A 230,686-nucleotide genomic window follows, 5' to 3' on the forward strand; every position below is an offset into this window, starting at 1 on the left:
GTGGCGACGTTGAAGAAGCTCTCCGCGCGCAGAAAGAACCCGTCCTTCGGCCGTTTGATTCCTTTGGCGACGCGCAGGTATTCGTCAAGCACTGAGTGCGACGCCCGGGTACCAAAGTTGAAGTTCCTGGTGCCGCCTTCGGGATTGAATCCCATGGAAACGGCGATAGCTTCCAGGAGCGTCGATTTCCCCGAGCCATTTTCGCCGACGAAGAAAGTCATCTTTGGATGCAGTTCAAGCGTTTCCAGCGACCGGACCGCCGGCAGCGAGAACGGATAGCGATCGAATGACTCGACCTTGTCGCGCTGCAAGCTGATCCGGCTGATGTACTGGGTAGAGATCATGATAGTGGCGTCATGCTTTTCCGGGTGTCGCGAATCACGTGACCCTGTGGGATGCATTGCATGGATACTGTGCAAAGCTGCGCTTGTCGCCGCTTTGACGAAGCGTCATCTTAACCCGGTGGGCCGCCCGCGAAATGAAGCGAGCGGATGCCGACTTGACGTCCGTCATTTACAATGCTCGAAATTTTTCGTGCCGCCTGACTGCTATGCCGGCATCCCCACAAGCGAGGTCTTCATGATCGTCAAACCACGCGTGCGCGGTTTTATCTGCGTGACTACTCATCCCGCCGGCTGCGAAGCCAACGTCAGGAAACAGATCGACTACGTGAGCGCACAAGGCCCGATTGCCGAGGGACCCAGGAAAGTCCTGGTGATTGGCGCCTCGACCGGATACGGACTTGCGGCCCGGATCACGGCGGCGTTTGGTTGCGGCGCGCAGACCCTGGGTGTGTTCTTCGAACGACCCGGTGAAGAGAACAAGCCGGGTTCGCCCGGCTGGTACAACACCGCAGCTTTCACCCAATTCGCGATCGCCAAGGGGCTCTACGCGAAGAGCATCAACGGCGATGCTTTCTCCGACGAGATCAAGCAAAAGACAATCGATGTCATCAAGCGCGATCTCGGGCAGGTTGATCTGGTGGTGTATAGCCTTGCATCACCGAGACGGACGCACCCGAAGACGGGCGAAGTCTTCAATTCGACGCTTAAACCAGTCGGTAAGGCCATCACGCTTCGCGGCCTCGATACCGACAAGGAAGTCGTCAAGGAAAGCGTGCTGGAACCGGCCACTCAAAGCGAGATCGACAACACCGTGGCCGTGATGGGCGGTGAAGATTGGCAGATGTGGATTGATGCATTGAGCGCCGCCGGCGTTCTGGCGGAGGGCGCGAAGACCACTGCCTTCACGTACCTCGGCGAGAAGATCACTCACGACATCTATTGGAACGGCTCCATAGGCGCCGCCAAGAAAGACCTGGATCAAAAGGTCCTTGCGATTCGCGATAGCCTGTCCGGTCGCGGTGGCGATGCGCGCGTTTCGGTATTGAAAGCGGTTGTCACGCAGGCAAGTTCAGCCATCCCCATGATGCCGTTGTATTTGTCCTTGCTGTTCAAGGTCATGAAAGAAGAGGGCACGCACGAGGGTTGCATCGAACAGGTCTATGCCCTCTACAAAGACAGCCTGTATGGCGATTCGCCGTGCATGGATCAGGAGGGACGGTTGCGCGCGGACTATAAGGAACTCAGTCCGGCAGTCCAGGCTCGCGTGCAGCAACTCTGGGATCAGGTCACGAGCGACAACCTATACGAGCTCACCGATTTCGCCGGCTACAAGAGCGAATTTCTGCGGCTGTTCGGCTTCGAGATCGACGGGGTCGACTATGAAGCCGATGTCAATCTCAAGGTGGACATTCCCGGTTTAGTGCAGGACTAAGTCTGCGCCGGCCTGATTCGATCGAGGCCGGCGCGGTGACACGGCTCCTGGCATCAAAAGCGCTCGCGTCACCCCTGCACGCGCCAGCCGAGCCCCAGGCTCTTCTGCAAAGAGACAAAGTCCTTCAGCAATTCAGCTTGTCCGGAGACCACATTCTGCTGCGCGCTGAACTGCGTGCGTTGGGTATCGAGCAGGTCGATCAGGCTGGATGTACCCGCTGTATAACGCTGACGCACCAATGTAAGCGAGCGGTCCGCCGACGCCTGCACTTGCTGCAGCGTAGCCAGGTGTTCGCGCTGATGCCCATATCGCGACAACGAAGTATTCGCGTCCTGCAACGCCGCGAGCACCGTATGCGCGTATTTCGCATCTGCCTCGTCGCGCGATGCTTCGGCGCCGCGAACGCTTGAGAGCGTGCGGCCGAAGTCCAGCACGTTCCACTGCAGATAAGGCGCGCCAATCCAGCTGAAATTGTTCTTACGAACGAGGTGGCCAGGATTGGCGGCGGTATAGCCCAGGTCGCCGAACAACGTCACCTTCGGGAAGAAGTCAGCCTTGTGCTCACCGATCTGGGCGTTACTGGAAGCAAGACGTCGTTCCGCCGCGCGAATATCGGGCCGTTGCTGCAGCATTGAAGCCGGGTCGCCGATAGCCACGGACGTGGGCAACGTCGGCAGCGCCCCAGGCGCCGACAACTCCTGATCGAGCGCGCCCGGCGCCTGACCCGTCAACACGGCAAGCTGATCGAGCGATTCGGCAACTTGCTCGTCGAGCGGCGTCAACGTCGCACGGGTGTTCTCGACCTGCGTGGTCAGGCGTTCCACATCGACGTCGGCCGCCGTGCCGTGCGCGCGGCGCTGCTGCGTCAACGTGAGCATCTGCTGCTCCAGCTCCGTGGAGCGTTGCGCAAGCGCCAGGCGCTGCTGCTCGTCACGCAGGCCGACATAGGCCTGCGCGACTTCGGCGGCGAGCGACACTTGCGTGTCGGCGAGGTCTGCGTCGACCGCATCCGCTTCTGCGGTTGCGGCTTCCACCGCGCGTCGCGTGCCGCCGAACAGATCGATCTCCCACGATGCATCGAAGCCCGCTGTATAGAGTTGCAGCGGTCCTCCTCCGGACGAAGATGAGCTGCCCGAACTCCCCTGCGATGATGACAGCGCACTCAGGTTGGGCTCGCGCACGCGCAACGCGGCGGCGTCGAAAGAGGCGGTCGGCATGCCGTTCGCTTGTTGGTGCTGCAATTGCGCGCGGGCTTCACGCAAACGCGCTTGCGCCGCATGAACGTCAGGGTTATGGGCGAGCGCGGCGTCGATCAACGCATTCAGTTGCGGGTCGTTGAGTGACAGCCACCATTGACTCGGTGCGCGTGTCGAGACCATGCCGGCCGCAGGCGTACGCACGAAGTTGGAGGCATGCGCCGCGTCGGGCGCGACCTGCGGCGCACCGGCATAGTCGGGACCGACGGTGCAGGCCGAGATGGCACAAACAGACGCCAGCAACGTCAATAAAAGAGGGGTAGTAGGGCGAGGGAACATCGTGGATAGTGTCTTTGCCGTCAATGGCCGGCGGACGGCGAAACGGGGCCGCGCGGAGTCTTCAGGAGGAGCGCAAGCGGCACGCAGGCGAGCAGCGCGAGACCGAGCAGATAGAACGTTTCAGAGTACGTGATGACGGTCGCCTGCATATGGATCTGCGCCGCGATCTGGCCGAGCGCACGCATTTTGGAGTAGGCCATGTCGCCGGTTTGCGCGAACCAGCTCGCGGCGCTCGAGCTCAGGCGCTCCTGGCCCACCAGCGAGTTGGCTGTCAGCGATTCGCGGATCATCGCGGTGTGGAAGGTGGTGCGCCGGTCGATAACGGTCCCGATGATTGCAAGACCAACCGAGCCGCCAAGGTTGCGGGCCATGTTGTAGAGACCGGCTGCATCGCCTGAATCCTCGCGCGAGACGGCCGCCATGGACGCCTGGTTCAACGGCATCAGTGCGAGGATTTGCGCGAAGCCGCGTATCAGTTGGGACCAGAAGAAGTCGTGCCCGACACTCTGCGCGGTCAGGCCGATATCGAGCATGCAGCTCAACGCAAACAACAACAGCCCGCCGATCACTAGCATACGAAAGTCGAGCTTGCCGAGAATGCGCGGCAGGATGGGCATGATCAGGAACGCCGGCACGCCCGATATCAGCATGATGGCGCCCGACTGCTGCGCGTTGTATCCGGACACTATGCCGAGGAACTGCGGCAGCAGGTACGACACGCCATACAGCCCCGCACCGACCGCAAACACAATGACGATGACGCTTGCATAACGCGGGTTGCGCATCAGGTTTAGGCGCATGATCGGGCGCGTCGCGGTAAGTTGCGAAATGGCGATCAGGATCATACCCGCCAGCGACACGCACGTCAGCGAGATGATCATACTTGACTCGAACCAGCGTTCGCGCTGGCCTTCTTCGAGCACGACGGTCAACGAGCTCAGGCCGATCGCGAGTCCGACAATGCCGACCCAGTCCGCCTTGAAAAACGTGCTCCACTGCGGCCGGTCCGCCGGCAATCCGACAATCAGCAAAGTGATCAGCGCAATACATACAGGCAGGTTGATAAAGAAGCACCAGCTCCAGCTGATGTTCTCCGCGAGCCATCCACCTAGCACCGGTCCGAGCAGCGGACCCAGCAACACGATCAGGCCGAACATCGTCATGCCGACGGGCATCTGCGAGCGCGGCAGCCGGGTGCGAATGATGGTCTGCGCCGTCGGGATCATCGCGCCGCCCGCGAAGCCCTGGCCAATGCGTCCGGCAATCATCATGGGCAGGCTATGCGACCATCCGCACATCATGGAGAACGCAATGAACAGCGTGGCATTGGCAAGCAGGAAGTTCCGCAAGCCGAACACGCGCGTGAGCCATGCGGCGAGCGGGATCATCACGATCTCGGACATCAGGTAGCCGGTCGAGATCCACGTGCCTTCGGTGCCGGTTGCGCCAATCTCGCCCTGGATCTGCGGCAAGGCCGAGTTGGTGATCGAGATATCCAGCGTGGCCATCAGCGCGCCTAGCGACCCGGCCGCAACCGCCAGCCAGTCCGCCGCGCTCGCGCGCTCAGCCTCCGGCGCGGGCGCCGCTGGCGCCGTGGTCACATCAGCCATGATCGTTCTCGGCTTTGATGCGCTGGTCGCCTTCGCGCGATGAGCGGGTATCGACATCGGCCGTCACCGACAAGCCCGGCAGCAGCACGCTGCGTGTCTCCGGCCCTGTCTCGATGCGAATGCGCACGGGAATTCGCTGGACGATCTTGGTGAAATTGCCCGTGGCGTTTTCCGGCGGCAGCAGCGCGAACTGGGCGCCGGTGCCGGGAGCAAAACTGTCCACCACGCCGTGCAGGTCCGTGCCCGGCAGTGCATCCACGTGCAGGATCACGGGCTGGCCGATGCGCATGTGGCCGACCTGCGTTTCCTTGAAGTTGGCCGTCAGATAAGTGCTTTGAACCGGTACCACCGACAGCATCCGCGTGCCTGGCTGTACATACTGACCGACGCGAACCGAACGGTCGCCGACCTTGCCGGTGAGTACGCTGCGCACGACGGTGTCCTGCAGGTCGAGGTGCGCTTGCCGTGCGCTTGCCTCTGCCGCCGCGAGCTGGGCACGCGCCTGGGCGATCTGCGCGGTGGTGGCGGCGATCTGGGTCTCGGCAGCATCGACCGCCGCGGCATTGGCGGCCAGCGTTGCCAGTGCCTGATCGCGTGCGCTCGTCAACTCAGACAGCCGTTCGCTGGTTTCAGCCCCGGTGGCGACAAGCGGCGCGTAGCGCTGGACTTCGTCGCGTGCATGCTGGGCGCTTACCCGGGCCACTTGCTGCTGCGCTTTGGCCTGCTCAATGTTGGCGTGCTGCTGGAGGATGTCGGCTTGCGCGCGCTGGATGTCCGCGGCGCGTGCGGCGATGGTCGCCTGCGCCTGGTCGAGCGCAACCTGGTACTGACGGGTATCGAGCCGCACCAGCGGGTCGCCGGCCTTGACCGTGGCGTTGTCACCGACGTAGACATCGGTCACGTAGCCGCTGACCTTAGGCGCAACGGTGACACTGTCGGCTTGCAAATAGGCGTCGTCGGTGCTTTCAATGAAGCGGCCCACTGTCCACCAGCGTCCAAGCCAGATACCCGCAACGACGAGCGCCGCGATCCCGAGCACGATCAGGACCAGGCGTTTTCCAGATCGCCGCGTAGGCGAAGCGGCGGAATCTTGCGGTACTTCGTGCGGAGGCGCCCCGGCGGTTGTTGACATCTTTGATCCAAATTATTCCAATCGGAACAATTATTCCAGTTGGTAAAATTGTGTCAAGTGATATATTTGTTCGGTTGAACGGAGAGGCACGAATGAACGACACAAAACGGCTGCGCCGTCCGCCGGCCGGTGGATATGTGCGAGGCGACGAGACAAGGTTGCGAATCATCGAAGCCGCGATCGAGTCGTTTGGAGAGCATGGTTTCGAGGGTGCGTCGACGCGCGACATCGCCTCGCGTGCCGGGGTCAATGCGCCCGCGCTGCAGTATTACTTCGAGAATAAAGAGGGGGTGTACCGCGCGTGTGCGGAATATCTCGCCGACTCGTCGTGGGTTTCGCTTGAGCCGGTGGTTACGCACGCAGCCGATGTGTTGAGCCGCGACAGCGATATTCCGGAGCTGATCGATGCTTTCATTCGCATTCAGGAAGCAATTGCGGACCGTATGTTCGAGAAGGCTTGCGGCACGTCCAACCAGCGGCTTTTCTTTACGCGTGAACAGACGGGACATGAGCCGACCATTGCGTCCGACATCATGACGCGGCGCGTCCGGCAGCCCTTGAACGATGTTGGCTCAAGGTTGATCGCGCGTATCACGGGGGCGAAACCCGACGACGAGCTTACGTTGATCCGGCTGCTGAGTTTGCACGGGCAACTGTTGATGTTCCATGTCGCGCCGCGCACGACGCTGGCATTGCTTGGATGGAAGGAAATAGACACCGAGAAGGGCGAATTGCTCAAGGCGACGGTGCGCACGCAGACCCGGATCCTGCTTGAGCAATGGAACAGGGAAGGGCTGGCGAAGAAGCCTGAATCGAGCCCACGCAAGAAGCCCGCGGCTAAGACAGCGCCCAGGAAACGCGCAGCCCTCGACGGTGCGAAGGCTGCCGCAAAAAAGTGACAGGGAACCCTACGGGGACCCTTCTCACGCTTTATCGCCGGGCCTCAAAGATGAGATTGAACGGCGTCGCCGTCGCCCGGCGGAATTGGCCGAAGCCTCCTTCCGTGACCACATCGTGAATCCGCCGCTCGCCGGCTTGCGCGCCGAGGCACATCGCGCCCGCGCCCGCCTGAGCCCTCGAAGCCGGCGTACAGATCAGCGTAGACGCCGAGTAGAAGATCCGCCCGACCGGATTCAGGTTCCCTTCGAGCGTGTCGTTGGCAAACGGTTCGACGATCATCCATGTGCCATCGTCAGCCAGGGTTTCATGGACGTGGCGCGCCGCCCCGAGCGGATCGCCCATGTCGTGAAGACAGTCGAACATGGTGACGAAGTCATAGTCGCGTCCAGGATAATCGCTTGCCGAAGCAACCTCGAAACTCGTGCGATCACTCACGCCTGCCGTTGCCGCCGACTCTCTCGCATGCTCGATAGACCCTTCGTGATAGTCGTAACCCACGAATGTGGATTGCGGATAAGCCTGCGCCATGATGATGGTGGACGCGCCGTGTCCGCAGCCAACATCGGCTACGCGTGCGCCGGTTTTGAGTTTCGCCTCGATGCCGCCAAGCGACGGAATCCAGTCGTTCACGAGATACGCCGCATAGCCCGGACGGAAGAAACGCTCGGTGCCGTGAAAGAGCGAGACATCGTGCTCATGCCATCCAACGCCGAGTCCGGTCTTGAATGACTTCACCATCTTCGGGATGATTTTGAACTGCGCGACGGCGACCTGGAACGCACCGGGTATGAACGCAGGGCTGCCTTCCTCGGCGAGCGCAAAGGACTGTTCTTCGCTCAAGCCGAAGCGTTGCGACGCAGGATCGTAGGTGACGTAGCCGCTCGCCGCCTGGGCGCTTAGCCATTCGCGAACATAACGCGCGTCCGTCTCGGTCGCCTGCGCAAGTTCTTCCGCACTTAGCGGCTTGGCGGCGAGCGCCTTGTAAAGCCCGAGCTGATCGCCGACGACCACCGTGGCCGCGTGCATCACGGCGCCTAGATCGTGGACAAACCCTCCCATGAATGCATCGAGTTTTGACTGGTCGACTGCCATGACACGCTCCCTTAAAAGCATCACGTCTGAAATGAGCGCCGTTTGGGTGATTTAGTTTGTCATACTTATTATTTAATCGACGCCGCTTGGTGAAAACACGGTTTTGATTGTTCAACAGCGAGTCATGTGGTCCTCGGCGCATCGACCGGCGGAGTGCCTTGGTGGAACAGCGCGCTCAACTGGGCACGCAGTTCCGGAGAGTCGGTGTGTTTATGAACTGACACGGCATGCTGGACGGCGGCATCCAGGAGTTCCTGATCGGAGTCCGCAGACAGCGCGATGGTGCAGTTCATCTCGCTGGGAAACTCGCGACAGTCGATGTATTTGCGCGTCATGGCGTTATCCCCCCAACTACGTAGTACGGAGTTAAGTGATTAAGAAGGGCCGGGCGGCGTCACTCACTTCCAACGAACAGGCGCCTGCGAAGATTATAGATCGCTGACAAAAAGCTTGCGAACTCATTGATCGTTGCTTCGGTGGCGTAATGCACTGTGGTTCAGGCGGATATTTCTTATTTCGTTAGCGAGATAAAAGAATGGGCGAACGCCCGTTCGGCTTTGTAAGTAGGCTACCTTGCTTCCAGCGCGTAAGTCGGCTCCGGCACGGGCCTTGAACTAAGCTCCCGTTGTTCTATCGCGCGAGCCCTTGGCCTGCGCGGCGGGGCTCGACTTCTCTCAGCCAAAGGATTCGGCCAGACGCGGTCGGCTAGACTACGGGTTTCTCTGGAGCAAGAATATGGTCGCGGCGCTGCTAGTAGTCGACGTGCAAGAGGGCCTGTTCCGGCCATCTCCTCCACCGGCATTGTCCGGGGATGTCCTTACCCGCATCAACGAACTGACTTCGCGGGCGCGTGCGGCCAGCGTTCCGGTGATTTTCATTCAGCATGAAACTGCGACGGGCGACCTTGAGTATGGCTCGCCCGGCTGGGCGCTTGCTAAAGAGCTCCACGTGCAGGCGTCTGACGAGATAGTTCGCAAGACAACGCCGGACTCATTCCTGAGGACGAGCCTTGGATCGATACTGGAGAACGGTGGCGTATCCCACGTCGTCATATGTGGCTACGCTACGGAGTTCTGTGTCGATACGACGGTGCGCCGCGCTGCCGCGCTCGGATACGGCGTGACGCTCGTCGCCGACGCTCACACCACGCATGACAAAGCCCACGCCACTGCAGCGCGGATCGTCGAGCATCACAATGCGACCTTGCCGGATATCAGCAGTTTCGGCCCGACCATCAAGGCAGTTGCGACTGCAAACATTCGCTTCGATGCCGGTCAGGCGTTCACGTGATTGCGTGTTCTCTCACGATCCGCAGACGTGCGTAGAAGCGAAATAAGGCTGGGCGCCCAGCCTTATAGTTGCCATGCGTTTTATGCAGGTTCGGTAGCCCCTGCTATTTCCCACGCATCAAGTCAGTTCGCGTCCACCAGTTTCATCGAGCATGGAAACGGCAATCAGCGAAATGATCACGCACCCGATCATGTACCACGCGGGGGCCATCGTATTACCTGTCACCTTGATAAGCCACGCAACAACCAGCTGCGCCGAGCCGCCAAACACCGACACCGCCACCGCATACGCACTCGCCAGATAACCCGCGCGCACATGCTTCGGAAAATTCTCCGGCATGAGTGCATAGGCCGGTGCCGAACCCATCGTGTAGAACAGCATGAGCAAGACGATCAATCCAACCATCACCGGCAACGAAGGAAACTGGTTCATCAGCCAGAACGCCGGATAAAGCAGCACGATCAGCACAATGCGTCCCACCACGATAAGCGGCTTGCGGCGTTGCATCTTGTCCGATAGCGCACCCCAGAGCGGACACAGCGTCAGCGAAACGATCGCGGCGAAGATCGACACCAGCATGGAAAGCTTGGGCGGCATCTTCAGGTACTGAATCGAATAGGTGGGGATGTAGTACATGAGGACGTAGGTTGCCACCGTCATGCCCATGATGGCGAAGACGGTCAGGAACCACTTGCGAACAAGGCCCGGCTCCAGACTCGACCTGGCTGCCTTGGCCTCTTTCGGCGGCTCTTCCACAATGTGCCGGCGCAAATACACGCCCACCGGCATGATCAGCGTGCCGATCAGGAACGGCACGCGCCATCCCCAGTCGAGCAGCTGCTCGCTGCTTAACTGGTAAGTCAACAGTGCTGCAATGCCCGAGCCCATCAGCGCAGCCGCACCCTGACTCGCGAGCTGCCAGCTAGCCCGAAAACCGCGCCCTTTAGCCGAACCCGTCTCAAGCAGCGTCGCCGTGGCGGCGCCGAATTCTCCGCCCTGCGCGAAGCCTTGCAGCAGGCGAGCAAAGATGATGAGTGCCGGAGCGGCGAGGCCAATGCTCGCGTAAGTGGGCGCCAGGCCGATCAGGGCCGAGCCGATCGCCATCAGGAAGATGGTCAGCGTCAGCGCAGCACGCCTGCCGCGCTTGTCCGCATAGTGTCCCAGCACGAAGCCGCCGACCGGACGCGCGACAAAGCCGATCGCAAACGCGGAGAGCGCAAGCAACGTGGAGACAACCGGGTCATGTGACGGGAAGAAAAGCCTGGCGATCGTGAGCGCGAAGAAGCTATAGACGGTGAAATCGTAAAACTCGAGCAGGTTGCCGATGATCGCGGCAATCACGATCTTGCTTTGCGAAACCGCTTTAGCAGGCTGGGCTGTAATGACTGACATGGATGTCCCGTGAAGACTTGGGTCCTGCGCACGGCTAAGCGCGATGCCGAGGCATCGCGCTGTACGCAAGCTTGATGTGTTACCGAAGAGCTACTGAAGTGCTATTGATTCAACCGCGCGAAGCCTACTGCGCGAGGAAACGCTCGACCAGACGAGTCCAGTAGGCAGCGCCCACCGTGAGGTTGTCGTCGTTGAAGTCATAGGATGCGTTATGCAACATTGGCGCGCCTTCACCATTGCCCAGGCGCAGGAAACATCCCGGCTTCTTCTGCAAGTAGTAAGCGAAATCTTCGCTGCCTGCGATCGGGCCGAAGTTATCGACAACGCGGTCGTCACCCACCAGCTCTCGCGCCACTTGCAACGCCAGTTCCGTCTCGGCCTGACTGTTGATCACGACCGGATAACCGGGAACGTACTCAATCTCCACGCGTGCGCCGTACGCGCCTGCCTGCGCTTCCGTCAGTGCGCGGATACGCGCTTCGAGCAGCTTGCGCACGGCAGGGTCGAACGAACGAACGCTGATCTGCAAACGCGCCGACTCGGGAATCACATTGGCGGCGAAACCCGCGTTGAAGGCGCCGACCGTGACCACGGCCGTTTGCATCGGGTCGATACTGCGCGCGACCACCGTTTGCAACGCGGTCACCAGTCCCGCGCCGATGACAACAGGGTCCACGGCAAGATGCGGGCGCGCCGCGTGGCCGCCACGGCCGTGAATGGTGATGTTGACGGTATCCGACGCCGCCATGAAAGGGCCGCTGCGGAACATGAACGTGCCGGTCGGATAGCCGGGGTGATTGTGCAAGCCGAAGATCGCCTCGCAGGGGAAGCGCTCGAACAAGCCGTCGGCAATCATCCGCATGGCGCCGCTGTCCGCGCCGATCTCTTCGGCCGGCTGGAACACGAGGTGAACCGTGCCGTTGAAGGCGCGCGTGCGGGCAAGGTGGCGCGCGGCGCCCAGGACCATGGTGGTGTGGCCGTCGTGGCCGCACGCGTGCATCAGGCCCGCGTTGCGGCTGGCGTACGGCAAGCCGGTTTCTTCGGCGATCGGCAACGCATCCATGTCGGCACGCACGGCCACGGCGCGGGTTCCTGAACCCGCAGTGAGCGACGCGACCATGCCGGTTCCACCCAGACCACGCGTCACCTTGTAACCCCAGCCTTCCAGGCTTTGCGCAACGAGGTCGGAGGTTTGAAACTCCTTGTACGCGAGCTCCGGATTCTGATGCAGGCGATGGCGGATATCGCTTAGTTCATCGCGCAGGTCTGTGGTGTCGTCTAGTGAGCAAAAGCCCTTGGTATTTTCCATGGTCGTGCATGTCTCTCTGTAAGAAATCTAATGGGGGAGTATTCTGCTGCAAAATCCGCTAATCAATGACGTTCGCTGACCGATAATGTTGACCTGAATGTCAACAGACAACGATATGGCTAAAGACAATACGCCTGCCCGCGAGAATTTGCTTAGCGCCCGGAGCCTGCGTTATTTGCATGAAATCGATCTGCACGGCGGCGTGCGTGCCGCGGCGGACGCGCTGGCCATTAACGGTTCCGTGATCAGCCGGCAAGTGGCGCAGCTTGAACGCGACCATGGCGTTGTGCTGCTGGAACGGCGCGGCAGGCGCGCGGTGCTCACCGAGATCGGGCTAAGCCTCGTCGAACATTTCCGCGAGAGCTGCCGCCGCGATGCGGACATGCTGGCGCAACTGGAAGATTTCAGGAGTTTGCGGCGCGGACGGCTGGGCATTGGCGTGGGCGAGGGGTTCGTCGAGAATCTGCTCGCCACCGTGCTGGAGGGTTTCAGCTTGCAGTTCCCTGACATCGTGGTGGAGCTGCGCAGCGGCGCGACGTCCGAGATCATCGCAATGGTCCGCAACGACGACGTCGATCTTGGCCTGTGCGCCGGCGCCGGCGGCGATCCAGCGATACGCTCCCGGACATTCCGGGCGGCGCAGTTCTGTGCACTCGTCAGCCCGCGCCACGCGTTGGCGGGCGAGCGGCGCATCCGCTTTGAACAGTTGCGCGATCAGCGGCTTATCTTCATGCCCGAGCGCTTCGGCGCCCAGCAATATCTCGACGCCATCATTCGGGCAGAGCGCCTTAACCTGACGCCGTCGTACCGCTGCGATCTTTTCTCGGCTGCCCAGGCGATTGCGGCGGCGGGACTGGGCGTGGCGTTCATGTCGACAGATGCGGCGCGGCAATACCTTGAAGCGGGGCGTCTGGTTGCACTCGAACTGGAGCATCCGATCGCACGCGAATTCAGCAGCCAGGCAATCCGGCGGGTCGGCCGGCGCCTTTCTCCGGCTGCTGAATTCCTGTGGCGGCATCTTGTGGAAGCGATGCAGCGGCGATGGGCCGCTACATCGCAGAAGCAAGGCGAGTGAACATGAGGCGGCCCGGTTCAAACCACGGAGCGCTAAGCCTCTTGCGCCACGTCGCGCAGGAACACGGGAAGATCGGTGGCGGATGGCGTGACGCCTGCCTGATACATCATGTCGCCGACAAACCCGCGGTGATAGGTGCCGTGATTGACCACATGCAGGAGCATTTCGTTGCAGGTCATGACACCCTCGCCACCGCCAATAAACTTGAAGTGAATCGACCGGTCGAGATCGTCGGCCGATAGACCCTCGGCGAAATCGACATACCATTGGTCCAAAGTCCGGACCGCTTCCCACAGTTCCGCCAAAGACGGATGACTCGGCGTATTGCGTGCCGAGTAACCATGTTCGCGCCCCTGAAGATGAGCCTGGAACACGGCGTCTATGACGTAGATGTGGTTCAGCGTGTGGACCATGTTCCCGAAGCGTGTCTGCCGTGGGCGGACAACCTCTTCGTACGGCATGTTCCTCAGCATGGAGAAGAGGAGATCGTTGGCCCAGGCTTTATAGCGGGTCAACATTCGGACGGTCTTGTTAGCGGCAGTCATGGGTTTCTTCCGTGGCAAGAATCAGGTATCAAGTGGCGATTCATCAAGCGCAATAACGTGCTTTAGCATAGCCGCCAAGAAACCGGTGCGACAGATACAGTGACCGTACGATGCGCCTGATCAGTTGAAGCCCATGCGTCGCGAATTCGAGTCCGGGTCAAAGCGGCGCAACATCGTGAAACTTGCCATAGTCGAGATGCGTTTCACCGTCGCGCTCGTACATCAGGTCGACATACTTGTGCTGCCAAAGAATGCATTCAGGCGGCCATGCATAACGTGCCTGCATGGGCTGCGACGTGGTTTCGTCCAGGCCTTCCACCATCAGCATCAGCTCGGAGTTCGTCGCCTTAAGCGACTCCAGTGTCTGGCCAAAGAGCGGGCTTTCTTCATCGATGACATGCATGAGGCTCCACCCGAGCAGGAAGATCGGATGCTGTTCGCGGATCAGCGGAAGGTCGAGCACCTTGCGAAAATAGAAGCCTTCGGGAGTGGTCTCCGAACGCATCAGCCGCATGCGCGCCCTCGCTTCCACAATCACGTTCTGGCGCGCATTGGCGGCGCGGACCATGAGCGTCATCCGGCCGTCGATAGGACGCACGACCGCGCGCTTGGCAAACAGGATGCGCGCATGGGGCCGCGAAAACCGCGCGAAGATCATGCCGGTCGTCAACGCAATGCCTGACATGCCGACGAAGATTTCGAGCGTGGCGATAGTGTGGCCGTAGATGGTGTCGGGATGCATGTCGCCGTAGCCAACCGTTGCAAGCGTCTCCACGCTAAAGAAGAACGCGCCCAGCAGACCAGCGGGCGCCTGGTTTGCAATCGCGTGATGTCCCAGCAGGTACAGCAACGCGAACCCGAAGTTGAGCAGCAGAAAGAGCAGCGCCGCAACCGCAAAGAACAGCGGCCACCCGACCGTCAGTGCGATGTGATAAATGTCCTGCCAGAAGAAGGTCTTGAGGCCATGCGTGATGACATGACGGTTTTCATCCAGCGCCAGCCGTCGATGCGGTGCTCCAGGCTCGTATGCCTCATGTGACGACGATTGAGTTGGTTTGGATGGCATGGTTGAAAGACTCTCAAAAGGGGAGGCGGAACATCTCGAGCGGCGCGCGTGCGAATGTTCGACCGGTATCGTCCTTATACAAGTTTCGTGAAGCCGTCGGCGCTCCAGCGTTCGCTTCCTACGCCGTGATGAACGAAGAACAGGCCATCGGGATCATACTGATCTTTCACGGCGAGCAGCCTGCTGTAATTTGAGCCCCAGAAAGCCCGTTGCCAATCCGCGTTGAAGTAATTGCTTTCGGCGACGTACGAGCCGGGCTCCGGAACCAGCTTACGCACTTCGTCCATCGCGCGCCCAATAGCGCGCAGCCCGCCGCGCTGCTTCGATATCCGGCTCGTGGCCCTGAATGCCCGGATAGGCCGGCGGCCCTTCTGCCCCGGCAATGAGCAGCGCAAAGGCGTCCAGCGCAGCCGGGTTGGTGGCGGAGTCCTTTGCTGCCGCGATGGCTTCGGCGGGCGCGCCCGCCAAACCCTTGTTGACGTGCAGCGACACGCTCCATTGCCGGCTTGCGGCAAACAGCGTATCGGCCAGCGCTTGACGCCGGTCATCTTGCAACAAGGCCGCGGGAAGCCACGCGGATTCGTAGCCGTGCAGCACTTGTCCCGCCTCTCCCCGGTTACCAGACCAGAAGATATTGTCGCTGGATGCGCCCGGGCGGTCGTCGGTGCTCATGAAGCCGAGGAGCTTCTTGAACATCGTCGGAGCCCAGAACCCGCGAGCGGGGAGGGCGACGATCTTCAGCGGCGAGAACTCCACCTTGAAATCGTCCGGGGACGCGGCAAGTGAATCCATGAACGGTTGCCAGACCGCTTGCGCTTCGCTGCGGCTGAGGCCCTGGAACACCATCGAGATAGTGAGGACGTTGTCGGGACGAAACCTGATCTGTTCGCCCCAGTGCGGGTTCGTCAGGGCCTGATGATAAAAGTCCAGCATCAGGCCAATCAGCCGGCGAAATGCAGGCGGCGACGTGGCCTTGATCGTCATGTTCACCGCGCCGAAGGTCTCAGGTAATTCGTGGACCCGAAGCGTCAGCCGTGTGACCACGCCCAGGCTGCCACCGCCGCCGCCTTTCAGCCCCCAGAACAAGTCGGGATTCGTGCAGGCATTGGCGATCCGGACGGCGCCGTCCGCCGTCACGACTTCGGCTTCGAGCAGGCTTCCCGCGGCCAGTCCGTAGGCTTTGGAAAAGCTTCCGAAGCCGCCGCTCTGGATCAGGCCGGCCACGCCGACCGTCATGCAGCCGCCACCCTGGACGTAACCGCCGGCCTGCGTGGTGACCGCATCGTAGACGTGCGCCCAGAGCGCGCCGGCGCCGACCGTGACTGCCCGCACCGGCGAGGCGTGGCCCTCGCATCCCGTCCCGACAAATGCGTCGCGCAGGGTGATATCGTTAATTTTTCGCGTCCAGACCAGCAGGGAGTCCGGCGCATTCGACGTGCCTTGATAACTGTGGCCGCCACCCTTCACGACAAGCCGCAAATTGTTTCGGCATGCGAAGTTGATGGCAGCGACTACATCATGCGTATTGCGCGCGGCCACCGCATAGATGCTGGGTGTCGATGTCCACGCGTCCACCCAACCGAGGGATTGCGTCAGGCCGACTTCATCGCCGAGAAAATAGGGGTTCTTGAGCTCCTTGAACAACTGCCGGCAGTCGGCGCTATCGGGCGAGTTCAGGCAAGGCGCAAAGGGCGATTGCACTTTGACCAATGCATCGCCGACCTGCCGGCCTAGTTCGTTCCACTGTGCATCGGATGGCCAGGCCGGGTTGCCCGGGCGCACTCGGGCTGGCACACCGGGCGCCATGGCCGCACGCGACGGCGTGAGCATCGGTTTCAATATGCCTGACAAGAACGGAAGTGCGGCTGCGAATTGCAAAAGACGCCGTCTTTTCCGGGAGAGCGTCTGGTTCGAAGGTTTCATCGGTTAGCGTGAAATCTTGAAGTGGTCGCAACCGTGAAGTTAACCCCGTTGGCTACGGTTGTGTACCTTCGACTCCACGAAAATCGTTTTCCGCGTCGATCATGCGGCGCTTGAGCAGCGGTACGTTGTTCACCACGCGCAAACCGGTGCGCATCGCGCCGAGCGCCACGCGCCCGACCATCGGGCGATGTATCGCACCGCTGGCGTCGAACTGCTTGCGCGACTCCGCTACCGCGTGGAAGCCGTATTCGCGCATTTGCGCCTCGTAACCGGCGACCGCGTCGTGGCCCGACATGTCGCCGCGCTGAGCCGCGCCCAAGCGGGCGGCCAGCAGCGCCGCGTCGCGCAGCGCGGTGTTGGCGCCAACGCCGCGGCCCGGCGTCATCAGGTGCACTGCGTCGCCCAGGACGGTCACGTTGGTGGTCGGCCATGCGTCGACGGGCACTGACGTGCGGACATCGACGGCAAAGGCGGTATCCGGATCCGACGCGCGAATCAGCGCGCGCAGGTTCGGATGCCAGCCGTCGGTGATCTCGGTCGCCAGCGCGAGCAGCGCGGGCTGGCTGAGCGATTTGGGATTGGCCGGCAGGTTACGCAACGCGCCCCACACGCCCCACATCAGATAGTCGCGGGTGTTGTCGAACAGCAGGCCGGGCCAGCGCGTGAGCAGTTCGGCATCACTGCCGCCGATGCCTTCCTTCAGACCGTGTGCGCCCCACGGGAACTCCATCACATGCACGATGGCGCCAAAGCCCTTCGGTGCGTTGATCAGCGTGATGCCGTCCAGCATCTTCGGCGGCAGTAGCGCGCGCGATGCTTCGCTCATTGGGACCTTGGCCGCGATGCTGACAATACCCGTGTTCTCCAGTCGCGCCTCGGGCAGAAGTTGCCGGCGCACCTTAGAGCGCGCGCCATCTGCCCCGACCAGCAGGTCCGCCGTGGCATGCGTGCCGTCGTCGAAGAATGCGCTCACGCTGCCATCGGCGTGCTGCTCGTAGCGGGTAAATGTTTTGTCGAAGTGGATGTGCTGTTCCAATCCGGTCAACAGCACTTGCCGTAGCGTCATCCGGCTGACGGATTTGCCGCCGCCCATGGACTCCTCGTCGAGCGTGATCGATAACAACTCGGTCAGCCGCTGCGTCAGGATGTTGAAGTGGCCGGGTGTACGCGCGCAGGTTGCAACGAAAGTCGCGAACAGGTCGGGCGGCAAACAGGCTTTCAGCGACGCAACGCCATGCGCATTGATGCCCACGCGATAACCCTGCAAACCATCAGTCCGCGTACGGTCGCGTTCATAGATGGCCACGTTGATGCCCGCCTGCTTCAGGCCATGCGCGAGACACAAGCCGCCCGTACCGGCGCCGATGATGATGACGTTCATGGGTTCGCGATTCATGTTTTCGTCTCCTTGCCGGGGGCGGGGGTATTGAGTTTGTAGGAGGTGGCGTCGGCGGGCAGCGCGAAGCGTTGCGCGATTTCATCCAGCCACTCCGGGCTCCAGGTGAGGGCGCCGGACTTCAGGTCGGCGACCACCTTGCGCACCCAGTCGAGTTCGGCCACGAGCTTGGCGCGGATCAATTCGCTCTCGAGCAGGAACAGACGCGGTACCTGCATGGCGTGGGCTTGTTCGTCGCCTGCGTCGTGGCGAGCCAGTTCGCGCTCCAGCGCGCCGATGCGAGTAACGAGTTGCCGGCACACGTCCTCCGCTGTCAGCACGGGCAGGAACGAGAGCGCTGCAGGGAAAGCCGGGAATTCGTGCGCTGGTTGAGCGAGTTGTTCACGCAGCCAGAGCCGCACGGTGTCGCGGCCGGCCTCAGTGATCTCGTAGATGGTGCGCTCCGGGAATGCACCATCGCGCTCCGTCTCGCGCACAGCTACCAGGTCGCCGCGCATCAGGCGATCGATCGTTTGATAGAGGCTGTTGCGCTGGCTGACATTGATGACTTCGTCCTTGCCACGCGCCTTGATGAGTTGCTGCATCCGGTAGGGATGCATGGGCGCCTCGGTCAGCATGGCGAGGACGGCAAGGGCAAGCGGTGAATAACGGACCATGGATCTCGATTAGTCTTAATGTATCTAGTCATAATATAACTAGATTTACGAGATTGGCAAGCGGGAGTTTTGACAGTGGGGGTTTTGAGGCGCGCGGCACAATGCCGGAAAGCGCTTGACTTAGAGTGCGCTCTAAGTCCTACCATGCTCTATGTCGAAACGAGAACGCAGCCATGAAGATAGGTGATATCGCCGGGAAGACGGGCCTGACGGCCCACACGATTCGCTACTATGAACGGATTGGATTACTCCCGTTCGCGCCGCGAGACGGTACGGGTCAACGTGTTTATGACGCGTCCGTCCTCACGTGGATCGAGTTCCTGGGGCGGCTTAAAACCACCGGTATGTCGATTCAGGAAATGCTGCGTTATGCCGGGCTCCGCGCACAGGGAGCAGCGACCGAGCAAGCCCGATGCGATCTGCTGACGGAACATCGCGATCAGGTCCGGCTAAAGGTGGCGGAACTTCAGGCTTGCCTTCTCGTCCTCGACAACAAGATAGCGGGTTATGCCAATACTCAACTGAGGACGGAAAAATGCAAGACACGATCGAACGCCAGGCGGATCAGGAAAGCCGCCTAGAACGGGGCAAACGGGTGTTGTCGGAGATCGACGGGGAAGCCGGTGAGAAGGTCATCGACTCGCTTGCGGACATTGCGCCGGACTTTGCGCGCTACGTGCTTGAATTTCCATTCGGCGATATCTATTCGCGACCGGGCCTGGACATTCGCGCTCGTGAAATCGCAACTATTGCGGCGCTCACGGCTTTAGGGAATGCAACGCCTCAGCTTAAGGTCCATATTGCCGCGGGACTTAATGTGGGTATTAGCCGCGACGAGATAGTCGAGACCATCATGCAAATGGCCGTGTATGCGGGATTCCCGGCTGCCCTCAATGGCCTGTTCGCCGCAAAGGAAGTTTTCCGCGATCACGTTTGAGCGAGGGCAAGTAAGCTTAGCCAGATCGCTTACTTGCATCGTTCAGGCAAGCACGAGCGCGGGCGTGGGCGTCGCAACCGGACGCGCGAGCTCGAGAAAGGCGTTAAGCGCGGTGCTCGCATAGACGTCGTGGCGACGCACGAACAACGTGTCGACACGAGCATCTTCGGGCGCGACATCGTGCACCGCCACGCGGCCTTCACGCCATGCCGTTGCGACCACGCCTTTCGGCAGCAGCGTCACGCCCACGCCTGCAGCCACGCAACCGAGCATGGCGTCGAGCGAGCCGAATTCCAGCGGCGTGCTGACTCGCAAGCCGTGCCGCGCCAGCACGATATCCAGCCGTGTCCTGTACGAACATCCAATCCGGAAGACGATCGTCTTTACGTCGCCCGACTGCGCAAGCTCGGCAATGGAGCGGATATGACGCGCCGTCACGAGGACCATTTCCTCGCGAAAGAAGGCCTCGGTGGATAGCTCTTCGTGATGCACCGGACCCGCGACAAACGCGCCGTCCAGCCGATATTGCAGGACGTCGTCGATCAGGCTTGCCGTGGTTCCGGTCCGCAGCACCATATCCACTTGCGGAAAAGCCAGCGCAAACGAGGCGAGTACGTCGGGCATGCGCAGTGCAGCAGTAGTCTCCAGCGTACCGAGGACCAGCGGTCCGCGCGGGACGCCATCATCCTTGACGGCGCTGCGCGCGTCGTCGAGCAGTCGCGCCATCTGTCTGGAGAAAGGCAGCAGCCTGCGTCCGGCCGCCGTCAATTCCACGCCGCGATGGTGCCGGTGAAATAGGGGTGCGCCCAATTCCTCTTCCAGCAAGCGAACGCGCGCCGTCACGTTCGACTGAACAGTATGAAGCTCCAGGGCTGCGCGATTCATGCTGCCGTTTCGCGCGACCGACTCGAAGATGCGTAAATCGGCTGCGTCCATGTCGACTCTCGATATCGGGAAAAGTGATAGCAATTATCACATCAAAGCGCCGCTCGCTTCTTGAAAGCTTGCTAAGCTTTACGCTGCTGGCGGCGTGGGCTAAAGGCTAAGTTCACCCGCTGATCACGCGGTTCAATTAAGAAGTAATTCGGGCAGTGCTGTACGCTTTTAAGCTTAGCGCACCCGGGCCGCGCGCAGGCTCAAGCCGTGTGCAGCGAGTGGATTTCAAGTCACCCGCGCACCGCGAACATCATCAAGGAGAAAAGGACATGGGCACGTGGCGCGATCGTCGGATTCTCGATTTGTTTGGTATTGAAGCACCTATTGTTCTAGCACCCATGGCAGGACCCGGCACACCTGAATTGGCCCTGGCGGTTTGCGAAGCAGGCGGCCTGGGATCGCTGCCTTGCGCGTTGCTCAGTGCGGAACAGGCGCGTGAGGGGATCGCGTTGATCCGGTCAAAAACCCGCGCACCGATCAACCTCAATTTCTTCTGTCACGTTCCGCCGCAAGCCGACGCAGCGCGCAGCATGGCATGGCGCGCGCGACTGGCGGAGTACTACGTCGAACTTGGACTCGATCCCGAAGTCACGCCGCCCGCGGCAGGCCGTCGCCCGTTTGACAGTGACTTCTGCGCGCTCGTGGAGGAACTGAAACCCGAGGTCGTGAGTTTTCATTTCGGACTGCCGGATAAAAATCTGTTGGATCGCGTGAAGGCGACCGGCGCGAAAGTTATAGCGTCGGCAACGACTGTGGCGGAAGCACGCTGGCTCGAGGCGCATGGGTGTGACGCCGTGATTGCGATGGGCGTTGAGGCAGGCGGGCATCGCGGAAATTTCTTGACGCAGGACTATGCTGCGCAGGTCGGCACGTTTGCGCTGGTGCCGCAAGTAGTTGATGCCGTTTCTGTTCCGGTGATCGCAGCCGGCGGTATAACCGACGCGCGGGGAATTGTTGCCGCGCTCGCACTGGGCGCATCGGCTGTGCAGATGGGGACCGCGTATCTGTTTTGTCCAGAGGCGAAAGTGCCCGAGGTGCATCGTATTGCGCTACGCGAGTCCCAGGATGATTCCACCGTGTTGACGAACATATTCACGGGCCGGCCGGCACGCGGCATCATCAATAGGGTGATTCGTGAGCTCGGTCCGCTGTCCGCTGTGGCGCCCGAATTTCCGCTGGCCGGCGCCGCGCTTGGGCCCCTTAAGGCCAAGGCCGAGCAGGCAGGCAAGGGCGACTTCACGAGCCTGTGGTCGGGGCAGGCGGCGCGGCTCGGGCGTGAGTTGCCCGCGGGCGAATTGACTCGAGTGCTGATCAGCGAAGCGCTGGCGAAGATGGAATAGGCTTGATGCGTTGCCGGTGACGTTCACCTCGGTCAATGCGTTAAGCGCTGTCATGCGTCACCCATGCATCGCTGCCTCGAGCACAGTAAAGACGCGTGGATCGGTCGACTGGGCAACGTTAAAGCGCAGGAACCGGCTTGCGGATTGCGCGACGCTGAAGGCATTGCCCGGCGCAAGGATGACGTTCTCGGCCAGCGCCCGGCGGGCAACGTCGGTTGCATCGAGTCCTTCGGGCAGCTTGCACCAGAGAAACATACCGCCTCGCGGTTCGATCCACGGTTCGATACCCAGTGCTTCGAGCCGCGTGCTTGTCTGTCCCATCGAACGCGACAAGCGCTCTCGCAAGCTCTCCATGTGCTTTCTGTACGTGCCGTCTTTCAGCACGCCCAGGATCAGTTCGCCCGAAAGACGTCCGCCGCCGAACGAGGTGGCAATCTTCAGATCGATCAATCGCTCGACCCAGTCACGCCGCACCGCGATAAAGCCGCAGCGTACGGACGCTGAGAGGCTTTTGGAAAAGCTGCCGACGTGGACGACTCGCTCCAGGCCGTCGAACGCTGCAAGACGGGGGGCGGATTCGTGCTCGAAGTCGCCGAAGATATCGTCTTCGATAATCGTGAGACCGGACTGATCCGCGAGCTTCAAAAGCCGATGCGCGACGACCGGCGAGAGCGTTGCGCCCGTCGGGTTATGCAGCGCCGAGTTGGTGATGTAGAGACGCGGCCGATGCTCCGCAAGCGCCTGTGCGAACAAGTCGATATCGGGACCTGCCGGCGTATACGGAACGCTGACGACCTTGGCCCGGTGAGCCCGCAGCAACGCGATGAAATTGAAATAGCAGGGGTCATCGACGAGTACCGTATCGCCGGGTTCGAGCAGCAGCCGGCATAGTAAATCGATGGCCTGCGTGCCGGATTCGGTGAGGATGATCTGATCAGGCGCCGCCTCAATGCCGCGATCCGCCATGCGGCGAGCGAGCAGTTGCCGCAGCGCCGGAAGCCCGAGGGACGTGCCGTAATCGGCCAGAACGGCGGCGTTGGCGCGCGCGACAGATCTCAATGCGCGGCGCAACCCCGCCTCCGGCAGCCACGATGCAGGCAGCCAGCCGCAACCGGGTTTCAGGGCGTTCGCGCCCGCCTCCAGCGATTGCCGCGACACCCAGAACGGATCGACAACACGGTCTAGGCGCGGCCCTAGTTCTGCAAGCGACAGTGGAGGCAGGTGCCCGGCGACGTAAAAGCCGGACCCGCGTCGCGACTGGATAACCCCTTCGGCAGCGAGGCGGTCGTAGGCTTCCACCACGGTGGACTTGGAGACTTGCAAGGTTTCAGCGAAGCCCCGGATGGACGGAACCTTGGCGCCTGGCGCCAGGGTACGTGCGGCAATCCGCTGCCGGATGGCCTGCATGACGCGCTCGACCAGCGTGCCCGCATCGGCTTCAAAGAAAGTGGTGTCTGCCATGTGTACTGATATTTGACCCATACAGTTTTCCATAACTGTATTGCACTGTCTCTGGAAAATCCATGCTTTATTGACCGATACTGCTAGCTGAAAATAGGGGAGCATGATGGACAAGGCGGCGAGCGGATGGATGAACGGTTTCCTCGGGATGCTGATTTTCAGCGGCTCATTGCCCGCGACACGCGTAGCGGTCGCCGCCTTCGATCCGGTCTTTCTCACGGTCGCGCGTGCCGGTATTGCGGGCTTGCTGGGACTCGCGCTCTTGCTCGTGTTCCGCCAAAAACGGCCCGAACGAGGCGACCTGATCTCGCTCGCCGTGGTGGCGTGCGGCGTCGTCATCGGCTTTCCGTTGCTGACCGCCCTCGCGCTCAAGCACATCACCGCCGCGCATTCCGTTGTCTTCGTGGCCTTGCTGCCGCTGTCGACCGCGATCTTCGGCGTGTTGCGCGGCGGTGAACACCCGCGCCCGGCGTTCTGGCTTTTTTCTGGCTTCGGCGCCTTGCTTGTTGCCGGCTTTGCGCTGGCCCGAGGGACGGGGGCGTCGCCTATCGGCGATCTGCTGATGTTCGCGGCCATCATCGTCTGCGGGCTGGGTTATGCCGAAGGCGGCTGGCTCTCGCGCAAGCTTGGCGGCTGGCAAGTGATCTCGTGGGCGCTGGTGTTGTCGCTGCCTGTCATGGCGCCGCTGGCGCTGTTCACCATGCCGTCGACATGGGCCGACGTGGGTGGACCGGCCTGGATGGGACTTGCCTACGTGTCCTTGTTCAGCATGTTGATTGGTTTTGTGTTCTGGTATCGCGGGCTGGCGCAGGGCGGTATTGCGGCAGTGGGGCAGTTGCAATTGCTTCAGCCGTTCTTCGGGCTCGTGCTTGCCGCGACCTTGTTGCATGAGCCTGTCGGCTGGCCGATGGTGGCTGTTGCAACGGCCGTTGTGCTGTGCGTGGTCGGCGCAAAGCGGTTCGCACGGCCGGCGGATGTCGCGATATCGCGTTAGGCGATTTTTCCGGGGCCGTGATGAGGGCCGCGATGAGTGCGGCCCGCAAGCCTGTTCGTCGCTTATTCCTCTTTATTCACGCGCGGCAATCCATCCTGATCCCATGCCGCTATTGAACGTCGACGACCATTTTCCCCTTGGTGGTTCCCGCCGTAATGACCTGATAAGCGAGGTCGGCGCTAGCCAGATCGAAACTGCGCGGGTCTAGTTTGGGAACGAGCTTTCCTGCTTCTACCAGCTGCGTCGCTATTTGCAGGATTTCTCCATGGTGCTCGCGGTGCTTGCCGGTTAGCAGCGCTGAGAGCGTGAATACCCCCGAGTACGTCGCCTCGCGGAATGACAACGGCGCAAGGGCATGCGTCCCCCAGCCTAGTGCGCTCACGACACGCCCGAATTGCTTGACCGCCGAAAACGACGCATCCAGCGTTGCCCCGCCCACGGTGTCGGCCACCAGATCGAAGCCTTCGCCACCCGTATGTTCCTGAACGTATTGTTCGACAGACTGATCACGATAGTCGATCGCAGTTGCGCCGTAACTGGCCATGAGTTCAGCGTCACCCTTGCTCACCGTTGCGAAAACGCGGGCGCCTAACGCTATCGCGAGTTGCACCGACACATGTCCGACACCACCCGCTCCGCCTTGCACAAGCACGGTTTGCCCCGCTTTCAACTGCGCCCTGTCCACGATTCCCTGATAAGACGTGATGAAGCCAAGCGGCAGGGCCGCGGCTTCTTTCATCGATAGGTTGGAAGGCTTTAACGCGATCAGCCGGGCATCGACTGCTGCGAACTGAGCGAGTGAGCCCTGGATGCCGCCGACACCGCCAGTCATTCCGTACACCTCATCACCCACCTTGAACTGGGCGACGCCTTGCCCGACCGCTTCGACCACGCCCGCCATATCGATACCCAGCACCAGCGGCAGCGGATGCTTGGCGTGCGCCGCGCTGCCGGCGCGAATCTTGGTGTCCAGCGGATTTAAGCCGCTCGCTTTAATACGGACCAGCACCTGGCCTGGCTGCGCGCTTGGGCGAGAGAGCTCGGTCAGTTCAAGCGGCCCGTTATAGCGGTTCAGAACCAGCGCTTGCATGTTCATCGTGTTTCTCCCGGTGATTAAACGAATTTGCTTGATTCATCTTCGTCCATGCAGGAAATTACGTAAATCGACGTTATTGCACGACGTCCAAACGTTTATGCATGAGGCGAAATGGACTGGGGCGATGTTCGAGTTTTCCTGGCGATTGCCCGCACGGGTTCGCTTGGCGCGGCCGCAAAGCGGACCGGCCAGACACAACCGACAATGGGTCGGCGGCTGCGAGCCCTCGAATCGGCAGTTGGCCAAACCCTGTTTCAACGCACCACGGACGGTTTTGTCCTGACGGATGAAGGAACAGCCGTTCTGATGCACGCGGAGCGTATGGAGGAGGACGCGCTCGCGTTCGAGCGCTCGTTGGCCGGCAAGGAGCAGCACCTGACTGGCGTGCTGCGGGTGTCATCGTCGGACTGGTTTGGCATCCATGTCCTGACGCCGCTTTTCGCTGAATTCCTTAGGGCTAATCCGCGCGTGAGCGTTGAACTGGTGACCGATTCCCGTCAATTCAATCTGGCAAGGCGCGACGCGGACCTGCTGTTTCGCATCACGCAGTTCGACGAGGCCGATGTGATTCAGCGAAAGTTCATGCACATGGACTACGCGCTGTACGGCCCGGTCGACATGGTTCCGCCGCACGCGGGCGACGGCGAGGGTTATAGCCTCATCACAATGGACAGTGCGTTTGGAACGCTGCCCGACGTCCACTGGGCGACGCGCTTGCTCCCGAAAGCGCATATGGCATTCGGCAGCAATAACCGCGGCGCACAAGCCAGGATGTGCGCGGAGGGCGGCGGACTGGCGGTTCTTCCCTGCAGGCTCGGCGACAATACGACCGGCATACACCGCATTGATCTGGGAGAGGCGCCGCCCGGCCGCGATGTTTGGTTCGGCTATCATCGCGACCTGCGCCGGCTCGGAAGACTGCGGGCGCTGCTCGACTTGGTTATCGAGCGATTGGCGAATGTGTGAATCTTTTGGTTCGTCCTCTTTTATTCCGTGGCCTCATGCTTTCAATAGGCTTCCGACGTGACAATGGTCAAGGCGGATCGGAGCCGTGGAATAGAAGCGGAATATTGCCGCACGCGTATCGCTTCAGCGATACGTTACACTCGGCACGCTGAAAAATCGCACGCTTGCGAATTCGAGTTCCGCATTCGAGTCTCTTAGTGAGCCGCAATTCGTCACGAATGAAATGTTTCCGGATTAAGAGCCGGACACCGTGTGTAAGATGTCGTTTAATATCGATGCCTGGATCAGCTGGGCTGGGCGTGGTATTTGTATCCTGTTGACCCCCAAACATGGCTGTTCCCGATGCGACCCGGCGCGATGCGCGTACACTAGCCGCTGTTTCAGTAAAGAGGCCCGTTAGGGAAACCACCCCTGCGCGCAGGCAGAACCTCTTGAATCGCCGGCTGATAGGGCATGTTGCCGTCCATGGCGTCATGGCTGCTGAAGACTCCGACGAAATTCGCAGGCCGGAATGCCGCTAATCCGGCAACCATCGGTCGGGCAGGCCTGGCCGGTTCGCCAGCCGGCAGACTGACTGAGACGTTAGCGGCGAACCCATTATTAAAACGCGATTCCTTTCGCGCCAAGCTTTTGTTGACCAATACGCTGTCGAACACCCATACAACTTCAAAGAACGACTTTTTATAATGCAAACAGCAATGCCCACCCTTAAAGAACTGCTCGCGCAACGCGAAGCGCTTCAGGACCAATTGAACGTCGCCCGACAGCGCCAGGCCGAAATCGTCCTCGCTGAAATAGTCGCAAAGATGGGCGAATATAAGATCTCGCTTGCCGAGCTGATGGGACACAACCATCAAGTCAAGCCGACTGCCGCGGTAGCCCCTACAACGGGCGTACCCAAATATCGCGATGCGGTGAGCGGTGCGACCTGGTCAGGCCGTGGCCGGGCGCCTCACTGGATCGTCGACAAAAACCGTGAAGATTTCCTGGTTGATGCCTGAATCGGTACCTTTGTGCGGCGTGTCGGCGCTGTGGCACGCGATTGCGTGACGCCTGCGGGATTTGCAAGACTCCGGGCGGCGGTGACAGAACCGAGCGACATTTAAAACACCACTGAAGACGAATTGAGCCCATTGCCCGTTGCTGATCAGCAGGCAAGCCTCATGTCGCACGTTCTGATCGATAAAACACTTCCTATGATCTGGCATTGACGCGCTACGCGAGATGCGAGCTATACTAAAGCAGTTGCATATGCATCTTATTTGGGCGGGCACATGTGTTGTCCCGGTGCTCAGGGGGTGCTTAATTGCGGTAGTGCAACGGCTTGGGATTGTTCGCCGCTAATCGATTCTGGAATCTCATGTTCACGGACTGCTATTGCACACAATTCCGCCGCTCGGCAAACGCTCTGACGAGCGTCTACGACGACGCGCTGCGGCCGATCGGATTAAAGATCACCCAGTTCTCGCTTCTCCGCGCGCTCGAGCGTCTTGGATCGGCGACCTTCACTGAAATCGCGGTGGAAGCCGCGCTGGATAAGACCACCATCTCGAGAAACCTCAAGGTCCTGATCGATGCCGGCTGGGTCAAGGTCGGCAGTGAAGAAGATGCCCGCTTCAAGGTCGCAACCTTGAGCAAGGAGGGGGTGAAAATGCTGCGGCGCGCGGAGCCTCACTGGCAGGTCGCGCAGAAGCAGGTTGAAAGCGAAGTTCAAAAGTTCATGAAGGGCCCAGCCAGCAAGCGCTTGTTGGAAGCGCTCGAAACGCTTCAAGGTGTGGGGCGGGAGGTCTGACGTTCGTCGTATCGACCGCCGGGTAAACACGTGTATCTGGCCGGTATCGCAAACAATAAGATGTAGCTACAACTGTATTTTTTGATTTCATTCGTGCAATTAGTTGTAGCTGCAACTGTACGCTGTTGAATCTTATCTTCTGCACAATAGTTGTATATGCAATAGATGAGACGAAATGGCGAAAGCGTCGTTCCATTGCCCACGGAGGGGCTATATGCCAACCTATATTGTTTCCGCTGCCGTCGGCCGCCTGTCTGCCGATGTCAAGCAACGCATTGCGGAAGACATCACCCGGATTCACAACCAGGCCACCGGCGCGCAGTCTTTCTTCGCCCAGGTGATTTTCAATGATGTGCCTCATGGCAATCACTTCGTGGGTGGAAGTCCGCTTCGCACCGAGCAGATTTTTGTGCACGGACATATTCGCGCCGGGCGAACCGCAGAGCGCAAGCGTGAATTGCTTGAGGGCATGGTCGATGCGATCTCGGAAACCACATCCGTTGCGAAGCGATACATCTGGGCCTACATATCCGAACTGCCTCCGGCACAGATGATCGAATACGGCCATGTTTTACCGGAACCCGGTTCTGAAGAAAATTGGCTCTCGTCGCTGCCTGCCGAGGACCGCGACTTTATGCAAAGCATCTGAAAAGACGTCCGATGCACGCCGCGGCGCATTCATGCCAAAGACGATGATCGATCGACGTTCACCGCGAACATTGATCGATCGCCTGCACAAGCGAATCCTGCAACGCCGAATCCTGGAAAAAAGCATCGAGACTGCGGTGCTCATCGTTTGCGAACGCCTGTATGCATCGTGCATTGTTTGCGCGGTTGCTTGAAACAGAGCAGGTAAGGGCGACAAGCAGCGCCGCCAATCCAAGGATTGCTATCGCAACGCTGGCGGCGCGTGCCGGCGACCATCGCCACCCGATGCACTTGTCAGCCACGGCGATTCGACGCAATTCGTTATCCATTGCGTGGCTCCATTATGGTTAGCAAGACAACTATCTGTTATAAAAAAAGACGTCAGACTTACACCAACGCCTTCCTCACGCCGTGCATGGACGTGACAGCCGACTCAAACAACTCGGGGCCGATCTTTGCGCGCAAGGTCCGTGCAATCTTTGCGCTGGCATTGTTGATGGGCCGATCGAGCGCCTCACCGGCTGCCGTTGCATGGACTGTCCACTCCCGGCCATCTTCCTTGGCTTGACGACGTTCCACTAATTGCTTTTCGCAGAGACTGTCGATAAGCCGGGTCGCGGTGGGTCGCGCTATGCCGAGGATCTCGGCTACCTGACTGCTGAGGCACCCGGGCGTAGCCAGCACGACTCGAAGCACAAATCCCTGCGGTGGTGTCAGCCCGAATTCTGCATAGACGACAGTCCACTCCCGCTCCACGAGACGGGCGAGGGCAGCGGAGTTGAAGTAAAGGCAGTGATCGAACATGGATCGATTAAATCACGAAATAGTTAGCAAGGCAATTAATTTAGAGCTTGTTGTTGCCACGGATCGCCGCCGCCAAGAAAACTTTACGTGCTCGGTAAGCAACAAGGAAGTCCCGCTTCACACTGGCTACCCGTATTTAAGGTGTTGCCTAGCCACTATCTCACTGCGTGGCGCATACAAATGGCGGCGAGGAGGCTAAGCGCGGGAAGCGAGACGGTTTCCGGCGTCGCGCAACGCGCTCGATCACGAATCCGAGCCGGCGTTCAAAAGTCATGGGGCGGGGCGGCGCCCGGCGCTCGTGCTTGTCGCCTAATACGGGCCAAGCGCGAGCGCACGGGCGTTGATTAGAATCAATCAGAACGTCTGGCGGATACCTACGCGCACGAGCGTCTGGGTGTTGCTTGCGGACGAGATGCCATTCCCGACATCGCCCACCGACGCAGTCGCGTTGACGATATTGCCGTATGCATCCAGCGTCTTGCCGCTTGCCTTCTGATAACCGACAAGTGCGTAGAGCGACGTCCGCTTCGACAAGTTATAGAACGACGCGAGGTTGAACTGGTTGTACTTGGGAGCCGATGCGCCATTGATCGAGCTGCCGCGGGTGTAATCGTAACCTGCCGCGACTCGCACGGCCGTTGTCGCCTGATAAGACACGGTCAGGCCGGCCGAGTTGAAGGTTTCCTTGCCCTTGAACAGCGAGAAGCTGCCGGCCGTGTACTGCGTGTTGCTATACGAGAGCCCGAGCGTCACCCGGCCGATCTGATAGGTACTGTCTGCGGCGATGATCTGCTGATTCCGGGCCGATGCAAACCCTTCGTTGATCGACGATGAGAACGTGCCGTCGTATGAACCGGTCCAGGCGCCGCTGTTCGCGCCGTAGGTATTGTTCGCCTGCATGTAAGCGGCGCCGATCGCTAAAGGGCCGTTCGCGTATTGACCGCCGAAACTCCAGGTGCTCTGGTTCTTGATACTGCCCGCCTGATTGCCGAAACCATAAAGCGCGCCGAGCTGAAGGCCTGAAAACGATGGGCTCGTGTACTTGATCGAGTTATTCTCACGGGCCTGGTTGTCGATGTTGTCCAGGTCGCCCGGATGAGCGCCCATGCCCGTCAGGAAGTTGCCGGCGCTGAGCGAGCCGACGAAGTCCACGATGGGATCGTACTGGCGTCCGAGTGTTACTTTACCGAACTTCGTGCTCGAAAGGCCCATCCATGCCTGGCGGCCGAACTCACGGCCGCCCTGGCCGAGCTGGCCGGTGCCAATGTTAAAGCCGTTCTCCAACTGGAAGATGGCGGCGAGACCACCACCCAGATCTTCATTGCCCTTGAGGCCCCAGCGGTCCCCCGACCACGTACCGCTTGCGAACGCGTAGTTCGAGGCGTTGGTATACACGACCGGCTTGCCCGCCGCGCCGCTCGACTGGGCGACACGCTGGCCGCTGGTATAGCCCAGGCCTGCGTCGACAATACCGTACAACGTGACACTGCTCTGCGCGAAAGCCGCAGGCAAGATGCTGTTCAGTGCGAGAAATGCGAATGCTGTTTTCTTCAACATGATAAGGATACCTATTAATTAAACATAAACCGAAAAACTGATTCGGATGGTGGTTCTGCCGGGGTGCTGGTGATGCGAGCCTGGAGGTCTGCTGTGAGTGTCCGAGACCGGATTCATCCTTCAACCGTTACTGTCTACATGCCTTCTGATGCGAGCCAGTTCGCCACCCTGACGGTAAGCGAGGCCGCGTTGTCGAACGCCTCCGCTCCCGGAACCTGCGGTGCACCGAGCAACGTAAACACCGGCTTGCCCCACTGCAGTCCAAGCGCCATTTCGGAAAGTGTGCCAAGGCCGCCGCCGACCGCAATCAAACACACCGAAGCCCGTGCGATCAGCGCGTTACGCGTGATCCCGAGTCCTGTCGGAAGCGCCACGGTCAGGTATTCGTTGGCCGCGGCCGCATCGTCTTCAGGCAGTAATCCGATCACTACACCTCCGGCCGCCTTCGCCCCGCAAGCGGCCGCTTCCATCACGCCACCCTTGCCGCCGCAAAGAAGTGCCATGCCGGCGCTGGCTAGTACATAGGCAATGCCCCGAGCTGCTGTCAGTTGCTCTGCTGTCGCCTCGCGCGGACCGATCAGTCCCACAGGTGTCGCATGCCGCGCCGGACCCGTCTGGCGAGCGGCCAGCCTTTGCAGCGCGAGATAAGCGTCATTCGACCAATCAATTTCTTCGTTGCCGTGCAAGGCATTCCCCTAAGGCAAGAACACAGGTACAGCCGGCGGTCAGCACCAGCGAAAGGGCTGCAGCCAGCGGAAAATCCGTCTGTCCGTCGGACAGCTTCAAATACATCAGCAGCGGCAGGATGTTGACCTGCGTGCCTGCCAGCGCGAGCGCGGTGCCATAGGTGCCAAGCGCAATCGATGTCACGAGACACCACGCCGCCGCAATCGACGGCCACAGCTCGCGCAACGCGACATCGAAAAGTGCACGCAACGGTGACGCGCCCAACGTAAGCGCAGCCTCAAGCGGTTGCCGATCCAGATTGGCGATAGCTGGAAACAGCATCAGCGCAACGCGCGGGATCAGGTAATACGCATACGCCACGACCAGCCCCGTGGTCGTGTAGATCAACGAGCCCACGCTCGCCGGATCGGCGCCCACGCGTGCAAGAAGGCTCGTTACGAATCCCGCGCGGCCGAACGCGAGGATGAATCCGTACGCAATCACCAGCCCTGAGAACGCCAGCGGCACGCCGAGCATGGCGAGCAGCCAGCGGCGGCGCTCGGGGGACTGCCCGGCGAGTGCTATTGCCAGCGGCAGCCCGAGCGCCAGCGACACAGTGCCGGCCCCAAACGCGAGGGCGATCGAGTGGCCCAGCGCGCTGAGCACCAGCGGGTCCTGCGCCAGCCGCACGAAAGCGGAGCCGTGATCCGCCCCGGCAGACACCACCAGCGCACCGAGCGGCAGGGCAAAGAACAGGGCGAGCAGAAGTCCCGCCGGGACCGCTCCGAAGCGGCGCACGGTGCCTTCTCCGCTCATCGACGAGACATTCATTCCGTGCTCCTTACTTCGCGAGCGCAGCCTGCGCCCACAACTGGTCGACCTCGGCCTTTTTCTCCGCAGCCTTGACCACGTCGAGCGGATGAACCTGCGGCACATCGGGCATCTTCGCGCGGATCTCCGGCGACATCGGCACGCCGGGCACAGCCGGACGCACATACCCCTGCGCGAACAGCGACTGACCGACATCGCTCATGACCAGGTTCAACCATAGTTGCGCCGCGTCAGGGTTCGGTCCGTTCTTGACCAGGCTCATTGCATACGGTGCGGACACCGTGGCTTCCTTCGGTATCACCACTTCAGCCGCGTCGCCCATGCCGTCGGTGTATTTCGCTTTCAGGCCGTCGTTTTCGTAGCCGATCAAGATCGGGATCTCGCCTTTGACGAATTTTGCGTAAGGCGTGGTGCCTTCCACGCGCATCACGCTGCCCGCTTCGCGCAGCTTGCCGAAGAAGTCGGTGCCCGGTTTCGGATTGTCGACGCTGCCACCGAACGCATAGGCCGCCGCGAACATCGCCACTTGTCCCTGACCCGTCGAGCGCGGATCGAGGTACACCACCGAGTTCTTGTACTCGGGCTTGAGCAGATCGGCCCAGCCGTGCGGCACGTTCTTGACCAGTTTTGTGTTGACGAGAAACGCAACATTCAGCGAATGCACCGTGAACCAACGGCCATCGCGCTCACGAAACACGGGCGGCAGCTTGTCGAAGTTAAGCGGCTTGAATGGCGCTACGACGTCCTTGCCGAGCGCATCGAGTGCCGACGCTGCGAAGTAGTACGCCGTGTCCGCTTGCGGGCGCCGACGGGCCTTGTCGAGCGCAACCACGGTCGCGGCCGAACCAATATCGTTATAAGTGATCTCGACCTTCGGATAGCGTTTCTTGAACTCGGCGAAAAGCGATTTCCAGTTGGCCCATTCGGGGCCGGTGTCGAACGAGACCACCAGGCCCTCATCCGCGGCCTTTGCGTACAACGCTTCTTCGCCGGGATAAAGCGGGGCAGCGGACGCCGCATGAACAGCCGGCGCGCTCAGGATGGACAGCACGCAAACGAATCCGGCGGCTAGCCGGAGTCGTGAGAAAAGACCAAACCCTGCAAGCATTGTGGTTCTCCATGAAACAATCTGAATAAGGAAACTGAGTGATCTATGCGGCCAGGACACGCAGATGTTCCGGTGCGATGGCGATGGCTTGTTCCGCGAGCTGACGCCCTTCGCACAGCAGCGGCTGTTGCGCTGAATCCGGGATGAAGTCGTAGCGGCACGTCGCGCCGAAGTAACGCACTTCGGTTCGACGGCCGCCCAGCCGGTTGACCGCGGTATCCGGTGGATCGGGCTGCACGTGTTCAGGACGCAGCAGCACATCGACTTTGTCACCAGGACGGAAGGCGCCGGTATCGGCGAAGAGGAGAGCGAAGGAAACATCCACGGCATTCGTGCCCACGACCCGTCCCGGCATCACGCTCGAATGTCCGACGAAACGAGCGACCTGCGTCGATACCGGTTGGGTGTAGAGGCGCTCAGGGGTGTCCACTTGCAACACGCGGCCACCATCGACTACGGCAACCCGGTCCGCGAGGCTCAGTGCTTCGTCCTGATCGTGCGTGACCAGGAGCGTGGTGGCGCCGCACGCACGTTGCAGCGAGCGGATCTCGTCGCGGAGTTGCTGGCGAATGCCGGCATCGAGGGCCGCAAGTGGTTCGTCGAGCAGCAAAACCTTGGGGTCAAACGCGAGGGCGCGCGCCAGTGCAACGCGTTGTTGCTGGCCGCCGGAGAGCAGCGTTGTGCTGCGGCCGGCATGCTCGGTGAGACCCACCCGTTCAAGCATATCCAGCGCCCGGACCCGGCGTTTCGCGGCGCTCATGCCGCGCATCCGCAGGCCGTAGGCAACGTTGTCCAGTACGCTCAAATGAGGGAAGAGCGCGTACTGCTGAAACACCATGCCGACCTCGCGCCGCCATACGGGAACGCCCTCCACGTCGCGGCCGTTGATCGCGATACCTCCTTGATAACCATTGAGGAGCCCGGCGGCCAGCCGAAGGATGGTCGACTTGCCGGAACCGCTGCGCCCCATTACGGCCAGCAGTTCACCGGGTTCAACCGACAGCGTGACCGCTTCAATACCGTGCTGTGCGCCGGGATATGTAAAGCTCACGTTTTCGAAAGAGAGGCTCATCGTTTTTACTTCAGTCTTTGAACAGTGTTGACCGACACGAGTGTCGCAATGACCGCCAGGCACAGCAGCACCACGGTGGCCGCGCACGCCATGCCGGTTGCGCCGTAGAACGCTTGCAACAGCACCACCGGATAGTTGCGGTAGCGAAAGCCCGCGATCAGGTTGGAGACCTGGAATTCGCCTATGGAGAGTGCCGCCACCATCACGAGTCCGGAGAACAGGCTTTGGCGGAGATTGGGCAGCACGATTGTCATGAACTGCCGCAACGGGGTGGCGCCGAGCGTGGCGGCACAAGCTTCGAGGCGTTCGATATCGAGGTGGCGAAGATCGCTTAGCAGTGTCTGCGTCAGGTAAGGCAGCGTAAGCACGGTGTGAGCGGCGATCAGCAGGGGCAAGGACCCAAGCCACGGCAGCGCGTCGCCGCTAAAGATGGCGATGAAACCAAAACCCAGCGTGAGCCCTGGCACGCCCACGGGCAGCAGCGCAACGAGCCGCGCGGTCAACCCGCGCCCGGCGAGTGAGCGATAGTGCAAGGCATAAGCGAGCGGCAGGCCGACAACAGCGCTCGCGCAGCAACAGGCCAGTGCGACCAGCAAGCTCACGCCGAAGGCGCGCCGGAAGCTGGTGTCGGCGGCGAGATCGGCAAACCAGTGTCCCGTGATGCCGGTCGGCAGCACCGTGTTTGTCCATGTCTCGCCGAAGGAGCCAATCACTAAAAGCATGATTGGGAGCAGCATGTAAATCGAAAAAAGCACGACGACGAGTTGCAGCACAACACGTCCGGCTGATACGGGACGCCGGGAGCCGCGACGAAGGGGAACGCTTGGGCCGATAGCCGGTGCGACGGGAGTTTGCATGGGAGCACTTGTCTCAAAGCGGATCGAAGCCGATGCACCTTGAATGAAGCCGGTGCGAGGTTTCGGATTGCTTGCAAGTGTGCAGAGACGACATGGCATCGTCATGAAAAAAACGTACAAAGCTCGCACTGCGCTGTGCGCATCCGGAACATATCGACGCAAACCGCTCGGACGCCGATGAAACATCACTACCCGAACGTCACGGAACTACTTGCTTTCACTAGCGCTGCCAAGCATTTGAATTTCTCGCGCGCAGCGCGTGAACTGGGCCTGACACCTAGCGCCGTCAGCCGGCAGATCGCCGCGCTGGAGACGCAGTTCGGCGTGCAGCTTTTCATTCGGGACGGCCGTAATCTCGCGTTGACTCCATCGGGCAGCCGTTATCTCGAGCGCGTTGCCAGCCCTTTGCGTGACATCGGCAACGCATCGCTGGAAATGATGAGCGCGGGCGGCCAGGGCGATCTGCTGACCATCGCGAGCGTGCCGACATTCACGACGAAATGGCTGATTCCGCGATTGCCCGGTTTCCTGTCCAGCACGTCAGGCGTCACGATCAGTTTCGCTCGTCACCTGGCGCATGGCGACGCGTTTCCACTCGATCTTGATGCGGCGATTCGCTATGGGGATGGCACGTGGGATGGGGTAGTGTGTGATTACATTGATGGCCGCAGGTTTTTGCTGGTGTGCTCGCCCGACTATCGAGCGAGGCGGCCGCTGCGCTGCCTGCAGGATGCCGCCGATGCTGCACGGCTGTTGCATGGGCAAGCCGGGCGAGTGTGGGGGCAGTGGGCAGAAGCCTATGGCGTGTACAACATGAACGCGCTGACAGGCCCAAGATTCGAGCAATACTCGGTGTTGATCCAGGCGGCGCAGGCGGGACTCGGGCTTGCGCTGGTGCCGGAGTTTCTCGTCCGCGATAACCTCGCCACGGGCAAACTGGTGGAACCGATTTCGGCGCCCATAGATGTCGAGCAGGGGCATTATCTTTGCTATTTTCCGGAGCGGATTGAAACCCGGCCCGCTTTGAAGCATTTTCGTGAGTGGGTGTTGTCGCAGGTTTGATTTATGTGCCAAAACCGCATTTCCATCGATACCTATTTGCAAATCGGGATTTCTTGGTTTGTGATTGTTTTGCCTGCCATTACTCTCCTCAGCTATTGCAGCCGATTCACTGCTACCTGGTCGATAATGTCGACCGGCGCTTAAGCGGCCAATGAGCGGCCGATAAGCGACCAAGAACTCCTTTCCTTTGCAAACAACCGTTTAACCGAGGTCACCTCCCCATGGGAATAGCAAAATCAATCAAAACATGGGGCGCCGCCGCGCTCGTCCTGACCATGTCCGCTGCGTCCACCGCTTATGCAGCGGACTCGGTCACCGTGGCATCGAAGATCGACACCGAAGGCAATCTGCTCGGGAACATCATTGCGCAGGTGCTGAAGTCGCATGGCATTGCGGTCTCGGACAAGATCGGCCTCGGGACCACGCCGATCGTGCGCAAGGCCATCACGACGGGTGAAATCGATATCTATCCGGAATACACCGGCAACGCCGCGTTCTTCTTCAACAAGGCCGATGACCCGCTCTGGAAGAATGCGGCCAAAGGCTATGAGGAAGCCGCCAGGCTCGATTACGCCGCCAACAAGATCGTCTGGCTGACGCCCGCGCCTGCCAACAACACCTGGGCGGTGGGCCTGCTCGGAACCGTGGCGAAGGCCAACAAGATCAAGACCTTCGAAGACTTCGGCAAGTGGGTGTCGGCGGGCGGTCAGGTCAAGCTCGCGGCATCGGCCGAGTTCGTCAATACCGCAGCCGCGCTGCCATCGTTCGAAAAGACCTATGCATTCAAGCTGAAACCTGAACAGCTTCTCGTGCTCTCGGGCGGCGATACATCGGCGACGATCAAGGCGGCCGCCGAGCAAACCGACAAGGTCAACGCAGCCATGGTCTACGGCACGGACGGCGGCATAGAGGCCGCGGGCCTGGTGGTACTGGAGGACAACAAGAGCGTGCAACCCGTCTATGCACCCACGCCGCTGATTCGCGAGAGCGTGCTGAAAGCGCACCCGGAAATTGCCGGCTACCTCAAGCCGGTCTTCGCCAGTCTTGATCTGAAGACCCTGCAGACGTTGAACAGCCGCATTCAGGTCAACGGCGAGCCGGCCGCAACGGTAGCGGCGAGCTACCTGAAATCGAAGGGTTTCGTTAAATGATTGCGGGAACCGAGGCCGATGCACGTCCGCTCGACACGCTGGCCACGGCCGTGGCGCAGCACGATGCGGGCAGGTCGCGTATCGACAAGGTCGGTTCGCTGATTGCGGCGCTGGCCGTGTTCGCGCTGGTGTTCCAGCCGTTCGTGACCTTCCGTGCCAACCGGATCGTATCGGGCAAGGGTCTCGGGTTGACCGATATCCTCACAACTGGACAGGCGTGGGCATTTCTTGTGGTGTTCGCGGCAGGGGCGCTGTTCGCGTTGCTGCGCAGCCGGCCGACGCTTCGGTTCGTGGTCGGTGTTGTCCTGCTTCTGACGCTCTGCGTGCTGCTCGGCCTGGTGCCTGGGCATCTCGTCACAGAGGATCACCCGTTGGCGAGGGTGTCGCCCGCCGGTGGATTCTGGATCCTGTTCTTCGCGTTCTCGGTGCTGGTAACCGACGCTATCGCCAAGCTCTCGTTCGGCCCCGTGCAGCATCTCCTTGCGCTTGCACTGGCTGCGGCCGCGATAGCCGCCATCCTCAGCAGTGGACTATGGAGCGGGCTGTCGGTCATGCAGGAGTACGCGAATCACGCCGATACCTTCTGGCGCGAAGCGGCTCGCCACGTTGAACTCGTCACCGGATCGGTTGCAGCAGCAGTCCTGATCGGCGTGCCGCTCGGTGTAGCGTGTGCGAAGTGGTCGACGCTGCGTGCGCTCACGTTGCCGGTGCTGAACATTGTGCAGACCATCCCGAGTATCGCGATGTACGGTTTGATGATGGTGCCGCTAGGGCTGCTTGCCGCCCGGTTCCCGTTGCTCGATGCGCTGGGCATTCGCGGTATCGGTGTCGCGCCTGCGGGAATTGCGTTGTTCCTCTATTCGCTGTTGCCGGTCGCGGCAAGCGTCGTGGTGGGGTTTGCGCAGTTGCCGCGCGAGAGCGTCGAAGCGGCAGTGGCGATGGGCATGACCCCGCGCCAGCGGTTCTTTGCTATCGAATTACCGCTTGCGTTGCCTGTCATCCTGACGGGCGTGCGGATCGTGCTGGTCCAGAACATCGGTCTCACGACCGTGGCTGCGCTGATCGGCGGGGGTGGCTTCGGGACCTTTGTTTTCCAGGGCCTCGGGCAAGCGGCGACTGATCTCGTGCTGCTTGGCGCCGTGCCAACTATCGCGCTCGGTCTCGCCGCGGCAATCGTGTTCAACGCCGTGACTGAACTCGCTGAAAGACGCCACTAAAGGACGCCACTAAAGGGCGACACGTATGATCGAAATCGAAAAGCTCAGCCGGCGTTTCGGCGATATCGTTGCAGTCGATGACGTCTCGCTCACTATCGAACGCGGCACCATCACCGCGTTTGTCGGCACGTCGGGCAGCGGCAAGTCCACGCTGCTGCGCATGATCAACCGCCTGATCGCGCCCACGAGCGGCACGATCCGTATCGACGGACGAGACACCTCGACCTTGCCGGCTGAAGTCTTGCGGCGCGGGATTGGTTATGTGATCCAGGGCAACGGCTTGTTTCCGCATTGGACGGTGGCCCGCAATATTGCGACGGTTCCGCGCTTGCTGGGGTGGAGCGCGGCCAGGATCGACGAACGTGTGCGCGAGTTGCTGGCGCTCTTCAACCTTGACGCCGATGCCTACCTCGACAAGTTTCCTCATCAGCTTTCCGGGGGGCAGCAGCAGCGCGTGGGCGTGGCGCGGGCGCTGGCGGCGGAGCCTGCAATCTTGTTGATGGACGAGCCGTTCGGGGCACTCGATCCCATCATTCGTGCCAAGGCGCAGGAGGACTTGCTCGCGCTTCAGCGGCGCCTGGGGATCACGGTCGTGATCGTTACGCACGACATGGAAGAGGCATTGCATTTGGGCGATCGCATTGTGGTGATGGACGGTGGCCGTGTGCTTCAGGCGGCTACGCCCGCGGAGATCTTGCGGCGGCCCGCGCCGGGTTTTGTCGAACGATTGGTGGCGGGTGTCGACCGGCCGTTCCGGTTGCTGTCGTTGATACCTGTTAGTGAAATCGCTGAAACCGGCGCCGCCGAGGGCAGTCCCATTGCCGGCACGCAGAGCCTTCGCGATGCCTTGTCCGAGTTGCTTTGGCGTGGTGTGCAGAGCTTGCCGGTTGCATCGGCGGATGGTGGAGTGCACAAGCGTATTTCGCTTGCATCGATCCTGGCGCGCGCCGAGAGGTCCACATGAAATCAGCTGCGTGGATAGCGCGTACGTTCGCGCTTGCCGTGCTGCTCTTGCTGCTGTTCGAGCCGCACGTGTTCCAGCCGCTCCTTGCGCCGTTGGCTGAAAATGGCGCACCGGCTCTCTACGACCGGGCGAGCCTGCTGGACCTCACGCTTGCGCATCTTGGGATTGTGGCGGGCGCCAGTCTGGCGGGTGCGGTGATTGCATTGCTTGCGGGGATTTTCGTCACGCGTGAGGCGGGTGCGGAATTCTTGCCGCTTGCGCGCAGCGTGGTGAATATCGGGCAGACGTTTCCGCCGGTGGTCGTGCTGGCGCTTGCGGTGCCGGTGGTCGGGTTTGGCGTGAAGCCGACGCTGGTCGCGTTGATTCTCTACGGTCTCCTGCCGATCTTCGAGAGCACCATCACCGGTCTGAAGGAGATTCCGTCCACGACTATCGATGCGGCTCGGGGTATGGGCATGAGCGCGACGCGGCAGTTGTTCAGTGTCGAACTGCCGCTCGCGTTGCCGGTGATTCTTGCGGGCCTGCGGCTGTCCGTGGTGATCAACCTGGGTACGGCGACGATTGGTTCGACTGTGGCGGCGAAGGGCTTGGGCGATGTCATCATTGCCGGCTTGCAGACATCGAATACGGCCTTCATTCTGCAGGGTGGCGTTATTGTTGGGTTGCTTGCCGTGTTGATCTACGACGCGATGGGCTTCGCCGGGCGGTTGGCCTCAAGGCATGTGGTGGACGCTGCCGCGAGCGGTGCTTAGGGACGGGGTCTCCGGATTACAGAGCCTGAGACCCTTCCTTCGGCAACGAGCGGAGAACAATCGAGGCGCGCTTCGTTGCGAAACCTCAAGCAAAAAAGCCGACCTTAACCGGTCGGCTTTCAGCGTGCGAATTTTCTGGTTACTTCCTGAATATGTCGCGTACGGCGTCGGCTGCTTTACCGACCTTTGACTGGACCTTGCCGGCAACTCTTTCGGCGGCGCCTTCAGCTTGCGTAGTCTTGTTGCCGGTGACTTTGCCGAATGTTTCCTTGATGGAGCCGGTCACTTGCTTGGCTGCGCCTTCAACCCGATTCTTGTCCATGACGTTTCCCTTTAGAGAGCTTGCGTAATTAACGTGCTAAACGAGCATCAAGCGCTGATTTGCTTCGCGTAACCGCAACCCTACAAACGTTTTCATCGCGCTTGTTTGCTTCCATTGCTGCCAGTCGCAAATGGATCGGTTCGACCAAAGCATTTGCAATGCCGCTGAGCCGTCTATTGTATTGCGTGGATAGCGGACAAACCATGCTCGACCTGCGAGCGTAGCAATCAAGACGCACAAATCGTTCCCGGGGGTTGCGATCATGGCCGGCTGTGCCGTGATCGAGCTTGAAATGTGTGTTCGCGCTTAATGGGTCCTTACGGCGGGTCTCTCGGAAGTTTGCCGATGCGATTCGACGTACGTACAAATTCGGTGGATGGTTGTCCGCGGATAGCGCGGGGTGTACCTTTGGCAGGTTCAGTCACTGGTGGCGAAGCGTGTGGGTATCGGTGTTCGGAGAAGGAGGGTTTCACACATCCGTCGCTCTTGCGAGCACCGTGCTTTTGGGGTGCCAAAAACGTGGAAACTGCACGCTGGGTCAACTTATGAGCCCGCGTTTTGAAAGCGTTTTCTTTGCTTCGTTTCTTTGTCGCTTTGGACAAAGAAATGACGCGCCGCCACGCGCAGTGGCTAATAGTGCTAAAGAAATTAGGCTACCTAAGTAGACCACTAGCGCTGAAAGCAGCAACCCGGCATCGACTCCGACCACCAACCCCGTCTCCCAGAGCGACCCAAAATCAACCCTCATTCCGCTTACTCCACCCAAAAGCAAAGATAGTGCTTAGCGGCACAGCGCTGCATACCGACGCGCAGAGTTGCCCGGGCATGGGCAAATCAAAGACATACCAAGGCGCCGCCTCAGAAACTCCAACCGAAGCCGGAGCGGCTCCCCCAATCGCGCCGTTTAAATGATCGATAGCATTGCGATGCCCAGCGGCGCTAACCAAACTATTATCTCGCGCCCGCTGCTTGCTAAAGAGCAAACCATCCGACGTCGCTAAAACCCCGCTCGACATCGACGCAACCTCACCAGACGCCATCTTGTACAAAGGCAACGCCGTCCCCAAGCCCAAATAACCAGCACTGATACCAAGCATGATCCAGACACCGGCATAGGCTATATCGGCGCATAAAACGACCTCCCCACTGGCGTCTTGCACGAACATCCGCCCCTTGGAGTCATCACGCAATTCAACCGCATCTGGCTGGCATCCAAGCATCCGGGCAACAGCCAACCGCAACACCGCGCGGCTCGATATAAACCTATATCGCAGCGCAGGACTGGGCAACAAAGCCGCGCGCCGGGTTTCGTCCTGCGTTAGCCACTGCGCTGAATCCTGCGCACTCACGCGTTGCCATTGACTGCGAAACCGGAACACAAAGATCTCACCGGGGGCTGGTGTGCATGGACTGAGCGAAAGCGTTTCGTTCATGCGAAGCGGCACGAACTGCGGCTGGATCGGCGTATCGAGATCATCGATAAAATCCCGCCGCGATGTCTGCGTCAATGAGCGCTCAGTCAATAAACCGGTGGGCATGGTAAATACCGTTTCAGAGCGAGAGGGCATGCGCCGAAAGTCCGCACGCGAGAACGCCGGAGCGATCCGTCGAACCACCAGGCGTTCCTCTCAAGCCGATGAGGGATAGGAGCACGAATCAAAATGGCGTCGATGCCGCCGTTCCTTTCGCACCCCTTCTGTCTGCCGCCACTCAGGCGCAGGCTTCGAGCCATTCAGTCACGTAGCGGTCGCTGGAGGGACGTTCCACCGCGCGCACGCCATCGGCTGGCGTGCCGACAAACAAGAATCCGAGCAAACGATCGCGCTCGGTGAGCCCAAGCGCGCGATGCATTTGCTGCTCATAGCTATCCGCTCCGGTCGCCCAGAAGCCCCCAAAACCGAGCGCATGAATAGCGTTGAGCATGTTCATGGCTGCGGCCCCAACGCACAGCAACTGCTCGACTTCAGGCACCTTCGTCTCGCGTGTCAGCGACACCACGAGCGCGATCACAACAGGCGCCGCCAACGCACGTCGGCCGCGATGTTCATGCGCCGAACGCGGCTCTCCCGGAGCTCGAGCGCAAGCGAGATCGACGAGCAGCTCGCCGAGTTTCAGCCGCGCGTCGCCGCGAATCAGCACAAAGCGCCACGGCCGCAACGCGCCGTGATCGGGGGCGCGCAGGGCGGCATCGAAAATCTGCTGAAGCTGGGAATCATCGGGCGCGGGTTCGGCTAGCGGCCAGTGCGACTGGCGTGTCATCAGCATGTTCAGGGCGTCGGCGCCGACGCCGGGGTTCATCGTTTCCATAGCAAGGTCCGGGCTTTCTCAAGGGATCCATGATCGCGAAAAATTGGCCGTATTGCAAATGATTCTCAATAACGTGATTTTGTCATGGCAGATGCTTATGCTTCGGTCCTGTTAAGTGCTGTTAACAATTGTTGAAGCTTTGCGGCGCTGACCCCTGCTGCCGCCACGCCGCCAGACCGGGTGACAAACAGGATGACAAACGATCTTTACATCGGATGATCAAAACTGTAATAATAGTCATTCTCATTCGCGTTAAGGAGATTCCATGAGCTGGGGCGACGAAAACACGACCTACAACGTTGTGATGAACCACGAGGAACAGTATTCAATCTGGCCGGACTACAAGGCGCTGCCCGCAGGTTGGACTGCTGTGGGCAAGACCGGCAAGAAGGACGACTGCCTTGCATACATCGACGCGGTGTGGACCGACATGCGTCCGCTCAGCCTGCGTCAGGCAATGGCGGCCGATGCCGGCGCCAAAGCGGCCTGAGACAGGTTGCGGATGAACGTCACGCTGATCTGTCTGCCGTTCGCCGGAGCAAGTGCGGCCGTGTATCGGGAGTGGGGTGCGTTGCTGCCATCGTGGATACGCCTTCGCGCCCTCGACCTTCCGGGCCACGGCGCGAAACGCGCGCAGCCTGCGCTGCAGTGCTGGCCCGATGTGGCGGACGCCCTGGGACGCGAAGCCTTGCGGGCGATCGACGGACCTTTCGCGATCTTCGGTTACAGCATGGGCGCGCTGGCCGGCCTCGAACTGGCGCACTGGTTGTACCGCACTCATGGCCTCATGCCCGTATGGTTCGGTGCGGCGGCGTGCGCGGCGCCGTCCTGCCGGACGCTCGACGCGACCTGGCTGGATTGCACCGACGAGGCAATGGTCGATGAATTGCGGCGTCTCGGCGCAACGCCCGAAGAACTGCTCGACGATCGTGGATTCCTCGATCTTGCGCTGCCCGTGCTTCGCGCGGACTTCCATCTGTGCGCGACGTACGTTCGCCCCAGCAACGCGTTGCGTGCGCCGCTCACTTGCCCATTGATGGCGCTCGTCGGCCGGGACGATACGTTGTCCGAACAACCAGAAAACCTGTCGGCATGGACACACGAGACGTCGGGGCGCTTCACTCAGCGCGTGTTCGACGGCGGCCATTTTTTCATCGATACAGCGCGGGCCGAATTGATCGACGCGATCGTGGCATCGCTGGCGGCAACGTTACCGCATGCAGCCTCCGCGAATCCGCTTCGTCAGGCGAGCGTCGCGCACTTGTGCGCCTCAAGCGCAGTTTCTCGCACTGCATCCACTGATTCCGCCGGCGCGTCCGGTCCAAGGGGCATTCATTCATGACGTTTTCTTATCCTGCACTGTTCGACTTCGAACCCTTTGCCGGACGAAGCGAAGAGTTCGTGGCGCTGATCAGGCAGTTCGCGGCCGCGCATCCGTTTCGCAGCGCCACTGTCGATGAATTGCTGCTCGACGACGACTACCATCGCCGGCCGTTGCGCCCGGAAGATTTCGAATTCCTCAAGTTCATGAAGCCGGTGCGCGCGGGCAATGTCAGCCGCCTTCCGTCGCTGGCGTCGAACCGCACGCTGCTGTCGATCTACGAGCTGGACGTCGCACGCATGCCGCACGGCGGCGAAGCCGCGGACTGGCAACGCTTCACGGAGTTTTATCGTGACGACGTCAGGACGCTGGGTGCACAACTGGCCCCATTCCTCGAAGCTTATGCGTTCTCCTATCTGGGCAGTGCGTCAACGGCGGGAGAAAGCGTGGCGGCTGCGAGTGCGCGGCTTGCACGCATCATCGACGATGAAAGCACCTTCTGGGATGCAACGTTTGCGCGCCTGATGCGCAACGACTATCTGGAAGAAGGGCTGCGTTTCATCATGGTCCAGCGCTGGGCGCTCGCGCCGTCGAAGCGGCGTGCGGTGGCACGAGCGGCAGCGAACGGTTATTTCGATGCATTGCCGCAGGACGCGTGGCCAACATTAGAAGGTGACCTTCCCGACGACACCTTGTTGCAACGCATAGCCGCGACTTGCGGCGTGACACGCCAGCAGCACGCGTACTGGCAGTTCTATTTGCCGACAAGCATGGCCAAAACCAATCTGCTGTATGCGCTCGCCCGGCGTCCGGATCGCGCATTCGCGCTGACCGGCGCGGCGTTTGCGGCCGAAGCGGAGTGGCTGGCTTTCGGTCTCGCACTCGAGCGTGCATGCGCCTGGCTGCAGCCCGCGGGCCGGCGACCCGGCGAAGCCGAAGCGCGCAAGGCCGCATTGGCCGGCCGTTTCGCAACCGCGCTGCAAACCATGGCAGACCGCTTTGGGCGTGCCGCGTTCGAGCAATGCGTATCGGGTGCGGCAGCGGGCGAACGCCTGGCGGAGCGCGGCCGTTGGGATCTCGGCGAGCAATTGCAATGGCTAGGTGCGATCCCTCAATACTGCGAGTTCGCGCGCCGCATCAGCAAGCGGATTGATGCCGAGTGCCCTGACATTGACCGCGAGACGTTCATCGAGCCGCATGAAATGTGTTCGACGACGCATGTCCATAACGACCATCGGCTGGTCACGATTCAGGAAGGCGACATGCTGTTCTGGGGCAACGTCGGCATGCAACTCAAGATGCATGAAGGCGACATGGTCCTGATACCCGACGGCCGCCTGCATGGCTCGACGGTGGTGTCGGATGAGTGCACGTACCACCAGCCGATCATTCCTGATGACTGGGTGCAGGCGCTGGTCGCCGAGCTGGACGTGAAGGCGCCGGCGGCACACTAGCCGCACCGACTAGCATCAAGCGGAGTGCGCTGCACTTCGCTGTCCAGGCGCCTCGCTCGAAGGCGCCGGTTCTCCCCACACAAGACACGGATATGACAAGCGCCCATGACAGGGCCGGTATCGGCTCGCCCGCCGATTGTGTCGCACTGCGCGCGGCATAAGCGTGGCATACGCGCGTCAGGGCGAAGCCGGGTGCGAAATTGGGCGACGAACGACAGGAATGAAGATGCTGACAAACGAAGAAACGACGCAGCAAAATCCCGCCAAGCCGGCGAAATCGATTGATGGTCAGGGTTCGTTGGGCTCATCCGGCAGCACGCCCGAGTTCGATGCGAGCGACTGGAAGAGCCGAATCATCGCGGGCCGCCTGATCGGCGCCGAGGTCGATCTGCCCGAGTGGCTGGACAGAGCCTATGAGACCTTGCGCGAGCAGGTGATGCATCCGGCCTATCCGTGCTTCTTTGGTACGACGGCGGAACGGCGCGGCGAGATGTTCTACTCGTTCGTCAGCGGGAAGGCCAAGGACATCCGCGACCTGCCCGCGACCATGCAGACGTTCGCGGAACTCGCTTCGCTGCCGCAGTATCGAAAGAACAATATCGCAGTGTTCTTCGAGCCTGACGTGGATCCACTTTCACACGATGAGTATCACGAACTATTCTGGAAGACGCTCCAGCACCTTCATGATGTCGACCCCGATCCGGCTGCGGACCAGCAACCCGAGCCGTCGCATGAAGAATGGGAATTTTCGTTTGCCGGCGTGCAGATGTTCGTGGTCTGCGCGTGTCCCTCGTTCAAGCTGCGTCACAGCCGCAATCTCGGCCCGGGCATGGTGCTGTTGTTCCAGCCGCGCAGCGTGTTTGTCGATACGATCACGAACAAGGTCATCGGCCGCGAGGCTCGCAACCAGGTTCGCAAGCGCCTGGAGACCTGGGACGAAACGCCGGCGCATCCCGACCTGGGCTTTTACGGCGATGCCGGCAATCTCGAGTGGAAGCAGTATTTCCTCGACGACCATAACGTTGCCGCGCAGGATGCCTGTCCATTCCTGAAGCGGCAGGCTCGCAAGAACATGCCGCCGGCTGTCGTGCCTGAGGCGGTTGCCGTACCTGCTCCGCAAGACGCAAAGCCCGCGGCAGGCGGCCTGCATGCCGTCGCGCAAACATACGCGAGTTTGCCGCCGGAAAAACGCGCGGCATTTCGTATGCGTCTGCGTGAACGCGGTATGTCGGGCGAGCAGTTGCCCATCGTTGCGCTCGGGGGACGTTCAGCGCGTTTTCCGTTATCGCCCGCGCAGGAGCGGTTGTGGTTCCTGTGGCAACTCGATCCGGATGATGTGAGCTACAACCTGTCGGGCGCGCTGAGGCTTGAAGGTACGCTGCAGATCGACAAGCTGCGCGCGGCGCTCGCTCACGTCGTGCAACGGCATGAAGCATTGCGCACGCGTTTTGTGGAAACCGATGGGCAGGCGTGGCAGGTCGTGGGCGAAGCTGCCTACGGCTGGACTGATATCGATTCAGCAGGTGCGAGTCCGCTCGAAGGACGCTTGCAAGCACTCTCGCTGCAACCGTTCGACCTCACGCGCGGGCCGCTCCTGCGCGTCGCGCTGCTGCACGACGCGAGCGGGTCGCACGTGCTGCATGTGTCCATGCATCACATCATCTCCGACCACGCGTCGGTCAAGCTGTTGCTCGATGAGTTCGTCGCGGCCTACGAACAGCTATGCAACGCAGCGGCTCTAATAGCCGAGCCGTTGCCTGTGCAGTACGGCGACTACGCCGCGTGGCAGAAGGAATGGTCGGGCGATAACGAGAACGACCCGCACCTTGCTTATTGGGTGAAGCAACTGGGCGGGACGCAGCCCGTGCTCGAACTGCCGGTCGTGAAGAGCCGTGCGAGCGCGCAGACCACGCGCAACGCTCGCGGTGCGCGCGTCAGCGTCACGCTGGACGCAGCGCAAGCCCGGTCGCTCAAACAGGCGGCGGCCGATCATCACACGACCCTGTTCACGCTGCTGCTCTCGGCCTATGCGGTCTTGCTCGCGCGTTATAGCGGTCAGAAGGACCTGCGCATCGGCGTACCGGTTGCAGGACGCAACCGGCTGGAAACGGAACGGGTAATCGGCTTCTTCGTCAACACGCTGGTGATCCGGGCAGACCTCACCGGCGTTGCATCGTTCGGGAGTTTGCTTGGCCAGCTTCATGAGCGCGTGCTCGAAGCGCATCGTCACGATGCATTGCCGTTCGCCCAACTTGTCGAGGCGTTGCAACCTGAACGCAGCATCGGGCAGACGCCGTTGTTCCGGGTGATGTTCAATCACACGCGTGGGCAGCATACGGACATCAGCGTGGCGGGACTGCGCGTGTCGGAAGTGGCGAACGACGTACCGACAGCACGCTTCGACCTGGTGCTGAATGCCGTCGAGCGCGACGATGAGCTGCGGTTGTCGTTCAACTATCTGGCGGACCTGTTCGACGAAGCCATCGTCAAGCAGATACTTGAGCACTACGTCGAGATCCTGGGGCAAGTGAGCGCAGCAGAGGACCAACCGCTGGCGCAGATTGCACTGAGCCAAAACGGCACGCATGGCGCGACGGACCGGCCCGTGGCAAGCGCGGCATTCGAACCGGTCGGTCCGCGGTTTAGCCGGCAGGCGGTGAAACATCCGCTGGCGCCTGCGTTGCATTGTGAGGGCGAGCGCCTTTCTTATGGCGAACTCGAGCGCTGGACGAATCGTATTGCACGCCGCTTGAACCGCCTGGGCGTTCGTCCCGATGAATGCATTGGCCTGTGCGTGGAACGTTCGACCGCGCTGGCCGCGGGTGTGCTCGGCGTGCTGAAATCGGGCGCCGCATTCGTGCCGCTCGATCCGGCTTATCCCCTCGAACGACTCGCCGCGATGCTCGACGATGCCGGTATCGTGCGAGTGCTGGTCGACCAGACGGGGCTTGAGCGTCTGGGCGAATTGCTGCGCGGCCGCGAGCCGATTCATGTGGCCGATGACCGGCCGCTGCAACGCGACGCCGAAGCAGACACCGCGTTCGCCGCGCCGCTTCATCCGGAGCAGCTCGCCTATGTGATCTACACCTCGGGTTCTACGGGCCGTCCAAAGGGCGTGGCGATCAACCATGGGACCCTGAGCCAGCATCTGGACGACTTCATCGGCACGTATCGCATTGGTGCGGCCGACAAGGTGCTGCAATCATCGACGATCAACTTCGATGTCGCCCTGCACGAGCTCTTGCCCGCACTGTTGAGCGGCGGTCAGGTCGAGATGCGCGGCCCGCAGCTTTGGGACCCTGAGACCACGAGCTGTCATCTGATCGAGGAGAAGGTGACGTTCGCGCGCATCCCGACGGCGTACTGGCAGCAATGGTTGCGGGAGCCGCCGCCGGCCGCGTCGTTGGCCGCACTGCGGCAGATCACCGTGGGCGGTGAAGGATTGCCTGGCGATGCATTACGGCAATGGCGCAACGGTCCCCTTGGGTCTATCCGGCTCGACAACCTGTACGGTCCGACCGAAACGACCATCGCCTGCATGTATCGCGAGACCCGCGCTCAGGACGAGGTGCAGGCGATCGTATCGATTGGCGGTCCTTATCCGTCGCGCTCGGTGTACGTCTGCGATGCCGATGGTAACGAGGCGCCGGCCGGTGCGCTGGGCGAGTTGTGCATCGGCGGGTATACGCTGGCGCGCGGTTATCTCGGGCGCGCAGGGCTGACTGCCGAGCGTTTTATTCCCGATCCGAGCGGTCCGTCAGGTAGCCGGCTTTATCGGACCGGCGATCTGTGCCGCCGTCGTGTGGACGGCAGCATCGACTTCCTCGGGCGGATCGACAGCCAGGTGAAACTGCGCGGTTACCGCATCGAACTGGGCGAGATCGAGGCGGTGCTGCGCGAAGCGCCCGGCGTGCAGGCGGCAGCAGCCGCGTTGCGCGGCGAGGGCGATGCGAAGCGGCTCGTGGGCTACGTGGTCGGCGACGCAGATGACGCTACTGTGCGCCGTATCCTGCAGAGCCGTCTGCCGGGTTATATGGTGCCGTCGGCGCTGGTGTGGATGGACCACCTGCCGCTGATGCAGAACGGCAAGGTGGATCGGGCGGCATTGCCTGAACCGGGAGTGGAAGCGGCACGCCAGCGGATGGCGCCGCGTTCGGAGCTGGAAGCGGCGTTGCTCGCGATCTGGCAGTCGGTGCTGGGCCGTGACGGGTTGAGCATGACCGACAACTTCTTCGAGATCGGCGGTCACTCGTTGCTGCTGATGCGGGTGGCCTCGCGCATTCGTCAGGAGCTCGGCCGCGATGTCTCGCTGCAGACGCTGTTCCTGCACCCCGTGCTTGAAAGTCTGGCGGCGGAGCTGGCGCTGAGCGAGGCGCGTGCGGTAGATGTCATTTCGCGGCGCGAGCAAAAGGCACGCATTCCGCTGACGCATGAGCAGGAGCGTTTGTGGTTCTTATGGAAGCTCGAACCAGAAAGCGCCGCTTACACCATCACCGGCGCCGTCAACCTGAGCGGTGCGCTCGACCGGAAAGCGATACGCGTTTCGCTGGATCGCTTGCTCGAGCGGCATGAAAGCTTGCGTACGCGTTTTGTCGAAGAGGATGGCCAGCCGTGGCAAGTAGTCGATAACGCGGCGCGCGATGACTCAAATGGGCTCTATGGCTGGCAAGAGGAAAGCGTATCCGATCCGGACGAACTCGATGCGCGCTTGCTTGAATTGGGCCATGAGCCTTTCGATCTCGAACATGGACCGATGCTGCGAGTCACGCTGCTGGAACGTGCGCAGGACGAGACCGTCCTGCATTTTGCGATGCCGCACGTGGTATCGGATGCGTGGTCGCAAGTCATCTTGCTGCGTGAGTTCTCGCAACTGTATCGCGCGGCGAGCTGCAACGAAGCGGCCGATCTGACGCCGATGCCGATCCAGTACGGGGACTATGCGTTATGGCAGCGCAGCCCACGGAACGAAGCCGCGCTCGAAACCAGCTACACGTACTGGCAGCGCGAACTCGGCGGCGAACAACCGTTGCTGGCGTTGCCTGTCGACCGGGTATGTCATGGGGCGCGCAGCAGTGCGGGTGCGGTCGTTAGCAGATCGCTCGGTGCTGAGTTGACCGATGCACTCGAACAACGCTCCCGCGAGCATGGCGCCACGCGTTTCATGACCCTGCTTGCGGCCTTTGGGACGCTGCTGCAAGGTTACAGCGCACAGGACGACGTTCGTGTGGGTATCCCGGTAGCCGGCCGCGACCGATTGGAGACAGAGCCGTTAATAGGCTTCTTCGTCAACACGCTGGTTATCCGCATGGCGTCGCGCCGTACTGAACCGTTCAGCGCATTGCTGGCCGAGGTGAGGGACCGGATGGCGGGCGCACAGTCTCATGCCGGCGTGCCGTTTGCAAAGCTGGTTGAACTGCTGCAGCCACAACGCAGCATCAGCCACACGCCGCTGTTCCAGGCGATGTTCAATTACAGCGCAGAGCCGCGCTCGCAAGTTGAACTGCCGGGTATCGAAGTGAGTACGCTCGCGGGCGGCACGGGAACGGTGCAGTTCGACCTGTCGCTGGATGTATCGGTTAATGACGACGGGCTCAGGGTCGCACTGAGCTACGCGACTGATCTCTTCGACCCGGCGACGGCTACCCGGCTGCTCGACAGTTACGTAGCGGTGCTGGAGACCATCGCAAGTCAGCCGGACACGCGCGCAGTGCCGCTGCTGGGAGATCGCGAGCAGCAGCAACTCCTCGCGTGGGGCCGCAACGACCAGACGTTTGCGCATGCAGTGCCGGTGCACCACTTGTTCGAACGTCAGGCGATGACGACCCCGGATGCGACTGCGCTGGTGTTCGGGAACCAGACGCTCAACTACCGCGAACTCGACGAACGCGCGAATCGGCTGGCGCACAAACTGGTGCGGCTGGGTGTGCGGCCTGAGGTGAAGGTCGGTATCGGGTTGGAGCGTTCCGTCGAGATGGTGGTCGGCTTGCTGGCCGTATTGAAGGCGGGCGGCGCCTACGTGCCGCTTGACCCGCAGTATCCGGCGGATCGTCTGACGTACATGGTGGCCCATAGCGGCGTGCGCTTGTTGCTGACGCAAAGAGCCGTGACGCAGCGCTTCGGCGCGAGCAGTCAGACCCTGCCGACGCTGGCACTCGACGCGCTCAATCTTGACGATGAACCGTCGTACAAGCCGCACGTGGATGCGCACGGACACAACCTGGCCTATGTCATCTATACGTCCGGTTCCACCGGACAGCCCAAGGGCGTGATGGTTCATCACCACGCACTCAGCCACTTCATTCACAGCATGCAGGCAAAGCCCGGCCTGGCTGCGGACGACGTGCTGGTCGCGGTGACCTCGCTTTCGTTCGATATTGCCGCGCTCGAGTTGTACCTGCCGCTTGTCGCCGGTGCGCGGATTGTCCTGGCTACGCGAGAGGTGGCTCGGGACGGAGCGGCGCTTGCACGACTGGTGCAGGACGCGAAGGCGACGGTGTTGCAGTCGACCCCTGCCGGCTGGCGCTTGCTGCGGGCAGGCGGCTGGCCGCAGGCGCCGCTCGTGCGCTTCAAAGGATTGTGCGGAGGCGAGGCATTGCAGCCGGATCTGGCGCGCGACCTGAACGAACAGGGCGTCGAACTGTGGAACATGTACGGACCGACCGAGACGACGATCTGGTCGACGGCCGGGCGCGTGCAGGACGCTACGCCGGTTCTGGGCAGTCCGATTGCGGGCACCCGGCTTTACGTCCTCGATTCGAGCATGGCGCTCGTACCGCCCAACGTGCCGGGCGAGTTGTATCTCGGCGGAGTGGGACTGGCGCGTGGGTATATCGGGCAGGGCGGACTGACATCGGAGCGATTCGTGGCGGACCCGTTCGACGGTAATGGCGCGCGCTTGTATCGGACTGGCGATCTCGTCAAGTGGCGGGGCGACGGCCGCCTTGAGTATCTGGGGCGTATCGACCATCAGGTGAAGATCCGGGGCTTTCGTATTGAACTGGGCGAAGTCGAGGCGCAATTGCTGGCGCAGCCGGAGGTGCGCGAAGCGGTGGTCGTGGCGCACGAGGGTCGACTGGTGGCTTATGTTTCGCGCCTGGCCGCGCAGACAGTCGATGCAGCCGCGCTCGCCGGCCAGCTGAGAGAGAAGCTGACCATGGTGTTGCCGGAGTACATGGTGCCGGGTCTTGTCGTGATTCTGGACAACCTGCCGCTGAACACGAATGGCAAGGTCGACCGCCGCGCGCTGCCGCCGCCTGCTCAGACGGAGAGAATCTGGGAAGCGCCGAGGGGTGATATAGAAGCCGTGCTCGCTGGCGTCTGGCAGAACGTGCTGCGCGTAGAGCGTATCGGCCGTCACGATAACTTCTTCGACATGGGTGGGCAGTCGTTGTTGGCATTGCGCGCGGTAGCCGCGCTGCGTGAAGCGTGGCGCGTTGAGTTGCCGGTGCAGAAGTTGTTCGCCTACCCGGTGCTGGCGGATCTGGCGCGTGCGATAGAGAGGGACACGCTGGTCACGGTGCACGGGGGGATCTCCACAAGACCAGGAGGAATGCTAAATATACCGTTGTCACCGGCACAGGAACGGTTGTGGTTTTTCTCGCGCCTCAGTCCGCAGAGTCCGGCGTACAACATTGCGGGCGCGGTGAAACTGGAAGGCGCGCTTGAGCGCGACATACTGCGCAAAGCGGTCTCGGCCCTCGTCACGCGTCACGAAAGCCTGCGCACGCGTTTCGTTGAAGTCGATGGTGTGGCGACGCAGCAAGTCGGTGTGGTCGAGCCGGTTTGGTCGGTGCTCGATCTTGAAGACGTCCCGCAGGAAAGCCGCGCCAGGCGCGTGGCCGACACCGTGCATGCGATCTCGCGCGCGCCTTTTGCCCTGGAAGAAGGGCCGCTGTTTCGTGTCACGCTGATCCGGCTTGGCGACTGCGAACACGTGCTTCATTTCGTGACGCATCACATCATCTCGGATGCATGGTCGAACCGGATCATCCTCGACGAGTTCTCGCGTCTTTATACGGCGATCCGCCAGGGCCGAGCGCATCAACTTGCACCGTTGCCGGTCCAGTACGCCGACTACGCGCTCTGGCAAAACGATGCGCAACGGCAAGCACGCGCCGATACCGAGCTAGCGTTTTGGCGCGAGCGGCTTGGTGGCGAACTGACGGTGCTTGAGTTGCCGTTCGACCGCTCGCCGCCGGCGTCGCGCAATCAGGCGGGGGCGCGGGTCGATGTCAGGCTCGAAGCGCCTGTCATTGACGCAGTGCGAGCGCTGTCCCGACGGCATGAGGCGACGCCGTTCACGGTGTTGCTGGCGGCCTTCGATGTCCTGCTTGCGCGCTATAGCGGACAAGCCGATATCCGCGTGGGCGTGCCCGTTGCAGGACGAGACCGTCTCGAGACGCAGTCACTGGTGGGCTTCTTCGTGAACACGCTGGTGATTCGCACGGAGATGACTGGGCTCGATACCGTCGACACGCTGCTGCGCCACGTCCGAGACCGCGTGCTCGAAGCGCAGGCGCATCAGGAGGTACCGTTCGCCCGCGTTGTCGATGCGCTCAATCCTGGCCGAAGCCTGACGCAGACACCGCTCTTCAGCGTCATGTTCAACTACGACCATGGCACGGAGGGCGAAGGGCTCAGCTTGCCGGGCCTGCGGGTCTCGCCGATTGAAACATCGACCGGTACGGCGCGTTTTGATCTTGTGCTGTCGGTTCGTGAACGGCATGACGGGATCACGGTTTCGTTGAACTATGCCCGCGATGTTTTCGACGCTGAGACTGTCGAACGCATGCTGCGCCACTACGTCTCGCTGCTGGAGCAGATCGCGACGAAGGACCATGCGTATCTGGCTGAACTCGTGCTCGATGCTGAAGAGAGCGAACCTGCGCTCAGCAATCACGCGTTCGTGCCGGCCGGCGAACGCATCGCTGGGCGGGCACGGCGCCAGCCTCAGGCGCCCGCGGTGCATTGCGCAGGTGCGCGCCTGTCCTACGGTGAACTCGACCTATGGTCGAACCGCATTGCACGAGCGATGCATGCGCGAGGGATGGGTTCGGAGACGCGCGTGGGACTGTGCCTGACGCGCTCGGTGGGGCTGGTCGCGGCGGTTGTCGGCGTGCTTCGCTCGGGCGCGGCTTTTGTACCGCTCGATCCGGCTTATCCGGCAGAGCGTTTGCGCAGCATGATGGATGACGCGCAACTATCGTGCGTACTTGCCGATGCTGACACGCTCGAAAGCTGCGGGACGCTCTTCGAAGGCCGCGAGGTCATCGATATAAACACGCTCGATACATCGCCCGGCGATCCGCTCGATGTCTCCATTCATTCCGAGCAACTGGCCTATGTCATCTACACATCGGGCTCTACGGGGCGGCCCAAAGGCGTGGCGATCAGTCATGTTGCGCTGAGCCGCCATCTCGACGATTTCATCGGCACATATGGGATCGATGCAGCCGACGTCCAGTTGCAATCGTCGACGATCAACTTCGACGTGGCGCTGCACGAAATGCTGCCCGCGCTGATGCAGGGCGGTCAGGTCGAGATGCGTGGCCCGCAGCTATGGGACATCCAGGCGACCAGCCGCCACTTGAAGGACGGCGGCGTCACGTTCGCACGGATTCCAACCGCGTACTGGCAGCAATGGCTGCGCACGCCGCCGCCTTTGGAAGACCTCGCTTCGTTGCGGCAAATCACCGTCGGCGGCGAGGGCCTTCCCGGCGATGCACTTGCGCAGTGGCGCAACGGGCCGCTCGCCCGTATCAGGCTCGACAACTTGTACGGCCCGACGGAGACGACGGTGGCGTGCATGTATCGCGAGACGCGCGCGGCGGATACGGCGCAGGCGATCGTATCGATCGGCGAGCCGTACGGGTCGCGAAGTGTCTATGTGATGGACCGGCATGGTAACGAGGCGCCGGTCGGGGCGCTGGGCGAGTTGTGCATAGGAGGCTTGACGCTGGCACGCGGTTATCTGGATCGACCCGGTTTGACGGCCGAACGCTTCGCGCCGGACCCGCGTATGGCGGGGGCACGTTTGTATCGCAGCGGCGATCTTTGCCGACGGCGCGCCGATGGCAGCATCGACTTCCTCGGGCGGCTGGACAGCCAGGTGAAGCTGCGCGGTTTCCGCATTGAACTGGGCGAGATCGAAGCGGTGTTGCGCGAAGCGCCTGGTGTGCAGGCAGCGGTGGCCGCGTTGCGCGATGAAGGCGACGCGAAGCGGATCGTCGGCTACGTGGTGGTAGATCGTGAGCAATTCGACGAAGCAGGCATAGTCGGTGTTCTGGAAAGCCGACTGCCGGGCTACATGGTGCCGTCGGCGCTGGTGCGGCTTGAGCGTTTGCCGCTCATGCAGAACGGCAAGCTCGATCGTGCCGCGCTGCCAGAACCCGTCAACCAGACAAGCGCTGAAAGGACTGCTCCGCGTACGCCACTTGAGACGCAGTTGCTTGGCATCTGGCAGGAAGTGCTTGGACATGATCACCTTGGCGTCACCGATAACTTCTTCGAAGCCGGCGGACATTCGTTGCTCGCGTTGAAGGTGCTCGCCAAGGGCGCTCAGGCCGGCTTGGCGAGCTTGACCCTCGAAGCGTTGTTCCAGCATGCGACGGTTCGCACGCTCGCGGCCTATCTTGGCGCACGCGATGCTAGTGTCGAGCCCGCAGCAAATGTTGTATCGATGAGCGAGCGCACGGACGCGCCGAACGTCTTCGCCATTCATCCAGCTTCGGGGCTGGTCGCGGACTACCGGCCGCTTGCCGAAGCCCTCGATGGGGTTGCGAATGTCTATGGCGTACAGGCGCCGTTCTATACGGAAGACTGGTGGCCCGGTGATTTGTCGGAGCTTGCCGCCGACTACGCCGCGCGTATTCGCACGGTGCAACCGGTCGGGCCGTACCGGTTGATCGGTTGGTCTGTGGGCGGCGTGATCGCGACCGAGGTGGCGCGTGAGTTGTCGCGCGACGGCGGTGAAGTGCCGTTTGTCGGCTTGATCGATGCGCATGTGCTGAAGGCCGAAGACAATCGAGAGACCAGCGATGCAGCGCCGGTGACCCACGAGCAAATGCGCACGTATCGCGCAACCGATCACGAGTTGCAGAAAGTGCTGGACGATGCCGGTAAGAAATGGCCATCGATGCAAGGCGAATTGTCCGATGCCGGTACTCGCGCACTGCTCAGCAAAGTGATGTTGTTCCAGCGGCACCTGGGTCATATCGTCCGCTACACGAAGCGCGCGCCGTTGCCGGTTGACTTGAAATTGTGGTGGGCACGGCACAGGCCTTATCGCCCCGCACACGAAGCGACGGCCATGTGGTCGGCGCATTCGACGGGCTGGGTGTCGGTGGTCAGCGAGATCGATGCGGATCACACACATATCGTGCGGCACAGCGATCTCTTCGATGACCTCGCTCGCGCGCTGGCCTCCGGCGCTTCAGGCGACCACGATCATGACCGTCGGCCGGAGGAACTGTCATGAGCTTGAGTGTGCACGATGAGGCGAGCATGGCGATGCGCCTGCGGTCGCTGGCGCTTGAACGTCCCCGCGCGCTTGCCTTGATTACAATCGACGCCGCGGGTGAAACGCAGTACGACTACGCCGAGCTCGATCGCCGGGCGGTGTGCGTGGCCGCGCACTTCGGTAAGCAAGGGGCGGCGGGTGAGCGCGCGTTGCTTCTGATGGACAGCGGGATCGACTACGTGAGCGCGTTTTTTGGCTGCCTGTATGCGGGGGTCGTCGCCGTCCCGGTCTATCCGCCGGAATCGAAGCGCGAGCAGCATCTGGCGCGCCTACGGGGGATTGCGCAGGACGCGGGCGTGCGTTACGTGCTGACCACCTCCGCGTTGCAAGAGCGCTTTGCGGACCAGTATGGCGAACTGGCGCCTGACGCCGAGATCATCGCGGTGGACACGTTGTGCGCGACCACTGCTCCGGCTGTTTCCCATGCGTACACGCTGCATGACGTACAACCATCCGATATCGCGTTCCTGCAATACACGTCGGGTTCCACGGGAACGCCGAAAGGCGTGATGGTCAGCCACGGCAATCTGATCGCCAACGAAATCGCGATCAAGGCGGGCCTCGGCGTGCAGAGCGACGACGTGTTCGTGAGCTGGCTGCCGCTCTATCACGACATGGGTTTGATCGGCAGTTTGTTGCAGCCGGTCTTCAGCGGCATTCCTCTCGTGCTGATGTCACCGCAATACTTTCTGGAGCGTCCGCTGCGCTGGCTTCAGGCTATCGCGCGGCATCGGGGTACGATTTCCGGCGCACCTGATTTCGCGTATCGATTGTGTGCCGAACGCCTGCGCGACAGCGCGGTCGCGGAACTCGACCTGTCGAGCTGGAGGCTCGCGTTCTCGGGCTCGGAACCCGTGCGACGCGATACGCTCGATGCGTTTGTTGCGCGCTTTGCTCCCGCCGGCTTCGACGCCGCCGCGCTATACGCATGTTACGGCCTTGCCGAAGCAACGCTCTTCGTGACGGGCGGCCGGCGGGGCGCGGGATTGATATCGGCGAGGTTCGAGAGCGATGCTTTGTCTGCGGCTCGCGTGGCCGTCGCGCCGGAGAACGAGCCGGGAACGATACTGGTCGCTTGTGGCTCGCCGCAACCGGGACATGTGATCGAGATCGTCGATCCTGAGAATGGACAGACGCTCGCCGGCGGGCAGATTGGAGAAATCCATGTGAGGGGCCCAAGCGTCGCGCACGGTTATTGGCAACGTGCCGATGCCAGCGCGTCGACGTTTCGTGCAGATGGCGCGACACATTGGCTGCGAACCGGCGACCTGGGTTTCATCCATGACGGGCAACTCTATATCGCCGGCCGCTGCAAGGATTTGATCATCGTGCGGGGTAAGAACCTGTATCCGCAAGATATCGAGCAGGCTGTTGAAGCGCGCTGCGAGTTCGTGCGGAAGGGCCGCGTTATCGCGTTTGCTGCCGATATGGATGGCGCCGAAGGTCCTGCGCTTGCACTCGAAATCGCCCCGATGATGAAAAAGCGCTTCACGGCGGCTGACATCGTGGCCCAGTTGAACCGCTGCGTGTTCGACGCGTGTGGCGACGTTCCTGTAGTGGTCGTGTTGCTTAATCCTGCGGCGTTGCCGAAGACATCGAGCGGGAAGTTGCAGCGCGCGGCGACGCGGCAAGGCTGGCTGGATCGCACGCTTGATGCGTATGCGCTATGGGAGCGTGGTCACTTCCTATGGGGCGCAGCCTCTGGCGAGACGCCGCAGCAGGCTCCGCTTAACGGCCTTGAAAAAGAACTCGCGGCACTATGGAGCGAAGTGCTCGACCTGGAGATCGTGACACGGGACGCACATTTTTTCGCGTCAGGCGGAAGCTCGCTCACGGCCGCACGCCTGGCGGCGCGCATCAGCCAACATTGGCGCCGGCCGTTCGAGATCGGGCAGGTCTTCGAGTTTCCGACACTCGCGGCCATGGCTCAATCGCTGTCTCAGCTACTTGAAAAGCCCGAGTGCGAGTCCGTCGATACCATCCCGTTGGAACGTAGCGACGAGCTCGTTGTATCGCACGCGCAGCAGAGGCAACTGTTCGCGTGGCAGCTCGATCCGCAGAGCCGCGCTTATCACGTCGCTGCCGGCATACGCTTGCGTGGCCAGCTCGACATCGACGCGTTGCGCCGCAGCTTCGACATCCTCGTCGAACGTCACGCCGCGCTGCGTACGAGCTTTGTCGAGGCGCCGGGCTCGGTGCATGTCTATGTGCCGCAAATTCATCCGGCAACACCACTCGACTGGATGCGCGTCGATCTGCTTGATGAAGCGTTCATCGAAGACACCCTGGGCAAGCTCGCGCAACGTTTTGCCGCCGAGCCCTTCGATCTTGCGCAAGGACCCGTGTTGCGCGTGGGCCTCGTACGTTACGCCGACAATGAACACTTGTTGCTGCTGGCGCTGCATCACATTGCCACCGACGGATGGTCGATGCAGATCATCGTCGATGAATTTGCCGCGCACTACCGTGCCGCTGTCACGGGAACGGCGGCCGCGATTGCCGCGCCGCTGGTTGGTTATGCCGATTACGCTGCGTGGCAGCACCGTTGGCTCGATGGTAGCGAAGCGCAGCGCCAGCTCGACTACTGGCGCAACGAACTGGGCGGCGAAGCACCTGCGTTGGCCTTGCCATTCGATCGTTCGCCCGCCGCCGTGAACGGAAGCCGCGCTGCCGCGCGTATGCAGTTCACACTTCCCGCAAACCTCGCCGGCCGGGTCCGCGATGCAGCGCGCCGGCATGGCGCCACGCCGTTCATCGTGCTGCTCGCGGCTTATCACGCGTGGTTGTATCGCGTGACAGGGCAAGCCGATATCCGCACCGGCGTGCCGGTAGCGAATCGCCAACGGCCTGAAACGCACGGTGTTGTCGGCTTTTTCACGAACACCATCGTGCTGCGTAGCGTCTGTACTGCATCGCTGAGCGTATCGGGGCTGCTGGCGGTGCTTCGTCGCGCGGCGATCGAGGGGCAGGTGCATCAGGCACTGCCTTTCGATGTGCTGGTCGAGCGCCTGAACCCGGCGCGCGACGCGCAAGGCCTGCCGCTCTTCGAGACAACGTTCAACTATCTCGCCGATGACTATCCGGCGCTCGAGCGTCTGCCCGGTCTCACTGCATCGCGTTATGACATCGAAGAAGCGCACGTGAAGGTTCCGCTCGCACTCGATCTGCGCGAATCGCGGGAAGGTGGAATGCGTGCTTACCTGACCTACGCGAGCGATCTGTTCGACGCACGGAGCGTCGAGCGAATGGCCGCGCAATATCGACGGGTAGTTGAAGCGTTCGCCGTGGCGTTGCTCTCTGATGATCCTGCTGCGGACTCGGCGCTCGCAGCCCTTGATCTGCTCGATCCTGAAGAGCGGGCGCGTGTAGCAGTCGCGAGCCAAGGAAGCAAAACAAACCCCTCTGGCGAGCCGGTCCATGTCCGCGTCGCGCACCATGCGCGAGCCCAACCGGACATGCCGGCGCTGATCGATGGAGAGAAGCGTCTGAACTATCGCGAACTCGATCAGCGCGCGCAGCGGATCGCATGCTGGTTGCTCGATCACGGACTTCGGGCCGGGCAAGCCGTTGCGATTGTCGCGGACCGCTCGGCGGCGTTTGTCGTTGCGATGCTGGGTGTGTTGAAAGCAGGGGGCGCCTATGTTCCGCTCGACGCGGCGAATCCGCCGCAAAGACTTGAACAGACCTTGCGCGGTTGCGGCGCGCGATTTGTGCTGTGGGAGAAGGAACAGACCGGACTCGCGCTTGATGGTCCGCAGCGGCAAACGACGATCGACCAGGCGCAAGAACACGCGCACGCGTTATCCCGCGAGCTACCGACTGTCGACTCGCGCGAAGCGGCCTACGTGATTTACACATCGGGCTCTAGCGGCACGCCGAAGGGCGTAGTAGTCCCTCACGCCGCAATGAGCAATTACGTGGAAGCGGTGCTTGACCGTCTCGCGTTACCACCGCGTTCGACGTTCGCGATGGTGTCGACGGTGGCTGCCGATCTCGGTCATACCGTATTGTTCGGCGCACTCGTGTCAGGCGGCACGCTGCACCTGATCGACCGCGATACGTCGCTGGATGCCGACCGCTTCGCGCGGTACATGAATGAAAACAGCATAAACGTACTGAAGATTGTTCCGGGACATCTGAGTGCATTACTGCAGGCGCAGAATGCCGCGGATGTCTTGCCCGCTCATACGTTGGTCTTAGGCGGTGAGGCAACAGCGTGGCCGTTGCTCGAAAAGATCCGTTCGCTCAAGCCATCGTGCCGCGTGATCAATCACTATGGCCCGACCGAAACAACCGTCGGAATCCTGACGCAAGACGCGGCGCATGCTGATGCAAGCGCAGCCACGTTGCCCCTCGGCTTGCCGTTAGCCAATATGTCCACATGGGTGCTCGATGCACACATGAACCCCGTCGATGCAGGCGAAATCGGCGAACTGTATCTGGGCGGCGCGGGCGTCGCACGAGGTTATCTGGGACGGCCGGGAATGACGGCGGAGCGCTTCGTTCCTGATCCCTTCGTGGCAGGCGGACGGTTGTATCGCAGCGGCGACCGGGCACGCAGGTTGACCGGCGGTGCGATCGAATATCTGGGTCGTATCGACGATCAGGTCAAGATCCGCGGCTACCGTGTCGAGCCGGGCGAGATCGCAGCGCGGCTGCGTGCGCTCGATAGCGTGCTCGATGCAGCAGTGATCGTCTCGGCTGCAGGGCGCCTGGCCGGTTTCGCAACAGCGAGGCCTGGATGCGACCTCGATACGGCTTTGCTAAAGAAGCAACTAGCAGCCGTCCTGCCGGACTACATGGTGCCGTCCAGTTTGCGCGTGCTTGACGCGTTGCCGCTCAACCGCAACGGCAAGCTGGACCGGCAGGCGCTGGGCGAACTGGCGCGCACGGCGACAAGAACCGGCGGGAGCGTCGGTCGTGTGCCGCAAGGTGCGACCGAAATCACCCTCGCAGCTATCTGGGCCGACTTGCTGGGACTGGCTGAAAAGCCCCATGGAAACAGCATCCTTCGCGACGACAATTTCTTCGCGCTCGGCGGTCATTCGCTCAGCGCTATGCGGATGTTGTCGCGCGTGCGGGCCGCGTGGTCAATCGAGTTGCCGCTGCGCGCTGTGTTCACTGCACCAACGCTGCAGGCGCTCGGTGTATTGATCGATGATCTGTCCTGTAGTGCAGCCGAAGCAGGTAACGAGACGTCTACGATCCGTATTGTCGAGCGGCAGCGGGAGATGCCGCTATCGCTTACGCAGCAGCGCATCTGGGTCGTGGACCAGTTGGCGGGCGGCAACCTCGCGTCGTACAACATGGCCGCGGGGCTGGACCTGCGCGGTGAACTCGATGCGAGCCTGCTGCACGCGAGCCTGTCCGCATTGGTCGAACGCCATGAAGTGCTGCGTTCGTCGTTCGACGAGCGTGACGGCGATCCTGTCCTGACGATCGCGGACCACCTTGATGTGCCAATGCCCCTCGTCGACTGCGGCGCCTTACCCGACGCGCAGCGCAAGCACACCGTCGCTCGCTATCTAGCCGATGCAGCGAACCGTCCATTCGATCTTGCTGTCCCGCCGCTGATGCGCGCGCTGCTCTTGAAGTTCGATATATCGCATCACGTGCTGATTCTCGTGCTGCATCACATCGTGGCGGATGGTGCGTCGGTGCATATCCTTATCGATGAGTTGTGCGCGCAATATCGTGCGAGGCGCTACCTCACAACGACCGTGTTGCCGCGCTTGCCGGTTCAGTACGCCGACTACGCGGCGTGGCAGCGTGAGCAACTGGCGCCGCCGAGATTGCACATCGAACAGGACTTCTGGCGTACGTATCTGGGGAATGCTCCTCATTTCCTGGCCTTGCCCGCTGACCGGCCGCGTCCGCCAATCGCTTCTCACGATGGCGGCACGGTGCGCCTGACTTTGTCTCGCGAGACCGGCGCACGAGTCATGACGCTCGCGAGCGCGAACGGCATGACGCCGTTCGCGGTGCTGCTCGCGAGTTTCCAGTTGTTCCTGCACAAGCTGACGGGCCAGCCCGACCTTCTGATCGGCACCGACGTAGCAGGGCGCGACCGCACCGAGCTCGAAGGGTTGATTGGATTTTTCATCAACGTGTTGCCGGTCCGCTCGCGCATCAGCGCCGATATCTCGAACACGGCGAACTTCAACGCATGGCTCGATACCGCGAAGCATTCCGCCTGGGAAGCGCTTGAACATCGGGCGTTGCCATTCGACCGGATTGTCGATGCGCTTGCTGTTTCGCGCCGGCGCGATGCGAATCCGCTGCTGCAAATGTTGTTCGTACTGCGCGACTTGCCGCGAAAGAACACAAGCGTGCCGGGACTTGCGATCGAACTGCTGCGAGCGCAGACAACCCAATCGAAATTCGACATGGCGCTGTTCGTGGAGCCAGTCGATGGCGGTTTCGAAGTCGAATGGGTCTACGCATCGTCGCTATTCCTGCGGTCCACGGTGGAGCGCTGGTTCGCTTCATGGCGTGACTTGCTTGACCGGGTTTCAAGCGATCCCGATGCACCTCTCGATCTCGCCCCGTCGCTTCCCGACTACACCGCCGCCGTGCCGCGAGACGTACCGGAAGCCATTTCGCAATGAACGAGAGCCACTCATTTATGAACGCGACCCTGATCACCGACGCTTGCGTCGAGACCTCATTTTTCAGCTCCGGCACGCGCTTGCCCATTGTCCTGACACCGACCGGTCCGATCATCGATTTACCCGGCTGGATCGACGCGCATCGCGACCAACTGGAGACGTGGCTCACCCGCCACGGCGCCATCCTGTTCCGCGATTTTGGCCTCCCCGGGCCTGCTGATTTCGAAGCCTTCGCCGAAGCCATTTCACCTGCTCTGTATGGCGAATACGGCGACCTGCCAAAGAAGGAGGGCGGCCGCAATACCTATCGCTCTACGCCCTACCCCGAGCAGCAGATGATCCTCTACCACAACGAAAGTTCGCACCTGTCGCGCTGGCCGCGCCGGCAATTCTTCTTCTGCGAACTGGCGTCCGTGAAGGGCGGCGCGACGCCGATTGTCGATTGCCGCGAGATGCTGCGGCAGTTGCCGCCGCTACTGGTCGATACGTTCGAGCGCAAGCAGCTGATGTATGTACGCACCTTCACGCGCGGTCTGGATGTGCCGTGGCGCGCCTTCTTCGATACCGACGACCGGCGCGTCGTGGAAGCGCGCTGCGAGGCGGCGGGTGTCCGGTACCAATGGCTGCCGAACGACGAACTGCAAACCCGCACCGTGTGTCCGGCGGTGATCGTGCATCCGCTGACCGGTGAGCGCTCGTTCTTCAACCAGGTGCAGTTGCATCACATCGCTTGCCTCGCGCCGGATGTCCGCATGGACCTGCTCGATGTGGCCGGACCCGAGCGCATGCCACGGCAGGCGTTTTTCGGCGACGGCAGCACGATCAGCAACGAGGACATCGCGTTGATCGGCGAAGCGTATGAGCGCTGCGCGATGCGTTTCGACTGGCGCGCCGGTGACGTGCTGATGCTCGACAACATGCTCGTCGCCCACGCTCGCGATCCTTATCAAGGGCCTCGCAAGGTTGTCGTGGCGATGAGCGAACTGGTCGAACGCTCGCAATTTCCCCATTCCCCATAAAGAAAGCAGGCCACAAACCATGGATCAACAGACTCCCGAACTCCAGGAACCCGCCCTCGACGTTGCCCTGCGCACGCTCTTTGCAACCTTGCTGGAGGTCGATTCCGACGCTGTCGGCGACGATGACGACTTCTTCGAACTGGGCGGCGACTCGCTGCTGGTCATCAAGCTGGTCGCACGTATTCGCCGCACGCTGGGCCGTGAACTCTCTCCCGGCGACGTGTTTGATCACCCAACCGTTGCCAGCCTCGCGCGTTTCCTCGACAACGCCTGACGGACCCGCAACAGACCCGCAACAGACCCGCAACAGACCCGCAACAGACCCGCACGATAGTCAGGGAAATTTCACACAAAAAAATATCTCGTCGATATAATCTCGTATTAGTAATCATTCGCATTTGCATTATCGTTCACAAAATCCAATCACACCACACCAACTGCAAGAGACCATGGCACGACAACAATCAGAACGACGCGGCGCGGGCCGCATCGGGGCGCGCGGGCGCGCAAGGAATCCCTGGCGGCTCGCGCCGATCGCAGCGGCCGTGCTCCTCGCGTCCTCTGCGTTTGCGCAAAGCGACGCAGTCGTGCCCATGGACGGATCCGGCCAGCCGGCGGCATCCGCCAGCGCGGGTCAACAGTTGCCGGCTGTGGTGGTGAAGGGTCAGCGCGACGCGGAAACGGGCACGGGACCGGTGAAAGGTTACGTGGCTAAACAGAGCACGGCGGGCACCAAGACCGACACGCCGATCATCAAGACGCCGCAGGCGATCTCGGTGGTGACGCGCGACCAGATGGATATACAGGACGCGCAGAGCGTCGCGCAGGCGCTGCGCTATACGTCAGGCATCAACCCGGAGCAGCGTGGCACCAACACGGATTCGCTCGAGTACCTGTACGCGCGCGGTTTTCTCGTCGATGAGTTCTGGAACGGTTTGCGCACGCCCGGTCCGGCCGGCGGTTTCGGCTTCAACGTGACGAGCTTCGATCCGTATATGTTCGAGCGTATCGAGTTGCTGCACGGACCCGCGTCGGTGTTGTATGGGCAGGGCTCGCCGGGTGGCACGGTGAATCTCGTGAGCAAGATGCCGACGGCTGAGCCGCTGCATGAAGTCGGATTCCAGACCGGCAGCTATGGGCGCTTGCAGGGCTTCTTCGACTTCAGTGGTCCTATCGATCAGGATGGCAAGGTGCTTTACCGTTTGACGGCGGACGGTTTCAATACCGCCACGCAAACGGATTACGTGAACCAGCAGCGCTTTGCAATTTCGCCGACCATCACGTGGAAGCCGACGAAAGACACCACGTTCACGGTCTTTGCGAACTATCAGGCCGACCCCGAGGCGGGTATCTACAACACCGTGCCGGCGGTAGGTACGATCCAGACCGGTGTGTCACAGTTGTCTCGCAGCTTCTACCCCGGCGAGCCGGACTTCGACAGCTTCCGCAAGACGCAGGAGTCGATTGGTTACCAGCTGGATCATCGTCTGAACGACATCTGGTCGTTCAAGCAGAGCTATCGTTTCCTGCACAACAGCCAGACCGTTCAGTACGTGGCCGACGACCTGGGCTATACAAACAACGGCACCGAGCTCGCGCGCGAGGCGTACCTGAACAGCGGCCGGCTGAACTCGCACACGGTCGACAACCAGGCGACCGCACGCTTCAACACGGGACCTGTGTCGCATACGGCGACCGTGGGTGTCGATTATCAGAATATCCAGTTCGACCACGTTTTCTACGCATCGGCTGACGATAACGTGCCGTCGCTCAGCATCACGAATCCGCAATACGGACAATACATTCCGTACCCGACGTTCATGCTCGGCACATCGAACAAACAGTCCATCAAGCAGCTTGGCACGTACGCCCAGGACCAGTTCGACATCGGCCGGTGGTCGTTCCTGCTGGGCGTGCGCGAAGACTGGACGGACGAAGATAGCCAGTCCTACAAGACAGGGGCGCAGACGAGCCAGTTCAACCGCGCGTTCACTTGGCGTGCGGGCGGCGTATACAAGTTCGACAACGGTTTTGCGCCATACGTCAGCTACACGACGTCGTTCCAGCCGGAAGTTGGTTCGACCGCCTCCGGTACCGCGTTCTCGCCGACAACCGCCCAGCAGTATGAGATCGGCGTGAAGTATCAGCCGAAGAACTACAACAGCTTTGTCACGGTATCGGCGTTTCACCTGACGCAGCAAAACGTGCTGACCACGGACCCGAACAACTCCAACTACCAGGTGCAGACCGGCGAAGTGCGGTCGCAGGGTTTCGAGGTCGAAGCTCACGCGAGCCTGACCAACAACCTCGCGATGATCTTCAGCTACACGTACACGAACCTGCTCAACACGAAGAGCAATACGTCGAACCTCGACAAGGTGCCGGTCGGTATCCCGCGTAATACCGCGTCGCTGTGGGCGGACTATACGGTGACCAGCGGCCCGCTCAATGGTGTGCAAGCGGGCGCGGGCGTGCGTTATATCGGCGGTTCATACGGCGATACGTCGAACTCGCTCCTGCTCGCGTCAGCCACGCTGGTGGACGTCGCGTTGCGTTACGACCTCGGCCGCGCGTTGCCTTCCATGCACGGCTGGACGGCTTCGCTCAATGCAAGCAACCTGCTCAATCGCACCTACATGGCGTCGTGCAGCAATGGTGCTTGCTACTGGGGCCAAGGCCGACTCGTACTCGCGGGATTGAAGTATCAGTGGTAACTCAACAGGAGGCAGGGCGCCGATGCGGTCTTTTGCGACACAAGATTTATTGACGTCCTTATCGACGCAGCTATCGACGCCCGGTGAGCCAGCCGGACCGCTGCCGCTGTCTCCTGCGCAGGAAGGACTCTGGTTCATGCAGCGGCTCGCGCCGCTGTCTACTGCCTACCATCTCGCGCGCGCTTTTCACTTGCGCGGACAGGCCAATATCAGCGCGCTTGAACAGGCGCTGAATGTCGTGAGTGCGCGGCAGGCCGTATTGCGTACGCGATTTGCGGAACTGGACGGCAAGCCTGTTCAGATAGTCGATGCACCGGCCGATGTGCCGTTGCCGCTAACCGATCTTTCCTCGCTTCAGGCCGATGCACGCGACGAAGCGCTGGCAGAAGCGCTTGCTCATGAGGCGCGGCAGCCGTTCGACCTGAGCAGCGAAAATGCGATCCGCGTGCGGGTTTTCGTGATGTCGCCGCAGTGGAACGTGCTGTCGGTGGTGGCTCATCATCTCGTCTCCGATGGCTCGTCGAACGCGATCTTCGCGCGCGAACTCGCTCACGCTTATGGCCGGATAGTGGAACGTGAAGTAACTCCGGAACCACCCGCCTTGACATGGCAGTACGCGGATTTCGCCGCGTGGCAACGCGACATGCTCGCAAGCGACAAGGCACGCGCCGACGTCGCATGGTGGACCGAATACATCGGCTCACCTCAGACAGGTTTTGAACTGCCTGTCGATTTCACTCGCGCGCCGGCTCAGGAACGTCTGGCGCGTACTCATACCTTCACGCTGACTGACTCAACATTTAACGCGCTACGCTCGCGCTGCAAGGCCGAGCGCTGCACTCCGTTTGCCGTGCTGATGGCGGCATGGCAATTGTTATTGTCACGCCATTCAGGCAGCGATGACTTCTGCATCGGCGTGCCGACCAGTGGACGAACCCGCGAGGAAAGCGAAGACCTGATTGGTCTTTTTGTCGATACGCAGGTGTATCGCGTGCGCGTTCAACCGGCCATGACGGGACACGCGCTGCTGCAATCGGTGCGCCAACACACCCGCGCCGCGCTCGATCACGGCTGCGTCACGCTGGCCCCGCTAGTCGATGCGATAGGCGTGAAGCGGGAAGCCGATCGCCATCCGCTCTTCCAGACACTCTTCAACGTGCAAGGCGCTGCTGCTTCGGGAAAGTTGCAACTTGCCGGCCTTGACGTCGATATCGTCGACGCTGAAAGTCATGTGGCCAAGTTCGACCTGAGCATGGATATCCGCGTGAGTGCCGATGCCGTCACGTGTACCGTACGCTACGAGGGCGCGTTGTATCGCCCTGAAACCATCGCCCGGCTTGGACGCCACTATGAAGCGATGTTGACCGGTCTCTGCCAGGACCCTGATCGGCCGGTTGCGGAGATTGCGTTTATCGATGAAGAGGAACTGTCGCGCCTGTCGGCGTGGAGCACGCAAGCTGCGGAGTTTGGCGAAGCAGAGCCTGTTCACCGTTTATTCGAACGCCACGCGATCAAGACGCCTGATGCGCTAGCGCTCTTGTTCGGCGACGAGGTGCTGACTTACCGCCAGCTCGATCAGCGTGCCAACCAACTTGCGCATCGGCTGGTGAAGCTTGGCGTCGGACCGGAAGTGAGGGTCGGTATCGGTCTCGCGCGGTCAGTGGAAATGGTGGTCGGCTTGCTGGCCATATTGAAAGCGGGCGGCGCTTACGTTCCGCTCGATCCGGACTATCCGCCCGAGCGGCTCGCCTACATGATCGGCGATAGCAGCATCGCTTTGTTGCTGACGCAGCACGCTGTGCGCGAACGCCTGAACCAGCATCTGCCCCCGGGCGATGCATGCACGGTGCTTGAACTCGACGTGCTGGATACATCGGGTGAATCTCGGCTTCGTCCGGACATTCAACTCCACCCGGAAAACCTGGCCTACGTGATTTACACGTCGGGTTCCACTGGACGTCCGAAAGGCGCGGCGAACCGGCACAACGCATTGTTCAACCGGCTGGCCTGGATGCAGGCCGCTTACCAACTCGACGCCACCGATACCGTTCTGCAGAAGACCCCGTTCAGCTTCGACGTATCGGTATGGGAGTTTTTCTGGCCACTCATGTTCGGCGCGCGGCTGGCGGTGGCGGGGCCGGGGGACCATCGGGACCCTGCGAAGCTGGTTGAATTGATCGACCGCTTCAAGGTGACCACGCTGCATTTCGTGCCGCCGATGCTGCAAGCTTTCATCGTTTCACTCGATGGTGACAGCGCCGTTTGTGGGAGCCTGCGCCAGATCATTTGCAGCGGCGAAGCGTTGCCGGCGACATTGCAGGATCGCGCACTGCAACGTCTGCCTCATATCCAGTTGCATAACCTGTACGGCCCGACCGAAGCAGCTATCGACGTCACGCACTGGACTTGCCAGGCAGGTGATCCGGTCGTGCCGATCGGCCGGCCGATCGCGAATGTCAGCACGCATGTGCTCGACCAGTCGATGAATCGTTTGCCTGTGGGTGTCGCGGGAGAACTGTATCTGGGCGGCGCGGGACTCGCGCGCGGCTACCTTAACCGACCGGGGCTGACGGCTGAACGTTTCGTGCCCGATCCGTTCAAGGATGGTGGGCGGTTATATCGCACCGGCGACCTTGCGCGTTGGCGCGAGGATGGAGCGCTCGACTATCTCGGACGGCTCGATCATCAGGTCAAGATCCGGGGTTTTCGGATTGAACCGGGTGAGGTCGAAGCGGTATTGCAGACCTTGGCGGGCGTAGATGAAGCGGTAGTCGTGGCGCAAGATGGGCCGGGAGGCAAGCGGCTGGTCGCATACGTGACGGCGCGCGCGGGTCATGAACTGCAGCGTGACGTGCTGGCTGCGGGCCTTCACGATGTCCTGCCCGAATACATGGTGCCGTCCGCCTGGGTCGAACTCGAGCACCTGCCACTGTCGCCGAATGGCAAGGTCGATCGCCGTGCGCTGCCTTTGCCTGATCAGCAGGAACGGGCATGGGAAGCGCCGCAAGGCGATGTCGAACCGATGCTGGCGCGTATCTGGCAGGAGGTGTTGGGCGTCGAACGCGTTGGCCGCGACGATAACTTCTTCGAACTGGGCGGCGATTCAATTCTTAGCCTGCTGATTGTGGAGCGCGTACGGTTAGCTGGATGGAAACTGACTCCGCGGCAATTGTTCGAGCGTCAGACCGTGGTCCAGCTTGCGGCGGTGGCTGAGCCGGTTGCTGCAACCCGGGTCGCCCCTGACGCGCTTATGCACGACACCACCAAGGCGCTTCTGCCGATGCAGGCATGGTTCCTCGACCTGCCGATGGAGCGGCGGCATCACTGGAACCAGGCAGTGCTGCTGACGAGCCGAGAGCCGTTGGACACGGCGCTGCTGGAGCGTGCGTTGCATGCGCTGGTGCAGCACCACGACGCGCTGCGGCTACGCCTTACGCAAGACTCAACCGGTCGATGGTCGCTGGGTAGTGAGCAATCGGCCGCGGACTTGTTATGGGTACGCGAGGCAGCCACACCGGCCGACATTACGACACTCTGCAATCAAGCGCAGCGTAGCCTTGATCTTGGCCACGGACCGTTGCTAAAAGCGCTGGCAATCAATTTTTCCGACGGCACTTGGCGGCTCTTGCTGGTGATCCACCATCTGGCTGTGGACGGCGTGTCATGGCGCATTCTGCTGGCAGACCTGCGAACCGCGTATGCGCAATTGCAGGCCAACGAAACCGTCTCGTTGCCGTCGAAGACAACTTCATGCAATGAGTGGGCGACACGTCTCGCACGCCACGCGAAGAGCCCAGCGCTGCGTGCGCAAGTCGACTACTGGCAGGGAGTTGCACGCACGCCGGCCGGCTTGCCCTGCGACTTTCCGTTGGGCGCGAACCTCGTGGCTCATCAGCAGCACGCGACGTTCCATCTCGACCGTACCTTGACGCAACGGCTGCTGCAAGAAGCGCCTGCAGCGTACCGCACGCATGTCAACGACCTGCTGCTGACCGCGCTGGGCCGCGCGCTTTGCAATTGGACAGCAGAGGAGCGGATCCGCATCGACCTTGAAGGACACGGCCGTGAGGATCTCTTCGACGACCTCGACCTGAGCCGCACGGTTGGCTGGTTCACGAGCCTGTATCCCGTTTCCCTCGAACCGCAGGGCGATGTGGGTGCTGCGCTCGGGCGCGTCAAGGAAGCACTGCGCCGGGTACCGGACCGGGGTCTCGGGTTTGGCGTGCTCAAGTACCTCGGTGACGATGCGGACCGTCACGCGCTGGGTGGCATCGGACCATCGCAAGTCGTGTTCAACTATCTCGGCCAGTTCGACCAGAGCTTTGATGCAACGTCTGCCTGGCAACCCGCGTCTGAATCCGCGGGCCGATCGCAGGACGAAGGGGCGCCGTTGCCGCATGACCTGTCGGTCAGCGGCAAGGTGCTGGACGGCGAGCTCACTTTGAGCGTGGGGTATAGCGGCGAGCGTTATCGGGCGAGTACTGTTGAAGCGCTGATCGATACGATTCGCGTGGAACTGGAACGCGTGATCGACCATTGCACGAGTGGTTCAACTGGCGTCACACCTTCGGACTTCGAATTAATTTCACTGACACAGCACGATCTTGACCGGTTGCCACTGACGTTGAAGAGCGTCGTGGATATTTATCCGCTGTCACCCATGCAGTCGGGCATGTTGTTTCACACCTTGTATGCACCCAGCAGCAGCGTGTACCTGAATCAGCTGCGGGCGGATATCGATGGACTGGATGTTGCGCGTTTCAGTGCGGCATGGGCCGCGATGACGGCGCGACACGACATCCTGCGGACAGGTTTTGTGCCCCAGGGCGAGGGTTGGCTGCAATGGGTGGCGCGGTCGGTGGAGCTGCCATTGACGCATCATGATTTGCGCGGCCACCACGACCTTGCCGCTGCGCTGGACGATCTGGCTGCAGCCGATCTCAAGCAGGGTTTCGACGTCACGCGCGCCCCTCTGCAAAGGCTGGCGCTGGTGCGTGTCGACACGCACCGCTATCACTTCATGTGGACGCACCATCATGTGCTGATGGACGGCTGGAGCGTCGCGCAGTTGCTTGGCGAAGTGCTGCGGCACTACAGCGGGCAGAGCCTGCCCGCGCACGGTGGGCGGTATCGCGACTATATCGGCTGGTTGCAGAAGCACGATGATGAGGCGAGCGCCGCGCACTGGCGCGAGCAGGTAAAGCGGATAGAGGAACCAACACGGCTCGCGGCATCAGTCGCGAGCCGTTACGAGCGGACTGGCACCAGGAACGACAGCGGTTACGGTCAACATACGTTTGAACTCGACCCTGTATCGACCGCGCGCCTCGTCGCATTTGCCCGCCAGGAACGCGTGACGGTGAACACACTCGTGCAGGCCGCGTGGGCGCTGCTGCTGCACCGTTACACGAACCAGCCGACAGTGACCTTCGGCGCGACACTGGCTGGCCGGCCTGCCGGTCTGGCCGGTGCGTCGCAGTTGCTCGGGCTCTTCATCAATACGCTGCCGGTGATTGCCGAGCCGCATGCCGGCAAGCGGCTGGGCGACTGGCTGCGCGAATTGCAGCAGCAAGGCATCACCGCGCAGGAACATGCGCACACGCCGCTGTACGAGATCCAGCGCTGGGCAGGGGCAAGCACGCAAGGCCTGTTCGATACCGTCGTGGTCTTCGAGAACTATCCCGTCGATACCGCGCTGAAAGATGCTTCGCCCGGTGGCCTGACGATCGACAACGTCCGTGCCTGCGATGAAACGAGCTATCCGCTGACCTTGGGCGTAATGCTGGGCGACACCCTGAAGCTGGACTACCGGTTCGCGCATGAGGCGTTTGCCGACCGGGACATAGCAGGCATTGCACGCCAAACGGGCGGACTCCTGAACGCGTTTGCGGACGGAGCGCACCGGTTGCTCGCCGACTTCGACTTGCTCGACGGCGCTCAGCGGCAAGCGCTGCTGACGTTGGGCCATGCCGGTGCATTAGCTGCGTCAGCGCAAAACGTGCTGCCAGTGCACGCGCTGATCGAGGCACGCGAACAGCAGCAACAGGATGCGCTCGCGCTCGTGTCCGGTCACGACAGCTTGAGTTATGGCGAACTGAACGCACGGGCAAACCGCCTTGCGCATCGCTTGATGCGGGAAGGGGTGGGGCCGGAAGTGCGGGTCGGGTTTGCAGTGGCGCGTTCGGCTGAAATGATCGTGGGCCTGCTGGCCGTCCTGAAAGCGGGTGGTGCATATGTACCGCTGGACCCGACGTACCCCGTTGAACGTCTCGCTCACATGGCGGCGGATAGCGGCATCACGTTGCTGATTACTCAATCGCATCTTCACGGACGGTTGCCTGCGGAAGCCGGGCTGAAGCGGCTGGATCTGGATACGCTCGATGTATCGGCGGAACCGGCGAGTAATCCGTGCGTCAAGCTCGCCGGCGGGAACCTGGCGTACGTAATCTATACATCGGGCTCGACAGGCAAGCCCAAGGGCGTGGCGGTGGCGCACGACGCGCTGTCGATGCATTGCCGGGCCATTGCAAAGCGCTATGGCATCACCCCGGAAGACCGCCAACTGCATTTCGCTTCGATCAGCTTCGACGCCGCCGCCGAGCAGTGGCTGGCTCCGTTGATCAGCGGCGCGGCGCTCGTATTGCGCGACGACGCCGTCTGGCCGGCTGAGCGGCTTGCGGCCGAGATGGAGGCGCACAAGATATCGATACTGGATTTGCCGCCAGCCTATATCAATGCGTTCGCTCAGGAGACGGAGGCGGGTGCGGTATCGGTCAGGACGTGCATTGTCGGTGGGGAAGGCTGGTCGCGCAGCGGCTTCGAAACGGTCAGGAAGCGCTTGAACCCCGAGCGCATTTTCAACGCGTATGGGCCGTCGGAAACGGTGATTACCTCGACCGTGTGGAGCGCGGACGGCGCGTCCGAATTCGATAGCGCTTATGCACCGATAGGAACCCCTGTGGGCGAGCGCACAGCGTACGTGCTGGACGCGTCGTTGTGTCTCGTGCCGCGAGGCATGGCAGGCGAACTGTACGTGGGAGGCTCGGGACTGGCGCGGGGTTATCTGAACCGTGCAGCGCTGACGGCGGAACGTTTCATCCCTGACCCGTTCGGCTTGAGCGAGGGCGGCCGTTTGTATCGAACCGGTGACCTGGTGCGCTGGAACAACGCGGGCCAGATGGAGTTCCTCGGACGCATCGATCATCAGGTGAAGCTGCGCGGTTTCCGTATTGAGCTTGGCGAGATCGAGACGGCGCTGCTTGCGCTACCCGGCGTACGGGACGCGGTAGCAACCCTTCACGACGTCACTCGTCTTGTTGCATTCGTGAGCGCGCAGGCGGGCAGTGTGATCGATGGATCAACGTTGAAAACGGCATTGCACAACGTCCTGCCCGACTACATGGTGCCCGGGGCGATAGTCGTGCTCGACGCGTTGCCGCTGACGCCGAACGGCAAGGTGGACCGGCACGCTTTGCCTGCGCCGGAGCTGTCTGTCACGAGGAACTACGAACCACCGCAAGGTGAAGTAGAAGCGGTCATCGCGCAGATCTGGTGCGACGTTCTTGGGATAGAACCGATTGAACGCATAAGCCGTCGCGACAACTTCTTCGAACTCGGCGGGGACTCTATTTTCAGCCTCCGGGTCCAGCGACGGATTTCGCGGCAGCTATCGGTCGAAGTCGAGCTCGCTGCGTTGTTCGCCGCGCCGACGCTCGAAGCGTTCGCCGCCGTTGTTTCGACTGCGCGGAGGGACGTGGCAGAACAAGACCGTTTGACCGGCGACATGCAATCCATCCTCTCCGAACTCATGCAATGAACCGACGCGCCATGCTTTCCGCGCTGCTTGGCGCCGGCGTGCTTGCCGCCACCGTACGCTCCAATGGTGCAGTGGCGGCGGTGCCGCGCCGTGTTGTCGTGCTCGACTGGGGGCTGACGGAGATGGTGCTATCGATCGGCGTGGTGCCGGTCGGGATCGCGAATACCCGCGACTTCCGCAGGAATTTCACGGCGTGCGATGTGCCTGCGTCGGTGGTGGATCTCGGCCTGATGTTCCAGCCGAACATGGAATTGCTGTTCGCATTGAAGCCTGACCTGATTGTCATTTCGCCGGCTCACGCGACCCTGCGGGCGGCGCTCGAACGCGTGGCGCCAACCGTCACGCTCGGTCGTTACCGGTCGAGCGACACGCCCTATTCCGCGGCACGTGCTGAAACCCTGCAGCTCGCGCATTTGCTGGGCTGCGAAGCGCGCGCCGAAGCACTACTCGCGCAAGCGGACACGGTAATGGACCACGCTCGCACGTCACTTGCCGCGCTGCCGGGTGTGAGTAGCAGGCCGCTCTACATGGTGAATTTTATCGATGAAGCGCATGTGCGCGTGTTCGGTCCGAACAGCTTCTATGGTGAACTGATGACGACGCTCGGACTGCAAAACGCGACCCGGTCGGGAGCCTTCTCCACAACCGGTTTCGACGTGCTGGGCAACAGCCCCGACGCGACCCTGCTCTACATGAAGCCGCTTGCATCTTCCGTCGCGAACATGATGAAAACCAGCCCCTTGTGGCACGCCATGCCGTTCATGAACGGGGGCCGCATGATGGGTCTGCCGCGCGTTCCGCCCGACGGCTGCGTTCTTTCTGCGATGTTCTTTGCCCGCGAGCTTGTCGATGCCTTCGAGCATACCGGCGCAACGAAGGAGCACGCATGAAAAGCGTCGCGACCGTCTCCGTTGCACCCTCAGGACGCTGGCCGCTCCTGCCGGTTTGTCTTGTGATCGTGCTGGCCGCGCTGTTGTCGCTGCACAGGCTGGAGGAGCGCTTGCCGGCATCGTTGTGGTGGCAAGCGTTGACGGCTCCATCGCCGACGGATCTGCGACAGCTGCTGGTGCACTATGGCGACCTGCCGCGCATCGCGGTCGCATGGTTGTGCGGCGCCGCGCTCGGACTTGCCGGCGTGGCGACCCAGCAAGTGCTGCGCAATCCGCTCGCCGAACCGATGACGCTCGGCATCTTCTCCGGCTCCTACCTAGGACTCTCGATTGCGACCGTCTACGCCCCGGGCTTACTGGTGTCCGGCCGCGATGGCGTCGCACTGGCCGGTGGCGCAGTAGCATTGGCGATTGTGTTTGCGCTGGCGGCGCGGCGCGGCATCTCGCCGCTCGCACTGATACTCGGCGGCATGATCGTCAACCTGTGCTGCGGCGCGCTGAGTTTCGCGCTCGCGATCTCGCACTACGACCTGTTGAGTGCGCTGATGATCTGGGGCGGCGGCTCGCTTGGACAGCACGACTGGAGCGTTGCGCTGGCGTTGCTCGTGCGGCTCGTGCCATGTGTGGCGTTGCTGCTGCTGTGCATCCGGCCCATGGCCGTGTTCGATCTCGGCGACACGGTCGCGAGCAGCCTGGGTGTCTCGTTGCGGATGACGCGCGGCGCGGCGCTTTTCCTGACCTTGCTCGTGACCGCGTTCGTTGTGAGCGCAGTGGGTGTGATCGGCTTCATCGGACTGGCTGCACCGACGCTTGCGCGCCTTGCCGGCGCACGCCGCTTGCGTGACCGGATGTTGTGGTCGCCCCTGTTTGGCGCTGCGCTCCTATGGCTCGCAGACCAGATCGCGCAGGAATTCGCGGGACGTCTCGGAACCACGATTCCAACGGGCGCAATCACCACGTTGCTGGGCGCCCCCTTGCTGCTGGTCATGTTGCGGCGCTTGCGCGGACGGCCTGACCTGACTCATGCAGCCGCGATACAGTCAGAGCCGCTGTCATCGCGTGCGCTGGCTTTGACGGCGGGCGTTTGCGTACTGGTTTTGCTGGTGGTCATCGGCTTGTCGCTGGGGGTTGGGCGGGGTCTTGCAGGCTGGCACGTCAGCCGCCCGGAGGAGGTATCCGCGTTGCTGTTCCTGCGCCTGCCGCACGTGGTCGCGGCGATGGGCGTGGGCGTCCTGCTTGCGCTCGCGGGTGGCATCGTCCAGCGCATGACGGGCAATCCGATGGCGAGTCCCGACCTGCTCGGCATCACGGCCGGCGGCGCGATGGGGCTCACCGGGGCGTTGTTCCTGACGGCCAGTCCGGGGCTGCCGACGTTCCTTGTCTGGTGCGCATGCGGATCGGTGATTACGTTGGGCGCGCTATTGCTCTTTGCACGCAAATCGTCTTATGCACCCGACACGCTGATACTCGCCGGCGTGACGATCAGCGCCGTGTTCCAGGCAGTGTCGACCATTGCTGTTGCGAGCGACGATCCGCGGGTGATCGTCCTCTACAACCTGCTTGCGGGATCAACCTATAACGTCAGCGCGGGGGCTGCGGGCGTGGTTGCCGTGGTCGCGCTGGCAGCGCTTTGCGTGGTGCCATTCTGCCGGCGCTGGCTGGAGATCCTGCCGTTGGGCGCGGCCGTGTCGCGGGGCTTGGGAGTCGACATAACCGTCGCCCGTTTTGCGCTGCTGCTCCTCAGCGCGCTGCTGACGGCGGCCGCGACACTGGTGATCGGCCCGCTGTCATTTATCGGCCTCATGGCGCCGCACATGACCCGCATGCTCGGTATCCGGCGAGCTGTGCCGCTGCTGTTCGTTTCGGCGGCGCTGGGCGCGGCGCTGATGGTCGCATCCGACTGGCTGGGCCGATGGGTCCTGTTCCCGCAGGAAATGCCGGCAGGCGTGATGGCGACGCTGCTGGGCGGCGTGTACCTGATCGTCACGATGTTCAAGCGCAACCCGCGTGATGCATCCGCTTCTTGACGCGTCGAGCCCTTTCTTCAAGCCCCCGCGCGACTCCTTAATCAGTGAAGTCGTTGTAATGCAAATGATTCGCATTTAATTGACTTCACTTGTCGAATTATTTATTCTGTGACGCCGTCGGACCGTGTTTTCACGGGCCAAATCGAGTTCGGTTGTCACTCGTTGCCCACAAGGAGTTTCATGTCGCTGTTCTTGTATCTTGTCCGCAACTCACGCTGGGTCCTGGCTGTCGCGGTGGTGGCGAGCCTCGTCAGCGGGTTCGGCAACGCGGCGCTCATCGCACTGATCAACCAGGCGCTTGGGGCGTCGAATACGAAGCTCGTCGAACTCGGCTGGCAATTCCTGATCGTCGGCGTGCTCGTGCTCGGCACACGAACGCTGTCGCAAACGCTATTCATGCAGCTCGGCCAGCGCGCCAAGGCAACGCTGCGCATGCGAACCATCCGGCGCATTGCCGACGCGTCGTACCAGCATCTGGAAAAGCAGGGTGCGGCCAAGGCACTCACCGTGCTGACGCAGGACCTGGACACGATCGTCGTATTGTTCCTGAGCCTGCCCGCGCTCGCGATGCACGGCGCGGTGATCGCCGGTTGTCTCGTGTATCTCGGTTACTTGTCATGGCAGATTCTGCTCTTTGCTGTACTGACCATCTTCATCGGCTCGATGGGTTTTCATATCGCCAACACGAAAGCGCTGTTTCATCTGCGTGGTTCACGGCGCAAGGAGGATGAGCTCGTCAAGCATTTCCGCGCGCTCTTCGATGGCGCCAAGGAACTCAAGCTGCATCGCGAACGCAAGAACGCATTCGTGACGGACACGCTGGAAACCAACGTGGAAGCGGTACGTGTCCAGCGCACGCGCGGCTATATCTTGTACTCGGCGGCCGCGAGCTGGGGCAGCTTTATTCTGCTCGCATTCATCGGCATTACGCTGTTCGTGCTCGCGCGCACGTTTCCGGTGAGCACCCACGTCATGTCGGGCTACGCCATGATCTTCCTGTACATGATCATGCCGATCGAAGGCGTGTTGTCCGCCATCCCGAACATCAGCTCGGCGAAGGTTGCACTGGAGCGGATTGAACAGGTCAATGCCGATCTGCCGCTCGAAGATACCTTGCACGAAACGCCGGCCAAGGCCTTCGACAGCATCGTGCTCGACAAGGTCACGCATCGATATTTCCGCGAAAAAGAAAACGAAGTCTTCACGCTGGGCCCGATCGACCTGACGTTCAAGCCGGGCGAACTGATTTACCTGATCGGCGGTAACGGCAGCGGCAAGACGACGCTCGCAAAAATGCTCGTGGGACTTTATGCGCCGGAGGGCGGGCAGATCCTGCTCAACGGCAAGCCGGTCGATGAGGCGCACCGCGATATTTATCGCCAGCATTTCTCGGTGGTCTTCAATGACTTCTACCTCTTCGACACGCTCTTCGGCATGAAGGTGGATGGCCTCGACGCCCACGCGAAGTTGTTGCTCGAGCACCTGCAACTCGATCACAAGGTCACGATCAAGGACGGCGTGTTTTCCACGACCGACCTCTCGCAAGGTCAGCGCAAGCGCCTGGCTTTGCTGGTCACGTATCTGGAAGACCGGCCGTTCTATGTCTTCGATGAATGGGCCGCCGACCAGGATCCGACCTTCAAGGAAGTGTTCTACAAGCAGTTGCTGCCGGAGCTCCAGGCCAAGGGCAAGACCATCGTAGTCATCACGCACGACGACCGTTATTACCATCTCGCCGATCGCTATATCAAGCTTGACTACGGTCAGGTCGTTGAGCTCGGCCGTGGCGCAGACTTGCGTGTCGATCATCCGAACGCGATTCATCCGCAGGCGCATCTGCAGACGCCCACGCCGGTTGCTTCGGCCTAAGCAATATGAACGCCGACCCTGCATTTCTCGACCAGGACGCAGAGAGCGTGGTCACACCTGAGTCCGATCGCGAGCCCATGTATTCGCTCGATGAAGTCTCGTTCAGCATCGGCCAGCGGGTGCTGCTGCATCCGCTGTCGCTCGAGTTGCCCAAGCGTCGGGTATGCGGGCTTATTGGCCACAATGGTTCAGGCAAGTCCACGTTGCTGAAGCTGCTCGCGCGCCAGCAAGCGCCGGGCAGCGGCACGTTGCGTTTCGCGGGCAAGCCGCTCGACGACTGGGAAGGCCGCGCGTTCGCGCGCAAGGTCGCATACCTGCCACAACAGCCGCCCGCTGCCGACGGCATGACCGTGCGCGAACTCGTCGCGCTGGGGCGTTATCCGTGGCACGGTGCGCTCGGCCGCTTCAGCGCACAAGACGGCGCGAAGGTGGAAGAGGCGATGCGGCTGACCGACGTCGAGCGTTTTGCGCACCGCACGGTGGACAGTCTTTCCGGCGGCGAGCGCCAGCGCGTGTGGCTTGCCATGCTTGTCGCGCAGGACAGCGAATGTCTGCTGCTTGACGAGCCCATTTCGGCGCTGGACATTGCGCATCAGATCGAGGTATTGCAACTGGTGCGGACCTTGAGTGTCGAGCGCGGACTCGGTGTGGTGGTGGTGCTGCACGACGTCAACATGGCCGCGCGTTTCTGCGACGATCTCCTCGCGCTCAAGGGCGGCCGCTTGTTGGCATCGGGCACCCCCGCGGAGTTGATGCACGCCGACACACTCGGCGCGATTTATGGTATTCCGATGGGCACGGTCCCGCATCCTCACGGCGGTTCACCCATCAGTTTCGCCCATTGATTCAAGGTTGAATCCCATGAAGCAAGTTGTCAGGTTCGCGGCGGCGGTGGTGTTCGCCGCAGTCACCGTAGCCACCGTAATCACGTTGAGCGGCTGCGTACAAGGCCCCCAAAACCTGGCGGGTGCCGGGTCGCCCTTTAACGTCGAGATCCGCCGTACGCAAGACGGTATCCCGCATATCAAGGCCGACGATTGGGCGAGCCTCGGTTATGGCTACGGATACGTGCAGGCGCAAGACAACCTGTGCACGCTCGCGGATGCTTTCGTCACGTTTCGCGGCGAGCGCTCGGCGAATTTCGGCGCCGATGCGAAGCCGCCAACGGCCGCTTCCTTCGGGCAGCCGCGTAATCTCGATGCCGATTTCTTCTTTCGTTTCGTCGATGACGCGAGCGCTGTCGAGCGTTATCGAGCCGCTCAGTCCAAACCCATTCTCGACTTGATGAATGGGTTTGCGGCAGGCTACAACCGCTACCTCGACGAGCTGAATGCGAGGCACATGGGCGGCGCGAATGCCGAGTGCAGAGGCAAGCCGTGGGTTGCCAAGATCACGTCAGACGATATGATCCGGCGGATGGTGGCAGCGAATCTTGCAGGCGGCGCCGTACGGTTTTTACCGCAGATAGCGCGCGCGCAGCCTCCTGCGAAAGCCGCACAGCCGGCGCCGGCGATGCAAACCGGCGCGATCGACATAACACCTTCGCAACTCGACATAGGCGGGCGGCGGGGTATCGGCAGCAATGCACTGGCGTTCGGTGCACCGGTCACGCAGGAAGGCCGCAGTCTCCTGTTTGGCAACCCGCACTGGTTCCTGCGCGGACCTGACCGCTTCTATGAAGCACAGCTAACCATCCCGGGCCGGTTGAATGTGGCGGGCGCATCGTTTCTTGGCGTGCCGGTCGTGATGATCGGCTTTAACGACGACATCGCCTGGACGCATACCGTGTCGAGCGCACGGCGCTTCGGCATTTTCCAGTTGTCGCTCGATCCTGCCAATCCCACGCGTTATATCTACGACGGCGTCAGCGAACCGATGACACCCGTGCCCGTCACGGTCCAGACGCGCAACGCCGACGGCAGCCTGACATCGATCACTCGCACGCTGTACCGCTCGCGTTTTGGTCCGCTGGTGGATCTCTCGTCGATGTCGCCTGCGCTTGCATGGAATGCACAACACGCGTTCGCGCTGCGCGACGTGAATACCGGCAACACGCGCTCCTTCGAGAATTTCCTGGCGTGGAGCCAGGCGCGCTCACTCGACGATTTCATCGCGATCCAGAAACGCCTCGCGGCCACGCCGTGGGTCAACACCCTGGCGATCGGTCGCGGCGACCCGCGTGTGTGGTTCGCCGACATTGGCGCGGTGCCGGACGTGCCTGATTCGCTGGCGGCGGTCTGCACGACGCCGCTCGGCCGCGCATTCGATGCGAAAGCGCCCGGCGTGCCGTTTCTCGACGGTTCGAAAAGTGCCTGCGAATGGCGCGTGGAGGCATCGAGTGTGCAAGCGGGGGCATTGCCAGTGGCAGACATGCCGCACATGGCGCGCGGTGATTATGTGGGCAACTTCAACGGCAGTTACTGGCTGACCAACGCCCAGGCGCCGACTACAGGTTATCCGCACGTGGCCGGCATCACCGGCACGGAGCAATCGCTGCGCACGCGTTTTGGCCACATGCTCGCGGCCGAATTGGAGGTGCAGAAGGGTGGTGTGACGCGGCTCGCACTTGAAACGAAGGTGCTGGATAGCCGGTCGATGTCGGAGCAATTGTTCCGCAAGCCTATCCTTGATACGGTCTGTGCCGATGCAACGGATTCAATGGTTTCAATCAAGCAAGCCACGTCCGGCGGTCAACCGCAAACAGTGGACTTGGCGCCTGCATGCAAGGTACTTCGTGAGTGGGACGGTACTGCTAACACGCAAGCGCGCGGCGCCAATCTCTGGGACGAGTTCTGGCGTCGCCTGGATGGAGCGGGGCTGGCGCATTTCTACCGCGTGCCGTTCGATCCGGCTGCGCCGCTTGCAACGCCACGCGGTCTCGACACCTCCAATCCCGCGCTTAAACCCGCTCTTCAGCAGGCGCTCGGTGGCGCGGCCCTCGCCATGCAGCGATACGGATTTGCGCTCGACTCCACCCGTGGCGAACTGCTGCACGCTGACCGGAACGGGGAGCGTATCCCGCTCTTTGGCGGTTGCGACGATGCGGGTTATTTCACGGTAGTGTGTTCTCTCCATCCGGTCGATGCAGGCGGCTACGCGGTCGATCGCAGCGGCCACGGCGCGAGCTATTTGCAAGTGGTTTCGTTTGACGCGAACGGTGTGCAGGCGGACACCATGCTCGCTCATTCGGAATCCGACGACCCGGCCTCACCGCATTTCGCCGATGCAACCCGGCGCTTCGCCGGCAAGCAATGGCTGCGCTTTCCGTTCACCGAAGAAGCCATAGCCGCCGATCCGGGCATGACGACGATAAAGCTGCAGGCGCCGAGGTAAGCCGGATTTGGTGCGCTGTGCTATGGTCGAACGACTTTCTTCTTTCAACCGCCATGACCTAGCCGGTCATGGCGCACACCATCGCCATCATGTCCTTCACCGTCCAGCAATCCACTGGTTCAAAAGCCGCGCAATATGACGAGCTCATTGCCCAGGCGCGCTCGCTTCTCAGCGATGAAACCGATCGCATCGCCAACGCCGCCAACTTCTCGGCGCTTGTGTATCACACGCTGCCGGACCTGAACTGGAGCGGCTTTTATTTCTTCGATGGAGCCGAACTCGTCGTCGGTCCCTTCCAGGGCAAACCGGCGTGCGTTCGCATCGCGCTGGGAAAAGGCGTGTGCGGCACTGCCGCGCAAACCCGGCTCACGCAGGTAGTGCAGGACGTGCATGAGTTTCCCGGACACATTGCGTGCGACTCGGCATCGCAATCCGAGATTGTCGTGCCGCTGGTCGCCAAGGACGGCAGCCTGGCCGGTGTCTGGGACGTGGACAGCCCTTCAATCGGCCGCTTCGACGCGGACGATGCCAAGGGGATGGAGGCGCTGTGCCAGGTATTCATGGAACTGGCGTGGGAGCCGCGGACGCGGGCTTGAACCGCTCACCGGGCGTCGGTCCTGACGACAAAACCGCCAAGGTCGGCACGCACTGAGCGAGCCTTCAGCCATTCGAGCGGGATCTGCCACAGCGACGCTTCAAAGCGGCTATGGAAAAACGCAAAGTGGCCGATCTCACGATACCCCATCGATTCCGGCGGAATACGCAGATGGGTGATCGGGCTGTTCCTGAAGTAAGCAAGCAGACGTTCAATGGCTGATTCCGTGCCGAATTCGTCATCGGTTACGCTGAGTGCGAGCATTGGCCCGTGCATCGCGGCAAAACCCTCGACCAGCGTTGCGCGCTCAAGCTCCGTCAGCGCGTGTGGTCCGCGCCGGAACGCGTCTTCGAAGCGGGGTTGCGGCGCGATCCAGTCGCACACCACCCCGCGTGGGGTGTCTTCCATCCAGCCGAGCTTGCCACCGGGAAAATAGCCGAGCGCCGCCGTGAGCGCCGGCATGATTGCATGCCATTTGATCAGCATACCGAATCGTTTGTTACTGGCGTAGTCGCGCCAATGGGCGAATTGCGCGCCCATGGTGAAAACGCGTTCGATCAGATGATTCGACGGAGCCAGCCCCACCAGGACGCCGCCGATGCTATGGGCGACAACCTGTATAGGCTGGCGAGCAAACGTGCCGGATGCCAGGCGCAATACCGCTTCGAAATCGAGCCGGCCCCAGTCCAGCCATCCCGCGTGAAAGCTGCGAAGCGACGCCGGGCGAGATCCGCCGATACCGCGATAGTCATAAGTGATGACATCGAATCCTTGCGCATGCAGGAATGCGGCGAAGCGCGAGTAATAGCCGCATCGGACCGATGTGGCCGGGTTGATGATGACCACGGGCCTGGGTCCGCCGGCATCGAAGGCGTCGGACGATTCGTCATGGCGCCATATCTGGCCTTTCAGCGCGTAGCCGTCTTCGGCATGTATCGTGACCGGGGTAGGCTGGACCTCACTCATTGTTATTTCTCTTTTTGGGGGAGTTTGAATATACCCTTGGTTAGCATTTTCCTGCACAGGAGCGCGCGCCTTAGCGAAGAACAAGCCATGCGGCACATGGAAAGGTCACCACGCTGGAGATCGTGGACAAGAGAATGGCCGCTGACACCCGATGCGGATCGGCGTCATACCGCTGCGCGAGCACATAGATATTCCCGGCCGAGGGCAAGCACGCAATCAGAGTACCTGCGTGCACCCAGAACGGTTCGAGCGTCATCACGTGGCTGAGAACAAGCCACGTGAACAGCGGATACACGACAAGTTTCACGAGACTGATCAGGCATGCAGCGACAGCGGTGCCGCGGTCAGGACGCTGCAAGGCGAGGGCGCCGCCCAGCGCAAAGAGCGCTGTTGGACCCGCTGCGCCGCCGAGGAACGCCAGGAAGCGCGTGACCGACTCGGGCAGCGCGAGTCCCGTGCCCGCCAGCAAAGCGCCCACCACGATCGCCGCGACAACAGGATTGAACACGGTGCCTCGCAGGATCTGGGAACCGATGCCGCGCCGCGAGTCGCCATTGGCGCCCATGAATACACCGCCGAGGGAGAGCAGCACCATGATCTCCGCCAGGATCGCCATTGCCAGCGGACCCGCTCCACGCTCGCCGAAGAAGGCGAGCATCAATGGCGGCCCAAGGAAACCCAGGTTGCTCACCGTCGCCGTAGTCGCGTGCGCGCCGGCCGCCGCGACCGTGGACGCTGCGGTCCAACGCGACACGCCCAGGACCAGCATGAACACGATTGCGCCCGATGCAAGATAGCCGGCGTAGAAGCCGGGATTGAACGATTGACGCAACGGCTGCCCCGCGATGAGCCGTAAAACAAGGGCTGGAAGCGCAAAACGAAACGAGAAGACGTTGAGCGTGTCGAGCGCGCCCGAGGCCAGGAGATGCGCGCGCGTCGCCGCCCATCCCACGCCAATAACGCCGAAGACCGGCAGGCTGAGCAGGAAGAAACCGATCATCGTTGCAGGCCGCTGCGCGCTTCGATTGCCCTGAGCACCGCAACCATGTCGGCTTCTCCGAGGCCAAGTCCCAGCGCTTCGCCATAGAGCGCGTGGCAGACATCCAGCAGCGGAGAGGCGATACCGTTTTCACGCGCCGCTTCGGCAATCAGGCGGTTGTTTTCCAGCACGTTGGAGATCGCGGCTTGCACCGCAAAATCCCGGTCGATGAGTTTCGGCGCCTTCACGCGTGATACATCGCTCGCCATGGGACCGGCGTTCAGCACGGCGAGGAACTGGCTGAGATCGAGGCGGTTGCGCTGGGCGAAATGCACGGCCTCGGCCAGCCCCGTGACGAGCGCGATCAGGAACAGGTTGACCGACAGCTTCATCAGCAGGGCGTTCGGAACAGGCCCGCACACCATGGTTTCGCGGCACATCGGGGCGAGCAGCGGACGGAGGGTTTCTACGGCATCCGCGTCGCCGGCAAGCATGGCGACGAGATGCCCCGCTTCGGCGGGCTTGCGCGATCCCGAGACGGGCGCCTCGACGTAGCGGCCGCCGGCCGAGCGGATGTCGGCTTCCAGTCCACGCGAGTACGCGGGAGAGGTCGTGCCCATGTGGACGATCGTGCGCTCGCGCACGCGGGACGCGAAGGTGGGACCGCAACGGTCGAGGACCACGTCAATGGCGGCGCCATCGACCAGCATCAGGATGACGGTCCGGGCACGCGCGAATACCTCAGCCGCATCTTTTGCAGGCTGTGCGCCGGCTTCGACTAGCTTCCCGGCTTTTGCCGCCGTGCGGTTCCAGACCACCAGCGGCGTGCCGGCCTTCGCGAGGTTCAGCGCCATGGCTTCCCCCATCGCGCCGAGTCCAATGAAACCGACTGTCGGTGTTGTCATGACCCCTTTGCCGAAATGCTTAACTGAATCGCACTGTATTCCGCGGCGTCGCATTAGGAAAACGATACTTTTTGATGCGATGCATTACGATACATAATGTGTCCATGACCCAGAATCTCGACATCAATCTCTTGCGGACCTTCGTCGCCGTGGCGGATCACGGCAGCATGACTGTGGCCGCGAACAGCCTTCATCTGACGCAAGGGGCGGTGAGCCAGCAGATCAAGCGGCTCGAGGAATCGTTCGATTGCAGCCTGTTCGAGCGAGAGGGCCGCCGCCTTGAACTGACCCGGATCGGCGAACGTTTTCTCGGCAAGGCCAAACGCCTGCTTGGCATGAACGACGAGATCTGGGCAGATATGGCAACGCGTCCATTGCAGGGGCCACTGCGGATCGGCGTGCCGTACGACCTCGTGGGAACGTGCTTTCCGCCCATCTTCAAGGCGTTTGCGGAAGCCTGCCCCTACGTGGAGATATCGCTCATGTGCGCGACGTCGCCGGATCTCTCCAAAGCGCTTGCGAGCGGTTCGCTCGACCTGGCGGTCATAGAAGCCGCCACGAACGACGCCGCGGGTGAATGCCTGCGGGTCGAGCGGCTTGTCTGGGTGGGTGCAAGAGGGGGAATGGCGCACCTGAAGCGGCCGTTGCCCGTCTCGATCGTGGCGGAATCCTGCGCGTTCAGGCCGGTCGTTTTACAAGCGCTGCGGGAGAAGAATCTCGAATGGCGAAGCGTGTTCGAGAGTGGCAACATCGAGGCGACCACGGCGACTGTGAGAAGCGATCTGGCGATCACCGCATGGTTGGCATCCACCGTGCCGGCCGACATGAATATCCTCGATACGGATACCGGCATGCCCGCCTTGCCGAACTTTGCGATCAGCCTGCATTTGCCATCCAACAGCGGACCGGCCGCGCGGGCATTCGCACAATATGTTCGCGACGGCGTGTTGCGATGGTCGTGACGTAGGCGCCCATTTGAGGGAGCCACCGTCACTATGCATGAACGCCGAGCTTGAGCGCGGCCTTGCGAACGGCAGCGGCAATATCGTGACTGATGGCGGGATCCTGCACCGCGCGCGCGAGCGTTACCCCGCCAACCAGCATCGCGAGCAGTGCGGTCGCCTCCTCGCGACGGGCCTTGGGCTTTCCCTCCAGGCCGCCAGCCACGGCTTCGATGATCGCGCACAATTGCGTCTCGTAGGCCTGCCGGGTCTCGTCATCGGCGCGGGCCACTTCGCTCGAAAGGCTTTGTAGCGCGCAGCTCTCCGCCAGATCGCAGGTACGGCGATCTCCCAGGTAGAAGTTGATGAAACCCTCGCGCCAACGGCTGCCCAGTTGCTCGCGTGTCTGCTCGATACCCTCTCTCAGTTCGTCGAGCCCGACCGTCACCGCCTCGCGGAACGCAGCCGCTTTCGACTTGAAGTGTGCATAGAACGCGCCAGACGTGACCTCGGCATCCTTTGCCAGTCCGTCCACACCGGCGCCGCCGAATCCAAGGCTGCGAAAGCCCCGGCCCGCGCTCTTGAGAATCCGCAGCTTGCTTTCTTCCTTCTGATCCGCCCGATTAGCCATGTCCACACGCTCCAGATAACGATCGATATTTGATGCTTGACGATAGCACGATTGATGTGAAACTATCGCCACATCACGATCGTTATATAACGATCGTGATGTAAGTGCGTAGCTCTGATTCGACCATCCGTCATCAAGGAGTTGCTTAAATGCCTATTTCAATTCAAGTCAGCGAAGGCCTTCTCACCCGCGAAGGCGAGCGTGAGGTATTCCCGCTTGTCGCTCACGCGTTGCTGCAAGCACACGGCCTGACCGGCAACCGGTTCATGACCCCGAACGTCATCGGTCATGTGGTCGTGAGCCCGGAGTCGCAGAGTTATGTCGGCGGCAAGCCCCAGTCGCTGGCAATTGTCGAGGTGAAGGTTCCGTCGGCTACCTTCCCGAATGCGGAGGTCAAGCAGGATTTTGTTGGCGCGGTCACTGACATCATCGACCGGTTCAAGGCGGGCGGCCATCCGCGCGACCGGACGTTCGTCAACGTGACGTATGCGGTTGATGGCGCCTGGGGCATCGGCGGTAAAGCGTATTCCAACGCCGAGATCGGCGAGGCCATACAGCAAGGCGCCAGCTAAAGCGCACCTGTCAGACGTCACGAGACACAGTCTGGTTACTTCGGCAAGCTCACCGGTCGATTCGGTGTTCAGGGAATGTTCAGTTGCCCGGCTTGACTTCGTTTCAGGACCGATCGCGCGCTAAAGCAATTGCCTGCTCGCCAGTTCCCGCGCCAACGCTTCGGCGCTGACAAACTTGTATCCGTGCAGGCCGGCATTGATCGCGCCGGCTACGTTGGTGTCCGTGTCGTCGATAAAAAGCGTTTCGTCCGCGTCCGCGCCGAGTAGTTCGAGACAGCGAAGATAGGCCTGAGCCGCCGGCTTTGCCGCGCCGAACGACGCGGATGCATACACGTGGGGACCGAAGAGTTGCGCCACGGGAGGATTCAGATAGCCGATATGGTCAGTGACCAGCCGGCAATTGTTTGTCAGCACCGCAATTCGGCTGCGATCGGCCACTCTTGCCGCGAGTGCGATCACTTCTGTGTAAGGCGTGATCGACGCATGGCGCGCCGCCAGCCAGTCGTCGCGATGGATAGGGCAGCCCAGCAAGACGCCCAGTTCGCCCAGGTATTCGTCGTCGCTGATCTGTCCGGCATCGGCACGTGCTTCGAGCCCGGACCCCCAGATAGCGTGACGCACGACCTCGGCGCCTGACCTGACACGGCCGACAAATGAGCGACCCGTGCGGCGCGGTCGTAGTGAGACAAGACGCCTTCCATGTCGAACAGGACCAGCGCAGGGGATGCAGTCATCTTATCGGCCTCTCGCGGCAAGAGCTTCCAGAGGCCGATGCATTCATCGGGCGATATGCGTTTGGTCCGCTGGAAGTTTCTATTGTCCCTCGACGAAAAAATCGTGGTTGCGCGGCCGGACAAGGCTCAACGTCGGTGGCCGATTTTGGATGCCCTTCAGCGGTTCCGAATCAGATTTGCTCCGCGATGAGCGACTTCAACGCTATGCGCTGCGACGATTCAAGCTTCTCGAATTCCAGTCCATAGACACCGTTATTACCCTGCGCGTCGGCCCCTTGGACATGCCGCACTATCGCGTCGCAATCGATGTTGACGTCAGTGTCGTCCGTGTTGAAACGAAACGACAAATGGATCCGGTCATCGAGTTTCGCATTCGGTTCGGCAACGGCTAACGACATGCCGAAAGGGCTGATATCGCGGATCAGGCCAAGTTGAGGGGTACGCTCTTCGTTGTCCGCGCTGAAAAAATGCGCCGGCATTCGCGTGGTCAAGCGGGTGAACTTGCGAGCGCGTAAGCGGCGGATAATTCCCGGCTCCGACAACACCACGTAGTGAAACGGTTCATGGCATACAGCGTCGACGGTGCAGGCAAACTGGAACACGGACCGCGTTGTCAGCGCGACCAGTCCGACTTGCTCGCCGCGCGTAAGGTCCAGCGGCTGCTGGCCCGAGATCAGGGGCGGCGTGATGAAGAGCGCGTGCGCGCGGCGCGCTCGCGGCGTGGAGAAACCGATCAGGCGGCTTGAATACATGGCAGAGCCGGGAGCCGCCCGCAAGCCCAGGCGCGCACCGATCTTCAGGCCGATATTGTCGAGGGTCAGATGACCGGCGGCTTCGCCCTCCGGCAGTTCGGCGCTTGCGTGAACGGTATGCGCTGCATCGCTCGCGCCGTCCTCGGTCGCTTTGTCAAACTTGTAGGGTTCGAAATTCTCGAACAGGAATGTCCGCACGGCCTGGCTTGGAACCGCGGCGCCGGCATCGAACAACAGCACTCCATCGGCACTGACGATGGACCACGCCAAAGGCTCACCGACGGGAACGTCGTTGGGCGAGAGACGGCTGGACGATGAGGGTATCGATAAAACAGGAACGTCGTCGGTCATGGTCTGGAAGGGGGCGGGTCTGAGCAGCGACAATCGTCTAACGAGCCGGTCGTTGAGTCAAGAGTATGTGTCGGGGCATGTGTCGGGGCCTGTGGCGGCAACGCCCCGAGCGCAAACCGTTTTTCGACCGGCTGGAAGCGCTCGGCAGATACGAGCATTTCACGTTGACGGGCATCGCCGGGAAAACGCAATCCGGTGAGCGGACATACGTCTACGTTCACGCGAAGATCATGCTGATCGACGACGCGTGGGCGACCATTGGCTCATGCAACCTGCATGCGAACTCGCTGTTCGGGCACAGCGAAATGAATGCGGCGGTGTGGGATCGTGACGTCGTGCGAGCGCTGCGCTGTCAGCTTCTGCGCGAACATCTGGGGCAGGATACCGGGCATCTGGACGACCGGCTGGCGATGCAGCTCTATCAACGGATCGCTCGCGACAATGCTGCCCGATGGGAGGCCGGTGATGCAGACTGGCAAGGTCTTGCATGCAGCCTGGATCCATCGACTTATGGTGAATCGCCGGCGCGTTAGAGGACGTCATTCTGCATGATCCAAAGCATCACGCAGGCAGCGCCTCGAACGCGTCGCTCACTGCATCGATGGCTGCATCGTCGATATGCCGGTGAACCACAAGACGCATCGCCTGTCGGCCGCTCGCCCGCACGGCCACTCCCTGAGTCGCGAGCCATTGCACATGGTCTTCCGCCCCGCCATTCGGCACCGCCAGCCGCAGGATATTGGTTTGCGGCGCTTGTCGGTCAGTCTCCACGCGCGTGTTGCCCTGCAGCCTTTCCCAAAGCAACATCGTGCGCCGATGATCCTCGGCAAGCTTCGCGGGCATCGTCCGTAACGCAACCAGACCAGCGGCGGCCATGATGCCTGCTTGCCTCAGTCCGCCCCCAATCGTGCGGCGCAGCGTCCTTGCCCGCTCGATGAATTCACGCGAGCCGAGCAACACCGAGCCCATCGGAGCGCTCAGTCCTTTCGACAGGCAGAACGTGACGCTATCGCCATGCAGGGCAATCTCGCGGGCATCGACGCCCAGCGCGAGCGCCGCATTGAACAGACGTGCGCCATCCATATGGACGGCAGCGCCTCGCTCACGTGCAATGCCTGCCACCCGGGCCATATAGTCGAGCCCTTGAACGCAACCGCCCGCGGCATTATGGCTCGTCTCGATGGCAACCATGGCCGTCGGTTCGCCGTAGCGCGAATAGCCGCCGCGAACGTTATCGCTCAGGAGGTCCAGATCCATCTCCCCGCGATCCGATGCAATCGTGCGGCAGAACAGGCCCGCAAGCCGGGAGACACCGCCGCCTTCCGAATTGGCCATATGCGCGTGCTGGTCGAGGACGGCTTCACCGCCGCGGCGCGCATGAACCAGCGTCGCCAGGACATTGCCCATCGTGCCGCTGCATACGAAGAGCGCGGCCTCTTTACCCAACAACGCCGCCGCTTCCTGTTCCAGCGCCTGGACGGTTGCGTCGCCTTCCAGCGTGTCGTCGCCGAGCGACGCTTCGCGCATCGCGTCCCACATGGCGTCAGTGGGGCGCGTCACGGTATCGCTGCGCAGATCGATCATGCCCGTCATGCAAGCCCCCTCGGCGCGCCGGTTGCGTGCTGCGGCGAACTTGACTCCGGTTCAGGCTCGCTCGCGGGCTGCTCGTAAGCGACGTGCGCCAGCTTCATCACCAGCTTGACGGCCACCGTGTTGCTATAGACGTTGATCGCCGTGCGGCCCATGTCGAGGAACGCGTCGACGCCCGCAATGATCGCCAGTGCCTCTACCGGAACGCCGATCGTGCTAAGTACCATCGCGACTGCCACGAGGCCGCCTGAGGGCACGTTTGCGCTGCCCTTGCTGGCAAGCGTGGTGACGATGACGATCGACAACAGCGTGTGCCAGTCGAGCGGAATGCGATAGGCGTCCGCGAGGAAACCCACCGCGAGCGCAAAGTACATGATCGAGCCGTCGCGGTTGAATGCATAGCCGAGCGGCAGCACCACGGATGCCACGGCTTTCGGCACGCCCATCTTGACGAGCTTCTCCATATGCAACGGCAGGCTCGCTTCCGACGAGCGCGTGGCGAACGCCAGCAGCACGGGTTCGCTGATCTGCCGCGTGACCAGCAACGGCTTTTCGCCGATCGCCTTCAGGACGATCGCGAAGATCACGACAAGCAGTGCTAGGCCGAGATACATCACGCCGACCAGCTTCACGAGCGACAGCAGCGTTCCAATCCCCTGGGTCGCGAAGAGCCACGAGATGATCGCGAAGATCGCGATGGGCGAGAGCGAAATGATCCAGTCCGTCACTTTGAAAATCGCGGCCATCAACGCGTCCAGCACGTCGATCAGCGGCTTCGCGCGACTACCGACCGAGGCCAGCGCAAGCCCGAGAAGCACCGCGAAGAACAGCACCGGCAGAAGATTGCTTCCCGACATCGCCGTCACGATGTTGCTGGGAATCATGTCGAGGAAGAACTTGGTCCAGTCGACGCTTGCAGCAACAACCTGGCCGGGCTTGGCGGCCGCGGCCAGGTTCGCACCCAGGCCCGGATGGAACAGCGCATTGAGTCCGAGACCGATGAAGATGGAGATCACCGTCGCCACGAAGAAGTAGATGAGGCTCACCGCCGATACCCGCCCGAGCGAGCGGGTCTGATTGCCCATCTGGTAGATGCCGAGCGTGATCGCGGTGAACACGAGCGGCACGACGATCATCTTGATCGCCTGCACGAACGCAGTGCCGACCGGCGCAAGCTTCGCGGCGAAATGCGGAAACAGGAACCCGAGCGCACATCCCAGGGCAAGTCCGAGGAGCATCTGCAAAGGCAAGGCTATCTTTCTACGACCGTGTTGCGACCGCATGATTGTTCTCCCGGGACGGATGTCGAATGATGTGAGTAGTGATGTGATTAGTGACGTGAGTAGCGTCAAGCGGCAGCGAGGACGGTCACGTCCGTTCTTCGCCCGTATGCGCGAGAAACTTCAGGCGAATGTGCATCGCACGTTCGATGTGGCCGTAGACAAGTCCGCGTGCGCCTTCCGCGTCGCCGGCTTGAATCGCCGCGTAGATTTCAAGGTGCTCCAGCACCGCCTGTTTCGTCCGCTCGGCGCTGTAGCGTTCAACGCGCCGCAACGCGAGGCCGCTCTGATCGCGCAGGTTTCGGTAGGTCTGCCGCAACCGGCCGTTGTCGGTGCACTCGAACATGGCGTCGTGGAACGCCCAGCCAATGCTTTGCGCTTCGTCGACATCGAGCGCACGGCCGGCATCGACTCCGGCTACCAGCGCTCGCAGTCCGGCCGCCGCTTCGTCAAGCGAAGCGCCGGGGCCATGGCGGGCTGCAAGGAACGCCGCCATTCCCTCTAATGCGAGGCGCATTTCGTGAATTTCGCGCAAGTCGGCCACCGACATCTCGCGCACGAACGTGCCTCGCATGGGCACGATTTCGAGCAGGCCGTCGCGCGCCAGCCATTTGACCGCCTCACGGATCGGCGTTCGGCCGACCTGCAAGCGCTCGGCGAGGCTGCGTTCGGAAAGTGCTTCGCCGGGGCGAAGCGATCCATCGACGATCAACGCGCGAAGGCTCGCGTAAGGTTCGGGGATTTCGCTGGTTTCTATCTGGTTCATGACTGGTATACCAGCATGAAAAAAATAAGCTGGCAAGATTTTTTGCGGGCGCAGGCGTCGCGCGGCTCGGCAACGAGCGACGTGCCCTATGCGGAAGTATTAGATTTGCAGGCGGCGTTCAGCCGGCGTTATCCCACCCAGAACAGCCCGGACGCACTGCATTCCGCGCGAATGAAATCCGCTATGAGCTTGACGCGCGCTACATCGTGCGAGTCCGCATGCGTGACCAGCCAGTAGGAGCGGCTGAGCGAAATTTCATCGGGGAGAATACGCACGAGTGAGGGATCGGTCCGCGCGATAAAACACGGCAACACGCCGATCCCCGCGCCACCGCCAACTGCCGCAGCCTGACTGATCACATTCGAAATCCGCACGGACGGCGTGAGCGACGTGGAGATCTGCGAGAGGTAGTCGAGCTCCGCACTCCACATCAAATCTTCGACGTAGCCGATCCACGGATGATTGAAGATATCCTGAAACGTGGTGATGGGCGCATGCGTATGAAGGTACTGAGGCGACGCGTAAACCCCAAGAGAATAGTCATTAAGCCTGTGTGCGTGGACTCGGCCCTGGCTTGGTCGCGTCATGCTGACTGCTATATCGGCTTCGCGCTTGGACAGGCTGAACATGCGCGGATTGGCGACCAGTTCTATCTCCAGGTCGGGATGCATGGCCGTGATCTTCGCAATCCTCGGCGCGAGAAAGTAGGTGCCGAAGCCCTCGGGCGTACCGATCCTGACCGTCCCCGTCAATCCAGCCGATGGATCGCCGAGGCGCGCATTGATGCGCAGCGCCAGACTCTCCATTGCCTCGGCATCGGTCATCAGCCGTTCTCCCTCGGGCGTCAACAAAAAGCCGACTGAACTCCGCTCGAACAGCTGCACGCCGATGCTTGCCTCAAGCGAGGCAACGCGCCGGCTCAGCGTGGAATGGTCTACGCCCATTTGCTGCGCCGCGACAGTGAGCCGCCCGGCGCGAGCCACAGCGAGAAAGGCTTGCAGCGAATCCCAGTCAAATCTTCGCATGGGAATTTTTGCACAGCGCGGTTGTTGAATTGCCCATTCTATTGCAAAAAATTGGCTGCTATCTTTGGCTTCATGTCCTTCCCCGATGAAGGCGCGCGGCTCGTTTCCGGTGTGACGAACCAGCGGCGAACCGCGATTCAACCGTATGAATAAAGGAGACAGCATGTCGCTTATCGCGAAGCTCGAAGCTCGTGCCCAGGCAGGGCGTCCCGTCAGGGTGGGGCTGATCGGCGCGGGTAAATTTGGTTCGATGTACCTGTCGCAGGCACCGCGTACGCCGGGCATTCATCTGGTCGGCATAGCCGATATTTCGCCGGCACGGGCACGCAGCGCCATGCAGCGCGTCGGCTGGGAAGAAGCGCGTTACTCGGCGAGTTCGTGGGCGGAAGCTTTGCGCAGCGGCTCGACTTTCATCACCGACGACGCCGATGCGATGATCGCAAGCGACCACGTCGATATCATCATCGATGCAACAGGCAGCCCCGCGGCGGGCATCCGTCACGCGCTCCTGTGCTGCAAGTACAAGAAACACATTGTGATGGTGAACGTTGAAGCCGATGTGCTTGCCGGCCCGCTGCTCGCACGGCGCGCGGCGGAAGCGGGCATCATCTATTCGATGGCCTCGGGCGACCAGCCGGCGCTGATTGCAGAACTGGTGGACTGGGCTCGCACGATCGGCTTCAACGTCATCTGCGCGGGCAAGGGCACCAAGTATTTGCCGAACTTTCACCAGTCGACCCCTGACACCGTCTGGAGCCATTACGGCTTCACGGAAGAGCAGGTGGCTTCCGGCGACTTCAACGCGCAGATGTTCAACTCCTTCCTCGACGGCACGAAGTCGGCGCTGGAAATGGCGGCGGTATCGAACGCATGCGATCTGCGCCCGCCGCCCGACGGCCTGGCGTTTCCTGCCTGCGGCGTTGACGACCTGCCTGATTTACTGCGTCCGGTCTCCGAGGGCGGCATCCTTCCGCATCGCGGCAGCGTGGAAGTGGTGTCATCGCTCGAACGCGATGGCCGTCCCGTGTTCCGCGATTTGCGCTGGGGCGTCTACGCCGTCTTCGAAGCGCCCTCCGACTACGTTCGCGACTGCTTCGCGCAATACGGCCTCAAGACCGACAAGAGCGGACGTTTCGCCGCCATGTACAAGCCGTACCACCTGATCGGTCTCGAACTCGGGGTATCGATTGCGAGCATCGCGGTGCGTGGTGAAGCCACGGGCGCGACCACGGGATTCCATGGAGACGTTGCGGCCACCGCGAAGCGTGACCTGCGAGCGGGCGAACGGCTGGACGGCGAGGGCGGCCACACTGTCTATGGCAAGCTGATGCCCGCGGTGGACTCGCTGATTCAGGGCGCGCTGCCCATTGGTCTTGCGCACAACCTGGTGCTGCAACGCCCGGTGGCGGCAGGGCAGCCGGTTCGCTGGAGCGACGTGGCCTTCGATTCCACCAGGGAATCCGTGCGCGTGCGCCTCGAGATGGAAGCGATGTTCCGCAAGGAACTCGGCGTGGAGGTGGCTGCCGAAAAACTCGCATCATAGCTGAATAATAAGTATCCCTGATCGAAGTTGGCCGGGCGTCCGCCCGGCCGCACTCTATAACGTCCGGCAAAGGACGACGGAGGAGACATGAGCCATATCAGCGAAACCCTGTTGGTGGCGCCGGTGGCGCGTACCGATGTGTACCGCAAGATCAGTTGGCGCATCATGCCGTTCATCGTGCTGTGCTATCTGTGCGGGTATCTCGACCGGGTGAACGTGGGCTTCGCCAAGTTGCAGATGCTCAGTGCCCTGAACATGAGCGATGCCGTCTATGGCCTCGGCGCGGGCATCTTCTTCATCGGCTATTTTATTTTCGAGGTACCCAGCAACCTGATCCTGCATCGGGTTGGCGCTCGTCTCTGGATTGCGCGCATCATGATTACGTGGGCCATTATTTCCGCGCTCACGCTGCTGGTGAAAACGCCGATGCAGTTCTACGCCGCCCGCTTTTTCCTGGGCGTGGCCGAGGCCGGTTTCTCGCCAGGCATCATGCTGTACCTGACCTATTGGTTTCCTGCGAGAAAACGGGGCTTCGCGCTCGGCGTGTATTACATCGCGATCCCGCTGTCGGGCGTGGTCGGAGGCCCCTTGTCGGGCTGGGTGCTCAGCAGCTTCAGCCATTCAACCGTCATGGCGGGATGGCAGTGGCTGTTCCTGATCGAAGCGCTTCCGGCCCTGCTTTGCGGCATTGCGGTGCTGGCCCTGATGGTCGATCGTCCCACGCAGGCGAAGTGGCTGACCGACGAGGAGAAAGCGTTGGTCACAGGCGAGATCGACCGGGAGGATGCAGAGAAGACAACGCATCACAACCTCGGCGCCATTCTTTCCGACCGGCACATCTGGAAGCTCTGCGCTGTCTACTTCTGCCAGATCATCGGCTTATACGGGATCAGCTTCTGGTTGCCGTCGATCATCAAGGACTCGGGCTTGACTGACGTATCGACAATCGGCTGGTTATCGGCTATTCCGTACCTGGTCGCCATTCCCGCGATCATACTGACCGGAATGAGCTCGGACCGCTTCCGCTCGCGCCGGATGCATTTTTCCGTGCTGGCTGTGATCGGTGCGATCGGATTCGCCGCAAGCGGCTATGTGGGTCACCATCCGACGCTCGCGGTGATCTGGTTGAGCGTGGCGGCTGCGGGCATATTGTCGGCGCTATCGTTGTTCTGGAGCATTCCGTCGTCGTTCCTTGCCGGCACGTCCGTGGCTGTCGGGATCGCCGGAATCAACTGCGTGGGTAACCTCGCCGGTTTTGTCTCGCCCTATGCGGTGGGATGGCTCAACGTGAGCACGCACGACAATCGCATGGGACTGTATTTCGTCGCCGTATGTCTCGTGCTCGGTGCTTTACTGGTGCGGACCATCTCTGGAAAACTCGCGGATCGTTGAGGTAAAGGGTTGCGCCGACGGTGCTTAATCGTCGGCGCAACCGCCGTTACTCCGCCTTATTAAAGACGAGCGACATCGATAACCGCATCGGCAAATGCTTTCGGCGCTTCCTGCGGCAAGTTGTGTCCGATGCCACCGTCGATGTTCCGGTGCTGATACTTGCCGGTGAACTTCTTCGCGTAGGCCGCCGGCGGGGGATGGGGCGCGCCGTTGGCGTCGCCTTCCATGGTGATGGTGGGAACGGAGATGGCCGGGGCCTTCGCCAGGCGCGCTTCGAGCTCGTCGTACTGTGGCTCGCCCTTGACCAGTCCGAGGCGCCAGCGGTAGTTGTGAATCACCACCGCGACATGGTCCGGATTGTTGAACGACTCGGCCGAGCGGTCGAACGTCGCATCGTCGAAATTCCATTTAGGCGACGCGAGTTGCCAGATCAGCTTGTTGAAGTCGTGACGGTTCGCTTCATACCCCGCCTGACCACGCTCGGTTGCGAAATAGAACTGGTACCACCACGCGAGCTCGGCCTTCGGTGGCAACGGTGCCTGGTTCGCTGCCTGGCTGCCGATCAGATAGCCGCTCACGGAGACCATCGCCTTGCAACGCTCAGGCCACAATGCGGCAATGATATTGACCGTGCGTGCGCCCCAATCGAAGCCGCCGAGGATGGCTTTGTCGATCTTCAATGCATCCATCAATGCAATGATGTCGACGGCTACTACAGCTTGCTGACCGTTGCGAGGTGTGTCCGCGGATAGAAACCGGGTGGAACCATAACCGCGCAGATACGGCACGATGACCCGATAGCCGGCGGCGGTCAGCAACGGGGTGACATCCGCAAAACTGTAGATATCGTAGGGCCAGCCGTGCAGCAGGATCACGACCGGTCCATTCTGTGGGCCCGCTTCCGCATACCCCATGCTGAGCGTTCCGATATTGACTTGCCGGATGCTGTCGAACGAAGCACCGTGCGTTGCAGCTTGCTTGCCGGCCGCAGGTGTATTCGACTGCGCCTTGGCAAGTCCGCTCAATCCCAACTCCATCAAACTGAACCCTGCGACTGTGGTCCCAAGCAAGCGACGACGTCGTGTATTGATCTGGTCCGGCATTGCTGATTCTCCTTGAAGATTCCCCATACAAGCGCAGTGCATGTGTCGTTTTGCTTGCAAAGCCAGACACTCTGGCCTGGAGCTATTGGAACCCGTGGACGTATCTGGCTTGTGTCGGTGACGGGAGCCAGTGAAACGTTGTGTATTCACTGACCGTGTAGATACATTGAGATACAAAGACGAGCTTGCCCCGTAATCAATGAGTTATCCGAATCTATTTTGCGACTTTCAATAAAAGCCTGGCTTCCAGGCCACCGCCGGGACGGTTATGCAACGACAGCGCCGCGTTCATCGCCAGCGCGAGTTGACGCGCGATGGCGAGACCCAGCCCTGTGCCGCCAGTGCCTCGGTTGCGCGATTCTTCCAGCCGGTAGAAGGGTTCAAACACCGCTTCCAGCGACTCGGCCGGAATACCCGGCCCGCGATCGAACACCGAGACCGAAACCTGTCCGTCTTGCGACGCAGCAACCTTGATCTCCGCCGCTCCGCCAAACTTTAGCGCGTTATCCACGAGATTGCCCACAATGCGGCGCAGCGCCTGAGGGCGCGTCACCAATGGAGCAGCAATATGTCCTTGCAGCGAGACGTCCTTGCCGGCATCGATATAGTCGAGCACAAGGCTGTCCAGCAACGCGTCAGGATCGATACGCAGCGGCGCCTCGCTGGCGCCGTGCATGGTGCGCGCGTACGTCACGCCTTCCTTGACCATTGTTTCCATTTCGTGCAAATCCTGCTGCAGTTTTGCCCCTTCGGCGTTGTCGTCCATCACGTCGAGGCGCAAACGCATGCGGGTAATCGGCGTTTGCAGGTCGTGCGAAATCGCCGCGAGGATCTGCAAGCGCTCGGTCATGTACAGTTTGACGCGGTCCTGCATGGCGTTGAACGCCCGCGCCGCACGCGCCACTTCGTCGGGTCCGTCTTCGGCCAGGCGCTCCGCCTTCAGGTCCGGGCCCAAGGTGTCGGCCGCTCGCGCCAACTGGCTCAATGGACGTGTTGCCAGTCGCACGGCCAGCCAGCAGCAGGCAGCCAGCACCACCAGTTGCAGGATAAGCAGCCACGACAGCCACGGGGACAGCGGCGCGCCCGGCATGGGGCGGTAGTCGATCGTGAGAGGCGTCCCGTCACTCAGTCGGAGATGAACCTGCAGGCGGTCCGGGTCACCCGGTACCGCGTTGGCCGTTAGCGCATAGCGCTTGCCGATGCCGTCCGCAATCGATTGAGCCACCCGCGCGGACAGCTCTGCATCCGGCGGCGTGCCGGTGACCCCAGGCCCCAGAGTGAAGCTATAGGTGCGCCGCGCCAGCCTCGGCAGCCATTGAGCGCGTTCGTTCGCGGGCAAATGATCGAGCAGCGCGACGGAACTGGTGACCTCGCGTTCGATGTATCCCATCATCACGTTGTTCATGGTCTGGTCCCGCTCGGTCATGGTGAGCCAGACCGAAAGCGTTTGCACCAGCGCAAGGCTGACAAAGAGAATCAGGGCAAGCCTTGCGAACAGCGTACGCGGCCAGCGCAGCACGGCATTCAGCTTCATGGGTTACCTTCGATCATGGTCACGGCTGCTGAAAACACATAGCCTTCACTGCGCAGCGTCTTGATGTAACGGGGCTCGCGCGCCACGTCCTGCAGGCGCTGCCGCAAGCGGCTGACCAGCAGGTCGATTGACCGGTCGAACGGATCGGACTGGCGGCCCTGGGTCAGGTTGAGCAATTGATCCCGCGTGAGTACGCGCTGCGGATGATCGAGAAATACTCGCAGCAAGCGGTACTCCGCGCCGCTGAGGGCGACCATGGTGCCTTCCGCGTCGAGCAGGTGGCGTGCGGTGGTGTCGAGCCGCCAGTCGCCGAAGCTGATCATCGGCGAGGTTTCCGTCACCTGCATGCCGGGCGGCAGCATGCGGGCGCGGCGCAATACGGAGCGGATGCGCGCCAGCAGTTCACGCACAGCAAACGGCTTGGACAGGTAATCGTCAGCGCCCATTTCCAGGCCGACGATGCGATCCGTCTCTTCGCTGCGGGCGGTCAGCATCAATACCGGCACCGCGCGAAACTTGCCCGCGCGCAATTCGCGGCATAGCACGAGGCCGTCTTCGCCCGGCATCATCAGGTCGAGCACGATCAGGTCGGGCGCGCCCTGCTCGAGGACGGTGCGCATCTGGCGGCCGTTGGCGGCGAGCGACACGCGCATGCCGTTCTTCTCGAGATAAGTGGCGATCAGTTCGCGGATGCCGCGATCGTCATCGACGATCAAGATGTGATCGGTAGTTTCCATCGATGGATCAATCCTTCCGACGATAAACGCGCACCCGGTTCGCGTTGACCAACAGACATTGCACGGGGTGCGCCAATTCCGTTGCAAGTCCGCCCGCCAGGAAGGCGAGAATCGCCATTAGCCGTCTCATGCATCCTCCACCACGGACAGGCTCGCGCCATTGGCCACGCTGGCCTCCAGCGTATACGGGTCAACGCCTTCCAGGCAACCGACGTTGGCGCGCCAGAGCTGCGGATTCGTGCGCGTCTGGTGGAACGGATAAATGCCGCAATGCTTGCAGAAATAGTGCTTCGCCGTGCGCGTATTGAACTGATACAGGCTGAGCGAATCCTCGCCACTCAGGATCTTCAGTTCGCCTGCCGCGAACGCCGGTGTCATCAACGCGCCCTTGCGCCGGCAGAGGCTGCAATTGCAACGGGTAGCAGGGGCGACGGCGGTACGGACTTCAAATTTGACGGTCCCGCAATGACAGGACCCGTGCAGCAGTTCGGTGCTCATGTGGCTCTCCACAGTGGGGATGGCTGCTTTATAGCCTAATACGTGCGGCGCTTTGTATCGCAATGTATCTGGGGTTCCCCTGACACAAAACATTGCACCCGAGCCGCTTCGGCGGCACAAGCCAGATACGAGCGGGCGTTTGAATACAGCCATGCTTACGAGTGAAAGGGTCTGCACGCACTTCGGCGAAGGTGACCATCAATGGACCGAAGCGAAGATCAAGTCCTTGCCGGTGGAAAACCCATGATTCGTGGCGTGCTGTATGCAATTTGCCGGGATTGGAGGAAGTCCGGTCGTCTTCTGCGGGCGACCTGAGCAAGACGAAAATCCGTCCACATGACGATTTCCGCGAGCAACTGGAGATTGTCGTGTGCCGAGCGCGTTGAGAGCGGGTTTAGCCGGCTCGACAGCGATACGCGTCTACTCGACCTTGGTCCAGACCAACACAGCCGAGGTTTCGTTGCCGGTCAGTGGATCCTTCGCGGGCAGTGTTCTGATGTACAGGGTGCTGCCGTCGATCCTGAACTGGCGCACCTGGGTCGTCCCTGTCCACGACTGATTCCACGATACATCGATATGGTGGCTCACCTTGTCGCCCTCGATACTATAGGTCCCCGCGTAAGCGATGAACCCGCCGTAGAGATCGATGCGCTCCGCGTCGGTTGGAATGAGATTGTGAGGCGTTTTGCGCCCCTCCCTGATCAGGATCGCGCACATCCGGCAGTCTGGCCCATAGCTGAGATAGCCGCTTGGGTGAGCGCCGAACATATCGGTCTTCTGGCCGGTCGCCATGTCTTCAGTCGTGAAGGACTGCAGCCGCCAGGTTCCGAGTTGCGGGCCGGTGCAGCTGCGCCGCTGTTGTCCGACAGGAGGGAGTTCCATCGAATGTCCCCTTTGATTTGAATCTGCGCGCCGTCAGGGGAGCGTGACCTGCTTCTCAAAGGCGATACCCAGCTTTGCGTAGCCCTGCATCGACGGATGGATTTCGTTTTCCCAGTCGCCCGATGGACCGGTTGAGTTCGCGGGCGCGGGATCGAGGACGCCGGTCAGGTGCACGGGCCGGATGTTCGGGTTCGCTATGCCCGCGGCGCTCAATACGCCATTCAGGCTATGAAGGTACTGGGACCACTGGTTGATGAGGTAGGTGGTCAAGGGCAGCCAGTCGGTGGAGGGTATCTGGTAAGTCGAATAGGCGCGGCTCAGCCATGGACCGATGCCCGGGCCTGCGGGCCCGTTACGGGGTTGCGGACAATCGTAGGTGTGTACGAAGATCGGTATGCCCTTCGACTGGCTGTTGGGGTCATCGCGCTTGGCGATCACCGCTTCAAAGCATGTCGTGATCATGTCGATGAATGCCGTCCACGCAGCCGGCCGGACATACTTGGACATCGATGTGCCAATAGGCACGTTCGCCGGGGTTTGCAGTAAACGCAGCGCGGCCTTGGCCGGGTCAGGGGTATCGGCGGCCGTCAGGATCGCGTCGAAGAGGTCGTTGCCGCCAGCCGACAGGAGGATCGCATCCCACTTGTAGGCGAGCAGCCCGCCGGCGAGGTAGGTGGCGAACTTGACCTCGCGTTCCCAGTTCACCATCTGGGCGAAGGTTTTGCCGGGATAGGCCAGCGAGACGGCCGCGGCGCTGCTCGGCAGCCGCAGGTTGAAGAGGATGTTGGATGTCGCCCACGGCGGCAACTGGCCGATGGAGAACCACGAGTCTCCCTGAGCCAGGAAGCGCCAGGTGGAGGATGTCAGGACATTGCCGCGATCGTTATTCAGATCACCGGGTTGCAACACCGCGAGCGGGTATTCGAAGGCCATTGCATTCTCCGTGGAGCCCTACAGTGATGAATCCAGGGGGGTAATGCTCGCGAGCATGAGGGTGTACTCCTCTGCGGCGATCTGACGGAACTTCATTCTGGTGACGGCCTCGCGCGGGCCGGCATCATCGTTTGGCAGCAGCAGGGCGGCGGCTTCTGCAATGATCTTTGCCGGGTCCCCGTCGTCAAATTTCGGCATGCCAGGCTTTTGATCACCGTTGAGCGCGTGCACGAGCAGGTAAATGGGAACGACGGTAGAGAGCCCGATCTCGGCAAGGTTGTCCGCCGTTTTGCCGAAATGCCTGCGTACGATGGCCTGCGACGCGAGCTGCAGCGTGAAGCGGAAGCTGAAGCCGGTGCGAATCGCGAGTCTCACGGGATCGGCTGTGGCGACTTGTTCGATCGAGGTCAGTCCCTGGGCCTGGAGTGATTCGGAAACCGCGACGGTCACGCCCTTCAGGTTAAGCAATTCGTCTGGTTCGCTTTTGGCTTCCTGCGCGCTTGGCGTCGTCACGGGGTCGCCGTAGCGGCGGATGACCTTGAGCAACTGATTGACCGGGAGCGTCCCCAGGGACAGCGCAAACGCGACGTGAAAACCCGCGGTGCCGGTGATTCGGTTTGCAACGAGCGCGAGCGGTACGGCTAGAAGAAGCCGGAGTGAGTACCAATAGACGTCCGAGACGTTGAGCGAACCTTTGAGGACACTAGCCACAGTGTCGCCCACGACGAACATGAAGGCCCCGCCGAACGAAGCGATGATGAGTTCCGCACTGAGACCGAATACGGACGTCAGCGCTTCAGGCTTCGCGCAGCAACTCGTGATATAGGTCCATCCGACAATGGCGGCGGCCGCATGGACAAAGGTGAGCAGGATGCACACGGCGGGAACGAAGGGAAGTAGTCCGTATTGATCGTGGTATATACGGGAAAATAGGCGGTCGCAAATCATAGGCGCGTCCAGCGACTGCTTGCGCCAGTCCGTCACCGTTGCGGCAGCGGGGGCGGGGGCGGGGGCGGCAGCAGCAGCGGCAGCGGCAGCGGCAGCAGCAGCGGGGGCGGCAGCGGCAGCGGTTTTCCTCGCTGCGAGGTCGTCAGTCAACGCCTCGATGAGGGCGTTTGACCAGAACCGTTGCAGATAAGCCGCGAGCGCTTCCTGCTTCAGGCTGTTCTGGAATTCCAGGTAGCGGGTGTACCAGCCCACCAGGAGGAAGATGATCAGAGGCGCCGCGGCCAGGGCCGTGCACATGAGACAGAGGATATAAATGGTGACCGGGTACCCGGCAGATCTAGCGCTGTCGGAGGAAGCCGGCCAGTGACCGCCGTTGGTGGCCCATGTCACGATGCCACCGCCCGCCACGTTGATCACAAGAAAGACAATGAGCAGCAGCCACGTCCGGGCTTTCTTAGTGAAGTGCGATAGATGCACAAGGGCGCCGGCATCGCGCACGGGCGTCGCGTTTGCAGAGTTGGCCATGAGCGTGCCCACCTGACAGGATGCGGTCGCGCGTCGCGCGCCGCATTATTCAAACCGTGTTCCTGAGCGTGTACGGCAACAGAAGTCGAGATCGCGCAGGGCGTTGTGATCCTGGTATGCCTGTATTGCTTTTGCGAAGACTGTCGTGCGCGTCAGGCGTTACGGCATGTGGTCGCGTCGTGATGCTGATCGTGCCGCTCGTGTTGCACTGGCTATGCAAAATACATACGGCGGGTTGTGCGCAATGCGCGCTTGGCGTCGACGAAGGGAATGGACGATGCAAACCATCGCAGCTCGCGCCAGCCGGTTGGTGCACTGGCGAAGCTACGCCGGTGGAGGCGCCGGGGACTGTGCGCAAGCCGACATAACCATGCGTATTTTTCCGCGCCGGGGTGTTAGTCAGAGTCGCGTGGCTATTGATTCGGATAACCATCTATTTGCAACGCTTAATTAAATATTGATTGTGAAGCGAGAAAATGGAACGAAAGAAAGCGCCGCAATCGCACACTGGAAAAGCCGATTTGGATTTCCACCAACAACATTTTGTAAATTCCTATCGAAATGCGGCGATCGGTAAGTTAAAACAAATAGGTTTCAACCAATCGAGTTTATTCCGCCTTCACATGCATTGATCCTGATAAAAATGTGCGGTGGTTAAATCCTACAAATAGTTGTATTCAGTCCGTATAGTCAAATCAAATCAATCCCGTCGATCGTAATATTATTTTTTATTGAATTTCGTTTCTCTCCGCTGCATCGTGCCTTACGCCTTTGCGCCGTCCATCCGCAAGGCGTCAACGACGATCGACATGTGTCCCGGCTAGCGATAGCACGGGCGGAAGAGTCAATGTTGATTGAGCAAATACAACGAGGAGAATTGAATTGCGAATCCATCGATATATGCGGGTGGGGTGTTCGGCATTTACAATCGCCGTCGCGGCACTTCCAGCAAGGCTTTTCGCTGACACGCACAGCGCTCTTTCCGCAGTTCCTGCAATTACACTGCTACAGTCATTTCGGCCAATCGGCGGCACGGGTAATAACCTCGACAATCCCAACTTCAATGCCACGCCCGGCAGTCCGGAATTGAATTTGGCTCCGTTGAATTTCGCGCCTGGCACGGCCAATGGCTTGATAAACGGCCCGAATCCCCGGACCATTTCCAACATTATTTCAGGTGGCACTGGCGCGCAGGGACAAGACGGCCAGACCACCGATCCCGCTGCCTCTGCGTGGCTTTATGTGTGGGGGCAATTCGTCGATCACGATCTGGGTCTCGAAGCCGCCCCGCTCACGACCGACGCGATCAACATCACCATTCCCGCGAAAGATCCCGACGTGAGCGCCGGCACCGTCATTTCAATGACCCGCGCGGTCCGCAGTCCGGCGACCAATACGATCGTCAACACGGTTGCAGGCTATCTCGACCTGTCGCAACTTTACGGCTCGACTCAGGAGATGGCCGATAGCTTGCGCAACGCGGACGGCACCTTGAAAGCGTCGCCCGGCGGACAGTCGCTTCCGATTGTCGCCGGGGTCTTTGAAAGCGGCGATCCGCGGGTGATGGAGAATCCCGAGCTCACGGCGACCACGACGCTGTTCATGCGCGAGCACAATAATTGGGTAGGTCAACTGAAGGCACAGCAACCGGCCTTGTCAGGCGACCAGTTGTACAACATGGCGCGAGCCATCACCACCGCCGAGTACCAGAACATTGTGTATTCCGAGTATCTACCTGTGCTGATCGGCCCGGTGCTGGGTCCATACAAAGGGTACGACTCTTCCCAAAACGCGCAGATCTCGCAGGAGTTTTCTGCAGCCGCGTTCCGCGTCGGTCATTCGCAGATCTCGGATACCCAGGAGGGCGTGGATAACGCCGGCGTTACCACCTTCAGTGAAGGGCTCAGCGAAGCGTTCTTCAATACGCCTCAAGTCGATATTGCGAACGGGACCGATCCCCTCCTGCGCTCGCTGAGTCTTGATTTTGCGCAGGCAACGGACGTGTACGTGGTCGCGACGTTGCGCAATCTGCTGGCCGCCAGCCTCGTGGGCGGCGGAGTCGACCTGATCGATCTGATAGCGATCGACATCCAGCGCGAACGCGATCTGGGGGTTGGCAGCCTGAACCAGGTTCGCATTGCGTTAGGCCTCGCGCCTTATCAGTCGTTCGGTGCATTGACCAGCGATCCCGCGCTGCAATCCCGGTTGCAAACCGTCTACGGCACCATCGATCAAGTCGACCTTTTCATTGGCGGGCTCGCGGAAGCGCATGCGCCCAACGCGGTTGTCGGGCCAACGTTTCAGAGAATCATCGGCAACCAGTTTTTCGCGTTGCGGGCCGGCGATCGTTTCTTCTGGCTCAACCAGGGGTTCGATCCTGCAACCACTCGTATGATCAGGAGCACGACGCTGGCCGACATCATCCTGCGTAACACGGACACAACCGCATTGCAGCAGCATGTCTTCATTCAAGGGCCGCCGGTGACACCGCCCTCGCACCACAAGAGTCAGACTCCGGTTCCTCGTGGGATGAGGCCCGATGCCGCGTCCGCTGTCAATCCGGCGCGTTGAGTCGAGACGGTCAGCTTGACGGGAATGTCCCCATGCCGGGGACATTCCCGGGCGTATCTTCCGCGACCATCACGCCATTGGAATCTTTAAAGGAGTCCGGATCAAATCCCCCTGACCTGTGATGACCATTTCAACGGACATTGTTAGACAGCGCCGAAGATCGACAAACCCGGTTTGAACGGTAACGCGGCGGCCGCGATCGAGCATTCGCCAGGCTCAGTCAATGAGATCGGCACCTGTCGTCAGGACGATCTTTCCAAAGTGCGTGCCGGAATCGATCAGCTCGTGAGCGCTGCGAGCGTCGGCAAGCGCAAACGTCTTGTAGATAACCGGCTTGATCTTGCCGCTCTCGATGTGCGGCCAGACCTGCCGCTCCAGTTCATTGACGATGGTCGCCTTGTCCGCGGAGGTACGCGATCGCAATGTCGAGCCCATATGCGTCAGGCGTTTCGTCAACATCGGCAAGACGTTGAGATCCTTCGCCGGCCCCTTGATCACGCCCACCTGGAGGATCCGTCCGTCCATGGCTGCGGCGTCATAGTTTCTGGCCACGTAGTCGCCGGCAATGATGTCGAGGATTACGTCGACGCCTTGTCCATCGGTGAACCGCTTTGTTTCGGCGACAAAGTCGTCCTCGCGGTAATTGATCGCGAGGTCCGCGCCTAGCGCCAGGCTGGCCTCGCGATGCGCCTGCGAGCCCACTGTCGTGATGATTTTCGCGGCGCCGAATGCCTTCGCCAGCATGGTCGCCGTGGTACCGATACCTGACGCGCCGCCATGGATCATCACCGATTCGCCGGCAACCAGCTTGCCGCGCTGGAACAGGTTCAGCCATACCGTCATGAACGTTTCGGGCATGGCTCCCGCTTCCACCAACGTCAGGCCTTTGGGGACATGCATCGTGTTGCAGGCGTGCGCGACTGCATATTCTGCGTAGCCACCGCCTGGAATCAATGCGCACACCAGTTCGCCGATCTGGAACTGGGACACGTCGGAACCCACGGCAACTACTTGACCCGCCACTTCCAGCCCTGGAATGTCAGAAGTGCCGGGGGGCGGATCATACAGTCCTTTGCGCTGGAAAACGTCTGGGCCGTTCACGGCAGCCGCGTGGATACGGATAAGAACCTGATCGGCGGCCGGCATCGGCACGGGGCGCGTAGCCGGCACCAGCACTTCAGGACCGCCGGGCTGTTTGATCTCAATGGCCGTCATCGACGACGGCACACGATAGGTTGAAGCAGACATGGATACCACTCCTTCAATAGATGAGGCTCGATTGATCCGGGCGGATCATTCAACGAGGAACTCTTGCGTTCAGTAAGTTCAGTAAGTTCAGTATAGGCATCGACATTGATGAATATGTGCAGCATTATTCGCGTGGTGAGATGCAAATTTGCATCAGGAGGCCGGCACGATGAACTGGGACGACGCGCGAGTGTTTCTCGCGGTGGAGCGTGAAAAAACGCTCCGTGGAGCGGCCAGGACGCTCAACCTCGATCAGGCGACGGTCGGCAGACGCATTGCGGCACTGGAGCACGCCCTGCGTGCAACGCTCTTCCTGCGCACCTCCGAGGGTTACGCGTTGACCGCCGCAGGCGAGGCCGCGTTGAGGTCAGCGGAGAAAATGGAACAGTCCGCGCACGAACTCGTCAGACGAACTCAGGGTACGGATACACGGCTTGCGGGGGACGTGAGAGTCACCAGCACCGACTCGATCGCGCTCGAATTCCTGCTTCCCGCCATCGAACGCCTGCATGCCGCGCATCCCGAAGTGCGCGTCCTGCTGGACACGTCGACGCGCATGCTCAACCTGGCAAAGCGTGAAGCGGATATCGCGGTCCGCTCAGTCAGGCCGGAGAATCCCGATCTTGTCGCGCGGCGCCTGGCTCGCTGGCCCATGGCGCTGTTTGCATCGAAGGCATATCTTGAGCGGCACGGCAAGCCCGATGCCGGCTCCGCATTCGAGGGCCATGATCTCGTCGTCTATCAGGGAAACTGGACCGGTAGTCGATCGCCCACGTCGCCGACTCTTGCCGGCGAACCGATACACGCGGGGCGCGTTGTATCGACCTTCAATTCCAGCCTCATGCTGCGTACCGCGGTCAAGGCTGGCATCGGTATCGGTGAGCTGCCGATACATCTGGCCGAACACGACGGCCTCGTGCAGATATGGCCGGAACCCGCACGTGGAGCGGTCTACGAAATCTGGCTCGTCACGCATCAGGATCTTCGGCATACCGCGCGCATCGCGGCAATGATTGACGGCATCGTGTCCGCGTTTGAAGATCATACGATCCGAACAAAATAATTACGCATGACTTATAAACTGCTGCTTTAGGCTGCAGGCAGCGTCAGGGAATCCGAAAATGCGTCTATCCAAGATCGATCTGAATTTATTTGTGGTTTTCGACGCGGTGTATAGAACGCGAAACCTGACACGTGCAGCGGAGACGCTCTTCATCACGCAGCCCGCTGTCAGCAATGCATTGGCGCGCATGCGCAAGGCCCTGGACGATCAACTTTTTGTGAGCACGCCGGCCGGCATGGTGCCGACGCCCATGTCCGAAAACATTATTGGGCGCGTACGTGATGCGCTGCAACTGCTCGACTCGAGTACTCACGCCGGAGAACAATTCGATCCGGCGTCGTCGGAACGGACCTTCAGGCTGAGCATGAACGACCAAACCGAGGCGTTGCTGCTTCCTGCGCTCGAGGAGGTGCTACAGCGGCTCGCACCTGGCATATGCATCGAAAGCTATTTCACGACGCGCAGGGACGTTCCAAAGGAATTAGCGAGCGGCGCGGTCAATCTTGCGATCGATGCACCGCTGATTGACGACCCGTACCTCGAACAGGAGCCGTTGGGCCGCGACCGGTATGCGTGCATGCTGCGTCAGGACCACCCGTTTTCGAAAAAGAAGCTGACGATCGATGACTACCTTGGCTTCGGTCACATCCACGTGTCCAGCCGGCGGCAGGGCCCCGGTCTGGTGGATGCGGAACTCAACAAGCTCGGCCTCAGGCGTTCGATCCAGACCCGGGTTCAGCACTATCTGGTCGCTCCGTTGATCGCGATGCGCACAGACCTCGTTCTTACCGCACCGCTCAAGCTTCTTAAGCGTTACGACGCGCGCATCCTGGCGCTACCGTTCGATCTCCCCAGCCTCGAGGCGCATAGCTACTGGCACCGCAGTGTCACGGGGGATCCGGCTCATCGTTGGCTGCGCGAGCAGGTTGGCCGTCTCATGCGAGAGGCGAACTAATAGCCGTGCGCCCCGCAACGGGGCCATGGAAGTATCCTTGTCAGGTGTCACGAAAACTTATCGCCTGCTATCACGACAATAAATTTCCTGAATAAGACGGGACTCGGTATCGTTCGAGCTATGTTGAGACGAGGATGACATGGCGGAACTCTACCTGGTGCGGCACGGGCAGGCGTCTTTCGGCGCCGAAAACTACGACGAGCTATCCCCTTGCGGCGGCCGGCAATCGCATTGGCTCGGCGAATACTTCGCGCAGATGAATCTGGAGTTTGATCGGGTTGTCATCGGCACGATGCGGCGGCACGAGCAAACCGCTGACGCTATTCTCGCCGGGATGCGAGGTCCGCAAGTGGAGGTCGTGCAGGACGCGGGCTTGAACGAATACGATTTCGGGGCTTTGTTTGCCGCTCTCGGCGAAGACGGATCCGGGCCCGGTTCTTCCGCCGAGAGTTCGAAGACCAGCTTTTACAAGCACCTCAAGAAGGCGCTGTCACTCTGGTCCGAAGATCGTTTGCCGGGGCCTGTTCCTGAAACGTGGCAACAGTTCCAGGCGCGTGTTGAGCGTGCGCGTCTCGCCGTTCAGCGAGCGGGCGGCAAGCGGGTTCTGGTCGTGAGTTCCGGAGGTCCGATAGCCATATTTACCCAACAGATTCTGCAGGCGCCGGCGGCGGCCGCCATTGCGCTGAACATGCAGATCCGGAACAGCAGCGTTTGCCAATATGTCTTTAACGACACCGCAATGTCGCTCGTCAGCTTCAACTCGCTGCCTCATCTCGACGCTGTCGAACGTCGCGAATTCACCACCTACGGTTAATTCGAATCGGATTCTCAACACCATGAACGCTAACTTTCAATTCGATGCTGAAGCGCTCACGCGTTATCTGACGGCGCACGTGCCCGGGTTTCAGGGGCCGTTGTCTATCGATAAATTTGCTGGTGGACAATCTAACCCCACGTTTCTCCTGAAAGCGCAAAGCGGCAGTTATGTATTGCGGCGTCAACCGCCCGGCGTGCTGCTCAAATCCGCGCATGCGGTGGATCGCGAATACCGCGTACTCACGGCACTCGGTCAAACACCGGTTCCGGTCGCGCGTGCGTATCACCTTTGCGAGGATCGTGACGTCATTGGCAGCATGTTTTACGTCATGAGCTTCGAGGAAGGCGAGATCTTCTGGAATCCAGCCTTGCCGGAACTTCCCGTTGGGGAACGCGGCGCCATCTACGACGCTTTGCTCGGGACCATGGCGGCGCTCCATGACGTGGATGTCGACGCTGTTGGTCTGGCCGATTACGGTCGCCCCGGCAACTATTTTGCGCGTCAGATCGACGTCTGGACCAAGCAGTATCGTGCGGCGCAAACCGACGTGCTGCCCGCCGTGGAGACCCTGATCGAGTGGCTGCCGGCGAACTGTCCCGTCGAAGACGGTAAGCCTTCGCTCGTGCACGGCGATTTCCGTATCGATAACCTCATTTTCATGCGCGGTTCGCCGCAGGTTCGCGCGGTGCTCGACTGGGAACTCTCCACGCTCGGTAATCCACTGGCCGACCTCGCGTACTTTTGCATGTGCTTGCGGCTTCCTCCACACGGTCATATCGCCGGTCTCGATGGGTTGAACAGAGCCGAACTGGGAGTGCCGGACGAGGCGGCGATCATCGAGCGGTACTGCCGCCTTCGAGGCATCGCGTCGATTGAGCACTGGAACTTCTATCTTGCGTTCAGCTTCTTCCGGCTCGCGGCCATTGCCCAAGGCGTCAAGAAGCGCGCTTTAGGCGGCAACGCGTCGAATAACAAGGCGCGGCAGGTCGGAGAGATGGCAGGGGTGCTTGCGAAGATGGGCGTCGACCTGATCTGAAGACAGGCGGAAAACTGGAACCTGAGACACACTGAAACACAGAGGCTAACTGTGACTACTAATTTATTTGATCTGAACGGGAAGGTTGCACTGGTTACCGGTGCGAGTCGAGGCATTGGCGAAGAGATTGCCAAATTGCTTGCGGAGCAAGGCGCCCACGTGATCGTGTCGAGCCGCAAGCTCGAAGATTGCGAGGTGGTGGCACGCGAAATCAGACATGCAGGCGGCAGTGCGGAAGCCGCGCCTTGCCATGTCGGGCGTCTCGAGGATATTCAGGCGATCTTCCAGCATATTCGCGCGCAACATGGCCGGCTGGATATTCTCGTCAACAATGCCGCGACGAATCCGTATTTCGGCCACATTCTCGATACCGATCTGGCGTCTTTCGAAAAGACGGTGGAAGTCAATTTGCGCGGTTACTTCTTCATGTCTGTAGAGGCCGGCAAGTTGATGCGGGAGAACGGCGGCGGTGCGATCGTGAACACGGCTTCCGTCAACGCGCTGCAACCGGGCGACAAGCAGGGCATCTACTCGATCACGAAGGCCGCCGTTGCGCACATGACGCGTGCGTTCGCGAAGGAGTGCGGGCCGCTGGGGATTCGAGTGAACGCATTGCTCCCGGGCTTGACCAAGACGCGCTTCGCCGGAGCGTTGTTTGCAGATCAGGCGACATACGAAAACATGGTGTCCGGGATTCCGCTGAGGCGTCACGCGGAGCCTCGCGAGATGGCGGGTACGGTCCTTTATCTGGTATCCGATGCCGCGAGCTATACCAATGGCGAGTGCATCGTCGTTGACGGTGGACTGACGATCTAGTGGCCCGGCCGAATCACGGTACGGGTGGACACACTGAAAATATTCTTGAGTGATTGAGGAAGAGAAAATGGACTTTTCATATGGCCAGAAAGTAGAAGCGCTGCGCACCCAAGTACGGGCCTTTATGGATACGCACATTGTTCCGCGTATCCGGCAGTGGCATGAGGAAGTGAACGCCGGGCAATATCCGGTTTCCTTTATGGAAGAGTTGAAGGAACGAGCGCGTGACGAAGGGCTCTGGAATCTCTTCCTGCCGCATCTGCGGGATGACGAACCCGGTACTCGCCTGACGAATCTTGAGTACGCGCCGCTGGCGGAAATCATGGGACGGGTGTCGTGGGCGTCGGAAGTATTCAACTGCAATGCGCCGGACACCGGCAATATGGAACTGCTCCATATGTTCGCGACGCCTGCTCAGCGCGAGCAGTGGCTCACGCCCCTCCTCGACGGCAAGATCCGCTCGGCGTTCGCCATGACGGAACCGGCCGTGGCCTCTTCGGACGCGACCAATATCACGACCTCGATTCGTCGTGACGGGGACGACTACGTGATTGATGGCCGCAAGTGGTTCATCACGAACGCAGCGCACCCGAATTGCGAACTCTTCATCGTGATGGGAAAGACAGACCTTGACGCGCCGAGCCATCGCCAGCAAAGCATGGTGCTGGTGCCGCGCAACACGCCGGGCGTCAAGGTGATCCGCAATGTCGCGGTGGTCAATCACGTGGCGCCAGAAGGACACTGCGAGATCGAATTCAAGGACGTACGCGTACCCCGTTCGAATCTGCTGGGCGAGGAGGGCGCCGGATTTGCGCTCGCGCAGGCGCGCCTCGGGCCGGGACGGATTCATCACTGCATGCGCTCGATCGGTGCGGCGGAACTGGCGCTCGAGTTGATGGTGGAGCGGTCCCAGGCGCGCACGGCATTTGGAAAGCAGCTGCATGAGCTCGGATCGGTGGCTGAATCGATTGCGAAGTCGCGGATCGAAATCGATCAGGCGAGGCTCTTCGTCCTGAAAGCCGCGTGGATGATTGACAACGTGGGCGCGAAGGAGGCACGCAAGGAGATCGCGATGATCAAGGCGCTCGTACCGAGTGTGCATGTCGCGGTGTGCGAACGGGCAATACAGGTATTCGGTGCGATGGGGCTGAGTCCCGACACGCCTTTGGCGGATAGCTGGACATGGGGGCGTGCATTGCGCTTCGCTGACGGCCCGGATGAGGTACACCTGCAGAGTATTGCTCGCATGGAAATCAAGGCGCAGCAGTACGAGCCGGGCAAGAAAAATCCCTACCTGATGGCATCGATGTAAGAGCAAGGCTGCCAGCAACGGGCGGCGTGTGTCGTGCCGGCATTCGGCGCTGATCAACGCACGGGCAAATGCCGCTAATCGTCGTCGATATCCAACTGCACGGACAACTCCCGGGCCGCGTTGCGCAAAATTTCCTGGGCGCGTTGCGCGATCGGGGACAGGTAGCCGGCCCTTCGTATCAGTCCGACCTGACGCAGCAGGCCGTCAAGCTGGATCGGACGCACGGCAATGTCGAACGGCAGGGGGCCAGGGTCGAAGCTGCGCGCGTTGATCAGGCTAACCAGTTGCGTGGTCGATACGATCAGGAACAGCGCGGCCAGGCTATTGGCCTCGGCCACAATGCGCATCCGTGGGTACCCGTGTTTTGCGAAGGCTTGCTCGATCTGCACGCGCGCAAATTCCTGTCGGCTGGAGGCGGCCCATGCGCAGTCCACCAGATCCTCCAGCGTGACCGATTCCCGCTCAGCCAGAGGGTGCCCCGTCCCAACCATCAGGCTGTAGTGATCGTCATAAAGCACCTCCTTGGCCATGGATGCATCCAATGTGTCGGGCAAGGGGCATACAGCCAGTTCCACTTCACGCCGGTCGATGGCGTCCAGTAGCACATCGCTAAACGCTGTAGTCACGCTGACGCGTGCGGCAGGCCGCTCCGCCAGCAGTGTTGGGAAGAGCGAGCGCAGCGCAAATCTCGTGGTGGCAGGCGTCGCGCCGATACGCAGCAGGCCCGCGTGTCCTCCACCAATATCACGCGCTTCCTGCAGCGCGCTGTCGAGTTGCAAGGACACGCCCGAAACCCGTGCGTGGAATACCTTGCCTGCCTCGGTCAATACCGAACCGCGTGCGGTGCGCTCGACCAGCGCGACCCCCACCTTGCGTTCCAGCCGCTGTATGGCCTTGGTCACGGCCGGCTGGGAAATGCCTAGCTGGCCGGCGGCGCGTGCCAACGTACCGGTACTCGCGACGCTGAGGAAGTACGCAAGGTCGTTGTCAATCATGCCATTCCTGCAAGTTATGGATTTTGACCTGCCAGTTATTGGATTTTATATCGCTGTCCGCCGAATATTGAAGCTCCAATTACAGAGAAGGAGCAGTGCCATGAAAGACAATCAACAGTGCGCCGCGTTTCGCCATATGCGCGAGGGGTCGGAGCAGGACTGGGCGATCATTGGCAGTGAGGTCGGGCCGTTCGCCAAAGGACTGCCGGGCCGATTGCTGGACCACCTGCAATTGCTGAATGGCGATTTTGGCGGCTTTCCTGTCGATCGTCTGACGCACAGCCTTCAAACTGCCACGCTCGCGCATAGCGACGGCCAGGACGAGGAATACGTGGTTTGCGCGCTGCTGCACGACATTGGCGATACCCTCGGAAGTTACAACCATGCCGATGTCGCAGCCGTGCTGCTGGAGCCGTTCGTGAGCGCGGAAAATCACTGGATGGTCAAGCACCATGGGATCTTCCAGGGGTATTACTTCTTTCACCACATGGGCATGGACCGCAATCTGCGCGATAGCTACCGCGGCGTGCCGGAGCTGTTCAAACGGACCGCGCATTTCTGCGAGAAATATGACGCGGCGGCCTTTGATCCGGATGCGCAAACTTTGCCGCTGGAGTTCTTCGAACCCATGGTGCGGCGAGTGTTTGCCGAGCCGAAGCGAACCCTTTACAAAGCCGCGTTCGAGAAAATAGGCTGAGTGTCATCCGGACGATCATCCGGGGAAACGGTCGCGAAAGCTCCACGCTCGACCGGGAAGGTTTGGGTTCGCTTCGGCTCACGCTCCGGACATCCCAGGGATGATCGTCAAACTGGACTGAAAGGCGTGCCGCGCCTGCCATTCGCAAGGAGATACGAGCGTGTCGTCGACTTCGATACCGGGATATCGAACTGTACTTTCGCGTTTCGTATGAACGGCAGCAACTGTACAGCTCCGGGGTTGTTCGTACACCGGTCAATCAGCGATGCTCTCATCCGGCGCATCGCGTGCGGCATCACGGTGATCAACGCAAGGCTTTTATTCATACCTATTAAAAAACGTATCCGATTAAATCGTTTGCGATTGACATCCGCTAACTCTTTGTTCATCATGCAACGCATGCGATTACATCGCATGCGAGTTAAAACAAGTTGACACCCTTACACACGAAGGAATCCATCATGACCAAGATCGAACAAGTCCTCTTCTCAGGCAACAGCCACGCAACGATCAATCACGATCCCAATGTCGAACGCGGTGAATATGGCGTCCTCGACCTCAAGCTGTCCACGTCCGGCGATGAAAGCCGCGAGTTCATCGCCACCGGGCTGCACCCGAGAGCCGAGCAGTTATTTTCGGGCGCGTGGTCGGCCTGTTACATCAGCGCGTTCGAAATTGCGGCCTCCATGAAGAAGGTCACGCTGCCGTCCGACTATTCAGTGGACATCCAGGTAAGCATTGGGTCGGCCGGTGCCGGGCATTGCTTAGGCGCCCAGTTCACCATCCGCGCGCCGGGTCTGGCAACGGAAGTGGTCGAGGCAATCGCGCATCTGGCCCACCAGATCTGCCCGTACTCGAAGGCGGTGCACGGCAACATCGAAGTTGGCCTGAACGTCGTTACGGTGTGATCGGATGAGGCATGCGAGTCTCATCAAAATCCTCTGAGGAATTGGGTCACGCAAGCTTGTCATTCGCATCTACTTAAAATCGCATGCGATTAAAACGGATGCGTTGTAAATCAGAATTTTTGCACATTATGTAATGCATGCGATCAGATCGCGTGCATTGTAAATTCACTTAAAACCCTTATTCACGAAGGAATCCATCATGGAAAAGATCGAGAAAGTTCTCGCCTCAGGCAACAGCCACGCCACGGTCAATCGCGACCCCAATCTCCAGAGCGGCGAGTTTGGCGTGTTCGACCTCAAGCTGACAGCGCCCGGCGTTGAAAGCCTTGAGTTCATCGCCACCGAGCCGCACCCGAGCGCCGAGCAGTTGTTTGCGGGCGCGTGGTCGGCCTGTTACACAACAGTGTTCGGGATTGCGGCCCAGCTGAAGAAGGTCACGCTGCCGCCCGACTATTCCGTGGACATCAAGGTCAACATTGGGCAGACCGGTAGCGCGTGGTTCCTCGGCGCCGAGTTCACCGTCCGCGTGCCGGGACTGGCCACGGAAGTCGTCGAAGCTATCGCGAAGCTGGCCCATCAGATCTGCCCGTACTCGAAGTCCGTGCGCGGCAACATCGAGATCGTCACGAATATCGTCACGGTTTGATCCACCAACGCACGTGCCTCTCGCCGAGGTACGTGGCTCTCGTTAAAAATCTATTCAGGGAATTTCCATCATGAAGACCAAGCTCATCGTTGCATTGCTCGTCGCGGTTTCCGCGTTCGCCGCCGCACCCGTGTTTGCCAGCGGCTATGGACCGGCGCCTTTTTACCGGCCCGCGGTTGGCGCACCTGCGTCGCAAAGCGGTCAGAGCGTGCGAACCGTCACCGCCGAACGCGCCAACGCAACTGGCTCGGACGAGGCGTATGGCGATGTAGTCTCCGGACTGTCTCAAGCGGGAAGCCATGTCGCCGTAACGCCGCGCAATAGCGTCTTCGCTCACCACTAGACCGGGCATCGCTGCGTCGCTGGACTGTCGCGCATTTTCACTCCTCATGCGCGACGGTCACCACCTAGCATCGCAAGCGACCTGCAAGCCTTATCGAACGTTTTCCGGCGTTGCTGAATTGAGGACAGCGCACCCGCGACCGCTAGGCCCCCATGAGACCAACCAGGGCCGCTCTCTACACGGCGGCAGTCGAGATTCACTCCGTTGCGAGAAAATCGCATGCGATGTATTATTTCAGCATTGCAACATGTCGCGCCCCAGCCAAAGAGGATCCAAATGAAAACTGCGAACCAAGCACCCGCTGCGGCCGTGCCGCTCTCAGACTACCTGTGCTTTGCGGTCTATTCCGCGAACCTGGCGTTCGGCAAGGCGTACAAGCCGATCCTCGAAGAGCTTGGGCTCACCTATACGCAATACGTCACGATCATTGCGCTGTGGGAGCAAGACAACCAGACCGTCAGCGGTCTGGGCGAGAAGCTGTTTCTGGAATCCAACACGCTCACGCCAATGCTGAAGAAGCTCGAGGCGATGGGTTATCTGGAACGGCAGCGCGATCCCGAAGACGAGCGGCAGGTGAGGGTCAGTCTCACGAAAACCGGCCGGAGGCTGCGCGAGAAAGCGCTGAAGATGGACCTTACCGACGCGACGGGCCTCGCGCCCGACGAGTTCGCGAAAGTACAGAAGGCGATCGTGGCGCTACGTAACAATCTCATCGATGCAGTCCAGGCCGGCGAATGAGCGCTGAGTAGCCCGATCGAGACAATCGTTGTCGCGACGTGGTCAATCGAAAGCCCGGTGGCCATCATCGATCGGGCGTACCCGACGCCGCAGCGATCCTTCGCCGTTAGCACCGCAGGCGTTCCGTCACAAACACTCATCGGACGGTGAGCCGTTGAGAATCGCCATGCGGTTGGTGAAAGCCTCACATATCGGAAGCAGAGAGTGATTCTGCGTCGACGAGATACGCGATTTCCTCCACTTCGATTGTCGAACCGAACCTGTTCTTCACACCTTGTCCCCACGCTTGCACATAAGCGCCGGGTGTCAGGTAGGCCTTAAGCTCTGCAGCGGCGTGCGGCGGCATGCGCAACGAGGTGCCGCCCTCCAGCAGCGCGCCGCGCAGTTCTCCTTTTGGTCCATGGAGCGAGAGCACGACTTTCCCTTCGGCATCCATTGGCCTGCCATCGTGTTCTGCATGGTGCTCATGGTGCGCGTGACTCGCATGATGCGGGCCTTCATCCACGATCTCCTTGCCCTGCGCGGAAGTCAGCGCCACTGCCGCGACAATATCGGCGTCGCGTGGCTTCACGCCGCGAATACGAACCCTGTCGTCGATGGCGATGTGCTTCGCCACCTGCTTCGCCAGATGCGGTGGGAAGTGGACTTGCCGGGCGTGATCGAGAATGAAGCCATCGAGTTCGCCGTGGGGGTTCAACAGGAACTGCGTGAGCTTGCCGCGCGTTTCCGGCAGACAGGCGGGATCGATCCAATGCATTTTGATACTCCTTTATTGAGGCGAGGTGTTGTAGATGGAAGTGAGATTGCCCGGCGTGCCGAAAGCGGTAGCCTGCAACGATTCGCCATAGCGGTTGCGGGTTCCATAACCTTCGGCAGCTACCGTCGTGCCCGGTTGCAGGAGGTTCGCGAATTGCATCGCGACCGGTGGCGTCAGCTTGATGACAGTGCCATCGGCGAGCAGCACGCCGTCGGGTTCGCCGCGCGGCGCTGTAGTCACGCGCAAAACGCGTCCGCTTGCGCCGAGCTTGACGAGCCCGGCACCGCGCAAGGAACGCGGCGACGGTGCGGCACCGGGACTCTCCGGCGGCTGGTCCACGAAGCGTCGACCGGTTCGCGTCTGCTCGATCTGCTGCGCCCTGATCGACTCGCCCGGCACCGCGAAACCGGTGATGCGAACGTCGTCTCCCGGCGCTATCGATGCCGCCAGTTGCAGCCCCACGTGCGGAGGAAATGCAACCAGCGTATTGTCCGCGAGAAGCAGGCCATCGACGTCACCTTCCGGGTTGATCAGGATGCGGCCGACAGAACCGCTGATCGTCGTCATGGCGCCGGGCTGCTGTCCAACCGGAGGCGGTGGCATCAGGGGCGCCGCGGGCGATGGAGCCGATGGCGCAGATGGTGCAGCAGGCTGCGCGGCGCACGCGACAGCCGAAGCGATCAGCATCGACGCAAAGGCGAAGCGGGTGACTGAGTGAAATGTGTTCATCGTTGAGACTCCCGGCATTCAGTGTTGAGCAAGTCATCTTGCAAGCACCATGCCGGGCAAGAGAACCCCGATCCACGGGCCTCTTGAGGATCGCAACAAACCGATGTGTCCATGCGACCGACAGCACGCGTCAAGCAACTGGACACTTACCCGAGCTTGTACGCGGCCAGTTTTGTATAGAGCGACTGGCGGCTGATACCGAGCCTGCGAGCGGTTTCAGCACGGTTGCCTGAAGTCGCTCGCAATGCCCGTTCGATAGACGCACGCTCCAGCCGTTCGATCGCTTCCGGTAACGGCAGGTCGAGCAGGGCGTCGGCAATGCCGACCGTCGCCGCAGGCGCGGCCATCAGGAAAACCAGGTCGTCGGCGATGACGAGCGGGCCGCGCGCAAGCGCTGTCACACGTTCCATCGCGTTCTTCAGTTCGCGTACGTTGCCAGGCCACGGGTAAGCGAGCAGGCACGCTTCGGCGGCCGGGCTCAGCGAACGCGCCGGTGCTCCACGCGCCGCCGCGAGCGCAAGGAAATGCGTGGCGAGTTGCGGGATATCGGTAGGACGTTCGCGCAGCGGTGGAAGGTGGATCGGAATCACGTTGAGCCGATAGAACAGGTCTTCGCGAAACGTGCGCGCCGCCACCTCGGCGCTCAACTCGCGATGCGTCGCCGCGATGATCCGCACATCGATCGATACGTTTCGTTCGCCGCCGAGCGGCGTCACCACGCGCTCCTGGATCGCGCGCAACAGCTTCGCCTGCATGTTGAGCGGCAGGTCGCCGATTTCATCGAGGAAGAGCGTGCCGCCATTCGCCTGCGCAAAGCGTCCCGGCCGATCCGCAACCGCGCCCGTGAACGCGCCCTTCACGTGACCGAACAGCTCGCTCTCGATCAGTTCGGCAGGAATGGCCGCGCAGTTGATCGCGACGAAAGGCCCGCGTTTGCGCAGCGATACATCGTGCAGTACGCGCGCGGCCACTTCCTTGCCGGTGCCGGTTTCACCCGTGAGGAGAACGGTCGAATCGCTCGCGGCCGCGCGGCCTATCTGCTTCTGCACTTCACGTAGAGACTCGCTCTTGCCGATCAGCCTTGGAGCGCTGTCCACAGGCTCCGCAGGCTTCACACGAGCTTCGGGCCCCGCGTCCTGCGGGCCGCCCGACGCGCCGATCCTGTCCATCAGCGCGACGATCGCATCGCGTCCGACCGGCTTCGTCAGGTGCTCGAACGCACCGAGGCGCATGGCGTGGATGGTGTTGTCGCTGGTCGCGAATGCAGTCAGGATAACTACGGATAACGCATTGCGTGCGGGTATCGCGCGCAGTCGTTCGAGCACGTCGATGCCGTTCATATCGGGCAAACGAAAATCGAGGAACACGCAATCGAAACGTTGCAAGCCTTCGAGCAGCGCGAGCGCCTCGCGGCCCGTGCCGGATTCCGTGATCCGATGGCCGAGGTCCGCGAGAGTCTCGGCGAGACTCTCGCGAAAGGCATCGTCATCGTCGACAATCAGGATGTGCGCCATGGGATCTCGATGACAAAACACGCGCCATGATTACGCGGGTCAAGGAAGGCTCGGCCGCCATGCGCGGCCGAGATCTCCCGCACCACGGCCAGACCCAGCCCGGAACCTGCCGGATGGCCGGTGACGAAGGGTTCGAAGATGCGCTCGCGTTCGTCTGGCGCCACGCCCGGGCCGTCGTCAGCGACTTCAATGCGAAGCATGTCCTGGAAGCGCCGCGCCAGCAACGTCACATGTCCGCCCGAGGGCGTGTGGCGCACGGCGTTCAGCACGAGGTTATCGATAGCGCGCGCGATCTGCTCCGCGTCCAGGCTAACCGGATCGTCCGTATCGGAGTCGTCCGGGACCGAGAGCGACAGCGAGACCGCGGCGCGCACCGCCGCGTCACGATGGAGTTCCACACGTTCTGCCAGCAATGCGTCCAGCTTCACCGGATGCGCCTCGATGCGCACCGGCTGCGTCAACGCGAGCAGGCCTGTCAACTGGCCCTCGACGCGCTGGATCTGCGCGAGTATGGCCACGAGCGCGTGGTGCCTGCGCTCCGCGTCGCCGGCCAAGGCATTTTCGGCCTTGAGCCGCATGGCGCCTATGGGGTTGCGGATCTCGTGCGCGACCTGGGCGGCGAGCCGTCCGAGCGCGGCGAAACGTTCGGCGCCGGCGAGCCGCGCGTTCAGGTCGACGGCCTGCTTTTGCAGCGCGGCGGTCTGCTCGCCATAGGCGTTGAACGCGCCGACAATCTTGTCGAGATCCGGTTCGCCGGTGGATGCCAACGGTACAAAGGCATCGCCGTGCGGCTCGCGCATCGTCAGGCTTGACTCGATGCGTGCAAGATTCGCGCGCCAGCGTCGCAGCAGGATGCCGAGCGCAATCGCGATCACGACGATCGTCGCCAGCAGCACCGCGAGCACGGACACGAGCGTCTTGCCGTAAGGTCCAAGCGGTGGATGCGCGCGCGTGAGGGTCCACGCGAACAGCGTGTCGCGATGAGGCACCGGGCAGGCGGCGACCACCACGGCATCGTCTTGTCCTTCCACGAACTCCGACGCGCTCGCATGACGTGCGGCAGCTTCACGGAGCGTGCGTAATATCAGCGGCGTCTCGGCTTCGGGGATATCGCGCTTGATGCCGCTGCCCTGGTAGGTCGGATACGCGTACGCGTCGAGCGTCCCGCGAGCGAGGTTCGTATTGCTCCAGAATCCGCCTTCGACGCCCTGCATCTGCGCGAGCACGACATCGAGGATGGCGTGCATCAGATCGATATTCGGCTGGGGGCTTCCCGCCGTGCGATCGGTGGAGAGATCGTAGCGCGACGCTACGGTTTCGCAGGCGCCGAGGGCGGTTTGCCGCGCGAGGCCGACCTGCCTTCCCACGTTCGCTGCCGCCATGAACCAGACGAGACCGATGAGCACCGCGCACATGACGGCGACCAGCACCCAGAACAGGGCGAGGGTGCTGGCGAATGAGAGGCGGCGTGAGACTGCGGGCATGGATGCGGTCGGGCCAATGGCACGTAAGCGAAGGGATAGACGGTGAAGCAAGTTCCTCGCCCGGGGTTGGAAAGTGTCGATTCAGCCTGACTGATAGCGTGCGTAGCGTGCGCTGCCCGCTGTCCAGTTAGTGGACGCCGGGTGTCCAGCAAAGCGACGGCAGCGGTCAGGGATGCCGCCCCCGTGCTTCTCCCACAAGCTTTGCGCCGATGGCATGCGGCTTGCAAAAGGTAGCGTTCAGCCGGCTTTGCCGGCAACTTCGCGAGCCATCGACATCATGCTGACGTGGATTTATTTCGGTAATTTGCATGTCACCGCCACTCTCGGTTCGCAGCCCGGGCCGAACCAGAACGCTCGGAGATGACGGACGTGAAAGCCACTCGACCGCTGGAGGCGCTCAACTTCTTTATCGCCGACGTGCAGGCTGGCATCGGCCCGTTTCTGGGCGTGTTTCTCCAGTCGCGCGGCTGGGGCGCGGACGCAATCGGCACCGTGATGAGCATCGGGGGACTTGCGGGCATGCTCGCGACGACGCCCGCTGGCGCACTCGTCGATGCCACCCGCAGCAAGCGGTCGGTGGTCGTCGTGGCCGGCTCCATGACCGTACTCGCGGCCTTGCTCCCGTGGATCGCGCACGGTTACTGGACCGTGGCGGTGTCGCAAGTGGCAACCGCTATGACCGGCGCCGCAATCGGTCCCGCGCTCGCCGGCATTACGCTCGGCATCGTGCGCCAGCGCGGCTTCGATCGGCAGTTCGGCCGCAATCAGGTCGCCAATCATGCGGGCAATGTGGTCGCGGCAGCGCTCTCGGGATGGTTTGGCTGGCGCTTTGGCTTTGGCGCCGTGTTCGCGTTGAGTGCGCTGTTCGGCGCGTTCTCGGTGCTCGCGACGCTGCTGATTCCGGCTGGCGCCATCGACCATGACCATGCGCGTGGACTTGAGCGCACGGGGTCATCGGAACCGCAGAGCGGCCTGCGCATCCTGCTTGGCTGCCGGCCGCTCCTGCTGCTCGCGCTTGCGCTGGGACTCTTCCACCTCGGCAATGCGGCGATGCTGCCGCTCTACGGGCTCGCTGTCGTCGCCGCGCACCAGGGCGACCCGAGCGCGTTCACGGCCGCGACCATTGTCGTGGCGCAACTCGTGATGGTGGTCGCCTCATTCTTCGCCAACCGCCTGATCCAGTGGCGCGGCTACTGGTGGGTCATCCTGATCACGTTCGTGGCGTTGCCCGTGCGTGGGCTCGTTGCCGCAAGCGTGATCCACGCGTGGGGCGTATGGCCTGTGCAGACGCTTGATGGCATCGGCGCCGGGCTGCAAAGCGTCGTAGTGCCAGCACTCGTGGTACGTCTGCTTAACGGCACGGGCTGCGTGAACGCGGGCCAGGGCGCGGTCATGACGGTCCAGGCAGCAGGTGCCGCGCTTAGTCCTGCATTAGGTGGGATGCTCGCGCATCACTTCGGTTTTTCGACGGCCTTCATTGCGTTGGGTGCTCTTTCCACGGGCTCCCTCGCGCTGTGGCTTGGCTTCGGCTCAAGCCTTCGGCGCGCCTGCCACGTGTCCTCTGATTCCGGCTTGCAACCGGGTCTTGGCGAGTCCGCTTCGTGAGGCTGAACCAGGATGTCGTGCGATCACTATCGAAAGTAGTCCGGGAAATCATCGGCCCTTCAGACGTCCCGCTGGAATTCGAAGCGAGGAAGAGGTCAAGTCAGGGCAACTTCTTTTCGAACCAGTGGTGGGCGTATGGCTCGGTGTTGAACGCATCGACTTCGACGTATCCGGATCGCCGATAGAGCGCGATCGCTTCGTGTAATGTTCGATTCGTCTCCAGGTGAATGACACGCGCCCCGTTCTGCCGGGCATGTTCCTCCGCCTCGTCAATCAATCGCCGGCCCAGACCCAGGCCGCGAGCGGACGAGCTCACCCACATCCTCTTGAGCTCAGCCGGTGACTTCTCGTGAAACTTGAGTGCGACACATCCTATCGGATTGCCGCGGAGTCTCGCCACGATCAACGCTCCTTCCGGAGCCGTCAGTTCACGGGTATCCGCTGACAGGCTGACCGCCGGGTCGAATCCCGTTTCGAAGCGTTCGTTGAGTTCGGCGAAATATTGCGCAAAGCACCATCGCGCGTCATCGCTATTCGGATCCTCGATGGCGAAGCGCACCAGGGATGGCTGTAGCAAGCGCTCCACTTCACCCATTGCTGTGACAAGCCTGCGGCGCTGCTCATCGCTTAGCGGTTCGAGCACGTGAGTAGCGACCGCGTCTGATAGCCGTTCAAGTTCAGTTCTTTCATCGATGCCGGCCTTTGTCAGGCACGCCCGGCGCACTCTGCGATCGTCCGATTGCGTCTGGACGACGACAAGTCCCTGCCGTTCAAGAGAAACGAGCGTACGGCTGAGATATCCCGAATCGAGGCTGAGACGAGCGCGAAGAGCACGGAGATCAGCGCCGTCAACGCCGATCTCCCAGAGGAGGCGCGACTCGCCCATCGGCCGGCCGCGCCCGAGGAAACGGTCATCGATAGCGCCGATGCCCTCAGCGACTATGCGGTTAAAACTACGAACCTGGCGAATGTCGGATGCGTTCATATCTCTGACTTTAGTCAGAGATTGTGATTGCGTCAACGTCACATCGAACTGCCTGGCGGTGATTGATTTAACGCTTTCCCGCTGCGCACTGGTCAGATCAGGCCCTTCAAGCGAGCGTCAGATGCATTACGACTCGTGGCTTTTGAAAGCTGCCGCATTCATCCCAACGGCGATACTCCGACCACGCGCGCATGGGCCCATAGCAACACGAACGCGTACAGCCCCAGCCCGGCGACGACCACGATCACATCGTTCATTGCCGAAGCCGGCGCGCTCGGCACCGGGTGGACGTTGGGACGCCGGCTGACCGAGATCAGGTCCGCGACCGCCCAGACGAGGAAGGCGCCGAACAGCAGCAGATCGTTGAGCGTACCGTTGGCGAGCAAATGCGACGCCGCCCATAAAATCACGGCGAGCAGCATCGGATTCCTGGCGAGGCGTTTAACGCGGCCCGGCAGATAAGCCGCAATCAGCAGAGGAAACACCGGCAACATGAGCAGGAATGCGAGGTGGCGCAGGGCCATCGACGGCGCGTAGACCATGACCGGTAGCTGTCGTGCGATGCCGTAACCGTAGATCATCGCGACAAGACTGACGATCGACGTCAGCGCATACAGTCCTTTCCACCCGTTCTCGCCCATCCTCGCGGCCTGTGCATCTCGCCAGCGTGGCGCGACGATGGAGATGGAGTGGATACCGAGAAAAACCAGGAGACCTGCAACGAAGAGTGTCATCGGTTCGATTGAATGTTGACGGTAGCAACATTTAAAGTAGATGCTGTGTTTAACTTCGTCAAGATAAAATTGACGGCGTCAACATTGGCGGAAACAGATGGCTATCAAGAAGACGGGCAAACAAGCATCAACCGATGCCGCCAAGCGTCCGTATCACCATGGCGCGTTGCGTGAGGCAATGCTGGAAGCAGCCGAGCGCATCCTTGCTCGCGAGGGCATTGGCGGGCTTACGCTGCGAGCCGCTGCACGAGAGGCCGGCGCTTCGCATGCGGCGCCCAAGAACCACTTCGACAATGTGACCGGGCTGCTGAGCGAGCTGGCAGCCGTAGGATTCCGGCGCTTCGGGAATCGTCTGCTCGATGCGGCGGCCTCCGCGAGCACTCCCGAGGCGCGGCTTGCCGCCCAGGGGCGCGCCTACGTCGAGTTCGCGACGGAGTTTCCGGGCCTTTTCATGCTGATGTTTCGCAGCGAACGGCTCGACCTCGATAGACCAGGTTTGAGCGAAGCGATGAGCCGCGCGTCGTCGGTGCTACGCGCGACGGTCGGAGCGCCGCAAGAGCCCGACGCCGCCCTGTCGGCGGATAGCGCCGCGCGCATAGTGACCGCCTGGGCGCTTGTCCATGGATTCGCCTTGTTGCAGATCGACGGGCGTCTCGACCCCATAGTCCGTAGCCTGCCGGGAGGTATGGACGCAATGGCGTTGCTCGATGTCATTCTGAACGCGGGAGGTGGCCAACTGAGCAGTCACAACCCTCTCGCGTTCCAGGAAAAATGACTTGCCGGGATGATCCTGAAGAATATGTAGGATAGCAAATCAATCGACACCATGGACGATGACGATCGCGAACGACCGCTATCTCGCTCAGCTCCTCGGCTGGCACGAAGAATAGAAATTTAACCTTTGGCCCAATCGCCCTGGTGATTCCAATTCTCTCAGTCAATATTTTAGGAATGTTCTTTTAGGAATGTTCTTATTGGTTCTTGCGTAGCTGGAGCCTACTTTTTTCATAGCGAGGCTTATGAGAGGGGAATGTCTGCTTCGCTTGTCATGTCTCAATCCACTCTTTCTATGGGTCCACCATGAAAACCAAGCTGATTTCCGCAGTGATCTTCACCGGTGCCGCCACGGCATCGCAATTCGCTGCCGCTGCTGACGGCACGATCACGTTCAACGGCACTATTACGGCACAGACCTGCACGATCAACGGAAACGGTTCGGGCTCCAGTAACTTCACCATCACGCTGCCGACGGTCTCGTCAAGCACGCTTGCCACAGCCGGTCAGACCGCCGGCCGCACGCCGTTCAGCATCGCGCTGACAAATTGCACGCCGAACTCGGGCAACGTCCGTACGTATTTCGAGTCTGGCCCGACGACCGATCTCACGACCGGCAACCTGATCCTGAACGCCGGCGGCGCTACCAACGTGGAAATCGGCCTGCTGAACTCCGATTTAACGAACATCGCGGCTGGAGCGGCCGAGGCATCGCAGAATTCGAAGCCGGTCGCGATCACTAGTGGCAAGGCAACGCTGAACTACTACGCGCAATACGTTGCAACTGGCGCAGCAACGGCCGGCGCAGCTAACTCGAGCGTCATGTACACAATGGCGTATCAGTGATCTTCAGACAGTAAGGGCGGATATCAAACAGTCAGCGTTACCTTTCGTAGGGCGAAGCAGGCATCTGACTGCTTCGCCATACTAACTATCTAAGCCATTCCGGTGGATCGCCATGAGCATTAAACAATCATTCGGGTCCGTCGTTGCTGCGGCGTGCGTGACGTTGGGATTGGCCGGGGCGATTCGTGCGCAGGCATCGGTCGTTATCGCGGGCACGCGTCTGGTCTACAACGCCCGGGACCACGAAGAGACAATCAAGCTGTCAAACGAAGGCAAGTCCCCGGCGTTGGTGCAGGTATGGATTGACTCGGGCGACGCAAATACCGCACCGTCCGCGATCGACGTGCCATTCGTCGTGATGCCGCCCATCTCACGTATCGACCCGGCCAAAGGGCAAACGTTGCGTGTGGTCTACACCGGGGAGGCATTACCTCAGGACAGGGAATCGGTGTTCTGGCTCAATGTGCTGGAAGTACCACCCAAGGCGGCCCCGGACGAAGCAGATGTCAACAAGCTCCAGTTGGCGTTCCGTTCACGAATCAAACTGTTTTTCCGTCCTGCCGGCCTCAAGGGCCTGGCAGAAGAAGCGCCCGCGCAGATCAGCTGGCGCCTGGCACGGGCCGGCAACCAGCCGGCAATCGAGGCGCGTAATCCAACGCCATTCCACGTGTCGTTCACGGCAATAGAGGTCAGCGCCGGTGGCAAGACGGCTACGTTCGACGATGGCGGCATGGTCGAACCGGGCGAAACCAAGGTCTTCCCACTGAACAAGGATGTGACGGGAGCAGCTGGTGCCAAGGTGATTTATCGCGCGTTGAACGACTTCGGCGGTCCGGTCGATGGCGACGCAACGTTGATGCAAGGCACTGCCGAATCAACCAAATGATCCTGTGCCCTTGGCACGCAAGGCCGTGCATGAGCACGCCTGCCCCTGGTTAATCGCTCCGAAAGACGAACGCGTGGACCGCGTCTCGTCGCAAGGGTGCGGCTTGTCCAAACATTCGACGGTGCTGCTGACATGCAAAGAGAGAATCGCGCTTACCTGTCTGCTCGTCTACGCCCCTGCAGCGCCGTTGTGCTGCTGCTGTTCACGGGCAGCAACGCATTTGCGGCCGGCACCGGTACTGTCACCCAGGCAGCACAAGTCGAGTTCAACGATCAGTTCCTGCAGCGTCCAGGCGAGGCTCATGTCGACATAAGCCGCTTCGACAAAGGCAACCTGGCTGCCCCTGGCGCCTATCGAGTCGATCTGTACATCAACCAGGCTTGGCTCGGTCGTGCGGAGGTGACGCTCAAACAGATCGGCTCCGACGTCAACAATGTGCAGCCATGCTTTAATCGCGCGCTGCTCGAACGTATCGGCGTTGACCTGGCGAAGCTCTCGCCGCAGGCTACTGCAGAGATCACGCAGGGCGCCGCCGGCGATTCAGCCGGCGCCTGTGTGCCGTTGCCTGAACTCGTGCCGGACGCGACCGCTTCATTCGATAACGGCGAACAGCGCATGGACATCAGCGTGCCGCAGGCCGCAATGAATCGCCAGCCGCGCGGCTATGTCGATCCGCGATACTGGGACGAAGGCGTTCCTGCCGCGCTGCTGCAGTACAACGCGAACGTCTATCAGGCGCAGGCGCAAGGAGTGTCCTCGACGCAAGCTTACGCCGGAGTGACCGCCGGGGTGAATGTCGGCCCATGGCGCTTCCGTCACAACGGTAATCTCACATCCAGTACCGGTGCAGGCACGCACTATCAGGATGTGCAAACCGAACTGCAGCGCTCGATTGTGCCGCTCAAGAGCCAACTGACAATCGGCGACGGCTTTACCGACGGCTCGGTATTCGATAGCTACGGTTTTCGCGGCCTGCAGCTTGCCACGGACGACATGATGTATCCGCAGTCCCAGCGCGGCTATGCGCCGACGGTTCACGGCATTGCGAACAGCAATGCGCTGGTCCAGGTCAGCCAGAACGGCAACATCATTTACGAGACCAACGTGGCCCCGGGGCCGTTCGTCATCACCGACCTGTATCCCACAGGTTACGGTGGCAACCTCGATGTCACCGTCACCGAAGCCGACGGCAGCAAGCACGTCTCCCAGGTGCCTTACGCATCGGCGGTGAATGCGCTGCGACCGGGAGTCACGCGCTATGGCGTCACCGCAGGGCAGTACCGCAGCCAGTTGGTGCATAGCACTCCGATGCTGTTTCAGGGCACCGTCCAGCACGGCTTCACGAATACGGTCACCGGCTACGGCGGGGTCGTCGCCACCGATGGCTACGTGGCTGCATTGGTGGGCGCAGCCCTGACCACTGGGTTCGGCGCGTTCGCTCTTGACGTGACGCAGGCCAATACGAACCTGACCGGGCAGTCCAGCCGCAGCGGCCAAAGCGTGCGGCTTGCATACAGCAAGCTGATCGAGCCGACGGACACCAACGTGACGCTCGCTGCGTACCGCTATTCGAGCAGCGGCTATCTGGGTCTTGCCGACGCAATGCAGATGCGCGACCTGAGCGCGCGCGGCATGAACAAGTTCATGTTGAACAGCGTGCAGCGCAGCCAGTTGCAGGTAACGCTCAACCAGACTCTGCCGAGCGGGTACGGTTCGTTCTATCTGTCCGGTTCAACGCAGGACTACTGGAATACCAGTGGCCGCACCACACAATTCCAGGCCGGCTACAACAACAGCTTCAGGCGGATCACCTATGGCGTTTCGGTATCGCGCCAACTCGACCTGACGACGGAGAAATGGGACAACCTCTGCATGCTGAATGTCAGCATCCCGTTGGGTATCGGTGCTCACTCGCCGTATTCGTCGACGAACCTGCAGCACAATTCCAGCGGCTCTACGACCGTGCTGGAGTCGCTGACCGGAGCGCTGGGGGTCGACAACGCGTTCACCTATGGGCTGAACGCCAGCACCAGCGGCGGCGGCGCGACACGCTCCTCGACCGGTGTGGGCGGCAACGTCGCGTACGTATCGCCGGTGGCAACGGTAACGGCTAACGCGTCGACGGCCACCAGTAATACGCAATATGGCGCCGGCCTGTCGGGCGGCATTGTCGCGTACGGCGGCGGGGTCGCGTTCTCGCCGACCATGGGCAGCACCATCGCGATTGTCGAGGCGAAGGACGCGGGCGGCGCGCGCGTGGCAAACGCCAGCGGCTTGCGCATCGATCCGTGGGGGCACGCGATTGTCTCGAACCTCACGCCGTTCTCGGACAACGAAATCGAAATCGACCCGAAGGGTCTGCCGATGAGCGTGGAGTTGAAGGAGAGCGCGCAACACACTGCGCCGACGGCGGGCGCGGTCGTGCGGCTCAAGTTCGACACCGAGGGTGGCGGGCGTCCCGTGATCATGCGGGCGAAGACAGCCGATGGTGCGCCGATACCCTTCGGCGCCCGGGTGACAGACGCGTCCGGGCAGGAAGTCGGCACCGTCGCGCAGGCAGGCCGTATCGTTCTCCACGGCATCAAGGGCGATACCGGCGAGTTCAGCGTGAAATGGGGTGAGGGTGGGAATCAGCAGTGCAAGCTGTCTTACGCGCTGCCAACGGTGCCCGACAGCAAAGCCGTCACGTGGACGGTGGTGGACTCGGTGTGCGGGAGCTGACTGGAGTGTTTGTCATGGCCTGGGCTGGCATGGATGTAATTTGATTGATGCTCCCCACAGGGTGTTGGCACGTAAAAACGAAGGTGATGAATATGTGTTGGTTTGAGCTATTGATTCGGCGGGCGGCTTTGCGGTGTCTACTCGGTACGTTCGGGGCAATCGTCATGCAGCTCCTGCCGGGCCACGCGTGGGCATCGGCAGTCTGTACGGGGACTGCGAACATCACCACCATTTCCATGCCGGCATTCGCGAGCGTGCCGCGTGATGCCGTGGCCGGAACGCTACTCAGCAGCTGGGTCAGTTCCCCCGCTGTCACGAACTACTACAACTGCATCGTGAGCGCCAGCACTGCGACGGGAGCCGAGTTCCAGCCCCTGTCGCTGATGCCGTCCGGCGTGAAGGTTTCGAATAACGGAGTCAGCACAACCGTGTTCAACACCAATCTTCCCGGCGTCGGTATAGCGATCCAGGTAAGGACCTACGCCAACGGCTGCAGTTGGCAGCCCTGGCAGGATCTCGGTACTCCCGGCTCCGTTCCTGGAGCTGGCAGCCCTCCTCCGGCGCCGTGGGTTGGGACCAACTGCAGCGCAAATGGCGTCAGGACGAATGGTGGGCAGGCATCGGTAGCACTGGTAAAAACAGGGTCCATTACGGCAGGAACAGTGACCGGGGGAGTTCTGTTCCAGGCTGGTTCATTCATAGCTCCAACGATGCAGTCTGGCATGTATCAATCGTTCACCGTCACTTCGACAGCCGTCACCGTCCTGTCCTGCACGACGCCAAACGTGACGGTATCGATGGGTTCGTACCCGGCCGCTACCTTCAAGGGGGCGGGTTCATCGTCCAACCCGGTCGGTTTCAACGTGGCGGTCAACAACTGCCCGGCGGGCATGACCAAGATTCAATACTCGTTCGATGCACCTGGCGGTGTGGTCAATGTGACCAACGGCGTGATCGCGCTGTCGAGCGATTCCACTGCAACAGGTATCGGGCTGCAACTGAAGGACAACTCCGGCAATGCGTTGAAGTACGACACACCATACACGCTGAGCAGTTATGTTACTTCGACTGGTGGCTCATACACCATTCCATTGACGGCAGCGTATTACCAGACCGGCACGGCAGTCACGGCGGGAACGGCGAATGGCGTCCTCACCTTCTTGATGACCTATCAGTAGCCCGAAACGCTTGAGTTGCGCGAAGTAGGGAGCAGAAACAATTTTGCTTCAGTTCCTGTAAGAAGCCTGCCGCCTTTTACAGGGCTCGGCAAGCTTGTAAAACTGCGAGGCGCTACGTACCGCCGGCTTCGTTCAACCTCAAATGCTTAATGTCCGGCGCTCTTGCAATCCAAGCCGCCATGCCGACTGGCGGCACTGCCGCGGACACCATCATTGTCGCGTGCAGACACACACTACGCTGTCACGCAGCTTCGCGGTTCATGCGGCGGCGTTACTTTTTGCCTACATGTAGCTGACGATAACCATCATGGTCTTGGAGCCGTTCGTATCCGGGAGACGGACCGTCGTCACGCCATAGCCGTACCCGTGCGAAGGTAGTCGCTGGATAGGGATTCCTTGAAGATCGACGAGCGCGGCATTGAAACTCGCAGGCCGCGCGCAATTGATAATCAAATGGGCAGTGCTGCTGGAGCGCGGCGCGGCGCCAGTGGGTACGTCCCCTGTGGTCAGCGAACAGCCCGGGTCGACGATAGCACCGGAAAACTGGATCGTTCCAGACTGCGCATGTGCATGTGTTGCGACAAGCGCCGTGACCAATGCCAGGCCGAATGTGCTGGTGAAATGCATAGGACACTCCGAAAGCACGGCTTGCGTTTATCGATCGGAACCCGCTGCCGGTCACCGGCACACCTCTTATTCATTATGGTTGGACGAGGATTCGTTTTTCAGGCCGATGAATTTTAAGATAGCCGGACCTGACTGCCAATGCAAGTGGATGTTCAGGGAGGTCCTGGGCAAACCGGCAGGGCGTTACCTTTGCAGCGTCGCCAGGGGGCTGGCGCGCAGACTTGAGGCGTCGGAAACAAGGCACGTTTTGCCGCCCGTCGTTTTTACAGAACCTTTATGGCGAGAAGCGTTCTTTCGACACGGCAATTACCGGGGAAGATCAACAATACCAAGCGATCCGAAGACGGTACGGTTTTCGGAAGATCGACACTATAAAAAGCGGGAGTACCATGACCGACGACGTTCGGGCTTTGATCGAAGAAATTCAACGATACGCAAGAAACCGCGCGCAGGACGTGATACGTGGCGCGGAAACGCCGGCGCTGGCTGCGCTGATGGTCGAGAAATTCGGTGAAGGTCTGGTAAAGGCGGGGTATCTGCTGGGCGTTGTGCGAGCCGATGAACTCAGGCATGAAATCGACCGTCTGGTACGCGAGATCGACGTGCACTACCCCAAGCATCTTCAATGCCGTTTTGAAGCGCGCCCGGCGGGACTGGCCATCAACGGCACGGCTCACTGAGCGTTGCTTACGCTGATGTTGCAAGCATACCTGGCCGTTTCCCGGCCGTGTGACAGATAAAGAGCACTACCAAGTATTGGTCGATTGAATTTTAATGCGAACTCCTTGAACCGGAGCGCACCAATTTATAGAGGATGTGATGGCTTTCAAACAAACCAAGGGCAACATGACCGTTGAGGCTTGTGTCCTTCCTTCTCCCGGCCAGATGTTCAAAGGCGCTATCCGCGTGACGACGGTTCGTGACGCCAAGACGATCGAGCGAGTGACGGGGCGCGGCTGTGGCCGCCCGATGCGCGATGCTGACGCTGCATTGGTGATGGCTGAGAGCGCCGCCAGACAGATGATCGGCGCCTGAGTTTTTCAAGGCCCAAGCGCGGCAAGGGAGCGTTCCGGTCGCTCACGGGGGCAGTGCGCTCCACTTCCTTGCAAGATCGAGTTGCCCGACACGGTCGATCAGCGCCTGGGTGAAGACGCGAATCTTGGCGGGCTGATGGCGCCTGCTCTGGTAAGCGATATTGATGGTGAGGCGGGGTAGTTGCCAGTCTTTGAGAACGGGCACCAGACGGCCGGAAACAATGTCGTCGTGAACAATGTATAGCGGCTGAATGACGATGCCCATGCCCGCATATCCCGCTGCACAAATGACCTGTCCTTCGTTCGAATCAAGCGCGCTTGTAATGGCGATGTCGCGGCTTTCTTCTCCCCGCGTGAGATGCAGCACGTAAGGGTCCAGCGCAAGGTTATAGACAAGCATGCGGTGGCCCGCAAGGTCCTCGGGTGTCTTGGGACGCCCATGCCTCGCCAGATAGCCGGGCGAGGCTGCCAGTACCCGCCGCGTCTCGGCCAGACGCCTCACCGTGATGCCGGAATCGCCCTCGTACTCACGCGTGCGAATGGCCACGTCGATACCCGCTTCGATGAAATCCGGATACCGGTTGGCCGCCACGATCTGCACTGATAATTCCGGATACTGCAGGCTGAACTCGGGCAGCCACGGCGCAATATGCATCATTGCGAACGAGACGGAACTCGTGACGCGCAACGTGCCGCGCGGGTTCAGCGCGGCGTCGCCCGCAGCAGAATCGGCCTCGGCCATCTCGGCCAGAATGGTGCTGCAGCGCCGATGATAATCGCGCCCGGCGTCAGTCAGCCAGAGCCGGCGCGTGGTTCGCTCAACCAGCCTTGCGCCCAGCCGCTCTTCCAGCGCATTCAACGTCCGGCTGGCCGCGGCGTTCGACATGTTCAGCTTCTCCGCCGCTTTGGAAAGACTGCCGGTCTCCGCCGTCAGGACAAAAAATTCGATCTGGGTGAAGCGGTCCATAAGGGATTTTTCCGCCTGGTGGAAATATCATTTCACTATAGCTCGTTTTATTCCAGCGAACCAAGGACTAATATCGACGCAATCAGACTCGCTGATCATCACTGGCAGCGGCCATAAAAGGAGACACCCACAATGCGCAATATCGACGAAGACACCATCACGCAGGCTGTCCTTGCCTCAATGGATGGATGCGGCAACCCACGCCTTCATACCGTCATGACGAGCCTCGTGCAGCATCTGCACGCATTTGCACGCGATGTGAAGCTCACCGAGGACGAGTGGTTCACGGCCATCAAGTTCCTGACGGACGTGGGTCATATCACCGACGATAAACGCCAGGAGTTCGTCCTGCTGTCCGACACGCTGGGACTCTCCATGCTGGTCACCACGCAGAACAACAGGAAACCTGCGGCGTGCACCGAGGCAACCGTACTGGGCCCCTTCTTTGTAGACGGCGCGCCGGAGTATCAGAACGGCGACGATGTATCGAATGGCGCGTTGGGCGCGCCGTGTTTCGTGCAGGGTCAGGTTCGCGGCGTGAACGGCGAGCCCGTTGCCGATGCGTCGATCGACGTCTGGCAGTCCGACGAAGACGGCTTTTACGACGTGCAGAAAACGACTGAAAACGTCGGCGACATGGTTCATAGCGCGCGAGGCAAGTTACGCACGCAAGCCGACGGACGCTTTCATTTCCGGTCGATTCTCGCCGAGGCCTATCCGATCCCGCACGATGGCCCGGTCGGAAAAATGCTCGACGCGCTGGGGCGACATCCGTGGCGGCCCGCTCATCTGCATTTCTGGATCAAGGCGCCCGGTTACGACACGTTGATAACCCACGTATTCCGGGACGGTGATCAGTACCTGGATTCGGATGCGGTGTTTGGCGTGCGCTCGAATCTGGTCGTGGAATGGGTGAGGCATGAACCGGGTATCGCGCCGGACGGCACCGTCATCGGCACGCCGTTTTATACGCTCGAGTACGACTTTGTCCTTAACCGCCAAGGGGTGGCGGCATGATCCGGCATATCGTCATGTGGCGCGTGAGTGGGGAAACGCCGGAGGCAAACCTCGCCTCGCGTCAGCTTGTCAAGCGCAGCTTCGAAGGGCTGCGGGGACGTATCCCCGGCTTGATCCATCTGGAAGTCGGCATGGATTCGAGCGCTGTGGACTATGCCTGCGACGTTGTCCTAGTGACCGATTTCGAATCGCAGCACGCGCTTGATGCCTATGCCAGTCATCCGGAGCATCTGCGCGTGAGGCAGCAGCTTACCGATATCCGGACCGCACGGTTTCAAGTCGATTATCCGGTCGAAGCTTTGACGCCGGTTTCACAGTCAACGGCGGAGACCATCAATGCAGGAATTTGACTTCGTCTATTCGGCGCGGGCAGCGCGAGTAGTGTTTGGCGCAGGCAGCCTGCAGCATCTTGAACGTGAAGTGCTGAACCTGAACGCCGAGCGCGCACTGATCCTGTGTTCGCCTCAACAACGCGACGTCGCCGAAATGCTTGCCGAACGCCTCGGGTCGCGCGCCGCCGGCATCTTCGATCGCGCCGTCATGCACGTGCCTGTCGAACTTGCGGTTGAAGTCCGGGAACTGGCTAAAAAATTAAACGCGGATTGTGCGATAGCGGTGGGTGGTGGCTCGACCATTGGCCTCGGCAAGGCAATCGCCCTCGAATCGGACTTGCCGATACTCGCTATTCCGACGACCTACGCCGGCAGTGAAATGACGCCCATTTTCGGCTTGACCGAAGCGGGCCTGAAGCGAACCGGAACCGACTTGCGGGTGCTTCCCAAGACAGTCATCTATGATCCCGAATTGACGCTGACGCTGCCGGCGCAACTGGCGCTGACGAGTGGCATCAATGCCATTGCGCACGCTGCTGAAGGGCTTTATTCGCGCGACGCCAATCCGATAATCAGTTTGATGGCGGAGGAAGGTATTGCGTCACTGGCGCGTGCATTGCCGGTGGTCGTCGGTCATCCGGAGGATAGTCACGCGAGGTCGCAGGCGCTGTACGGTGCATGGCTGTGCGGGACGGTGCTGGGCAGTGTCGGCATGGCCTTGCATCACAAGCTTTGTCATACGCTTGGCGGCAGTTTCAACCTGCCGCATGCGTCCACGCACACGATCATCCTGCCGCACGCACTGGCCTACAACGCAAGCGCCGCGCCTGACGCAATGAAGCGGATAGCACGCGCACTCGGGCACGACAACGCGGCGATGGGTGTGTATGAACTCGCAAAGGCGAATGGTGCTCAGGTCGCGCTTAGAGACATCGGGATGAGCGAGGCGCAGCTTGATCGGGCGGCGGAGATTGCCAGCGCCAACCCGTATTGGAATCCGCGTGCTGTTGAATACAACGCAATCCGTGCTTTGCTTCAGGATGCCTTTGATGGCGTGCCACCGCGCGAGCATTAATGCGCTTCGCCGTGATGCCACTTGATAGTGGCGTCACACAAGTCTTGCTCAGGTTAGGTTACGGCAGACGTTGAAGCAAAGAGCTTGTCACGCGAGAGCGCGGCAATCATCACGCAGGAAAGCACCGCAGGTATCGCTGCCGCCATAAAAAGGTGACCCGACGACCAGTGCAGTTCCATCAGATTGCCTGCAACTATAGGGCCGACAATCGATCCGGCGCGACCGACACCCAGGCTCCAGCCCACTCCCGTCGCGCGCAACGCAGTGGGATAAACCGTTGCCGCAAGCGTATTGTTCGCCGGCTGGGCACCTACAATGCCGAAGCCGCTGACTGCAACAAACGTCATCATCAGCGCGAAGGAAACGTGGGACGTCTGGCCGATCCCGGCGATTGCCAACGCTGCGATCAGATAGCCCGGCGCCAGGATACGGAAGAATCCCCAACGGTCGATAAGCGGACCCATCGCGATCGTTCCTATCACCCCGCCTACTTGAAGCGTGGTGCCGACAAGCGCCGCACGAGACACGCTGTATCCGGCATCGGCCGCAATGGTCGGCAACCAGTTCGCCAGGAAGAACAGGTTCAGCAGGTTCATGAAGTTCACGGCCCACAGGAGCAGGGTCACGCGCGCGCGTCCGGATGCGAATAGCGCACTGACCGGCATGCCTGCCGGCGCTTGCTCGCGCACGAGATAACGATGCGGCGCAGCGCTTTCGACGAGTGGAGCGATCTTGCCAAGCCAGTGACTCACGCGAGCGAGACCGCGCTGGCGCAGTACGAGGAACTGCATCGATTCCGGCAGGTAGGCGAGCATCGCTATCGCAATGGCAAGGGGAACGGCGCCGCCAAACAGGAACACGGACCGCCATCCTGCCGCCGGGATCAGCGCCGCCGATGCTATGCCACCGAGTACTGCGCCGCCCGTGAAGCCGCACGAGACCCACATCATCAGTGTTGCCCGTTTACGGGTCGGGCTGTATTCACTGACTAGCGCAATCGCGTTGCCCATGATGCCGCCAAGCCCCAGGCCGGTGATAAAACGTAACACCAGGAGTTGTTGCAGCGTCGAGGCGAACGAAGTCCCGAACATGCAGATGGAAAGAAAAAGTGTTGCGCCGATCAACACCGGCCGCCGTCCAATCCGGTCAGCGACCGGACCCAGGATCAGCGACCCAAGCATCATGCCGATCAGGCTCGTGCCGAAAACCGGCCCCATCGCCGCGCGGGAAACGCCCCATTCGCGAATGATCGACGGTGCGACGAAGCCCATCGCCTGAACGTCAAAGCCATCCATCACGACCGAGAAGCCCACGAGCACCATCACCCATTTCTGGAAGCGGCTGAGGGGATGGCTGTCGATAAGGGCGGCAATATCGATTATCTCGCTTGTCTTGACCGCTGGCGTGCTACTGCTGTGATCGGATAGTGCAGCCGATTGTGTGTTCATCGTGGCTCCGGACCTCTGCTGCATTGTTTTCTACTTCAGGCCGAAGAGCCGTTGCGCATTGCCGCGCCCAATCTTGCGGCGATCGTTCTCGCTGATCTCGCAGTTGTCGAACCATCGTGCGGCGTGTTCATGCTTTTCGAATGGGTAATCGACCGAATACATGATGCGGTCGCTACCCACTTCGAGCAGGGTCGACAGCAGCGTCGGCGTGCGGAAATTGCCACTGGTGGTGATGTAGACGTTCTCGCGGAGGTAGTCGCCGATCTCACGCTCGCATGGCATGCCGCGACGGCCCTTGCGCAGAATGTGATCGATGCGCCAGACGTTGAAGGGAATGCCCTCTCCGAAGTGGCCGAGGATCATCTGCAATGCGGGATGCCGGTCGAACAGGCCGCTCGACATCAGGCGCAGCGCATGCACGCTCGTCTCCGCAGCGAATGCCCAGGTCGGTCCTGTGAGCCAGGGACTGCCGTCGTAGATAGGTTCGCGGCTCGGCAGCGGATCGCGCGGATGCATATAAAAAGGCTTGCCAAGAGCCGCCGCGTGACTCCAGAAATCGGCGAACCGGGGGGCATCGTAGTAAGCAACGGTGTGCTCATCACCGACCTGGGAAAAACCATTCACCAGGAAACCGTGGAAACCAAGTTGCGTCACGCAGCGCTCCAGTTCGCGTGCGGCGGCTTCGGGGTCCTGCATCGGCAACGCGGCGAAACCGCCAAAGCGTGTGGGATGACGCTGGATCTGCTCAGCGAGAATGTCGTTGGCGCGCTTGGCGACCTGGACTGCCGTTTGCGGATCGGGGATAGCCTGGACGGCGGGCGAGTTGAGCGACAGGATCGACAACGCCGTGCCCCATTCGTCCATCTGCTCGAGCCGCTGATGTTCGAAATCCAGAAGGTTTTGCTTGAGGTGCGTCCACATCTCGGGGCGCGCATAGACTTGGGAGTCACCAATAGTGAGATCGATGGCGAAATGTTCTTCTAACGCAATTTTATCTTTCATGGCTGGAGGGCGGCGAACGGGGAAAGGAGGCGTTTGTGAGGAGTCTAAAATATCGACACGGCTTCGATGCAGTCACATTGCGGAGCACATTAGATGAAAAATCAAATAATAGGCGTGAAGTATATATTTGATGTATCAAATAATAATTCGGGAATACCCTAGCCGCGCTTTCCGGTACTTTCCGGTATCGAAGAAGATTTTCGTGAGATTCGCGGCAGGATGAGAGCCGGGCTATACTTGACAAATCAATCGATATTTGTCGCAGTGGAAGAAGGTTGAAGCACGCGGAAAAACGTGCCCTTGGCCAAGCACTACGAGGCCGTCGCGGTGAAATGTTTTACCAGGGCCGAGGAGAAGATGTTGCGCAACCTGCACGACCGGCTGTGCGACAACGCCGAGCCGCTGGCCTGATAACCGGATGAATGATGGACAAGCTTGGCAAAATGCGGGTGTACGTAGCGGTTGCGGATACCGGCAGTTTTACCGCTGCCGCCCAGCTCCTGGGCAGCACGACCGCGCAGGCATCGCGAGCAGTCTCTGACCTGGAGCTGCATCTGCGCAGCCGCTTGCTCAACCGGTCCACGCGACGGGTTGCGTTGACCGAAGCGGGCGCCCGCTATCTTGAGCAGTGCCGCGAGATCCTGGATCGGGTCGATATAGCCGAGGCGCAGGCGGCCAATGCGAAGGCGTTGCCGAGAGGTGTGTTGCGCCTTCACGCACCGTCCTCTTTCGGCCAGTACTACGTGATTCCGGCGCTCGCGAAGTATTGCGAGAAGTATCCGGACGTGCGTGTCGACCTCACGCTTTCCCAGCATGCGCCGGACATTGTGGACGGCGGGTTCGACGTATCGATGCACGTAACACACTCGCCGTTACCCGACTCGGCGATGGTCGCGGCCAAGCTATGCAGCGTACCTACGGTGCTGTGTGCGGCGCCATCTTATCTGGCTAGCGCCGGTTCACCGGAAACCGTTGCCGATCTGCAAAAGCATCGTTGCCTGCAACTGCTGACCTCGTTCTTTGCTGCGGACAAGTGGATTTTTAGCGCGGCGCAAGGGACCGAGGTGTTCGACGTGCCGCAGGCGAAGTTGCGTGTCAGTTCGGCGGAAGCGCTGGCAATCGCACTGCGCGAAGGGATGGGCATTGCGCCGCTGCCGTTGCTTACGGCGCTTTCGTTTCTCAGGAGCGGCGAACTGGTGCGGGTGATGCCCACCTACTCGATGCAGAGTTCAACCGTCTATGCACTCTATGCGTCGCGCGAATATCTGGACGCGAAAATTGCGACGTGGATAACATGCTTGCGTGACCATATTGCGGCGTCGTTGCTGGCCGGAGAGTCCGCGACGAAGATCGCTGCAAGTGAACTCGGGGTATCGGGGCAGGAAGCAATCAGGCAATGAACAAGGGCGGGACGAAGGTCGCTGAAGAAACGACCGGCCTGCTCAGACATGCACGGTTCCGGAGTAGGATAGACCGCGCTTGCCTGCATGACCTGAAGCGCCTGATCCCTGCCTGATCCCATTCTCCACTGAGTCAAACATGAGCCAGACAATCTACGATATTCCCGTGACATCCATCGACGGCGCAGCGCTTACGCTGGAGCCATTCAAGGGCAAGGTCTTGTTGATCGTGAACGTTGCCTCCAAGTGCGGGCTCACGCCGCAATACGAGGCCCTGGAGGCGCTCTACGAAGACAAGCGAGCCGAAGGCCTGGAGGTGCTGGGCTTTCCGGCGAACAACTTCAAGGGGCAGGAGCCGGGCAGTGACGCCGAGATCAAGGAATTCTGCAGCCTGACCTACGACGTGAAATTCCCGATGTTTTCGAAGGTATCGGTGGTCGGTGCCGACCAGCATCCGCTTTACCAGGCGCTGACCAGCACGCAGCCGGACGCAACGGGCGACGGTCCGTTTCGCGAGCGGCTCAAAGGCTATGGCATTGAGCCTAACCCCACGCCTGATGTGTTGTGGAACTTCGAGAAATTCGTGGTTGGCAAGGACGGCCGTGTAGTGGGCCGTTTCTCGCCGGACGTCACGGCCGATGATCCTCGCCTGCTCGACGCTATTCAAACCGCACTGTCGAATTAAACTGAGCAGCGGTTCAAGAACATCACTGCGGCTGCGGGGTGAGACCGCCGGCAGGACCGGCGATCGCACCGCGCAGCGACCGACGTCCAGACGAATCGAGACGAATCGAGACGACACGCAACAAGCGAGATCCATCGCACGTATTCTCTGTAGGCGCGAATAGCGCTTAGCCTTGCTTCATCATTCCAGGCTCGCAATCCACGAGTTGATTGCCATACAACGCGCGTTCCCGCAGCGTTTGCGCTGACCTGTCGGTGACGGAGAAAAAGAAGATACCGGCGAATGCGGCGATCATCGAGAAAAGGGCCGTGCACACGATGCAACGGACGGTCCGCATCGGCAAGATTCCGTCGGAGTTGATACGCATCACGAATCGCTCGCGGCCGTCTCGTCATCGCTGACGCTGCTCAGCGACGCCGTGATGGCACGGAACACGATGCATATGCAACGTGCCGTTGACCGGGTCGAGGAAAGGAGTGGAGATGTCATTCAGCCATCGGACCTCCGGCGCATCGCGCCCACGTACCTCGAGGGAATCAGCTTGCGCGGCACGTTCGATTTTCCGATCGCCCGATATGCGGATTGGGTCTTGCCCAGCTTGGTGGATGGTCTGAGTGTAAATGAGCTTCGGTCGGCGTGATGCTGGCGGATCACCTCAATATGATGGCCCCCGATCCGCAAAGGAAAATATCATACAAATACAATTGCGAATCATTTGCATTTGCGTTAATGTAAATGAAAGATTGATGTCGAAACAGATTCCATTAACAGAAACGTAATCATCATGCCATCCCGCTTTTGTCGCATTGCCCGTAGGGAATCCGCTTCACCGCCCGGGTCGCCGGCCGTCCATTTCAAACCGCTGGCATTGTCCATGCGTCTCGCATTTGCAGGGGCGCTGACCACAGCGCTAGGTACTTCCGCCTACGCGCAAGCGCAAGTCGGGGCTGTCCAGAAGACAAGCGAGGACACGAAGGAATTGCCTGCTGTAACGGTCAACGCAGAATCGGCTGGCGATCTTGCACAACCCTACGCGGGCGGCCAGTTGGCACGTGGTGGACGCGTAGGACTACTAGGTAGTAAGAGCGTGTTGGATACGCCTTTTAGCGTCAGCGACTACACCTCGCAGCGGATGAAGGATCTGCAGGCGGTGACGCTAGCGGAGGTGTTGAACCGGGATCCGTCCACGCGATTTACAGGGCAAATCGGCGGCGTAACCGACTCGTTCTTCATCCGCGGCTTTCCGGTCAATGAAGGCAATCTGAGCGAGATTGCGTTCGACGGCGTGTATGGCAGTGCGCCCAATTACCACCTGTTCGCGGAGTATCTGGAGCGTGTCGAAGTGCTCAAGGGGCCGGCCGCATTGTTATACGGGATGTCTCCGAACAGTGGTGTCGGCGGTGTCGTCAACGTGGTGCCCAAGCGTGCGTTGAACAAGGATCTGACGCGCGTCACGCTCGACTATGCATCAGATTCCCAGGTGGGCGAGTCGATCGATCTGAGCCGGCGCTTCGGCAGTGATCGTCAGTTCGGGATCCGGTTCAATGGCTTGCACCGTCAGGGCAGCACGCCCCTCGACAACCAGAAGTCGCGTGCCGAGGTCGGGGCGCTGTCGCTCGATTATCAGGGCGAGCGGTTCCGGGCATCGCTCGACGTGATCGAGCAGTACCAGTGGGTCGACGCACCAACGCGCCCGTTTCTTGTGGCATCGGGCATTCAGGTGCCCTATGCAGCGGATGGCCGCCGCAACGTCACCCAGTCCTGGAGCTGGTGGAAGTCCAACGACACGTCGACGTTGCTGCATGCCGAATACGACGTCAGCGACAGCGTCACCGTATTCGCCGACGCCGGCGGCACGAAATCGGATGTCTCGCGGCTATCGGATCAGACACCGACGATTCTGAATGCCGCAGGAGATACCTCGGCTACGCCGCAGAACTGGAAATTCCAGGTTAATCGCTCGACCGCGGACACGGGCCTGCGTGCCCGGTTCAATACCGGTGCAGTCAAGCATGCAGTGGTGTTCCAGGCGAACGTCTACCAGGACCGAATCGCGAGTGCGAGCAATTCAGGTACGGCGATTCTGTCGAATATCTATTCGCCCGCCGGGAGTCCGCAGCAATACGTGAGCGCACCGGCGCGGGTGCCGAAGGTCTCTTCGTCGACGCTTTCGGGTGTCGCGCTGGCCGATACATTGAGCATGCTGAACGAGCGATTGCAGCTGACTGTCGGTGTACGTCAGCAACATGTCCTGTCCGACAATTTCAGTGCGACTACTGCGGCACGGACATCGTCGTACAACGAGAGCGCCGCCACGCCGCTGGTCGGCCTTGTCGTGAAGCCGTGGCAAAACGTCTCGTTTTACGCCAATTACATCGAAGGGCTAAGCAAAGGCGACATCGCCCCTGCAGCCGCGACCAACGCGGGCCAGGTTTTCGCGCCCTACAAGACCAAACAGAAGGAGGTCGGTGTCAAGCTCGACATGAGCGGCGTGCTGGCAACCCTGGCTGCCTTCACGATCGCCAAGCCAAGCGGCCAGTTGTACGGCACGGTCTATTCGGTCGACAGCGAGCAGCGCAATCAGGGGCTGGAACTGAACGTGTCCGGCGAGCCGGTCAAGGGCATCCGCTTGCTGGGAGGGGTGACGCTGCTGGATGCCACGCTCACGAAGACCAACAGCGCAGCGACGTTGGGCAACCGCCCAGTGGGCGTTCCGACGTGGATGGCCAATGTTGGCACCGAATGGGACCTGCCGTGGGTCCCTGGCGTCACGCTGACCGGTGGCCTCAATTACACCGGCCGGGAATACATCAATCAGGCGAACAGCCAGTCCGTGCCGTCCTGGACGACGGTCGATCTGGGTGCACGCTATAGGACCGCGCTTTACGGCAAGTCCACCACGGTTCGGGCGGGCCTGCTCAACGTGTTCGATCGTAAGTACTGGTCGGGTGTGGCCTCGTACGGGACGATTTCGCTCGGTGCTCCACGCACCGTCTTCCTGTCTGCTTCCATGGATTTTTAGGCCGGTCAATCATGACGCAAACGCCAGACAATGTGCTGCTGCAGACAACAGCAAACGGTTGGCGGCCTCAAAAGTGAACTGCAACACCTGTCTCGTATAAGGTGTCGCGATGTCCGAAAAAACTTCTTACCAACAACTGCAGCCTGAAGAACGCCTAACCATTGCAAGCATGCATCTGCAGGGTTCGAGTATGCGGGCCATGGCCCGCATACTCGGGCGCTCACCGGGAACTATTAGCCGCGAGTTAATGCGAAACAGCTCTTCTGTTGGCTACGCATCGGTGCCCGCTGCGGCGCTTTGCAGCGCACGCCGCAGTGCGTCGCGCCACCCCGCCAAGCTTTGCCCGCAAAGCGTCTGCTGGCGCATCGTGCTCACCTTGCTTGAGTGGAAATGGTCGCCCCAGCAGATATCGGGCACACTGAAGCGCATGTATCCAACCGACTCGACCCAGCACGTCTCGCACGAAACCATCTACACGGCGATCTATGCTCAGCCGCGCGGTGAACTTCGCCGCCAACTCATTGCCTGCCTGCGCCACGGCCACAGCACGCGCATGCCACGCACGCGGGGCACAGACCGGCGCGGACAGATTCCCGACATGGTCAGTATCCACGTGCGACCGCCCGAAATCGAAGACCGCCTGCTGCCCGGTCACTGGGAAGGAGACTTCATCAAGGGTGCGAACAACCAATCCTCTGTCGGCGTTCTGGTCGAGCGCACCAGCCGCCTGGTGCTGCTTGCCAAGATGGAGGACGCCACCGCTGCCTCAGCGCTAGCGGGCTTCTCCGCCAAACTCAATTCGATTGTTGCGCCGTTACGGCAAAGCTTTACTTACGACCAAGGCAAAGAAATGTCGCGCCATCAGGAACTCACCGCCGCCACCGGCGTGAATGTGTACTTCTGCGACCCGCACAGTCCCTGGCAACGCGGTACTTGCGAAAACACCAATGGGTTGCTGCGCCAGTATTTGCCTAAAGGCACGGACCTATCGGTCTACAGTCAGGACGAACTCGACGCGATCGCCGACAGCCTGAACAGCCGGCCGCGCGCCACTCACGCGTTCCATTCTCCGTTCGAAGTCTTCGCTGCAACCCTTGCTTCAGCAAGCCAATCTCCAAGCTCTAAACACTAAACCCACTGTTGCACTTCACCCTTGAAACCGCCGTTGCTTAAAGGCTTATCCACCCGATGTACTGCCGCCGCTTCTCGATCCCGACATCTCAAGCCTTATCTTCGATTCGCCGCGCGCGCTGCTTAAGCTAATTGAGCAATATGGTTCGCCGCTCAATATCGTGTGGCCGCACATTCTGGGTCGAAACGTCGAGGCATTGCGCGCCGTCCTGAACCGGCACATCGCCCGGTTTGAGGTTTTCTACGGGGCGAAAGTCAACAAGTCACCGGGCCTCGTCCGCGCGGCGGTCGAGGCCGCTGTCGGCGTGGACGTATCCAGCATCCATGAAATGCGCGATGCCCTATTTGCCGGGATCGAACCAGCCACGCTTTGCGCCACGGGGCCGGCCAAGACCAGGGTATTTCACGCGGCGCTCATCGCCAATGCTTCGTTGATCGCGGTCGACTCCGTCGAGGAGTTCAACGACCTCGAAATGATTGCCCGGGAGATAGAGCCGGATCGCCCGACGCGGGTGCTGTTGCGCTATCGGCCTGCCGCGTCCGGAACGAGTCGCTTCGGCATGGGTGCGGATGACCTCCTTACTTGTTTGCAGCGCCTGACCCGGCTAACGCAGTGGTTCTCGTTCGAGGGTTTTCATTTCCATCTCGGCGGCTATGGCCATGAATCACGCGCGCAGGCCGTGCGTGAGCTCACTCGTTTCTTCGCCGCGGCGCGCGATACCGGTCTTGATCCGAAAATCCTCGACATCGGCGGTGGCTTGCCAGTTCAGTACGTGGATCGCGAGGCCTACGACGCGTTTCTGGGTGCGCAGTGCAGCGGCGACTACTGCAACGGCAAGGTGCCCGGGTCGTTCTATCCCTACGGCGGCCCGATAGGAGCGTGTGAGTGGCTGGACCGGTTTCTCGCATCGCCTTGTGTCGATGGGATGTCTATTGCGGGGTATCTCAACGAGATGCGGCTTACCCTTGCGATCGAGCCTGGGCGCAGCCTCGCTGATCAGACCGCGATCTCTGTTTTCCGGATCACGCGTGTCAAGTCGCTGGCAGCGGACAACGTTGTGATCTTCGTGGAAGGCAGCAGCTTCAGCGCATGTGAAACGTGGTTCGCGTCGGAGTTCCTGGTGGACCCGATTCTCGTGTCGGCCCACGTCGGCAGCGAGCACGGAGAACCGCCGGTGCGCGCCTGCATTGCCGGACACAGTTGTCTTGATGAAGATGTCATCACCAACCGCCTGATCCGCTTTCAAAGGAGACCGAAGACTGGCGACCTGCTGGTGTACGTGAACACAGCGGGCTACCAGATGGACATGCTCGAAAACGAATTCCACCGCCACCCCGTGCCGCGCCGGATTTGCGTGACCTACGACGCCGCAGGCCGCATGCAAGTCTCACCCGACGATCGAATGGAGTACCTGAATGATTTTGAATAAAGTCACTGACCTCATTGGTAACACGCCAATTCTCAGCATTTCCCTTCCGGCGAAAAATGCCAGGTTGTTGCTCAAGATCGAGAAGAACAACCCCGGGGGAAGCATCAAGGACCGCATGGCTCGCAACATGATCGTTGCCGCGCTCAAATCAGGGCGACTCAGTCCAGGCGGCGTGGTGGTGGAGTCCTCTTCCGGCAATACGGGCATCGGCCTCGCAATCGCGGCGGTGGAGTTCGGACTGCGCTTTATCGCCGTGGTCGATCATCATGCCGCGCCGGACAAGATCGGGGTCATGCGCGCGTTCGGCGCGGAAATCCGTTTTGTCGAGGGCAACTATCGGGAGGACGAGGTCGCGGTCGTGGAACGGCAGCGCATGGCCGCCGAACTCGCCAGCCAGATTCCCGGTGCAGTGTTCATGAATCAATCGGACAACGCGGCCAACGCAGGCGGGTATTCCGATTTCGTCCGGGAAGTGATTGCGGAGATCGGCGGCGTGGATGCGTATGTCGGTTGCGTCGGCACAGGCGGTTCGATGACCGGCATCGCTCGCGGATTGAAAGTGCACGATCCCCGAACGAAGACTATCGCTGTCGAACCTGATGGTTCGATCGTGTTCGGCCAGCCGGGACATGCCTACTACCAGTCAGGCACGGGAACGCCCGCGGGTGACACGGTCGGCCTCGTGCTCGACTACAGCTGCATCGACATGGGCGTGCAGGTTTCGGATGCGCAGGCGTTCGAGACGGCTCGCTATATGGCCAGGCGCACTGGGTTGCTGGTCGGCGGATCGACGGGCGGCGTCATCTACAAGGCGCTGGAGTTTATCCATAGCGGCCTGATCGGCGGCAATGTCGTGGCGGCCGTGGCTGACGGCGGAGAGAAGTATCTGCATACGGTCTTCAGCGAGAGCTGGCTCAAGGAGCGCAATCTGCTCGACCCGCAAGTGTGGGCCCGGCTCGACGGATGGTTCGGCAGCGAAAGCGCCGCAGAGACGCCGCGCGAGGTTCCGCGGTTGCACGCGGTATGACGGCGGCCAGAGCGCGCGCCGTGCCGCCTCTCAACGTGGTCATTTGCGGAGGCGGCCGGACTGGCCATCTCGCGGCAGTCCTGTTCAAACAGATTCCCGGCGTGAGCGTTTCGTTGCTCACGAGCCGCAGCGAGGTGGTGGACAACCATCGCCGCAGCGCGATCGGCATCACCGCACTGATGCCTGACGGCACGGCGTGCACTGCACGGCTCGACGCCGTCGCGGGCGAGCCGGCCGCGATCCTGGCCGATGCGGATGTCGTCATCATCACGGTGCCCGCGCATGTCAGACCGGCGTTGCTGCGCGCCATCGCGGTCCATTTGCCGTCGGACAAGCCCGTCTACGTCGGCGCGATCCCGGGTTTCTGCGGCTTCGACTGGCTCGCTGAACACAGCCTGGCGGTCCGGCCCAACGCCGTCATCTGGGGCATGAAAGACGTGGCTCATACGGCCTTCGATTTGCGGCCAGGCGTGTCGGTCAGGATGGGCGGAGCGAAGAGCACGCTTTACGTCGGGACGCACGCGCGTGAAAACGACGCGTCGCGCGCCGCTTTGCTGGCGCATCTGCAGAGGCTCTACGCGGCGCCCGTCGAATTGCTCGATGACTACCTGGAAATCACGCTGACGCCCGGTAACCCGATCATGCACAGTTCAGTCATCTATGGGCTGATTGGACCCTACGGGCAATGGCGCAACAAGGTGTTTCCGGCTCCGCTTTGCTGGTGGACCGATTGCCCTGAACTCGGTGCGTATTTCCTCGAGCGCAGCGACGAGGAGAGCCAGATGCTGCGCAAAGCCGTCGAGCGGCGGCTGGGGGTAGACCTGTCGTCGATCAAGCCGTTGAAGCAGGAGATTATCGAGGCCTACGAGGACCAGATCCGCGACCACGGGACCATGCTGTCGGTATTGCGCACCAACCAGGCCTACGACGCGATCGAGGCCCCACTGGTGCCGGCCGGAGAATCCGCCGGATACGTCATCGACAAAGAGAGCCGCGCTTTTCACGAGGATGTGGCTTACGGCCTGGCCTTGCTGGTCGAGATGGCAAAGCGCCTGGACCTGCGCCTGCCTCACATCGAAGCAATCTTTCACTGGAACGTGTCCTATATGAACGGCCTGCGCAGTTCCGCGCTCGACTATTTTCCCGAAACCTGGCCAGCCTGAAGGCGGAGCTCTATGAAGACCACTCTTTCGCTATTGCAGCCTGATAACGCGTTCTATGCAGAGCGCAAGCACGGCGCCTTCGCGTCGGCTGGGCGCAATGCCTTGCGGCGCATCGTCCGCTGCTTGTTCGCCGAGAAGATCATCAGCAAGGACGCACTTGTCTACGCACCCGAAGGCCGCGGCGCCTGGTTACCACTGTGGAGCAGGCATGCGCTGCTGTTCTTCGCCGACCTCGAGGCGGCGCCGGCCGGCACATTGATCAACCGTGGCGCGATCACGCTGGTCGAATCAGACGGAACACGCATGGTTATCGAAGACCCGGGTCAACTGATTGACTTGCTGCGGCCGGGCTTCGATTTTGAGCCGGCCGACGAAGACGTGGCCGAACTCAAGTCCGATGTGGCCAACAGCATCGGGAACGACGCGCTCGCCCGCATTTACCGCGAGGCATGGGATGCGAATCTGCGTGCTCGTATCGACTCGGCGGGCGCCCTGGGTCTGGTCGATTACCTGCGCAAGCACATGAGCGTGCGCGATGCGGCGGTGTTGCTCGATCAGTGGGGCGCGCTCGAAGGTCACCCTTTCTATCCCACCTGGAAGAGCAAGCCGGACTTGAGCGCAACTGAAGTCGCCGCGCTCTCACCCGAATTCAACGCGACGGTCGGTGTACGTATCGCCTCGCTGCGGGCGGACATGGCGTACGTGGAGCGGATGCCGCACGTCGACAATTACCACGACTGGTTCGCCAAGCAATTCCCGCAACTGTGGGCACGCTGGAAAGACGGCCTGATGGCCCGGCAGCTCGACGCGCGCGCGTGGCTGCCGTTGCCGATCCATGCCTGGCATCTCGAGCATTTCGTGCGCAAGGAGTACGCGGCGGAGATCGAGGAGGGCGTGCTGATCCTCGACGGGCCGGACTTGGAGACATGGCCCACCATGTCGTTTCGCACCATGATGCCGAGACTGCCGGGACCGGTGCCGTTTATCAAGCTGCCGGTGGCGCTGTGGCTGACCAGCGAGCAGCGCAGCCTCCAGGCGAAGTCGATCCAGATGGGTCCGCGCGTCAGCACCGTGATCAAACGCGTCCTGGCCGACGAAAACGGCTTTGGCCAGACGCTTGAAATCTTTCCGGAGGAGGTTGCGTTTCACTATAAGCACGCGGTGCGGCAGGAGGACCGGCCAGGACGCCATTTGTCGGTTGCGTATCGCGCGAATAAGGACGCGTTCGAGCGCACGGACGGCCTGTTCCCGATCACCGTGGCGGCATTGCTTACGCGCTCGCCGGCGAGCGGCCGGTCGCTCATGACAGAGCTGATCGGGTGCGACGGCGCGACTGCCGGAACGCAGATGATGGAGGCCTGGTTCCGGCAGTACGCGCGAGTTGTCACGTATCCGGTGATCGGCATCTATCTGCTGTACGGCATCGCGCTCGAGGCGCATCAGCAGAATACGTCGGTGCTGTTTGCCGCGGACGGAACACCCAGAAGCGTGTTGATCCGCGATTTCGGAGACGGCCGCACTTATGCGCCGCTGCTTGCTGAACGCGGCTATGAACTCAAGCCCTACGTGCATCCGGGAATTCTGCCGACCGTCTTTGACGGCGACATCGAGCCGGTCCGATCCTTTGTGCTCGATGCATGCTTTGTGTGTCACCTGCACGAAGTGGCGCTGTTGCTGACAGAGGAATATGGGCTGGCGCGGCCCCGCCTGTGGGAGATTCTGCGCGAAGAAACCCAACGCACCTTCGATACCCTCGCGCCGCGTGTGTCGAGCGCGTTGTGGCAGGCCGAGCGGGAGGCGTTCCTCGAACGTCCCTGGCCGACGCGCTCGGTGTTGCGAATGCATCTGCTCAGATATTCGGACTACCGGCTCCAGCATCATCTGCCCAATCCGCTGCTGCCGGTGTGCAACGAGGGTTGAGCGATGACGAATGTCACGGTCGCGCCGGGCCGAGCGGCGCGTCTGATTCACGTGTTGTTCGTGATTCAGCTCATTTCCATGGGTGCCATGGAAATGAGCGGCCCGTTCTGGCCCATCCATCTGAAAGCGCTCAGCTCTTCCAGCCTGGAGTCCGGCTTCGCGGGCGTTGCGGTCTACGTGGGGCCGATGGTTGGCATCATGTTGACGAGCGCGCTCTGGGGCCGTATCGGCGATCGCACCGGACACAAGCTGATGATGATCCGGGCTTTGCTCGGCTTGTCTCTGACGCAACTGGCGCTGGCCTTCGCAGGCGGCGTCTGGACGATCCTAGCGCTGCGTTTCGTACAAGGCGCGTGCGCGGGCTACATCGCACCGGCGCAAACCTATGGCGTCAGCATCGAATCCCCGTTGCGCCGGGCGCGTCTGTTCGCGTATCTGCAGGTTTCGACCAATCTGGGCTCATTGGCTGGCGCAGTCGCGGGCGGCCTGATTCTCGACCATATGACGTTCTTCTGGATCAATATCGTCGCGGCCGTGCTTTGCGTGTGCTGCGCCGCGGCCGTGTGGTCGATCCTGCCCAACGTGCCGGTGCCGCGCCCCGTGCCTGCCGATCCGCATCCCGATCCGCATCCCGATCCCGACGCCGTAACGCGGTCCGGTTCGCTATCCATGTGGCGTTGTTCGCCGATTCCAGGGCTGCTTGGCATCGTCGGCTTCCTGCTTGTGAGCCGCATGATTACCCAAACGCCGTTCTCGCTTTATGTGAGTTCGATGTTCGACGTGGGCAACTGGGTGGTGGGCCTGTGCTACGGAATGCTGTCGTTGGGCTTTGTCGTGTCCGCCTCGCTTTGGGCCCGCTATTTCGAGGACAAGACACGGCCGGAGGCGTTGCGCAGGATGACCTTCATCGCGCTGGCCTGCGCCGGCCTGACGCTGGCTGCCGGGATCACGCGCAACATCGGCGTGTTCATCGCGATTCATTTCTTGTGGGGCGTTCTGCTTGCCGCCACGACGCCGGTGCTGATGTCGTTGATTTCGAGGGCGGCGAGTGGTCTGCGCCAAGGGCAGATCCTTGGCATCGCCCAGAGCATGACGCAGTTCTCGTCGGTCGTGGGCATTGCACTTGGCGGCTGGTTGAGCGACGGCATCGGGCTGCAATACATATATTTCTTTGTGGCGGTTTCCTACGCCCTCGCGATGGTCGTCATCCTGGTCCTCAGGCGGGAGCGCAGCGTCCTCGCAGGCTCCGCGATTTCGCCCGGTCAGCGGGAAGCTGTCGAATGATCGCTCACAACAATTATAAACATTCCTAATCATGATAATTCAACGTCGCTGTGTTTCCGGTCACTGTCGACTATATGGCGCCGCTGAATGCCTTCGTGATGGCGGTATGGTCGGCGATCCCGATACACGTGCTCAGCACGCGGCGATCGACTACGCGCTCGAACTGGGCATCGTGTCCATCTGGACGCGCACTCGGGCGCTCGCCGATGGTCTACGGGAGCGGTTGTCGCAGATCGACGGCGTGACGGTCCGGGATGCGGGCGCCGTCAAATCCGGCATCGTGACGTTCACGCTCGAGCGTTGTGAATCTCGGGATGTCCGGCAGTGGCTCGCGACGCAAGTCAGACGCATCAACGTCTCCCGTTCGACGGTCCAGTCGACGATGCTGGATACGCAGATGCGCGGTCTGCGCGACGTGGTACGGGCCTCGGTCCATGCCTGCAACTCGGACGAAGACGTCGGCGCGCTCGCGCAAGCGGTGCAGGCGATGTCCGAGGGGATGGCACATGCCCGATAAGCTGCCGTATTGCGTCGCGCTCAAGCCGCTTGCTTTCTTCAGACAGTCCGAGGAGGTCGATGAGCACGACGTACACCATTTGGCCGCGGTCATTCGCGAGGCCGGCTCATGGACAACGCCCATTCCCGTCGAGAAGGAGAGCGGCATCATAATGGACGGAAACCACAGGGCACGCGCGGCCGTGTTGCTAGGGTTACGCCATGTGCCCTGCGTGTTGCTCGACTATCGCGATCCAAGGGTTTCAGTCACGCACTGGCAGACTGGCGCACCATTTTGCATCGACAGCATCAGCAGACGGATCTTGCTGGACAAGCGCCTGTTTCCCTACAAAACGACGCGGCATCGTTTCGCTCCTGTCCTTCCCGCAACGGAGATTCAATTGGCTGTGCTGAAAGTGGGTGGTGGCACTGGACGCATGCAGGTGATTCGGTGATCTACGCCGCTTATCTGCCGAATCGCCGCCATTCGAGCAAGGTACGCACCTTCGTGCAGTCCCTCGCTGTACGCGTGCAAACGCCCACAGCGGATTGATCGGCAGAAGGATGCACGCTGCTCACGGGCGATGCTGGTGACTCGTCGAGCTTTCGATGTCCGACACAATGCAGTTACGCCCGCCCAGCTTGGCGCTGTAAAGCAGCTTGTCGGCGCGTAGCAAGAGGGCGTCGAGCGTCTCCCGCCCGGTTTGCGAAGCCAGCGAGATCCCGAAGCTCAACGTAACTGTAAAGCGGACACCGTCCAGTTCCAGCGCCGTGGATGCCAGGCGCCGGCGCAGTTCATTGGCGGCGCCAATGGCCTCACTGGCGTCATCGACCATTGTCAGCACAGCGAACTCTTCGCCGCCGAGGCGCGCCGCGATATCCGGCTGACGCCATATCTCGCTGCATAGCGTTCCAATCGTCTGCAGCGCGAGATCACCGGCGGCGTGGCCCAGGGTGTCGTTGATCTGTTTGAAGCGGTCCGCGTCGAACATGATGAGGACCTGCTGTTGGGCTCCGGTCGCCGTGCGCCTGCTTAGCGAAGCGCTCGCCTTGCGTTCGAACGCGCGGCGGTTGAGCAGGCGGGTCAGGAAGTCGGTGTCTGCAACGGTCTCGAGTTCGCGCAGCAGGATATTGCGCTCGTGCTCCAGCCGCATCTTTTCGATGCTGTTTTGCTTTAACACGAGGATCGCGTGAAACAGGCTGCGGATCTCAAGCCGGTGTTCACCGGGAGGAATGGGCGTCTCGAGCTTTCCATCGGCGATCGCCATGATGATGTCGGCGGCTTCAATAAACGGCTGGACGAATCGCCGCCTGAAGTACACGGATGCAATCAACAAAAGGTAAAGAACGCCCGCAGTGCCGATTGCACTGGCAACCAGCAACATCAGCGAATCATTACGATGTCCTTTGACTTCGTGTTCCGCCAGACCCAGCACGTAGTCGCGAAATTGCACGATGGGCCGCATGGTCGGCACATACTCCGCCGCCAGTTCGGCCGCCGTGAGATCGGCGCCTTCCGGGTGCGTCGCCAATGCGCGGACGTGCGCCATGTATCTCAGGCCATTGTCGTAATAGACGCTGGTGAGACGCTGATAGGTGGTTTCGCTGACCGGTGTATGTTCTACGCGGGCAGCGATCAGGCCGCGCAATTCGTCGATACGCCCCTTAGCCCGTTCTTGCGCGAATAATTCGGTTTCACTCAGGGGCCGGTGAGCGGTCAGCGCCGCAGTGAAGGTCGACCCCAGAAGCCCCGCTTGTTCACGAAGTTGAGCGGTCAACCGAGCGATCAGGATGCAATTCAGTGCGTTGGGGTCGCCGCGCACAATGCCCGCTCCGCTGGCATTTGCCAGCGGACCGAAGTTCGGAATAACGGCGATCATCTGGTTGACCGCGCTGAGGACGGCATCATGGTCACGTTGTTCTATGGGCTGAGCGATGAGGGCGTCGACTCGCTTGCGGGCCGCAACAAGCTGCGTTTGTACTGCGTCGACGGACGCGCGCTCAACCGTGCAGCCGGGACACGCCTGACTTGTAGTCAGTGAGCGCAGCACCGCCAGGCGCCGGTCGCTTTCGGCGCGCGCGTTGAACAAGGGAAGCCGCAGCGCCGGCGCATTGAGTGCGTCCGCGCCGAGCGAGCCGTTAGCGGGGCCGCGTTCCGCCGATACGCTTTCCATGGCAAGCAATGCGGCGCGAAAGCGGTCTAATGATTGAACCCCATTCTCCGCCAATGAATAGGCGCGCAATTGATGCAGGAGCAAGGGCGTCGCAAGGCTCAAGACCAGTACGCACAGAGCGGCTGTTGTCAGCTTGAGTCGTTTGGCAAGCAAGATCCGGGTTGAGGGCATTTTTGTTAATTCGCAGCAGGTCGCTTGCCTGGCACATTCTTAAAAACAGGGCGACTTATTGCAGCCGGTGATTCAACATACCGCAGCCCGCTGGAATCGTCTACTCGGAGAAAACACGATCGTTAGATCGTTTCCCGTCGAAAAAATTAGAGCGTTATCTATCCGGAATGGTGGTGCTGTTGTGTTGTCGGGAAAAATTCAATCGTGCATGATCTTTCCTGGTTAACGGCACGTTAGCCGCTTTATTGAGCGGCGCGGGCATCCGCTCACGCGCGGTCTTGCCAGTTCGGCCGCGCTCGCGTCATTCATGCGGGCCGCCACAAGCCCGGCTTCCTTCCGATTTAACAAATTTAGGCGGGAGCACGGCTTGCCGCAGTCATGGTTTTATTTTCCGTGTAGCCTAAGTCGCTATTAAGTCATCGAAACTCAGTATTCTTGTTGCCACCCATCCCGCTCCTCGACAAAGGATCCGCAGAAATGAGCTACATCCACTTTATCGGTGGCGAAAAAGGAGGCGTCGGCAAATCGCTCGTCGCCCGCGTACTAGCCCAGTATTTTGTTGATCGGAACATCCCGTTCACGGGTTTCGACACCGACAAGTCGCACGGCGCGCTATTACGGTTCTATGCGGATTTTGCTGCGCCGGCCGTTCTGGATCGTCACGATAGCCTGGACCCGATCATTGAACTTGCACTTGAGGATCCCCAACGGCGCATCCTGGTCGATCTCGCCGCGCAGACGCAGCAGTCCCTCGGAAAATGGCTCGACGACGCGGAAGTTGTTGAACTCGCGCAAGAGCATGGACTCACGCTGACCTGGTGGCACGTAATGGACGCCGGGCGCGATTCCGTCGATCTGTTGCGGCAATGGCTCGATCAGTTCGGCGGCCGCATCAAGCTGGTCATTGTCCTGAATGAGGTTCGCGGTGACCGGTTCGAGATTCTTGAGGCGTCGGGGGAACTCGACCGGGCCAAAGCGCTGGGCGCCAGTGTGATCAGCCTGCGGCGCTTGCCCGATACCACGATGCAGAAAATCGATCAGCACGGCGTGAGTTTTTGGGCAGCCGTCAATCACGCGGATAGGGCAGCTTCCGGACTTGGCTTGCTGGAGCGGCAGCGCGTCAAGGTGTGGTTGAATCGGGCCTATGGGGAACTGGGTAGCCTGGCGTTGTAGTAGTCGGGAAACCGAATAATAGATAGTGATCCAAACTAAATGAAATCAAAAGCAGCGCGGATAATTCTGTCGAATTATCCGCGCGGTTTACTGCAAGAGTTTTAGCCGCTCACGCGATCTCCCGGCCAAAGCCCCAAGATCGCGCTCAAACGCTACAGGCTAAACAAATTCCTCAACCCTGAGCCGCCGCCAGAGCCGCATTCAGCGTCTTGCTCGGACGCATCACCGACTCCAGCTTCTTGAAGTCCGGCTTGTAATAGCCGCCAATGTCCGCCGCTTCACCCTGGATGACCGACAACTCCTCCACGATGGTCTTCTCGTCCGCCGTCAGTTGTTTCGCCAACGGCGCGAACCGGGCAGCGAGCTCTGCGTCATCGGTTTGCGCCGCGAGTTCCTGCGCCCAGTACATCGCGAGATAGAACTGGCTGCCGCGGTTGTCCAGCTGGCCGGTCTTGGGCGATGGGTTCTTGTTGTTCTCCAGCAGTTGACCCGTGGCGGCATCCAGCGTCTTCGCCAGGACCTTGGCTCGCGCATTGCCGGTCTTGATGCCGAGATCTTCCAGCGACACCGCCAGCGCCAGGAATTCACCCAGCGAATCCCAGCGCAGATGGTTTTCTTCCACCAGTTGCTTGACGTGCTTCGGAGCCGAACCACCGGCGCCAGTTTCGTACATGCCGCCGCCGGCCATCAACGGAACGATGGAAAGCATCTTGGCGCTGGTGCCCAGTTCCATGATCGGGAACAGGTCAGTCAGGTAGTCACGCAGGATGTTGCCCGTGACCGAGATCGTGTCCAGGCCGCGAATGACACGCTCCAGCGTATAGCGCATCGCGCGCACTTGCGACATGATCTGGATGTCGAGGCCGCTGGTATCGTGATCCTTCAGGTAGGTCTCGACCTTCTTGATCACTTCGGCTTCGTGCGGACGGTACGGGTCCAGCCAGAAAATGGCCGGCATGCCGGAGTTGCGTGCACGCGTGACGGCAAGCTTGACCCAGTCGCGGATCGGCGCGTCCTTGACCTGGCACATGCGCCAGATGTCGCCTTGCTCCACGTTTTGCGTCAGCAGCACTTCACCCGTGGCGATATCGACAATGCGCGCCTCACCCGCTTCCGGCACTTCGAAGGTCTTGTCGTGCGAGCCGTATTCCTCGGCCTGCTGCGCCATCAGTCCGACGTTGGGCACCGTGCCCATGGTGACCGGATCGAAGTTGCCGTTGGTCTTGCAGAAGTTGATGATCTCCTGATAGATGCGCGCGAACGTGCTTTCCGGGATCACGGCCTTGGTGTCCTTCGGACGGCCGTCGGCGCCCCACATCTTGCCGCCAATGCGGATCATGGCCGGCATCGATGCATCCACGATGATGTCATTAGGCGCATGCAGGTTCGAGATGCCCTTGGCCGAATCGACCATCGCCAGTTCAGGACGATGCTCGTGGCACGCATGCATGTCGCGGATGATCTCTTCATGCTTGGATGTCGGCAGGCTTTCCAGCTTGTCGTACAGGTTGACGAGGCCGTTGTTGACGTTCACGCCCAGCTCGTCGAACAGCTTGCCGTGTTTCTCAAAGGCTTCCTTGTAGAAGATCTTCACGGCATGACCGAAGACGATGGGGTGCGAGACCTTCATCATGGTGGCCTTCACGTGCAGCGAGAACATCACGCCGGTCTTGCGCGCATCTTCCATCTGTTCTTCGTAGAAGTCGCACAGCGCCTTCTTGCTCATGAACATGCTGTCGATGATCTCGCCGTCCAGCAACGACACCTTCGGCTTGAGCACAATGGTCTTGCCGCCTTGCGTGACCAGTTCCATTTTCACGTCGCGCGCCTTCGCCACGGTCATGGACTTTTCGCCATGATAGAAGTCGCCATGCCTCATGTGGGCCACGTGGGTGCGCGAAGCCATGCTCCATGCGCCCATGCTGTGCGGATTCTTGCGGGCGTAGTTCTTGACGGCTGCGGGTGCGCGGCGGTCCGAGTTGCCTTCGCGAAGCACCGGGTTCACGGCGCTGCCCAGGCACTTGGAATAACGCTGGCGGATCGCTTTCTCGGCGTCGGTCTTCGGTTCTTCAGGGAAATCGGGGATCTTGTAGCCCTTGCCCTGCAGTTCCTTGATCGCGCCGGTCAGCTGGTGCTGGGATGCACTGATGTTGGGCAGCTTGATGATGTTGGTTTCAGGCAGCAGCGTCAGGCGGCCGAGTTCGGCCAGGTTGTCCGGCACCCGTTGCTCTTCCGTCAGGAATTCCGGGAACTCGCCCAGGATGCGGCCGGCGACCGAGATGTCGCTAGTGGTGACGCGGATTCCGGCCGGCGCGGTGAACGTGCGGATGATGGGCAGGAAGGCGCTGGTGGCCAACAGCGGGGCCTCGTCGGTGAGGGTGTAGATGATGGTAGGTTGCTCGGTACTCATCGTTTTTCTCAGGAAAAATGGGTTGGGGGCGCCGCCGGCTGCATCAACGTCCGGGGTTAACCATCGAATTTTGCCTGATTTTGCTTTCAAGAGGGCTGAACCGGCCCGGCGTTTCGCATTGCAACTCGCAAATTGAGGCGTTTCAATGCGTGAGGGGCGGGTGTCAGGACCTTGCGACGCGTCCGCCAAACGCGCTTAAGCGCCTAAATTTAAAGACTAAATTGTTGCGCCGATTGTTTGGGCTGGAGCTTGCGGCCGGCTTACATCGCTAAGAGCGGCACACGCGACGATATCAGCGAAAAACTTGGCCGCGACCTTGGCGCCGGGTCCGCACGACCGGAAAATGCGCGGCGCCGGCTCATTCGGGGCAATTGGCTCGCCCGCTTCAGCGGGGTACGGTCAACTCATCCTTGCCAAGGTAATGGCCCGTTCGGGACACGCGGTGACGCATAATCCGCACGCCTGGCACGCATCGGCGTTTGGGGTGTACGCGACCTTCATGCCGTGCACGCGCAGCTTGAATTTCTGCAAGGGCGCGAGGCGTTGGTAGTCGGCGGTGTCGATCCGGCGAATCTCGAAGACGTTCTCGGGACACACGACCGCGCAATCGGCCTTGCCCTCGCATCGCTTGAAGTTCACAACGGGCGCGATCACGCCCGGCGCCTGTTTGCAGGTGGATGCCGACGCATTGCTCATACCGTATCCTCCTGCGGCTTGCTGCGGCCGCAGCGCATGCCCTGCTGAAACTTTTCGCGCTCCTCCGGCGTCATCTGTTCCCAGCGGCGCCAGTGCTGGCGACCACGCCAGCCGCCATGGCCCCGGAATCCGCCGAACAAGATCCGGCTCAGGATCAACAGGCCCAGCGCATGGGCGAAATCGATCGCACGCGCGCCGACGAACAGCGCCGGGACCACCCAGTTCCATAAGGTCATCACCATCCATCCCAGCACGGCAATGCCCACGAGCACAAACAGCGCCTTGCCGAGGAATCTCATTCTGAATCTCATCTGCCTTCTCCTTTAAATATCCAGTTCGTCATACACGGCTTGCAAGCGGGCGCGCAGATGCAGCACCGCATAGCGCTTCCGAGCGAGCAGCGTGTTCAGGGTCACGCCGCTCTCTGATGCCAGTTCCTTGAAGCTGCGGCCCTCGATTTCGTGAGCGATGAAAATATCGCGCTGGTTCTCCGGCAATTCATCGAGCGCGTGTTGCAGGGCTGCCAGGAGCACCGAACGGGCATAGGCGGCTTCCGGCCCGGCATCGTGCGAAGGGAGCGCCAGATCCAGCCGGTATTCGTCGTCGACGGCATCGGCGTGATCGCTGGTCGCGGCGGTCTCGCTCAGGGGCTGCTCTTTCTTCTTGCGAAAGCGGTCGATGATGCGGTTGCGCGCCACGCGAAAGAGCCACGCGCTGACTTGTTCAATAGGTTCGGGAAGCCGGTACGCCTGCACGAATTCGTGAAGCACGTCTTGCATGATGTCTTCGGCGTCGCTTGGATCACGCACGCGACGCCGGATGAAGTTTCCGAGTTTTGTACGCTCACGCAAGACGGTCGCGGTGATGTCGCTGTCTCTATCGATCATCGGGTTCGTGGGCGGCGGCTGTTCCATACAGGTGAAGACGTTTGACGATCGGGAATATTGTGGCCCGCAAGAAAAAAAGCCGGAGATAGGGCCGGGGAGCGCATAGGGTGAATTGAGCGGCTGCGACAAGGAGACCACGATTTTGTCTGTGGCGGTGAAACGGAGGTTTGGCGGGAGTGGGGAAAGATCGCAGAGGGGCAAGAGCACTGAGGTGTTGGGACTGGCACTCCAGCATAGTCGATGACTTGCTCACGAATTCGGTCTCGCGGCGGACGACGCCCGAATCGAATGCGTGAAATTCGCCGGAGTCGAGACGCGAATCAATTGGACTGGCCGGACGTTGCGATCGGCCCGTGTAAGCTTTTTTCACTCGTCCAATATTGACACTCGGGCTTCGGCCATCAACGCCAACTCTCCGACGGCCGGAGCGCTTCGAGGGAAATCGGATTGTGGAGCGTGATGAAAGAGTTCTTTTACTGGACGATATTGGTAAAACAGATTGCAGCCTCTAAAGTGGCATCAACGCGTATGTCTCGCAGATGGATCGACCCAAAAGACTTTGTTTGGTTGGGACCACCCGAGACTGCCAACTTGTATAGCTAATTCGACCTGAGCGCGCCGTTTGCCGGCGCATGCCGCTGCCAGCAACAGCGCAATGCGTCGATTCGAATTGCTAGTGAGTTAGTTGCAGAAGGTCCCGATTGCTATTGCATAACAAAACTTTGGCGCAATCCGTCTCACCGATACAGTCTGCAGAGGGAGCTATGAAATTCACAAGGTTAGCCATGTCCTTTTTCGGCGTGTCGATCGCTTGCATTTCGGTACATGCACAACAGGCGCCGCAGCCTGAATATCGCTACGTGTTGCCACTCAAGATCGCCATGGAGGCGGCGCAAGAGGCACTTCGGGTATGTGAGGAAAAGCACTATTGGTCGACGGTCACGGTGGTCGACATGGATGGAGTACCTCAAGTCGTCTTACGCGGAGATCATGCACCGGTGGCCACAGGTGAATCGAGCTTCAGGAAAGCATTTACGGTCGTCACACTTGGACCGGAGTTTGGATTTGATCGGTCGAGCGGATTCTTCAACCTGGTTAAAACGAACCAATTCGCGCCACAGCTAGCAACCGTGCATAACGTCATTGCCCTGCCAGGGGCCGTCGCTTTCAAGGCGCACGGGGAGATTGTCGGCGCGTTGGGGATCGGCGGCGCGCCAGGTGGCGACAAAGACGAAATATGCGCGGCTGCGGGTGTCGCCAAAGTGGCCGATCAGTTGCCACAGTGAACTTGGACTTCAGTCTGGATGGTGATGAAGCAACGTTTGCACTTCGACTTTGGCTTGATGCAGATATGTCCTTCTGGCTGTTCAGCCGGTGAAGAAGTTTTCGCGCGCCTTCGTCGAACAGGCGCTATCGGCCAGAAGCCGACGTTCGCATTCTCCTTTATGTTGCCATTCAATCGGCCGCTCTGCTCATATAGCGGACTCCGGTACTCGTGCGATGTTGGCTGACGACAAACGGTCGGATGGAGGCCGCTAGAGCGCTACCGGCACGAGTATCTGACATCCTTGCCTGAGAATGAACTCGGTCTCGGCCTCTTCGCTGTCTGTCATGACGATCAAGTGAATTGGCCACTCCACCGAAAGGTCCCAAAGGGAGCTGCGAACAAACAACACCTCGTTCGCATCGCTACAAACGGCGAGCAGGTCGATGTCGTTGAAGGAACTCGGACCGCGGAAGAAAGAGCCAAAACCGTACCACTTCGTATTGGGGAGCTCTTCTTGCAAACCTGCTAGCGTATTCAATATCTCAGCAAGTATAGAACTCATTGTCACGGTCTATTCAGGCGGCCTAGTAAGCCACCAAACATATAAGTTTCAACTCCTAGCTCTTCCGCTACACGTTCCGCCCCACCCGTAGGCTTTCCATTTGGGTTACTGATGAGCACGAGGTCAAAGCGACCGTATCGCTCGCGAGCAGTTCGTAGATGCTCTCCCGTAAGTTCGTACTCGTACAAAGCAAGTACACGCACGTCGCTCGCCCCGTGCCTATGAACCAAAAAAACCCGATCTGCTTCACGGGTAATACCAGAAACCTTGGTATGTTGCCGCAGCGCTCGCTCAATGAAGGCGAATTCTGACTTCACATGCGTCCTCGGATCCTCTTTCTCGATGCATGACTGGAGATCCGCCATCCCACCAAAAGCAACCCCCGCCGCCCGAGTCGCTTCAATCGCTGGGCCAGTCCAGATACCCTGAGAAGGAACGTTTATAACTATGTCAACGGTTGGGTCGGATGCAAGCACATCCCTGACATCCTGCGCGCTGACACTTAACTTTGAGACAATCCCGACGACATAGGGCGGATATTCCTTTCGCGAAATCCGAATCGATCGCTCGCCAATTTTCTCGGCATCTAACACCCCTGCCTTCTCCGCCATGACCTGCGCTACCCAAGTGGTCGTTTCTTCAATCGTGCGGGCCATCAGACCTCCATCATCATTGTCGCCATGTCGGCGGGGAATCGAGCTTGGTTAGCAGGCGCCAGGTCTGTAAGATGACGCAAAGCAAGGTCATTGACATGTCGCCGGAACTGCTCCAGCACCAACAGTTCATCGACATTCATTAGCTCACGGTTGACATCGAGAACTCCAAGTATCCGTCGATTGTTGGGCAGGATCTGAGCTCTCACCGCTGCTTGCCATTTTGTAGCGATTTCCGATTCCGGATTTTCATTGAAAGGCAGGTCCGGATTCAGCGCATCAAAAAGAGCCCGATTTTCAGCCAAAAGTTGTTCGATCGCCTTGCGTACTTCTAGCCGGCTAGAGTACTTCTTGGCACCGAACACGTGTTGCAGCGCGCCTTGGTGGCGAGCTTTCCATTCGTAAAGAAGCGCAGGCGGGTAGTCGCTTTCTGCTTTGTCAATCTCTGTATGACACGACGAGCACAAAACTAACAAGTTTTCGAATGCTCCGCGTTCGCCTGCAGAGAGTGTCCCGGGGGCGCGGGGCCCATCATCATTAGCCGCAAATACGTGCGCCAGTTCCGCGACGTGAATAATTTCAGCGCCGGTCTCCCTGAACAGCGGCGCGTTACAGGCCGGGTTTTGGCAATAACCTCCCGAAGATGCAAACAGCCTCTGCTGCGTGACCCGATCGGGTGCGGCTTTTCCTCGACTTGCCATACTTACCTCAAGGTTGCTCATAGGACGTGAGAATCATAAGGTAAAGATCGTCGTCGTTCACGGCTGGCGATTGGACAGGCGTATCGGTAGCGAAACGCCCCGCGATCTCATCAGCGATACGCAAGTTGATGCAGCCAGCGCTGTCCGCGCAAAAGAGGTCGCTTGGTGTTCCAGTTGTTTTCCGTGCACAGCGAATGACTGCAACGGCCGAGCATCCGCAGGCGGAGATAGCAAACGAATGAGCTATGCACTCTAGGAAGAGCTAATAGCCGACCGCAAGCATCGAGTGGTCGAGATCGGCCAGAGGCCGCCGGTCACATGCGTCGGCCGCAGGACTGTTGAATGTGCCTCTGCTCGGCAAGCAGTCGACCCAATATCAGCGACGAGCGGGGGGACGCCATCAATACTGTGCCCATATGACCTGTCGCCACCTGGACAAGTCCATGTAAAGAGCGAAAAACTTCAGGACAAGCTTCTCGTCTTGAGCGCGTCGACTCCACATCCAGATATAAATCCGAAAATGATCGCCATGCATGCCGGTTTTGGCTCGCGCAACTATCTCATTGTTGATGGCGCTCATCACATCGTCTCCGAAAAGGAGCCGAGCGTGGGCGGCGATTTTTTCATATTCCCTGATTCTGTCGTACGTAATCGTCCAACGGATGTTCACGTTGTCTTGAGCCATCTCTGCAATAAGGTCGACAGTTGCCTTGTAGATCCCGAACCGTTTCTCGAATAGGTCGAGTTTGAATTTCGCGTGAGCGATTTGGTATTGCCGGAACGCGATGCTAGCAGCGATAAGGCCGATAACGATAGTTGCCGTTCTGCCACCACCGGCGGCAACAGCGATCCTAACTCTGCTGTTCTCTCAGCTGTTGCCATAGCATCTTCCCTTGCTCTAGATATCATTAGCGAGATAGCTGTGAAGCAGTTTCGAACAATACTGTGCAAGATGACGCGTAACCCCTAAAAATGCAAAAAAGCTTGTCGGAGCCCGCGAGCGAACGTCCGCGTCTAAAGCATGGTGATATGGGCAACCCGGAATTGAATCTGCCGAGTAGTAAAGTCACCTGCTTCTAAGGTATGCGCCAAGTTGGCTTACGATAGCTCCATGCGATTCGGTCAGCACATTCAATGTAGAGTCCGCCTGGTTGAAGCCGCGATACGTCGCAACGTCAACCGCCGGAAAACTGTCGAGAACCTCCCCCTGTGTGGTAAGAAGGGTCAAGATATTTCCGTATGCTTTGTCCTGCCCCTTGCCTTCGGGGTAAAGGTTTCGAAGCATTTCGAAGCGAAACTTGTCAAGGGCCTTTCTGTAAGCGATTTTGTACGGTCGGTCCAGCTTCGAATAGTAATTTGCCATCCAAAAGTGCAATGTGGGAGCTACCGACGAGTTAAGACGGGCCGAATATAAATGAAGTATCAGCGAATCGTCCGTGCCTATTACATTAGGATCGTTCCAAAAGAAGTCTGATGAAACAAGCGCGATGAGTTCCTCGTTCGCCACACATCCCGCAATGAAATCTTCCAGTGTGCTCGTTCCTGTCCCGACCGAGATCTTTGCACTTCTTCCCCCATTAACCAGGTCAAGAAAACTGGTTCGTTTGAGGTTTAATGGTGCTTTCAGCATCGAATCGCACCAGTTTTCAAATGCCCAGAAATCTGACGCACCCTCACGAATCGCAGTCGCGCCTTCTTGGTACAATTGCTCAGACGATGCGATCATTCCTAGAATCATTGGGTTAGTTATTTTCGAGATTTCCTGCTCGCGAGCTAATATTGATTTGTATCTTTCCAGGATTATGTTTATCGCCACGCCGATAATTAGGACGATGATTGCAATGGCGCCCTTGTCGATTATGATCTTGAGAATTTCGTATTGATGTGCCGGCGTTGACACCTCAGCCAGCAGGGATTCCAAGGCCATGTCCGCCCCTTTTCAAGAATGCTGCGCTTAAACATGAGGGCCAAGCTAGCTATAAAGCGTATTCTGCGTGGGCTAACTTTCAAGGTTTACTTCTTATGGTTCGTCTTAATACACGTCGGTGCACCTGCCAGACGTCCAGTCAATGTTGCAACGTTGTGAGGATGCAAACGGCTCGCTTCTGCGAATGGCGGTTGTGCCTTGGCAGCGGCCGTGGGAGCGGAGGTGAGTCGAACGGCCGCAGCGGGTCGCGTGCTGCCGACCGCAGCCGTGCAGCGCTCAAGCAGGTGTGCCAATCGCATGAGGCAGTACCCGGCCGAGGCTGTGTGAAAACGCATTGATCGCCTAAACTGAATCAACGCATTGAGACCGGGTGACTCATGAAGCGATTCGTTGAAGGCGATGACCGCAAGCAGGTTGCACTACTTCCCGAATGTGTTGATGACTACATCGAACAGGATAATCCAGTCAGGGTCGTAGATGCCTTCGTCGACGAGTTGGACCTGGCGGAACTTGGTTTCAACGGTACCATGCCGGCGCTCACGGGCCGCCCGTCCTATCATCCGGGTGTGATGATCAAGATCTATATCTATGGGTATCTGAACCGTGTACCCTCCAGCCGGCGTCTTGAGCGCGAATGCCAACGCAATGTCGAGCTGATGTGGCTGACAGGACGTCTGGCACCAGACTTCAAGACGATCGCTGACTTTCGCCGCGACAACGGCCCGGCCATTCGCAATGTATGCCGTCGTTTCGTCGAACTGTGTCGCGGACTGAAGCTACTATCCAGCGACATGGTGGCCATCGATGGCAGCAAGTTCAAGACTGTGAACAGCCGTGACAGGAACTACACGGCCGGCAAGATCGATAAGCGTCAGCAGCAGATTGAGGAAAGCGTTCAGCGATATCTCGACATGATTGAAACCGCGGATCGGACCAGTCCGATAGGTTTCGATGTGAAGACCGTGCGCCTGTACGAGAAGATCGCGCTCTTGCGCCAGCGGATGCGTGAGCTCGAACAAATCAAAAGGCAGTTGAAGAAGCAACCGGACGGACAGTTGTCGCTTACGGATCGGGACTCCCGTTCCATGACCAGTGGTGGCAAAAGAACCGGAACGGTTGGCTACAACGTTCAGACCGCCGTGGACACGAAGCATCATCTGATCGTCGAACACGACGTGACGAATGTCGGAAGCGATCAAGGCCAACTCAGCAGGATAGCTTTGTCGGCGAAGAACGCGATGGGCAAGCCGAAGCTGAAGGTGCTGGCTGACCGGGGCTACTTCAGCGGTCCGGATATCCGCGCGTGCGAACTGGCCGGGATCAAAGCGTATGTCCCGAAACCACTTACCTCGGCATCAAGGAAGAAAGGACTCTTTACCAAGCGCGACTTCGTCTACGTTGCAAGGAACGATGAGTATCGATGCCCAGCAGGCGAGCGTGCAATTCATCGATTTACGACGGTTGAGCATGACATGAATCTGCAGGTGTACTGGCCCAGTGCATGCCCGCGTTGCCATCTCAAGGAGCGATGTTCGACCAGCGACTATCGCCGAATCCGACGATGGGAGCACGAACATATTCTGGAAGCCATGCAGCGCCGGCTCGACCGCAAGCCTGATGCAATGACCATCCGCAGAAGTACCGTTGAGCATGTATTCGGCACGCTCAAGCAATGGATGGGTGCCACACACTTTCTGACCCGGACGCTCGGACGGGTGAGCACCGAAATGAGTCTTCAGGTATTGGCCTACAACCTGAAGCGCGTCATGAATATACTTGGGGTTGCCCGGACAATAAAGGCGATGAGGATGGCTGGAAGCTGAGGCCTTGAGAGGCTTTTTTGCGCCCGAGACGTTACGTTTAGCGCGGGCTCGACCTACCAAACTCGAATAGTCACGCTGTCGGCTCGCATCCACCGACAAAAAACAGTTTCCACACACCCTCGGCCAGGAGCGTACATCGCCGCGGTGACTCCCGACGCAGTGAAGGTGTCTGCGGTAAAAGGAACGCAAACGCCTCCTGAGACAGGCGTCCAAATCCTCAGCGCGCCAGATAGAAGTCCAAGGGGATAAGCTCGACGGCCCATCCGCCTTCTTCGCCCAGTGTGGCAGCCGGGTGCATGGACGCGATGCGTAACGCCTCGTCAAGGCTGTCCGCCTCGATGATGAATAGGCCGCCCACGACTTCCTTCGACTCGGTGTAAGGCCCATCGGTGATGCGCGTCTCTCCAGTGTGCGGGCGAAGCGTCCTCCACTTGTCCAGATCGCCAAGGGAGGCGGAAATCAGAACCTTGCCGGTAGTGCGCATCTTCTCGTCCAATGCCGGGCACTGGCTCACCAAGTCCTTGATTTCGTCTGGCGCCATCGCGGCGAATTTTTCGGGGGAGAAGTAGGCCAGGCCGAGGTATTTCATGGCAAATCCTTTGAATGGGGTTCACTAACGACGAATGTGATGATCGGAAATCGACAATGCCCTGGCTAGGTTGTAGCGAGTCTCACCAGCCTGGGCGCTCCGGGTCCCCTCCTGCCCGACGTAGACGGACGGATGGGGAAAGACTTCAAGATTCGAGAGGACGGGGTTCGGCCACAAGCGCACCTTCGACATCGGTGCATGAATCGTCGACACCATACCTCCAGGGCTCCCGTTGTCAGCTTACGTAACCGCCGTGCCCTCCTTTTACGTCCTCGCAAATCACATCCAAAAGCTCGTCGTAAAACATGCATCGATAGTGACTGCAATTTCCAAGGTGACGCGCGTTGAATCGCTGAAACCAAGATGACTTACCGAGGTCCACCGCCGCAAACCGTGCGCTGCCTTCCCAAGGGTTAAATTCCGGCGCGTACGATTCAACCTCCTCGGGCGTGAACATGAACACCTGTGGCTTCACGAAAAGCAAGTGACGCAGGTTCTCTGGCGTATAAGGCTCGTCGGCAAGAAGGTAGTCAGCGGCAACGATGGCTTTGCCGCTGCCGCTGTAATGAACCTTCATCAGCGTTGGACCACGGCCATCATGATAAAAGTGATCCAGCAATACCGGGCGCATGGGAGGTTGTGGCGTGGACGGTTTGCGAAAGCGCTCGAGTAAGCCCATAGTTGAGACGTAGATTGTCGTTAGCGAAGTGGGGCGGAACGGGGTCACTGATATTTCGAAACTGAGAGTGATGCTCGAACTGCGACCATTGTATGAAACGTCCTTTGCTGATCCCTTGTAGCTTGCCTTTCCTGCTCCTCGTTTTCGCGGGCCCAAGCCGGGCGGACAGTGTCGTCGAGAGCCCTCAGGTTACGATTGTCGTCGGTTACGGCAACCGCGACTTGACGGCGCTGCATCAGCTTGAGGATGAGCTTGATGTCGCAGCCAAGGCGGCAAACGTTGGTGAACTCGACGGAGACGAGGTAACGTCAGACGGTAGCCAAGCGTCGATTTACATGACTGCACGGCACGCCGATCTGCTGATGAAGACAATACGCCCGGTCCTGAAGGCGCATGAATTCTCGCGCGATGCCCACATTATTCCGGGCGGCTAAGCGAACACAGTTATTGCCACAGGCATGTCCTCTTATCAGTACGCCGGATGACGGATCAGGGTCGATTATTGCCGAGCCGCGGATATGTCCGAGGAGCCCATGTTACTGCCCGCCCGAGGCGCGGGCACTCACGCGGTGGGGGCAGTATTTACTCGGCCGGGCTTTGTTGCGGACACTCGGTCTCGTACCAGATATCGACCTGACGCTGCGCGGCCTCAAGATCAGCCGGATAGTAAGGATCATCATTAAACGATCCAGGATGGTAGCCCGCTTTTGCCAAGGCCGCCACTTCGCTCATATTGCGCTCGTGGGTGACTGGTGCCTTGTGCTTGATCTCGGTTAGGTCGCGGCATTCCATGGCGCTAAGGTGAGTCCCTGTACCTGCCCGCATGTCCCCCATGGAACATGCAGTGAGCAGCACTAACGCGGAAAGCGTCGGCCAGGCCTTGTTTGCGTTCTTCATTTTGCGTTTCCCCTTCAATGAAGCAACACTTAACAAGCATGGCTCATTCCCACCCCTTGGCATCGCCAGCTTACGATTGACGGCGGTTGGCAACCGGCCCTTCAGAGACGTTCAACCAGACCTTCACTCTGACGTTCGGACGTCCGCTCCCCCAAACAATGGACTTAGCCTCGCGATCATATCGATCGACGCCCGCCTCCCTGGGCAGCCATGTTTATGTTGGTGGCGTCAGTGTCACGAGCACCGGCGGCCTTACGACAGCTCGGGGAACCTACACAATCATCTTGTAGAAGGCGCACGAATTAAAGGAGGGAAAACCTGCGCCCACGCTCGCGCTCAGTTCCCCCTCATGGAAAGCTCCATAGCGAGCAGGCGTGAACCCGTCCGGAACTCGACTAGCGGAAGCCGTAGACCAGGACCTTTTTCCCTTCAAAGCTCACTTGCACAGCCAGCTCGCAATTCGATGTGCACGACGTGCCATCGGCGGTCGGACCGGCAGACGGAACCGTCTCCGTAGCGATAATCGCTTTGACGAGCGTCCCGTCGTCAGCGACCACCATTTCCAGGTCAAGCACGACGCCGGCCGCCACAGGGCCGCCGTTGTACGTGATTTGCATGGTACCGGTGCAATCGGAGTTCACCTTATAGGTGCCGCTCTGATTTGGATTGAATGCAGTCTGCCCACCTTTCGGGACCCCGTTCATATTGCCGAAGTCGGTCCGTGTAAAACGGCCTGAGCCATCAAACGTCACGATGGCGACGTCATTCAGGACGGATGGGGTTGTGAACGCGTGCAGCGTAGTTCCATCCAGCAATCCAAGAACTTCCCCTTGGGCGCTAAACCCATACGGTCCCTTTAGCGTTGCGTTCGAACAAAGGCCGCCGGCCTGCGCGGCGCCACTTAGCGAGAGAAGTGCAACGGCGGTTGCCGACAAAACGCTTAAATGTTTGATCTTCATGGTCATCTCCTTGTCACCGAATCAGGTGCTTACCGTCACAGTGCGCACGGAACCTATTGCCTGGCTGGATTAGGCATCCGATTCAAACAAATAAAATTTCAAATCGCCACAGTGATAACTCGCTGCCGCCGTTTGCGGAGCAAGTGATGAGGGAACGAGGGTCCGTCGGTGCGGCCAGCTGATCCGGAGCGTCAGGCGAGAAAGCTCAGGCCTGAGCCAAAGTAACGAATGGCGAAGCGCTACTCGTTGTGTCGAATTATGCTGCACAATTCCGCCGTGTAACTACGTCAGTTGTAGTCAGGTCAGGCATATGATGTTCGGTATTAAATGTTCTTTTATCGACGAACAAATGTTCGGTGTCACTTTGCTAATATTCGCTACAGTTGGCACCCCGCCGGTGACGACGCCCTCAGACGATTCAGGCAGGTTACCCGGATCGTCGGGGGGTGTCGGGCGAGCCATCGGCGGTCAGTGACCGAAGAAAGTGTTGCAGTAACTGGCGGGGCCGACGCACGACGATGGCGAGGGCTTGGGCAGATGCTGGTAACTGCCGGCGGCCGAAGTGCCGGTGGTCGTCGTGCCGCCAACGTCGTTGTTGCCCGCCTTCTGGCTGTCCTCTGCAGCGATCTTTGCTTCAGCTGCTTGAATTTGCGCGGGATAGGTCGTATGGTCGCCGTCGCCGGCGTGATAGCCGGCCTGCGCGAGACGGATCAGTTCATCGCGCACCTGCGCGCGGGTGACGGGCGCAGTGCTCTGAGCGATGCTGACGACCGGGCTGGCAAGCGCACAGCTGGCGAGGACGATGCATGCAAGTGTTTTCATGATGGAACTCCTTGAATTGGTTGGACGGGAACGTCGTGCTACGACGCTGGCGATCTCCTTAAAAGTGAGGTGAAAAAACGTCGCACATGGAACCCACACGCGCGCGTGCCGATTAAGCAATGATTGTTCGAAAAATCGACGATGCATATTTATGCACCGCGTGATCCCCACCGGTCGGTTATAGAGCCGTACTCGTAACGGGCATGCGAGAAAAGAAGAATGTGGATCATCGTGCGGTGAATTACGCCGTCCTTGTGTCGAATTATGCTGCGTTATTCCGCCGTGAATTCCCGTCAGTTGTAGTGAGGTCGGTTATTTGATGTTCGGTATTAAATGTAACTTTATGGGCGACTAAATGTTCGGTGTCGCTTTGCGATTATTCGTTACAGTTACTTCGTGAGAGCATGCCCCGCACGCCAGGTCACGGAAGCAGATCGACCCAATACCCGACGCGCTGCGAGCGCCGAATATCCCGATTGAAGAACCGTGCTTGACCAGGACTATCGCGAGTTGCTGGTACTGCGTGGCGCCGCACGTCGGCCCTATACTTACCTCCTATCGGCCGCTTTGATGGTTTTCCCGCAAATGCACGCCAAAGCGGGCACGAATCTCGTGCATGGTTCACCTATGTGGACCACGAACATTTGTTCGGCAAGTAACGGAACACCTGTTCATCGACTTGCTGGCGGACCGGTAGCACAATGGAGCACATGCTGAAGCTGATCCTCGGAGGCTTCTTATGGCGTCCGGTACTCAAACACTAGGTTATTCCGACGCAGGCGAAAAGCCCGGGGTCAGAACATCACTGAGCGCGGGTGAAACGGTTCAAAAAATCGAGCGCCGCAGATTCGCTGAATTTGTGAATCTTTTTCTGGGACCCGTTGCAGCACTCAGTTCCGAGCAGAATCTTCTCGTCAAACGCGAGTTATTGGGATCACTGTCCCGTCGAGCGGTATATTGGATCGCGCTACTGTTGGTTGGAAGCTCGCTCTGGTTCGTATGTGGATTGTGGGATCAACACTTGAGATATTTGTCTTTGTTCCGTGCCGCATGGATCTTCGGACTGTGGGGGATGGCCGCTCCCGTGGCAACATACTTACTGAAAAAGACGGCGGCCCTCCCAAAACGCGCAGGCCTCAACGCGATCGAGCAGATGCACTGGGCATGGGTTGCTTTGGTCATGCTGACATCGTTTTGGTGGGCGGCAGGTAGCTTTGGGTTAAGCCCACCAAAATTCACGCTTCTCCACGGTTATTACTTTCGATTCTTCAGGTACAACTTCCTTGAATTGACGATGATCAGCTATGCATTTAATTTGCTGCTGCTCGCGCCTAGTCTTCGTGCGACTTTAGGTTCACTCGTGTTCGGCGCTATCCCGTTCGGATTTAGCATGGCACCAGCGCTATTTATTAATCGGCCAGGAATGTTTGACTGGAATACGGCTCAACTAGTTGGCTATTGTTTCATGGCATGGTTTATTTGCAACGATCAGAAGCGCGCATGTGTCAAAGAGGTCATTCTCGAGGAAGCCCGATCGCAGGCTGAAGCGGCAACCGCGGAAAAGAACCAATTTATCGCGGCGATAAGCCATGACTTGCGCCAACCGCTCGCAACCCTCGGCCTCAAGTTAAATTATATCGAGCGGAACATTGAATCAACCAGACTGACCGAAGACATCTCGATTGCGCAAAGGCAAGTGGATGCGATGGAAGGTATGATTAACGGGGCACTGGATATCTGCCGCCTCGAATCGGGTACCTGGAACGTGGAAATTCAGGAGGTGGCGCTGCCTTCCCTTTTACACGGCATTGTTGTGGATATGCAGCCGCTGGCTGAGGCGAAAGGGCTGAATTTACGACTCCATAGCCGGCCCTATCTGACCCATACGGATCGACATGCGTTGGACCGGATCGTCCGAAATATGGTGACCAATGCGATCCGTTATACGCCTTCCGAAAAGGGAGGCAGGAAGGGGCATATTCTGCTGAGTTGCCAGAGGCGGGGCAACCTCGTAAAGATAAGTGTCTGGGACAACGGGATCGGTATCCCTGAAGGTAGACAGGCGGATATCTTCAAAAGCTATGTACAGGTCGATAATCCCGAGAGGGATCGTGAAAAGGGGTTCGGTCTGGGTCTGTCCATTGTCCAGGGTCTTGCGAACCTTCTTGGTCACAAACTGGACGTGGACTCGACCCCAGGGCTGGGATCGCGTTTTTCGGTTACGGTCCCTTTCGCAGGGCGCATACCGCCGGAGTTGCGCGAGGTTCAAACGGTTGAAAACGGCGCCCCGGACCTGACCAATATGGTGGTGGCGATCATCGAGGACAATAGCGACTTGAGAATCGAAATATCGATGCGCCTGATCGAGCGTGGATGCTACGTCGTGGCGGGAGAATCATCATATGACGTCATCGAGCAGCTGCGCATTGAAGCATTGACAAGTGGTCCGCACTTCATCCTCTCTGACTACCGGCTGGAACACGAGGACGGTATTGCTGCGATTGCGGCGGTCCGCGCTGCTACCGACACCTCGATCCCTGCGATCCTGTGGTCGGGGGATACCTCGTCAGCTGTGCTCAAAAAAGTAGCTGTCAGCGGCATGAAGCTTTTGTCGAAGCCGGTTTCCGAGCAGACCTTGTTGACCTTGCTTGCCAGGCATAAGCCCAAAACATCGATCGAAAGCGCATGAACGTGATGGCAGCGGAACATAACGAGCGGTGTAGCAGAGATCTTCATGACAGTCCCTTATCTGGTCCCCGTACCCCGGCCAGCGGTTCCTGATCTTCCCTGGTGCCGGTACCGATGACGGACCGGTCTGCATGACCACACCGAGCAGGAGGCGCAGGCAGTCAAGGCGGCGCTTTAGGCAAGGCTGGCAGCGTGCCATCCGGATAGCACTGGGGTCGTCTACTGCAAGGATGGAAGTCGCAAGAGCGTGGTTCACCTATGTGGACCACGAACATTTGTTCGGCAAGTAACGGAACACCTGTCGATCGACTTGCTGGCGGACCGGTAGCACAATGGAGCACATGCTGAAGCTGATCCTCGGAGGCTTCTTATGGCGTCCGGTACTCAAACACGAGGTGATTCTGACGCAGGCGAAAAGCCCGGGGCCAGAACTTCACCGAGCGCGGGTGAAACGGTTCAGAAAATCGAGCGCCGCAGATTCGCTGAATTCGTGAATCTTTTTCTGGGACCCGTTGCAGCACTCAGTTCCGAGCAGACTCTTCTCGTCAAGCGCGAGTTATTGGTATCACTGTCCCGTCGAGCGGTCTATTGGATCGTGTTACTGTCGGTCGGAAGCTCGTTCTTGTTCGTATGTGGATCGTGGATCAAAACTTCGGATACCTTTCTTTTATTCCGTTTTGTCTGGGTCTTAGGACTGTGGGGGATGGCCACTCCCATGGCAACATACTTACTGAAAAAGACGATGGCCCTCCCAAAACACGCTGGCACCAGCGCGATCGAGCAGATGCACTGGGCATGGGCTGCTTTGGTCATGCTGACATCGTTTTGGTGGGCGGCAGGTAGCTTTGGGCTGACCCCACCCGACTACTCGAGCCATGCTCCTTACGTACAATTCACCAGGCCTGGCTTCCTCGAATATACGCTGATCAGCCATGCATTTACTGTGCTGCTGCTCGCGCCTGGTCTTCGTGCGACTTTAGGTTCACTCTTGTTCGGCGCTATCCCGTTCGGATTTAGCATGGCACCAGCGCTATTTATTAATCGGCCAGGAATGCTTGTCTGGTATTCCGCTCAACTGCTTGGATATTGTTTCATCGCATGGTTTATTTTTTACAATCAGAAACGCGCATGTGTAAAAGGAGTTATTCTCGATGAGGCCCGATCGCGAGCTGAAGCGGCAAAGGCGGAAAAGAACCAACTTATCGCGGCGATAAGCCATGACTTGCGCCAACCGCTCACAACGCTCGGCTTCAAGTTAAATTATATCGAGCGGAACATTGCATCAACCAGACTGACCGAAGACATCTCGATTGCGCAAAGGCAAGTGGATGCGATGGAAGTTATGATTAACGGCGCACTGGATATCTGCCGCCTCGAATCGGGTACCTGGAATGTAGAAATTCAGGAGGTGGCGCTGCCTTCCCTTTTACACGGCATTGCTGTGGATATGCAGCCGCTGGCTGAGGCGAAAGGGCTGAAGTTAAGCCTCCATAGCCGCCCCTATGTGGTCCGTACGGATCGACATGCGTTGGACCGGATCGTCCGAAATATGGTGATCAATGCGGTCCGTTACACGCCTTCCGGGCAGGGAGGAAAGAAGGGACATGTTCTGGTGAGTTGCCAGAGGCGAGGCAGCTGCATAAAGATAAGCGTGTGGGACAACGGGATCGGTATCCCTGAAGATAGACAGGCGGATATCTTCAAAAGCTATGTACAGGTCGATAATCCAGAGAGGAATCGCGAAAAGGGGTTCGGTCTGGGTCTGTCCATTGTCCAGGGTCTTGCGAACCTTCTTGGTCACAAACTGGACGTGGACTCGACACCAGGGCTGGGATCGCGTTTTTCGGTTACGGTCCCTTTCGTAGGGCGCATATCGCCGGAGTTGCGCGAGGTTCAGGCGGTTGAAGACGGCGACCCGGACCTGACCAATATGGTGGTGGCGATCATCGAGGACAATAGCGACTTGAGAATCGAAATATCGATGCGCCTGATCGAGCGTGGCTGCTACGTCGTGGCGGGAGAATCATCATATGACGTCATCGAGCAGCTGCGCATTGAGGCTTTGGCAAGCGGTCCGCACTTCATCCTCTCGGACTACCGGCTGGAACACGAGGATGGTATTGCTGCGATTGCGGCGGTCCGTGCTGCTACCGGCGCTTCGATCCCTGCGATCCTGTGGTCGGGCGACACCTCGTCAGCTGTGCTCAAAAAAGTAGCTGTCAGCGGCATGAAGCTTTTGTCGAAGCCGGTTTCCGAACGGACCTTGTTGACCTTGCTTGCCAGGCATAAGCCCAAAACATCGATCGAAGGCGCGTGAACGTGATGGCAGCGGAACATAACGAGCGGTCTAGCAGAGATCTTCAAGACAGCCCCTTATCTGACCCACTTCCAAGGGCCAGTTCGGCACTGACTTTTAGCGCAGCTTCAACGCGGTTTCTGACTTGAAGTTTGTCGTAGATGACACAAGAAACCTGTCTGACATGTCCCGCGGTGACGTCAAGCTCTATTGCGATTTGCTTCCCCGAGAGGCCACGTGCAATGCAGCGTGCCACATCCCACTCTCGCAGAGAAAGTCCAAGATGATGCTGATTCCGGATAGCTGAAGACACCTGTGTCGAGCAGGCAAAGCGCATCAAGACTTCTTCCGGAATCCAGAGTTCACCTCCTAAGATCCTGCTCAGTCCAATGAACATTTTCTTGTGTGCACCTCCTTTCAAAAGTATTCCTCGAGCAGAGTAGTCACGCATGCACGCTCGCAAAATTTCGACTTCATCATCGTTTCCAGGAGCGAGTCCCGTACAGATGACCACGGGAACATTGGATGGATTTCCGGCCTGAAAATGTTCAAGTGTCGTGGTGCCACGGTTCTCACCATCCAGATTGAGATCCAGGAATACGAGGTCCGGGGGAGGTGTCTTGCTTACCTCTTCGAGCGCGCTGGCAAGCGTAAATACGGGCGTGACGTCGATTGGGGTTACGCTCAACTCCGATGCATGTGTTTGGACATATTCGGAAAGAGCAACGCAAAGAATCTCGTGGTCATCGACCCATAGGATTTTCATGGTCGCTTCCCCTCTCGATACCTCAGAGAAAAACAATCGATCGCGCGCTAAGTTTGTGCGCAGCACCGCTTAATAGCTAACTTGAACCCTGGCATTCTCCGACCCTCAAATTGGGTGCCTCATGCCTCGCGGTATTTGCGTTCCCAAAACTTCGGGTCGATGGGGCCGATGGCAGTTTTGGCCGTTGGGCGCAGCACTCGCACGCAGGTTGTACACGCGGAATTCATTGACGGAGCTCTACTTCCGCGGCACACGCGATGAGGGTCGAATAAACGTCGCCCCGCAGGTTGGTGCGCTGTACCCGCCTTATCATCCTTACCGTGCACGCACAGGCATGGAACGCCCGGGACTACGTTTCGTGCGAACCCTTCAGAGTCTTCACGCCTGCTTAGCTTCGTTGCTGGTCCATTCTTGCCGCTCGCAACCAAATGAGCAGGCCGGCGGCGCGACATATTGAAGAGGATACATCGCATCGCGGACGGGAGGAACAACAGAGGATGAGCTTTACGGTTGGATGCGCGGCCGAAAGAGCCGTTCACCATGGCTCGCGCATGGACGCTCGAGCGTCAGCTACTTACTCGACAGCGAACCGCCGGAGCGCCGCACGCGAGTGCAAGACGAACGGAGTAAACAAACCTGCAATACCGGCTGTCACGCCAGTGGCCGCGCGCGCGGGCCTACGCTATTGCGCCAGCCCGTGCACCCGACGCATGGTTCGCGTCGGTGGGTATGTCGCATCTTCAGAACATCTTGCGAATACCAACTGCCACGCCCAGGTTGTTGGTCCGGCCAATGGTGTCGGTCGGCACGCCGGCGCCGTTGACCCCGCCCGGGTAGTCGGCGGAGAAGGCGCCTGTGCCGCGAGCGAAGTCTGTGATCGCGTAGACTTCCGTGCGCTTCGTGAACGAGTATTCGGCGAGAACGGTACCTGACTGGTTCACCCCCCTGCCAAGCGAGCCGTCGAGCAGTTCAGCATTGCGCGTCTGCCCGTAGTAGTAGGCGAAAGTGAACAGCAGCGGAGCGGTGGCTTGCCAGTTCGCGCCGACGTAATAGGTGTTGTCGATACGGTTGGGGCTGCCACCCTTCAATGCCGGTGCGCCAGCTTGCTGCATGTTGCTGTCGGTCAAACCAGTCTGGTCCTGCCCGCGCAACCAGCCGGCCAGCAGGCGGATGTCATGGGTGATCTGATACGCGCCGCTAATGTGCAAGAAGTTGGTCTTGCCGCCATTGATTGGGCTGCCGACACTGGTGCCCACCGAAGAGGTGGTCGCAGATGTCGGCACGGAGACCTGCTGGAAGCCTGCGTTGAGCATGGCAGGGCCGAACGTATATGTCAGTTCCGCCGCGTAGGTGGAGCCGATACCGAGCGCGCCCGGCTGGTTGCTGAAGCCGTAAAGGACATCGATCGCAAGGTTATCGAAGCTGCCCTTGTACTTGACCGAGTTGTTGACTTCGAGGTAATTGCCGATGCCGTTATACATCCAGCTGTTTTGCCAGTAGTTGCCAACGGTTAGCGGGTCGAAGACATCGCCCAAGGTGTCGTAGACCGGTGCATATTGCCTGCCGAATGTCAGCGAGCCCCACTTGTCGTTCGACAGGCCCACGTAAGCTTGTCGACTGAACAGTGTGTCGGGGACGTGTAGTTGCCCATCGAAGGCTTCAAAGCCGTTTTCGAGGCGGAAGACTGCAGCCCAGCCGCCCCCCAGATCCTCACTGCCCCTCAAGCCCCAGCGGCTGTGGGTTTCCGGGCCGGATGTCATGGCGACCTGGTCGTGGCCACCCGGTCCAGCATTCGTCTGGTATCGGATGGCTTCATCGACGATGCCGTACAGCGTGACGGAGCTTTGTGCAAATGCCGGCGCCGCAGCAGCAGCGAACAGTGCGCCAGCGGCACTGGAAATGAAAATATGTTTCATTAGCATTCCACAGTAATTGGTGAGCCGACTGCGGGAAATTCTTCCCAGGCTCGAACAATAAGACCGTGAAAGATAGCGTAGTCCGTCATTTCATTGAGGCACAGATATTTGTTACGTAGTGTTGTTTATTTGCCGAGTTGGGACAGGTGTTTGAAAATCGTCTGATAATTATATGCATAGGATAACGACCTATCAGTTTGGTCTTTATGTGCCGCGCTGCGTTAAGCGCAAGGCATTGCCGATGCCGAGGCGGCCAGGGAATGGAGAAGGAATGCTTTCTATTGCTGTCGCAGCAGGGCTTTTATAAAAAAATGAATTAAGCGACGCAATACTTTTGACGACGCGAAGTCCTCCGCCCACCGTTCCGGGAAAACCTGGAAAAGCGGAAAACGGAGGGTTTGACTGAGGCAAGCGACAGGCGCATGCATGCCAAGGGGCATCGCATGAATCTCCCCGGATTTATTCTCAAAGAAAGGCGAGACGGTATCAGGCAGTGTTCACGTCGCTAAGCGGCGTAGTCGCCGTCAGTGCCGACCGATAGCGCGCGCCAGCGGTTGAGTTCAGCTTGCATGCCGGCGAGTTTCGCGTCTGCTGCATTTACGGCAACCGATCCGGCGATAAAACGCATCGGCGGCGTGGCCTCGTTGGCGAGATCTACTAATGCTTGTGCGAGTTTCGCAGGGTCCCCCGGTTGCTCGCCATTGCGTTGTTCGAAGGACGCACGCAGCCGCTCGCGCCGGTCGTCATAGTCGGCCACCGTGGTTTTCCCAAAGCGCAGCGATTCGCGGGTGAGGAAGTCGGTGCGAAAGGGACCGGGCTCGACAATCGTCACGAAGAGATTGAACGGTGCAATTTCCTTCGCCAGGGATTCGGAGAAGCCTTCGAGCGCAAACTTGCTGGCGCAGTAAAGCGAAGCCATTTCCGCGCCGAGGATGCCGGCAAGCGACGAGAGGTTGAAGATGCGTCCGCGGCGAGCCGCGCGCATGACAGGCAGCGCGGCCCACGTCACGTTGAAAACACCGAACAGGTTAGTGGCGAACTGAGCCTGCACGTCCTCGATGGTGTTCTCTTCGAAGAATCCCAGATGGCCGTATCCCGCGTTGTTCACGAGTACGTCTATCCCGCCGAATCGCGACACGGCGGCTTCAACGGCGGCGTTCGCCTGGGCTGCGTCGGTCACGTCCAGCGCGATACCAAGCAGTTGCTCATTGTCCGGCCCCAGGCTCTTGGCAATATCTTCACGCTTGCGTCCCGTAGCGGCGACTCGATCACCAGCCTGCATCGCAGCCTTAGCGATAAGTGCACCAAGGCCGCGGCTTGCACCCGTGATAAACCATGTTTTCTGCATCATCGGCTCCTTTGCTGATTGAGCCTTCATGGAACCATGATGCGATGTTTGCGCGATAGACCGATCCTCGCGCGTTCTTGCCTGAACGTGCAAAACCTGGTCGAGGGTTGGTCAGTCCGTTTGCGGGTGATGAGATAAAGCGTGCTCTTCGCTAGCGCTATTCGCTCAGTCGCCGAGCTCGCTTGTGCAACCAATTAGCCTGGAAGGATCGGCGAGGATGTCTTCAATGGTGCCCTCGTCCTCGAAGAGCATCTTGAGGACGCATGCTTCGTCATCGGTCAGGCATGCTTCGAGCAACTCGCCGTCACGCCCGATGGTGTCGCAGTCTTCAAGGGTCAACTCCGCTATGACGGCGGAGGTCAATTTGACGGGCCACTTTTCACTGAACGCGACGGTGATTACTTTTCGCGCTTCATCGTAGGCTCTGATCTCGACGCTGATGTAGGACATGGTGTCGATTTCTCCAGTGGACGTACCCAGGATGGCTCGCACTGCAACCCGCGACGAAACGCTATGCAACCAAGTTTAGCAACACACACTCGTTTATACACAATGTCTTTAGAGGAATGTAACCGCGAATTGCCGGCGAGTGAACGTGCTTTTTAAATGCCACTTTTAAGCGGGTGCACGCGTTAGTTTTTGTCCACCGCAGATCGCAAGAAATCATCAGGTTGCATGGAACGCTTGATGCATAGCACAGCGGCCAGCCCTTTCATTTCGACGGTTTTGCTGCCTAACTTGCTGCCTATTGCTGCCTAACGGAGCGTACCCATGTCATTTGAAACGTTCGAACTTGCCACCCGCTTTTCGCATATCCGGCCACAAGACACCCGTTATGAGGATCAAGGGTTGCGCGATTTTTTTCTTTATCGTGATTTAGGCATCGCAGACGCGACGGGTGGCAAGGTGTTAGCGCAACTCGTGAAAGCCAACAATGCACCAGAGCAAGGCACGGGTTGGCACCGTCATGAGGCCGAATTCCACATTGTGATCATGCTCAAGGGCTGGGCGCGCTTCATGTACGGCGACAAGGAGACGCTGGTCGCAACCGGCGACTGTGTTCATCAAGCACCGGGGATCGTGCATTACCTCTTCGATTATTCCGAGGACATGGAGTATCTGGAGATAGTCGGCCCTGCCAACTTCACCACCATCGACGCCAAGGGTCCATGCGAAGTGCCGGCGTTTACGCCCTGGACGAGCCAGCAACCCGCATAGGGTTTATCGAGGCCCTTCGGACTGCACATTCAGATCCATCCGCGGTGCGACAGGGCGTGCGAGCGGCGCCAATGATTGCAAAGGCTGGGCGCGTGCATTGATGACGATGGCGCTAGGTTCGTTGTCGTGAATCATTGCGCGCACGCGAGGATAGATATGCCGCTCCCAGCGTTTGCCGTTGAACACGCCATAGTGTCCGACACCCGTTTGCACGTGGTGGGTCTTCATGTATGGGCGCAACTTGTTGCACAGCTCTTGCGCGGCAAGGGTCTGGCCGACCGCGCAGATATCGTCGCGCTCGCCTTCAACGGTGAGCAGCGCGGTTCGCCGGATCAATGACGGATCGACCCTGCGTCCGCGCACCTCCAGTTCATGCAGCGGCAACGCGTGCTGCTGAAAGATGGTGTCGACAGTTTCCAGATAAAACTCGGCCGTTAAATCCATGGTCGCGAAGTATTCTTCATAGAATACGCGGATGGCCTCGGCTTTCGCGGGGTCGCCCTTGGCGCGCTGATACACCATTTCTTCGAACGCATCGAAGTGACGCGCCGGATTCATCGACATGAACGCCATCAGTTGGGTGTGGCCCGGGTACACCCGCCGGCCTGCGCCTGCGAACCCCCACGGTACGGCGCTGATCAGGTTGCGCTCGAACCATTCGATCGGCTTGCTCTTCGCCAGCACGTTCACCGAAGTCGGATTGATGCGCGTGTCGATAGGTCCGGCCATCAGCGTCATGCTGGCAGGTTGCAGCGGATGATCGTCTGCGGCCATCAGCGAAACAGCTGCAAGCGTGGCAACAGTCGGCTGGCAGACCGCCAGCAAATGGGTGTTGGGTCCAAGCGCAACGATAAAGTCGATGACATGCTGGACGTATTCATCGAAGCCGAAGCGGCCTTGCGCCTGCGCAACGTCGCGCGGATTGATCCAGTCCGTGATGTAGACGTCGTGGTGGGGCAGGAGGGTGCGAACCGTGCCGCGCAGGAGCGTGGCGAAATGGCCGGACATGGGCGCGATCACCAGCACGCGCGGCTGTCTAGGCGCGCCTTGCTTCGCAAAATGCAGCAACGAACAGAAGGGCGTGGCGAGCGTGATCTCCTCGGTCACCGGCACGCTTTTGCCGTCCATCTCCACCGAGTCGATGGCAAATGGACGCCGGCTATGCGTGAGCGCCGACAGCGCCAGCAGATCGCATGTGGCTCGCAGTGACCGGCCGCGAGGTGTATCGGCGAGAAACGGCCAGGCATCGAGCGCGTGATCGAGCAGTGCCGCGGCGTGGCGCATTGGCAGCGTGAGGTCCGCCATCGCCTGATAGCCGGAATATGCGAAGGGGTTCATCGGCTTTCGCTTGAGCGCGTATTGTAGAGTCGTCCAGATCAACGCAATACATATGCCAAGCGCCTATTGACGTCCGGCATCTGCATGAGGACCGTTGAAAGTGGCACATCCCTTGCAGCATTCCTGAACGTGGTCTGAACGTGCGGTATTTTGGTGCATGTTTGCACTGCGACGCGCCGTTTGAGCGTGTGCGTTTTCGCTTGAGCTTAAGCCTTTTCCGCCGAGGAGCAATAGATGACGAACGCTACGCTCACTATCAGCAGCAAGAACTATTCGTCGTGGTCGTTACGAGGCTGGTTGCTCACCAAGTTCAGCGGGTTGCCTTTCGACGAGTTCGTGGTGCCTATGGACGACCCTGTCGCGCGTGCCGAACTGTTGCTGCTGTCGCCGTCCATCCTCGTTCCCTGCCTGCTCCACGACGGCATCAAGGTCTGGGACACGCTTGCTATTGCGGAGTACCTGAACGAAGTGCGCCCGAAAGCAGGGCTGTTGCCTGATGACCGGCGCACGCGTGCGCACTGTCGTTCTATTTGCGGGGAAATGCATTCAGGCTTCGGTTCGTTGCGCTCGGCATTACCGATGAACATAAAAGCGCACTTCCCGAACTTCGTGATCTGGGCACGCGCTCAGACTGATATTGAGCGCATCACCGCGATCTGGCTCGAATGCCTCAAGCAGTACGACGGCCCCTATTTGTTCGGGGCCCTTAGCGCCGCCGATGCGATGTTCGCACCGGTCGTCACGCGCTTTGTCACTTACGACGTCAAGCTCGAACCCGAGATTGTCGCGTATGCGCAGCGCATTCTCGCCTTGCCGGAGATGCAGCAATGGATAGCCGATGCGCAGCAGGAAGTCGAAGAGATCGACGAACTGGATGCGGAGTTTTGAGGCCGGTTTAGCTTGCCAGCTTCCTGAACGTTTCCAGCACGGCGTCACCTTTGAACGGTTTGACAATCCAGCCTTTTACGCCGGCGGCCTTGCCTCGCTCTTTCATGGCCGGGCTGCTTTCCGTAGTCAGCATGATGATATTGACCGTGGTGTTCACGAGCTCGCCGCGGATTTTTTCAGCCATGGTGAGGCCGTCCATGTTGGGCATGTTGACGTCGCTGACCACCAGCTTGATCCCGGGACTCGACTTCATCTTGGAGAGGCCATCTTTTCCATCGATAGCAGTCTCCACGTCCAGCCCGTTCTTTCGCAAGAAACCGGCGACTTCGTCGCGTACCGTGCTGGAGTCATCGACAACAAGAATTTTCGGCATGATTTTCCCTTAAGAATTTAGAACAACTCGAGCTCGCCTCTGGTTTCCTCAACGGCAGTCATGTCGGCTACGAAGTCGATGGGCGCATGGGCGCACACGCAGACTGTCGCGGCAAGCTTGACCGACCCGTTGATCGTGATTGCATACGACGAGAGATAGTCGGGCTTCAGCCCTTCGAGGTAAGGCAGGCAGCGGGCGCTAAGCACATACGGGGTCGACATGCCCAGGTCCTGGAAATGCGGAAGCAGGTCCTGATTCACGGCTCCGCAGCACAGGTTGCTGATTTCCAGAAGCACGTCCTGAAGTGAAACGTCGCCGGTTTTGTTTGTGAAGTAATCGCGCGTGTTGGCGTCGTCATCGAAATGAAAAACCAGCAGCAGCCGGAACAGGACGGACGAGATGGTCAGGATGATGACGTTGGCTTCCGGCCGCGCGCTGTCATAGGCTTGCGCCAGGGGGACGATCTCGCATGCATCGTCCGGTTGTTGCGGAAGTCTCGAGCGCGCTGCTTTAAGCAGGATGCCTTCAATGCTTGTTTGTGCGTTGCTGCTGATCATGTCGACACCTAGTGGAGTCTTGCCTGAAATTGATCGGCAAGCACCTCGACGCTGCCAAGCGATGCAGTGATCATCTTCCCGCCCGCCTGGATGTCCTGGAACGTGGCGGTCGTTGTCAGGTCATTGCGGTGCAGGCTGTCCCGGTAGCTCCTTGAGAGTTCTTCCGAGCGCGCCGCGAGCGCCCGCACTTCGCCGGCCACCACCGCAAATCCGCGCCCTGCGTTTCCTGCACGCGCGGCCTCGATGGACGCATTGAGCGAGACGATCACCACATGCTTGACGATGGAGGACAGCTCGTGATTTTTCGCATGCATGTCCTGGTTCTGCGTCATCAGCGAGATCATCTGCTCGTGCCATCGTTCGAACGTGGCGGCGAGGCTCTTGAGGCGCGATGCTTCACCGGCAATCCGTCTGGCCTGGTCGAGCAAATTCTCTTTGTCTTCGACCGCCGCCGCCAGCGCCGCGCGATCCTCGCCGGCAATCTTTAACTGGCTGGCGAGGTCATCGTCCAATTGAGCGATGGAGGATTCCAGTTGCTGAATCTTTTGCTCCCCCTGGTCGATCAGGACGCTCTGCTGCGCGTTGGTTTCCATCAGTGTTTTGATCCGGCCGTTCATTTCCGATTGAAGCCGGGCCAACGTTCGGGCGCTATGCAGCTTGTGCAAGAGCAGAGCCGTGATGGCCGTCGCAACGGCCCCCGCCAATACAGCCAACAGATACTGTTCAATCACAATCAATCCTTCAGGGTTTCAATCGATGCGCTGCTGCTTGGTTGGGTGAGTGCTAGGCCGAAATTTCGTCGGCTTCGCGTGACTGCCGTGCGCCGGTATTTTCCACGGCAACGTCGTCCGGCAAGCAGACAACGGTTTCGAACTGCCGGAATTCCGCGCCCTGGCGATCATCGGTAAAGTGCAGGCTGATGCTGCCGTTCTCACGCTTGAGGAAGTCGCGCACGGCGTCCATGCCTACGCCACGGCCCGACACTTCCGTGACCTGCTCCGCAGTCGAGAACCCCGGGCGGAAGATGAGGTCGGCAATCTCCTCGTCGCTGGTCTTCTCGTCAACGCCGATCCAGCCCCGTTCAACTGCGATAACGCGAATCCGCCCTAAAGCGAGGCCGCGGCCATCGTCTTTCAGCGTAATGCGAACCGCATCTTCTTCAAGATCCACGTTGATATCGATCGTGCCGCCCGACGTCTTTCCTTGCGCCCTACGCACGTCAGGTGTCTCGATGCCGTGGTCCATCGAATTACGCAGCAAGTGCATGAACACGTTTTTCAACGCACCGCCGGCGTGATTGCGCAGGCGGGTGTTGTGGTCACGAATGCGTACCACGGGCGCGTCCTTGCCGAGTTCCCTGGCGAGCGAGGGCAGCGAGTCGAGCACGCCGGAGAGGACTTGGCTGATACTTTCGGTCCCAAGCAGGCGCAAGGTCTGATGCACCGCGTCGCGCATCTCGATCAGGTCGCCGGGGTTCCCTACGTTCATGCCTTCCAGCTGACGCAGGCTTTCCTGGATATGCTCGATATCGACCGTCAGGTACCGTTGCGCATTAACGCCCTGGCCCGGTCCCTTGCGTCCCAGGCTGACCTCGTTGATCTCGGCGTAACTCTCGACCACTTCACGTACACGCGCGAGTTCCTGTACCAGGCCTTCCTGATCCCAGGTCCGCTGCGCGTCGGGCTTGCGCAGTTCGTCGTAGCTCTGCTCGGTCTCGTGAACGATGTCGGTCAGGTACTGGAGGCTGTAGGTGCGCGCGTTGCCCTTGATCGTGTGCATGTTGCGGAACAGCTCGGCAATGGCCGCACCGTTCGGTTGGCGGTGCTCGCGAATGATCCGTTCGTTCTCGCTGATAAAGCTGCTCGAACTTTCGATGAAGTGATGGAACTTCTCCTGGTTGATCGCGAGGATTTCTCCGATCATTTCCAGCCTGCGTTTCTGCTCGCTGGTTTCTGCGGCCAGTGCGCGCAGCTCGGTGACGTCGCGTACGCAGAGCATCAGGCGCACGATGGTGCCGGTCTCATCCGTGATGGCGGACCAGCTCAGGTCGAGTATCTTCACGCGGCCATCGGGCATGCGCTTCGCGGTTTCGTGTACCAGCAAATGCTGATTGAACTCGAAGTTAATGCTGTCTTCGCCCAGGCATGCATGGCTGGCCGCATCCACTTGCGAGAGCGCGTCGGCGCCAAGATCGGTATCGGAGAACACCAGGTCCATGAGATTGCGGCCGGCAATGTCCCTGGTTTCGAAGATCGCTTCAAGATGCGCCGAGTACTCGGCATGGACAACGGCGCCCGATACGACCGTCAGGATGCCCTGCTGCATGTTTTGCAGCATGGCCTGGATGTCCGCGGTCTTCTGCTTGAGCAGGGCTGAATTCTCCTGGATCTTCTCGATCATGCCGTTGAACGCAACTATGGAATGGCCGATCTCGTCCATCCGCCCCACGGGCACACGACGTGTGAAGTCCTGGCTGGAAGCAATCTCGCTCATCATCGCTTGCATGCGGCTCAGCGGCCGAGTGATCTGGCGATAGAGCAGGGAACCGATCAGGCTCAGGAGCACGATAGCGATGCCCGTCACAATGGCGATAGCAGTCGTTGTGGTGGCGAGCGTGTGGTTCAGCGCGGTGATTGCCTCGTCCTTCTCGCGGTTCTTCTCGATGCGAAGCGTCTCGACAATCCCTTCCAGTTCGTCACGATACTGCGCCACGTTGGCGAACAAGTACGCTTGGGCGAGCTCGTTCTTGCCGGCCGCTTTCATCTTTGCGGTGTCGTTGATGGCCGAGAAGTAGTTCTCGAGGCTGTCGTTGGCCTGGCTCACCAGCCCGACTTGCGCCTGGCTGTGTGCATTGCTTGCCTGGAACGCGAGTGCTTGCTGCAAGGTCGCCTTCTTCGCTTTCAACGCGTCCTGCGCTTGCGCCACGATGTTGCCGTCCGGCGAATAGACGAGCGTCATGGTGGCCAGTTGCACATCCTTGACCTGCGAAACAAGGTCCGCGGAAGCCAGCGCGCTGGGTACCACGCCTTCTGTAACTTGCCTGACCTCGGAAGCGCTGCGCCGCGTCTGGTAGACAGCGTAGCCGCCTATCGCGGACAAAGCGACGAACATCAGGATGACCAATAACGTAATGCGATGACGGATAGTCATTTGAAAAACTCCACGGGCTGAACGGGTGTATCGAGCCCTGACTAAGAACAGGTCGGTCTTGCGAGATAGGCGATTCTTTAAGAGACTCGCATAGTGTTGATTTAATGTTACTAATGCGTGACTGGTGAAGAGAAACAACGGCGTTTACCCGGGTAAGCCTTGTTGGGCCTGATAAATACGTTATTCTTCATCAAGCAAAATAATTAGTACAAAAATGGCTATAAAGTTTTCGAGAATCTTGCCGTTAATAGCAGGGTTCGACGGCGCCAGCGGGCGATTCCTGGCTTCTGCGAGGAGGTCGAAGCATGACGTCGAGTGCGGCTGCTTTAAGTGGAGTTATGCAAGGATTTGCTTGTGCTGATTCCGTTGGGATATTCGCGAATGGTCAGATGCCATCAAATATACATTTAGCAAATTCGTTATGTGATTTTGATTCACTAAAATTCTCAGTGATTGATTCCGGTCGTTTTATTATTAAAATAATTTCTATATAAACGCGACCGAGTGACTGCGATTTATTCCACTGAATTGCGCAGATGCATTCGTGCATTCGAGCGGATCGCTGCTGGCAGCCGTGTCCGCCGCCCCTTATGCCTGTAGCTCCCACACCGATGGCTCCGAGTATCAGTAGCGATATCGAATAGAACCAGGCGCACTTCTGTCTGATGAATTGACATAGTGTCTATCGAAGCGCTCCCGGTAACTTGCCGCCAGAGATTGAACACAAGGCCTAGAGCGCTTCCCGTCCGGGTCAATGTCATCGAGTTGCGCATTCATTCGCAGTGAACTCGTCCGTAGTGTTCGTATCTGCGTCCACGGCGTGTCAAAGCACGTTGCGCGGGACGTGAGGACGATGTTTTTATTATAAGACGTCGTACAACATGAAGCTTCGTTGAAGAGTTCAATGGGGCGTACACAACCATATTACATAACGATTCTAAGGGAAAATGCTTAGTCAAAATCTGTTTCTCGGTCATGAATAGTACGTTATCGTACAACTATCAAATGTCTGTACTCTAGGCCCCAGTTCAACCGCGTGACATTGCTCGCACGGATCGGCCGGTCGGGGCACCCAAAGGAAACCTATGAAGAAGATTGCCCTGAGTGGGGCCGGCGGTCAGCTTGGCTCGGTAGTACGGACTGCGCTGATCGCGCGTGGCATCCCATTGCGCTCGGCCGGGGGTACCAAGCCGCTGGCCGCGTTAGTGGAGGGCGAGGATGTCATGCACGGCGACCTGCGTGACCCGGCCGTCGTGGATCGCCTGCTCGACGGTGTCGACGTGTTGATCCACTTCGCGGGCACGAGTGTGGAGCGCCCACTGCCTGAAATCATCGACAACAACCTGCGGGCGTTAGTCGAAGTCTACGAAGGCGCGCGCAGGCAGGGCGTGCGGCGGGTGGTCTTCGCCAGCTCGAACCATGCGATCGGCATGTACCCGGTCACGGAACATCTTGAACTCGACTGCGCGCTGCGCCCGGATGGTTTCTACGGTCTGAGCAAGGTGTGGGGCGAGGCATTGGCAAGAATGTATTGGGACAAGCACGGCATCGAGAGCATTTGCGTACGCATTGGCAGTTGCCTCGAACGCCCGACCGAACCCAGACACCTGAGCACCTGGTTCGGGCATCGCGACCTGATGCATTTCCTCGATCGTTGTATCGAGGCCGAGGGCGTGGGTTTCATGACCGTCTGGGGCGTCTCCGCGAACACGCGTAGCTGGTGGGACAACCGCGGTGCCGACCACCTGGGTTATGTGCCCACACAAAACGCCGAGGATTACGCCGCGCAAGTGCTCGCGGGGCCGAACCCGCTCGATGCCCTGGGCCAGCGCTACCAGGGTGGCAGCTTCGTCGGCCTCGATTATTCGCGCGAAGACCACGCGCCGGATGGATCAACCGCTCCGGCAGCGCAGTCCAACTGACCCGCTGAAGATTGGAAGTACCAGGACTAAAAGCAAAAGCATCGAAAGGAGACAGCAATGAAAATCAAGGGCATCCGCTGGTGGATGGTGAGCCTGGTAGCGGCCGGTCTGATCATCAATTACCTCGCGCGCAACACGCTCTCGGTGGCGGCGCCGACACTGATGAAAGACCTGAATATCACGACCGCACAGTACTCGCATGTCGTGGTGGCATGGCAACTTTGCTATGCGTTCATGCAGCCGGTCGCGGGCTATGTGCTTGACACCGTCGGCACCAAGATCGGATTTGCGGCTTTCGCGCTTGCCTGGTCCCTGGCCTGCGCGGCGGCTGCATGGTCGACCAACTGGCAAAGCCTTGCGTTCTTTCGTGGCGTGCTCGGCATTGCCGAGTCGGCCGGCATTCCCGCAGGCGTGAAGGCGACGAGCGAATGGTTCCCGGCCAAGGAGCGCTCGGTGGCTATCGGCTGGTTCAACATCGGCTCGTCCATTGGCGCGCTGCTCGCGCCGCCTCTGGTCGTGTGGGCGTTGATGCATGGGCAATGGCAATGGGCGTTCCTGATCGTCGGCGTGCTGGGTGTGGCCTGGAGCGCGCTGTGGATGCTGATGTACAAGCATCCGCGCAAGCAGAAGCTGCTCGGCGATGCTGAACGGGATTACATCCTCAGCGGGCAGGAGGCCAAGCACAGCGATGACAGCGCGCCCAAGAAACGCTGGTCCGAGATGCTGGGCAGCCGCAACTTCTGGGCGATCGGTATTCCGCGGATTCTGTCCGAGCCGGCCTGGCAGACTTTCAACGCGTGGATTCCGCTCTACATGATGACCGAGCGGCACATGAACCTGAAGGAAGTCGCGCTGTATGCGTGGATGCCTTTCCTGGCGGCCGACATTGGTTGCGTCCTTGGCGGCTACCTCAGTCCGCTATTCCATAAGTACGCCAAAGTTTCTTTGTTCACGTCGCGCAAGATGGTCTTCGTCTTTGGTGCGCTCTGCATGATCGGGCCGGCATGCGTCGGACTGGTGGCCAGTCCTTACGCGGCTGTTGCGCTTCTGTGCGTCGGCGGCTTCGCCCATCAGACGTTATCGGGCGCGCTGTACGCCATTACGTCGGACCTATTCGGCAAGAACGAAGTCGCGACCGCAACGGGCATGGGCGGCATGGCGGGGTACCTTGGAGCCGCCGCGTTCACGGCGCTGTTCGGTGTATTGGTCACGCAGGTAGGCTACAGTCCGCTGTTTGTCGTACTCGCGGTGTTCGACATCGTCGCGGCGGGCGTGGTGTGCTGGCTGGCGAGAAGCGGCGAGCGCATGCCGGAGCCGCGTCTGGTTGCAGCGGGACCGGGGTTTAAGTAGGGCGCGCAACAGCGTGCCGAATCGCATGTCAGGCGGCGCCCACGGGCGCCGTTTAGCATTTCATGGCCGCGCCGACCTATAAGTAAAAGGAATCGCCACATCAGATATTTTCACTAGACGGATATCGCTGGATTGAACAGACTTTGTCTCCAAGTGCTTCGGCTAATACGCGAAGCCTGAGTGCCTCGCATAAGAAGCGCCCCAAGGCGCAACAGTGAAGGAAGAGGAGACACATGTTCCATCGACCCAAGGTCAGCCGGTCAATCCTCGCGCTCATGTGCGCGATGTCGTTCATCATGTATCTGGATCGCGTGAATCTCTCGGCCGCCGCCGGCCTGATTCGCGATGACCTGCATCTCACCAACACCGACGTCGGCCTCGTCTTCGCCGCCTTCGCCTACACGTACGCGATCTGCCAGGTAATCGGCGGCTGGCTCAGCGATCGCTTCGGTGCGAAAACCACCCTGATCATCTGCGCGTCCATCTGGATCGTTGCGACTGTCGCTACCGGTTTCGCGGGCGGGGTCGTCACGTTATTTTGCGCGCGGATGTTGCTGGGCGTTGGCGAGGGCGCAGCGCTGCCGGCGCAAGCGCGTGCTTTGACCAACTGGTTTCCGGCCGAGAAGCGCGGCTTCGTGCAAGGTCTCACGCATTCGTTCTCACGCCTCGGCAACGCACTGACGCCGCCGTTGATCGCGATGCTCGTGGCGTTCGCATCATGGCGTGCGTCGTTCATCCTCGTCGGCGTGCTGACTGCGATCTGGGTATGCGCCTATGCATGGTATTTCACCGATAACCCGCGCAAGCATCGGCATATGACCGCAGGCGAAGCACTCGGCTTGCCGCCCGAAGGCAAGGTCGTGGTTGAGAAAACTCACGGCCCGGTTCCGTGGCGGCGGCTGCTCAAGCGCATCGGCCCGACCATGATTGTGTACTTCTGCTATGGCTGGACCGGCTGGTTATTCTTCACATGGTTGCCGACGTTTTTCATGCATGGCCGTGGCCTCGACCTGAAAAGCTCCGCGCTGTTTTCAGCCGGCGTATTCCTCTCCGGCGTGGTCGGCAATACGGCGGGCGGCGTGCTGAGCGACCGCATATTGAAGCGTACGCACAACGTAGTGGCGGCGCGGCGTAACGTTATCATCGGAGCGTTTCTGGGTGCACTCGTGTTCCTCACGCCGGTGCTGTTCGTCAAGTCGTTGCCGGTCATGGCTGCATCCATGAGCCTGTCGTTCTTCTTCCTGGAGATGACCATTGGACCCATCTGGGCCGTGCCGATGGACATTACGCCCAAACATGTCGGCATCGCGAGCGGCCTGGTGAATGCGGGCTCGGCAATAGCAGGTATCTTCTCGCCAATCGTATTTGGCTTCGTGGTGGATCACACCGGAAGCTGGACGTTGCCGTTCGCCGGTTCAGTCGGCCTGCTTGCGCTCGGCATCGTGATGACGTTCTTCATGCGTCCGGATATCGCGCTGGATCAAGGCGCAGATGAAGACGATGCAACCCGCCACGGACTTAAGCTGGCGGACCGCCCCGGTCACTGAGCAAGCGCTCCTCCACTGCGGATCACATCGATCACGAGTTGAGTCGCCGGCCTGATCCGGCGATTCTTGCGAAGAATCAGCCCATACGGTGCGAGCCTTCCACGCAACGGCGTTGGCAATGAGGTCATGGTGTTCAGCGCGACGTAGTACTGCGCGACCGAACTTGGCAACACCGCCAGCATGTCGGAGTCGCGCAAGAGCGAGAGCGTGGTGAGGATCGACGAGGTCTCGACAGTACTGACAGGCGGCGCCACGCGCGACTCGCGAAAGGTCTGGTCGATGATCTGGCGCATCGGGCTCGGATGCGGCTGCACGATCCACGGGTACTGCGCCAGCTCCACAAGCTTGGGCCGTGCCGCGGCCTTCGCCGCAGGATGATCCGGACGGGCGACAATCGATAAAGCCTCTTCTGACAAGGTCTCGAAACTCAGATCAAGCGCGGGGAAACCATCGGGAATCCGGCCGATCACGATATCGAGCTGGTCTTGCTGCAACGCCTGCACGAGCACGTCGCTGGTATCGATCTGCACGGAGATCTGCAGGCGCGGATGCGCCTCTTTCAGCGACACAATGGCGTGCGTCAACAGCTCGGGCGCGGGCGCCATCACGGCGCCAATGCGCACCTTGCCGATATCACCGGCTTCGATCGCGGCCAGTTCCTCACGCAGTTCATCGAGATCTTCAAACACCACGCGCGCATAGCGCATCACCGCTTCGCCGAAGATGGTCGGCTCCATGCCGCGCGCATGCCGCACGAACAGCGACACGCCAACTGTGTCCTCCAGTTCCTGCAGCGCCTTGGTCGCGGCGGGCTGGGTCATCGCGAGTTCGTCGGCGGCGCGTCGCAGCGATTCGAACTCCGAGAGCGCCACCATGAGTTGCAGGTGGCGCAGGCGCAAGCGCTTGCGGATGGTGGATGCGGGCGCGATCATGCGAGCGATAACTCCAGGGAATAGAGCGATGCGATTAATTCAATAGTCAGTTATCGCGTAGTTTCGCACACTACGGGTATCAAACGACACGCACAAAAACCCTCGACCTGGTGAGCGACGAACGAGCCGCCAGCGAGCAGCGTGCGACAAAAACTCAGGAGACGAATCAATGATCGCAACCCGCGATACGGCGCTTGACAGCGCTATTGGCCGAGCACGTTCGCGGCTGCTGCCATTCCTGGTACTGATGTACGTACTGGCCTTCATCGACCGTGCCAACGTGGGGTTCGCCAAGAGTGTCCTGCAAGCCGACACGGGCTTGAGCGACGCAGCATTCGCGTTTGGCGCGGGGGTCTTCTTCATCGGTTATGCGATCTTCGAGGTACCCAGCAATCTCCTCATGTACCGCTTCGGCGCGCGCGTCTGGATGAGCCGCATCATGGTGACGTGGGGCATTGTCTCGGCATGCACGGCGCTGGCTCACGATGCAACGAGCTTCTACGCGTTGCGTGTCCTGCTCGGGATAGCCGAGGCGGGATTCTTCCCCGGCATCATCCTGTTTCTTTCAAACTGGTTTCCGGCCAGGACGCGCTCGCAAACCATGGGCGCGTTCTACTTCGGCTTTCCGCTTGCACTGCTGCTCGGCAGTCCGGTGTCGGGCCTCTTGCTCGATGCGTCGAATCCATTCGGGCTGCATCCTTGGCAATGGCTGTTCGTGGTCGAAGGCGTGGCGGCTTCGGTGGTCGGTGTGATCGCCTACTTCTACCTGACCGATCGTCCCGCCGATGCACGCTGGCTCAGCGACGCGCAACGCGATGCATTGTCCCGCGCACTGCGTGACGAGGACGAACGCAAGCTCGCACACGGACCCGCCTCGGTGCTCGCTGCATTACGCGATACCCGTGTGCTCTTCTTCAGCTTCATCTACTTCACGGTGCAGATCAGCGTCTATGGCGTGGTCTTCTATTTGCCAACGCGCATTGCCGGACTGACCGGCGGCCATGTGGGGACGAAGGTCGGTTTGATCACCGCCATTCCATGGATTGCAGCGATTGCCGGGACCTTCGTCGTCACCCGCATTGCTGACCGCGTGGGACATCACCGGACGTTTGCCGCCGCCATGCTCACGCTCGCGGCGTTAGGTATCGCGGCATCGGCAATGACCGCTTCGCTTACGCTGGCCGTGATCGCGTTCTGCGTTGCCGCGATTGGCTTCGTCTCGGTGCAGCCACTCTTCTGGACCTTGCCGACGGGCTATCTTGGCGGCGCCGCTGCCGCGGGCGGCATCGCGCTCATCAATTCGATCGGCAACCTGGGCGGCTTCGTTGCCCCAAATCTGAAGGGACTGGCTGAGCGCATGGTTGGCTCACCGGAGGCGGGGATGTTCGCGCTTGCGGTCGCCGGGCTGATCGGCGCGGCCCTGCTGCTCGCGTTCAATTCTGCTTCGGCACAGTCCACCGGTTCAATCGATTCCGCCGCACCGCTTGGTAAAAAACGGCCGAGCCATTGAGTCCATTAAGTCATTCACTTCTTCGAGGAGAGTCAGACCATGAAAATCAAGCATATCCGCACGCGCGTCTTTGAGTGGAAAGGCAAGGTCGTGCCGCCGCAAGCGCATTTCTGCACGAATGCCGTGGACATTCTCTACGAGCGTGGCGACGCGATGGGTTCGTTCCGCTTTCACGGCTGGCTCGTGGTGGAAGTGGAGTGCGACGACGGCACCATCGGCATTGGCAACTGCGCGCTCGCACCGCGCATTGCGAAGCAGATCGTCGATGAATACCTCGCGCCTATCGCGATTGGCGAAGACCCGTTCGACAACGAATACATCTGGCAGAAGATGTACCGGCGCACTCACGCATGGGGCCGCAAGGGGATCGGCATGGCCGCGATCTCGGCCGTGGACATTGCGCTGTGGGACATCATGGGCAAGGCGGTCAACAAGCCGGTGTTCAAGCTGCTCGGTGGGCGCACGAAGGAGAAGATCTGGTGTTACGCGTCGAAGCTTTATAACAACGATGACCGCGATGTGTTCCTCGCCGAAGCGCAAGGGTATCTCGACCAGGGTTTCACCGCGATGAAGATGCGCTTCGGCTACGGTCCGAAGGACGGACCCAAGGGCATGGCGAAGAACCTGGAACAAGTGCGGCTGCTGCGTGAACTGGCAGGTGACGACATCGACATCATGGTCGAATGCTACATGGGCTGGACGCTCGAATACGCGCGCCGCATGCTGCCGCGCCTGGCCGAATTCAATCCGCGCTGGATCGAGGAGCCGGTGATTGGCGATGACGTCGAGGGGTATCAGGAACTGAAGAAGATGAACATCATTCCCGTGTCCGGCGGCGAACACGAATTCACGAGCTATGGTTTCAAGGACCTGCTCGAACGCCGCGCGGTGGACGTGATCCAGTACGACACGAATCGCGTGGGCGGCATCACGGCCGCGCGCAAGATCAACGCGATGGCGGAAGCATGGTCGGTGCCGGTGATCCCGCATGCGGGCCAGATGCATAACTACCACCTGACCATGTCGAGCACGGCGAGCCCGATGTCCGAGTTCTTCCCGGTGTTCGACGTTGAAGTAGGCAACGAATTGTTCTACTACATCTTCGAGGGCGAGCCGCAACCGGAGAACGGTTTCCTGCAACTCTCCGACGAGACGCCGGGGCTCGGCATCACCCTGAGCGACAAGTATCTCGACGACTTCAACATCATCGAGTGACCGGCAGCCTTTAGCGCTGATCGTCACCATCAGAACCGGAGACAGCCATGCAAAGCCGTATCGCCCGTCGCTGCTCGCCAGTCCCCGGCGGGTTGGCCTGCTGGGCGCATTGATGAATTGCGCCGGGAGTGTGGGCGGTATTTCAATTCCGCTGATCACCGGCTTCATCCTGCAGCGCACGGGTTCGTTCGATATCGTCCTGCAGTTCTATAGCGCCTGTGCGCTGGTTTACATCATCGGATCGATCGCTATCGATCTGCGCCGCACTCATTGAACATAGGGTGAAACGCATGACACCTCGTATTGCAGTATTGCTTGGCGACCCCGCCGGAATCGGCCCTGAACTCATCGCGCGTTTGCTCGCCAAACCGGAGAACCGGGCGCGCGCCGACCTGCTCATCATTGGAGACCGGCGTGAACTCCAGATGGGTATGGAGATCGCGGGGCAGCGGTTTGAATACACGGTCGTGGCCAACGAACAAGCCGCATTGACGGGCACGGGCACGCCGTCGCTGATCGACTTTCGCTTGGCCGACGACGCTCCATACGAGCGAGCCGTTTCTACTGAACGCGGCGGCCGTTACAGCCTGGAATCATTCAAGCAAGCGCTGGCATTGACCAAGGCGAATCGCACGCAGGGGATGCTGTTTGCGCCGGTCAACAAGACCTCGCTGCACATGGCGGGCATGCAGACTGGCGACGAGATGGAATGGTTCGCTCAGCAGCTTGGCTACACCGGCGCGTTCTGTGAGTTCAACGTGCTCGACGAATTGTGGACTTCCCGCGTGACCTCGCACATCGCGCTGAAGGACGTAAGCGCGAAGCTTTCGGCTGAGCGGATCATCAACGCCGTACGGTTGATTCACGATGGTCTCAAGCGTGCGGGCAACCCGGCGCCGCGCATTGCAGTGTGCGGCTTCAATCCGCATAACGGCGACAACGGCGCGTTCGGCCGCGAGGAGATCGACGTGATCGCGCCGGCCGTAGATGAAGCCCGCAAGCTCGGGTTTGACGCTCAGGGACCCTTCCCGGCCGACACAATCTTCGTGCGTGCCCGGGACCAGAAAGCGTTCGACGGCGTGGTCACCATGTACCACGACCAAGGCCAGATCGCGATGAAGCTGATGGGCTTCTGGCGTGGCGTCACGGTGCACGGAGGGTTACCAGTGCCAATCGCGACCCCGGCGCACGGCACGGCTTTCGATATCCACGGCCAGGGCCGCGCGGACGTAGGTGCAACGCAGAAGGCATTCGATATCGTCACACAGATGGCGCTTGCCCGCATGGGCTGACGACGATGCCCATGCCCATCGACGCAATGCGCGAACGCTTCCTGCAAAGCGGCGACAATGCCGACTTGCCGATAGTCGACGCGCATCATCACTTCTGGGACCTGCAGCGAAATTATCATCCGTGGCTGCGCGATCTCCCGCGGATTCAGTTTCGCTACGGCGACTACGAAGCGATTTGCCGGGACTTCTTGCCTGAGGATTATTTCGCGCTGGCTGCACCGCATCGCGTCGTGAAGACGGTCATGATGGAAGGCGAGTGGGACCCGCGCGATCCGCTTGGCGAAGCGCGCTGGGCAACTACGTTGAATGCGCGCTGCGGTTTTCCAAATGCGATGGCCGGGCAAGTCTGGCTCGACCGCGATGACGTGGCTGACGTGCTGCGCGAGTATCGTTCGATGCCACTCGTGCGAAGCGTACGCCACAAGCCCACGGCGGTGCCGCGTAGCGACCATACGGCAACGTTCGCCGCGCCCGGGTCGATGCGTTGCGACCGATGGCGCGCGGGGTATGCGCTGCTCGCTGCCAGCGGCCTGATGTTCGAGCTTCAGGCGCCATGGTGGCACTTCACCGAAGCCGTGGAGCTCGCGCGGGATTTCCCCGGCGTGACGATCATCGTGAACCATACGGGGTTGCCTGCGGACCGGAGCGTCGAGGGCTTGCAAGCTTGGCGGACTGCGCTTGCACAGCTCGCTGGGTGTACGAACGTCAGGCTCAAGATATCCGGCATCGGCGAGCGAGGCGTGCCTTGGAGTGTCGAACGCAATCGTCCGATAGTGCAGGATGCGATTGAAATCTTCGGTGTCGAACGATGTATGTTCGCAAGCAACTTCCCGGTGGACAGCGTGGTGGTGAAGTTGAATATGCTATTCGACGGCTTCAAGTCGATGGTCACAGACTTGAAGCCGCTCCAGCGCCTGGCGCTGTTTCACGACAATGCTGTCGCGCTATACAGGTTATGACGGTCTGAAGGCCGCTAGCCATATTGCGCGACAAGCGCGTTCCATAGCGCGAAGATTTCGAGCATGTCCGGATCGTGATCGTTGGTCCACACAGCAGTCTGAACCAGCACGAGCTTCGAGCGCGGGTCGACAATGATCCTCTGCCCGTCCATGCCAAGCAGCGCAAACACGCGATGATCGCCGGGCAGTATCCACACCTGATAACCGTAGCCCAATACCGTGGTCGCGCGCCCCGGCGCGAGGAAGCTCGTGGGTGAGCTCACCGTGGTTGCATCGAGCAGCCATTGGCGCGGGACGATCTGCTGGCCGTTCCACATTCCGTCATGCGCCATCATCAGGCCAAGGCGAGCCCAGTCACGCAGTGTGGAACTGACACAGCAGTACGTAATATCTTGTCCGGTCGGATCTTTTCCCCACGAGGCGTCGGACTCCATGCCCATCTTTTGCCAGATGCGCTCGCTTGCATATTGCGCAACCGACATGTGGACCGCGTGACTAATGACCAGGCCGAGGACCTCGGTCTCAATGCTCGCGTAGTTGAAGTGAGTGCCCGGCTCGCGCTGGCGCACGTTGAAGCGCTTGACGGCCGCGATCGCGCCCACGCCCTTGGCGTTCAACAAATCCCGCCCGAGCTTGTCGCGGTCGTCGCCGGCCATGCTGTTTTCGTGGAATACAACGCCCGACGACATGTGCAGCAGATTGCGAATCGACGTCTCGCCATACGCGGTGTTGGCCAGTTCGGGAACATACACGTCCGCATGATCGTCGATGGACCGGATAGCACCCTCGGAGACAGCAATGCCGACCAGCATGCCCACGATGGTCTTGGCCATCGACTGCGACATGAACGTGTCATCGTCCTTGCGATCGTATCGATAATGCTCGTAGAGAATGGTGTCGTCGCGGGCGATCAGCAATGCAGTGACCGGGTTCCGGTCGAGATAGCTGTCGATGGTCCTGATGTGGCCATCGTAGGGGTAGAGAAGCGGCAGTTCGTTATCGGCGCGTTTTAACGGCGATGCTGCACCGGTTCCCCTGGCGATTTCGTCCACGGACCTTACCTGGGCGAAGTGCGTGTAGTAACCCACGAACTCCTTTTGTGTCCGTGCTTTTCCCGGCGCCGGCAGCGGGTAGTTTTCCTGTGCGCCATAGGCGTCGGCGGCGTATCCGCTAGCGGAGAAAACGGGACCCGCTTGAGCATGGGCAATGCATGCCGCAAGCAATAGAAGGAGGGGAATGGCCGGCTTTGTCCATAAACGCACGATCCTGCTCCTTATGTCTTGCGATAGTCTTGCGATTGCGTTTCGACGAGATTTCCAGCAGATAACAGCCGCCGTGTCGAGGCGGCGATTTCACTTAAACGATTCATACAGGGGAAGCGTTGACTTCAGTGCGGACGCTTACTGAAGGTTGAACTGTGCATGTCAACGGGATGACGGCTTTGCGGCCGGTCTGTTTATTTGACCTGCCTTGCTCAGGTCAAATAAACGGGCGACGAACCACCGCCGCGCCGCTTAAGCTCGAAGAGCGCGTGATCGCTTGGGCGGGTTTGGCTTGCTCTCTGCGGGACTCGAACCCTGGGCACGATGAGGACCGTCAGACGCACGAATGATCAACTCAGGCGTCCAAACCTCCTGAAGATCCTTGGGTGGCCGGCCCGCCAGCCTCTCAAGCAACATTTCCGCCATCCGCTTGCCAGCGCGGTGCGTCTCAGCCGAAAAGGTTGTCAGCGAAGGCTGTATATAGCGCCCGATTGGATGATTGTCGCCTCCAATAACGCCTACATCACGACCCGCCACCCTGCCTGTTTCCGCAATCCCGCGCATCACGCCCAGGGCGATCAAGTCGTGGCCGCACACAATGGCTGTGGGCGGGTCGGGGAGTTCAAGCAACCGACGCGCAGCGTCCGCACCGCCTTCTTCGGATATTGCGGCTTCGACACAGAGCGTCTTGTCGTATTTGATCCCTGCCGCGCGCAATGCTTCCGCATACCCCACGTGCTCGTGGTGGCTGAACATCAGGTACTCAGGTGCATGGACAAGGGCGATTCGACGATGACCCAGTGCGATAAATCGTGCACAACCGGAGCGACCCACGACCTGATGATCGATATCGACATAGGCGTAATCGTCGGACGTGTCGCTTCTGCCGAAAGCGACAAACGGAATGTCGCGCTCGAGAAGGTAGGCTATGCGTTCGTCTTGGCGGCGTGTGCGTCCGAAGAGCAGCGCATCGACGCGCTGGCGTTCTATGAGGCGCTTGAATACGTCAATTTCCGCTTCCACGCTTCTGGCGGAAGCGACGATCACCTGATACCCGCTGCTATCCATCGCGTCATTCACGCCCATCAACATATCCAGAAAGAATGGGTGAGCGAATGACGTTTGCGGAGGCGACACGACGAACGCGATAGTGTCGGCCGATTGCCGGCGCAAGCGGCTCGCCGATGGATCCGGAGAAAAGCCGTGCAACTCTGCGGCCTCCAGTACGCGCTTACGGGTAGCCGGGCTTACGTCGTCCCGGTCGTTCAGAGCCTTCGACACAGTGCTGATGGAAAGCTTGAGCGTGGCCGCAAATTCCTGAATGTTCATTCCGATTTTCTCTAATTTTCTCTAACTCAACCGTGAGCAAGGCATCGAAAACGATTTTCGACATTCTACGCGATAGCCCGGGCGCATCAAGAACCCTGAAGTCTGACATGACAGAGAACGATTTCGGTCTCCGCTCTGCGCCCTTGCACCACGGACCATTCTTGCGTCAGTGTTTACCCCTTCAGTGATTTCAACCAAACCTGCCAGCAGGAGTGGTGGTTCGCGGCCCAGACGCTTGCGCGGCGCGGCTATCGGGGAAATTACGTGCACGAAAATCGACAGAAAACGATTTCGATAATTATTTTGTGGCGCTTGAATTTTGAAAATTGTGCTGCTATCTTTCAATCGAAATCGTTTTCGAACAAATCGACGAAAGCAGTTTCGCCGCTGAGAGCTTGAGTTGCCGAGAGGACGATGGAAGGCCCAATTTGCAGGCTGCGGTCTCCTACGGTTGAATTCGCAGCTCGGCCAGCGCGCATGCGACGCTCTCAAGGTTCATTTCTCGGCACGTAAAGTACGACTATTTAGCATGTCTATTTAATGGTGAGCGTTTTGATAGAACATATCGTGACCGAGAAAGCGCCTTTGCCGCGGGGGCATTACGCACAGGCAACCAAGGCAAACGGCTTTGTTTTTGTTTCAGGTCAGCTGCCCCTGACAAGCGACGGCAATGCCGCGCTGGCGGAAGGGCTCGAAGCGCAGGTTCAGCAGGCGCTTACGAACGTACGAGAAGTGCTTTTGGCGGCAGGAACCGATGTTGAAAGGCTTTTAAGCGTGCAGATATACGTGTCCGACATCGAAATCTGGCCGCGCGTGAACAAGCTTTACCAGGAGTTCATTGGAAACCCGGCGCCCGCTCGAACGGTGGTGCAGTGCGGGCAACTGCACTATGGAGCGTATATAGAGATTAGTGCGATCGCCCTTTGCGGTGACGCTCTCTGACCAAGGAAAAATAGATCAGATCAAAGCCGCGTCGAGTCGACAAGCAGGGGCATTGAGGTTGCGCGGTCCCCAGGATGTTGCTGTTGGATACGGTTCTGCGAATGCGGACTGTTCCATCCAAGGTATTCCACAGAGGAGATAAAAATGCAGATGTTTGATTGGTATCGAGCGGCCGCCCCGGCAGAACGGCGGACGTTCTGGGGATGCTTTAGCGGCTGGACGCTGGATAGTTTTGACAATCAGGTCTTGGCCTTTCTTTTGCCCACCCTGATGGCGGCGTGGCATTTTTCCAGGACCGAGGCGGGTCTGATTGCGACTTCGTCTTTGCTTGCCGCTGCAATTGGAGGATGGGTGTCGGGAATCTTGAGCGATCGGCACGGACGCGTACGCGTCTTGACCGGCTCGATCATCTGGTTCACGGCATTCAGCATCATTGCCGGGTTCACAGGCTCGTATCACCAGTTGCTGGTCGTGCGCGCTTTGCAGGGCTTGGGGTTCGGCGCCGAGTGGGCGGTCGGGGCCGCTTTGATGGCGGAGGTGATCAACCCGGCCCATCGGGGGAAAGCACTCGGCCTGGTTCAGAGTGGGTTCTCTGTTGGTTGGGCGCTCGCCGCTGTAGTCACGGGTGTTCTTCTGGCGTATCTGCCTTCATCGATTGCGTGGAGGTCCGCCTTCTGGGTTGGCGTCATTCCTGCGCTTGTCGTGCTGCTGATCCGGCGATATATTCCCGAGCCGGAAATCTTCCGCGAAATGAAGAAGGCGACAGGCGGTGCGATCGTGGCGACGTGGCGCTCATCCTTTCGCAGGGATGTCCGGCGCTCGAGTCTTCTCGCCGCGCTTCTGGTGACCGGGCTGCAGGCAAGCAGCTACGCCATCATGATCTGGCTGCCTACGATGCTGGTTCAGGTTCGCCACTTGCCGGTGTCGACGGTTGCCGTGATGGCGACCCTGATGAGTGCCGGCTCGTTCATCGGGCAAGTGAGCTTCGCGTACGTCAACGACTCACTGGGCCGTCGATTCACCGCGACAGTGTTTTGTCTCTGCGCCGTGCTGCTTACCGGTTGTTACTTGTTCATTCCAATGGACGCGTGGATATTGGCAGCGTTGGGGCTTCCTGTGGGCATCTGCATGAATGGTGCATTTGCCGGAATTGGGCCGATGTTGTCGGAGCTGTTCCCAACTCAGATTCGAACTACCTGCATGGGATTCTCGTACAACGTCGGCAAGTCGATTGGAGCGCTGAGCGTCGCCCTGGTTGGCGCTGTTGCCGATCATCTGGGCCTTGTGGGCTCGATCGCCCTGTTCTGCTCCATTGGCTATTTGTGTGCGTTCGTTGCGTTGGGGTTCCTACCGGAAACACGAGGTCGGGATCTCACGAGCATTGCCCCCAGCGAAGATCTGTTTGATCCGGCGGATTTATTGGACCAGGCAAGTCCAATTCGGAGATAGCACGCTGTGCAGTAAGTCTTGGGCCTCGGACGCCATGTATTAGTTCGGTAAGCTAAATTATTATGAAGCAATGATTCTGATCTCTTCGACAGCAGGCGCGCGAGGTTTTGTTGATATTGGGGGTGCACATGAGTAGTGAATTGGGAGTCGACGTACTCGATTCCGGGCCGGCTGTCGATTTTTACGATCCTGCCGCGGGGCACGGCCTGCCGCACGATCCGTTCAAGGCGATTGTCGCGCCGCGCCTGATAGGCTGGGTTTCGACCCGCTCGTCGAGCGGTCAGTTGAATCTCGCGCCATACAGCTTCTTCGGCGCATTCGCGGCGTTCCCGCCGATCATCGGTTTTTGCAGTGAAGGCCGTAAAGATAGCCTTCGCAATATCGAGGAAACGCGCGAATTCGTCTGGAGTCTCGCGACGCGTCCGCTTGCCGAGCAGATGAACCTTACGTCGGCACCGGTCGCGCCGGATGTCGACGAGTTTCAGCTAACGGGCCTGACGCCGGTCGCAGGGCGCAACGTGTCGGTGCCGCATGTGGGTGAATCGCCGGCTGCGCTCGAATGCAAGCTGCTCAAGATCGCGCATCTGCACGATCTGAATGGCAAGCCGACGGACAACTGGCTCGTGCTTGGTCAAGTGGTCGGTGTGCACATCCAGAAGGCGTATCTGAAGGACGGTCTCTTCGACACGCGCGCTGCGCAGCCAATCATGCGCGCGGGTTATCGCGGCGACTACGCGCAGATCGGCGAGATATTTGAAATGATTCGTCCGGCATCCTGAACTTCGGGGGCGCTTAGCCGGTTTCGTCACCTTCAGTTATTTAAAAACTACCGAAAACGTTGTAGATAGAGAATGTTTGTGTTTGACATCAATGCAAGCATGTGCAAACATTATCTAACGAAATCGTTTTCGTAAATATGAGAACACCATGATTCAAATCGATCACGAAGTGTCCATGATCCGGGAAACCGCACGTCGATTCGTGCGCAATCGGCTCGGTCCTCTCGAACAGCAAATCGAAACAGATGACGATGTCAGCACGGAGTTGCTTGCCCAGTTGCGCTCGGAAGTTGCAGCACTGGGCTTGTACGGGTTCAACCTTCCCGAAAGTATTGGCGGACCCGGCCTCTCGGCCGCTGCGAAAGTGGCCATCCTCGAGGAGCTCACGCATACGTCGGTACCGTTGAGCGAGGTATTCGGTCATCTGCCGCTTCAACTGACCCAGACCAATGACCGCCAGCGAGCCGAACTTTTGCCGGGTATCTTGTCAGGCCAGAAGATCGTCACGTACGCGTTGACCGAGCCTAACGCGGGATCGGACCTCAGCGGACTTCGCACCAGAGCGGAGAAAGTGCCGGGGGGCTGGTTGCTTAACGGAAGCAAGCATTTCATCTCGCACGCCGAGACGGCCGACTACATCATCGTGCTCGCTGTCACGGACCCGTCGGCGACGCTGAAGAACAAGCTCACTACGTTTGTCGTTCGCCGTGGCAATCCGGGTGTGGTCGGGATGACGCGCTATCGGAAGATGGGATGGCGTGGATACCACCTCAACGGCTTCACCCTCGAAAACTGCTTCGTTCCTGATGAAGATCTTCTTGGCGAGCCCAACGCGGGCTTCCTCGGCATGATGCAGTCGATCAACCAGGACAGGCTGCTGTCCGCGAGCCGTTCACTCGGTCTTGCCGCACGTGCCCAATCAATGGCCTGTGAGTACGCGCTCGAGCGCAAGGCATTTGGCGCAAATCTCGCGCAACATCAGGGAATCCAGTTCATGGTTGCCGACAATGATGTGGAAATTGAAGCGGCGAGAATGTTGATTCGCGCGGCAGCGGAAATGATCGAAGAGGGAGACCCGCAAGCACACGTAGCCGCATGCCGTGCGAAGCTTTATGCGAGCGAGATGGGATGCCGGGTAACGGATCGCGTGCTGCAGATCTTCGGTGGAATGGGTTACATGACCGAACTTCCGATCGAACGCTTTTATCGCGATGCCCGGGCGTTTCGTATCGGCGAAGGCACGTCGGAAATGCAGCGTATTCAAATCGCGCGCGCCGCCTTTGCCGTGTCCGGAGGTCGTCATGGCATTTGATTTGCTCGAATCGGGCGATGCCGATCTTGTCGCCCTGCATCATGGCGAAAGAACGTTCACTCGCGGCGAACTGCGGATCGCGTCGCGACGAGCCGCTTCCTTTCTATATGAGCTTGGGGTCAGGCGAGGCGACACCGTAGCGGTGTGGTTGCCGGACGGCGGCGTGTGGCTGCAGCTTTTCTTCGCGGCGGCGCAGCTTGGTGCGTTGATGGTGCCGGTCAGTACGCGATTCAAGCTGCAGGAAGCGCAGCATGTTGTCGGCACGGCGAAACCGCGCGTACTCGTGGTGCCGCAGCGTTTTCTTGATTTCGACTACGCAGGCGCGGGTCGTGAGATTCAGGCTTGCAGCGACGATTTGCAGCACGTTGTGGAAGTGCCGCAATTCGATGGCTTTGAATGGGGTGCGTTCGAGGCGTATTCAGAGTGGGACGGCCAGGACACGGATCGGCTCTGCACGTTTACAACGTCTGGAACAACCGGCCGGCCCAAGCTCGCCGTTCACACGGCAGGCGGAATTGCACGGCATGCGCGCAACGTTGGGCGAATCAACGACGTGCGTGTGGGAGACGTGGTGCTCTGCGCGCTTCCCCTTTATGGGGTCCTTGGATTCGTTCAGGCCATCGCAGCACTCGCCTCAGGGGCTGCTTGCGTGCTGTTGCCGGTCTTCAAGGCGGAAGCTGCCGCAGCAGCCATGGAGCGGCATCGCGTGACGCATTTCTTCGGGTCGGACGCAATGATGGACATGGTGCTCAACGCCGGAGATTTCTCGTTGGCTACGTGGCGCCGTGGCGCCTTTGCGGAATATGCAAGCCTCGGCCCAAACGTCATTGCCAAGGCGTGGGAATCCTGGGGCGTGCGCCTCACTGGCTTGTACGGCATGTCGGAATGTTTTGCGATGACCGCGATGCGCGACCCCGAGGGAGACGCACACCAGCGGGGCATGCCGGGAGGTACGCCTATTTCCTCTGAGATCTCGTTTCGAATCGTCGATCCTGCAAGCGCAGCTATCTTGCCCGACGGGCAACAGGGTGAATTGCAGTTGCGCGGCTATAACGTCATGGCGAGCTATCTGAACAATCCTGTCGCGACGGCAGAGGCGTTCACCGCGGACGGCTGGTTCAGGACCGGCGATCTCGCGTACGCCGATGGCGGCACGTTTTTCTACCAGGCCAGAATCAAGGACAGCTTGCGTCTGCGCGGTTATCTGGTCGACCCCGTCGAGATAGAGACGTTTCTCGCGCAACATCCGGGCGTTCAGGCGGCGCAGGTCGTCGGGGTTCATCTCGAAGGTGAAGGAGATGTGGCTATCGCTTTTGTTTGTCCCTCAAAGACACCTGCTACGGAGAACGAATTGATTGCCTACTGCAAGCGGGGAATTTCCGGCTTCAAGGTTCCGCGGCGCATCCTGCCGGTCGATTCCTATCCGCAACAGGACGGTCCCAACGGCGTCAAGATCCTCAAGAGCGTATTGCGGGAAATGGCGTCGCAATGTCTTGGTCCTGTTCAAACCGTATCGGTATCACGGGAGATTAATCATGAAGCAAACTGAAATTCGATCAGACATTGCATGGGCTACGCCGACCAAGGTGGTAGTTCACGGCCTCGATCTCTGTGAAGACATCGTGGGCAAGATCGACTTCGGTCAAATGGCGTTCCTGCAATTGTTCGCGCGACTGCCTGAAGAGCGCGAGTTGCGCATGTTCAACGCGATGATGGTCATTCTTGTCGAACACGGCATCACGCCATCGTCGCTGGCAACGCGCATGACCTATGCCGGTGCGCCTGAAGCGGTGCAGGCGGCGGTCGCCGCTGGATTGTTGGGATTGGGGTCGGTGTTCGTCGGTTCGCTCGACAACGCGGCGCGGCTTTTACAGAAGTCGCTGCCCGATCCGCTTAACGTGCCGGACATCGACGTACTTGCTCGCGAGATCGTCGATGACTATCGCGCGCGCAAGGAGATTTTGCCGGGAATAGGGCATCCGTTTCACAAGCCGATCGATCCTCGTGCGCCTGCGCTGTTCAGGGTCGCGCGAGAGACAGGATACGACGGACCCTACATTCGCCTCATGACGGCAATCGGACATGAAGCTGAGCGGCAGCTCAACCGTTCTTTGCCAGTGAATGTCACAGGCGCGATGGGGGCGGTGGCATCGGAAATGGGTATTGGCTGGCAGATCTGCCGGGGACTGGCGGTTGCCGCGCGATCGGTCGGCCTGGTGGGCCACATCCTGGAAGAAATGCGTCAGCCGATTGCCACCGCGCTTTACCTGCGCACCGAACACGAGGCCAGTGCGCATCTGGTCCCCAAGGAGCACCAGGAGGGAGTATGACGGCCTTCGAACAAGACGGGATGCCGTCAACGCAACGCTCGACGGCGCAAGGCGGTGACTATCGATTCTGGACCGACGAGAAGCTGAGGAATGCAGATACCGATCAGTTCAAACACGTCAACAATGCAGCTATCGCGACGTTTTTCGAGGCGGCTCGCATGGAGATCTTTGCGCCGCCCTCAATTCATGCGCTGATGGACGGGGCGAACCTCGCGGTGGTGAAGCTGCTGATTGAGTTCAGTGCTGAGTTGCATTTTCCCGGATACGTGCGTGTGGGAAGCACGGTTGTCGACGTGGGGAACACATCGTTCAGGGTACAGCAGGGCTTGTTTGGAGGAGTGGATGACACCTGTTGCGCGAAGGCGGAAGCCGTGTGCGTCCTCGTTCATGGCGAGACAGGACGTCCTCATCCAATCACACCTGAATTGCGCGCATACCTTTTGACCCGTGAGGGTAGGGAGACTTTCGCATGAATGGGAACGAAGTTCTGTATGAGCGGCGTGGAGACGTTGCGCTCCTCACGCTCAACGATCCCGACCGCCGCAATGCGCTGTCCCGGGAGATTGTCCGCGGATTGTCGAGTGCGCTGGACACCGCGTTAAGCGAAGGCGTACGCGCGGTGGTGATAACCGCGGCTGGACCTGCATTTTGTGCCGGCGCCAATATCGACGATCTTCGCGACGGATGGATGGAGTGCCCGCACCCGGACGAAGATCCGGCGGTCATGTTCAAACGTATCGCCGAGTTCGATCGACCCGTGGTAGCTGCAGTTCATGGTGCTGCGGTGGGCGGCGGAATGGAGCTCACGCTCGCCTGCGATCTTGTCGTCGCGGCCGACTCGGCGTGGTTCTCGATGCCTGAGTTAGGTCACGGGGTGATTCCGAATACCGGCCTCGCGTTGCTCTCTCGAGTCGTCGGCATTCGCCGCGCATTCGACTTGATACTGACGCGCCGGCGCGTGTCCGTGGAGGAGGCGTTGGACATCGGCCTTGTTAACCGTGTGTTGCCCGGCGACAAGGTCGTCGAAGGGGCATTGTCCCTCGCTGAACAAATCGTGGAATCAGTGCCGCCTGGTGCGCTAAAAGCGGCCAAGCGCAATCTGCATGCGCACGCGGCGATTGATTGGACCCGTGTGCTGAGTTCGCCGCTCGATGTCCCGAAGCAAGAGTGGCAAGAGGGATTGACCGCTTTCACTGAAAAGAGAGCGCCGGAATACGGGCGCTTTTGGGAAGAGACCCAACATTTAATCAAAGGAGCAAGCCTTGATCATTGACCTTCATGCACACGCGCTCGATGAGCAGTTCATTCACGATCTCTCGAAGACGCCGGTGGCCGGGCTTCGCGCAGAACGCGGAGACGACGGGTATTGGGTGATTCGCCGGCAAGGCGATGACCGCAAGAGTTCGATCGATCCGAACCTGCACGATCTTCCCAAGCGGCTCGAGAGCCTGCGCAAACGGGATGTGGGGCTCCAGCTGTTTGCGCCCCCGCCGTTCATGCTCGCATGGCCGGGCGGCGCCTCAGGCGTAGAGCTTGTCCGTGCGTTGAATAGGGCGAGCCATCGCACCGCGGAGCAATCGGGCGGGCGGATGGAGATGCTGGCGGTGCTCGCCCTTGGGGAGCCCGACGTCGCTGCTCAGGAACTGCGGCGCGCCGTGGACGAGTATGGCGTGCGCGGCGTAATGATGCCGAGTTCCGCGGGAGGCAAGCCGCTCGATGGCCCCGAGTTTGCGCCTTTGTTCGCGCTGATCGAGAAACTCGGGCTCGTCATTTTTATGCATCCGACCTCCGCAGTGACATCGGAGCGGTTTGGAATGTACGGGGTGCATGTGCTTATCGGATGGCCGTTTGAAACCACGCTGGCCGTCACGCGGATGATCTTCGAGGGGCTGCTCGAGCGTCATCCAAGACTGAAGCTGGTGCTTGCACACGGTGGTGGAAACCTGATGTTCTTGCGAGGCCGTCTCAATTCAGCTTATGAGGCGACGGGTTGGGAGGCAGACCCGTATTTTCGCAAGAACATTACCCGGCCGCCGAGTGAGTACCTTGACCGTCTTTACTACGATACCTGCGCATTGAGCGAAGACAGTAATCGCTTCACGATCCTGACAATGGGCGCAGAGCGGGTCGTGTTCGGCTCGGACTATCCGTTCGATATTGGCGACCCCGAAGGTCGACGCACGGTCCCGGTGGTGGATGCGCTGCCTGAAGCGCAGCGGCAGATGATTTACAGCGGCAATGCGCTACGACTGCTTGAAGGAGCAGGTCGCTGATACGCGAATGCGCCATTTGAGGAGAGTAAGGTGACTCAGACGAATGACATGTCGACCCTGGCCATTGCGGAACACCCTGACGCGTCGCTGAATACGATGGAGGACGCGGCAATGAGCGCGCCACTCTCGATTGCCCGAAGTGCTTTGGATCCGATAGATATCGCGCGTCTGCAGGGACTCGCGATCGCAAACGCGGAAGATGCAAGCTTGTGGCGATGGTTCTCCCTGATGTTGCAGGACTCGCGCATAAGGTGGTGCCTGGCGCACGGCAACTGGCTGGTTTCTGTTGAACATCGGCATGTGGCAACTGAAGAGAGCTTTGACGAGGCGATACGGGCAGCAAAGGCCAGGTGCGACGGACCTGGCAAACGGCGATGACTTGTTGATTCTGTCAATTCTGTTGATCCCCAAGTCGATGCTTCGACACCCGGTTCGATGGAGCCGTCATATTCGTTTCGCTTAGATGCAACGCAGCGAAGTCAGCGTGGTCCTGACCGCCTCATCCCAGGGCGTATGCGGTTCCTCACCCAGCGTAGCCAGCAGCGGAGCATTCTCCATGCGGATGGGCTCCTTCCACAAGTAGCGCATCTCCCGCATTTCACGGAACATCTCCGAGAATGGCGACATCAGCGGAAGCACCCACCAGGGGAACGCACGCACCTTGACGCGAGGCTGGTCGACCGAGCGTCTGATTGCCCCGATCATCTGCGTGCCATCGGCGTCCCAGTGACCCCTCATGTGAAAGGCTGCGAAGTCGGGCAGCCGATCTTCCTGTTCGATCAGACGCAGCATGGTAAGCGCCACGTCGGGCACATAAGCCCACTGATGTCCGATACCCGCTTTGCCCGGATAGAACATGGCGCGAACGGGTTTGCCCGGTTTGACGAGCCCGCCTGAAAACCAGCTATTGCCAGTACTGCCGGGACCGAAAAAATCGCCGGCCCGCACGACCAGGCTGCGCACACCCTCCGAGCTTGCCGCTTGCAGGCGGCGCTCCAGTTCGACGCGAATCGCACCCTTATGCGTGAGCGGCTCCTGAGACGCGGATTCACGCAATACAGGGAATGCGTTGGGACCGAAGTTATAGACCGTGCCAGGCAAGACGATCCTCGCGCCTGAAGCGCGCGCCGCGGCAATGGTGTTGTCGATCATCGGCAGTACGAGTTGCGCCCAGTTGCGATATCCCGGTGGATTGACCGCGTGAACAACGAGTTGCGCCCCGTCTGCGGCCGCGACAACGTCCTGACGATTCATCGCGTCACCCTTGATCCAGTCGAATCGATCGTCGCGGTTGGTCAACGAAGCGGGGTCCCGATGCAACGCGCGCACCTTCCAGCCACGCGCCACGAGTTGCCGCGCCACTTCACCGCCGATGCTGCCGGTAGCCCCAAGAATCAATGCTGTGCGAGTGCTCGTCATGTTTGCCTCCTGATGTGATGGTGATTATTCTTGCGCAGGCGGCAGTTAAATGAAATTATCGATACCAATAGAGCGGATATACATTTTTGTATGACTGAGACTGAACCGAGCTGGGATCTCTACCGGACTTTCCTTGGCGTGATCCGCGAGGGTTCGCTCTCGGGGGCGGCGCGTTCGCTAGGGCTGACGCAACCGACGGTAGGGCGCCATGTGGATGCGCTCGAACAGGTCATGGGTTATGCGCTTTTCATCCGTACGCAACAAGGTCTTAGCCCTACGCAGGAAGCGCTGGCGCTCAAGCCGTTTGCCGAGGCTCTGGAATCCAATAGTGCTGCGCTGTTGCGGGCGGCGTCGAGTCAGGGCGTGGGAGTCCGCGGCACTATCCGTATTACTGCCAGCGACGTCATTAGCGTGGAAGTGCTGCCGCCTATCATCACCGCGCTGCACGCCGCTTACCCTGAACTGGTCATTGAACTGATGCCGTCGAACCGGATTGAAGACCTGCTGCAACGCGAAGCGGACATTGCAGTGCGGATGCAGCGGCCGAGCCAGGGGGTGTTGATTGCGCGGCGGATTGGCGATGTCGAGCTTGGGCTCCATGCGCATAAGCGCTATCTGGAGCGACGCGGCAAGCCGGCGAATATCGACGAGCTGGCGAACCATGCGCTCATCGGCTTCGACAAGGAAACCGCTTTTATTCGCAGCGTGAAGGACCAGTTACCCGAACTGCGCCGGGAGCTGATGGCGTTACGCACTGACAGCGACCTCGCTTCGCTTGCGATGTTACGGGCGGGGTTTGGTATCGGCATGTGTCAGGTGGGGCTTGCTCGCCGCGATCCTGACCTGATTCGTCTTTTCCCTAAGAAGATATCCCTTCGACTGGATACCTGGCTTGCCATGCATGAAGACCTGCGTTACAACCCGAATTGTAAGGTCGCGTTTGCAGCGCTGGCTGAGGGACTGGATCGATACGTTCAAGGGGTTTAGGGAAACGCCACAATCCCTTAAGCCGCAATTGTGTAAAGCACTTGCATATTGACTAATACCATCGTCTGATCGACGCGCAGCAGCATCTCTGATTAGATTCCCTCCAGACCATGGCCAGTCTCAAGGCGGACCTGACTGGAGATTTCGTCGACTGTTTTTTCTCATCTTTTCTGGGGAACATCATGCAAGTGCTTAAATTCGTCGTGACAACGGCCGCAGCGGCTCTCATTGCTTTGCCCGCCTTCGCGCAAGACTCGAGTGATGCAGCGTCGAGCGCGCCTCCTGCCGCTTCGGGCAAGAAAGCCGTGCGGGCACAAAATCGCCAGATCGAAAAAACAGTTCGCCGGGCGCTGACGAAAACAAAGGGGCTCGATTCATCTGGCATCACGATTCTGGTTAGGCACAATGTCGTGACCCTCGACGGAACGGTGCCGGATGAATCGCAAATCGCGCTGGCAGAAAGTTCTGCGAAGGGCGCTGCGCCGTCGAACAAAGTAACGAACAATCTTACTGTCAGGGAAGTCGGCAACTAGAGCGTCAGCGGATGTACATGACAGACGCTTGATGCGCTGGATGGCGGCGCACGCTTGCGCCGCATTGCTGCGGATCGTAACGTCTGCCAGCACGGGTCCGGCACAGGGCGTCCACATCGCGCCCAGCGACATGCCGAGTACAAAGCCGCCCGTGTTGCCGCTTGCGGGTTGAACTCCAGGCGCGGCCGCGGCGCCGATGCGCGAACCAGATAGCCTCGTCCAGGCAGACTGCGACCTCCAACGCTCGGCCTTCGCTGTTTTCCAAGGGCCGTCACCTCGCTTTGACCCCGCTAAATTGTGCATGACGCTGCGCGCCCGAAAATCCCGGCGCGCAGCGTCATGGCGAACAAATTGCTTTTATTCAGGCAGTAGACTGAGGGATTGTGGCGTCCGTCATGACCTTGTCGGAACCCTACGACGCATACGCCGCATCCGCCGGCTTGCGTGTCTGGTTCACTCCTCCGAGCGGGTGGCGAGCGACGCGCTCATCCAGGATTTCATCAGGGCGGGAGCGGCGGCGAACAGATCGAGTTTGGCAGTCATGGTTCCATCTCCTTTGGTGTGGGTTCCAATGCCATGACGAGCCAGCCTGCTTCGCGTGTGACATCGGCGCGGGAAATTTTTCGCGCGCCGCGGGCGCGGGGTTTGCTGTCAGCAATCCAATCGTATGATGAGAATTTTTCCGCGCTGCACACCTCTAAGTCGGAGGCAGCGGACTATAGAAATGGACTACGCCTCAATTCAACCTGCGCTCGCCACCCTGTTGCGCAATCGGCCGCTCGGCACCACTGCCGATATCAACAAGCAGACGGTTGCATACTGGGACGGCTATGAAGTCAGGGGCATCCACTTGCGGCATGACCAGAGCGGCCGGCTCGATGAGGATTTTGACTTCGACGAGCGCACGCTCAATCAACTGCACGCGGACCTGATCGCGTGGATGGCCGCGCCTCGTTATACGGTGCGACCGGAACTCGCGCACTGGCTGAAGGACGCTACCCCGTTCAACGCAGGCCACTGAAGCAGCCTGCCCTGACTCGTGCAGTGGCGGGAATGAGGCCTCGTGAGGGCACACATGGAACAGCAGGCAGATACGCTCGTGATAGGCGCCGGGCCTGCAGGCCTCGCGGTTGCTGCGTGTCTGAAGAAGCGGGGAGCATCCTGCATCATTGTGGACCGGGCGGGCGAGGTCGGTTCGAGCTGGCGCCATCATTATGACCGCCTGCACCTTCACTCCGACCGGGACCGCTCGGCCCTGCCGTATCTTCCGTTTCCCGCCGGGACCCCACGTTATCCATCGCGCGAACAGGTGATCGGGTATCTCGAACTGTATGCGCGGCATTTCGATCTGGCGCTGCACTTCAACGAGGAAGTCAGGACTGTACGGGCGTGCGGCCCCGGATGGATTACGACCACGACTGCAGGCGTCTATCATTCGCGGCGGGTGGTCGTGGCCACCGGCTACAACGCCGTTCCCTACCTGCCACAGTGGCGCGGCCAGGAGCGCTTCCGCGGCCGCATGCTGCACAGCAGCGAGTACCGCAATGGCGAGTCATTTCGCGGCCAGAGCGTGCTGGTCGTCGGGTTCGGAAACAGTGGTGGCGAGATCGCGATCGATCTCCACGAACACGGCGCACGCGTGGCAATGGCGGTGCGCGGGCCGGTGAACATCGTCCCTCGCGAGATTCTCGGTGTCCCCATACTCGCTATCTCCATCGCGTTGAACCGCCTTCCTGCCCGGCTCGCTGACGCGCTGTCCGCACCCCTCGTGCGGCTCGTTATCGGAGACATCACCAAGCTGGGTTTCCGCAAGCTCCCGATGGGTCCCTTTACCCAAATCAAGGCGACGACACGCATCCCGCTCATCGACGTCGGTACGGTCAAACTGGTCCGGGAGGGCCACATTGAGGTCCTCGGAGATATCCGCGAGATGGGCGAGACTGACGTGACATTCGATGACGGGCGTTTGCGGAGCTTTGATGCAATCATTGCCGCCACGGGGTATAGCCCGCGAAGCGACTGTTTCCTGGAGCCGCAGGGCGATATCCTCGGCGTGAACCAACCACGTCCGCCGAGCGGCGGGGAGAAAAAATCCGGGCTGCATTACTGTGGGTTTATCGTCTCGCCGACCGGCATGTTGCGCGATATCGGAATCGAAGCGCGACGGGTTGCAGATGAAATCGCGCGCCTCGAGGCAATTACAACCGACAACGCCGCCGCTGCGTCCTATCGCGCGTAATATCGAGTGCGAAGCGTGAAGGGCGAACCTCGCCATTCGAAAAGACCCACGAAAAATAGAAGGCTGAACGGGACAAGGGAGATGCAATGAGCAACGACATGTACGAAGAGGGGTTGAACAAAACCGCTGCCAACTTCGCGGCGCTGACACCGCTGACCTTCATCGAACGTGCGGCGTCGGTATATCCAGCGATGCCCGCCATTTCGCACGGCGCGGTGCGACGTGACTGGGCCGAGACCTATGCGCGTACACGACGTCTGGCCTCCGCGCTGAGCGCCAGAGGCATCGGCATTGGCGATACGGTCGCTGCAATGTTGCCTAATATCCCCGAGATGGTCGAGGCACATTTCGGTATCCCGATGATTGGCGCAGTTCTCAACGCGCTCAACACGCGACTCGATGCAAACACGCTCGCGTTCATGCTGAATCATGGCGAAGCGAAAGTGGTGCTGGTCGACCGCGAATTCTCCGCCGTGATGCGCGAGGCGCTCGCGAAAGCAGATCATCCGATTCTTGTCATCGATGTCGACGATTCCGAGTATGCCGGGCCGGGCGAGCGTATTGGTGAACTCGATTATGAAGCGCTGCTGGCGAGCGGCGATCCTGCATTCGAATGGACACCTCCATCCGATGAATGGAATGCGATCTGCCTGAACTACACATCAGGGACAACGGGACATCCGAAAGGCGTCGTCTATCACCATCGCGGGGCGTACACCAACGCGGTCAGCAACATCCTCGAATGGGACATGCCAAAGCACGCGGTGTACCTTTGGACGCTGCCGATGTTCCATTGCAACGGTTGGTGTTTTCCCTGGACCGTGGCCGCGCGGGCGGGCGTCAACGTGTGCTTGCGCAAGGTCGATGCGAAAACGATCTTCGATCTGATCCGGCGCGAGCAAGTCACGCACTATTGCGGCGCGCCTATCGTACAGAACCTGCTGGTCAATGCTCCCGAGGAGATGAAAGGCGGGATAACGCACCGTGTCCACGCAATGGTCGCCGGCGCGGCGCCGCCTGCTGCGATGATCGAAGGAATGGAGCGGCTCGGCTTCGAGCTGACGCATGTGTACGGCCTGACGGAGGTTTATGGACCGGCGACCGTGTGTGCGCAGCAAGCTCAATGGAGCACGCTTGACATAGGTGAACGCGCGAGCCTGAATGCGCGGCAGGGCGTGCGCTATCACTTGCAGGATGCCGTGACGGTACGCGACCCTTTGACGATGCAGGAAGTGCCGGCGGATGGAGAGACCATCGGCGAGATCATGTTTCGCGGCAACATCATGATGAAGGGTTACCTGAAGAATCCGGCCGCCACGCAGGAAGCGTTGCGCGGTGGCTGGTTTCACACCGGAGACCTGGGGGTCGTCAATCCGGACGGTTATGTCCGGATCAAGGACCGCAGCAAGGACATCATCATTTCAGGTGGCGAGAATATTTCGAGCATCGAAATTGAAGATGTGCTGTATCGCCATCCAGCGGTACTTGCGGCCGCCGTCGTTGCGAAGCCGGATGCTCGTTGGGGGGAGACGCCTTGCGCTTTCGTCGAGTTAAAGACGGGCGCGACAGTAAGCGCGGCGGAACTGGTCGCGCATTGCAAAGCCCATCTTGCCGGTTTCAAGGTGCCGCGCTCGGTCGAGTTCTGCGAGTTGCCGAAGACTTCGACGGGCAAGATACAGAAGTTCGAACTGCGCAAGCGCGCAGGGTCGGTCGCGGCCATCGACGTATGACGGAGGCGAGGATGGAAAAAAGCGTGGACAAAAGCGTGGACAAAAGCGTAAGGCCGGAACCGCTGGTGATCATCGATAAAGAACTCTACGGCGTGCCCGGTGCGGTGCGGATAACGCTGAACCGCGCCGATGCATTTAATGCGTTATCCGAATCATTGATCGACGCGCTGCAAAAGAGCCTGGACGAAGTGGCTGAATCGGATGCGCGGGTGGTCGTGCTTGCGGGCGCGGGCCGGGCGTTTTGCGCAGGCCACGATCTGAAGGAGATGCGGGCCACACCGTCGTTCGAGTACTACCAGGCTCTGTTTGCTCGCTGTTCGCAGATGATGTTGACGATCCAGCGCATGCCGCAACCCGTGATCGCACGCGTGCACGGCGTCGCGACTGCGGCGGGCTGCCAACTGGTCGCGATGTGCGATCTGGCAGTGGCTGCAAGCACGGCTCGCTTCGCCGTGTCCGGGGTCAACCTGGGATTGTTCTGCTCGACGCCCAGTGTGCCGCTGTCACGCAATCTGTCTCGCAAGGCCGCATTCGAAATGCTTGTGACGGGTGACTTTATCGACGCACAAACCGCGTGTGAGCGGGGCCTCGTAAATCGAGTCGCCAAGCCTGAACGGCTCGACGATGCGATTCGTGAACTCGTAGCGAGCATCAGTGAGAAGCCGCGTGCCGCGATCGCGGCTGGCAAGCGTTTGTTCTACCGGCAACTGGAGGCAGGCATCGATACGGCGTACCAGCTGGCCGGAGACACGATGGCACGCAACATGCTGGACGACGCGGCTCTCGAGGGAATCGAGGCATTCATTCAGAAACGCACGCCGCGGTGGCGCGAATCGTAAGGTCGTGAATGCAGTTGTGCGCGCCTGCGGAGACGCCATGGTTCGGTGTGCCTCGCGCGGCCTGTGCAAGCGAACCGAAGGCTGTTTATATTTGCCGAAAAACTTCGATCCCGGCCGTGATTTATTGACTAGAATTCATTCGATGCATCCGCGCCGGAACGTGGCGTGCACCGTTCGAGTGCCAGTGTCGAGATGACTCTGCTGCGAGGGCGGCGATTCCTTTAGCGATGCTGACGAGAAGCATATCGAACCGCGAAGGACGAGCCCATGAGAGCCATCCTGTGTATCTGCGCCACGGTGCTCGCGATGCTGTCGGCAAGCTCTTTCGCGGACTCGACCACCGTTGCGCCATTACCGGCGCTCAACATCGATATCACGCAGACGTCGGTCTCCGGGCTCTCCGCCGGCGGGTTCATGGCGGTGCAGCTTGGCGTCGCCTATTCTTCCATCATCAAGGGCGTAGGAGTGGTCGCGGGCGGCCCCTACTATTGCTCGCAAGGCAGCGAACTGATCGCGACGACGAAGTGCTCGTGCACGCTCCTGCCCGGCAGCGCATGCGAAGTCACGCCGGCGAGCACTGACGTGCTGACGCTCGTTTCGTTCACTAAGGCATCGTCGGCGAGCCACGGCATCGACGATGTGGCGAACGTCGCCGCACAACGCGTGATCACCATCTCCGGTGCGAGCGATACCACTGTGCCGTCGCCCGTGGTCACGCAATTGCAGGCGTATTACGCCGCGCTTGGCGTGCCGGCACAAAACATATCGAAGATCGAACTCGCCAACGCCGGCCACACCATGCCAACCATGAACTACGGCGTGGCGTGCGAGAAGACCGAGTCGCCGTTCATCGGCAAGTGTCACGTCGATGGCGCGCAGGAGATTCTCGGCTGGATCTATGGCCCGGGTGCGCTTGCCCCGCCCGCTGCGTCGACGAAGAAAGGGAGCTACATCCGCTTCGATCAGACCCGGTATCTGCCGGCTGACCGTCCTGCGAGTTTTACCTGGACCACGGGCATGGACACCACCGGCTGGCTGTATGTGCCGGCCGCGTGCAATGCGGGGCAGCCTTGCCGTCTGCACATCGTGCTGCATGGGTGCGAGCAGGGCCAGGACTACTTGCCGCTCGAATCGCCGCCGGGCGGCGGCCTCTTGTTCGGCACTACGTTCGTCCGGCATGCGGGTTATGCGCAGTGGGCCGACAATAACCAGATTGTCGTGTTGTTTCCGCAAGCGGTGTCGATCCCCGGTCTGAATCCGGATGGATGCTGGGACTGGTGGGGTTACACAGGCGACCACTTTGCCGATCAGCAGGGCGTGCAGATGCGTACGATCCGCAACATGATCGACAGGCTGGTTTCGGGCGCAACGCCTTGATCGACCGCAAGCGCAGGACTGTGGTGAACCAGGGAAGGGTATGCCATGAAACTCGCGACCATGCTTCGGTGGGCCATCGCGGTAATGGCGGCGAGCGCTGTGGTGTTGCTCGGCGCTGCTCATGCCACGACTTCCGGCGAGGCCTTCGGCACTCCGGGCGCACCGGCCATGCACGGACCCGCGCAGAAGTCCTTCCTCGGGACGGCGCTGAGCCCGGCTTCGCAGGTGTACTTCACGGGCTATCGCGGCATTGTGTCGGAGGTGTATTACCCGGTGCTCGACACGACCGAGACCGTCGACCTGCAGTTTCTCGTCGGCGATGCCGCGGGCACTTTCGTCGATGAAGAAAAGCTTCAGCCTTATAAGGCCGTGCAGACCGACCCGCGCACGATGAGCTGGCAGATAACCACAGCCAATGCCGTTCACAACTGGCAGGTCGTCAAGACCCTCTATGCCGATCCAAAGCGCAGCTCGCTGATCGAGCGCGTCACGTTCCAGGCGCTGAATGGCACGCATGTGAACGACTACAACGTGTATCTGCTGTTCAAGCCGCATCTCGACAATGCCGGTTCGAACAACACCGCGACCACCGCCTCCGCCGCCAATGGCCGGGTGATGCTGGTCGCCAACCACAACACGCGCTATTCGGCGCTTGCCGCCTCGCTGCCGTGGAAAGTGCAGGGCGGCACTACGATGGTATCGAACGGCTTCGTCGCCCAGAGCGACGGCTGGACCGATCTGCTCGGCGGGGCATCGCCGGACAGGAGGATGGACTGGACTTATTCGTCGGCGACCAACGGCAACATCGCGCAGATGGGCTGGCTCGACTTCGGCAGCAGCAGCGCGACGAGCATTTCGTTCAACATCGTGCTTGCGTTCGACAGCACGTCCGCGAGCAACGCGATGCAGACCGCGACCGCCACGCTCGGCGACGACCTCGATAGTCTGCGCACACAATACGACAGCGCGTGGCATACCTACGCCGCGGGCCTCTCGACGCAAGGCAACACCGCCGACGACGAGTACTACCTCGCGGCGATGACCCTCAAGACAATGCAGGACAAGAGCAATGGCGCGATGATCGCGGGCATTGGTACGCCATGGGGCGAGACGCAAGGCGATGGCAACATCGGCGGCTATCACCTCGTGTGGTCGCGCGATCTCTTCAAGTTTGCCAATGCGCTGATCACGGCCGGCGATACGAACACACCTGCCACGGTCGTCCAGTACCTCTTCAATACGCTGCAACAGAACACCAACTGCGGCGCCGCCGAATACAATGCCGACGGATGCGCGCAAGGGTTCAGCCGTGTCGGACGATTCCCGCAGAATTCGTGGGTGAGCGGCTGGCCGTATTGGCAGGGGACGCAGATGGACGAGCAGGCGATGCCGATCCTGCTCGCGTGGCGTCTCGGGCCGGGCGTCTATAACGCGCTGTGGCCGAAGATCCTTCTGACTGCAGACTATATTCTGAGCACGGGACCATGGACCTTTCAGGATCGATGGGAGGAGGACTCGGGCTATTCGCCATCGACGATCGCCGCCGAGGTGGCGGGCCTCGTTGCCGCCGCGCGCATAGCTGTTGACAACGGCGACAACGTACGCGCAGCCAGCTACCTTGCCGCCGCCGACTACTGGCAACAGAACGTGACGCGCTGGACCTACACCAACACCGGCTCCTACGGCAGCGGCAAGTACTACGTGCGCATCAATCCCGCGAGCAAGAGCCAGGCGGGGAGCTCGGGTATCAGTTCGCAACTCTACGAGCCAACGAGCTATCCCGACTCGGGGCAAAGCTTCCTCGTGAAGAACGGCGGCGGCATGCAGGATGAACGCGCAGTGGTCGATGGTGGCTTCCTCGAGATGGTACGCATGGGTGTGAAGCGTGCCAACGATCCCACCATCGTCGGTACGCTCGCCGCCTATGACGCCGTGCTCGCGATGAACGTAACGGGCTCGAACCCGGCGTGGTTCCGCTACAACTTCGACGGTTACGGTGAACACAATGACGGCAGCAATTACGACGGCACCGGCGTCGGCCGCGCGTGGCCGATCTTCACGGCCGAGCGCGGCATGTACAGCATCGCGAGCAGCGGAGCGGGTAGCAGCGGCGCCTCGTACCTCAACGCGATCAAGACTTACGCGACGCCGGAAGGCTTCATCCCCGAGCAGATCTGGACCAGCACCATGACGCTGCCCGGCAACTGGCAGGTCGTGACGCCGCCGGGATTCACGGCCGGTGCGCCGACAAAATCAATGGCGCCGCTCAACTGGGCGATGGGCGAGTACATCAGCCTGCTGGCGTCGATTCACGCGGGCAGGGTCGTCGATATTCCATCCATCGTGTGCGCGCGTTATAGCAATTGCGTGATCGCGCCGGCGAGCGGGCAGGCCGGCGTGACGATCAGCGTCCAGGCCGCGACGCAGCCGGGGCAGTACATGTATGTAACCGGAAGCACGGCCGCGCTCGGCAATTGGAGCACCGACCTCGGACTGCCGGTGGACCCGGCCAACTATCCGGTGTGGAGCAACACGGTGAATCTGCCGGCGGGCAGCAGCGTTCAATACAAGTACTACCGCAAGAACGGCGACGGAAGCGTGACATGGGAGAACCTGCCTGGCGGGGGCAATCGTACGCTGAACGTGCCGGCGGCGGGCGGCGCCGCATTGAACGATACGGTCGGCTGGTGAGCCTGGAGCGGCTGTAGGTGCCTTGGGCGGAGATCGCTCCTCCGCCGGTTCGAGTCGATGCAGGAAGCGAACATTGTCCGGGTCACGCCAAATCGGACAACCATTTCTGTATCACTTTTAAAACGGCCGACAAATGCTTATGCGATCGCGGTTTGAAGGTCGCAAAGGGGCGATTTCAAATGACGTTGCAAAACCCGGATGTGCCTCCAGTAAGGGATTGAGCGCACGAAAGCGTTTGCGCGATTAATCGGACGGATCGCTCCGGTTTGAGCGTGCACCGTTCAAGAGTGAATCAAAAACGTTTCCAGCCCCACTGTGCGCTGCTGCATATTCCGGGGGGCACTATGCTGGTACTGGGTTTGCGCGTGCTGGCACGGTCCTCGCTAAATGTGTGGTGCAGCACTAGCCAATGTCGAAACTTGAAAACGAACAAACGACATTGACAGGGCTGCTACGGGGCCGGTCGCTACATGTCATAGATAGATGCCATCAGATGCATCACGAGGCGGGCAGCGGACCGGAATAAAAAAGCAAGGCGCACAGCGCAATCGAGGGAACAAAATCATGTTGAATCTTCAATCAGACCTGCACGGCAATCATCTGTTGGGCGCGCTTCCGGCGCACGAATGGCAAGCGCTTACGCCGCATCTCGAACTCGTTCAGCTTCGTACGGGCCAACTGCTTTGCGATTCGGGACAGCGTATCCATCACGTGTATTTCCCGACGACGGCCATCATCTCCTTGCTTCACTCGATGGAAGACGGCAGCTCGGCGGAAATTGCAGCCATCGGACGTGAAGGCATGACCGGTGTTCCTATCCTGACCGGCGGCGATACCATGCCGACACGCGTCCAGGTCCAATGCCCGGGCTTCGCTTATCGCATGAGCGCCAGCGCCTTGCGCGAACAGTTCAACCGCTCGGATTTCCTGCGCCGCCTGATGCTGCTGTACATGCAAGCGCTGCTCACGCAAATTGCGCAGACCGCTGCGTGCAACCGTCACCACTCGCTGAGCAAGCAGTTGTGCCGTTGGTTGCTGATCGAGATCGACCGCACACCGTCCAACGAATTCCACGCGACGCAGCAGATGATCGCCGACATGCTGGGCGTGCGTCGCGAAGGGGTCACGGAAGCGGCTGGAAAGCTCCATGACGCCGGGCTGATCCATCACAGCCGTGGTTGCATCAAGGTGCTCGATCGCGCCGGTCTGGAAGCGCGTGCGTGCGAATGCTATGGCATCGTCAAGCGCGAGTTCGACCGGATGCTGCCGCGTGTGCGTCAGACCGAGGAAGTCTGCTAAGGAACGCCCGAAAGAAGAGCGTTCCAATCGCGGGCAGATCATCCACCGTTACATTGCGAAGGTTGGACGATTACGCCCCTCGGAAGGACCGTCTGCAGAGTCGGGCGTCGCGCTCATGCTTCTCTTACAAGTCATGCTGCGGGCGAGACATTATCCAGCGCGGGTCTACGGCGCATGAGAAGCAACAGCAGAAGGAATGGGTGACCGGTACGCTCAACAAGCAGATTGTCGTCGATCCAGGCGGCGAGATCGAGCCTAAGCGAGCCTAACAGCGAGCGGTGGCAGTGCGTCCTTGTTCCGTCTCGTGGGCTGCTCGTTGTCGACCAATCTGCAACATCGCGATACTGGCAAGAATCAAGGCGATGGCGCTCACTTCCAGGACGCCAACCTTTTCTCCGGCGATCCAACCTATTAGAAGCGCAACGGTAGGTGTAATGTAAGTTGAGCCCGAAGCGGCAACTGCACCGAGCTCCTGCAACAGGAAGTAGTAGATCAAGAAGGCGATTCCGGTTCCCAGGATACCAAGCCCGATCACGACTCCCGCGGCCGCTTGCCAATCGCGAAGTATGTGCCCTGTCCCGGTGAAGTCCGTGAGCAAGCCAAGTATAAGCAGGGCCACGCCCATCTGCCACGTGACCAACGCCAGGGGCGGGAGGTTGAATGGCGACAGAAAACGGCGGACGTAGACATACGACAGCCCGAGGATGATCGCCCCTGCCAACATCCAGAAAACGCCGGCAAGATTGATGGGGTTGGCTGCACCTTCCCAAGGCCGTGCAATCAGGACAATGCCGGCAAACCCCAGGACCACGCCGATCGCCATCAACCCGTTCACTTTCTCTGTTCGCAGGAACAATAGCGAGAAGATAGCGGTGAATATGGCAATGGAACCACCCAATACGCCGGCGGTGCCTGAAGGGAGAAGCGCAGTGCCTTTCACGATGGCAACATAATAGAAAGCTGTCGCCACGGCACCCATGACGAAAAAGTGCGGCAGATGACGCAGCTGGCTACGCTTGATCACTCCCTGATGCCATGCGGCAAGCGCCAGCGGCAGGAAGCCAAAAAGTACCCGCAAGAAGGCGATCTGCATCGGGCTGATCAGGGCCACGGCCCACTTCATGTAGATGAAGTTTGATCCCCAGATGAAGCCGAGAAGGACGAAGGCAGCCTTGGTGAGTTTCACAACGCATGCCTCGCCAATCAATGATGGTGTTCATCAGTAGATCAAAGCCCGAAATCCGCTGATAGAACAAAAGCGGCATCGCCGTAGGACGCATCGGCCGCGATCTGGCGGCCGCATCGGCAGTGGAGTTATTCACAACAAGCACAGTATTGGCGAGCGCTTCCCGGTATAAGCACCATGCCGTCAAATGGGCTCAAGGGAATCTGTCGGGCCGAAGTCGAGCATGAGCTGAGCGGCCGGTCGCGCTCTATCTCCAATGCCGGCCCTCCCGTATCACGTGGGTGAATGCAACTGTGTTGGTAAGGGCGCAGGCACTGTACATGTCAAACGAAGGGTCTCCCCTTCAGAATCTTCGATAGACCTATCGAGCCTGGAGTCAGGTTGACTCACGGTGGAGGCGCCATTCACAGGCAATGGCGCACCTGTCGATGCGCCTTGATAGTGACCTGACGAAGCTCCTCGCCCATTATCAACTCCACGAGAACGGCCCCGTGACAATGACTATCGCTGGATACGAAATTTCGACTGATGCAGCGCGCCTCGACCACGAAATGATTTTCAGGTTTCTGTCGGAAGAGTCGTATTGGGTCCCTGGCATCCCTCGATCGGTCGTCGAAAATTCGATCGCTAATTCGCTGTGCTTCGGCGTCTATCAGGCGGGCGCGCAGGTCGGCTTGGCTCGCGTCGTCACCGACAGGGCAACGTTTGCACTCGTCGCCGATGTATTTATTCTGGAGGCGCACCGGGGCAAAGGTTTGTCGAAATGGCTGATGCACGAAGTGACGCAACACCCGGATCTTTCGAGCCTTCGCCGTCTTCTGCTGCTGACATCGGACGCGCATTCGCTCTATGCGCAGTTCGGCTTCACCGAACTCGGGAACGCATGGCGTTTCATGGAGGTTTTGCGACCGGACGTCTACAAGACATCTTGACGCAAGTCCGTCACTTCACACCTGCCTCGTGAATCGGTGCGTGCCTGATGCACAATTTTCACGCTGGATACCTGACATTCATGCTCGCAGTGCTCGGGGACGATTGATCAGCGTCACCATCACGTAGCTCATGATTGTGAGCATGAACCATGAACCCAGTTTTCCCACGGACACCATGGCCCAACCCTGCATCTGGCTTGGATACAACCAGGCATGGCTGAACGTGCCTATGTTTTCTGCCAGCCAGATGAACGTGGCGATAAGCACGAAGCCGAGCAAAAGCGGCATCCGATGGTAGCGTCGGCCAACCAGAAAAAACACGGTACAGCGGCGAAAGACAATTGCGATGCAGCCTATCAACAGGTACCGAACGTCGGGCAGATAGTGGTGGGCAAAGAAGTTGGCATAGATAGCAATGGACAACATACCCGTCACCGCCAGCGAAGGATGGTTTGAAAATCGCAAGTCGAATCCCCGGCACGCCCGGGTGATATAGCTCCCAACCGAGGCATACATAAAACCGGTGAACAATGGCACGCCGCCGATCCGCAAGTACGCGAACTCGGGATATGTCCACGATCCGACAGCGGTCTTGAAAAGCTCCATGGCGGTTCCCGCGATATGGAAAAGCAGGATCACGGCAACTTCGTCCCACTCTTCAAGGCGTAGCGCGATGAGTAGCGTTTGAATCAGAATTGCTGCGATCGTCAATGTGTCGTAACGAGGTATCACCGCGTCCGCTGGATACCAAAAGTGACTGGCAAGCAACATGGCGACCATCAGGCCGCCAAAGAGGCAGACCCACGCTTGTTTGATTCCAAACGCGATCAGAACGCAGAGCGCGGAACCCATGCGGCTTCGTTCGTCGTTGCGTGAAAGAAGTCTGCTTGCAAACCTTTCGACCCACGCGCCAGGGCTCCCCGGTGCCGCCTGATATTGCATTTGTGTTTGTCAGTGGAGAATTGATGTGCAGGTCTGCCAACAGGTTCGGCTGCTATCGTGGATGACCCTTGGACCGGTTTGTGCGCAGGATTGTCAACCATCCGATCGAAGAAGTCGAATGTTCTAAATTGGCTGGACCCCGCCTCATGCATATGGCATGGACTGCTCTGAGTTCACATGGCCGTGATCGGAAGCACGCGAGCCTCAACTGCCTCTCAAAAGCGGCTTCGGAAGGTCTCATCCTCTGAGTAATGCGGACGGTCGCGAGGGGCGACTACGGCGGGTTCGTCAGACGGGCTTATCGAGAGGCTCCTTAACTCCTGGCGCGCGGATCGATCCGGCGCAGAGCTGACGCGCCCCGTACTGTTCGCGAGAGGGGTGGCTTGCAATGTTTCGTCCGCAAAAATAGGATAGCATTCGCAGGATCTGGTCATGTCGGTGCTATGGGAGCACGATGCATAACGGTGAGGACGGTCGCCGAGCGAGTGTTCCTGGAACTCCGGCCACGCTTACCCCGCTTCTGAAACATCTGGAAGCGGCTGGGCGCGTCAATCGGCTACGCGATCCCACTGACGAACGTCAGGTGCGGATTGCCCTGACCGAAAGCGCTCAAAGCGGCGGCCACAACCATTTCAACGACTGTCCTGAGAGCTGCCGGCATCAACCGTCAGTCATTTGAACAACTGCCGGCTGATCTGATTCTATACGCCGCAGCCTTGACATCGCCATCTGATGTCGCGCGCTGACGAGCAATGTCGTCTGCTTCGAGGGAAGGAAGGGCGCAGACTTAACTTGCCGCTCTAACGTTGCCTAATAGCGGAGTCACCATGAATACAAAGAGTTCGCCGACCGATTCGCGCCCACGCAGGACTGGTCAGAGAGGATCGTCCTCATCGACCGTCACTTATCACCGAGCGGAAGTTAAAGGTGTTGGCGTCTTCTATCGGGAGGCGGGACCCAAAGACGCACCAACCATCGTGCTTCTTCACGGGTTTCCATCGTCGTCGCGGATGTTTGATAGCCTCATTCCGCTGCTCGCGACGCACTATCATCTTATCGCACCAGACTATCCTGGCTTCGGCCACAGCGACGCGCCACCGCCCTCGGAGTTCGCCTACACGTTCGATCACCTCGCCGAAACGATCAACGGCCTGCTCGAACAGCTTCACATCAACCGTTACAGCTTTTATCTGCAGGACTACGGCGGTCCGATCGGATTCCGAATCATGCTGGCACATCCCGAACGTGTTGAAGCGCTAGTGATCCAGAACGCCAATAGCCACGAGGAAAGTCTCGGACAAAAGTGGACGGCCATCAAGCAGTACTGGGCAGATCCTGCCGCGTGTCCAGAAGTGTTCGCCGCGTTCACATCGTTCGAAAGCACAAAATATCGTCACGACGGTGAGAGCCCGAACCCCGAGCGCTACAGCCCGGACACCTGGACCGACGAGTATGCGTTTCTCAATCGGCCGGGCC

The 230,686-nt window shown here is 60.2% G+C and carries 197 protein-coding genes and 3 pseudogenes (2 of these 200 only partly in view); 112 read left to right on the forward strand and 88 right to left on the reverse strand.

The window, feature by feature from the left end; all coding sequences use genetic code 11:
* Positions 1-344 carry the 5' end (the start) of an AAA family ATPase gene (locus tag ACSOSP_RS25610; protein ID WP_455311143.1) on the reverse strand. The gene continues 412 nt to the left of window position 1, outside the view, so only the first 344 of its 756 coding nucleotides appear in the window; its start codon is at positions 342-344; the stop codon falls past the left edge of the window.
* Between the two features lie 235 nt (positions 345-579).
* On the opposite strand from ACSOSP_RS25610, the gene fabV reads away from it, so the two are divergent.
* Complete coding sequence (gene fabV / locus ACSOSP_RS25615) at positions 580-1,776, forward strand: enoyl-ACP reductase FabV (RefSeq protein WP_455311144.1); 1,197 nt, start codon at positions 580-582, stop codon at positions 1,774-1,776.
* 68 nt (positions 1,777-1,844) lie between these two features.
* On the opposite strand, the gene ACSOSP_RS25620 is transcribed toward fabV, so the two are convergent.
* Genes ACSOSP_RS25620 through ACSOSP_RS25630 form a run of 3 tightly spaced genes read right to left on the reverse strand, consistent with a single transcriptional unit; the run spans position 1,845 to position 6,053 of the window.
* Positions 1,845-3,311, reverse strand: coding sequence for an efflux transporter outer membrane subunit (locus ACSOSP_RS25620; RefSeq protein WP_455311145.1), 1,467 nt, complete (start codon positions 3,309-3,311; stop codon positions 1,845-1,847).
* Positions 3,312-3,331: 20 nt separating this feature from the next.
* Positions 3,332-4,921 carry a DHA2 family efflux MFS transporter permease subunit gene (locus ACSOSP_RS25625; protein WP_455311146.1) on the reverse strand — a complete coding sequence of 530 codons (1,590 nt, stop codon included), beginning with the start codon at positions 4,919-4,921 and terminating at the stop codon, positions 3,332-3,334.
* On the reverse strand, positions 4,914-6,053 hold the full coding sequence (locus ACSOSP_RS25630) for an HlyD family secretion protein (RefSeq protein ID WP_455311148.1): 1,140 nt from the start codon (positions 6,051-6,053) through the stop codon (positions 4,914-4,916). The genes ACSOSP_RS25625 and ACSOSP_RS25630 overlap by 8 nt, the downstream gene beginning before the upstream one ends.
* Before the next feature lie 92 nt (positions 6,054-6,145).
* On the opposite strand from ACSOSP_RS25630, the gene ACSOSP_RS25635 reads away from it, so the two are divergent.
* On the forward strand, positions 6,146-6,952 hold the full coding sequence (locus tag ACSOSP_RS25635; RefSeq protein WP_455311150.1) for a CerR family C-terminal domain-containing protein: 807 nt from the start codon (positions 6,146-6,148) through the stop codon (positions 6,950-6,952).
* 31 nt (positions 6,953-6,983) lie between these two features.
* On the opposite strand, the gene ACSOSP_RS25640 is transcribed toward ACSOSP_RS25635, so the two are convergent.
* Complete coding sequence (locus ACSOSP_RS25640) at positions 6,984-8,045, reverse strand: class I SAM-dependent methyltransferase (protein ID WP_455311151.1); 1,062 nt, start codon at positions 8,043-8,045, stop codon at positions 6,984-6,986.
* A gap of 122 nt (positions 8,046-8,167) precedes the next feature.
* A complete protein-coding gene (locus ACSOSP_RS25645) occupies positions 8,168-8,380 on the reverse strand; it encodes a DUF1059 domain-containing protein (protein ID WP_455311152.1) in 213 nt (70 codons plus the stop codon).
* 400 nt (positions 8,381-8,780) lie between these two features.
* Here ACSOSP_RS25645 and ACSOSP_RS25650 point away from each other — a divergent pair, with 400 nt between their 5' ends.
* The gene (locus ACSOSP_RS25650) at positions 8,781-9,335 is read left to right on the forward strand and encodes a cysteine hydrolase family protein (protein WP_455311153.1); all 555 of its coding nucleotides are present in this window, start codon (positions 8,781-8,783) and stop codon (positions 9,333-9,335) included.
* Between the two features lie 117 nt (positions 9,336-9,452).
* Here ACSOSP_RS25650 and ACSOSP_RS25655 read toward each other — a convergent pair whose 3' ends face one another.
* Complete coding sequence (locus ACSOSP_RS25655) at positions 9,453-10,727, reverse strand: MFS transporter (protein ID WP_455311155.1); 1,275 nt, start codon at positions 10,725-10,727, stop codon at positions 9,453-9,455.
* A gap of 124 nt (positions 10,728-10,851) precedes the next feature.
* Positions 10,852-12,036 (reverse strand): M20 aminoacylase family protein, encoded by a 1,185-nt coding sequence (locus ACSOSP_RS25660; protein ID WP_455311156.1) that lies wholly within the window; start codon positions 12,034-12,036, stop codon positions 10,852-10,854.
* A gap of 115 nt (positions 12,037-12,151) precedes the next feature.
* Between ACSOSP_RS25660 and ACSOSP_RS25665 the strand changes: the two genes are divergently transcribed.
* Positions 12,152-13,111: a LysR family transcriptional regulator gene (locus ACSOSP_RS25665; protein WP_455311157.1), complete on the forward strand. Its 960-nt coding sequence runs from the start codon at positions 12,152-12,154 to the stop codon at positions 13,109-13,111.
* 32 nt (positions 13,112-13,143) lie between these two features.
* Here ACSOSP_RS25665 and ACSOSP_RS25670 read toward each other — a convergent pair whose 3' ends face one another.
* The 6 genes from ACSOSP_RS25670 to ACSOSP_RS25695 all read right to left on the reverse strand — a co-directional run bounded on the left by ACSOSP_RS25670 (position 13,144) and on the right by ACSOSP_RS25695 (position 18,697).
* On the reverse strand, positions 13,144-13,656 hold the full coding sequence (locus ACSOSP_RS25670; RefSeq protein WP_455311159.1) for a DinB family protein: 513 nt from the start codon (positions 13,654-13,656) through the stop codon (positions 13,144-13,146).
* Between the two features lie 157 nt (positions 13,657-13,813).
* Positions 13,814-14,722, reverse strand: coding sequence for an ion channel (locus ACSOSP_RS25675; RefSeq protein ID WP_455311160.1), 909 nt, complete (start codon positions 14,720-14,722; stop codon positions 13,814-13,816).
* A 74-nt stretch (positions 14,723-14,796) separates the two neighbouring features.
* Positions 14,797-15,009, reverse strand: coding sequence for a BBE domain-containing protein (locus ACSOSP_RS25680; RefSeq protein WP_455311161.1), 213 nt, complete (start codon positions 15,007-15,009; stop codon positions 14,797-14,799).
* Positions 14,993-16,552, reverse strand: coding sequence for an FAD-binding oxidoreductase (locus tag ACSOSP_RS25685; RefSeq protein WP_455311162.1), 1,560 nt, complete (start codon positions 16,550-16,552; stop codon positions 14,993-14,995). Before ACSOSP_RS25685 ends, ACSOSP_RS25680 begins: the two co-directional genes overlap by 17 nt.
* Before the next feature lie 145 nt (positions 16,553-16,697).
* Positions 16,698-18,041, reverse strand: a complete 1,344-nt coding sequence (locus ACSOSP_RS25690) for an FAD-dependent monooxygenase (protein ID WP_455311163.1) — start codon at positions 18,039-18,041, stop codon at positions 16,698-16,700.
* Positions 18,038-18,697 carry a PadR family transcriptional regulator gene (locus tag ACSOSP_RS25695; RefSeq protein WP_455311165.1) on the reverse strand — a complete coding sequence of 220 codons (660 nt, stop codon included), beginning with the start codon at positions 18,695-18,697 and terminating at the stop codon, positions 18,038-18,040. Before ACSOSP_RS25695 ends, ACSOSP_RS25690 begins: the two co-directional genes overlap by 4 nt.
* A 173-nt stretch (positions 18,698-18,870) precedes the next feature.
* Here ACSOSP_RS25695 and ACSOSP_RS25700 point away from each other — a divergent pair, with 173 nt between their 5' ends.
* Entirely contained in the window at positions 18,871-19,278 is a 408-nt protein-coding gene (locus ACSOSP_RS25700; protein WP_455311166.1) for a MerR family transcriptional regulator, read from the forward strand.
* The gene (locus ACSOSP_RS25705) at positions 19,233-19,634 is read left to right on the forward strand and encodes a carboxymuconolactone decarboxylase family protein (RefSeq protein ID WP_035565564.1); all 402 of its coding nucleotides are present in this window, start codon (positions 19,233-19,235) and stop codon (positions 19,632-19,634) included. Before ACSOSP_RS25700 ends, ACSOSP_RS25705 begins: the two co-directional genes overlap by 46 nt.
* Positions 19,635-19,676: 42 nt before the next feature.
* Here ACSOSP_RS25705 and ACSOSP_RS25710 read toward each other — a convergent pair whose 3' ends face one another.
* Positions 19,677-20,570: a LysR family transcriptional regulator gene (locus tag ACSOSP_RS25710; protein ID WP_455311168.1), complete on the reverse strand. Its 894-nt coding sequence runs from the start codon at positions 20,568-20,570 to the stop codon at positions 19,677-19,679.
* Positions 20,571-20,839: 269 nt separating this feature from the next.
* Here ACSOSP_RS25710 and ACSOSP_RS25715 point away from each other — a divergent pair, with 269 nt between their 5' ends.
* On the forward strand, positions 20,840-21,910 hold the full coding sequence (locus ACSOSP_RS25715; protein ID WP_455311169.1) for an NAD(P)H-dependent flavin oxidoreductase: 1,071 nt from the start codon (positions 20,840-20,842) through the stop codon (positions 21,908-21,910).
* 57 nt (positions 21,911-21,967) lie between these two features.
* On the opposite strand, the gene ACSOSP_RS25720 is transcribed toward ACSOSP_RS25715, so the two are convergent.
* Positions 21,968-23,371, reverse strand: coding sequence for an aminotransferase-like domain-containing protein (locus ACSOSP_RS25720; protein ID WP_455311170.1), 1,404 nt, complete (start codon positions 23,369-23,371; stop codon positions 21,968-21,970).
* A gap of 106 nt (positions 23,372-23,477) precedes the next feature.
* On the opposite strand from ACSOSP_RS25720, the gene ACSOSP_RS25725 reads away from it, so the two are divergent.
* Positions 23,478-24,365 carry a DMT family transporter gene (locus ACSOSP_RS25725; RefSeq protein WP_455313676.1) on the forward strand — a complete coding sequence of 296 codons (888 nt, stop codon included), beginning with the start codon at positions 23,478-23,480 and terminating at the stop codon, positions 24,363-24,365.
* 109 nt (positions 24,366-24,474) lie between these two features.
* On the opposite strand, the gene ACSOSP_RS25730 is transcribed toward ACSOSP_RS25725, so the two are convergent.
* Entirely contained in the window at positions 24,475-25,461 is a 987-nt protein-coding gene (locus ACSOSP_RS25730; RefSeq protein ID WP_455311172.1) for a zinc-dependent alcohol dehydrogenase family protein, read from the reverse strand.
* 111 nt (positions 25,462-25,572) lie between these two features.
* Here ACSOSP_RS25730 and ACSOSP_RS25735 point away from each other — a divergent pair, with 111 nt between their 5' ends.
* Complete coding sequence (locus ACSOSP_RS25735; RefSeq protein WP_455311173.1) at positions 25,573-26,427, forward strand: LysR family transcriptional regulator; 855 nt, start codon at positions 25,573-25,575, stop codon at positions 26,425-26,427.
* Between the two features lie 380 nt (positions 26,428-26,807).
* Here the strand turns inward: ACSOSP_RS25735 and ACSOSP_RS25740 are convergent, their stop codons facing one another.
* Positions 26,808-27,281 (reverse strand): hypothetical protein, encoded by a 474-nt coding sequence (locus tag ACSOSP_RS25740; RefSeq protein ID WP_455313748.1) that lies wholly within the window; start codon positions 27,279-27,281, stop codon positions 26,808-26,810.
* On the opposite strand from ACSOSP_RS25740, the gene ACSOSP_RS25745 reads away from it, so the two are divergent.
* The 3 genes from ACSOSP_RS25745 (at position 27,267) to ACSOSP_RS25755 (ending at position 28,868) form a co-directional block, all read left to right on the forward strand.
* Positions 27,267-27,428 (forward strand): H-NS histone family protein, encoded by a 162-nt coding sequence (locus tag ACSOSP_RS25745; RefSeq protein WP_455313677.1) that lies wholly within the window; start codon positions 27,267-27,269, stop codon positions 27,426-27,428. The genes ACSOSP_RS25740 and ACSOSP_RS25745 overlap by 15 nt on opposite strands.
* Positions 27,429-27,787: 359 nt before the next feature.
* Positions 27,788-28,219: a MarR family winged helix-turn-helix transcriptional regulator gene (locus ACSOSP_RS25750; protein WP_031357786.1), complete on the forward strand. Its 432-nt coding sequence runs from the start codon at positions 27,788-27,790 to the stop codon at positions 28,217-28,219.
* A gap of 214 nt (positions 28,220-28,433) precedes the next feature.
* Positions 28,434-28,868, forward strand: a complete 435-nt coding sequence (locus ACSOSP_RS25755) for a tautomerase family protein (protein ID WP_455311175.1) — start codon at positions 28,434-28,436, stop codon at positions 28,866-28,868.
* A 386-nt stretch (positions 28,869-29,254) separates the two neighbouring features.
* Here the strand turns inward: ACSOSP_RS25755 and ACSOSP_RS25760 are convergent, their stop codons facing one another.
* From ACSOSP_RS25760 to ACSOSP_RS25790, 7 genes are all read right to left on the reverse strand, one after another.
* A complete protein-coding gene (locus ACSOSP_RS25760) occupies positions 29,255-29,671 on the reverse strand; it encodes a MarR family winged helix-turn-helix transcriptional regulator (protein WP_455311176.1) in 417 nt (138 codons plus the stop codon).
* Between the two features lie 354 nt (positions 29,672-30,025).
* A complete protein-coding gene (locus ACSOSP_RS25765) occupies positions 30,026-31,225 on the reverse strand; it encodes a porin (protein WP_455313678.1) in 1,200 nt (399 codons plus the stop codon).
* 137 nt (positions 31,226-31,362) lie between these two features.
* Positions 31,363-31,914 carry an SLOG cluster 4 domain-containing protein gene (locus tag ACSOSP_RS25770; protein ID WP_455311177.1) on the reverse strand — a complete coding sequence of 184 codons (552 nt, stop codon included), beginning with the start codon at positions 31,912-31,914 and terminating at the stop codon, positions 31,363-31,365.
* Positions 31,892-32,725: an ABC transporter permease gene (locus tag ACSOSP_RS25775; RefSeq protein ID WP_455311179.1), complete on the reverse strand. Its 834-nt coding sequence runs from the start codon at positions 32,723-32,725 to the stop codon at positions 31,892-31,894. The genes ACSOSP_RS25770 and ACSOSP_RS25775 overlap by 23 nt, the downstream gene beginning before the upstream one ends.
* Before the next feature lie 10 nt (positions 32,726-32,735).
* On the reverse strand, positions 32,736-33,833 hold the full coding sequence (locus ACSOSP_RS25780) for an extracellular solute-binding protein (RefSeq protein WP_455311181.1): 1,098 nt from the start codon (positions 33,831-33,833) through the stop codon (positions 32,736-32,738).
* A 43-nt stretch (positions 33,834-33,876) separates the two neighbouring features.
* Positions 33,877-34,905: an ABC transporter ATP-binding protein gene (locus ACSOSP_RS25785; protein ID WP_455311182.1), complete on the reverse strand. Its 1,029-nt coding sequence runs from the start codon at positions 34,903-34,905 to the stop codon at positions 33,877-33,879.
* 5 nt (positions 34,906-34,910) lie between these two features.
* Complete coding sequence (locus ACSOSP_RS25790) at positions 34,911-35,762, reverse strand: ABC transporter permease (protein WP_455311183.1); 852 nt, start codon at positions 35,760-35,762, stop codon at positions 34,911-34,913.
* 177 nt (positions 35,763-35,939) lie between these two features.
* Here ACSOSP_RS25790 and ACSOSP_RS25795 point away from each other — a divergent pair, with 177 nt between their 5' ends.
* The 5 genes from ACSOSP_RS25795 to ACSOSP_RS25815 all read left to right on the forward strand — a co-directional run bounded on the left by ACSOSP_RS25795 (position 35,940) and on the right by ACSOSP_RS25815 (position 40,908).
* Entirely contained in the window at positions 35,940-36,824 is an 885-nt protein-coding gene (locus ACSOSP_RS25795; RefSeq protein ID WP_455311184.1) for a LysR substrate-binding domain-containing protein, read from the forward strand.
* Positions 36,825-37,099: 275 nt separating this feature from the next.
* Positions 37,100-37,975 carry a glycine betaine ABC transporter substrate-binding protein OsmF gene (gene osmF / locus ACSOSP_RS25800; protein ID WP_455313679.1) on the forward strand — a complete coding sequence of 292 codons (876 nt, stop codon included), beginning with the start codon at positions 37,100-37,102 and terminating at the stop codon, positions 37,973-37,975.
* A complete protein-coding gene (locus tag ACSOSP_RS25805) occupies positions 37,972-39,192 on the forward strand; it encodes an ABC transporter permease (protein WP_455311185.1) in 1,221 nt (406 codons plus the stop codon). Before osmF ends, ACSOSP_RS25805 begins: the two co-directional genes overlap by 4 nt.
* A gap of 25 nt (positions 39,193-39,217) precedes the next feature.
* Positions 39,218-40,156 (forward strand): ABC transporter ATP-binding protein, encoded by a 939-nt coding sequence (locus ACSOSP_RS25810; RefSeq protein WP_455311187.1) that lies wholly within the window; start codon positions 39,218-39,220, stop codon positions 40,154-40,156.
* Complete coding sequence (locus ACSOSP_RS25815) at positions 40,153-40,908, forward strand: ABC transporter permease (protein ID WP_455311188.1); 756 nt, start codon at positions 40,153-40,155, stop codon at positions 40,906-40,908. Before ACSOSP_RS25810 ends, ACSOSP_RS25815 begins: the two co-directional genes overlap by 4 nt.
* A gap of 139 nt (positions 40,909-41,047) precedes the next feature.
* Here ACSOSP_RS25815 and ACSOSP_RS25820 read toward each other — a convergent pair whose 3' ends face one another.
* The 3 genes from ACSOSP_RS25820 to ACSOSP_RS25830 all read right to left on the reverse strand — a co-directional run bounded on the left by ACSOSP_RS25820 (position 41,048) and on the right by ACSOSP_RS25830 (position 43,537).
* Positions 41,048-41,230, reverse strand: coding sequence for a CsbD family protein (locus ACSOSP_RS25820; protein WP_455311190.1), 183 nt, complete (start codon positions 41,228-41,230; stop codon positions 41,048-41,050).
* 737 nt (positions 41,231-41,967) lie between these two features.
* Positions 41,968-42,768, reverse strand: a complete 801-nt coding sequence (locus ACSOSP_RS25825) for a hypothetical protein (RefSeq protein WP_455311192.1) — start codon at positions 42,766-42,768, stop codon at positions 41,968-41,970.
* A gap of 172 nt (positions 42,769-42,940) precedes the next feature.
* Positions 42,941-43,537 carry a nitroreductase family protein gene (locus ACSOSP_RS25830; protein WP_455311194.1) on the reverse strand — a complete coding sequence of 199 codons (597 nt, stop codon included), beginning with the start codon at positions 43,535-43,537 and terminating at the stop codon, positions 42,941-42,943.
* Between the two features lie 265 nt (positions 43,538-43,802).
* On the opposite strand from ACSOSP_RS25830, the gene ACSOSP_RS25835 reads away from it, so the two are divergent.
* From ACSOSP_RS25835 to ACSOSP_RS25905, 15 genes are all read left to right on the forward strand, one after another.
* On the forward strand, positions 43,803-44,027 hold the full coding sequence (locus ACSOSP_RS25835; RefSeq protein ID WP_031357774.1) for an MbtH family protein: 225 nt from the start codon (positions 43,803-43,805) through the stop codon (positions 44,025-44,027).
* 12 nt (positions 44,028-44,039) lie between these two features.
* Positions 44,040-44,879, forward strand: coding sequence for a thioesterase II family protein (locus ACSOSP_RS25840; protein ID WP_455311196.1), 840 nt, complete (start codon positions 44,040-44,042; stop codon positions 44,877-44,879).
* A complete protein-coding gene (locus ACSOSP_RS25845) occupies positions 44,876-46,312 on the forward strand; it encodes a peptide synthetase (RefSeq protein ID WP_455311198.1) in 1,437 nt (478 codons plus the stop codon). Before ACSOSP_RS25840 ends, ACSOSP_RS25845 begins: the two co-directional genes overlap by 4 nt.
* Before the next feature lie 220 nt (positions 46,313-46,532).
* Positions 46,533-57,788, forward strand: coding sequence for an amino acid adenylation domain-containing protein (locus ACSOSP_RS25850; RefSeq protein ID WP_455311200.1), 11,256 nt, complete (start codon positions 46,533-46,535; stop codon positions 57,786-57,788).
* Positions 57,785-64,438: an amino acid adenylation domain-containing protein gene (locus ACSOSP_RS25855; protein WP_455311202.1), complete on the forward strand. Its 6,654-nt coding sequence runs from the start codon at positions 57,785-57,787 to the stop codon at positions 64,436-64,438. The genes ACSOSP_RS25850 and ACSOSP_RS25855 overlap by 4 nt, the downstream gene beginning before the upstream one ends.
* A 17-nt stretch (positions 64,439-64,455) precedes the next feature.
* Positions 64,456-65,457 carry a TauD/TfdA family dioxygenase gene (locus ACSOSP_RS25860; protein WP_455311204.1) on the forward strand — a complete coding sequence of 334 codons (1,002 nt, stop codon included), beginning with the start codon at positions 64,456-64,458 and terminating at the stop codon, positions 65,455-65,457.
* A gap of 19 nt (positions 65,458-65,476) precedes the next feature.
* The gene (locus ACSOSP_RS25865) at positions 65,477-65,731 is read left to right on the forward strand and encodes a phosphopantetheine-binding protein (RefSeq protein WP_455311206.1); all 255 of its coding nucleotides are present in this window, start codon (positions 65,477-65,479) and stop codon (positions 65,729-65,731) included.
* Between the two features lie 175 nt (positions 65,732-65,906).
* Positions 65,907-68,171, forward strand: coding sequence for a TonB-dependent siderophore receptor (locus tag ACSOSP_RS25870; protein WP_455311208.1), 2,265 nt, complete (start codon positions 65,907-65,909; stop codon positions 68,169-68,171).
* A gap of 49 nt (positions 68,172-68,220) precedes the next feature.
* Entirely contained in the window at positions 68,221-75,987 is a 7,767-nt protein-coding gene (locus ACSOSP_RS25875) for an amino acid adenylation domain-containing protein (RefSeq protein ID WP_455311210.1), read from the forward strand.
* Positions 75,984-76,877, forward strand: coding sequence for an ABC transporter substrate-binding protein (locus tag ACSOSP_RS25880; RefSeq protein ID WP_455311211.1), 894 nt, complete (start codon positions 75,984-75,986; stop codon positions 76,875-76,877). Before ACSOSP_RS25875 ends, ACSOSP_RS25880 begins: the two co-directional genes overlap by 4 nt.
* A complete protein-coding gene (gene fhuB, locus ACSOSP_RS25885; RefSeq protein ID WP_455311212.1) occupies positions 76,874-78,904 on the forward strand; it encodes a Fe(3+)-hydroxamate ABC transporter permease FhuB in 2,031 nt (676 codons plus the stop codon). The genes ACSOSP_RS25880 and fhuB overlap by 4 nt, the downstream gene beginning before the upstream one ends.
* Before the next feature lie 180 nt (positions 78,905-79,084).
* Positions 79,085-80,773, forward strand: coding sequence for a cyclic peptide export ABC transporter (locus ACSOSP_RS25890; RefSeq protein ID WP_455311214.1), 1,689 nt, complete (start codon positions 79,085-79,087; stop codon positions 80,771-80,773).
* A gap of 5 nt (positions 80,774-80,778) precedes the next feature.
* Complete coding sequence (locus tag ACSOSP_RS25895) at positions 80,779-81,618, forward strand: ATP-binding cassette domain-containing protein (RefSeq protein ID WP_455311216.1); 840 nt, start codon at positions 80,779-80,781, stop codon at positions 81,616-81,618.
* 16 nt (positions 81,619-81,634) lie between these two features.
* A complete protein-coding gene (locus tag ACSOSP_RS25900; RefSeq protein WP_455311217.1) occupies positions 81,635-84,106 on the forward strand; it encodes a penicillin acylase family protein in 2,472 nt (823 codons plus the stop codon).
* A 68-nt stretch (positions 84,107-84,174) separates the two neighbouring features.
* Positions 84,175-84,702, forward strand: coding sequence for a GAF domain-containing protein (locus ACSOSP_RS25905; RefSeq protein ID WP_455311219.1), 528 nt, complete (start codon positions 84,175-84,177; stop codon positions 84,700-84,702).
* Positions 84,703-84,707: 5 nt separating this feature from the next.
* Here ACSOSP_RS25905 and ACSOSP_RS25910 read toward each other — a convergent pair whose 3' ends face one another.
* The 3 genes from ACSOSP_RS25910 to ACSOSP_RS25920 form a co-directional block, all read right to left on the reverse strand.
* Positions 84,708-85,667 (reverse strand): alpha/beta hydrolase family protein, encoded by a 960-nt coding sequence (locus ACSOSP_RS25910; RefSeq protein ID WP_455311220.1) that lies wholly within the window; start codon positions 85,665-85,667, stop codon positions 84,708-84,710.
* Positions 85,668-85,737: 70 nt separating this feature from the next.
* Positions 85,738-86,667 carry an AEC family transporter gene (locus ACSOSP_RS25915; RefSeq protein WP_455311221.1) on the reverse strand — a complete coding sequence of 310 codons (930 nt, stop codon included), beginning with the start codon at positions 86,665-86,667 and terminating at the stop codon, positions 85,738-85,740.
* The gene (locus ACSOSP_RS25920; RefSeq protein ID WP_455311222.1) at positions 86,664-87,551 is read right to left on the reverse strand and encodes an NAD(P)-dependent oxidoreductase; all 888 of its coding nucleotides are present in this window, start codon (positions 87,549-87,551) and stop codon (positions 86,664-86,666) included. Before ACSOSP_RS25920 ends, ACSOSP_RS25915 begins: the two co-directional genes overlap by 4 nt.
* 104 nt (positions 87,552-87,655) lie before the next feature.
* Between ACSOSP_RS25920 and ACSOSP_RS25925 the strand changes: the two genes are divergently transcribed.
* Entirely contained in the window at positions 87,656-88,513 is an 858-nt protein-coding gene (locus tag ACSOSP_RS25925; RefSeq protein ID WP_455311223.1) for a LysR family transcriptional regulator, read from the forward strand.
* A gap of 31 nt (positions 88,514-88,544) precedes the next feature.
* Here ACSOSP_RS25925 and ACSOSP_RS25930 read toward each other — a convergent pair whose 3' ends face one another.
* Positions 88,545-89,123 (reverse strand): TetR/AcrR family transcriptional regulator, encoded by a 579-nt coding sequence (locus tag ACSOSP_RS25930; protein WP_455311224.1) that lies wholly within the window; start codon positions 89,121-89,123, stop codon positions 88,545-88,547.
* 149 nt (positions 89,124-89,272) lie between these two features.
* Here ACSOSP_RS25930 and ACSOSP_RS25935 point away from each other — a divergent pair, with 149 nt between their 5' ends.
* Positions 89,273-89,695 (forward strand): tautomerase family protein, encoded by a 423-nt coding sequence (locus ACSOSP_RS25935; protein WP_455311225.1) that lies wholly within the window; start codon positions 89,273-89,275, stop codon positions 89,693-89,695.
* Between the two features lie 120 nt (positions 89,696-89,815).
* Here the strand turns inward: ACSOSP_RS25935 and ACSOSP_RS25940 are convergent.
* Both ACSOSP_RS25940 and ACSOSP_RS25945 read right to left on the reverse strand, forming a co-directional pair.
* Positions 89,816-90,429 (reverse strand): annotated as a pseudogene (locus ACSOSP_RS25940) (HAD family hydrolase).
* Between the two features lie 170 nt (positions 90,430-90,599).
* A complete protein-coding gene (locus tag ACSOSP_RS25945; protein ID WP_455311226.1) occupies positions 90,600-91,532 on the reverse strand; it encodes a flagellar brake protein in 933 nt (310 codons plus the stop codon).
* A gap of 77 nt (positions 91,533-91,609) precedes the next feature.
* Here ACSOSP_RS25945 and ACSOSP_RS25950 point away from each other — a divergent pair, with 77 nt between their 5' ends.
* Positions 91,610-92,065, forward strand: a complete 456-nt coding sequence (locus ACSOSP_RS25950) for a phospholipase D-like domain-containing protein (protein WP_455311227.1) — start codon at positions 91,610-91,612, stop codon at positions 92,063-92,065.
* A 28-nt stretch (positions 92,066-92,093) separates the two neighbouring features.
* Here ACSOSP_RS25950 and ACSOSP_RS25955 read toward each other — a convergent pair whose 3' ends face one another.
* The 4 genes from ACSOSP_RS25955 to ACSOSP_RS25970 form a co-directional block, all read right to left on the reverse strand.
* Entirely contained in the window at positions 92,094-93,125 is a 1,032-nt protein-coding gene (locus tag ACSOSP_RS25955) for a threonine aldolase family protein (RefSeq protein ID WP_455311228.1), read from the reverse strand.
* Positions 93,122-94,405: a dicarboxylate/amino acid:cation symporter gene (locus ACSOSP_RS25960; RefSeq protein ID WP_455311229.1), complete on the reverse strand. Its 1,284-nt coding sequence runs from the start codon at positions 94,403-94,405 to the stop codon at positions 93,122-93,124. Before ACSOSP_RS25960 ends, ACSOSP_RS25955 begins: the two co-directional genes overlap by 4 nt.
* 85 nt (positions 94,406-94,490) lie before the next feature.
* Entirely contained in the window at positions 94,491-95,168 is a 678-nt protein-coding gene (locus ACSOSP_RS25965; RefSeq protein ID WP_455311231.1) for a GntR family transcriptional regulator, read from the reverse strand.
* Positions 95,169-95,296: 128 nt separating this feature from the next.
* Entirely contained in the window at positions 95,297-96,193 is an 897-nt protein-coding gene (locus ACSOSP_RS25970; RefSeq protein ID WP_455311232.1) for a LysR family transcriptional regulator, read from the reverse strand.
* A gap of 163 nt (positions 96,194-96,356) precedes the next feature.
* Here ACSOSP_RS25970 and ACSOSP_RS25975 point away from each other — a divergent pair, with 163 nt between their 5' ends.
* Positions 96,357-97,736, forward strand: coding sequence for an NAD(P)H-dependent oxidoreductase (locus tag ACSOSP_RS25975; RefSeq protein ID WP_455311233.1), 1,380 nt, complete (start codon positions 96,357-96,359; stop codon positions 97,734-97,736).
* An 87-nt stretch (positions 97,737-97,823) separates the two neighbouring features.
* A complete protein-coding gene (locus ACSOSP_RS25980; protein WP_455311234.1) occupies positions 97,824-99,128 on the forward strand; it encodes an MFS transporter in 1,305 nt (434 codons plus the stop codon).
* Between the two features lie 59 nt (positions 99,129-99,187).
* Here the strand turns inward: ACSOSP_RS25980 and ACSOSP_RS25985 are convergent, their stop codons facing one another.
* The 7 genes from ACSOSP_RS25985 to ACSOSP_RS26015 all read right to left on the reverse strand — a co-directional run bounded on the left by ACSOSP_RS25985 (position 99,188) and on the right by ACSOSP_RS26015 (position 106,288).
* Entirely contained in the window at positions 99,188-100,231 is a 1,044-nt protein-coding gene (locus ACSOSP_RS25985) for an alpha/beta fold hydrolase (RefSeq protein WP_455311235.1), read from the reverse strand.
* Positions 100,232-100,445: 214 nt separating this feature from the next.
* Entirely contained in the window at positions 100,446-101,765 is a 1,320-nt protein-coding gene (locus tag ACSOSP_RS25990) for an ATP-binding protein (protein WP_455311236.1), read from the reverse strand.
* On the reverse strand, positions 101,762-102,502 hold the full coding sequence (locus ACSOSP_RS25995; RefSeq protein WP_455311237.1) for a response regulator: 741 nt from the start codon (positions 102,500-102,502) through the stop codon (positions 101,762-101,764). Before ACSOSP_RS25995 ends, ACSOSP_RS25990 begins: the two co-directional genes overlap by 4 nt.
* A gap of 126 nt (positions 102,503-102,628) precedes the next feature.
* Positions 102,629-103,000 carry a GFA family protein gene (locus tag ACSOSP_RS26000; protein WP_455311238.1) on the reverse strand — a complete coding sequence of 124 codons (372 nt, stop codon included), beginning with the start codon at positions 102,998-103,000 and terminating at the stop codon, positions 102,629-102,631.
* 420 nt (positions 103,001-103,420) lie between these two features.
* On the reverse strand, positions 103,421-103,882 hold the full coding sequence (locus ACSOSP_RS26005) for a lipocalin-like domain-containing protein (RefSeq protein WP_455311239.1): 462 nt from the start codon (positions 103,880-103,882) through the stop codon (positions 103,421-103,423).
* Between the two features lie 33 nt (positions 103,883-103,915).
* A complete protein-coding gene (locus ACSOSP_RS26010) occupies positions 103,916-104,815 on the reverse strand; it encodes a hypothetical protein (protein ID WP_455311240.1) in 900 nt (299 codons plus the stop codon).
* Between the two features lie 18 nt (positions 104,816-104,833).
* Positions 104,834-106,288 (reverse strand): hypothetical protein, encoded by a 1,455-nt coding sequence (locus tag ACSOSP_RS26015; RefSeq protein ID WP_455311241.1) that lies wholly within the window; start codon positions 106,286-106,288, stop codon positions 104,834-104,836.
* A gap of 900 nt (positions 106,289-107,188) precedes the next feature.
* Here ACSOSP_RS26015 and ACSOSP_RS26020 point away from each other — a divergent pair.
* Entirely contained in the window at positions 107,189-108,859 is a 1,671-nt protein-coding gene (locus ACSOSP_RS26020; protein ID WP_455313680.1) for a peroxidase family protein, read from the forward strand.
* Positions 108,860-109,075: 216 nt separating this feature from the next.
* Here ACSOSP_RS26020 and ACSOSP_RS26025 read toward each other — a convergent pair whose 3' ends face one another.
* Entirely contained in the window at positions 109,076-110,107 is a 1,032-nt protein-coding gene (locus ACSOSP_RS26025; protein ID WP_455311242.1) for an NAD(P)H-quinone oxidoreductase, read from the reverse strand.
* Between the two features lie 169 nt (positions 110,108-110,276).
* Here ACSOSP_RS26025 and ACSOSP_RS26030 point away from each other — a divergent pair, with 169 nt between their 5' ends.
* The 6 genes from ACSOSP_RS26030 to ACSOSP_RS26055 all read left to right on the forward strand — a co-directional run bounded on the left by ACSOSP_RS26030 (position 110,277) and on the right by ACSOSP_RS26055 (position 116,106).
* On the forward strand, positions 110,277-111,170 hold the full coding sequence (locus ACSOSP_RS26030; RefSeq protein WP_455311243.1) for a LysR family transcriptional regulator: 894 nt from the start codon (positions 110,277-110,279) through the stop codon (positions 111,168-111,170).
* Positions 111,171-111,228: 58 nt separating this feature from the next.
* Entirely contained in the window at positions 111,229-112,125 is an 897-nt protein-coding gene (locus ACSOSP_RS26035; protein WP_455311244.1) for a LysR family transcriptional regulator, read from the forward strand.
* A 139-nt stretch (positions 112,126-112,264) separates the two neighbouring features.
* A complete protein-coding gene (locus ACSOSP_RS26040) occupies positions 112,265-112,939 on the forward strand; it encodes a histidine phosphatase family protein (protein ID WP_455311245.1) in 675 nt (224 codons plus the stop codon).
* Positions 112,940-112,961: 22 nt separating this feature from the next.
* Entirely contained in the window at positions 112,962-113,978 is a 1,017-nt protein-coding gene (locus ACSOSP_RS26045) for a phosphotransferase (RefSeq protein ID WP_455311246.1), read from the forward strand.
* Positions 113,979-114,029: 51 nt separating this feature from the next.
* Entirely contained in the window at positions 114,030-114,794 is a 765-nt protein-coding gene (locus ACSOSP_RS26050; RefSeq protein WP_455311247.1) for an SDR family oxidoreductase, read from the forward strand.
* A gap of 67 nt (positions 114,795-114,861) precedes the next feature.
* On the forward strand, positions 114,862-116,106 hold the full coding sequence (locus ACSOSP_RS26055; RefSeq protein ID WP_455311248.1) for an acyl-CoA dehydrogenase family protein: 1,245 nt from the start codon (positions 114,862-114,864) through the stop codon (positions 116,104-116,106).
* A 74-nt stretch (positions 116,107-116,180) separates the two neighbouring features.
* Here the strand turns inward: ACSOSP_RS26055 and ACSOSP_RS26060 are convergent, their stop codons facing one another.
* Positions 116,181-117,101, reverse strand: coding sequence for a LysR family transcriptional regulator (locus tag ACSOSP_RS26060; protein ID WP_455311249.1), 921 nt, complete (start codon positions 117,099-117,101; stop codon positions 116,181-116,183).
* A 100-nt stretch (positions 117,102-117,201) separates the two neighbouring features.
* Here ACSOSP_RS26060 and ACSOSP_RS26065 point away from each other — a divergent pair, with 100 nt between their 5' ends.
* From ACSOSP_RS26065 to ACSOSP_RS26085, 5 genes are all read left to right on the forward strand, one after another.
* A complete protein-coding gene (locus tag ACSOSP_RS26065; protein WP_455313681.1) occupies positions 117,202-117,798 on the forward strand; it encodes an HD domain-containing protein in 597 nt (198 codons plus the stop codon).
* A gap of 461 nt (positions 117,799-118,259) precedes the next feature.
* Positions 118,260-118,706: an Ohr family peroxiredoxin gene (locus ACSOSP_RS26070; RefSeq protein ID WP_455311250.1), complete on the forward strand. Its 447-nt coding sequence runs from the start codon at positions 118,260-118,262 to the stop codon at positions 118,704-118,706.
* A 199-nt stretch (positions 118,707-118,905) separates the two neighbouring features.
* Complete coding sequence (locus ACSOSP_RS26075; protein ID WP_455311252.1) at positions 118,906-119,352, forward strand: OsmC family protein; 447 nt, start codon at positions 118,906-118,908, stop codon at positions 119,350-119,352.
* A gap of 70 nt (positions 119,353-119,422) precedes the next feature.
* Positions 119,423-119,695, forward strand: a complete 273-nt coding sequence (locus ACSOSP_RS26080; RefSeq protein WP_455311253.1) for a hypothetical protein — start codon at positions 119,423-119,425, stop codon at positions 119,693-119,695.
* Positions 119,696-119,971: 276 nt separating this feature from the next.
* Positions 119,972-120,433, forward strand: coding sequence for a MarR family winged helix-turn-helix transcriptional regulator (locus ACSOSP_RS26085; RefSeq protein ID WP_455311255.1), 462 nt, complete (start codon positions 119,972-119,974; stop codon positions 120,431-120,433).
* A gap of 184 nt (positions 120,434-120,617) precedes the next feature.
* Here the strand turns inward: ACSOSP_RS26085 and ACSOSP_RS26090 are convergent, their stop codons facing one another.
* The 4 genes from ACSOSP_RS26090 to ACSOSP_RS26105 all read right to left on the reverse strand — a co-directional run bounded on the left by ACSOSP_RS26090 (position 120,618) and on the right by ACSOSP_RS26105 (position 124,917).
* Entirely contained in the window at positions 120,618-121,190 is a 573-nt protein-coding gene (locus ACSOSP_RS26090; protein ID WP_455311257.1) for a hypothetical protein, read from the reverse strand.
* A 12-nt stretch (positions 121,191-121,202) separates the two neighbouring features.
* Positions 121,203-121,919 carry a hypothetical protein gene (locus ACSOSP_RS26095; protein ID WP_455311258.1) on the reverse strand — a complete coding sequence of 239 codons (717 nt, stop codon included), beginning with the start codon at positions 121,917-121,919 and terminating at the stop codon, positions 121,203-121,205.
* 146 nt (positions 121,920-122,065) lie between these two features.
* Positions 122,066-123,433, reverse strand: coding sequence for a sigma-54-dependent transcriptional regulator (locus ACSOSP_RS26100; protein WP_455311260.1), 1,368 nt, complete (start codon positions 123,431-123,433; stop codon positions 122,066-122,068).
* Positions 123,418-124,917, reverse strand: coding sequence for a sensor histidine kinase (locus ACSOSP_RS26105; protein ID WP_455311261.1), 1,500 nt, complete (start codon positions 124,915-124,917; stop codon positions 123,418-123,420). The genes ACSOSP_RS26100 and ACSOSP_RS26105 overlap by 16 nt, the downstream gene beginning before the upstream one ends.
* Before the next feature lie 369 nt (positions 124,918-125,286).
* Between ACSOSP_RS26105 and ACSOSP_RS26110 the strand changes: the two genes are divergently transcribed.
* A complete protein-coding gene (locus tag ACSOSP_RS26110; RefSeq protein ID WP_455311263.1) occupies positions 125,287-126,522 on the forward strand; it encodes an MFS transporter in 1,236 nt (411 codons plus the stop codon).
* 100 nt (positions 126,523-126,622) lie between these two features.
* Here the strand turns inward: ACSOSP_RS26110 and ACSOSP_RS26115 are convergent, their stop codons facing one another.
* Together ACSOSP_RS26115 and ACSOSP_RS26120 are read right to left on the reverse strand one after the other, a co-directional pair.
* On the reverse strand, positions 126,623-127,507 hold the full coding sequence (locus tag ACSOSP_RS26115) for a bifunctional helix-turn-helix transcriptional regulator/GNAT family N-acetyltransferase (protein ID WP_455311264.1): 885 nt from the start codon (positions 127,505-127,507) through the stop codon (positions 126,623-126,625).
* 158 nt (positions 127,508-127,665) lie between these two features.
* Entirely contained in the window at positions 127,666-128,241 is a 576-nt protein-coding gene (locus ACSOSP_RS26120) for an NnrU family protein (RefSeq protein WP_455311266.1), read from the reverse strand.
* 97 nt (positions 128,242-128,338) lie between these two features.
* Between ACSOSP_RS26120 and ACSOSP_RS26125 the strand changes: the two genes are divergently transcribed.
* The 5 genes from ACSOSP_RS26125 to ACSOSP_RS26145 all read left to right on the forward strand — a co-directional run bounded on the left by ACSOSP_RS26125 (position 128,339) and on the right by ACSOSP_RS26145 (position 134,646).
* A complete protein-coding gene (locus tag ACSOSP_RS26125; RefSeq protein WP_455311267.1) occupies positions 128,339-129,016 on the forward strand; it encodes a TetR/AcrR family transcriptional regulator in 678 nt (225 codons plus the stop codon).
* A gap of 305 nt (positions 129,017-129,321) precedes the next feature.
* Complete coding sequence (locus ACSOSP_RS26130; protein ID WP_455311269.1) at positions 129,322-129,861, forward strand: fimbrial protein; 540 nt, start codon at positions 129,322-129,324, stop codon at positions 129,859-129,861.
* A 112-nt stretch (positions 129,862-129,973) separates the two neighbouring features.
* Positions 129,974-130,747, forward strand: coding sequence for a fimbria/pilus periplasmic chaperone (locus tag ACSOSP_RS26135; RefSeq protein WP_455311270.1), 774 nt, complete (start codon positions 129,974-129,976; stop codon positions 130,745-130,747).
* Positions 130,748-130,879: 132 nt separating this feature from the next.
* Positions 130,880-133,468, forward strand: a complete 2,589-nt coding sequence (locus tag ACSOSP_RS26140; RefSeq protein ID WP_455311272.1) for a fimbria/pilus outer membrane usher protein — start codon at positions 130,880-130,882, stop codon at positions 133,466-133,468.
* Between the two features lie 164 nt (positions 133,469-133,632).
* Positions 133,633-134,646: a fimbrial protein gene (locus ACSOSP_RS26145; RefSeq protein ID WP_455311274.1), complete on the forward strand. Its 1,014-nt coding sequence runs from the start codon at positions 133,633-133,635 to the stop codon at positions 134,644-134,646.
* Positions 134,647-134,928: 282 nt separating this feature from the next.
* On the opposite strand, the gene ACSOSP_RS26150 is transcribed toward ACSOSP_RS26145, so the two are convergent.
* Positions 134,929-135,273 (reverse strand): hypothetical protein, encoded by a 345-nt coding sequence (locus tag ACSOSP_RS26150; protein WP_455311275.1) that lies wholly within the window; start codon positions 135,271-135,273, stop codon positions 134,929-134,931.
* A 389-nt stretch (positions 135,274-135,662) separates the two neighbouring features.
* On the opposite strand from ACSOSP_RS26150, the gene ACSOSP_RS26155 reads away from it, so the two are divergent.
* Together ACSOSP_RS26155 and ACSOSP_RS26160 are read left to right on the forward strand one after the other, a co-directional pair.
* Entirely contained in the window at positions 135,663-135,953 is a 291-nt protein-coding gene (locus tag ACSOSP_RS26155) for a hypothetical protein (RefSeq protein WP_455311276.1), read from the forward strand.
* 139 nt (positions 135,954-136,092) lie between these two features.
* Complete coding sequence (locus ACSOSP_RS26160; protein WP_455311278.1) at positions 136,093-136,308, forward strand: hypothetical protein; 216 nt, start codon at positions 136,093-136,095, stop codon at positions 136,306-136,308.
* A 42-nt stretch (positions 136,309-136,350) separates the two neighbouring features.
* On the opposite strand, the gene ACSOSP_RS26165 is transcribed toward ACSOSP_RS26160, so the two are convergent.
* Positions 136,351-137,274, reverse strand: coding sequence for a LysR family transcriptional regulator (locus ACSOSP_RS26165; RefSeq protein ID WP_455311279.1), 924 nt, complete (start codon positions 137,272-137,274; stop codon positions 136,351-136,353).
* 132 nt (positions 137,275-137,406) lie between these two features.
* Here ACSOSP_RS26165 and ACSOSP_RS26170 point away from each other — a divergent pair, with 132 nt between their 5' ends.
* The 3 genes from ACSOSP_RS26170 to ACSOSP_RS26180 are packed head-to-tail and all read left to right on the forward strand — an operon-like array spanning position 137,407 to position 139,698.
* Positions 137,407-138,291, forward strand: coding sequence for an intradiol ring-cleavage dioxygenase (locus tag ACSOSP_RS26170; RefSeq protein WP_455311281.1), 885 nt, complete (start codon positions 137,407-137,409; stop codon positions 138,289-138,291).
* Positions 138,288-138,641, forward strand: a complete 354-nt coding sequence (locus tag ACSOSP_RS26175; RefSeq protein WP_455311283.1) for a Dabb family protein — start codon at positions 138,288-138,290, stop codon at positions 138,639-138,641. Before ACSOSP_RS26170 ends, ACSOSP_RS26175 begins: the two co-directional genes overlap by 4 nt.
* A complete protein-coding gene (locus ACSOSP_RS26180) occupies positions 138,628-139,698 on the forward strand; it encodes a maleylacetate reductase (protein ID WP_455311284.1) in 1,071 nt (356 codons plus the stop codon). Before ACSOSP_RS26175 ends, ACSOSP_RS26180 begins: the two co-directional genes overlap by 14 nt.
* 53 nt (positions 139,699-139,751) lie before the next feature.
* Here ACSOSP_RS26180 and ACSOSP_RS26185 read toward each other — a convergent pair whose 3' ends face one another.
* Complete coding sequence (locus ACSOSP_RS26185; protein ID WP_455311286.1) at positions 139,752-141,146, reverse strand: MFS transporter; 1,395 nt, start codon at positions 141,144-141,146, stop codon at positions 139,752-139,754.
* Between the two features lie 30 nt (positions 141,147-141,176).
* Entirely contained in the window at positions 141,177-142,148 is a 972-nt protein-coding gene (locus ACSOSP_RS26190) for an amidohydrolase family protein (RefSeq protein WP_455311287.1), read from the reverse strand.
* 425 nt (positions 142,149-142,573) lie between these two features.
* Between ACSOSP_RS26190 and ACSOSP_RS26195 the strand changes: the two genes are divergently transcribed.
* Both ACSOSP_RS26195 and ACSOSP_RS26200 read left to right on the forward strand, forming a co-directional pair.
* Positions 142,574-143,548: a LysR substrate-binding domain-containing protein gene (locus ACSOSP_RS26195; protein WP_455313682.1), complete on the forward strand. Its 975-nt coding sequence runs from the start codon at positions 142,574-142,576 to the stop codon at positions 143,546-143,548.
* 139 nt (positions 143,549-143,687) lie between these two features.
* Positions 143,688-144,233: a glutathione peroxidase gene (locus ACSOSP_RS26200; protein ID WP_455311288.1), complete on the forward strand. Its 546-nt coding sequence runs from the start codon at positions 143,688-143,690 to the stop codon at positions 144,231-144,233.
* A 166-nt stretch (positions 144,234-144,399) separates the two neighbouring features.
* Here the strand turns inward: ACSOSP_RS26200 and ACSOSP_RS26205 are convergent, their stop codons facing one another.
* Positions 144,400-144,570 carry a hypothetical protein gene (locus ACSOSP_RS26205; protein ID WP_455311290.1) on the reverse strand — a complete coding sequence of 57 codons (171 nt, stop codon included), beginning with the start codon at positions 144,568-144,570 and terminating at the stop codon, positions 144,400-144,402.
* A gap of 81 nt (positions 144,571-144,651) precedes the next feature.
* On the opposite strand from ACSOSP_RS26205, the gene ACSOSP_RS26210 reads away from it, so the two are divergent.
* The 11 genes and pseudogenes from ACSOSP_RS26210 to ACSOSP_RS26260 form a co-directional block, all read left to right on the forward strand.
* Positions 144,652-144,873, forward strand: coding sequence for a hypothetical protein (locus tag ACSOSP_RS26210; RefSeq protein WP_455311291.1), 222 nt, complete (start codon positions 144,652-144,654; stop codon positions 144,871-144,873).
* Positions 144,874-145,107: 234 nt separating this feature from the next.
* Positions 145,108-147,255 carry a TonB-dependent receptor gene (locus ACSOSP_RS26215; RefSeq protein WP_455311293.1) on the forward strand — a complete coding sequence of 716 codons (2,148 nt, stop codon included), beginning with the start codon at positions 145,108-145,110 and terminating at the stop codon, positions 147,253-147,255.
* 109 nt (positions 147,256-147,364) lie between these two features.
* Positions 147,365-148,387 (forward strand): IS30 family transposase, encoded by a 1,023-nt coding sequence (locus tag ACSOSP_RS26220; RefSeq protein WP_455308200.1) that lies wholly within the window; start codon positions 147,365-147,367, stop codon positions 148,385-148,387.
* Between the two features lie 196 nt (positions 148,388-148,583).
* Positions 148,584-149,816 carry a Y4yA family PLP-dependent enzyme gene (locus ACSOSP_RS26225; protein ID WP_455311294.1) on the forward strand — a complete coding sequence of 411 codons (1,233 nt, stop codon included), beginning with the start codon at positions 148,584-148,586 and terminating at the stop codon, positions 149,814-149,816.
* On the forward strand, positions 149,803-150,843 hold the full coding sequence (locus tag ACSOSP_RS26230) for a PLP-dependent cysteine synthase family protein (protein WP_455311295.1): 1,041 nt from the start codon (positions 149,803-149,805) through the stop codon (positions 150,841-150,843). Before ACSOSP_RS26225 ends, ACSOSP_RS26230 begins: the two co-directional genes overlap by 14 nt.
* Complete coding sequence (locus tag ACSOSP_RS26235; protein ID WP_455311296.1) at positions 150,840-152,006, forward strand: NAD/NADP octopine/nopaline dehydrogenase family protein; 1,167 nt, start codon at positions 150,840-150,842, stop codon at positions 152,004-152,006. Before ACSOSP_RS26230 ends, ACSOSP_RS26235 begins: the two co-directional genes overlap by 4 nt.
* 12 nt (positions 152,007-152,018) lie before the next feature.
* On the forward strand, positions 152,019-153,926 hold the full coding sequence (locus ACSOSP_RS26240) for an IucA/IucC family protein (protein WP_455311297.1): 1,908 nt from the start codon (positions 152,019-152,021) through the stop codon (positions 153,924-153,926).
* A gap of 3 nt (positions 153,927-153,929) precedes the next feature.
* Positions 153,930-155,210, forward strand: coding sequence for an MFS transporter (locus ACSOSP_RS26245; protein WP_455311299.1), 1,281 nt, complete (start codon positions 153,930-153,932; stop codon positions 155,208-155,210).
* Between the two features lie 106 nt (positions 155,211-155,316).
* Entirely contained in the window at positions 155,317-155,727 is a 411-nt protein-coding gene (locus ACSOSP_RS26250) for an aminotransferase class V-fold PLP-dependent enzyme (RefSeq protein WP_455311301.1), read from the forward strand.
* Entirely contained in the window at positions 155,717-156,160 is a 444-nt protein-coding gene (locus ACSOSP_RS26255; RefSeq protein ID WP_455311302.1) for a transcriptional regulator, read from the forward strand. Before ACSOSP_RS26250 ends, ACSOSP_RS26255 begins: the two co-directional genes overlap by 11 nt.
* Positions 156,148-156,258: pseudogene (locus ACSOSP_RS26260) on the forward strand (LysR family transcriptional regulator); the annotation flags it as partial. The gene ACSOSP_RS26255 and the pseudogene ACSOSP_RS26260, both read left to right, overlap by 13 nt.
* A 22-nt stretch (positions 156,259-156,280) precedes the next feature.
* Here ACSOSP_RS26260 and ACSOSP_RS26265 read toward each other — a convergent pair.
* Complete coding sequence (locus ACSOSP_RS26265) at positions 156,281-158,050, reverse strand: diguanylate cyclase (protein WP_455311304.1); 1,770 nt, start codon at positions 158,048-158,050, stop codon at positions 156,281-156,283.
* A 477-nt stretch (positions 158,051-158,527) separates the two neighbouring features.
* On the opposite strand from ACSOSP_RS26265, the gene ACSOSP_RS26270 reads away from it, so the two are divergent.
* Positions 158,528-159,223 carry a mobilization protein gene (locus ACSOSP_RS26270; RefSeq protein WP_455311305.1) on the forward strand — a complete coding sequence of 232 codons (696 nt, stop codon included), beginning with the start codon at positions 158,528-158,530 and terminating at the stop codon, positions 159,221-159,223.
* A 172-nt stretch (positions 159,224-159,395) separates the two neighbouring features.
* On the opposite strand, the gene ACSOSP_RS26275 is transcribed toward ACSOSP_RS26270, so the two are convergent.
* The 4 genes from ACSOSP_RS26275 to ACSOSP_RS26290 all read right to left on the reverse strand — a co-directional run bounded on the left by ACSOSP_RS26275 (position 159,396) and on the right by ACSOSP_RS26290 (position 163,243).
* A complete protein-coding gene (locus tag ACSOSP_RS26275) occupies positions 159,396-161,633 on the reverse strand; it encodes an NADP-dependent isocitrate dehydrogenase (RefSeq protein WP_455311306.1) in 2,238 nt (745 codons plus the stop codon).
* Positions 161,634-162,032: 399 nt separating this feature from the next.
* A complete protein-coding gene (locus ACSOSP_RS26280) occupies positions 162,033-162,329 on the reverse strand; it encodes a 4Fe-4S binding protein (protein WP_455311307.1) in 297 nt (98 codons plus the stop codon).
* The gene (locus ACSOSP_RS26285; RefSeq protein ID WP_455311308.1) at positions 162,326-162,640 is read right to left on the reverse strand and encodes a hypothetical protein; all 315 of its coding nucleotides are present in this window, start codon (positions 162,638-162,640) and stop codon (positions 162,326-162,328) included. The genes ACSOSP_RS26280 and ACSOSP_RS26285 overlap by 4 nt, the downstream gene beginning before the upstream one ends.
* 12 nt (positions 162,641-162,652) lie before the next feature.
* Positions 162,653-163,243, reverse strand: coding sequence for an RNA polymerase sigma factor (locus tag ACSOSP_RS26290; RefSeq protein ID WP_455311309.1), 591 nt, complete (start codon positions 163,241-163,243; stop codon positions 162,653-162,655).
* 737 nt (positions 163,244-163,980) lie between these two features.
* On the opposite strand from ACSOSP_RS26290, the gene ACSOSP_RS26295 reads away from it, so the two are divergent.
* Positions 163,981-164,502 carry a GlcG/HbpS family heme-binding protein gene (locus ACSOSP_RS26295; RefSeq protein ID WP_455311311.1) on the forward strand — a complete coding sequence of 174 codons (522 nt, stop codon included), beginning with the start codon at positions 163,981-163,983 and terminating at the stop codon, positions 164,500-164,502.
* Between the two features lie 249 nt (positions 164,503-164,751).
* Here ACSOSP_RS26295 and ACSOSP_RS26300 read toward each other — a convergent pair whose 3' ends face one another.
* The 3 genes from ACSOSP_RS26300 to ACSOSP_RS26310 are packed head-to-tail and all read right to left on the reverse strand — an operon-like array spanning position 164,752 to position 166,420.
* Positions 164,752-165,045 (reverse strand): hypothetical protein, encoded by a 294-nt coding sequence (locus ACSOSP_RS26300; RefSeq protein ID WP_455311313.1) that lies wholly within the window; start codon positions 165,043-165,045, stop codon positions 164,752-164,754.
* 2 nt (positions 165,046-165,047) lie between these two features.
* Positions 165,048-165,701, reverse strand: coding sequence for a hypothetical protein (locus ACSOSP_RS26305; protein WP_455311314.1), 654 nt, complete (start codon positions 165,699-165,701; stop codon positions 165,048-165,050).
* The gene (locus tag ACSOSP_RS26310; protein ID WP_455311315.1) at positions 165,701-166,420 is read right to left on the reverse strand and encodes a hypothetical protein; all 720 of its coding nucleotides are present in this window, start codon (positions 166,418-166,420) and stop codon (positions 165,701-165,703) included. The genes ACSOSP_RS26305 and ACSOSP_RS26310 overlap by 1 nt, the downstream gene beginning before the upstream one ends.
* Before the next feature lie 460 nt (positions 166,421-166,880).
* Between ACSOSP_RS26310 and ACSOSP_RS26315 the strand changes: the two genes are divergently transcribed.
* Positions 166,881-167,138, forward strand: coding sequence for a hypothetical protein (locus ACSOSP_RS26315; RefSeq protein ID WP_455311316.1), 258 nt, complete (start codon positions 166,881-166,883; stop codon positions 167,136-167,138).
* Positions 167,139-167,465: 327 nt separating this feature from the next.
* Here ACSOSP_RS26315 and ACSOSP_RS26320 read toward each other — a convergent pair whose 3' ends face one another.
* Positions 167,466-168,326 (reverse strand): hypothetical protein, encoded by an 861-nt coding sequence (locus ACSOSP_RS26320; protein WP_455311317.1) that lies wholly within the window; start codon positions 168,324-168,326, stop codon positions 167,466-167,468.
* A 377-nt stretch (positions 168,327-168,703) separates the two neighbouring features.
* On the opposite strand from ACSOSP_RS26320, the gene ACSOSP_RS26325 reads away from it, so the two are divergent.
* Positions 168,704-170,149: an IS1182 family transposase gene (locus tag ACSOSP_RS26325; protein ID WP_455311318.1), complete on the forward strand. Its 1,446-nt coding sequence runs from the start codon at positions 168,704-168,706 to the stop codon at positions 170,147-170,149.
* Between the two features lie 217 nt (positions 170,150-170,366).
* Here ACSOSP_RS26325 and ACSOSP_RS26330 read toward each other — a convergent pair whose 3' ends face one another.
* Positions 170,367-170,738, reverse strand: a complete 372-nt coding sequence (locus tag ACSOSP_RS26330; RefSeq protein ID WP_455311320.1) for a YciI family protein — start codon at positions 170,736-170,738, stop codon at positions 170,367-170,369.
* 235 nt (positions 170,739-170,973) lie between these two features.
* A complete protein-coding gene (locus tag ACSOSP_RS26335) occupies positions 170,974-171,465 on the reverse strand; it encodes a hypothetical protein (RefSeq protein WP_455311321.1) in 492 nt (163 codons plus the stop codon).
* Between the two features lie 44 nt (positions 171,466-171,509).
* On the opposite strand from ACSOSP_RS26335, the gene ACSOSP_RS26340 reads away from it, so the two are divergent.
* Positions 171,510-171,851 (forward strand): hypothetical protein, encoded by a 342-nt coding sequence (locus ACSOSP_RS26340; RefSeq protein ID WP_455311322.1) that lies wholly within the window; start codon positions 171,510-171,512, stop codon positions 171,849-171,851.
* A gap of 148 nt (positions 171,852-171,999) precedes the next feature.
* Here the strand turns inward: ACSOSP_RS26340 and ACSOSP_RS26345 are convergent, their stop codons facing one another.
* From ACSOSP_RS26345 to ACSOSP_RS26355, 3 genes are all read right to left on the reverse strand, one after another.
* Positions 172,000-172,314, reverse strand: a complete 315-nt coding sequence (locus ACSOSP_RS26345; protein ID WP_455311323.1) for a hypothetical protein — start codon at positions 172,312-172,314, stop codon at positions 172,000-172,002.
* A 395-nt stretch (positions 172,315-172,709) separates the two neighbouring features.
* Entirely contained in the window at positions 172,710-173,273 is a 564-nt protein-coding gene (locus ACSOSP_RS26350) for a hypothetical protein (protein ID WP_455311324.1), read from the reverse strand.
* Between the two features lie 468 nt (positions 173,274-173,741).
* Positions 173,742-174,095, reverse strand: a complete 354-nt coding sequence (locus tag ACSOSP_RS26355) for a DUF4148 domain-containing protein (RefSeq protein WP_455311325.1) — start codon at positions 174,093-174,095, stop codon at positions 173,742-173,744.
* A 739-nt stretch (positions 174,096-174,834) separates the two neighbouring features.
* Here ACSOSP_RS26355 and ACSOSP_RS26360 point away from each other — a divergent pair.
* Both ACSOSP_RS26360 and ACSOSP_RS26365 read left to right on the forward strand, forming a co-directional pair.
* Positions 174,835-176,784, forward strand: coding sequence for a hybrid sensor histidine kinase/response regulator (locus ACSOSP_RS26360; RefSeq protein WP_455311326.1), 1,950 nt, complete (start codon positions 174,835-174,837; stop codon positions 176,782-176,784).
* 369 nt (positions 176,785-177,153) lie between these two features.
* Positions 177,154-179,100 carry an ATP-binding response regulator gene (locus ACSOSP_RS26365; RefSeq protein WP_455311327.1) on the forward strand — a complete coding sequence of 649 codons (1,947 nt, stop codon included), beginning with the start codon at positions 177,154-177,156 and terminating at the stop codon, positions 179,098-179,100.
* Positions 179,101-179,143: 43 nt separating this feature from the next.
* On the opposite strand, the gene ACSOSP_RS26370 is transcribed toward ACSOSP_RS26365, so the two are convergent.
* From ACSOSP_RS26370 to ACSOSP_RS26385, 4 genes are all read right to left on the reverse strand, one after another.
* Positions 179,144-179,845, reverse strand: a complete 702-nt coding sequence (locus ACSOSP_RS26370) for a LuxR C-terminal-related transcriptional regulator (RefSeq protein ID WP_455311329.1) — start codon at positions 179,843-179,845, stop codon at positions 179,144-179,146.
* Between the two features lie 740 nt (positions 179,846-180,585).
* Positions 180,586-181,761 carry a porin gene (locus ACSOSP_RS26375; protein ID WP_455311330.1) on the reverse strand — a complete coding sequence of 392 codons (1,176 nt, stop codon included), beginning with the start codon at positions 181,759-181,761 and terminating at the stop codon, positions 180,586-180,588.
* 505 nt (positions 181,762-182,266) lie between these two features.
* Complete coding sequence (locus ACSOSP_RS26380; RefSeq protein WP_455311331.1) at positions 182,267-183,112, reverse strand: oxidoreductase; 846 nt, start codon at positions 183,110-183,112, stop codon at positions 182,267-182,269.
* Between the two features lie 162 nt (positions 183,113-183,274).
* A complete protein-coding gene (locus tag ACSOSP_RS26385) occupies positions 183,275-183,559 on the reverse strand; it encodes a hypothetical protein (RefSeq protein ID WP_455311332.1) in 285 nt (94 codons plus the stop codon).
* A gap of 321 nt (positions 183,560-183,880) precedes the next feature.
* On the opposite strand from ACSOSP_RS26385, the gene ACSOSP_RS26390 reads away from it, so the two are divergent.
* On the forward strand, positions 183,881-184,327 hold the full coding sequence (locus tag ACSOSP_RS26390) for a cupin domain-containing protein (protein WP_455311334.1): 447 nt from the start codon (positions 183,881-183,883) through the stop codon (positions 184,325-184,327).
* 3 nt (positions 184,328-184,330) lie between these two features.
* On the opposite strand, the gene ACSOSP_RS26395 is transcribed toward ACSOSP_RS26390, so the two are convergent.
* Entirely contained in the window at positions 184,331-185,665 is a 1,335-nt protein-coding gene (locus ACSOSP_RS26395; protein ID WP_455311335.1) for a polyhydroxyalkanoate depolymerase, read from the reverse strand.
* A 234-nt stretch (positions 185,666-185,899) separates the two neighbouring features.
* Between ACSOSP_RS26395 and ACSOSP_RS26400 the strand changes: the two genes are divergently transcribed.
* Positions 185,900-186,553 (forward strand): glutathione S-transferase family protein, encoded by a 654-nt coding sequence (locus ACSOSP_RS26400; RefSeq protein WP_455311336.1) that lies wholly within the window; start codon positions 185,900-185,902, stop codon positions 186,551-186,553.
* 7 nt (positions 186,554-186,560) lie between these two features.
* Here the strand turns inward: ACSOSP_RS26400 and ACSOSP_RS26405 are convergent, their stop codons facing one another.
* From ACSOSP_RS26405 to ACSOSP_RS26420, 4 genes are read right to left on the reverse strand one after another with little or no spacing between them, the layout of a single operon-like run.
* Positions 186,561-186,926 (reverse strand): response regulator, encoded by a 366-nt coding sequence (locus ACSOSP_RS26405; RefSeq protein ID WP_455311337.1) that lies wholly within the window; start codon positions 186,924-186,926, stop codon positions 186,561-186,563.
* A gap of 17 nt (positions 186,927-186,943) precedes the next feature.
* Complete coding sequence (locus tag ACSOSP_RS26410) at positions 186,944-187,483, reverse strand: hypothetical protein (protein WP_455311339.1); 540 nt, start codon at positions 187,481-187,483, stop codon at positions 186,944-186,946.
* An 8-nt stretch (positions 187,484-187,491) separates the two neighbouring features.
* Entirely contained in the window at positions 187,492-188,214 is a 723-nt protein-coding gene (locus ACSOSP_RS26415; protein ID WP_455311341.1) for a methyl-accepting chemotaxis protein, read from the reverse strand.
* A 52-nt stretch (positions 188,215-188,266) separates the two neighbouring features.
* Complete coding sequence (locus ACSOSP_RS26420) at positions 188,267-190,633, reverse strand: ATP-binding protein (protein ID WP_455311342.1); 2,367 nt, start codon at positions 190,631-190,633, stop codon at positions 188,267-188,269.
* Between the two features lie 1,085 nt (positions 190,634-191,718).
* Here ACSOSP_RS26420 and ACSOSP_RS26425 point away from each other — a divergent pair.
* The 3 genes from ACSOSP_RS26425 (at position 191,719) to ACSOSP_RS26435 (ending at position 195,452) form a co-directional block, all read left to right on the forward strand.
* Positions 191,719-192,555, forward strand: a complete 837-nt coding sequence (locus ACSOSP_RS26425) for an NAD-dependent epimerase/dehydratase family protein (RefSeq protein ID WP_455311343.1) — start codon at positions 191,719-191,721, stop codon at positions 192,553-192,555.
* Positions 192,556-192,612: 57 nt separating this feature from the next.
* Complete coding sequence (locus tag ACSOSP_RS26430) at positions 192,613-193,905, forward strand: MFS transporter (RefSeq protein WP_455311345.1); 1,293 nt, start codon at positions 192,613-192,615, stop codon at positions 193,903-193,905.
* Between the two features lie 233 nt (positions 193,906-194,138).
* Positions 194,139-195,452: an MFS transporter gene (locus tag ACSOSP_RS26435; RefSeq protein ID WP_455311347.1), complete on the forward strand. Its 1,314-nt coding sequence runs from the start codon at positions 194,139-194,141 to the stop codon at positions 195,450-195,452.
* On the opposite strand, the gene ACSOSP_RS26440 is transcribed toward ACSOSP_RS26435, so the two are convergent.
* Positions 195,446-196,384, reverse strand: a complete 939-nt coding sequence (locus ACSOSP_RS26440) for a LysR family transcriptional regulator (RefSeq protein WP_455311348.1) — start codon at positions 196,382-196,384, stop codon at positions 195,446-195,448. The genes ACSOSP_RS26435 and ACSOSP_RS26440 overlap by 7 nt on opposite strands.
* Before the next feature lie 169 nt (positions 196,385-196,553).
* On the opposite strand from ACSOSP_RS26440, the gene ACSOSP_RS26445 reads away from it, so the two are divergent.
* From ACSOSP_RS26445 to ACSOSP_RS26465, 5 genes are all read left to right on the forward strand, one after another.
* The gene (locus ACSOSP_RS26445) at positions 196,554-197,894 is read left to right on the forward strand and encodes an MFS transporter (RefSeq protein ID WP_455311350.1); all 1,341 of its coding nucleotides are present in this window, start codon (positions 196,554-196,556) and stop codon (positions 197,892-197,894) included.
* Positions 197,895-197,933: 39 nt separating this feature from the next.
* Positions 197,934-199,109, forward strand: a complete 1,176-nt coding sequence (locus tag ACSOSP_RS26450) for an L-rhamnonate dehydratase (RefSeq protein ID WP_031357667.1) — start codon at positions 197,934-197,936, stop codon at positions 199,107-199,109.
* A 112-nt stretch (positions 199,110-199,221) separates the two neighbouring features.
* Positions 199,222-199,383 (forward strand): hypothetical protein, encoded by a 162-nt coding sequence (locus ACSOSP_RS26455; protein ID WP_455311351.1) that lies wholly within the window; start codon positions 199,222-199,224, stop codon positions 199,381-199,383.
* A gap of 16 nt (positions 199,384-199,399) precedes the next feature.
* Entirely contained in the window at positions 199,400-200,401 is a 1,002-nt protein-coding gene (locus tag ACSOSP_RS26460; RefSeq protein WP_455311353.1) for a 4-hydroxythreonine-4-phosphate dehydrogenase PdxA, read from the forward strand.
* Positions 200,402-200,412: 11 nt separating this feature from the next.
* Positions 200,413-201,360, forward strand: a complete 948-nt coding sequence (locus tag ACSOSP_RS26465; protein ID WP_455311354.1) for an amidohydrolase family protein — start codon at positions 200,413-200,415, stop codon at positions 201,358-201,360.
* A gap of 14 nt (positions 201,361-201,374) precedes the next feature.
* Here the strand turns inward: ACSOSP_RS26465 and ACSOSP_RS26470 are convergent, their stop codons facing one another.
* Together ACSOSP_RS26470 and ACSOSP_RS26475 are read right to left on the reverse strand one after the other, a co-directional pair.
* Positions 201,375-202,622 (reverse strand): serine hydrolase domain-containing protein, encoded by a 1,248-nt coding sequence (locus ACSOSP_RS26470; protein ID WP_455311355.1) that lies wholly within the window; start codon positions 202,620-202,622, stop codon positions 201,375-201,377.
* Between the two features lie 252 nt (positions 202,623-202,874).
* Positions 202,875-203,951 (reverse strand): substrate-binding domain-containing protein, encoded by a 1,077-nt coding sequence (locus ACSOSP_RS26475; RefSeq protein ID WP_455311357.1) that lies wholly within the window; start codon positions 203,949-203,951, stop codon positions 202,875-202,877.
* Between the two features lie 567 nt (positions 203,952-204,518).
* Here ACSOSP_RS26475 and ACSOSP_RS26480 point away from each other — a divergent pair.
* From ACSOSP_RS26480 to ACSOSP_RS26525, 10 genes are all read left to right on the forward strand, one after another.
* A complete protein-coding gene (locus ACSOSP_RS26480) occupies positions 204,519-204,893 on the forward strand; it encodes a RidA family protein (protein ID WP_455311358.1) in 375 nt (124 codons plus the stop codon).
* Positions 204,894-205,037: 144 nt separating this feature from the next.
* Entirely contained in the window at positions 205,038-206,342 is a 1,305-nt protein-coding gene (locus tag ACSOSP_RS26485; protein ID WP_455311360.1) for an MFS transporter, read from the forward strand.
* A gap of 128 nt (positions 206,343-206,470) precedes the next feature.
* Positions 206,471-207,121 carry a flavin reductase family protein gene (locus ACSOSP_RS26490; protein WP_455311361.1) on the forward strand — a complete coding sequence of 217 codons (651 nt, stop codon included), beginning with the start codon at positions 206,471-206,473 and terminating at the stop codon, positions 207,119-207,121.
* A gap of 148 nt (positions 207,122-207,269) precedes the next feature.
* On the forward strand, positions 207,270-208,433 hold the full coding sequence (locus tag ACSOSP_RS26495; protein WP_455311362.1) for an acyl-CoA dehydrogenase family protein: 1,164 nt from the start codon (positions 207,270-207,272) through the stop codon (positions 208,431-208,433).
* Complete coding sequence (locus ACSOSP_RS26500) at positions 208,423-209,982, forward strand: AMP-binding protein (RefSeq protein WP_455311364.1); 1,560 nt, start codon at positions 208,423-208,425, stop codon at positions 209,980-209,982. The genes ACSOSP_RS26495 and ACSOSP_RS26500 overlap by 11 nt, the downstream gene beginning before the upstream one ends.
* Positions 209,969-210,763: a citryl-CoA lyase gene (locus tag ACSOSP_RS26505; protein ID WP_455311365.1), complete on the forward strand. Its 795-nt coding sequence runs from the start codon at positions 209,969-209,971 to the stop codon at positions 210,761-210,763. The genes ACSOSP_RS26500 and ACSOSP_RS26505 overlap by 14 nt, the downstream gene beginning before the upstream one ends.
* Complete coding sequence (locus tag ACSOSP_RS26510; protein ID WP_455311366.1) at positions 210,760-211,236, forward strand: acyl-CoA thioesterase; 477 nt, start codon at positions 210,760-210,762, stop codon at positions 211,234-211,236. The genes ACSOSP_RS26505 and ACSOSP_RS26510 overlap by 4 nt, the downstream gene beginning before the upstream one ends.
* Positions 211,233-212,036, forward strand: coding sequence for an enoyl-CoA hydratase/isomerase family protein (locus ACSOSP_RS26515; protein ID WP_455311367.1), 804 nt, complete (start codon positions 211,233-211,235; stop codon positions 212,034-212,036). The genes ACSOSP_RS26510 and ACSOSP_RS26515 overlap by 4 nt, the downstream gene beginning before the upstream one ends.
* Positions 212,026-213,036, forward strand: a complete 1,011-nt coding sequence (locus ACSOSP_RS26520) for an amidohydrolase family protein (protein ID WP_455311369.1) — start codon at positions 212,026-212,028, stop codon at positions 213,034-213,036. Before ACSOSP_RS26515 ends, ACSOSP_RS26520 begins: the two co-directional genes overlap by 11 nt.
* A gap of 30 nt (positions 213,037-213,066) precedes the next feature.
* Positions 213,067-213,414 (forward strand): hypothetical protein, encoded by a 348-nt coding sequence (locus ACSOSP_RS26525; RefSeq protein ID WP_455311370.1) that lies wholly within the window; start codon positions 213,067-213,069, stop codon positions 213,412-213,414.
* Between the two features lie 81 nt (positions 213,415-213,495).
* Here ACSOSP_RS26525 and ACSOSP_RS26530 read toward each other — a convergent pair whose 3' ends face one another.
* Positions 213,496-214,455, reverse strand: coding sequence for an SDR family oxidoreductase (locus ACSOSP_RS26530; protein WP_455311371.1), 960 nt, complete (start codon positions 214,453-214,455; stop codon positions 213,496-213,498).
* 90 nt (positions 214,456-214,545) lie between these two features.
* Between ACSOSP_RS26530 and ACSOSP_RS26535 the strand changes: the two genes are divergently transcribed.
* Together ACSOSP_RS26535 and ACSOSP_RS26540 are read left to right on the forward strand one after the other, a co-directional pair.
* Positions 214,546-215,442 (forward strand): LysR family transcriptional regulator, encoded by an 897-nt coding sequence (locus ACSOSP_RS26535; RefSeq protein ID WP_455311372.1) that lies wholly within the window; start codon positions 214,546-214,548, stop codon positions 215,440-215,442.
* 110 nt (positions 215,443-215,552) lie between these two features.
* Positions 215,553-215,975: a BON domain-containing protein gene (locus ACSOSP_RS26540; RefSeq protein WP_455311374.1), complete on the forward strand. Its 423-nt coding sequence runs from the start codon at positions 215,553-215,555 to the stop codon at positions 215,973-215,975.
* Positions 215,976-216,029: 54 nt separating this feature from the next.
* Here ACSOSP_RS26540 and ACSOSP_RS26545 read toward each other — a convergent pair.
* Positions 216,030-216,176 (reverse strand): annotated as a pseudogene (locus ACSOSP_RS26545) (cytochrome c biogenesis protein CcdA); the annotation flags it as partial.
* 523 nt (positions 216,177-216,699) lie between these two features.
* Between ACSOSP_RS26545 and ACSOSP_RS26550 the strand changes: the two are divergent.
* The 7 genes from ACSOSP_RS26550 to ACSOSP_RS26580 all read left to right on the forward strand — a co-directional run bounded on the left by ACSOSP_RS26550 (position 216,700) and on the right by ACSOSP_RS26580 (position 226,150).
* Positions 216,700-216,996, forward strand: a complete 297-nt coding sequence (locus ACSOSP_RS26550) for a hypothetical protein (RefSeq protein ID WP_455311375.1) — start codon at positions 216,700-216,702, stop codon at positions 216,994-216,996.
* Positions 216,997-217,050: 54 nt separating this feature from the next.
* Positions 217,051-218,214, forward strand: coding sequence for a flavin-containing monooxygenase (locus ACSOSP_RS26555; RefSeq protein ID WP_455311377.1), 1,164 nt, complete (start codon positions 217,051-217,053; stop codon positions 218,212-218,214).
* 86 nt (positions 218,215-218,300) lie between these two features.
* Positions 218,301-219,944, forward strand: coding sequence for an acyl-CoA synthetase (locus ACSOSP_RS26560; protein WP_455311379.1), 1,644 nt, complete (start codon positions 218,301-218,303; stop codon positions 219,942-219,944).
* Between the two features lie 11 nt (positions 219,945-219,955).
* On the forward strand, positions 219,956-220,783 hold the full coding sequence (locus tag ACSOSP_RS26565) for an enoyl-CoA hydratase (RefSeq protein WP_455311380.1): 828 nt from the start codon (positions 219,956-219,958) through the stop codon (positions 220,781-220,783).
* A 267-nt stretch (positions 220,784-221,050) separates the two neighbouring features.
* A complete protein-coding gene (locus ACSOSP_RS26570; RefSeq protein ID WP_455311382.1) occupies positions 221,051-222,160 on the forward strand; it encodes an extracellular catalytic domain type 2 short-chain-length polyhydroxyalkanoate depolymerase in 1,110 nt (369 codons plus the stop codon).
* 60 nt (positions 222,161-222,220) lie between these two features.
* Positions 222,221-224,851: a glycoside hydrolase family 15 protein gene (locus tag ACSOSP_RS26575; RefSeq protein WP_455313683.1), complete on the forward strand. Its 2,631-nt coding sequence runs from the start codon at positions 222,221-222,223 to the stop codon at positions 224,849-224,851.
* 564 nt (positions 224,852-225,415) lie between these two features.
* Complete coding sequence (locus ACSOSP_RS26580) at positions 225,416-226,150, forward strand: Crp/Fnr family transcriptional regulator (protein ID WP_455310011.1); 735 nt, start codon at positions 225,416-225,418, stop codon at positions 226,148-226,150.
* 265 nt (positions 226,151-226,415) lie between these two features.
* Here the strand turns inward: ACSOSP_RS26580 and ACSOSP_RS26585 are convergent, their stop codons facing one another.
* Complete coding sequence (locus tag ACSOSP_RS26585) at positions 226,416-227,336, reverse strand: DMT family transporter (protein WP_455311383.1); 921 nt, start codon at positions 227,334-227,336, stop codon at positions 226,416-226,418.
* A 497-nt stretch (positions 227,337-227,833) separates the two neighbouring features.
* Here ACSOSP_RS26585 and ACSOSP_RS26590 point away from each other — a divergent pair, with 497 nt between their 5' ends.
* Positions 227,834-228,268 (forward strand): GNAT family N-acetyltransferase, encoded by a 435-nt coding sequence (locus ACSOSP_RS26590; protein ID WP_455313684.1) that lies wholly within the window; start codon positions 227,834-227,836, stop codon positions 228,266-228,268.
* Positions 228,269-228,346: 78 nt separating this feature from the next.
* Here ACSOSP_RS26590 and ACSOSP_RS26595 read toward each other — a convergent pair whose 3' ends face one another.
* Positions 228,347-229,120: a DUF817 domain-containing protein gene (locus ACSOSP_RS26595; RefSeq protein WP_455311384.1), complete on the reverse strand. Its 774-nt coding sequence runs from the start codon at positions 229,118-229,120 to the stop codon at positions 228,347-228,349.
* Positions 229,121-229,664: 544 nt separating this feature from the next.
* On the opposite strand from ACSOSP_RS26595, the gene ACSOSP_RS26600 reads away from it, so the two are divergent.
* Both ACSOSP_RS26600 and ACSOSP_RS26605 read left to right on the forward strand, forming a co-directional pair.
* Positions 229,665-229,889: a transcriptional regulator, SarA/Rot family gene (locus tag ACSOSP_RS26600; protein WP_455311385.1), complete on the forward strand. Its 225-nt coding sequence runs from the start codon at positions 229,665-229,667 to the stop codon at positions 229,887-229,889.
* Positions 229,890-230,220: 331 nt separating this feature from the next.
* Positions 230,221-230,686, forward strand: partial view of an alpha/beta fold hydrolase gene (locus ACSOSP_RS26605; RefSeq protein WP_455311387.1) — the 5' portion only. The gene runs 290 nt beyond the window's last position; only the first 466 of its 756 coding nucleotides appear in the window; it begins with the start codon at positions 230,221-230,223; its stop codon lies beyond the right edge, outside the window.

The organism is Caballeronia sp. KNU42 (assembly GCF_053760385.1).

Excerpts from the sequence above, each read along its gene's own strand:
- ACSOSP_RS26505 (WP_455311365.1), top strand. The coding sequence starts at position 209,969 with ATGAAGCAAACTGAAATTCGATCAGACATTGCATGGGCTACGCCGACC.
- ACSOSP_RS26465 (WP_455311354.1), top strand. The coding sequence starts at position 200,413 with ATGCCCATCGACGCAATGCGCGAACGCTTCCTGCAAAGCGGCGACAAT.
- ACSOSP_RS25995 (WP_455311237.1), bottom strand. The coding sequence starts at position 102,502 with ATGGAAACTACCGATCACATCTTGATCGTCGATGACGATCGCGGCATC.
- ACSOSP_RS25620 (WP_455311145.1), bottom strand. The coding sequence starts at position 3,311 with ATGTTCCCTCGCCCTACTACCCCTCTTTTATTGACGTTGCTGGCGTCT.
- ACSOSP_RS25755 (WP_455311175.1), top strand. The coding sequence starts at position 28,434 with ATGCCAACCTATATTGTTTCCGCTGCCGTCGGCCGCCTGTCTGCCGAT.
- ACSOSP_RS26360 (WP_455311326.1), top strand. The coding sequence starts at position 174,835 with ATGGCGTCCGGTACTCAAACACTAGGTTATTCCGACGCAGGCGAAAAG.
- ACSOSP_RS25680 (WP_455311161.1), bottom strand. The coding sequence starts at position 15,009 with ATGGACGAAGTGCGTAAGCTGGTTCCGGAGCCCGGCTCGTACGTCGCC.
- ACSOSP_RS26075 (WP_455311252.1), top strand. The coding sequence starts at position 118,906 with ATGGAAAAGATCGAGAAAGTTCTCGCCTCAGGCAACAGCCACGCCACG.
- ACSOSP_RS26530 (WP_455311371.1), bottom strand. The coding sequence starts at position 214,455 with ATGACGAGCACTCGCACAGCATTGATTCTTGGGGCTACCGGCAGCATC.
- ACSOSP_RS25860 (WP_455311204.1), top strand. The coding sequence starts at position 64,456 with ATGAACGCGACCCTGATCACCGACGCTTGCGTCGAGACCTCATTTTTC.
- ACSOSP_RS25915 (WP_455311221.1), bottom strand. The coding sequence starts at position 86,667 with ATGATCGGTTTCTTCCTGCTCAGCCTGCCGGTCTTCGGCGTTATTGGC.
- ACSOSP_RS26305 (WP_455311314.1), bottom strand. The coding sequence starts at position 165,701 with ATGGCCCGCACGATTGAAGAAACGACCACTTGGGTAGCGCAGGTCATG.
- ACSOSP_RS25950 (WP_455311227.1), top strand. The coding sequence starts at position 91,610 with ATGTGTCGGGGCCTGTGGCGGCAACGCCCCGAGCGCAAACCGTTTTTC.
- ACSOSP_RS26375 (WP_455311330.1), bottom strand. The coding sequence starts at position 181,761 with ATGAAACATATTTTCATTTCCAGTGCCGCTGGCGCACTGTTCGCTGCT.
- ACSOSP_RS25655 (WP_455311155.1), bottom strand. The coding sequence starts at position 10,727 with ATGTCAGTCATTACAGCCCAGCCTGCTAAAGCGGTTTCGCAAAGCAAG.
- ACSOSP_RS26320 (WP_455311317.1), bottom strand. The coding sequence starts at position 168,326 with ATGGCCTTGGAATCCCTGCTGGCTGAGGTGTCAACGCCGGCACATCAA.
- ACSOSP_RS26395 (WP_455311335.1), bottom strand. The coding sequence starts at position 185,665 with ATGAACCCCTTCGCATATTCCGGCTATCAGGCGATGGCGGACCTCACG.
- ACSOSP_RS26035 (WP_455311244.1), top strand. The coding sequence starts at position 111,229 with ATGCGTCTATCCAAGATCGATCTGAATTTATTTGTGGTTTTCGACGCG.
- ACSOSP_RS25700 (WP_455311166.1), top strand. The coding sequence starts at position 18,871 with ATGAAGATAGGTGATATCGCCGGGAAGACGGGCCTGACGGCCCACACG.
- ACSOSP_RS26355 (WP_455311325.1), bottom strand. The coding sequence starts at position 174,095 with ATGAAAACACTTGCATGCATCGTCCTCGCCAGCTGTGCGCTTGCCAGC.
- ACSOSP_RS25695 (WP_455311165.1), bottom strand. The coding sequence starts at position 18,697 with ATGGTCCGTTATTCACCGCTTGCCCTTGCCGTCCTCGCCATGCTGACC.
- ACSOSP_RS26440 (WP_455311348.1), bottom strand. The coding sequence starts at position 196,384 with ATGATCGCGCCCGCATCCACCATCCGCAAGCGCTTGCGCCTGCGCCAC.
- ACSOSP_RS26020 (WP_455313680.1), top strand. The coding sequence starts at position 107,189 with ATGCGGGTGGGGTGTTCGGCATTTACAATCGCCGTCGCGGCACTTCCA.
- osmF (WP_455313679.1), top strand. The coding sequence starts at position 37,100 with ATGTCCGCTGCGTCCACCGCTTATGCAGCGGACTCGGTCACCGTGGCA.
- ACSOSP_RS26275 (WP_455311306.1), bottom strand. The coding sequence starts at position 161,633 with ATGAGTACCGAGCAACCTACCATCATCTACACCCTCACCGACGAGGCC.
- ACSOSP_RS25630 (WP_455311148.1), bottom strand. The coding sequence starts at position 6,053 with ATGTCAACAACCGCCGGGGCGCCTCCGCACGAAGTACCGCAAGATTCC.
- ACSOSP_RS26370 (WP_455311329.1), bottom strand. The coding sequence starts at position 179,845 with ATGAAAATCCTATGGGTCGATGACCACGAGATTCTTTGCGTTGCTCTT.
- ACSOSP_RS25985 (WP_455311235.1), bottom strand. The coding sequence starts at position 100,231 with ATGCCGGACCAGATCAATACACGACGTCGTCGCTTGCTTGGGACCACA.
- ACSOSP_RS25650 (WP_455311153.1), top strand. The coding sequence starts at position 8,781 with ATGGTCGCGGCGCTGCTAGTAGTCGACGTGCAAGAGGGCCTGTTCCGG.
- ACSOSP_RS25805 (WP_455311185.1), top strand. The coding sequence starts at position 37,972 with ATGATTGCGGGAACCGAGGCCGATGCACGTCCGCTCGACACGCTGGCC.
- ACSOSP_RS26330 (WP_455311320.1), bottom strand. The coding sequence starts at position 170,738 with ATGAAATACCTCGGCCTGGCCTACTTCTCCCCCGAAAAATTCGCCGCG.
- ACSOSP_RS26115 (WP_455311264.1), bottom strand. The coding sequence starts at position 127,507 with ATGAACGCATCCGACATTCGCCAGGTTCGTAGTTTTAACCGCATAGTC.
- ACSOSP_RS25865 (WP_455311206.1), top strand. The coding sequence starts at position 65,477 with ATGGATCAACAGACTCCCGAACTCCAGGAACCCGCCCTCGACGTTGCC.
- ACSOSP_RS25895 (WP_455311216.1), top strand. The coding sequence starts at position 80,779 with ATGAACGCCGACCCTGCATTTCTCGACCAGGACGCAGAGAGCGTGGTC.
- ACSOSP_RS26445 (WP_455311350.1), top strand. The coding sequence starts at position 196,554 with ATGATCGCAACCCGCGATACGGCGCTTGACAGCGCTATTGGCCGAGCA.
- ACSOSP_RS26145 (WP_455311274.1), top strand. The coding sequence starts at position 133,633 with ATGCAGCTCCTGCCGGGCCACGCGTGGGCATCGGCAGTCTGTACGGGG.
- ACSOSP_RS26565 (WP_455311380.1), top strand. The coding sequence starts at position 219,956 with ATGGAAAAAAGCGTGGACAAAAGCGTGGACAAAAGCGTAAGGCCGGAA.
- ACSOSP_RS26350 (WP_455311324.1), bottom strand. The coding sequence starts at position 173,273 with ATGAAGATCAAACATTTAAGCGTTTTGTCGGCAACCGCCGTTGCACTT.
- ACSOSP_RS26060 (WP_455311249.1), bottom strand. The coding sequence starts at position 117,101 with ATGATTGACAACGACCTTGCGTACTTCCTCAGCGTCGCGAGTACCGGT.
- ACSOSP_RS25760 (WP_455311176.1), bottom strand. The coding sequence starts at position 29,671 with ATGTTCGATCACTGCCTTTACTTCAACTCCGCTGCCCTCGCCCGTCTC.
- ACSOSP_RS25890 (WP_455311214.1), top strand. The coding sequence starts at position 79,085 with ATGTCGCTGTTCTTGTATCTTGTCCGCAACTCACGCTGGGTCCTGGCT.
- ACSOSP_RS25730 (WP_455311172.1), bottom strand. The coding sequence starts at position 25,461 with ATGAACATGCAAGCGCTGGTTCTGAACCGCTATAACGGGCCGCTTGAA.
- ACSOSP_RS25790 (WP_455311183.1), bottom strand. The coding sequence starts at position 35,762 with ATGCAAACTCCCGTCGCACCGGCTATCGGCCCAAGCGTTCCCCTTCGT.
- ACSOSP_RS25830 (WP_455311194.1), bottom strand. The coding sequence starts at position 43,537 with ATGGAAACGATGAACCCCGGCGTCGGCGCCGACGCCCTGAACATGCTG.
- ACSOSP_RS26450 (WP_031357667.1), top strand. The coding sequence starts at position 197,934 with ATGAAAATCAAGCATATCCGCACGCGCGTCTTTGAGTGGAAAGGCAAG.
- ACSOSP_RS26420 (WP_455311342.1), bottom strand. The coding sequence starts at position 190,633 with ATGACTATCCGTCATCGCATTACGTTATTGGTCATCCTGATGTTCGTC.
- ACSOSP_RS26290 (WP_455311309.1), bottom strand. The coding sequence starts at position 163,243 with ATGGAACAGCCGCCGCCCACGAACCCGATGATCGATAGAGACAGCGAC.
- ACSOSP_RS26005 (WP_455311239.1), bottom strand. The coding sequence starts at position 103,882 with ATGGAACTCCCTCCTGTCGGACAACAGCGGCGCAGCTGCACCGGCCCG.
- ACSOSP_RS25725 (WP_455313676.1), top strand. The coding sequence starts at position 23,478 with ATGGACAAGGCGGCGAGCGGATGGATGAACGGTTTCCTCGGGATGCTG.
- ACSOSP_RS26185 (WP_455311286.1), bottom strand. The coding sequence starts at position 141,146 with ATGAACACACAATCGGCTGCACTATCCGATCACAGCAGTAGCACGCCA.
- ACSOSP_RS25750 (WP_031357786.1), top strand. The coding sequence starts at position 27,788 with ATGTTCACGGACTGCTATTGCACACAATTCCGCCGCTCGGCAAACGCT.
- ACSOSP_RS26580 (WP_455310011.1), top strand. The coding sequence starts at position 225,416 with ATGTTGAATCTTCAATCAGACCTGCACGGCAATCATCTGTTGGGCGCG.
- ACSOSP_RS25775 (WP_455311179.1), bottom strand. The coding sequence starts at position 32,725 with ATGAATGTCTCGTCGATGAGCGGAGAAGGCACCGTGCGCCGCTTCGGA.
- ACSOSP_RS26235 (WP_455311296.1), top strand. The coding sequence starts at position 150,840 with ATGACGGCGGCCAGAGCGCGCGCCGTGCCGCCTCTCAACGTGGTCATT.
- ACSOSP_RS25845 (WP_455311198.1), top strand. The coding sequence starts at position 44,876 with ATGACGTTTTCTTATCCTGCACTGTTCGACTTCGAACCCTTTGCCGGA.
- ACSOSP_RS26340 (WP_455311322.1), top strand. The coding sequence starts at position 171,510 with ATGAAACGTCCTTTGCTGATCCCTTGTAGCTTGCCTTTCCTGCTCCTC.
- ACSOSP_RS26510 (WP_455311366.1), top strand. The coding sequence starts at position 210,760 with ATGACGGCCTTCGAACAAGACGGGATGCCGTCAACGCAACGCTCGACG.
- ACSOSP_RS25745 (WP_455313677.1), top strand. The coding sequence starts at position 27,267 with ATGGGACACAACCATCAAGTCAAGCCGACTGCCGCGGTAGCCCCTACA.
- ACSOSP_RS26180 (WP_455311284.1), top strand. The coding sequence starts at position 138,628 with ATGCAGGAATTTGACTTCGTCTATTCGGCGCGGGCAGCGCGAGTAGTG.
- ACSOSP_RS25965 (WP_455311231.1), bottom strand. The coding sequence starts at position 95,168 with ATGAACCAGATAGAAACCAGCGAAATCCCCGAACCTTACGCGAGCCTT.
- ACSOSP_RS25710 (WP_455311168.1), bottom strand. The coding sequence starts at position 20,570 with ATGGACGCAGCCGATTTACGCATCTTCGAGTCGGTCGCGCGAAACGGC.
- ACSOSP_RS26300 (WP_455311313.1), bottom strand. The coding sequence starts at position 165,045 with ATGAGTTCTATACTTGCTGAGATATTGAATACGCTAGCAGGTTTGCAA.
- ACSOSP_RS26065 (WP_455313681.1), top strand. The coding sequence starts at position 117,202 with ATGAAAGACAATCAACAGTGCGCCGCGTTTCGCCATATGCGCGAGGGG.
- ACSOSP_RS26255 (WP_455311302.1), top strand. The coding sequence starts at position 155,717 with ATGCCCGATAAGCTGCCGTATTGCGTCGCGCTCAAGCCGCTTGCTTTC.
- ACSOSP_RS25925 (WP_455311223.1), top strand. The coding sequence starts at position 87,656 with ATGACCCAGAATCTCGACATCAATCTCTTGCGGACCTTCGTCGCCGTG.
- ACSOSP_RS25980 (WP_455311234.1), top strand. The coding sequence starts at position 97,824 with ATGAGCCATATCAGCGAAACCCTGTTGGTGGCGCCGGTGGCGCGTACC.
- ACSOSP_RS26570 (WP_455311382.1), top strand. The coding sequence starts at position 221,051 with ATGAGAGCCATCCTGTGTATCTGCGCCACGGTGCTCGCGATGCTGTCG.
- ACSOSP_RS25850 (WP_455311200.1), top strand. The coding sequence starts at position 46,533 with ATGAAGATGCTGACAAACGAAGAAACGACGCAGCAAAATCCCGCCAAG.
- ACSOSP_RS25820 (WP_455311190.1), bottom strand. The coding sequence starts at position 41,230 with ATGGACAAGAATCGGGTTGAAGGCGCAGCCAAGCAAGTGACCGGCTCC.
- fabV (WP_455311144.1), top strand. The coding sequence starts at position 580 with ATGATCGTCAAACCACGCGTGCGCGGTTTTATCTGCGTGACTACTCAT.
- ACSOSP_RS26055 (WP_455311248.1), top strand. The coding sequence starts at position 114,862 with ATGGACTTTTCATATGGCCAGAAAGTAGAAGCGCTGCGCACCCAAGTA.
- ACSOSP_RS25665 (WP_455311157.1), top strand. The coding sequence starts at position 12,152 with ATGGCTAAAGACAATACGCCTGCCCGCGAGAATTTGCTTAGCGCCCGG.
- ACSOSP_RS26400 (WP_455311336.1), top strand. The coding sequence starts at position 185,900 with ATGACGAACGCTACGCTCACTATCAGCAGCAAGAACTATTCGTCGTGG.
- ACSOSP_RS26325 (WP_455311318.1), top strand. The coding sequence starts at position 168,704 with ATGAAGCGATTCGTTGAAGGCGATGACCGCAAGCAGGTTGCACTACTT.
- ACSOSP_RS25795 (WP_455311184.1), top strand. The coding sequence starts at position 35,940 with ATGAAACATCACTACCCGAACGTCACGGAACTACTTGCTTTCACTAGC.
- ACSOSP_RS26130 (WP_455311269.1), top strand. The coding sequence starts at position 129,322 with ATGAAAACCAAGCTGATTTCCGCAGTGATCTTCACCGGTGCCGCCACG.
- ACSOSP_RS26295 (WP_455311311.1), top strand. The coding sequence starts at position 163,981 with ATGAAATTCACAAGGTTAGCCATGTCCTTTTTCGGCGTGTCGATCGCT.
- ACSOSP_RS25815 (WP_455311188.1), top strand. The coding sequence starts at position 40,153 with ATGAAATCAGCTGCGTGGATAGCGCGTACGTTCGCGCTTGCCGTGCTG.
- ACSOSP_RS25930 (WP_455311224.1), bottom strand. The coding sequence starts at position 89,123 with ATGGCTAATCGGGCGGATCAGAAGGAAGAAAGCAAGCTGCGGATTCTC.
- ACSOSP_RS26155 (WP_455311276.1), top strand. The coding sequence starts at position 135,663 with ATGACCGACGACGTTCGGGCTTTGATCGAAGAAATTCAACGATACGCA.
- ACSOSP_RS26230 (WP_455311295.1), top strand. The coding sequence starts at position 149,803 with ATGATTTTGAATAAAGTCACTGACCTCATTGGTAACACGCCAATTCTC.
- ACSOSP_RS26265 (WP_455311304.1), bottom strand. The coding sequence starts at position 158,050 with ATGCCCTCAACCCGGATCTTGCTTGCCAAACGACTCAAGCTGACAACA.
- ACSOSP_RS25945 (WP_455311226.1), bottom strand. The coding sequence starts at position 91,532 with ATGACCGACGACGTTCCTGTTTTATCGATACCCTCATCGTCCAGCCGT.
- ACSOSP_RS26140 (WP_455311272.1), top strand. The coding sequence starts at position 130,880 with ATGCAAAGAGAGAATCGCGCTTACCTGTCTGCTCGTCTACGCCCCTGC.
- ACSOSP_RS26025 (WP_455311242.1), bottom strand. The coding sequence starts at position 110,107 with ATGTCTGCTTCAACCTATCGTGTGCCGTCGTCGATGACGGCCATTGAG.
- ACSOSP_RS25825 (WP_455311192.1), bottom strand. The coding sequence starts at position 42,768 with ATGCCCACCGGTTTATTGACTGAGCGCTCATTGACGCAGACATCGCGG.
- ACSOSP_RS26000 (WP_455311238.1), bottom strand. The coding sequence starts at position 103,000 with ATGAGCACCGAACTGCTGCACGGGTCCTGTCATTGCGGGACCGTCAAA.
- ACSOSP_RS26455 (WP_455311351.1), top strand. The coding sequence starts at position 199,222 with ATGAATTGCGCCGGGAGTGTGGGCGGTATTTCAATTCCGCTGATCACC.
- ACSOSP_RS26040 (WP_455311245.1), top strand. The coding sequence starts at position 112,265 with ATGGCGGAACTCTACCTGGTGCGGCACGGGCAGGCGTCTTTCGGCGCC.
- ACSOSP_RS26100 (WP_455311260.1), bottom strand. The coding sequence starts at position 123,433 with ATGGCGCACATCCTGATTGTCGACGATGACGATGCCTTTCGCGAGAGT.
- ACSOSP_RS26425 (WP_455311343.1), top strand. The coding sequence starts at position 191,719 with ATGAAGAAGATTGCCCTGAGTGGGGCCGGCGGTCAGCTTGGCTCGGTA.
- ACSOSP_RS25640 (WP_455311151.1), bottom strand. The coding sequence starts at position 8,045 with ATGGCAGTCGACCAGTCAAAACTCGATGCATTCATGGGAGGGTTTGTC.
- ACSOSP_RS26515 (WP_455311367.1), top strand. The coding sequence starts at position 211,233 with ATGAATGGGAACGAAGTTCTGTATGAGCGGCGTGGAGACGTTGCGCTC.
- ACSOSP_RS26560 (WP_455311379.1), top strand. The coding sequence starts at position 218,301 with ATGAGCAACGACATGTACGAAGAGGGGTTGAACAAAACCGCTGCCAAC.
- ACSOSP_RS26310 (WP_455311315.1), bottom strand. The coding sequence starts at position 166,420 with ATGAGCAACCTTGAGGTAAGTATGGCAAGTCGAGGAAAAGCCGCACCC.
- ACSOSP_RS26405 (WP_455311337.1), bottom strand. The coding sequence starts at position 186,926 with ATGCCGAAAATTCTTGTTGTCGATGACTCCAGCACGGTACGCGACGAA.
- ACSOSP_RS26550 (WP_455311375.1), top strand. The coding sequence starts at position 216,700 with ATGGACTACGCCTCAATTCAACCTGCGCTCGCCACCCTGTTGCGCAAT.
- ACSOSP_RS26165 (WP_455311279.1), bottom strand. The coding sequence starts at position 137,274 with ATGGACCGCTTCACCCAGATCGAATTTTTTGTCCTGACGGCGGAGACC.
- ACSOSP_RS25810 (WP_455311187.1), top strand. The coding sequence starts at position 39,218 with ATGATCGAAATCGAAAAGCTCAGCCGGCGTTTCGGCGATATCGTTGCA.
- ACSOSP_RS26085 (WP_455311255.1), top strand. The coding sequence starts at position 119,972 with ATGAAAACTGCGAACCAAGCACCCGCTGCGGCCGTGCCGCTCTCAGAC.
- ACSOSP_RS26045 (WP_455311246.1), top strand. The coding sequence starts at position 112,962 with ATGAACGCTAACTTTCAATTCGATGCTGAAGCGCTCACGCGTTATCTG.
- ACSOSP_RS26595 (WP_455311384.1), bottom strand. The coding sequence starts at position 229,120 with ATGGGTTCCGCGCTCTGCGTTCTGATCGCGTTTGGAATCAAACAAGCG.
- ACSOSP_RS26070 (WP_455311250.1), top strand. The coding sequence starts at position 118,260 with ATGACCAAGATCGAACAAGTCCTCTTCTCAGGCAACAGCCACGCAACG.
- ACSOSP_RS25975 (WP_455311233.1), top strand. The coding sequence starts at position 96,357 with ATGTCGCTTATCGCGAAGCTCGAAGCTCGTGCCCAGGCAGGGCGTCCC.
- ACSOSP_RS26365 (WP_455311327.1), top strand. The coding sequence starts at position 177,154 with ATGGCGTCCGGTACTCAAACACGAGGTGATTCTGACGCAGGCGAAAAG.
- ACSOSP_RS26535 (WP_455311372.1), top strand. The coding sequence starts at position 214,546 with ATGACTGAGACTGAACCGAGCTGGGATCTCTACCGGACTTTCCTTGGC.
- ACSOSP_RS25905 (WP_455311219.1), top strand. The coding sequence starts at position 84,175 with ATGGCGCACACCATCGCCATCATGTCCTTCACCGTCCAGCAATCCACT.
- ACSOSP_RS25690 (WP_455311163.1), bottom strand. The coding sequence starts at position 18,041 with ATGAATCGCGAACCCATGAACGTCATCATCATCGGCGCCGGTACGGGC.
- ACSOSP_RS26555 (WP_455311377.1), top strand. The coding sequence starts at position 217,051 with ATGGAACAGCAGGCAGATACGCTCGTGATAGGCGCCGGGCCTGCAGGC.
- ACSOSP_RS25835 (WP_031357774.1), top strand. The coding sequence starts at position 43,803 with ATGAGCTGGGGCGACGAAAACACGACCTACAACGTTGTGATGAACCAC.
- ACSOSP_RS26105 (WP_455311261.1), bottom strand. The coding sequence starts at position 124,917 with ATGCCCGCAGTCTCACGCCGCCTCTCATTCGCCAGCACCCTCGCCCTG.
- ACSOSP_RS26120 (WP_455311266.1), bottom strand. The coding sequence starts at position 128,241 with ATGACACTCTTCGTTGCAGGTCTCCTGGTTTTTCTCGGTATCCACTCC.
- ACSOSP_RS25625 (WP_455311146.1), bottom strand. The coding sequence starts at position 4,921 with ATGGCTGATGTGACCACGGCGCCAGCGGCGCCCGCGCCGGAGGCTGAG.
- ACSOSP_RS26030 (WP_455311243.1), top strand. The coding sequence starts at position 110,277 with ATGAACTGGGACGACGCGCGAGTGTTTCTCGCGGTGGAGCGTGAAAAA.
- ACSOSP_RS26540 (WP_455311374.1), top strand. The coding sequence starts at position 215,553 with ATGGCCAGTCTCAAGGCGGACCTGACTGGAGATTTCGTCGACTGTTTT.
- ACSOSP_RS26175 (WP_455311283.1), top strand. The coding sequence starts at position 138,288 with ATGATCCGGCATATCGTCATGTGGCGCGTGAGTGGGGAAACGCCGGAG.
- ACSOSP_RS26200 (WP_455311288.1), top strand. The coding sequence starts at position 143,688 with ATGAGCCAGACAATCTACGATATTCCCGTGACATCCATCGACGGCGCA.
- ACSOSP_RS25920 (WP_455311222.1), bottom strand. The coding sequence starts at position 87,551 with ATGACAACACCGACAGTCGGTTTCATTGGACTCGGCGCGATGGGGGAA.
- ACSOSP_RS26010 (WP_455311240.1), bottom strand. The coding sequence starts at position 104,815 with ATGGCCTTCGAATACCCGCTCGCGGTGTTGCAACCCGGTGATCTGAAT.
- ACSOSP_RS25780 (WP_455311181.1), bottom strand. The coding sequence starts at position 33,833 with ATGCTTGCAGGGTTTGGTCTTTTCTCACGACTCCGGCTAGCCGCCGGA.
- ACSOSP_RS25840 (WP_455311196.1), top strand. The coding sequence starts at position 44,040 with ATGAACGTCACGCTGATCTGTCTGCCGTTCGCCGGAGCAAGTGCGGCC.
- ACSOSP_RS26240 (WP_455311297.1), top strand. The coding sequence starts at position 152,019 with ATGAAGACCACTCTTTCGCTATTGCAGCCTGATAACGCGTTCTATGCA.
- ACSOSP_RS26575 (WP_455313683.1), top strand. The coding sequence starts at position 222,221 with ATGCTTCGGTGGGCCATCGCGGTAATGGCGGCGAGCGCTGTGGTGTTG.
- ACSOSP_RS26495 (WP_455311362.1), top strand. The coding sequence starts at position 207,270 with ATGATTCAAATCGATCACGAAGTGTCCATGATCCGGGAAACCGCACGT.
- ACSOSP_RS26090 (WP_455311257.1), bottom strand. The coding sequence starts at position 121,190 with ATGCATTGGATCGATCCCGCCTGTCTGCCGGAAACGCGCGGCAAGCTC.
- ACSOSP_RS26390 (WP_455311334.1), top strand. The coding sequence starts at position 183,881 with ATGTCATTTGAAACGTTCGAACTTGCCACCCGCTTTTCGCATATCCGG.
- ACSOSP_RS26385 (WP_455311332.1), bottom strand. The coding sequence starts at position 183,559 with ATGTCCTACATCAGCGTCGAGATCAGAGCCTACGATGAAGCGCGAAAA.
- ACSOSP_RS26500 (WP_455311364.1), top strand. The coding sequence starts at position 208,423 with ATGGCATTTGATTTGCTCGAATCGGGCGATGCCGATCTTGTCGCCCTG.
- ACSOSP_RS25955 (WP_455311228.1), bottom strand. The coding sequence starts at position 93,125 with ATGACGGGCATGATCGATCTGCGCAGCGATACCGTGACGCGCCCCACT.
- ACSOSP_RS26590 (WP_455313684.1), top strand. The coding sequence starts at position 227,834 with ATGACTATCGCTGGATACGAAATTTCGACTGATGCAGCGCGCCTCGAC.
- ACSOSP_RS26475 (WP_455311357.1), bottom strand. The coding sequence starts at position 203,951 with ATGAACATTCAGGAATTTGCGGCCACGCTCAAGCTTTCCATCAGCACT.
- ACSOSP_RS25670 (WP_455311159.1), bottom strand. The coding sequence starts at position 13,656 with ATGACTGCCGCTAACAAGACCGTCCGAATGTTGACCCGCTATAAAGCC.
- ACSOSP_RS26160 (WP_455311278.1), top strand. The coding sequence starts at position 136,093 with ATGGCTTTCAAACAAACCAAGGGCAACATGACCGTTGAGGCTTGTGTC.
- ACSOSP_RS26280 (WP_455311307.1), bottom strand. The coding sequence starts at position 162,329 with ATGAGCAATGCGTCGGCATCCACCTGCAAACAGGCGCCGGGCGTGATC.
- ACSOSP_RS25685 (WP_455311162.1), bottom strand. The coding sequence starts at position 16,552 with ATGCTCACGCCGTCGCGTGCGGCCATGGCGCCCGGTGTGCCAGCCCGA.
- ACSOSP_RS26095 (WP_455311258.1), bottom strand. The coding sequence starts at position 121,919 with ATGAACACATTTCACTCAGTCACCCGCTTCGCCTTTGCGTCGATGCTG.
- fhuB (WP_455311212.1), top strand. The coding sequence starts at position 76,874 with ATGAAAAGCGTCGCGACCGTCTCCGTTGCACCCTCAGGACGCTGGCCG.
- ACSOSP_RS25675 (WP_455311160.1), bottom strand. The coding sequence starts at position 14,722 with ATGCCATCCAAACCAACTCAATCGTCGTCACATGAGGCATACGAGCCT.
- ACSOSP_RS25880 (WP_455311211.1), top strand. The coding sequence starts at position 75,984 with ATGAACCGACGCGCCATGCTTTCCGCGCTGCTTGGCGCCGGCGTGCTT.
- ACSOSP_RS25705 (WP_035565564.1), top strand. The coding sequence starts at position 19,233 with ATGCAAGACACGATCGAACGCCAGGCGGATCAGGAAAGCCGCCTAGAA.
- ACSOSP_RS26270 (WP_455311305.1), top strand. The coding sequence starts at position 158,528 with ATGAGCTACATCCACTTTATCGGTGGCGAAAAAGGAGGCGTCGGCAAA.
- ACSOSP_RS25660 (WP_455311156.1), bottom strand. The coding sequence starts at position 12,036 with ATGGAAAATACCAAGGGCTTTTGCTCACTAGACGACACCACAGACCTG.
- ACSOSP_RS25970 (WP_455311232.1), bottom strand. The coding sequence starts at position 96,193 with ATGCGAAGATTTGACTGGGATTCGCTGCAAGCCTTTCTCGCTGTGGCT.
- ACSOSP_RS25635 (WP_455311150.1), top strand. The coding sequence starts at position 6,146 with ATGAACGACACAAAACGGCTGCGCCGTCCGCCGGCCGGTGGATATGTG.
- ACSOSP_RS26220 (WP_455308200.1), top strand. The coding sequence starts at position 147,365 with ATGTCCGAAAAAACTTCTTACCAACAACTGCAGCCTGAAGAACGCCTA.
- ACSOSP_RS25740 (WP_455313748.1), bottom strand. The coding sequence starts at position 27,281 with ATGGTTGTGTCCCATCAGCTCGGCAAGCGAGATCTTATATTCGCCCAT.
- ACSOSP_RS25870 (WP_455311208.1), top strand. The coding sequence starts at position 65,907 with ATGGCACGACAACAATCAGAACGACGCGGCGCGGGCCGCATCGGGGCG.
- ACSOSP_RS26150 (WP_455311275.1), bottom strand. The coding sequence starts at position 135,273 with ATGCATTTCACCAGCACATTCGGCCTGGCATTGGTCACGGCGCTTGTC.
- ACSOSP_RS25720 (WP_455311170.1), bottom strand. The coding sequence starts at position 23,371 with ATGGCAGACACCACTTTCTTTGAAGCCGATGCGGGCACGCTGGTCGAG.
- ACSOSP_RS26430 (WP_455311345.1), top strand. The coding sequence starts at position 192,613 with ATGAAAATCAAGGGCATCCGCTGGTGGATGGTGAGCCTGGTAGCGGCC.
- ACSOSP_RS26460 (WP_455311353.1), top strand. The coding sequence starts at position 199,400 with ATGACACCTCGTATTGCAGTATTGCTTGGCGACCCCGCCGGAATCGGC.
- ACSOSP_RS25645 (WP_455311152.1), bottom strand. The coding sequence starts at position 8,380 with ATGACGCGCAAATACATCGACTGTCGCGAGTTTCCCAGCGAGATGAAC.
- ACSOSP_RS25855 (WP_455311202.1), top strand. The coding sequence starts at position 57,785 with ATGAGCTTGAGTGTGCACGATGAGGCGAGCATGGCGATGCGCCTGCGG.
- ACSOSP_RS26195 (WP_455313682.1), top strand. The coding sequence starts at position 142,574 with ATGGACAAGCTTGGCAAAATGCGGGTGTACGTAGCGGTTGCGGATACC.
- ACSOSP_RS26135 (WP_455311270.1), top strand. The coding sequence starts at position 129,974 with ATGAGCATTAAACAATCATTCGGGTCCGTCGTTGCTGCGGCGTGCGTG.
- ACSOSP_RS26345 (WP_455311323.1), bottom strand. The coding sequence starts at position 172,314 with ATGAAGAACGCAAACAAGGCCTGGCCGACGCTTTCCGCGTTAGTGCTG.
- ACSOSP_RS26485 (WP_455311360.1), top strand. The coding sequence starts at position 205,038 with ATGCAGATGTTTGATTGGTATCGAGCGGCCGCCCCGGCAGAACGGCGG.
- ACSOSP_RS25900 (WP_455311217.1), top strand. The coding sequence starts at position 81,635 with ATGAAGCAAGTTGTCAGGTTCGCGGCGGCGGTGGTGTTCGCCGCAGTC.
- ACSOSP_RS26490 (WP_455311361.1), top strand. The coding sequence starts at position 206,471 with ATGAGTAGTGAATTGGGAGTCGACGTACTCGATTCCGGGCCGGCTGTC.
- ACSOSP_RS26380 (WP_455311331.1), bottom strand. The coding sequence starts at position 183,112 with ATGATGCAGAAAACATGGTTTATCACGGGTGCAAGCCGCGGCCTTGGT.
- ACSOSP_RS25735 (WP_455311173.1), top strand. The coding sequence starts at position 25,573 with ATGGACTGGGGCGATGTTCGAGTTTTCCTGGCGATTGCCCGCACGGGT.
- ACSOSP_RS26410 (WP_455311339.1), bottom strand. The coding sequence starts at position 187,483 with ATGATCAGCAGCAACGCACAAACAAGCATTGAAGGCATCCTGCTTAAA.
- ACSOSP_RS26205 (WP_455311290.1), bottom strand. The coding sequence starts at position 144,570 with ATGCGGACCGTCCGTTGCATCGTGTGCACGGCCCTTTTCTCGATGATC.
- ACSOSP_RS26125 (WP_455311267.1), top strand. The coding sequence starts at position 128,339 with ATGGCTATCAAGAAGACGGGCAAACAAGCATCAACCGATGCCGCCAAG.
- ACSOSP_RS26190 (WP_455311287.1), bottom strand. The coding sequence starts at position 142,148 with ATGAAAGATAAAATTGCGTTAGAAGAACATTTCGCCATCGATCTCACT.
- ACSOSP_RS26015 (WP_455311241.1), bottom strand. The coding sequence starts at position 106,288 with ATGGCCAACTCTGCAAACGCGACGCCCGTGCGCGATGCCGGCGCCCTT.
- ACSOSP_RS26245 (WP_455311299.1), top strand. The coding sequence starts at position 153,930 with ATGACGAATGTCACGGTCGCGCCGGGCCGAGCGGCGCGTCTGATTCAC.
- ACSOSP_RS26435 (WP_455311347.1), top strand. The coding sequence starts at position 194,139 with ATGTTCCATCGACCCAAGGTCAGCCGGTCAATCCTCGCGCTCATGTGC.
- ACSOSP_RS26600 (WP_455311385.1), top strand. The coding sequence starts at position 229,665 with ATGCATAACGGTGAGGACGGTCGCCGAGCGAGTGTTCCTGGAACTCCG.
- ACSOSP_RS25935 (WP_455311225.1), top strand. The coding sequence starts at position 89,273 with ATGCCTATTTCAATTCAAGTCAGCGAAGGCCTTCTCACCCGCGAAGGC.
- ACSOSP_RS26080 (WP_455311253.1), top strand. The coding sequence starts at position 119,423 with ATGAAGACCAAGCTCATCGTTGCATTGCTCGTCGCGGTTTCCGCGTTC.
- ACSOSP_RS26285 (WP_455311308.1), bottom strand. The coding sequence starts at position 162,640 with ATGAGATTCAGAATGAGATTCCTCGGCAAGGCGCTGTTTGTGCTCGTG.
- ACSOSP_RS26215 (WP_455311293.1), top strand. The coding sequence starts at position 145,108 with ATGCGTCTCGCATTTGCAGGGGCGCTGACCACAGCGCTAGGTACTTCC.
- ACSOSP_RS26250 (WP_455311301.1), top strand. The coding sequence starts at position 155,317 with ATGGTCGGCGATCCCGATACACGTGCTCAGCACGCGGCGATCGACTAC.
- ACSOSP_RS25715 (WP_455311169.1), top strand. The coding sequence starts at position 20,840 with ATGGGCACGTGGCGCGATCGTCGGATTCTCGATTTGTTTGGTATTGAA.
- ACSOSP_RS25990 (WP_455311236.1), bottom strand. The coding sequence starts at position 101,765 with ATGAAGCTGAATGCCGTGCTGCGCTGGCCGCGTACGCTGTTCGCAAGG.
- ACSOSP_RS25910 (WP_455311220.1), bottom strand. The coding sequence starts at position 85,667 with ATGAGTGAGGTCCAGCCTACCCCGGTCACGATACATGCCGAAGACGGC.
- ACSOSP_RS25785 (WP_455311182.1), bottom strand. The coding sequence starts at position 34,905 with ATGAGCCTCTCTTTCGAAAACGTGAGCTTTACATATCCCGGCGCACAG.
- ACSOSP_RS26170 (WP_455311281.1), top strand. The coding sequence starts at position 137,407 with ATGCGCAATATCGACGAAGACACCATCACGCAGGCTGTCCTTGCCTCA.
- ACSOSP_RS25960 (WP_455311229.1), bottom strand. The coding sequence starts at position 94,405 with ATGCGGTCGCAACACGGTCGTAGAAAGATAGCCTTGCCTTTGCAGATG.